Source organism: Novosphingobium fuchskuhlense, assembly GCF_001519075.1.
Lineage (GTDB): Bacteria > Pseudomonadota > Alphaproteobacteria > Sphingomonadales > Sphingomonadaceae > Novosphingobium > Novosphingobium fuchskuhlense.
Genome location: NZ_KQ954245.1, coordinates 597,552 through 828,237, shown reverse-complemented (window position 1 = coordinate 828,237; position 230,686 = coordinate 597,552). Strand labels below are relative to the sequence as shown.

172 protein-coding genes, 4 tRNA genes, 1 pseudogene and 1 riboswitch are annotated in these 230,686 nt (G+C 65.6%); of the genes and pseudogenes, 98 read left to right on the top strand and 79 right to left on the bottom strand.

Annotated elements, in window-relative coordinates:
• Positions 1-86: 86 nt before the first annotated feature.
• The 4 genes from AQZ52_RS13475 (at position 87) to AQZ52_RS13460 (ending at position 6,847) form a co-directional block, all read left to right on the top strand.
• Positions 87-3,095, top strand: coding sequence for a TonB-dependent receptor (locus AQZ52_RS13475; protein ID WP_082697946.1), 3,009 nt, complete (start codon positions 87-89; stop codon positions 3,093-3,095).
• A gap of 127 nt (positions 3,096-3,222) precedes the next feature.
• Positions 3,223-4,806, top strand: coding sequence for a tryptophan halogenase family protein (locus AQZ52_RS13470; protein ID WP_156424933.1), 1,584 nt, complete (start codon positions 3,223-3,225; stop codon positions 4,804-4,806).
• Positions 4,803-5,675 carry an ROK family protein gene (locus tag AQZ52_RS13465; protein WP_067911678.1) on the top strand — a complete coding sequence of 291 codons (873 nt, stop codon included), beginning with the start codon at positions 4,803-4,805 and terminating at the stop codon, positions 5,673-5,675. The genes AQZ52_RS13470 and AQZ52_RS13465 overlap by 4 nt, the downstream gene beginning before the upstream one ends.
• Complete coding sequence (locus tag AQZ52_RS13460; protein ID WP_156424932.1) at positions 5,672-6,847, top strand: ROK family transcriptional regulator; 1,176 nt, start codon at positions 5,672-5,674, stop codon at positions 6,845-6,847. The genes AQZ52_RS13465 and AQZ52_RS13460 overlap by 4 nt, the downstream gene beginning before the upstream one ends.
• 141 nt (positions 6,848-6,988) lie before the next feature.
• On the opposite strand, the gene AQZ52_RS13455 is transcribed toward AQZ52_RS13460, so the two are convergent.
• The 4 genes from AQZ52_RS13455 to AQZ52_RS13440 all read right to left on the bottom strand — a co-directional run bounded on the left by AQZ52_RS13455 (position 6,989) and on the right by AQZ52_RS13440 (position 11,148).
• On the bottom strand, positions 6,989-8,011 hold the full coding sequence (locus AQZ52_RS13455) for a LacI family DNA-binding transcriptional regulator (RefSeq protein WP_082697943.1): 1,023 nt from the start codon (positions 8,009-8,011) through the stop codon (positions 6,989-6,991).
• Positions 8,012-8,076: 65 nt separating this feature from the next.
• Positions 8,077-9,033, bottom strand: a complete 957-nt coding sequence (locus AQZ52_RS13450; protein ID WP_067911675.1) for a fumarylacetoacetate hydrolase family protein — start codon at positions 9,031-9,033, stop codon at positions 8,077-8,079.
• The gene (locus AQZ52_RS13445; protein ID WP_067911672.1) at positions 9,030-9,599 is read right to left on the bottom strand and encodes a cupin domain-containing protein; all 570 of its coding nucleotides are present in this window, start codon (positions 9,597-9,599) and stop codon (positions 9,030-9,032) included. Before AQZ52_RS13445 ends, AQZ52_RS13450 begins: the two co-directional genes overlap by 4 nt.
• Positions 9,600-9,684: 85 nt before the next feature.
• Positions 9,685-11,148: an MFS transporter gene (locus AQZ52_RS13440; RefSeq protein WP_067912202.1), complete on the bottom strand. Its 1,464-nt coding sequence runs from the start codon at positions 11,146-11,148 to the stop codon at positions 9,685-9,687.
• A 181-nt stretch (positions 11,149-11,329) separates the two neighbouring features.
• On the opposite strand from AQZ52_RS13440, the gene AQZ52_RS13435 reads away from it, so the two are divergent.
• Positions 11,330-12,556, top strand: coding sequence for an MFS transporter (locus tag AQZ52_RS13435; protein ID WP_240481631.1), 1,227 nt, complete (start codon positions 11,330-11,332; stop codon positions 12,554-12,556).
• On the opposite strand, the gene AQZ52_RS13430 is transcribed toward AQZ52_RS13435, so the two are convergent.
• From AQZ52_RS13430 to AQZ52_RS13415, 4 genes are read right to left on the bottom strand one after another with little or no spacing between them, the layout of a single operon-like run.
• Positions 12,557-14,248: a GMC oxidoreductase gene (locus AQZ52_RS13430; protein ID WP_067911666.1), complete on the bottom strand. Its 1,692-nt coding sequence runs from the start codon at positions 14,246-14,248 to the stop codon at positions 12,557-12,559.
• Complete coding sequence (locus AQZ52_RS13425) at positions 14,248-14,847, bottom strand: gluconate 2-dehydrogenase subunit 3 family protein (protein WP_067911664.1); 600 nt, start codon at positions 14,845-14,847, stop codon at positions 14,248-14,250. The genes AQZ52_RS13430 and AQZ52_RS13425 overlap by 1 nt, the downstream gene beginning before the upstream one ends.
• Positions 14,844-15,902 carry a sugar phosphate isomerase/epimerase family protein gene (locus tag AQZ52_RS13420; RefSeq protein WP_067911661.1) on the bottom strand — a complete coding sequence of 353 codons (1,059 nt, stop codon included), beginning with the start codon at positions 15,900-15,902 and terminating at the stop codon, positions 14,844-14,846. The genes AQZ52_RS13425 and AQZ52_RS13420 overlap by 4 nt, the downstream gene beginning before the upstream one ends.
• Positions 15,903-15,914: 12 nt before the next feature.
• A complete protein-coding gene (locus AQZ52_RS13415) occupies positions 15,915-17,027 on the bottom strand; it encodes a Gfo/Idh/MocA family protein (protein ID WP_067911658.1) in 1,113 nt (370 codons plus the stop codon).
• 104 nt (positions 17,028-17,131) lie between these two features.
• On the opposite strand from AQZ52_RS13415, the pseudogene AQZ52_RS19255 reads away from it, so the two are divergent.
• Both AQZ52_RS19255 and AQZ52_RS19285 read left to right on the top strand, forming a co-directional pair.
• Positions 17,132-18,067, top strand: a pseudogene (locus tag AQZ52_RS19255) (family 43 glycosylhydrolase); the annotation flags it as partial.
• 96 nt (positions 18,068-18,163) lie between these two features.
• A complete protein-coding gene (locus AQZ52_RS19285) occupies positions 18,164-18,751 on the top strand; it encodes a beta-xylosidase family glycoside hydrolase (RefSeq protein ID WP_420806450.1) in 588 nt (195 codons plus the stop codon).
• A 3-nt stretch (positions 18,752-18,754) separates the two neighbouring features.
• Here the strand turns inward: AQZ52_RS19285 and AQZ52_RS13405 are convergent, their stop codons facing one another.
• The 6 genes from AQZ52_RS13405 to AQZ52_RS13380 all read right to left on the bottom strand — a co-directional run bounded on the left by AQZ52_RS13405 (position 18,755) and on the right by AQZ52_RS13380 (position 27,962).
• The gene (locus AQZ52_RS13405; protein WP_067911655.1) at positions 18,755-21,145 is read right to left on the bottom strand and encodes a beta-glucosidase; all 2,391 of its coding nucleotides are present in this window, start codon (positions 21,143-21,145) and stop codon (positions 18,755-18,757) included.
• A 1-nt stretch (position 21,146) separates the two neighbouring features.
• Entirely contained in the window at positions 21,147-21,524 is a 378-nt protein-coding gene (locus AQZ52_RS13400) for a C-glycoside deglycosidase beta subunit domain-containing protein (protein WP_067911651.1), read from the bottom strand.
• A gap of 14 nt (positions 21,525-21,538) precedes the next feature.
• Positions 21,539-22,558, bottom strand: coding sequence for a sugar phosphate isomerase/epimerase family protein (locus tag AQZ52_RS13395; RefSeq protein ID WP_067911648.1), 1,020 nt, complete (start codon positions 22,556-22,558; stop codon positions 21,539-21,541).
• A 102-nt stretch (positions 22,559-22,660) separates the two neighbouring features.
• Positions 22,661-24,052: an MFS transporter gene (locus AQZ52_RS13390; RefSeq protein ID WP_240481629.1), complete on the bottom strand. Its 1,392-nt coding sequence runs from the start codon at positions 24,050-24,052 to the stop codon at positions 22,661-22,663.
• 162 nt (positions 24,053-24,214) lie between these two features.
• The gene (locus AQZ52_RS13385) at positions 24,215-26,617 is read right to left on the bottom strand and encodes a TonB-dependent receptor (RefSeq protein ID WP_067911645.1); all 2,403 of its coding nucleotides are present in this window, start codon (positions 26,615-26,617) and stop codon (positions 24,215-24,217) included.
• 247 nt (positions 26,618-26,864) lie between these two features.
• Entirely contained in the window at positions 26,865-27,962 is a 1,098-nt protein-coding gene (locus tag AQZ52_RS13380; RefSeq protein ID WP_067911641.1) for an LLM class flavin-dependent oxidoreductase, read from the bottom strand.
• A gap of 110 nt (positions 27,963-28,072) precedes the next feature.
• On the opposite strand from AQZ52_RS13380, the gene AQZ52_RS13375 reads away from it, so the two are divergent.
• On the top strand, positions 28,073-28,741 hold the full coding sequence (locus tag AQZ52_RS13375) for a TetR/AcrR family transcriptional regulator (RefSeq protein ID WP_067911638.1): 669 nt from the start codon (positions 28,073-28,075) through the stop codon (positions 28,739-28,741).
• A 74-nt stretch (positions 28,742-28,815) separates the two neighbouring features.
• Here AQZ52_RS13375 and AQZ52_RS13370 read toward each other — a convergent pair whose 3' ends face one another.
• Genes AQZ52_RS13370 through AQZ52_RS13355 form a run of 4 tightly spaced genes read right to left on the bottom strand, consistent with a single transcriptional unit; the run spans position 28,816 to position 33,265 of the window.
• A complete protein-coding gene (locus AQZ52_RS13370; RefSeq protein ID WP_067911634.1) occupies positions 28,816-29,958 on the bottom strand; it encodes an FAD-dependent monooxygenase in 1,143 nt (380 codons plus the stop codon).
• Positions 29,951-31,057: a ThuA domain-containing protein gene (locus tag AQZ52_RS13365; protein ID WP_067911631.1), complete on the bottom strand. Its 1,107-nt coding sequence runs from the start codon at positions 31,055-31,057 to the stop codon at positions 29,951-29,953. Before AQZ52_RS13365 ends, AQZ52_RS13370 begins: the two co-directional genes overlap by 8 nt.
• Positions 31,054-31,926 carry an alpha/beta hydrolase gene (locus tag AQZ52_RS13360; RefSeq protein ID WP_067911628.1) on the bottom strand — a complete coding sequence of 291 codons (873 nt, stop codon included), beginning with the start codon at positions 31,924-31,926 and terminating at the stop codon, positions 31,054-31,056. The genes AQZ52_RS13365 and AQZ52_RS13360 overlap by 4 nt, the downstream gene beginning before the upstream one ends.
• Before the next feature lie 4 nt (positions 31,927-31,930).
• Entirely contained in the window at positions 31,931-33,265 is a 1,335-nt protein-coding gene (locus AQZ52_RS13355) for a family 1 glycosylhydrolase (RefSeq protein WP_067911625.1), read from the bottom strand.
• A 132-nt stretch (positions 33,266-33,397) separates the two neighbouring features.
• Here AQZ52_RS13355 and AQZ52_RS13350 point away from each other — a divergent pair, with 132 nt between their 5' ends.
• The 6 genes from AQZ52_RS13350 (at position 33,398) to AQZ52_RS13325 (ending at position 39,550) form a co-directional block, all read left to right on the top strand.
• On the top strand, positions 33,398-34,321 hold the full coding sequence (locus AQZ52_RS13350; RefSeq protein WP_067911622.1) for a LysR family transcriptional regulator: 924 nt from the start codon (positions 33,398-33,400) through the stop codon (positions 34,319-34,321).
• Positions 34,322-34,407: 86 nt separating this feature from the next.
• The gene (locus AQZ52_RS13345; RefSeq protein ID WP_067911619.1) at positions 34,408-34,836 is read left to right on the top strand and encodes a GlcG/HbpS family heme-binding protein; all 429 of its coding nucleotides are present in this window, start codon (positions 34,408-34,410) and stop codon (positions 34,834-34,836) included.
• Positions 34,833-36,074, top strand: a complete 1,242-nt coding sequence (locus AQZ52_RS13340; protein ID WP_067911616.1) for an amidohydrolase family protein — start codon at positions 34,833-34,835, stop codon at positions 36,072-36,074. Before AQZ52_RS13345 ends, AQZ52_RS13340 begins: the two co-directional genes overlap by 4 nt.
• Positions 36,075-36,077: 3 nt before the next feature.
• Positions 36,078-36,980, top strand: a complete 903-nt coding sequence (locus tag AQZ52_RS13335) for a VOC family protein (RefSeq protein WP_067911615.1) — start codon at positions 36,078-36,080, stop codon at positions 36,978-36,980.
• A 3-nt stretch (positions 36,981-36,983) separates the two neighbouring features.
• Positions 36,984-38,144, top strand: coding sequence for an alpha/beta hydrolase family protein (locus AQZ52_RS13330; RefSeq protein ID WP_067911613.1), 1,161 nt, complete (start codon positions 36,984-36,986; stop codon positions 38,142-38,144).
• Positions 38,145-38,236: 92 nt separating this feature from the next.
• Positions 38,237-39,550 carry an NAD(P)/FAD-dependent oxidoreductase gene (locus AQZ52_RS13325; protein WP_276203274.1) on the top strand — a complete coding sequence of 438 codons (1,314 nt, stop codon included), beginning with the start codon at positions 38,237-38,239 and terminating at the stop codon, positions 39,548-39,550.
• Between the two features lie 105 nt (positions 39,551-39,655).
• Here AQZ52_RS13325 and AQZ52_RS13320 read toward each other — a convergent pair whose 3' ends face one another.
• Positions 39,656-42,988, bottom strand: coding sequence for a glycosyl hydrolase (locus AQZ52_RS13320; protein WP_240481628.1), 3,333 nt, complete (start codon positions 42,986-42,988; stop codon positions 39,656-39,658).
• Between the two features lie 200 nt (positions 42,989-43,188).
• Here AQZ52_RS13320 and AQZ52_RS13315 point away from each other — a divergent pair, with 200 nt between their 5' ends.
• Positions 43,189-44,067: a sterol desaturase family protein gene (locus tag AQZ52_RS13315; protein ID WP_067911607.1), complete on the top strand. Its 879-nt coding sequence runs from the start codon at positions 43,189-43,191 to the stop codon at positions 44,065-44,067.
• A 74-nt stretch (positions 44,068-44,141) separates the two neighbouring features.
• Here AQZ52_RS13315 and AQZ52_RS13310 read toward each other — a convergent pair whose 3' ends face one another.
• The 9 genes from AQZ52_RS13310 to AQZ52_RS13270 are packed head-to-tail and all read right to left on the bottom strand — an operon-like array spanning position 44,142 to position 55,083.
• Positions 44,142-45,074 (bottom strand): Vgb family protein, encoded by a 933-nt coding sequence (locus tag AQZ52_RS13310; protein WP_067911605.1) that lies wholly within the window; start codon positions 45,072-45,074, stop codon positions 44,142-44,144.
• A 12-nt stretch (positions 45,075-45,086) separates the two neighbouring features.
• Positions 45,087-46,841 (bottom strand): allophanate hydrolase, encoded by a 1,755-nt coding sequence (gene atzF / locus AQZ52_RS13305; protein ID WP_067911602.1) that lies wholly within the window; start codon positions 46,839-46,841, stop codon positions 45,087-45,089.
• Positions 46,838-50,446, bottom strand: a complete 3,609-nt coding sequence (gene uca / locus AQZ52_RS13300; RefSeq protein WP_067911593.1) for an urea carboxylase — start codon at positions 50,444-50,446, stop codon at positions 46,838-46,840. The genes atzF and uca overlap by 4 nt, the downstream gene beginning before the upstream one ends.
• Positions 50,443-51,081 carry an urea amidolyase associated protein UAAP2 gene (locus tag AQZ52_RS13295; protein ID WP_067911591.1) on the bottom strand — a complete coding sequence of 213 codons (639 nt, stop codon included), beginning with the start codon at positions 51,079-51,081 and terminating at the stop codon, positions 50,443-50,445. Before AQZ52_RS13295 ends, uca begins: the two co-directional genes overlap by 4 nt.
• A gap of 12 nt (positions 51,082-51,093) precedes the next feature.
• Positions 51,094-51,921, bottom strand: a complete 828-nt coding sequence (locus AQZ52_RS13290) for an urea amidolyase associated protein UAAP1 (protein WP_067911588.1) — start codon at positions 51,919-51,921, stop codon at positions 51,094-51,096.
• Complete coding sequence (locus AQZ52_RS13285; RefSeq protein WP_067911584.1) at positions 51,918-52,391, bottom strand: CopG family ribbon-helix-helix protein; 474 nt, start codon at positions 52,389-52,391, stop codon at positions 51,918-51,920. The genes AQZ52_RS13290 and AQZ52_RS13285 overlap by 4 nt, the downstream gene beginning before the upstream one ends.
• 13 nt (positions 52,392-52,404) lie before the next feature.
• Positions 52,405-53,193: an ABC transporter ATP-binding protein gene (locus tag AQZ52_RS13280; RefSeq protein ID WP_067911580.1), complete on the bottom strand. Its 789-nt coding sequence runs from the start codon at positions 53,191-53,193 to the stop codon at positions 52,405-52,407.
• Entirely contained in the window at positions 53,190-54,005 is an 816-nt protein-coding gene (locus tag AQZ52_RS13275) for an ABC transporter permease (protein WP_067911577.1), read from the bottom strand. Before AQZ52_RS13275 ends, AQZ52_RS13280 begins: the two co-directional genes overlap by 4 nt.
• 4 nt (positions 54,006-54,009) lie before the next feature.
• Positions 54,010-55,083 carry a putative urea ABC transporter substrate-binding protein gene (locus tag AQZ52_RS13270; protein ID WP_067911574.1) on the bottom strand — a complete coding sequence of 358 codons (1,074 nt, stop codon included), beginning with the start codon at positions 55,081-55,083 and terminating at the stop codon, positions 54,010-54,012.
• Positions 55,084-55,852: 769 nt separating this feature from the next.
• Here AQZ52_RS13270 and AQZ52_RS13265 point away from each other — a divergent pair.
• The 3 genes from AQZ52_RS13265 (at position 55,853) to AQZ52_RS13255 (ending at position 60,821) form a co-directional block, all read left to right on the top strand.
• The gene (locus AQZ52_RS13265) at positions 55,853-58,228 is read left to right on the top strand and encodes a TonB-dependent receptor (protein ID WP_067912198.1); all 2,376 of its coding nucleotides are present in this window, start codon (positions 55,853-55,855) and stop codon (positions 58,226-58,228) included.
• Between the two features lie 131 nt (positions 58,229-58,359).
• Positions 58,360-59,250 carry a sterol desaturase family protein gene (locus AQZ52_RS13260; protein ID WP_067911571.1) on the top strand — a complete coding sequence of 297 codons (891 nt, stop codon included), beginning with the start codon at positions 58,360-58,362 and terminating at the stop codon, positions 59,248-59,250.
• Positions 59,247-60,821, top strand: a complete 1,575-nt coding sequence (locus tag AQZ52_RS13255; RefSeq protein WP_067911567.1) for a tetratricopeptide repeat-containing sulfotransferase family protein — start codon at positions 59,247-59,249, stop codon at positions 60,819-60,821. The genes AQZ52_RS13260 and AQZ52_RS13255 overlap by 4 nt, the downstream gene beginning before the upstream one ends.
• A gap of 6 nt (positions 60,822-60,827) precedes the next feature.
• Here AQZ52_RS13255 and AQZ52_RS13250 read toward each other — a convergent pair whose 3' ends face one another.
• The 16 genes from AQZ52_RS13250 to AQZ52_RS13175 all read right to left on the bottom strand — a co-directional run bounded on the left by AQZ52_RS13250 (position 60,828) and on the right by AQZ52_RS13175 (position 82,262).
• On the bottom strand, positions 60,828-63,212 hold the full coding sequence (locus AQZ52_RS13250) for a glycoside hydrolase family 3 protein (protein ID WP_067911564.1): 2,385 nt from the start codon (positions 63,210-63,212) through the stop codon (positions 60,828-60,830).
• 80 nt (positions 63,213-63,292) lie between these two features.
• The gene (locus AQZ52_RS13245; protein ID WP_082697939.1) at positions 63,293-64,519 is read right to left on the bottom strand and encodes an MFS transporter; all 1,227 of its coding nucleotides are present in this window, start codon (positions 64,517-64,519) and stop codon (positions 63,293-63,295) included.
• Complete coding sequence (locus AQZ52_RS13240) at positions 64,512-65,576, bottom strand: LacI family DNA-binding transcriptional regulator (RefSeq protein ID WP_067911561.1); 1,065 nt, start codon at positions 65,574-65,576, stop codon at positions 64,512-64,514. Before AQZ52_RS13240 ends, AQZ52_RS13245 begins: the two co-directional genes overlap by 8 nt.
• A gap of 3 nt (positions 65,577-65,579) precedes the next feature.
• Positions 65,580-66,527, bottom strand: coding sequence for a glycoside hydrolase family 16 protein (locus tag AQZ52_RS13235; protein ID WP_067911558.1), 948 nt, complete (start codon positions 66,525-66,527; stop codon positions 65,580-65,582).
• The gene (locus AQZ52_RS13230; RefSeq protein ID WP_067911555.1) at positions 66,527-68,041 is read right to left on the bottom strand and encodes a tryptophan halogenase family protein; all 1,515 of its coding nucleotides are present in this window, start codon (positions 68,039-68,041) and stop codon (positions 66,527-66,529) included. The genes AQZ52_RS13235 and AQZ52_RS13230 overlap by 1 nt, the downstream gene beginning before the upstream one ends.
• Positions 68,038-69,069, bottom strand: a complete 1,032-nt coding sequence (locus AQZ52_RS13225; RefSeq protein WP_067911552.1) for a cupin-like domain-containing protein — start codon at positions 69,067-69,069, stop codon at positions 68,038-68,040. The genes AQZ52_RS13230 and AQZ52_RS13225 overlap by 4 nt, the downstream gene beginning before the upstream one ends.
• On the bottom strand, positions 69,062-69,781 hold the full coding sequence (locus AQZ52_RS13220) for a SapC family protein (protein ID WP_067911549.1): 720 nt from the start codon (positions 69,779-69,781) through the stop codon (positions 69,062-69,064). The genes AQZ52_RS13225 and AQZ52_RS13220 overlap by 8 nt, the downstream gene beginning before the upstream one ends.
• Positions 69,778-71,304 (bottom strand): tryptophan halogenase family protein, encoded by a 1,527-nt coding sequence (locus tag AQZ52_RS13215; RefSeq protein ID WP_067911546.1) that lies wholly within the window; start codon positions 71,302-71,304, stop codon positions 69,778-69,780. Before AQZ52_RS13215 ends, AQZ52_RS13220 begins: the two co-directional genes overlap by 4 nt.
• 109 nt (positions 71,305-71,413) lie before the next feature.
• On the bottom strand, positions 71,414-74,416 hold the full coding sequence (locus AQZ52_RS13210; RefSeq protein ID WP_067911543.1) for a TonB-dependent receptor: 3,003 nt from the start codon (positions 74,414-74,416) through the stop codon (positions 71,414-71,416).
• 352 nt (positions 74,417-74,768) lie between these two features.
• Complete coding sequence (locus tag AQZ52_RS13205) at positions 74,769-75,698, bottom strand: alpha/beta fold hydrolase (protein ID WP_067911539.1); 930 nt, start codon at positions 75,696-75,698, stop codon at positions 74,769-74,771.
• Positions 75,698-76,654, bottom strand: coding sequence for an NAD(P)H-binding protein (locus AQZ52_RS13200; RefSeq protein WP_156424931.1), 957 nt, complete (start codon positions 76,652-76,654; stop codon positions 75,698-75,700). Before AQZ52_RS13200 ends, AQZ52_RS13205 begins: the two co-directional genes overlap by 1 nt.
• Complete coding sequence (locus tag AQZ52_RS13195; protein ID WP_067911536.1) at positions 76,651-77,511, bottom strand: HTD2 family dehydratase; 861 nt, start codon at positions 77,509-77,511, stop codon at positions 76,651-76,653. Before AQZ52_RS13195 ends, AQZ52_RS13200 begins: the two co-directional genes overlap by 4 nt.
• Complete coding sequence (locus tag AQZ52_RS13190) at positions 77,511-79,103, bottom strand: acyl-CoA dehydrogenase family protein (RefSeq protein WP_067911533.1); 1,593 nt, start codon at positions 79,101-79,103, stop codon at positions 77,511-77,513. Before AQZ52_RS13190 ends, AQZ52_RS13195 begins: the two co-directional genes overlap by 1 nt.
• A gap of 2 nt (positions 79,104-79,105) precedes the next feature.
• Complete coding sequence (locus tag AQZ52_RS13185; protein WP_067911530.1) at positions 79,106-80,338, bottom strand: acetyl-CoA C-acetyltransferase; 1,233 nt, start codon at positions 80,336-80,338, stop codon at positions 79,106-79,108.
• Positions 80,335-81,543 (bottom strand): CoA transferase, encoded by a 1,209-nt coding sequence (locus AQZ52_RS13180; RefSeq protein WP_067911527.1) that lies wholly within the window; start codon positions 81,541-81,543, stop codon positions 80,335-80,337. The genes AQZ52_RS13185 and AQZ52_RS13180 overlap by 4 nt, the downstream gene beginning before the upstream one ends.
• A 245-nt stretch (positions 81,544-81,788) precedes the next feature.
• Positions 81,789-82,262, bottom strand: a complete 474-nt coding sequence (locus AQZ52_RS13175) for an Lrp/AsnC family transcriptional regulator (RefSeq protein WP_067911524.1) — start codon at positions 82,260-82,262, stop codon at positions 81,789-81,791.
• Positions 82,263-82,399: 137 nt separating this feature from the next.
• On the opposite strand from AQZ52_RS13175, the gene AQZ52_RS13170 reads away from it, so the two are divergent.
• From AQZ52_RS13170 to glpK, 16 genes are all read left to right on the top strand, one after another.
• Positions 82,400-84,742 (top strand): transketolase, encoded by a 2,343-nt coding sequence (locus AQZ52_RS13170; protein ID WP_067911521.1) that lies wholly within the window; start codon positions 82,400-82,402, stop codon positions 84,740-84,742.
• A 229-nt stretch (positions 84,743-84,971) separates the two neighbouring features.
• Positions 84,972-87,422, top strand: a complete 2,451-nt coding sequence (locus AQZ52_RS13165) for a TonB-dependent receptor (protein WP_067912188.1) — start codon at positions 84,972-84,974, stop codon at positions 87,420-87,422.
• 130 nt (positions 87,423-87,552) lie between these two features.
• Complete coding sequence (gene betB, locus AQZ52_RS13160; RefSeq protein WP_067911518.1) at positions 87,553-88,962, top strand: betaine-aldehyde dehydrogenase; 1,410 nt, start codon at positions 87,553-87,555, stop codon at positions 88,960-88,962.
• The gene (betA, locus tag AQZ52_RS13155) at positions 88,949-90,616 is read left to right on the top strand and encodes a choline dehydrogenase (protein ID WP_067911515.1); all 1,668 of its coding nucleotides are present in this window, start codon (positions 88,949-88,951) and stop codon (positions 90,614-90,616) included. Before betB ends, betA begins: the two co-directional genes overlap by 14 nt.
• Complete coding sequence (locus AQZ52_RS13150) at positions 90,613-92,262, top strand: trimethylamine N-oxide permease (RefSeq protein WP_067911512.1); 1,650 nt, start codon at positions 90,613-90,615, stop codon at positions 92,260-92,262. Before betA ends, AQZ52_RS13150 begins: the two co-directional genes overlap by 4 nt.
• Positions 92,263-92,475: 213 nt before the next feature.
• Complete coding sequence (locus AQZ52_RS13145) at positions 92,476-94,983, top strand: GcvT family protein (RefSeq protein WP_067911509.1); 2,508 nt, start codon at positions 92,476-92,478, stop codon at positions 94,981-94,983.
• Between the two features lie 4 nt (positions 94,984-94,987).
• The gene (locus AQZ52_RS13140; protein ID WP_067911506.1) at positions 94,988-96,226 is read left to right on the top strand and encodes an aromatic ring-hydroxylating oxygenase subunit alpha; all 1,239 of its coding nucleotides are present in this window, start codon (positions 94,988-94,990) and stop codon (positions 96,224-96,226) included.
• A gap of 5 nt (positions 96,227-96,231) precedes the next feature.
• The gene (locus AQZ52_RS13135; RefSeq protein WP_067912185.1) at positions 96,232-97,485 is read left to right on the top strand and encodes a sarcosine oxidase subunit beta family protein; all 1,254 of its coding nucleotides are present in this window, start codon (positions 96,232-96,234) and stop codon (positions 97,483-97,485) included.
• Between the two features lie 10 nt (positions 97,486-97,495).
• Positions 97,496-97,768 carry a sarcosine oxidase subunit delta gene (locus AQZ52_RS13130; protein WP_067911503.1) on the top strand — a complete coding sequence of 91 codons (273 nt, stop codon included), beginning with the start codon at positions 97,496-97,498 and terminating at the stop codon, positions 97,766-97,768.
• Positions 97,765-100,629, top strand: a complete 2,865-nt coding sequence (locus tag AQZ52_RS13125; protein WP_067911499.1) for a glycine cleavage T C-terminal barrel domain-containing protein — start codon at positions 97,765-97,767, stop codon at positions 100,627-100,629. The genes AQZ52_RS13130 and AQZ52_RS13125 overlap by 4 nt, the downstream gene beginning before the upstream one ends.
• Positions 100,622-101,149 (top strand): sarcosine oxidase subunit gamma, encoded by a 528-nt coding sequence (locus AQZ52_RS13120; RefSeq protein ID WP_067911496.1) that lies wholly within the window; start codon positions 100,622-100,624, stop codon positions 101,147-101,149. The genes AQZ52_RS13125 and AQZ52_RS13120 overlap by 8 nt, the downstream gene beginning before the upstream one ends.
• Positions 101,146-101,655, top strand: a complete 510-nt coding sequence (locus AQZ52_RS13115) for a prolyl-tRNA synthetase associated domain-containing protein (RefSeq protein ID WP_067911493.1) — start codon at positions 101,146-101,148, stop codon at positions 101,653-101,655. Before AQZ52_RS13120 ends, AQZ52_RS13115 begins: the two co-directional genes overlap by 4 nt.
• Complete coding sequence (locus AQZ52_RS13110; RefSeq protein WP_067911490.1) at positions 101,652-103,028, top strand: L-serine ammonia-lyase; 1,377 nt, start codon at positions 101,652-101,654, stop codon at positions 103,026-103,028. Before AQZ52_RS13115 ends, AQZ52_RS13110 begins: the two co-directional genes overlap by 4 nt.
• Positions 103,029-103,101: 73 nt before the next feature.
• A complete protein-coding gene (locus tag AQZ52_RS13105) occupies positions 103,102-104,880 on the top strand; it encodes an amidohydrolase (protein WP_067911487.1) in 1,779 nt (592 codons plus the stop codon).
• 133 nt (positions 104,881-105,013) lie between these two features.
• On the top strand, positions 105,014-105,829 hold the full coding sequence (locus AQZ52_RS13100; RefSeq protein ID WP_067911484.1) for a DUF6454 family protein: 816 nt from the start codon (positions 105,014-105,016) through the stop codon (positions 105,827-105,829).
• Between the two features lie 102 nt (positions 105,830-105,931).
• On the top strand, positions 105,932-107,431 hold the full coding sequence (gene glpK, locus AQZ52_RS13095; protein ID WP_067911481.1) for a glycerol kinase GlpK: 1,500 nt from the start codon (positions 105,932-105,934) through the stop codon (positions 107,429-107,431).
• Here glpK and AQZ52_RS13090 read toward each other — a convergent pair.
• From AQZ52_RS13090 to AQZ52_RS13055, 8 genes are all read right to left on the bottom strand, one after another.
• Positions 107,428-108,012, bottom strand: a complete 585-nt coding sequence (locus tag AQZ52_RS13090) for an NTP transferase domain-containing protein (RefSeq protein WP_067911478.1) — start codon at positions 108,010-108,012, stop codon at positions 107,428-107,430. The genes glpK and AQZ52_RS13090 overlap by 4 nt on opposite strands.
• A complete protein-coding gene (locus tag AQZ52_RS13085; protein ID WP_082697937.1) occupies positions 107,993-108,973 on the bottom strand; it encodes an XdhC family protein in 981 nt (326 codons plus the stop codon). Before AQZ52_RS13085 ends, AQZ52_RS13090 begins: the two co-directional genes overlap by 20 nt.
• Positions 108,970-109,509, bottom strand: a complete 540-nt coding sequence (locus tag AQZ52_RS13080; RefSeq protein ID WP_240481626.1) for a cytochrome c family protein — start codon at positions 109,507-109,509, stop codon at positions 108,970-108,972. Before AQZ52_RS13080 ends, AQZ52_RS13085 begins: the two co-directional genes overlap by 4 nt.
• Before the next feature lie 40 nt (positions 109,510-109,549).
• The gene (locus AQZ52_RS13075; protein ID WP_054120490.1) at positions 109,550-110,092 is read right to left on the bottom strand and encodes a methylamine dehydrogenase light chain; all 543 of its coding nucleotides are present in this window, start codon (positions 110,090-110,092) and stop codon (positions 109,550-109,552) included.
• A 70-nt stretch (positions 110,093-110,162) separates the two neighbouring features.
• Positions 110,163-110,765: a thioredoxin domain-containing protein gene (locus AQZ52_RS13070; RefSeq protein WP_067911472.1), complete on the bottom strand. Its 603-nt coding sequence runs from the start codon at positions 110,763-110,765 to the stop codon at positions 110,163-110,165.
• Positions 110,766-110,769: 4 nt separating this feature from the next.
• The gene (locus AQZ52_RS13065) at positions 110,770-111,339 is read right to left on the bottom strand and encodes a MauE/DoxX family redox-associated membrane protein (RefSeq protein WP_067911469.1); all 570 of its coding nucleotides are present in this window, start codon (positions 111,337-111,339) and stop codon (positions 110,770-110,772) included.
• A complete protein-coding gene (locus AQZ52_RS13060; RefSeq protein WP_067911466.1) occupies positions 111,339-112,547 on the bottom strand; it encodes an amine dehydrogenase large subunit in 1,209 nt (402 codons plus the stop codon). Before AQZ52_RS13060 ends, AQZ52_RS13065 begins: the two co-directional genes overlap by 1 nt.
• A gap of 353 nt (positions 112,548-112,900) precedes the next feature.
• On the bottom strand, positions 112,901-113,623 hold the full coding sequence (locus tag AQZ52_RS13055; RefSeq protein ID WP_082697935.1) for a TetR/AcrR family transcriptional regulator: 723 nt from the start codon (positions 113,621-113,623) through the stop codon (positions 112,901-112,903).
• A 240-nt stretch (positions 113,624-113,863) separates the two neighbouring features.
• On the opposite strand from AQZ52_RS13055, the gene AQZ52_RS13050 reads away from it, so the two are divergent.
• Positions 113,864-114,337, top strand: coding sequence for a (2Fe-2S)-binding protein (locus tag AQZ52_RS13050; RefSeq protein WP_067911463.1), 474 nt, complete (start codon positions 113,864-113,866; stop codon positions 114,335-114,337).
• Positions 114,334-116,514 carry a xanthine dehydrogenase family protein molybdopterin-binding subunit gene (locus tag AQZ52_RS13045; protein ID WP_067911460.1) on the top strand — a complete coding sequence of 727 codons (2,181 nt, stop codon included), beginning with the start codon at positions 114,334-114,336 and terminating at the stop codon, positions 116,512-116,514. The genes AQZ52_RS13050 and AQZ52_RS13045 overlap by 4 nt, the downstream gene beginning before the upstream one ends.
• Before the next feature lie 145 nt (positions 116,515-116,659).
• Here AQZ52_RS13045 and AQZ52_RS13040 read toward each other — a convergent pair whose 3' ends face one another.
• Positions 116,660-119,356, bottom strand: coding sequence for a TonB-dependent receptor (locus AQZ52_RS13040; protein WP_156424930.1), 2,697 nt, complete (start codon positions 119,354-119,356; stop codon positions 116,660-116,662).
• Positions 119,357-119,744: 388 nt separating this feature from the next.
• On the opposite strand from AQZ52_RS13040, the gene AQZ52_RS13035 reads away from it, so the two are divergent.
• Entirely contained in the window at positions 119,745-121,805 is a 2,061-nt protein-coding gene (locus tag AQZ52_RS13035) for a tetratricopeptide repeat-containing sulfotransferase family protein (RefSeq protein WP_067912174.1), read from the top strand.
• Here AQZ52_RS13035 and AQZ52_RS13030 read toward each other — a convergent pair.
• Positions 121,802-123,805, bottom strand: a complete 2,004-nt coding sequence (locus tag AQZ52_RS13030) for a TonB-dependent receptor plug domain-containing protein (RefSeq protein WP_067911457.1) — start codon at positions 123,803-123,805, stop codon at positions 121,802-121,804. The two genes, AQZ52_RS13035 and AQZ52_RS13030, sit on opposite strands and share 4 nt — an antisense overlap.
• Positions 123,806-124,039: 234 nt before the next feature.
• Between AQZ52_RS13030 and AQZ52_RS13025 the strand changes: the two genes are divergently transcribed.
• Positions 124,040-124,645: a GNAT family N-acetyltransferase gene (locus tag AQZ52_RS13025; protein WP_067911454.1), complete on the top strand. Its 606-nt coding sequence runs from the start codon at positions 124,040-124,042 to the stop codon at positions 124,643-124,645.
• Positions 124,646-124,712: 67 nt separating this feature from the next.
• Here AQZ52_RS13025 and AQZ52_RS13020 read toward each other — a convergent pair whose 3' ends face one another.
• Positions 124,713-127,256, bottom strand: coding sequence for a TonB-dependent receptor (locus tag AQZ52_RS13020; RefSeq protein WP_067911452.1), 2,544 nt, complete (start codon positions 127,254-127,256; stop codon positions 124,713-124,715).
• Between the two features lie 88 nt (positions 127,257-127,344).
• On the opposite strand from AQZ52_RS13020, the gene AQZ52_RS13015 reads away from it, so the two are divergent.
• Genes AQZ52_RS13015 through AQZ52_RS12990 form a run of 6 tightly spaced genes read left to right on the top strand, consistent with a single transcriptional unit; the run spans position 127,345 to position 134,805 of the window.
• Complete coding sequence (locus AQZ52_RS13015; protein ID WP_338045509.1) at positions 127,345-128,085, top strand: GntR family transcriptional regulator; 741 nt, start codon at positions 127,345-127,347, stop codon at positions 128,083-128,085.
• On the top strand, positions 128,086-129,003 hold the full coding sequence (locus AQZ52_RS13010) for a hydroxymethylglutaryl-CoA lyase (RefSeq protein WP_067911446.1): 918 nt from the start codon (positions 128,086-128,088) through the stop codon (positions 129,001-129,003).
• A gap of 3 nt (positions 129,004-129,006) precedes the next feature.
• Positions 129,007-131,055, top strand: a complete 2,049-nt coding sequence (locus AQZ52_RS13005; protein ID WP_067911443.1) for a hydantoinase/oxoprolinase family protein — start codon at positions 129,007-129,009, stop codon at positions 131,053-131,055.
• 14 nt (positions 131,056-131,069) lie between these two features.
• Positions 131,070-132,956, top strand: coding sequence for a hydantoinase B/oxoprolinase family protein (locus tag AQZ52_RS13000; protein WP_067911439.1), 1,887 nt, complete (start codon positions 131,070-131,072; stop codon positions 132,954-132,956).
• Between the two features lie 5 nt (positions 132,957-132,961).
• On the top strand, positions 132,962-134,164 hold the full coding sequence (locus tag AQZ52_RS12995) for a CaiB/BaiF CoA transferase family protein (RefSeq protein ID WP_067911436.1): 1,203 nt from the start codon (positions 132,962-132,964) through the stop codon (positions 134,162-134,164).
• On the top strand, positions 134,164-134,805 hold the full coding sequence (locus AQZ52_RS12990) for an isochorismatase family protein (protein ID WP_067911433.1): 642 nt from the start codon (positions 134,164-134,166) through the stop codon (positions 134,803-134,805). Before AQZ52_RS12995 ends, AQZ52_RS12990 begins: the two co-directional genes overlap by 1 nt.
• On the opposite strand, the gene AQZ52_RS12985 is transcribed toward AQZ52_RS12990, so the two are convergent.
• Both AQZ52_RS12985 and AQZ52_RS12980 read right to left on the bottom strand, forming a co-directional pair.
• On the bottom strand, positions 134,795-135,235 hold the full coding sequence (locus tag AQZ52_RS12985; protein ID WP_067911430.1) for a MarR family winged helix-turn-helix transcriptional regulator: 441 nt from the start codon (positions 135,233-135,235) through the stop codon (positions 134,795-134,797). The two genes, AQZ52_RS12990 and AQZ52_RS12985, sit on opposite strands and share 11 nt — an antisense overlap.
• Positions 135,236-135,351: 116 nt before the next feature.
• Positions 135,352-137,142: a cation:proton antiporter domain-containing protein gene (locus AQZ52_RS12980; RefSeq protein ID WP_067911426.1), complete on the bottom strand. Its 1,791-nt coding sequence runs from the start codon at positions 137,140-137,142 to the stop codon at positions 135,352-135,354.
• Positions 137,143-137,257: 115 nt separating this feature from the next.
• Between AQZ52_RS12980 and AQZ52_RS12975 the strand changes: the two genes are divergently transcribed.
• Positions 137,258-137,557 carry a hypothetical protein gene (locus AQZ52_RS12975; RefSeq protein WP_067911424.1) on the top strand — a complete coding sequence of 100 codons (300 nt, stop codon included), beginning with the start codon at positions 137,258-137,260 and terminating at the stop codon, positions 137,555-137,557.
• A 38-nt stretch (positions 137,558-137,595) separates the two neighbouring features.
• Here the strand turns inward: AQZ52_RS12975 and AQZ52_RS12970 are convergent, their stop codons facing one another.
• Positions 137,596-138,069, bottom strand: coding sequence for a PaaI family thioesterase (locus AQZ52_RS12970; protein ID WP_205626477.1), 474 nt, complete (start codon positions 138,067-138,069; stop codon positions 137,596-137,598).
• A 1,056-nt stretch (positions 138,070-139,125) separates the two neighbouring features.
• Here AQZ52_RS12970 and AQZ52_RS18580 point away from each other — a divergent pair.
• The 5 genes from AQZ52_RS18580 (at position 139,126) to AQZ52_RS12945 (ending at position 143,051) form a co-directional block, all read left to right on the top strand.
• Positions 139,126-139,995 (top strand): hypothetical protein, encoded by an 870-nt coding sequence (locus AQZ52_RS18580; protein WP_156424929.1) that lies wholly within the window; start codon positions 139,126-139,128, stop codon positions 139,993-139,995.
• 67 nt (positions 139,996-140,062) lie between these two features.
• A complete protein-coding gene (locus tag AQZ52_RS12960) occupies positions 140,063-140,374 on the top strand; it encodes an FtsB family cell division protein (protein WP_067911417.1) in 312 nt (103 codons plus the stop codon).
• A gap of 49 nt (positions 140,375-140,423) precedes the next feature.
• On the top strand, positions 140,424-141,038 hold the full coding sequence (folE, locus tag AQZ52_RS12955; RefSeq protein ID WP_067911415.1) for a GTP cyclohydrolase I FolE: 615 nt from the start codon (positions 140,424-140,426) through the stop codon (positions 141,036-141,038).
• A 33-nt stretch (positions 141,039-141,071) separates the two neighbouring features.
• A complete protein-coding gene (locus tag AQZ52_RS12950) occupies positions 141,072-141,953 on the top strand; it encodes an alpha/beta hydrolase family protein (protein WP_067911412.1) in 882 nt (293 codons plus the stop codon).
• A 351-nt stretch (positions 141,954-142,304) separates the two neighbouring features.
• Entirely contained in the window at positions 142,305-143,051 is a 747-nt protein-coding gene (locus AQZ52_RS12945; RefSeq protein WP_240481624.1) for a TorF family putative porin, read from the top strand.
• A 6-nt stretch (positions 143,052-143,057) separates the two neighbouring features.
• Here AQZ52_RS12945 and AQZ52_RS12940 read toward each other — a convergent pair whose 3' ends face one another.
• From AQZ52_RS12940 to AQZ52_RS12930, 3 genes are all read right to left on the bottom strand, one after another.
• Positions 143,058-143,711, bottom strand: a complete 654-nt coding sequence (locus AQZ52_RS12940) for a hypothetical protein (RefSeq protein WP_067912168.1) — start codon at positions 143,709-143,711, stop codon at positions 143,058-143,060.
• 36 nt (positions 143,712-143,747) lie between these two features.
• Complete coding sequence (locus AQZ52_RS12935) at positions 143,748-144,752, bottom strand: sterol desaturase family protein (RefSeq protein ID WP_067911407.1); 1,005 nt, start codon at positions 144,750-144,752, stop codon at positions 143,748-143,750.
• 150 nt (positions 144,753-144,902) lie between these two features.
• Positions 144,903-145,382: a peroxiredoxin gene (locus AQZ52_RS12930; protein ID WP_067911404.1), complete on the bottom strand. Its 480-nt coding sequence runs from the start codon at positions 145,380-145,382 to the stop codon at positions 144,903-144,905.
• A gap of 377 nt (positions 145,383-145,759) precedes the next feature.
• Between AQZ52_RS12930 and ahcY the strand changes: the two genes are divergently transcribed.
• The 9 genes from ahcY (at position 145,760) to AQZ52_RS12885 (ending at position 160,448) form a co-directional block, all read left to right on the top strand.
• Positions 145,760-147,175, top strand: a complete 1,416-nt coding sequence (gene ahcY / locus AQZ52_RS12925; protein ID WP_067911401.1) for an adenosylhomocysteinase — start codon at positions 145,760-145,762, stop codon at positions 147,173-147,175.
• Positions 147,176-147,332: 157 nt separating this feature from the next.
• Positions 147,333-149,693: a sensor histidine kinase gene (locus AQZ52_RS12920; RefSeq protein WP_067911398.1), complete on the top strand. Its 2,361-nt coding sequence runs from the start codon at positions 147,333-147,335 to the stop codon at positions 149,691-149,693.
• A 13-nt stretch (positions 149,694-149,706) separates the two neighbouring features.
• Positions 149,707-150,156, top strand: coding sequence for a tRNA (adenosine(37)-N6)-threonylcarbamoyltransferase complex ATPase subunit type 1 TsaE (tsaE, locus tag AQZ52_RS12915; RefSeq protein WP_067911395.1), 450 nt, complete (start codon positions 149,707-149,709; stop codon positions 150,154-150,156).
• The gene (locus tag AQZ52_RS12910) at positions 150,153-151,172 is read left to right on the top strand and encodes an aminoglycoside phosphotransferase family protein (protein ID WP_240481623.1); all 1,020 of its coding nucleotides are present in this window, start codon (positions 150,153-150,155) and stop codon (positions 151,170-151,172) included. The genes tsaE and AQZ52_RS12910 overlap by 4 nt, the downstream gene beginning before the upstream one ends.
• Positions 151,169-151,888 carry a nucleotidyltransferase family protein gene (locus AQZ52_RS12905; protein ID WP_067911389.1) on the top strand — a complete coding sequence of 240 codons (720 nt, stop codon included), beginning with the start codon at positions 151,169-151,171 and terminating at the stop codon, positions 151,886-151,888. The genes AQZ52_RS12910 and AQZ52_RS12905 overlap by 4 nt, the downstream gene beginning before the upstream one ends.
• Complete coding sequence (gene addB / locus AQZ52_RS12900; RefSeq protein WP_067911386.1) at positions 151,881-154,880, top strand: double-strand break repair protein AddB; 3,000 nt, start codon at positions 151,881-151,883, stop codon at positions 154,878-154,880. The genes AQZ52_RS12905 and addB overlap by 8 nt, the downstream gene beginning before the upstream one ends.
• Positions 154,877-158,356, top strand: a complete 3,480-nt coding sequence (gene addA / locus AQZ52_RS12895) for a double-strand break repair helicase AddA (RefSeq protein WP_082697931.1) — start codon at positions 154,877-154,879, stop codon at positions 158,354-158,356. The genes addB and addA overlap by 4 nt, the downstream gene beginning before the upstream one ends.
• Before the next feature lie 66 nt (positions 158,357-158,422).
• On the top strand, positions 158,423-158,743 hold the full coding sequence (gene trxA, locus AQZ52_RS12890) for a thioredoxin (RefSeq protein ID WP_067911380.1): 321 nt from the start codon (positions 158,423-158,425) through the stop codon (positions 158,741-158,743).
• Positions 158,744-158,816: 73 nt separating this feature from the next.
• Positions 158,817-160,448 carry a M20/M25/M40 family metallo-hydrolase gene (locus AQZ52_RS12885; protein ID WP_067911377.1) on the top strand — a complete coding sequence of 544 codons (1,632 nt, stop codon included), beginning with the start codon at positions 158,817-158,819 and terminating at the stop codon, positions 160,446-160,448.
• Between the two features lie 125 nt (positions 160,449-160,573).
• Here AQZ52_RS12885 and AQZ52_RS12880 read toward each other — a convergent pair whose 3' ends face one another.
• Both AQZ52_RS12880 and argJ read right to left on the bottom strand, forming a co-directional pair.
• On the bottom strand, positions 160,574-161,341 hold the full coding sequence (locus AQZ52_RS12880; protein ID WP_067912165.1) for an inositol monophosphatase family protein: 768 nt from the start codon (positions 161,339-161,341) through the stop codon (positions 160,574-160,576).
• Between the two features lie 32 nt (positions 161,342-161,373).
• Positions 161,374-162,600, bottom strand: a complete 1,227-nt coding sequence (gene argJ, locus AQZ52_RS12875; protein WP_067911374.1) for a bifunctional glutamate N-acetyltransferase/amino-acid acetyltransferase ArgJ — start codon at positions 162,598-162,600, stop codon at positions 161,374-161,376.
• A 109-nt stretch (positions 162,601-162,709) separates the two neighbouring features.
• Between argJ and AQZ52_RS12870 the strand changes: the two genes are divergently transcribed.
• From AQZ52_RS12870 to AQZ52_RS12835, 8 genes are all read left to right on the top strand, one after another.
• The gene (locus AQZ52_RS12870) at positions 162,710-163,327 is read left to right on the top strand and encodes an energy transducer TonB (protein ID WP_067911370.1); all 618 of its coding nucleotides are present in this window, start codon (positions 162,710-162,712) and stop codon (positions 163,325-163,327) included.
• A 53-nt stretch (positions 163,328-163,380) separates the two neighbouring features.
• A complete protein-coding gene (locus tag AQZ52_RS12865) occupies positions 163,381-163,641 on the top strand; it encodes a hypothetical protein (RefSeq protein WP_067911366.1) in 261 nt (86 codons plus the stop codon).
• 97 nt (positions 163,642-163,738) lie between these two features.
• Positions 163,739-166,471 (top strand): preprotein translocase subunit SecA, encoded by a 2,733-nt coding sequence (gene secA, locus AQZ52_RS12860; RefSeq protein WP_067911363.1) that lies wholly within the window; start codon positions 163,739-163,741, stop codon positions 166,469-166,471.
• A gap of 349 nt (positions 166,472-166,820) precedes the next feature.
• Entirely contained in the window at positions 166,821-168,608 is a 1,788-nt protein-coding gene (locus AQZ52_RS12855) for a ShlB/FhaC/HecB family hemolysin secretion/activation protein (RefSeq protein ID WP_082697929.1), read from the top strand.
• Complete coding sequence (locus tag AQZ52_RS12850; protein ID WP_067911360.1) at positions 168,608-176,143, top strand: hypothetical protein; 7,536 nt, start codon at positions 168,608-168,610, stop codon at positions 176,141-176,143. The genes AQZ52_RS12855 and AQZ52_RS12850 overlap by 1 nt, the downstream gene beginning before the upstream one ends.
• Positions 176,140-179,217, top strand: a complete 3,078-nt coding sequence (locus tag AQZ52_RS12845) for a CHAT domain-containing protein (protein ID WP_067911357.1) — start codon at positions 176,140-176,142, stop codon at positions 179,215-179,217. Before AQZ52_RS12850 ends, AQZ52_RS12845 begins: the two co-directional genes overlap by 4 nt.
• Before the next feature lie 168 nt (positions 179,218-179,385).
• Positions 179,386-179,488: riboswitch (glycine riboswitch) on the top strand.
• A gap of 145 nt (positions 179,489-179,633) precedes the next feature.
• Positions 179,634-180,953, top strand: coding sequence for a D-amino acid dehydrogenase (locus AQZ52_RS12840; RefSeq protein ID WP_240481622.1), 1,320 nt, complete (start codon positions 179,634-179,636; stop codon positions 180,951-180,953).
• Positions 180,954-181,068: 115 nt separating this feature from the next.
• Entirely contained in the window at positions 181,069-181,401 is a 333-nt protein-coding gene (locus AQZ52_RS12835; protein WP_156424928.1) for a PilZ domain-containing protein, read from the top strand.
• A gap of 19 nt (positions 181,402-181,420) precedes the next feature.
• Here AQZ52_RS12835 and AQZ52_RS12830 read toward each other — a convergent pair.
• A tRNA-Asn gene (locus tag AQZ52_RS12830) sits at positions 181,421-181,495 on the bottom strand.
• A gap of 89 nt (positions 181,496-181,584) precedes the next feature.
• Positions 181,585-182,364 (bottom strand): NAD kinase, encoded by a 780-nt coding sequence (locus AQZ52_RS12825; RefSeq protein ID WP_067911351.1) that lies wholly within the window; start codon positions 182,362-182,364, stop codon positions 181,585-181,587.
• A gap of 137 nt (positions 182,365-182,501) precedes the next feature.
• Between AQZ52_RS12825 and AQZ52_RS12820 the strand changes: the two genes are divergently transcribed.
• Positions 182,502-183,800, top strand: coding sequence for a bifunctional diguanylate cyclase/phosphodiesterase (locus tag AQZ52_RS12820; RefSeq protein ID WP_067911348.1), 1,299 nt, complete (start codon positions 182,502-182,504; stop codon positions 183,798-183,800).
• Positions 183,801-184,026: 226 nt separating this feature from the next.
• Here AQZ52_RS12820 and AQZ52_RS12815 read toward each other — a convergent pair whose 3' ends face one another.
• The gene (locus AQZ52_RS12815) at positions 184,027-185,178 is read right to left on the bottom strand and encodes a patatin-like phospholipase family protein (protein ID WP_156424927.1); all 1,152 of its coding nucleotides are present in this window, start codon (positions 185,176-185,178) and stop codon (positions 184,027-184,029) included.
• 337 nt (positions 185,179-185,515) lie between these two features.
• On the opposite strand from AQZ52_RS12815, the gene AQZ52_RS12810 reads away from it, so the two are divergent.
• Positions 185,516-187,585 (top strand): calcium-binding protein, encoded by a 2,070-nt coding sequence (locus tag AQZ52_RS12810; protein WP_067911345.1) that lies wholly within the window; start codon positions 185,516-185,518, stop codon positions 187,583-187,585.
• A gap of 50 nt (positions 187,586-187,635) precedes the next feature.
• On the opposite strand, the gene mfd is transcribed toward AQZ52_RS12810, so the two are convergent.
• Both mfd and AQZ52_RS12800 read right to left on the bottom strand, forming a co-directional pair.
• Complete coding sequence (gene mfd / locus AQZ52_RS12805) at positions 187,636-191,139, bottom strand: transcription-repair coupling factor (protein WP_067911343.1); 3,504 nt, start codon at positions 191,137-191,139, stop codon at positions 187,636-187,638.
• A gap of 20 nt (positions 191,140-191,159) precedes the next feature.
• Complete coding sequence (locus tag AQZ52_RS12800) at positions 191,160-191,453, bottom strand: FAD assembly factor SdhE (protein WP_067911340.1); 294 nt, start codon at positions 191,451-191,453, stop codon at positions 191,160-191,162.
• An 81-nt stretch (positions 191,454-191,534) separates the two neighbouring features.
• Between AQZ52_RS12800 and recG the strand changes: the two genes are divergently transcribed.
• The 3 genes from recG (at position 191,535) to AQZ52_RS19220 (ending at position 195,278) form a co-directional block, all read left to right on the top strand.
• Positions 191,535-193,604, top strand: coding sequence for an ATP-dependent DNA helicase RecG (gene recG, locus AQZ52_RS12795; protein WP_067911337.1), 2,070 nt, complete (start codon positions 191,535-191,537; stop codon positions 193,602-193,604).
• 18 nt (positions 193,605-193,622) lie between these two features.
• Complete coding sequence (locus AQZ52_RS12790; RefSeq protein WP_067911334.1) at positions 193,623-194,066, top strand: DUF3429 domain-containing protein; 444 nt, start codon at positions 193,623-193,625, stop codon at positions 194,064-194,066.
• Positions 194,067-194,336: 270 nt separating this feature from the next.
• Positions 194,337-195,278: a calcium-binding protein gene (locus AQZ52_RS19220; RefSeq protein WP_276203273.1), complete on the top strand. Its 942-nt coding sequence runs from the start codon at positions 194,337-194,339 to the stop codon at positions 195,276-195,278.
• 70 nt (positions 195,279-195,348) lie between these two features.
• Here the strand turns inward: AQZ52_RS19220 and AQZ52_RS12780 are convergent.
• The 3 genes from AQZ52_RS12780 to AQZ52_RS12770 form a co-directional block, all read right to left on the bottom strand.
• Positions 195,349-195,425: transfer RNA gene (locus AQZ52_RS12780), tRNA-Pro, on the bottom strand.
• A 111-nt stretch (positions 195,426-195,536) separates the two neighbouring features.
• Positions 195,537-197,069 (bottom strand): methyl-accepting chemotaxis protein, encoded by a 1,533-nt coding sequence (locus AQZ52_RS12775; protein WP_067911328.1) that lies wholly within the window; start codon positions 197,067-197,069, stop codon positions 195,537-195,539.
• A complete protein-coding gene (locus AQZ52_RS12770) occupies positions 197,062-197,391 on the bottom strand; it encodes a hypothetical protein (protein WP_067911325.1) in 330 nt (109 codons plus the stop codon). The genes AQZ52_RS12775 and AQZ52_RS12770 overlap by 8 nt, the downstream gene beginning before the upstream one ends.
• Positions 197,392-197,499: 108 nt before the next feature.
• Between AQZ52_RS12770 and thyA the strand changes: the two genes are divergently transcribed.
• The 4 genes from thyA to AQZ52_RS12750 all read left to right on the top strand — a co-directional run bounded on the left by thyA (position 197,500) and on the right by AQZ52_RS12750 (position 202,155).
• Positions 197,500-198,462, top strand: coding sequence for a thymidylate synthase (gene thyA / locus AQZ52_RS12765; RefSeq protein ID WP_067911322.1), 963 nt, complete (start codon positions 197,500-197,502; stop codon positions 198,460-198,462).
• 99 nt (positions 198,463-198,561) lie between these two features.
• Positions 198,562-199,845 (top strand): 3-methyl-2-oxobutanoate dehydrogenase (2-methylpropanoyl-transferring) subunit alpha, encoded by a 1,284-nt coding sequence (locus tag AQZ52_RS12760; RefSeq protein ID WP_067911319.1) that lies wholly within the window; start codon positions 198,562-198,564, stop codon positions 199,843-199,845.
• A complete protein-coding gene (locus AQZ52_RS12755; protein WP_067911316.1) occupies positions 199,821-200,879 on the top strand; it encodes an alpha-ketoacid dehydrogenase subunit beta in 1,059 nt (352 codons plus the stop codon). Before AQZ52_RS12760 ends, AQZ52_RS12755 begins: the two co-directional genes overlap by 25 nt.
• Before the next feature lie 4 nt (positions 200,880-200,883).
• Positions 200,884-202,155, top strand: coding sequence for a dihydrolipoamide acetyltransferase family protein (locus AQZ52_RS12750; RefSeq protein ID WP_067911313.1), 1,272 nt, complete (start codon positions 200,884-200,886; stop codon positions 202,153-202,155).
• Here AQZ52_RS12750 and AQZ52_RS12745 read toward each other — a convergent pair.
• The 6 genes from AQZ52_RS12745 to AQZ52_RS12720 form a co-directional block, all read right to left on the bottom strand.
• The gene (locus AQZ52_RS12745; RefSeq protein WP_067911311.1) at positions 202,152-202,628 is read right to left on the bottom strand and encodes a hypothetical protein; all 477 of its coding nucleotides are present in this window, start codon (positions 202,626-202,628) and stop codon (positions 202,152-202,154) included. The two genes, AQZ52_RS12750 and AQZ52_RS12745, sit on opposite strands and share 4 nt — an antisense overlap.
• A 177-nt stretch (positions 202,629-202,805) precedes the next feature.
• Positions 202,806-202,882 (bottom strand) — tRNA-Asp (locus tag AQZ52_RS12740).
• A gap of 91 nt (positions 202,883-202,973) precedes the next feature.
• Entirely contained in the window at positions 202,974-203,198 is a 225-nt protein-coding gene (locus tag AQZ52_RS12735; RefSeq protein WP_067911308.1) for a DUF2842 domain-containing protein, read from the bottom strand.
• 11 nt (positions 203,199-203,209) lie between these two features.
• On the bottom strand, positions 203,210-203,797 hold the full coding sequence (locus AQZ52_RS12730) for a 5-formyltetrahydrofolate cyclo-ligase (RefSeq protein ID WP_067911305.1): 588 nt from the start codon (positions 203,795-203,797) through the stop codon (positions 203,210-203,212).
• 227 nt (positions 203,798-204,024) lie between these two features.
• Complete coding sequence (locus AQZ52_RS12725; protein WP_067911302.1) at positions 204,025-204,345, bottom strand: cell division protein ZapA; 321 nt, start codon at positions 204,343-204,345, stop codon at positions 204,025-204,027.
• A gap of 19 nt (positions 204,346-204,364) precedes the next feature.
• Positions 204,365-204,568, bottom strand: coding sequence for a hypothetical protein (locus tag AQZ52_RS12720; protein ID WP_067911299.1), 204 nt, complete (start codon positions 204,566-204,568; stop codon positions 204,365-204,367).
• A 158-nt stretch (positions 204,569-204,726) separates the two neighbouring features.
• Between AQZ52_RS12720 and tkt the strand changes: the two genes are divergently transcribed.
• The 6 genes from tkt (at position 204,727) to thiE (ending at position 211,337) form a co-directional block, all read left to right on the top strand.
• Positions 204,727-206,700, top strand: a complete 1,974-nt coding sequence (gene tkt, locus AQZ52_RS12715; protein ID WP_067911296.1) for a transketolase — start codon at positions 204,727-204,729, stop codon at positions 206,698-206,700.
• A 128-nt stretch (positions 206,701-206,828) separates the two neighbouring features.
• Positions 206,829-207,836, top strand: a complete 1,008-nt coding sequence (gap, locus tag AQZ52_RS12710; protein WP_067911294.1) for a type I glyceraldehyde-3-phosphate dehydrogenase — start codon at positions 206,829-206,831, stop codon at positions 207,834-207,836.
• 60 nt (positions 207,837-207,896) lie between these two features.
• Entirely contained in the window at positions 207,897-208,313 is a 417-nt protein-coding gene (locus AQZ52_RS12705) for an MOSC domain-containing protein (RefSeq protein WP_240481621.1), read from the top strand.
• The gene (locus AQZ52_RS12700; RefSeq protein ID WP_067911288.1) at positions 208,310-209,506 is read left to right on the top strand and encodes a phosphoglycerate kinase; all 1,197 of its coding nucleotides are present in this window, start codon (positions 208,310-208,312) and stop codon (positions 209,504-209,506) included. Before AQZ52_RS12705 ends, AQZ52_RS12700 begins: the two co-directional genes overlap by 4 nt.
• A gap of 105 nt (positions 209,507-209,611) precedes the next feature.
• Entirely contained in the window at positions 209,612-210,508 is an 897-nt protein-coding gene (locus AQZ52_RS12695) for a fructose bisphosphate aldolase (RefSeq protein ID WP_067911285.1), read from the top strand.
• 199 nt (positions 210,509-210,707) lie between these two features.
• Positions 210,708-211,337, top strand: a complete 630-nt coding sequence (gene thiE / locus AQZ52_RS12690) for a thiamine phosphate synthase (protein WP_067911282.1) — start codon at positions 210,708-210,710, stop codon at positions 211,335-211,337.
• Between the two features lie 5 nt (positions 211,338-211,342).
• Here thiE and AQZ52_RS12685 read toward each other — a convergent pair whose 3' ends face one another.
• Entirely contained in the window at positions 211,343-211,750 is a 408-nt protein-coding gene (locus AQZ52_RS12685; RefSeq protein ID WP_067911280.1) for a hypothetical protein, read from the bottom strand.
• A gap of 108 nt (positions 211,751-211,858) precedes the next feature.
• On the opposite strand from AQZ52_RS12685, the gene efp reads away from it, so the two are divergent.
• From efp to AQZ52_RS12625, 12 genes are all read left to right on the top strand, one after another.
• Complete coding sequence (efp, locus tag AQZ52_RS12680; protein ID WP_067911277.1) at positions 211,859-212,422, top strand: elongation factor P; 564 nt, start codon at positions 211,859-211,861, stop codon at positions 212,420-212,422.
• 5 nt (positions 212,423-212,427) lie between these two features.
• Positions 212,428-213,252, top strand: coding sequence for an inositol monophosphatase family protein (locus AQZ52_RS12675; RefSeq protein WP_067911274.1), 825 nt, complete (start codon positions 212,428-212,430; stop codon positions 213,250-213,252).
• A 36-nt stretch (positions 213,253-213,288) separates the two neighbouring features.
• Positions 213,289-213,372: transfer RNA gene (locus AQZ52_RS12670), tRNA-Leu, on the top strand.
• 177 nt (positions 213,373-213,549) lie between these two features.
• A complete protein-coding gene (gene radA / locus AQZ52_RS12665) occupies positions 213,550-214,917 on the top strand; it encodes a DNA repair protein RadA (protein ID WP_067911272.1) in 1,368 nt (455 codons plus the stop codon).
• 12 nt (positions 214,918-214,929) lie between these two features.
• Complete coding sequence (locus tag AQZ52_RS12660; RefSeq protein WP_082697927.1) at positions 214,930-215,553, top strand: CvpA family protein; 624 nt, start codon at positions 214,930-214,932, stop codon at positions 215,551-215,553.
• Positions 215,550-215,969: an iron-sulfur cluster assembly scaffold protein gene (locus AQZ52_RS12655; protein ID WP_240481620.1), complete on the top strand. Its 420-nt coding sequence runs from the start codon at positions 215,550-215,552 to the stop codon at positions 215,967-215,969. Before AQZ52_RS12660 ends, AQZ52_RS12655 begins: the two co-directional genes overlap by 4 nt.
• Before the next feature lie 185 nt (positions 215,970-216,154).
• Positions 216,155-217,780 carry an MFS transporter gene (locus AQZ52_RS12650; protein ID WP_067911269.1) on the top strand — a complete coding sequence of 542 codons (1,626 nt, stop codon included), beginning with the start codon at positions 216,155-216,157 and terminating at the stop codon, positions 217,778-217,780.
• On the top strand, positions 217,770-218,828 hold the full coding sequence (gene alr / locus AQZ52_RS12645) for an alanine racemase (protein WP_067911266.1): 1,059 nt from the start codon (positions 217,770-217,772) through the stop codon (positions 218,826-218,828). The genes AQZ52_RS12650 and alr overlap by 11 nt, the downstream gene beginning before the upstream one ends.
• Before the next feature lie 86 nt (positions 218,829-218,914).
• A complete protein-coding gene (gene phaR, locus AQZ52_RS12640; RefSeq protein ID WP_067911263.1) occupies positions 218,915-219,475 on the top strand; it encodes a polyhydroxyalkanoate synthesis repressor PhaR in 561 nt (186 codons plus the stop codon).
• A gap of 65 nt (positions 219,476-219,540) precedes the next feature.
• Positions 219,541-221,091 carry an aminoacyl--tRNA ligase-related protein gene (locus AQZ52_RS12635; protein ID WP_067911260.1) on the top strand — a complete coding sequence of 517 codons (1,551 nt, stop codon included), beginning with the start codon at positions 219,541-219,543 and terminating at the stop codon, positions 221,089-221,091.
• A 69-nt stretch (positions 221,092-221,160) separates the two neighbouring features.
• Positions 221,161-222,471 (top strand): M20/M25/M40 family metallo-hydrolase, encoded by a 1,311-nt coding sequence (locus AQZ52_RS12630; protein WP_067911257.1) that lies wholly within the window; start codon positions 221,161-221,163, stop codon positions 222,469-222,471.
• 37 nt (positions 222,472-222,508) lie between these two features.
• Positions 222,509-224,806, top strand: a complete 2,298-nt coding sequence (locus AQZ52_RS12625; RefSeq protein WP_205626476.1) for a ribonuclease R family protein — start codon at positions 222,509-222,511, stop codon at positions 224,804-224,806.
• A gap of 6 nt (positions 224,807-224,812) precedes the next feature.
• Here the strand turns inward: AQZ52_RS12625 and AQZ52_RS12620 are convergent, their stop codons facing one another.
• The gene (locus AQZ52_RS12620) at positions 224,813-225,322 is read right to left on the bottom strand and encodes a universal stress protein (protein WP_067911255.1); all 510 of its coding nucleotides are present in this window, start codon (positions 225,320-225,322) and stop codon (positions 224,813-224,815) included.
• Positions 225,323-225,558: 236 nt separating this feature from the next.
• On the opposite strand from AQZ52_RS12620, the gene AQZ52_RS12615 reads away from it, so the two are divergent.
• From AQZ52_RS12615 to AQZ52_RS18190, 4 genes are all read left to right on the top strand, one after another.
• Complete coding sequence (locus tag AQZ52_RS12615; RefSeq protein WP_067911252.1) at positions 225,559-226,851, top strand: pyruvate dehydrogenase complex dihydrolipoamide acetyltransferase; 1,293 nt, start codon at positions 225,559-225,561, stop codon at positions 226,849-226,851.
• Between the two features lie 78 nt (positions 226,852-226,929).
• A complete protein-coding gene (lpdA, locus tag AQZ52_RS12610) occupies positions 226,930-228,342 on the top strand; it encodes a dihydrolipoyl dehydrogenase (RefSeq protein ID WP_067911249.1) in 1,413 nt (470 codons plus the stop codon).
• A gap of 10 nt (positions 228,343-228,352) precedes the next feature.
• Positions 228,353-229,555 carry a BaiN/RdsA family NAD(P)/FAD-dependent oxidoreductase gene (locus AQZ52_RS12605; RefSeq protein WP_067911246.1) on the top strand — a complete coding sequence of 401 codons (1,203 nt, stop codon included), beginning with the start codon at positions 228,353-228,355 and terminating at the stop codon, positions 229,553-229,555.
• 109 nt (positions 229,556-229,664) lie between these two features.
• Positions 229,665-230,686: M10 family metallopeptidase (locus AQZ52_RS18190; protein WP_156424925.1), on the top strand; the 1,022-nt coding region annotated here is incomplete at its 3' end.

The following is a 230,686-nucleotide window of genomic DNA, read 5'->3' as shown; positions in this document are numbered from 1 at the left end:
CGCGGCAACCCGGTGGGGCCGGTCGTCAGGAAAAACGGGTGACGCCCTCCAACGGGTGCGGCCGTTCAACAAGGAGGGGAACTCTCATGTCTCAAGGTACTGCAAGGGCGAGGTTTGCCCTGTCCCGACACGCTCTGCTGGGCGCCGCTTCGACGCTGGCGCTGTTTGTTTCCGGCCATGCCGCCGCGCAGGCGGCCCCGCAGCAGACCGCGCAGGCGGATACCGCCACCAGCGATGAAAGCGCTGCGCCGATCGTCGTCACCGGCTTCCGCCAATCGCTGGCCGCCGCGCTTGATGCCAAGCGCAATTCGAACCTCATCATCGAATCGGTGAGCGCCGAGGATATCGGCAAGTTCCCCGACCAGAACATCACCGAATCGCTGCAGCGCCTGCCCGGCATCCAGATCGACCGCGAGAACGGGCAGGGCACCAAGGTGCGCATCCGCGGCCTCGAGCAGAACCTGACAGTGCTCAACGGCGAGCTGTTCGTGACGGGCCAGGAAGTGTTCAAGGTGGGCGAGGGCAACTTCACCCGCACCGACAGCCTTGAAAGCGTGCCTTCGGAACTGATCGGCGGCGTCGAGGTGTTCAAGTCGCCCAATGCCTCGCTGCTCGAGGGCGGCCTTGGCGGCATCGTCAACCTGAAGACGCGCAATCCGCTCGATCTCAAGAACGGTCTGACCGTGGCGGGCAACGCGCGGCTCAACAAGGCCTCCGGGATCGATGGCTGGAAGCCGACCGGCGCGATCGTGGCGAGCTACAATTTCAACGACAAGATCGGCATCATTCTCTCGGGCAGTTACAGCAAGACGAACGGCCACTACAACATTCTGGGCGGTGAGAACCGCGGCAACTGGGCGTTCGGTGCAGGCCGGCGCGATACCGCGACGGTGCCGACCAACTACTATGCGCCCGAATACCGCTATGTGACCGACCGCGACCAGTATCGCACGCGCTGGGGTGTTTCGGCGGGCCTCGCGTTCCGCCCGACCGATACGCTGAGCATGGACCTCCAGTATTTCCACTCCGACCTCAAGGTGGACACGCGCGAGGGTTCGGTGAAGTTCCCGTTCGGCCAGGGCGAAAGCCTGGGCCTGCTGCCGGGCTACAAGATCGACAGCAACGGCGTGCTGGAGAGCGGCACGATCCGCGCGCAATCGGCCGAGGCGATCTCGGTGGTGGATGAATCCAGCATCAAGTCCGACAACGTGCAGTTCGGCACCAAGTTCGACAACGGCTCGAACTTCCGCGCCAATGTCGAGGCGACCTATTCGAACGGCACGCTGTTCCGCGATGTGGCCAACAATGACGTGCGCTTCACCAAGTACACCGTGCGACAGGGCACCGTGGGCGGGCCGCTGGTGAACGGCGTGGCGCTGAACAGCGCGGCTCCAGCCACGTTCGACTTCACCTACAAGAACGGTGATTTCCCAACGTTCGGCATCGCTCCTGGCAGCCCGGCTGACCTGTTCAGCAACCCGGCCAACGGCTTCTTCAAGTCGCACTGGGCCTTCGGCGACCGCTCGAAGATCAAGGGCCATTCGATCCGCACCGATCTGGCCTGGGATGTCGATCCTTCGGAGAAGGGCAAGATCACGCTGAGCGCGGGCTTCCGCTATGGCCAGCGCTCGGTGGACTTCACCTCGGGCCGCTATCTGGCGGACTATTCGGGCAAGGGCGAGATCGACGCGACCAAGATCCCGCTGGCCGAGCGCGACCCCACCTTCAACTACAACTACACGCCCTATGGCTACTTCCAGGACGGCGCGATCGGCTACAAGATCTGCGACCTGCCGGAAGCCAACAAGCCAGCCGCGTTCAAGGGTTGCAGCCGCTTCGGCAATTCGCCTGCGCTGATCACGCCGTATGATACGTTCACCAGCAATGCTGGCCGCGTCGAGACGCTGCTCAACCCCAATGTTCCGGGCGGCAAGTTGCTGATCCAGAACCGGGCGCAGATGGTGAATGCGCTCAAGTGGATCCAGAACCTCTACCCCTCGACGCCGTTCAGCTTCTTCGAGGATCCGCTGCAGACCTTCTTCGTGAAGGAAGAGACCAAGACAGGCTATGTCATGGCCGATATCGGCGGCAAGGATGACGGCTTCCACGTGAACGTGGGCCTGCGCATCGTCGATACCAAGCTGAAGGTGGACCAGAACCAGGGCACCGCGAACCCGACCTACTGGGGCACCGACAGCTGGAACGGCGTGGTCAAGGACTTCGACACCTCGAGTGTCGAGCGTTCGTACACCGACTTCCTGCCCAGCGTGAACGTGGTCGTCGATGCGGCGCAGGACATCAAGGTGCGTGCCTCGGCGGCGCGTGTCACCTCGCGCCAGCCGCTGTTCGATCTCGGCCGCGGGTTTGCGACCGACTTCACCCGCGACGCGGCGACCGACAAGTTCCTGTTCACCAGCGGCAGCCGCGGCAACGCCGCGCTCGATCCCTACCGTGCCTACCAGTTCGATCTGGGCGTCGAATACTACTTCGGCCGGCAAGGCCTGCTTTCGGCGGGCGTGTTCTGGAAGGAAGTGGACAGCTTTGTCGTCACGCAGACCGTGCCGGTCTTCGTGAACGACCAGGCGGGCGGGCGCATCGGCCCCGTCTCGCAGCCGGTCAACGGCTCGGGCGGCCGGGTCAAGGGCTTCGAACTGGCGGCGCAATACGCCTTCCCGTTCGGCCTCGGCTTCACCGCGAACTACACCTTCTCCGACACGAGCACCGAGTTCAGCAACGACTTCGAGAAGGGCCTGCCGCTGCCGGGTGTTTCGAAGCATTCGTTCAACGGGCAGGTCTACTTCGAGAAGCACGGGTTCGCGGCGCGAGCCTCCTACTCGTGGCGCTCTAAGTCGTACCTCGGCAACTTCGGCTTCGGCGATGGCGGCGTGACACGCACGCTGGGCATCTACCAGAAGCCCTATGGCCAGCTGGACGGGCAGGTTTCCTACCAAGTGACGCCGAACTTCAACGTGTTCGTCGAAGGGATCAACCTGAACAAGGAAAACACCAAGACCTACCTGCAGTTCCCCGAGCTGCCGTTCCGGTATGAATCGGGTTCGCGCCGCATCTTCGCCGGTGTGAAGTTCAACTTCTGACGTTTGCTCCACCTCCCTCGGAGCCTCTTGGGGGGAGGGCCATTGCCGGCCTTCCCCCCTTTCTTGTGCTGGATGCGGTGCGGCCCTTGTTTCACGGGCGGTTGACCGCCAGCATCGGACCGGACCAATGATGACCCCTGATCCCTTGCGCTCGATCCTGATCGTCGGTGGCGGCACGGCCGGATGGTCCGCGGCGGCCCTGCTGTCGGCGGTGCTCGCGCCCCGGTTGGCGGCGGCCGGATGCCGGATCACACTGATCGAATCGAGCGATGTACCCACCGTCGGCGTGGGCGAGGCGACAATCCCGCCGGTGTTCGAGTTTCTGGCGAACTGCGGTTTGGATGATATTGATTTCATTCGGCATTGCCAGGCGACGTTCAAGCTGGCGATCCGCTTTGACGACTGGCGGGAGCGGGGCCATTCTTATTGGCACCCGTTCGGCAATCTGGGCGTGACGATCAACCAGCGACCGTTTCACCACTATTGGTGGAAGAACAAGGCAGCGGGGCACGACGAGAGCGTGGCCGACCTGTGCCCAGCGATTGCGCTGGCGGAGGACGGCAAGTTCGCGTTTCCGCCGCCGGACGGGAGCTATCCGGGCGGCGCGCTCAACTATGCGCTGCATTTCGACGCAGGGCTGGTGGCGGAATATTTGAGGCTGCATTCCACCGCGCGCGGGGTGGAGCATGTGGACGCGCGGATTGCCGGGGCCGAATTGGCCGCTGACGGTTCGGTTGCGGCGGTGCGCCTGCAGGACGGGCGGCGGATAGAGGCGGATTTCTTCATCGACTGCTCGGGTTTTCGCGGGCTGCTGATCGAGGAAACGCTCCACGCGGGCTATGAGGACTGGACGAAGTGGCTGCCCTGCGACCGCGCGGTGGCCATGCCGACGGCCACGGTGGGACCGCCTGCGCCCTATACCATTTCGGCGGCGCATGAGGCGGGATGGCGCTGGCGCATTCCGCTGCAATCGCGGGTGGGCAACGGCTACGTCTATTCAAGCCGCCATATCAGCGACGATGAGGCGGCGCACACGCTGCGCGGCGCGGCATCGGGCGATGGCAAGGGCGAGGCGCTGGCCGAGCCGCGGTTCCTGCGCTTCACCGCCGGGCACCGCAAGGCGATGTGGGTGAAGAACTGCCTTGCCGTGGGGCTTTCGAGCGGGTTTCTCGAACCGCTGGAATCGACGAGCATTCATCTCATTCACACCGCGCTGAACCGGCTGCTGGACTATTTCCCCGACCAGCAGTGCGATCCCGCGCTGGCGGCGGCCTACAACCGCGAGGCGGCGGACGAATATGCGCATATCCGCGATTTCCTGCTGCTCCACTACATGCCCAACCAGCGGCATGGCGAGCCGTTCTGGGACGAGATCAGGGCGAACCCCTTGCCGGACAGTCTGGCCGCGAAGCTGGACCTGTTCCGCCGCACCGGGCGGATCGTTTCGCGGCGGCGCGAACTGTTTGCCGATATCAGCTGGTTCTTCGTGGGCGCGGGGATGGGGATCGTGCCGGATGCGCTTGATCCGCTGGCCGATGCGGCCGATTTCGACGAGGTGCGGCGCGTGATCGGGCAGATCCGCGACGTGATGGGCCGCTACCGCGCGGCAGCACCGACGCATCAGGCCATGCTGGCGCGGCTGCTCGATCCGGCGCTCAAGGGGCGGCCGAACTTCAGTCAAACTTGGGGCGGAGCCGGGGGCGGGGCATGATAGCGGGCCTCGAACTGGGCGGCACCAAGTGTGTGGCCACGCTGGCAAATGGGCGCGAAGTGATCGACCAGCGCCGCGTGCCGACGCGCGAGGCCGCGTCCACGGTTGGCGATCTTACGGCGATCCTCGACGAATGGGTGGCCACTGATCAAGTTGAGGCCATCGGCGTCGCTGCGTTCGGGCCGATCCGTACTGATCCGGAAGCGGTTGATTTCGGGACTTTTCTGGCGACGCCCAAGCCCGGCTGGCAGGGCTTTGGCCTCTTTGCGCACCTCACGGAGCGGTACGGGCTGCCGGTGGGGCTCGACAGTGATGTCAACGGTGCGGCGCTGGCGGAAGGGCGCTGGGGCGGCGCGGTGGGCATGGCCAACCACGCCTATGTCACCGTGGGCACCGGGGTTGGCGTGGGGCTCGTCGTGGGCGGGCGCACGATGGCGGGCCGCGCGCATAGTGAAATGGGCCACATTTTCGTCGACCGCGGTGCCGGCGACGACGCGCCCGGAATCTGCCCGTTTCACGGGGCCTGTGTCGAAGGCCTGATATCCGGTCCGGCTCTCGCTGTGCGGACCGGGGCAGCGGGTGAGGCACTGGACGAATTGCATCCGATATGGAATCCCTTCGTCCATGTTCTTGCACGGCTCGTCCATACCATCGTGTTGACCGGGGCACCCGAACGCGTCGCGCTGGGCGGTGGCGTACTGGCCGGCCGGCCCGGTATCTTGGCGCGGGTCGAGGCAGCGGTGCGCCAGAGCCTTGGCGGCTATGCGCAGGCTTCGTTTGCGGTCGGTGCGCCGGTGCTGGGCGATCAGGCCGGGCCGCTCGGCGCACTGGCGATTGCGCTCGATCGGCTGGAGGGTGCGGGCGCGTGAACCTGGGACTGATGCGCAGCGGCTATCGCGGCGCGACAATCGAGGATGCCGGGGCGCACAACACCCGGATCGTGCTGCGGGCGATCCGCGCCCAGGGCATGCTGACCAAGGCCGAACTTGCCCGGCAGACAGGTCTGGCCCACCCGACCGTGACCAACATCACCCGCCGGCTGATTGAACGCGGCCTGCTGCGCACCGCAGGCATGCAGCGCGGCGGACGTGGCCAGCCGGCGACGCGGCTGGTCATCAATGCCGAGGGCGCGCACGCCATCGGGATCAATGTCGACCGCGACCACATCACCATGGTGTTGGCCGACTTCGCCGGAACAGTGAAGGCACGGCTCGATCAGGACGTGGCGTTTGCCCTGCCCGAGCAGGTGCGCGGCTTCTATCGCCGCAATCTCGACCGGCTGCTTGCCATGGCGGGTGTCGCAGCAGAGGCGATCACCGGGATCGGCCTCGCGCTCCCGGACGGGCTGGGCGTGGTCGATCTGCCCGGAATGCCGGGCGATTACGCGCAGTGGTCCGCAACCAATCTCGAAGGGCTTTTCGCAGAGCCGCTGGGCAGTCCGATCTTTATCGAAAACGATGCGGCGGCGGCGGCCATCGGCGAAATGCAGTTCGGGCGCGGGCAGCGCGAACAGAGCTTCTTCTATGTGCTGATCAGCTATGGCCTCGGCGGCGGGCTGGTCGTCGGCGGGCAGCACGACCGGGGCGCGGACGGGCGCAGCGGCGAGATCGGCTTCATGACGGTGCCTTCGGACACCGGGGCCATGGTGCCGTTGCAATCGGTCGTCTCGATCGCCGGGCTCAACAAGCGCCTCGCTGCGGCCGGGCGTCCGCCCTTTGCCCATGGTGAGGCGATTTCCGCGGATCCCGTGCAGCAGCGGATCCATGACGACTGGATCGAAGAATGCGCGCGGGCGCTGGTGCAGCCGCTGGTGGCGGTGAACCTCCTCATCAACCCCGGCGTGGTGCTGGTTGGCGGACGACTGCCGATGCCGCTGCTCGAGCGGCTGACCCAGCGCACCAACCTCCTGCTGCGCAGCGGCGGGCGCGATGCTCCGGCGATTGCGCCGGTCATGCCGGCGGCGCTTGCCGAGGATGCCTCGGCCGTGGGGGCCGCGCTGCTGTCTTTCGACGACCTCGCGCTGGCGGGTGAGGCAGGCTGAAAAAACGCGCGGCGGGCGCACCCACACACAGTACGTCATTCCCGCGAAGGCGGGAAATCAGAGCGGCAGTCGCCATGCATGTGGCTCTGGACCCCCGCCTTCGCGGGGGTGATGAAGGGGGGCGGGGGCATAGTCTGTGCTTCAATCCGCGCGCGGCGGGGCGGTACTGCGGCGGATCATGAGTTCGTGGGCGAGGTGCACGTCGCCCTGCTCGGGCTCGCCCTTCAGCATGTGGAGCAGCATGTCCATCGCGCGGTAGGCCATGTCCTGGACCGGCTGGCGGATCGTGGTGAGCGGCGGCCAGACGACGCGTGAGATATCGGAATCATCGAAGCCGACAACCGAGAGATCCTCCGGCACATGGAGCCCGCATTCACGAGCCGCGGTGATCGCGGCGGCGGCCATGTCGTCGTTCTGGGCGAGGATCGCGCTGGGCGGCGGATCGAGCGCGAGCAGGCGGCGCGCGGCGGCGAGGCCGGAATCGAAGGTGAACAGGCCGGCTTCGATGAGTTCGGGGTGGAGCGCGATCCCGGCCGTGGCGAGCGCCTGCATAGTGCCGACGAGGCGCGCGTCGGATGCGGCGTGGCTGGGATCGCCCTTGATCACGCCGATGCGGGTGTGGCCGAGCGTGACGAGATGCTCGGCCGCTTCCTGCGCAGCGGCAACATCGTCCATCGCGACCGAGGGCCCCTGGCCGAGCAGGCGCGTGGGCGAGATACGCGCGAAGGGAATGCCGCCGTCGCGCAGTTCGCGCATCAGGGCGGCGTTGTCCGAAGCGGGCGGGGCGAGCAGCACGGCATCGAGCGCGGCGGAGCGCAGCAGGGCGATGATCTCTTCCTCGCGTTCGGTGACCGATTCCACCGGCAGCACGACGAGGCGGAAGCGTTCGCCGTGGAGCCGCTCAAGCGCGCCTTTCTGGAGTTCGACGACGTAGGAGGGGCTCGGCTTTTCGTAGACGAGGCCGATGAGGTAGGAGCGGCTGCGGACAAGGCCTTGCGCCGCGACATTGGGGTGATAGCGCAGCGCGCGCATCGCCTCGCGAACGCGGGTCTTCACTGCTTCGGTGACATGGGGCTCGTTGTTGACGACGCGGCTGACCGTCTTGGCCGAAACTTCGGCCATGCGCGCAACGTCGACAATGGTGGCCCGCTTGGGTCTGGTCATGGAAGGTGCGGCCGCCTCGACTTGGGAACGTTACCCCGAGCTTACACCGGGGCGGCCGGAAAATGCTAGGCTTTCACCACGTCCTGATCGATCATGCCAAAAGGCGCGCGGCCTGCGGCGTCCACCGCGATCATCTTGACGGTATCGCCGAAGGCCATGAACGGCGTCTGCGGCGCGCCGTGGGCGATGATCTCGATCGCGCGGATCTCCGAGATGCAGCTCGAGCCGACTTCGGCATAGTTGGCGTTCGAGACGGTGCCCGAGCCGATTACCGTCCCGGCGACGAGATCGCGGGTAAGCGCGGCATGGGCGACGAGTTCGTGGAACCCGAAAGCCATCGCAGCGCCATTGGCGCGGCCGACTTGCTTGCCGTTCCAGTCGATGATGAGATCGAGGCCGACGCGCCCGTCGGCCCACGCATCGCCAAGTTCGTCGGGCGTGATCGCGAAGGGGGCCATCGAGCAGGCGGGCTTGGCCTGAACCCAGCCGAAGCCGGTCTTCATCTCGACGGGGGCGATGGCGCGCAGCGACCAGTCGTTGATCTGGACGATCAGGCGAATGTGCCCAAGTGCATCGACGGCGGACGTGCCCATCGGCACGGCATCGACGATCACGCCGAATTCGCCTTCGAAATCGATGCCGTGTTCCATCGCGGGGAAGGGCACGGGATCGGCGGGGCCGTAAAACCGGTCGGACAGGCCCTGGTACATCAGCGGGCGGTCCCCTTCATGGGGATCGTGCTTGAACGCGATCGCCATGAGATCGCCGTGGGTGGTGAAGGCCGAGCCATCGAGCCATTGCCAGGTGCGGGGGAGCGGGGCGGCGAAGTCCACGTCGTCCGTGGACACGCCTTCGCCGGCATCGAGGCGCGCAGCAGCTGCCTTGAGCGTGGCTTCGGTCGCGGGCCAGTCCGCCATCGCGGTGAGGAGATTGCCGCCGACGGGCAGCGCGCGGGTGCCGTCTGCCGAGACGAGCGCCAGCGCGCCATCGGGCGTGCCGTCGCGCAGGGTGGCTAGCCTCATGCCTTGAGGTCCGGTGCGAACTCGCCGTCGATCAGGACGAAGACGATGCGGCAGTTCTTGTCGGAACGGTTGGCCCAGCCATGGTTTGTGCCGCGCTGGATCACGATATCGCCGGGGTAGATTGTCGTCTCGCCCTCATCCATGATCAGCACGAGTTCGCCTTCGATGACGATACCGTAGTCGATGGTTTCGGTGCGGTGCATCAGCGCGTGGCGCGAACCTTCCTTGGCTGCGTTGGAAGCGTGGCCGGCGCCGACTTCGGCGAAGTGGGCGGCGGCTTCCTCCGGTGTCATGTTGCGGATGCCATCGCCTTCGGGCGGAATATCAAGCACGCGGATGCGGGTGCCGTTTTTCGGGGGCGCGAGGACGACGCCGGCTTCGGGCGGTTCGCCGGAAGCGGCGTCGATAAAGGCGGGGGTGGCCTGTGTGTTCCACACTTCGTGGAACAGCGGGCCAATCGCGCCGCCGACGCGCTGGACGCGGGAGGCTGCGCTGTCGTCCTGGATCACGGCGCGGCCGGACGTGTCGTGGCCGGTGACCACGCGGCGAACGGGTTTGAAGTCCATATAATCTCCCGCGATGATTACGCATCTGATTTACAGATGGATTTGATTTATTTCCAATAGATCATGCCGATGAACGGCGCGCGGGTCAATCCGCTGCGAGCTTGCGCTCGGTGCCGAAGAGCTTGGCCGGCAGGCGCGATACGGCGGTGACCGCGACCGCGAGGAGGACGGTGACCATGATCGCCCCGGGCACCACTCCGGCAAGCCGCGCCGCCGCATCGTTTCCGCCAACCGCGAAATAGGCCGTGCCGACAAGGGCGATGCCGAAGGCGCCGCCGAGCTGCTGCGCGGTGCGCATCGTGGCGCTGGCGGTGCCGGCATGGGTGCGCGGCACTTCGGAGACGACGATGGGACCAAGCGGGCCCGAGAGCGTGCCGAACCCGATGCCGGCCAGCGCCAACGCGGCGACCAGCAGAGTGCCGCCGGCCACATGGGCGTGGACCAGCGCCAGACTGCCGGCGATTCCCGCTGCCATCAGCACGCCGCCCGCCATCGGCAGCACGCGCCCGAGCCGTGGGAGCAGGCGCGGGACGAGAAGGCCCACCGCGACCATGACGCCGAGGCCGAAGGGGATGTGGATCAGCGCCGTCTGCAGCGGTGTAAGCGCAAGGCCTTGCTGCAGCGCGACGGCGAAGATCATCAGGAAACCGACCGAGCCGCTGTTGAACGCCATCGCGGCCGTCACCCCCCAGCGAAAGGTGGGGAGCGCGAAGAGCGAGGGTTCGATCATGGCGGGGAGGCCGGCGCTGCGCCGCGCCACGGAGCGCCGGGTGCCGAGGCCGACCGCGCCGGTGCCGATGATGAAGATCGCCGCTGCGGCCGCGGGGCTGAGGTTCTCATGCGCCTGGATCAGCGCGAAGAGGATGAGGCCGAAGCCGGCGGCGAAGAGTGCGGCGCCGGTAAGATCGATGGCCAGACCTTTGTGTTCCTCGCCGGTGCGCGGGAGCGTCACGCGGCCCATGGCGAGCGCGAAGAGGCCGACGGGGAGGTTGATCAGGAAGATCAGCCGCCAGCCGAGGCCGAACAGGTCAAGCTGGATGAGGAAGCCGCCCAGGATCGGGCCGATGATCGCGGCAAGGCCGATGATCATGCCGAAGAAGGCAAGACGGCGGACGCGTTCGAGCGGGGTGTAGAGCAGCTGGACGATGGCCATTGTCTGCGGCCCCATCATCGCCCCCGCCGCGCCTTGCAGGACCCTGGCGAGGACGAGCACGCCGGGCGTGGGGGCAAGGCCGCACAGCGCCGAGGCGGCGACAAAACCCGCGACGCCCGAGAGGAACAGGGTGCGGTGGCCGAATGTATCGCCCAGCCGTCCGCCGAGCAGCAGCAGCGAGCCGAGCGTGAGGAGGTAGCCCGCAACGATCCACTGCATGGCGGCCGAGGACGCGCCGAGGCCATCGCGGATGGCGGGCAGCGCGGTGTTGACGATGGTCGTGTCGGCGACTTCCAGCACGACGGCCGTGAGCACGGTGAAGAAGGCGAGCGCGCGCTGGCGATCATCCAGTTCGTGCGCCTGCTTGCTGGCGGTGGCGGCCTCTGTGGCGGTCATGATGGTGTTCGATGTCCCCGTGCGCCGCACAGAGCAGCACTGTGTGCCGGGCCGTTTGCCCGATCAAATTAAAATGTTGCTTCTATTATGACTGCTTGTCGCCTATGGTCAAGCGCAGCGCGCAGGATATCAAGGGAATGACAGCCCGCCTGCGGCGAAAAAACTGTTTGGAGAGATCACCTTGGCAAGCACACCGATGGCCGCAGGGAAGGCCGCGCCGCAGGCCGGTCTGGCGCAGGGCCTGACCGTCATCATCGCCGGGTTCCTGCCGATCCTGGCCATCGTCACGATGTTCCCCGCAATTCCGGCGATCATCGGGCACTTTGCGCCGACCGACCCGACCGCGCCGATGAAGGTGCCTTCGATGGTGACGGCGCCGGGGCTGACGATCGCGCTGGTGGCGCTGTTTGCCGGGCTGATGGTCGACCGCTTCGGACGGCGCACGCTGCTGCTGGTCGCGACGTTCTTCTATGGCCTGATCGGCGCGGCGCCGTTCTTTCTCGACAATCTGGACACGATCTATGCCTCGCGTCTGCTGCTGGGGCTGTGCGAAGCGGTGATCCTGACCACGGTCAACACGCTGATCGCCGACTACTGGCCCGACGAAGGCCGCCGCAAGTGGCTCGCGCTGCAGGGGCTCGTGGGCCCGGCGCTTTCTTCGGTGATGATCTTCTTTGCCGGCACGATGACGGCGTGGCGCTGGAACGGCATCTTCCTGCTCTACCTCCTCGCGGTGCCGATTTGGGCGGCGATGGTGCGCTGGATGTTCGAGCCTTCGAGCGATGCCACGGTGCGCATGATGCTGGGGATGGACGAGAAGGACAGCGAGGGCTTTCCCTGGGGCGCGATGCTGGGCATCGCCGGCCTGACGCTGTTTTCGTCGGCCATCTACTACGTCTTCATCGTCAATGGCGCGACCGTCTGGCAGGAACTGGGCGTTACCGATCCGCAGAGCATCGGCCAGATCACCGCGCTGCCGACGCTGTTCATCCTTGTCGGCGCGACGCTGTTCTGGTGGCTGGGCGCCAAGGGTCTGGGCTCGCCGACACTGATTGCCGTCTTCCTTGGCTTCCTCGGTGCGGGGCTTGCGGTGATGGGGCTGACGCATGACTGGAAGGGCATGATCGTGGGCATGGCGCTGCAGCAGACGGGCGCGGGCATGGCGATCCCGACGCTGATCGCCTGGGCGCAGAGCCAACTGCCGTTCCAGCACCGCGGGCGCGGTATGGGCATCTGGACGGCGACGTTCTTCTTCGGCCAGTTCTCCTCGCCGCTGCTGGTCTCGCTGCTGCGCGGCGCGGTAGGCACGATGCAGGGCGCGTTCCTTGTCGCGGGGATCATCAGCGCGGTGGGCGCGGCGCTGCTGCTGGTGGTGCTTTCGGGATCGAGCAGCAAGGCGGCTGCCTGACTACAGCGCACCCGACTTGAGCAGCGCGACGGCATGGGCGGCCGCGCGGGCGGTAAGGGCCATGTAGGTGAGCGACGGGTTCTGGCAGGCAGACGAGGCCATCTGCGCGCCGTCGGTGACGAAGAGGTTCGCCACGTCGTGCGCCTGGCTCCATTTGTTGAGCACCGAGGTGGCGGGATCATGGCCCATGCGCGCGCCGCCCATTTCGTGGATCGCGGTGCCGCCGGGGCCGGGCCGATCGAAGCCGAACATCACGTGGCCGCCGGCTTTGGTGAGCATCTCCGTCGCATCCGCCTTGGCCTGCGCGAGCGCGGCGTTTTCCTCTGCGCCGAACGCGAAATCGATGCGCAACTGGGGGATGCCGTTGCTGTCCACCCTTGTGCGATCAAGCGTGAGGCGGTTGGTGGCGCGCGGCACGCAATCGGCGAAGGCGACGAGGACCATGCGCCAGGGGCCGGGCTTCTCCAGACTGTTCTTGTAGTCCTTGCCGATGCCGGCGGCGCGCTTGCCCGCCGTCCATGTCGATTGGAGCGCGCCGCCCTGAAACGAGAAGCCGCGCGTGTGGCCGATGCCGTCCATCGTTTCCATGTTGCGATAGCGCGGGATGACGACGCCGGTGGGCCGATTGCCGAAGGTTGTCCATGCTTCGAAGCCGGGCATGATCGCGGCGGCGGACAGCGTGTTGGCATGGTCCATGATGTGGGTGCCAAGGACGCCGCTGCTGTTTGCGAGGCCATTTGGCATCGCCTCACTGGCGGAATTGAGCAGCAGGTGGACCGAGTTGAACGCGCCGGCGTTGAGGAAGACGAGGCGCGCGGTGGCTTGGTGTCGCGCCTTGGTCTTGCTGTCGACCCAGCGCACGCCGGTGATGCGGCGGGTGGCCGGATCGTAATCGACATGCTCGACGGCGGCATCGGTGACGAGCGTGAGGTTGCCGGTGGCCTGAGCTGCGGGCAGCGTGCTCGATTGCGTGGAGAAATAGGCGCCGTAGGAGCAGCCGCGCGCGCAGATCGAACGGCTCTGGCAGGGGCCGTGCCCTTCCTTTTCTGCCGTGAGGTTGGCGGTGCGGCCGATGGTGAGGCGGCGTTCGGGCCAGTTTGCCATGATCCGCTCACGCGCGGCCTGTTCGACGACGTTGAGCGCGAAAGGCGGGAGGAACCTGCCATCGGGCAGCTGGGGCAGGCCTTCCGCCGCGCCCGCAACGCCGATGAAGTCTTCCACCTTGTCGTACCACGGCGCGAGATCGGCGTAGCGGATCGGCCAGTCGGTGCCGTGGCCATCGCGCTTGTTGGCGCCGAAATCGTAGTCCGACCAGCGGTAGCACTGGCGGCCCCAGGTGAGCGAGCGACCGCCGAGCTGGTAGCTGCGGAACCACGTGAAGGCGGTGTCCGCACCCGTCTGGTACGGGTTCTGTGCATCGTTCACGAAGTGGCCTTGCGTGAACTCGGTGAAGTGGCGGTTGAGGCTCTGAACCGCGTATTCGCGGGCATAGAGATCGGCATCGCCTTCGCCCCTGAAGGGCATGTCCCACGGGGCCTTGAGCTCGGTCTCGTAATCGACCTGATGCTCGATCTTCCGGCCGCGTTCGAGGAGGAGGACCTTGAGGCCGGCCTCGGTGAGTTCCTTGGCCGCCCAGCCGCCGGTGATGCCGGAGCCGACGACGATGGCGTCAAAGTGAAGAGTCTCGTCCATCAGCCGAAGTCCACCGCTGTCCAGTCGCTTGAATAGGCGCGGGTTTCTGGCGTGACCGGCACCTTGGGATCGAACCGGCCGGGGACCAGCTCGTAATTGAGTTCCTTCGATCCGCCGATCTCGCTGGTGTAGTAGCCGGTGAGGATCAGGCCCTTGATCGCGCGCCAGGGGGCGGCGGCGGGTTCGCCTTTGTATGCAGCTGCATCGAGCGCCGCGAGCGCTTCATGGCGGCGGGCCGGGGGCAGGGCGAGCCACTTGGCACCGAGTCGCACCTCAAGCCATGCGGCGTGATCGAGGCTGCCATCGGGGCGCAGGTGAGGTGCGAATGACGGATCGGCGGCAGGCGGCTTGCGCGTGCCGGAAAGGCCATGGGCGAGCGCGACGAGGACGAAATCGCCTGCGCCGACCACGCCGGCACCGGGCGTGCCGGTGGTGGGGATGACGTGTTCGGCGACTTCGCGCATCAGCTTGCGGCGGCGGGGGGAGGGGGCGTCCCTCGGATCGAGCTTGCCCAGAACAGCCCCGCCACCGGCGACTGCGGCCTGCAGCGCGACGAGGGTGGCCGCGCCCAGGAAGGCGCGCCGGTTCCAGCCGCTCATTCCGCGATGCCCATCAGGCGGCGGTTGAGCGCGCGGTCTGCGCCGCTAGCGGCAAAATCGTCGAAGGCGTGTTCGGTGACCTTGATGATGTGCCTGTCGATGAAGGGGGCGCCTTCTGTGGCGCCGACTTCCGGGTGCTTGAGCGCGCATTCCCATTCGAGCACGGCCCAACCGGCAAAATCATTCGCGGCCATCTTGCTGAAGATCGCGCCGAAATCGATCTGCCCGTCGCCCAGCGAGCGGAAGCGGCCGGGGCGGTCGACCCAGCCCTGATAGCCGCCATAGACGCCGGAGCGGCCATTGGGGCGGAACTCGGCATCCTTCACGTGGAAGCACTTGATGCGCTCCTTGTAGATGTCGATGAACTGCAGGTAATCGAGGCACTGCAGCACGAAGTGGCTGGGATCGTAAAGGATATTGGCGCGCGGGTGGTTCCCCACAGCTTCGAGGAAGCGCTCGAAGGTGACGCCGTCGTGGAGGTCCTCGCCGGGGTGGATTTCGTAGGCGGCATCGACGCCGTTGTCCTCGAACACATCGAGGATCGGCTTCCAGCGTTTGGCGAGCTCGGCGAAGGCATCCTCGACGAGCCCTGCGGGGCGCGCGGGCCAAGGGTAGAAATAGGGCCACGCCAGCGCGCCGGAGAAGGTGGCGTGCGCGGCAAGGCCCAGGCGGCGGCTGGCGACGGCGGCATTCTTGACCTGGGTGACGGCCCATTCCTGCCGGGCAGCAGGGTTCCCATGCACCTCAGGCGGGGCGAAGCCATTGAACTGCGCGTCGAACGCGGGGTGGACGGCGACGAGCTGGCCTTGCAGGTGCGTCGAAAGCTCTGTGATGGCGAGGCCCTTGTCCGCGAGCATGCCCGTGATCTCGTCGCAATAGGTCTGGCTTTGCGCCGCGAGATCGAGGTTGAACAGGCGCGCGTCCCACGAAGGGATCTGGATGCCCTTGTAGCCGAGACCGGCGGCCCACTCAGCGATGCTTTCGAGGCTGTTGAACGGCGCGGCATCGCCCGCGAACTGGGCGAGGAAGATGCCGGGGCCTTTGATCGTCTTCATGGGTTCGGTTCCTCAGACGGAAAGCGAGGTCCAGCCAGCGCCAGCGGCACTGGCACGGACGGCGGTGTCGATGAAGGCCATCGAGCGCAGGCCTTCTGCCGCGCCGGGAAGGAGCGGGGCGCTGCCGCCGCGCAAGCGTTCGGCGAAATCGCGGTAGAGGTTGGCGAAGGCCTCGAGGTAGCCCTCAGGGTGGCCGCCGGGGGTGCGGGTGCGGCGCGCGGCGTCGGGGCCGAGGAGGCCAGTGCCCGCGCGGATGACTTCGCTGCGGCCATCGAGGTGGTGGAGGGTGAGCGTGTTGGGCTCTTCCTGCTTCCAGACGAGGCCGCCCTGCTCGCCATAGACGCGGATGCGCAGGCCATTGAGTTCGCCGACCTCGATCTGGCTGGCGAGGAGGACGCCGCGCGCTGCCCCAAAGCCGACATCTTCGAATCGCAGGAGGACGGTGCAATCATCGTCGAGCTGGCGGCCGGGGACGACCGCGCCGAGATCGGCGAGGAGTTCGGTGACCTTGAGGCCGGTGACGAATTCGGCGAGCTGGAAGGCGTGGACGCCGATATCGCCGATGCAGCCGCCAGCGCCGGCGCGGGACGGATCGACGCGCCATTCGGCCTGCTTGCCCTCTGCCGGGCCGGCAAGCCAGCCCTGCGGATACTCGACGACAACCTTGCGGACGGCGCCGAGGGCGCCGGCTGCGATGCGCGCGCGAGCTTCGCGCACAAGGGGGTAGCCCGAATAGGTGTAGGTGAGGGCGAAGGGGAGCCCGGCGGCTTCGACTGCTGCGGCCAGTTCGCGAGCTTCGGCGAGCGTTGCGGTCATCGGCTTGTCGCTGATGACGGGAAAACCGGCGGCGAGCGCGGCGCGCGCGGAGGGCAGGTGATCGTGATTGGGGGTGACGACAGCCACGAACTGCGCGCCGTCCGCGCGGACGCGTTCGGCGCTGAGCATTTCGGCGAGACTGCCATAGGCACGTGCCGGATCGAGACCATAGGCCATGCCCCCGGCACGGCTGCGCGCGGGATCGCCCGAAAATACCCCGGCGACCAGTTCGATTTCGCGGTCCATTTCCGCCGCGATACGGTGGACGGGGCCGATAAAGGCGCCCGGGCCGCCGCCGATCATGGCCATACGCAGCCGACTCAAGACTGTCTCTCCCCGTCTATTTGTAATGTATGTTCTAATTTGTTAGAGGCCCGGTTTCAAGCGCTTGATAGGACGCTGACAAGGAGAAAATGTCGATGGGGGACTTGGATCTGGACCGGCGTTCGCTCTTCGCGCTCTCGGGAGCCGCGCTTGCCAGCAGCGCGGTGCCGACACGCTCTGTCGCGGCCGTGCCGCAGTGGGGACGCGGCATCGAAGGGCAGCGCAAGGCCGATCTCGGCAATGGCACCTTCCGCAATCCTGTGCTGGCGGGCGATTATCCCGATCCTTCGATCCTCAAGGACGGAGAGGACTACTACCTCACCCATTCGAGCTTCGATGCGGCGCCCGGCCTCCTCATCTGGCATTCGCGCGATCTGGTGAACTGGGTGCCGGTTGGCCCCGCACTGACACATCCGGCAGCGATCGGTTTCGCGGTCGATCTGGTGAAGCATGTGGGGCGCTATTTCATATACATCCCGTTCATCCCCGCGCCGTGGTCTGACAAGGTGAAGGACGCGCCGCAGATCTGGGTGATCCATGCAGATAGCCTCACCGGGCCGTGGAGCGAACCCGTTGATCTTGGCATCCGGGGCTTGATCGATCCGGGGCATGTCGTGGGCGAGGACGGCAAGCGCTATCTGTTCCTGTCCGGCGGCATGCGCGTGCAGCTGGCGGACGACGGTCTTTCGGCGATCGGCCAGCCGGTTCACGCCTTTGATGGATGGCAATACCCGGACGACTGGGTAACCGAGGCCTAGGCGCTGGAGGGACCCAAACTTACGAGGCGCGGCGGGTGGTTCTACCTCGTGACCGCGGTGGGCGGCACGAGCGGACCGCCGACAGGGCATATGGTGACGGTGGCGCGTTCGCGCTCGGTCCACGGACCGTGGGAGCATTGCCCGCACAATCCGATCGTGCGCATGCAGGGTGCGGGCGAAGCGTGGTGGTCGCGCGGGCATGCCACGGCGGTCGAGGGGCCGGGCGGGCAGTGGTACTTCGTCTACCACGGCTATGAGAACGGCTACCGCACGCTGGGGCGGCAGACCTTGCTCGAGCCGTTCGTGTGGACGGCGGATGGCTGGCCGAGGGCGCTTGGCGGCGATCTTTCGCGCGCGCTGCCGATGCCCGGGGGCAGGTCCGGTGCGCCGCATGGGATGGCACGGTCGGATGCGTTCGCGTCGTCCTCGCTGGGGACGCGTTGGACCGCCTATGGCACCTCGCCCGAGGAAGCCGCGCGGATCGCCATGGGCGGCGGGACGCTGGTGCTGCCGGGCAAGGGCAGCGGGCCGGGCGATGGCAGTGTCCTCACCCAGATGGTGGGAGACCGCGCCTACGAGATCACGGTGACGGTTGAACTGGACGGTGAGGGCGAGGCGGGGCTGCTGCTGTTCTACAACCGGCGGCTGTTCCTCGGCATGGGAATCACCGGCGCCGGGCTGACGAGCTATCGCGGCGGGATGCCGATGTACTGGCGCGAGCCGGCGCCGGCCGCGCGCACCATGCAGCTCAGGATCGTCAATGACCTGCAGATCGTGACGTTCTTCTACAGCCTCGATGGCAAGACGTGGACGCGCCATGCCGTGCGCTCGGAAGTCTCGGGCTACAACGCCAACACGATGGACGACCTCGCCAGCCTCAGGCCCGCGCTTTACGCGGCGGGCAAGGGGCAGGGGGTGTTCACCGACTTCCGGTACCGCGCGCTGGGCTGACAGTCAGAGGCCGGTGTCGGGAAGGCTGGCCGCGTCGATTTCCAGGGCGTGGCCGGCATCTTCCGCATGGCGCGCGATGCGGACACGGTGCGGGGCGGGGAGCAGCTCCCAGCCGCTATCGCCCCAGACCATGAAGCGGCGGCGGGGGAGCGGGATCATGACGCGCGCGGCATGGCCGGGTTCGACATGGACCTTGGCAAACCCGATCAGCGTGGCTTCCGGCGCATCGCGGTAGACTTGTACGACGTCCGTGCCCGCACGGGCAGAGACATTGGTGACGGTGATCGCCGCGCCCTCTGCCGTGATGGCGGGATCGGACCATGCGAAGCGGGCATAGCCTTCACCGGCGCCAAGCGTATGGCGCGCAGCGCGGCCGGCCGCGATCAACCCGCGATAGCCGATGCGGGTGCCTTCGGCATAGGGCAGCGCGCCGTCGGCCTGCGGCTTGAGGCTGTAGCCCGGATAATCGGCTTCCTCGCGCGCGATGGTGACGGGCATGCGGCCACCCGGTTCGCGGTCTCCGGCGAGCACGGCGGCGAGCGCGGCGGCAAAGCCTTCGCCGGGGTACCACGTGGCGAGATGGGCGGCGGCGCGGTCTTCCCATGCGGCGTCGTAGGCGTGGCCGACATTGGTGACGACCGCCACGCGCGGGTTGGCGGCGGTGACGCGGGTGATAAGCTCCAGCTGTCCGGCGGCGAGCTGCGTACCGGTCCGGTCCTTGCTTTCGACCGAGCTGTCCGACGTTTCGCCGACGATGAGGACGACCGCATCGGCTGCGCGCGCGGCAGCTTCGGCGGCGGCCAGCAGTTCCTCGCCGCTGCCGGGCGCGCGGATGCCGTACCACAATCCGTGGACGCGCGCGCCGGCGAAGGTAAACTCCGCGACCACCTCGACCGTCTGCCCGGCGGCGAGGTCTACGGGCGCACTTTCGCTGTCGCCGGCCTTGAGCACGCCCATGGTGTCACCCGGGGGGCATTCGGTGGTGGTCAGGACCTCGCGGCCATCGACAAGGAGGCGCGAGACGCCGGTGGCACCGAGGTGAAAGCGGTGGGTGCCGGCCTTGGTCGCGGTGAAGCGGCCCGAGGCGCGGATCGAGCCGCCTTTCGCGAAGGGAGCCTGATCGTGCATCCCGGCAAACCAGACGAGTGAATTGGTATCGCGCGTTTCGCGGGTCAGCGGCTCCCCGCTGCAATCGGGGCTGGCGAAATAGTCGAGCGTCATGCCGCTTGTGCAGCCGTCGCCGATATCGTGGGCGGGGGTGACCTGCATGAGCGGCAAACGCGGCGCGGGATCGACGCCCGGCTCGAACAGGACCTTGCAATGGGCGCCAAAGCGCGCGCGGATGGCCTCGATCGGCGAGGCAAGGTCCGGACGGACCGAAATCTTGGCGAACGTTCCGCCCTGGAAGCAGGGGGCGGCGGCATTGGGGCCGATGACCGCAAGCGTCCCGATGCGCGCCGGATCGAGCGGGAGCAATGCGCTCTCGTTCCGGAGGAGAACCATGCCGGCGGCGGCAGCTTCCTCGAGCAGCGCGGTGATTTCGGCTTCGGCAAGCGGCCGGGATTTGGGCCCCGTCACGCGGCGTGCGGCGTTTGCGACGCGGGCGGCGGCATCGCGCACACGCGTCTCGGCAAGAGTGCCTTCGTCGACGGCCGCGGCGGCCTTGGCGCCGAGGAAGCGGGCAGGGCCTGGCATTTCAAGATCGAGCCCCGCTGCCAGCGTCGGCGCGGTGGAATGGGTGCCGAACCAGTCGGACATCAGGACGCCCTGATAGCCCCATTCACTCTTCACCACTTCGGTGAGCACGTGGTGCTGTTCGGCGCAGTAGTCGCCGTTCACGCGGTTGTAGGCCGCGAGCATGCCTGCGCAGCCGGCGGCGGCGGCGAATTCGAAGGGGAGGAGGTAGACCTCTCGCAAGGTGCGCTCGTCCACAATCACGTTCATCGTGTCGCGCGCGGTTTCGCTGTCGTTGCAGACGAGATGCTTGGCGCAGGAGCCGGTGCCGGTCGACTGGAGGCCGCCGATCCAGGCCGCGCCGAGGAGGCCCGCCAGCAGCGGATCCTCGGAAAAATACTCGAAGGCGCGGCCGGCCAAAGGGCTGCGGGCGAGATTGATGTTGGGGGCGAGCACCATGTCGATCCCGCGCCCGACGGCTTCCTGCCCGACCAGTGTGCCGATGCGCCGCGCCAGATCGACATCCCAGCTGGCCCCCAGCGCCGTGGCGCAGGGAGACAGGCGGGCGATATCGCGTTCATCGACCTTTCCGCTCGCGATGCCCATCGGCCCGTCGCTCATGGTGAATGAGGGGATGCCGGCTTCCGGCACCGTGGGCGTTGCCCACATCGCGGCTCCCGCCGTGAGCAGGGCGGCCTGATCGAGGGTAAGCGCGCTCATGTCAGGCCGCGAGCGCCAGGACCTTGGTGTCCTTCGTGGTGGGTACGAAGGGCAGGTAGGATACGCGCATCCGCACCGCGAATTCGATTCTGTGCTCGCCCGCCGGGAGGCCGCCCGGCTTCATCGCGATGATCTTGGCCTTTTCACCGAAGTTCCAGCGGTCGTCGTAGACCGTTTCCATCTGGTCGAGCGTGTAGGTCTTGCCCCGCACATGGAAGCGCACATCGGCGCGGGGGACGAGTTCGCCATCGACGGTGATCTGGATATCCTCGATCATCGAAAGGCCAAGGCCGCGGTAGTAGGGGAGGCGGCCGTAGAAGGCGAAGCCCTTGTCGCTGGACTCGAGGCTGCCCTCAACGATCATCTTGTTGTCCATCATGGCGCGTGATCCTTTCAGGCTGCAGCGCGAAGCTGGGGGGCGGGCTCGCCAAGCAGGGCGGCCAGCATGACCTGCTGGCGGCGGACCTGTTCGACGCTGTCGGGCTCCATCGCGTCCTCGACCCAGCGGTTGCCTTCATATTCGGAGCAGATGTAGCCGTCGTAGCCGCCCTGCTTCAGCACGCTGACGATCTCGGCATAAGGGATCGCGGGTTCGATGTAGGAACCGTTCGAATCCGGCGTCATCTCGTAGAACTTGCCGTGGATGTTGTGGATGCGCGGCATGTAATCGAGCATCCGCTTCGGCTCGAACGCGGCGTTGTGGCGCAGCGTTTCGGCCATGGCGATGGCAGGGCCGGTGCCGCCCATCTGCTGGACGTTGAGGATGACGTATTCCGACAGGACACGGTCCTCGTAAGCCTTGACGATGTAGTCGGCGATGGCCTGCGGCACGCCCACGCGCATGAACTTCTCTTTCCAGACCGGCGGGAAGGCATGGAGGAACATGCCCATGTCGGGCAGGAAGCCGAGCGCGCCGGAGCCCGACTTTTCGAAGGCTTCGGCGTGGCGGATGATCCACGGGTGATCGAAGTGCAGGGGCGCGTGAACCTCGATGAGGATCTTGATACCCTTCTCTTCCGCATACGGTGCTGCGGCGACGAGCACTTCGGGCGCGATCGAGACGAGTGCGCGGATGTACTTCACGCCGAGCCGGGCGCCGAAATCGATATCCTTGCGGACGCTGGCGACCTGCTCTTCGAAGGGCATCTCGCGCCCCTTGTAGCGCTTGTAATCGAGCATGAAGTCGTGGGCGACGGGCACGCAATCGTACTTGGCGATGAGCCGGTGCCACTGGGTTATTTCCGCCTCGTCGACGCTCTGTTCGGGCCAGCCCCAGAAGGTCTGCTCGCCGATGACTTCGATGCCGTTGGCGCCCATTTCGGCGCAGGTGCGGATGCAGTCCTCGAGGGTCATCTTGCCCTGGAAGGTCTCGTTCTGGAAGCTGTACAGGCTTACGCCGCGTCTGATCGCCATGAGGCTTTCTCCCCTGAGGCAGCTGCCAAGGCGCTGCTCTGATCGTGGAATGGAACCGAAGGGCTGCCTGCGATTCCCGGTGCAAATATTAGAACGTCAATTCTAGTAATTTCCGTCCGAAGTCAAGCGGCGGAAGCGCCGAACCGGTCGCGCCAGCGGCCATCCATCGGCCAGAACCAGACGATGCCCGCCTGCACGGCGAGGAGGCCGCCCGCGACGAGGAAATAGGCGCTGCGGATATCGCTGCGGGCGACCTCGCTTACCGCATCGGGCACATAGCCAGCGAAGGCGAGGACGAAGGCGCCGAGCGAACTGCCGGACCGCCATGCCGACCTTGGTCGACGTGCTGATGCCGGAGGACAACAGCCCTTCATGGCGCACACCGAACAGGGCCTGATGGTAGTCCGCCGTGGCCGCTGCCATCGAAAAGATGCCGGTGATCGTGACCGAGGTGACGATGGAAAAAGCGAGATAGGGCAGCAGCAGCGGCGGGACGGCGAGCGAGCCGATCTCCACGTCCGGCGCGTGATCCAGCCCCGCCATCGCCGTCAGGAGCACGAGCGCGAGCAGGATCGCGCCAATGCAGCCACGGCGGATGCCGGTGCGCGCAAGGATCGGAGGCGCGATGAAGGCGGCGATGAGCAGCCCGCCCGAGACCATCGGCAGCATGACCGGGATCAGCCACGGCTTCTGCAGCACATCCTTTGCGTAGAATATCGTCAGCCCCAGCATGGCGCCGAAGCGCACGAAGTAGAGCAGGCAGAAGCCGAAGCAGACCGCCCAAGCCCGGTTGCCGAGCATCTGGCCGATGGCGGGAAGGACGCGGAAAGCCTCCGGCGCCGCTGTGTCGGCGATCCTTTCCCGGCAATTGCGGAAGAGCATGGCCAGCGCCAAGAGCGAGAGTGCGCCGAACAGAAATGCGGTGCGCAGGAAACCGGCCGCCTCGTTGCCGCCGCCGAGCGCGCCGACCAGAGGCATCGTGGCGGCGGTGCCGAGGATCACGCCGACCGACGTGCCGATTGAGCGCCAGCCGCCGAGGCGCAGTCGGTCTGCGGGATCGTCCGTCATCATCGGCATCAGCGCGGTATAGGGGATCGAACCGGCGCTCATGATGATCCCCAGCGCTTTGAAGGTGAGGAAGGCATAGAGGAGCTGCGCCCCCTCGCTCCACTGCGGCACATGGAACGTGGCGATGAAGACCAGGACGTAAGGCACGGCGGTGAAAAGGAAATAGGGGCGGGTGCGGCCCCACCGGCTGCGCGTCTTGTCGACCGCGATGCCGACCAGCGGATCGATCACCGCATCGAGCAGGCGGGCGACGAGAAAGATCGTGCCGACTGCCGCTGCGGGCAAGCCGACCACGGTGGTGTAGTAGTAGAGCAGGAAAGCACCCGCCATGTTGTAGGCAAGGCTGTAGCCGAAATCGCCGAAGCCGTAGCTTGCGCGTTTGGCCAGCGAGAGCCTGCCGACCATTCCTGCAGAGCGATCAGCCACCGTGCGCCCTCCGGCTGACGGAAGGACGAAGCGGTGCGGTATTCCATGGGGCTAGCAGCCAACCGTCGCAGGCGGACAAATTCATGTCCGGTCTCCCTTTTCGATCGGCTGGCTGCCGGTTGTCGGGGACGGTCGCCAACCGCCCCCGTTTTCATCAGAGTGTCAGAACTTCACGCCGAGACGGACACCGTAGGTGCGCGGCGCGCCGAACTGCCAGTTGAAGATATCGTCCGGACCCGCCGACGTGAAGCTGCCGTAGGTGAGCGGACGGTTGTTCTCGAGGTTCTTAACGAAGCCGATGACCGAGTACATCTTGTTCGCCGACTGATACTCCAGGCTGAGGTCGCTCTGCGTGAACGCGGTCTGCGTACCGTCGCGGTAGTTGTAGAAGTCGGTGAAGTACGACGACTTGAACGTGGTGTCCGCACGCGCGGTCAGGCTGCCGAAGCTGCCCAGCTTGATCGTGTGGTCGATACCCGCCGTGATGATGAACTTGGGCGAGAATGCCGGACGGTTGCCAGCGAAGTTCGGCTGCTGGACCCCGGGGGTGTTGGGATCAAGATCGCCGATGCCGTTCAGCGCGCCAGACGTATCGAACACGTTGAACTGCGCGAGCAGCTCCTTGTACTGGGCATTGAGGTAGTTGATCGAGCTGTGGAAGTTGGTGGCGTCGTCCAGCTGGATGCTGCCCGAGGCCTCGATACCCCAGATCTTGGCCTTGCCCGCGTTGAAGGTCTGCCCGCCGACGGTGGTATCGAGCAGCACCGAAACCTGCAGGTCCTTGTAGTCATAGTAGAACGCGCCAAGGTTGAACTGGTGCTGGCGGTGATCGCCGAACGTCTGCTTCCAGCCGCCTTCGAACGCGGTGTTGGTTTCGGGCTTGTAGGTGCCGACGGAGTCGAAGCCGCCGCCCTTGAAGCCGGTCGAGGCCTTCACATAGACCAGCGTATTGGCATTGGGCTTGTAGTTGAGGCCCGCGAGCCAGGTCACCTTGCTGTCCTTGCTGCCCAGCGGCAGGGTCGAGACGAACTTGAGCTTCGAAAGGTCCTTGCGGCCCGGACCCTGGCCGATCAGGCCCGCGAAGTCGGGAATGCCGGGGCCGAAGGGGCTCGCGTTGATGTAGGTCGCGCTGCGCTTGTTGTCGGTATAGCGCAGACCGCCAACGGCAGTCAGGGTCTCGCCCAGCGGCACGTCGACCTGGCCGAACACCGACTTGCTGTCGCTGTTCACCTTGCGCACGAAGTAGCTGAGGAACGTGCCGGGCGTGGGGCCGTTGGGCCCGAACGGCGGCTGACCGAAGATGAAGCTCGGCAGCAGGAAGCCGTTCTCGCGGTTGAGCTTTTCCTTGAAGTAGAATCCGCCGACCTGATAGATCACGCCGCCGATCTTGCCGTTGACGCGCAGTTCATGGCTCTGCGTGTCGGCCTGATCCTCGAACGTGTAGGACTGGTAGATGATCGGCAGGGTCAGGCGGTTGTTCGCATCACCGGTGAACTTGCGGTAGCCGCCCGTGTAAGTCAGCGTTGCCGCATCGCTGATTTCATAGGCTACCCGGCCGCGAATGGCCCAGGTGTCCTGGCTGACATGGCCGATACCATAGAGCGGCGCCGCGTAGTTGTTGCGGTCGATCTTCGAAAGCAGGTCGGTGTTGCTGGGCACGCACAGGACCTGTGCATAGGCCGGGGCAACGCGGCTGTAGCCGTTGTTGCACACGCCGCCGCTGGGGCCATTGCCTGCCGCGTTGAGATCGCCCGCCGCGAAAATGCCGGGGCTGAAGCTGCGCTTGGCGTATTCGCCGGCGAGGTTGATCGACAGCGCCGAACTCGGATCGAGGCGCAGCGAGCCGCGCACGCCGTAGGCGTTGTTGTCGTCCGAGCGGCCCGCCGCATAGGCCGGGAACACGAAGAAACCGCCGCCGGCAGGGTGCTTGTTGTAGCCGTCGCGGTCTTCGTAGAAGCCGGAAACGCGCACGGCGGCCATGTCGCCCAGCGGCACATCAACACCGCCATCGGCCCGCACGGTGTTGTAGTTTCCGTAGCTGACCGTGGCGTCGCCGCCGAATTCGTGGCCGGGCTTGCGGGTGATGAAGTTGATCGCGCCGCCGGTCGAATTGCGGCCATACAGCGTGCCCTGCGGCCCGCGCAGCACTTCGACGCGCTCCATGTCGAACAGCGACATGCCCATCACGTTGGGACGATTGAGATATTCGCCATCGATGTTGATGACGACAGAGGTATCCTGCGCTTCGTCGTTCGACGTGGTGCCGACGCCGCGCACGGTGATCTTTACCGTGCCCTGATCCTGGTTGAGCTGGACGACCGGGGCGATCTTGTTGACGTCGTTGAGGTCGGAGAAGCCGGCCTTCTTGAGATCGTCGCCGCTGATCACGTTGATCGCGATGGGAACGTCGTTCAGCTTCTGCGTGCGGTTCTGCGCGGTGACGACGATCTCGGTCGTGCTCGCGTCGGCCGCTGCCTGTGCGGCCTGCTGGGCGTGGGCCGGCGCGGCCATGGCCATGACCGCGCTGCCGGCGAGCAGACTGATGCCTTGTATGGTGGTGCGCATGATCCCTCCCTTTGTGCACTCCGCTTGATCCGGAGCGTCTGGTTAGCAAGTGTGACCCCGACGCCGCTGAGGGCCCCGGTTACTCTGTTTGCCGGACCGGTGCTCCCGACCTGCGCTGCAGGTGATGAAGGTTCGGACCGCACTTTGAATGGCGATTTTCCTGCCTGATCGGGTCCATTAAGTGAAATAGTATGTTTTCATCCACATCCATCCACAAAGCTGATGGATTATCTAATCGGTGTATAGATCATGCCAATGCCGGCATCACCTTCCGCGACAGCAAGTCGAGCGTCTGGTTGCCCAGCCGCAGCCGTTCCTCGGTAAGCGGACCGGTCGTCGTGCCGCACAGCACGTTGCCGATCCCAAGCTCCTTGTAAGGCGTGAGGTGCTCGATCACCGTCTCGGGCGAGCCGTAGAGGCACCACGTGCCGATCCAGTCCTCGGTGAGCGCGTTGGGTGTGCGGTCGGTCTTGGTGTTCTCGGCGTTGCTTTCGGCGCGGGCGTTGAATTCTGCCTCGCGTTCGACGGCGGCCTGGTAGGCGCGCAGGATCACTTCGAGCTCTTCGCGCGCCTGGTCGTCGCTTTCCGCGACATGGACGCACTGGTAGGTGTGCGTGGTCCAGTCGAGCGCGCTCGCCACCACTTCGTCGGGGTGGCCGGCCGAAGTCAGCATGCCGTGGTAGATATCGAAGAACTTCTTCACATGGATGAAGGGTTCGGTGCCGCCGATCTTCGGCGGTGTGAAAGCAGGGATGAAGGCGGGCCAACCATGGGTCGCGGCGCGGCGGGCGCTGGTTTCCTTCATCGCCACCGGCATCAGCCGCGCATGGCCGGGGGTGTAGGCGGCAGGCGCGATCCGCTGGAGGACGCGGCCCTGATGCGGGCCGTTGTCGATCTCGACCGCAGGGTCCTCCATGGTCTTTGCCCAGAGCGCCTCGGCGAGTTCGAGGTTGCGCTCCGAGATCGCGCCCGCGTCCTTGTAGTTCACCCCGAAGCCGATCATTTCCTCCGGCGTCGTGCCGCTGCCGATACCGACGAGGAGCTTGCCGTCCGTCAGCTGGTCGAGGATGTTGATGCGCTCGGCAAAGCGGACGGGATGGTGGAGCGGGACGGAGACGACCGAGAAGCCGAAGTGCATCTGCGGCATCTTGGCGGCGAGGTAGGCGGCGAAGATGAAGCTGTCGCTGGCCACCGGCATATAGCCGTTGAAGTGATGATCGGGCATGAAGATGGCCGAGAAGCCGAGATCGCCGGCGCGCAGGGCGTGGCTCTCGAGATCCTTCATCAGCTGACGATCGTCTTCGGGGCGCATTGTGCGCGCGTTGAGGAACACCGAGAACCGCATGAGCTTGTCTTCTCCCCCTTCGTCTTCGCTTGGCCGGTCGCCGGTTTGGTATGTACGAGACGAATCAAATTAGAATTGACGTTCCTGTTTTAGTAGGGTCTAGCTAGGCGATGTCAACCGCCACGCACCATACCGAAGCGCTTGCGCTGCAGGCCCTAAGCCGCAAACCGCGCCAAGGCCGCAGCCTGGCCTCGTTCGAACGCATGCTCGAGGCGACCAAGGCGCTGATGATCGAGACGGGCGGGGACAGCTTCACGTTGCAAGACGTGAGCGAACGGGGGCAGGTCTCCATCGGATCGATCTATCTGCGTTTTGAAAGCAAGGACCGGTTGCTCCACGCGGTGATTGCGGAGGAGTTGCAGACGATCCTCGCGAAAGAGCGGGCGATGTTCGACGAGGTGCTGGCGGAGACCTCGAGCCTCGGCGAATTCCTGCCGCTCTACATCGCCCGTTACAGCACTTTTCTGGAAGAGCATGCGCCGCTGCTGCGCACAATCATGGCACGTGCCGAAGTCGATCCGGCGGTATCCGAACCGGGCAAGGAAACCGCGCGGCGCTCGTCCGAAATGTCGATCGCGGCGATCTTGCGCTTCCGCGACGAGATCAAGTCTGCCGATCCCGAGGCCAAGGCGCTCGCGGTGTTCCAGATCATCTTCGCCACGATCGCGCGCCAGTTCGGGCTTGGCTCGACGCCGGAATCGAGCGACCCCTACTTGTGGGGCTTCATTAAGGACGAGATCGCCAAGATGGCGCTCGCCTATCTGCGCCACGCGGATTGACCCAGCCGGCCCGCGTTTCGTCGCTTCGCCCTTTGCAATGACGGAAGATTGGGAGGTAGGGGGCTCCGGCTAGGTCAGAACGGCCCCGCCAACCGGTGCAGCGCAGCGCCCATGATCCCGCCGATTTCCTCGCCGGGACGACCTGCAAGCTGGGCGGCACCGATCGCGACGCTGGTTTCCACGACATCGCGACAGCGTTCGTAGCGGCGCTCTTCATAGGCCATGAGTGCGGCTTCGGCGGTGGCGGCGCGGGCCAGTTCCTCGCCCAGCACGAGCGCGCTCTCGACCGCGATTCCCGCGCCCGAAGCAAGGTGCGGGGTGGTGGCGTGGACAGCATCGCCGAGGAGCACGATCCGGCCATCGGACCACGGGCGCGGCTGGATCTTCGCGGCGAGCGGGCGGTAGTTGACCCAGTCCTCGGCGGTCATCGTATCGCGCACCCAGCCGGCATTGCCGCCGAAATCGGCAAGATGGGTCTTCATCTGTGTAGCAAGCGCCTCGCCCTCGAGGCGCTCTCCGGTGTCCTCGTGCGGGGTGAGCAGCCAGAGATAGATGCGGTCTTCGCCGCAGCGGGTGATGCCGACCATGTAGCGGTGGCCGAAGAACATCTCGCCGCGCTCCAGCGTCGGCGGCTTCTTCATCGAAACGCGCCAGCAGCCCTGGCCGGTGCGCTCCGCCTCGCCCATGTGCGGGAAGGCGAGTTCGCGCACGCGCGAGCGGACGCTATCTGCACCGATGACGAGATCATAGCGGCCGGAGGTGCCATCGGAGAACGTGACATCGACGCCGCCATTGCGGTTAGCGAGGCTATCAACCGTCACGCCGAGGCGCACGGACACGCCGGCAGCGGCGACGCGCTGCTGCATGAGGTGGTGAAGCACGGGGCGCATGATGCCGCCGGTGGCGGGCAGACCCTCTTCGATGGGGGGCTCATCGAGATCGCGCAGGTGCATCCCGTTGAAAAGGAACATGGAGGAGCCCGCTACAATGGCCCCTTCGCGGGCGATGTCCTCCACCATGCCGAGCCGCTGGTAGGCACGCAGCGTGGGGCCGGTGATGGTGATGCCCGCGCCATAGACGCGCCATTCGGGATCGAGATCGATAAGCGTGACCGCCACGCCGCGCGCGGCCAGATCAATCGCGGCTGCCATGCCGCCGATGCCGCCGCCCACGATCAGGGCACTGGTGATCGCGGTGATGGGCGCTTGTTCAGTCATGCGATTTCGCTTCCTTGCTTTCCATGGCCCAGGCGATGCCCTCGGCCAGCAATGCCGCGACGTGCGGCTCGTCATAGTTTTCCGGCCGGTGGCCGATAGCGGTGTAGAACATGCGGCCGGCACCGATGGCCTTGCGCCACGCGATGGGATGGTAACCCATCGCAAGGCTTTCACCGCGATAGCCGATCTGCTGGTAGTCCTTCTCGTCGATGGTCGCGATGGCGACCGCGCCGCCTGTCACCGGGTTGCGATCAAAGGAATACCATTCCTCCAGCAGCGGCCAGGTGCCTGCGCTGGAACCGGTCTGCTGGTCGGCGACGTGCACCGTGGCGGTCTGGAACTGCGGGCGGCCGGGATGGCCGATGAAGCGCGCGCCGAGCAGGGTGTCGGCATACCAGTCCCAGAACCATTTAGGATCGCCGCCCGAGCCATGAATGCCGGCATAGCCGCCGCCATGCTCCAGATAGGCGCGGAAGGCAGCGCGCTGCGGCAGGGTGAGGGCATCGCCGCTCACGTTGTTCCATACGACGACCTTGAAGCGCGCGAGGTCGGCGGCGTTCATTACGCCGCCGCGATCGGTGAACACGATCTGCCACCCGCGCGCCTTGGCGATGGCGGCGAGGCGCGCGCGGGCGGCATCGACGGAAGGCGTGTCGCGAAAGCCGTTGATCTTTTCGAACACGAGGACCTGCGGGCGGCCACCCGCCGGGGGCAGGGCGGGCCGGTCGTGGTCGTAGCGGGCACAGCGGGCCACGGTGAAGGCGTCGGTGATGGGGAGCGCAGCGAGCTTTGCTTCGAGCGCGGGGCGCAACACTGCGCCATCGGGCCGCACTTCGAGCAGCGAGGCGACGCTCAGGATATTGGCGAACCCGGGTGGCAGATCGCCGCCACCGAAATTGCGGGTGAAGCCGGAAACCAGATCGGGCGCGACGGACGCGAGTGCGGCGGGACCACCGGGGTGCATGAGCGCGTCCGAAAGCGGCGAGTCCACGCCAAGCGGTGCGGTCGCCAGCGGGCAATCGCGCACGGGTTCTCCGGCAAGCGCCGGAGTACCTGCAATAAGCAGCACCGCCGCAGCGAGAGCCCTGAACACGATCATTGCACAGCCAGCCAGTCGATATACTGGTCGATCCAGCGGTCGCTGGTGGTGCCCTTGGGCATCATGCCGAAGCCATGCTCGCCGCCGTAGTAGAGGTGGAATTCGAGCGCGTCGCTCTCCTTGAGCCAGCTGTCGACGAGCCGCAGGCCGCCCTGCTTGAACAGCGGATCATGCGCGGCGATGGCGAGGAACAGCGGCGGGCGGGGGCCGCCGGTAACGGTCTGGGTCATCGGCGGGTAGATCAGGCCGACATGGTGGAGGAGCGCGGCCTCCTTGCGCTGTTCGATGAGGCGGATCAGCGTGCGCGAACCGGCGGAGAAGCCGATGGCGCCGATCTGCTTCGGATCGAGCTTCCATTCCGCGGCGCGCGCCGTGACAACCGAGATGGCCGAGGCAAGATCATCGACCGCAGGCGGCAGGTCGGGCAGTTCGCCCTTGCCGAGCTGGCCGAACTTCGCGGCCATATCGGCCATGAAACCCTCGGCCGTCGGCGGGGTGGGGTTGACGCGGTACTTGAGGACGAAGGCGGTGTAGCCCTGCGCGGCAAGCCGGTCCGCCACACGGAAGCCCTCGCTGTCGATCGAGACGAACATGTAGCCGCCGCCGGGGATGACGATCACCGACTTGCCGTTGGCGCGGCCGCTCATGGGCCTGACGACGTAGAGCGTCGAGCGCTGGACATTGCGCGCCCAGACCTGACCGAACACGCGGGTCCACGTCTCGCCGCCGGCGGGGACAGCATTGAGCACGATCTCCTCCCCATGCACCGCCGGGACGGTTTCGGCGGTGAAGCCGCCGGCGGGCTGGGCCATGGCCGGCGCGGCGGCAAGGCCGAGCAGGGCGATCAGGACGGCAAAGGTCTTGCGCATGGGGTCAGGCTCCTGCCGTGTGGCTCTTGATGTAGTCGCGGTAGACGAGCGCGCTGGGCTTGGGGGTGCGCGTGAAAGTCTGGCGATCGAAGCTGTGCAGGCCGAACTGGGGCTTGTAGCCGAAGACCCATTCAAAGTTGTCGATCAGCGACCAGTGGCAATAGCCCTTGACCGGCACGCCATCCGCCATCGCGGCACGCAGGTGATCAAGCGCTTCGGGGATCATCCAGGCGCGCACGGTATCGTCGCTCGTTCCCACGCCGTGTTCGGTGACCATGATCGGCACCTTGGCGACCTGGTGGGCATAGCGCACGGCCCCCGCGAGCGAAGCGGGATAGACTTCGGCGCCGATATAGTTGCGGCGGGCATCTGCGGGTGCAGGGAGCTTGCCCGTCTTGCCCCAGAGCGCGCGTTCGTAGTTCTGCACGCCGACGAAATCGTCGGCAGCGGCGAGGCGCAGCCAGGAATTGTAGAACTTCTCGCGCATCGCATCGCGCACCGAACCCTTCTCGGCCTCCTGATCGTCGATCATCGCGAGGCTGACGCCGACCGGCAGATCGCCGCGCGCGGCCTTGATCGCGGCCTTGCCCTGGGTGTGGGCCGCTTGCAGATGCGCCTGAACCTTGGCGGGATCGGGCTGGTAGAGCGCGTTGCCGGCAAGGAACAGCGGAACGCCCAGCTTCTTCGCGGCGGCCTCGACCATGGCCCTGTCTTGATCGAGCAGGCCCGGCGGCAGGAGGAATTGCAGCACGCCCGCCAGATTGGGCTCGTTCAGCGTGGTGGCGTGATCGATCCCGGCGGCGAGATGGCGCGCCGCCTTGTCGCAGAAGCGGGCGAAGAGCTGCGGTGCCTCGTCGTTCATCCAGCCGCCACGGGCAGCGAACCAGATCGGTGTGGTGAAGTGGTTGAAGGTGACGATGGGTTTGAGGCCCATGGCGCGCGCGCCCTCAATCATTGCCTTGTAGTGATCGAGCATGGCGACCGAGAACTGGCCCGGTTCCGGCTCGATCCGCGCCCATTCGAGGCTGAAGCGATAGGCATTGAGGCCAAGGTTCCGCGCGAGCTGGAGATCGGTGCGCCACAGCTCGAAGCTGTTGGCCGCATCGCCCGACGGTTGGGTGAAGGCCGTGGGCTTGATGTTTTCCAGCAGCCAGCAATCGGCATTGACGTTGTTGCCTTCGACCTGGTGGCCGGCGGTGGCTGCACCCCAGATGAAATCGGCAGGGAAGGGGCCGGCCGGAGGGGCGGCCTTGACCGTTCTGGCGACCGCGCGGGGGGCGGCATTCATTGCCAGGCCCGCAGCCGTGGCCGCCACGAACGTGCGTCGGTCGATTGCCATTCCATCTTCTCCCACTTGTTTCATGCTGGTCTGGGCGAAATTATCAATCAAGTAAAATTGTCATGATGCATAAAATCATATAAGCTGTGTGGATACATAAGGCAGTCGGTTTGGTGTAGGGACGACGGCAGGATGCGCTTCAAGGGTCTCGATCTCAACCTGCTTGTCGCGTTCGATGCGTTGATGACGACGCGCAGCGTCAGCCGTTCCGCCGAGCGGCTGAACCTTAGCCAGCCGGCGATGAGCGCCGCACTTGCGCGGCTGCGCGAGTATTTTGGCGACGAACTGCTGCAGTTGCAGGGCAAGCGCATGCACCCCACACCCTTTGCGGACGAGCTGATGCCGCAAGTGCGCGAGAGCCTGCTGGGCCTCGAGGTCATGCTGTCGCGCTCGCCCCATTTCGATCCGGCTACGTCGCAGCGCAGCTTCAAGGTGGTGACGTCCGACTATGTGTTTGCCTCGCTGATCGTGCCGCTGGTGGCCCAGCTGGCCGAGGACGCCCCCGGCATCCGGGTCGATTGCGGGCTGCCGCAGCCGGGAACGGTGCAGGAGCTGGAGGAAGGCAAGATCGACATCACGATCACGCCCGAATACGTGATCGGCGGCAATCATTTGTCCTATGTGCTCTATCACGAGCCGCAGGTGGTCGTGGGCTGGAGCGGCAATCCGGCGATCGCGAGCGGCACGATCACCGAGGAAGCCTTCTTTGCGGCGGGGCATGTCGCGGTGGTGCTGGGTGGTGGGCAGACGCTGTCCTACGCGGACCGGACGCTCGAACTCATGGGGCGCAGCCGCACCATCGAGGCGACGGTGGCGATTTTCACGGCCGTGCCGTGGCTGATCGAGGGCACTCACCGTCTTTCGGTGATGCATTCGCGCCTCGCCGAACAGCTGAGCGGCCGTTTCGCCATCACCAGCGCGCCGGTGCCCTTCGAGATTCCCGCGATGAAGCAGATGCTGAGCTACCATCCGGGGCGCAAGGACGACGCCGGCCTCACCTGGCTGCGCGAACGGATCGAGGCGATCGCCCGGCGGGGCGAGCTGGTTAATCTATAGACTTCATTTATGCCTGAACATCCAAAGAAGCATTTTTACAGATTGATCGCGCACCAGCAGAAGAGTGCCGGGAGAGATACCGGACCATGCTGACCTTCGCGCACGCCCTCACGATTGCCATGGAAACGCTCGCGGAAGGCCGCCGCCGCGACTTTGCGCCGCTGGCCTGCGTGGTGCTCGACCGCGGCGGGCACATACTGGCGCTGCTGCGAGACGAGAACGCCTCGATCTACCGGCCCGAGATTGCGATGGGCAAGGCGGCGGGCTGCCTCGGCATGGGCTTTGGTGGGCGGGAACTCGCCAAGCGTGCGGCGGCTATGCCGATGTTCTTCAATGGTCTGCAGGCCGCGTTTCCGCACGGTATGCTGCCGGTGCCGGGCGGCGTGTTGATCCGCGATGCGGACGGCACGATCCTCGGCGCGGTGGGCGTGACGGGCGATACCTCTGACAATGACGAGATTTGCGCGCTGGCGGGTATTGCGGCGACGGGCCTCGTGGCGGATACCGGCGCATGACGGGCACGCTGTTTACCGATGTGATGATCTTCGACGGGAGCGGTACGGCGCTGTTCCCGGGTGAGGTGCTGGTGCATGGCGAGCGCATCGAAGCCGTGGCCAAGGGCGACGAGCGACTGCCGCGCGAGGGCGCGGTGATGATCGAGGGACAGGGCCGCACGCTGATGCCGGGCATGGTCGAGGCGCATGGGCACCTGACCTGGCCCACATCCGTCGAGCGCGTGATCAACACGATGAAGCCGCTGCCGATCGAACAGCACGTTTTGGTGACTGCACAGAACGCGCGGATCACGCTCGATCACGGGTTCACCAGCGTCTATTCGGCGGGCTCGCTGGGCGAGCGGATCGAGCCGGCGCTGCGTGACATGATCGACGCGGGCTTTATGCCGGGCCCGCGCCTGCGCGCCTCGGCGCTCGAAAAGGGCGCGGAAGGCGTGCTCGGTGTGCCGGCCGGGCACGATCCGACGCACCAGCGCGATATTCCGCATCTGCGCGAGTACGTGGCGCAGAAGAAAGCAGACGGCTGCGACACGATCAAGTTCCTGATGTCGAGCGACGATGCCTTCCAGCCGGGCGGTTCGCAGACGCTGATGTATTCCGAAGAGGAAGCGCAGGCGATCGGCGCGGCGGCGCGTGAGGCGGGAATATGGCTCGCCTGCCACGCGCAGGGGGCCGAAGCGGTCAAGCGCGCGCTGCGCGCCGGTTTCCGCGCGATCTACCACTGCACCTATGCCGACGAGGAAGCACTCGACCTGTTCGAGTCGAAGAAGGACCAGACCTTTACCGCGCCTGCGGTAGGCCTCCTTTGGGCGCGCGCGCATGAGGCGCAGGACTTCGGCATTGGCCCCAGGGAAGCAGCCGAACTCGGCGCAGTGCGCGGGATCGAACTGGGCCAGCAGGTCATTCCCGAAATGCGCAAGCGCGGCATCCGCGTGCTGCCGGGCGGCGACTACGGTTTTCCCTACAACCCGCACGGCCGCAACGCACGCGATCTTGAGCATTTCGTCAATCTGTTCGGATTCTCGCCCGTCGAGGCGCTCGTTGCCGCGACGAAGCAGGGCGGCGAGCTGGTCGACTGGGATGTCGGGCAGGTTCGTGCGGGCTACCTTGCCGACTTGCTGCTGGTCGACGGTGATCCGACCGCCGATGTCCGCATCCTGCAGGACAAACACAATCTTGCCGCCATCATGAAGGGCGGACAGTTCCACAAGCCATTTGCGCGACAGGAAGAGAGCTGAACTATGAGCCGCGTTACCGAAATCCGCTATGTCGGCTATGCCGTCTCCGATCTGGCCGCCGAGCGGGCGTTCTATGCCGAGAACTGGAAGCTCAAGGAGGTCAAGGAAGCTGACGGCATGGTTTACTTCGCCGCCGAGGGGCATGATGAACTTTATGTCGTGCGTCTGCGGCAGGACGATGTGCAACGGATCGATGTGATCGCGCTCGCTGCCGATACGCCGGCCGATGTCGACGCGCTGTTCGCCAAGGTGCGGGACTATGGCTGCCAGATCGTCTGGGAGCCGAAGGAGCTGGCGCAGTTTGGTGGCGGCTATGGTTTCCGCTTCTTCTCGAAGGATGGCTTGCCTTACGAGATTTCCGCTGGTGTCGCTCGCGGCACCGCGCGTGCGTTGGCCCCGCGTGAGGCGATCCCCGAGCGGATAAGCCATATCGTGATGCACTCCCCGCGCCACCATGAGGAGCTGGCGTTCTTCATCGACGTGCTGGGCTTCAAGCTGAGCGACTGGCTGGGCGATTTCATGTGCTTCCTGCGCTGCAACGAAGCGCACCACCGCATTGCTTTCCTCCCCGGGCCGCCCTGCCTCAACCATGTCGCCTACGACATGGCCAACGTCGACGAGATGATGCGCGGCGTGGCGCGGCTGAAGCGGCAGAAGATCGACATCCGCTGGGGCCCCGGACGGCACACGGCAGGCAACAACACCTTCAGCTACTTCACCACGCCGGGCGGCTTTGCGGTGGAGTATACTGCCGAGCTGGAAAAGGTCGATTTCGAGAACCACGTCGCGCAAGTGATTGCACCCGCGCCCGAAATCATGGACCAGTGGGGTATCGGCATCGGCGGCCCGCAGACCATGCCCAAGCCCGCGCCAGATGCGGCGCTGTTTCAGCCGGCGGGGGTCTGAACCATGGCGCTTTTCGAGCCTTTTCCCAACTACATCTGGAACCTTTCCGTCGCCATCGCGATGGAGAACGGCGGGCGGATCGGCGAAATCGTCGACATGATCAAACCGCTGCTCGACAAGGCGCAAAGCGGCGCCGATGCGGGCACGGCCGAGTTCATGGCCGAATGGGTCAAGATGGCCGACAAGCTGGTCGAGCTGGCCGAGGAAGACCTTGCGCTTGGCCGCGCGTTTTCCGCCGGAACCAAGCTCAAGCGCGCGACGATCTACTACCTCACCGGTGAACGCATGCAAGCGCATGGATCGGCCGGGCGCGAGCAGACCTATGCTAAGGCGCTGGACAGCTTCCAGCGCGGCACCAGGTTTTCCGGCGATCCGTTGGAGCGGGTGGAAATCCCCTACGAGGGCAAGACGATATCCGCCTATTTCCACCGCGCGGATGTCGAAGGGCCGGCGCCCTGCGTGGTCTATTGCAACGGGCTCGACAGCATGAAGGAAATGCTGTGGCTCGGTGGTTTCCCCGAGGCGCTGGCCAAGCGCGGTATCCACACGCTCTGTGTCGACCAGCCGGGCACCGGCGAGGCGTTGCGGCTGCAGGGCCTCAATGCGACGCCGTACTCGGAAGCATGGGCCTCGAAGTGGGTCGACTGGCTGGAAACCCGCGCTGAGGTGGACCCCAAGCGCATCGGCATGACCGGCATTTCGCTGGGCGGTCACTTCGCGCCGCGCGCGGTAGCTTATGAGCCGCGCTTTGCCAGCGGCGCGGCTTGGGGCGCCAACCACAATTGGCGCGAGGTGCAGGACAAGCGCATGGCGCGCGAGGGCGAGAACCCGGTGCCGCACTACTGGGGCCACGTTTATTGGGTGTTCGGCGCGAAGGACCATGCGGACTTCCTCGCCAGGAGCAACGACATGAACCTCAATGGCCACCTCGACCGGATCAAAGTGCCGTTTCTGGTGACTCACGGGGCGACCGACCGGCAGATCAGCGTCGACTATGCGCACCAGAGTTATGCGCAGCTGGTCAATTCGCCGCGGCGCGAGCTCAAGATCTTCACCGCGCGCGAGGGCGGGGTGGAGCACGTGGGGGCGGACAACATGAGTTTCGGCAATGATTACATAGCCGACTGGTTTGCCGACACGCTCGGAGGCCGCACCAAGGCCTGAAATGCGCCATTCCCGAACGGACAGGCTACTATTGCTGGTCCATTTCTGGCAATAACCTTGCGCGCAAATCTCGTGCGCGGGGGGAATTGCGCGTGCCGGATCAGAAGACGCAGATCGTTGTCGTGGGCGGAGGTGCCGGCGGGCTGGAACTCGTCCGCAAGCTCGGCGCCAGGTATGGACGCAAGAAGCACGACATCATCCTGATCGACCGCAACCTGACGCATATCTGGAAGCCGCTGCTGCATGAAGTGGCGGCGGGCTCGCTCGACGCCAATCTCGACGAGGTCGGCTATGGCGGCCACGCGGTTCGCTGGGGCTACCGGTTCTTCCAGGGCAGCATCGAAAGCATCGACCGCGAGCATCGCACGATCACGACCGCGCCGCTGCTCGACGAGCGCGGCGAAGAAGTGATCGGGCGGCACACGGTGCGCTACGATTATCTCGTGCTGGCAATCGGCGGGATATCCAACGATTTCGGCGTGCCGGGCGTGCGCGAACATGCGATGTTCCTTGAAGACCGGCCGCAGGCGGACAAGTTCCGCCAGAAGCTGCTGAATGCCTGCCTGCGCACCAACCACCAGCACCACACCGGCAATCCCGATGCGCGGGTGCGGGTCAGCATTGTCGGCGGCGGCGCGACGGGCGTGGAACTCGCAGCCGAGCTTTACAACGCGGCCAGGGCGCTCAGGCACTATGGCCTCGAAGTTTTCGACGAGACCAAGCTCGAGGTTTCGTTGCTGGAGGCGGGGCCGCGCATCCTGCCGGCGCTCGATGAAGTGCTGGCGATGACAGCCCGCGAGGAGCTCGAGAAGCTCGGCGTCAAGGTGTTGGAGCGCACACAGGTGGTTCGGCTGGAGGACCGCGCGGTCCATACCGGTGATGGCAAGGTGATCCCCTCCGACCTGATTGTCTGGGCAGCAGGCGTGAAGGGCGCCGAGGAAATCAAGACGATGAGCGATCTGGCGCTGACCCGCGGCAACCAGATCATTGTGCGGCCGACGCTGCAGACCGAGACCGACGAGCGCATCTATGCGCTGGGCGATTGCGCATCCTGCATCCTGCCCGGCAAGGAGCGACCGGTGCCGCCGCGCGCGCAGTCCGCGCACCAGATGGCGAGCCTCGTGTTCACCAATCTGGTCCGTGCGCAGGCGGGCCAGCCGCTGAAGGAATTCTCGTATCACGACCACGGCTCGCTGGTCTCGCTGAGCCGGTTCTCGACCGTGGGGAGCCTGATGGGCAACCTCGTCGGCGGGCGGATGCGCGTGGAAGGGCGGATCGCGCGGATGGTCTACATGTCGCTCTACCGCATGCACCTCATTGCCATCCACGGCTGGTGGCGGGGGATCACGCTGATCGTCATCGGGCACGTGAACCAGATCGTGCGGCCGCGGCTCAAGCTGCACTGAGCCAGGGCACTCGTCCTTGCGAGCGTAGCGAAGCAATCCAGAGCGGTTCGCGTGACGCTCTGGATTGCTGCGTCGCTGCGCTCCTCGCAATGACGAGAGGTAGGGTTAGCGTTCCACGCTCAGCGTCACCGGCCCGATCAGGCCTGATGGCCGCAGCGGGGCATCGGCGCGGTAGGTCTTCAGCGTGGTGAACGTGATCGGCTTGGCACCGGGCTGCGCATCACCGATCAGGCGGTTGACCCACAGGTTGGTGACACGCACTTCGAGCGTGTTGATGCCGCGATGGACAAGGCCGGTCAGGTCGGCTTCGTACGGCGGCTTCCAGAGAGTGCCGGCGGACTTGCCGTTGACGAGGACTTCGGCGACCTCGCGCACCTCGCCGAGATCGAGGATCAGGCGCTGGCCGGGCCGTATGGCGGGCACTTTGAGGGTCTGGCGATAGGTGGCCGTGCCCGAGAAGTAGCGCACGCCTGGATCGGCGGCCTGCGTCCAGTCCGTGAGTGCGGGCAGCGTCACGCTTGCGGGGGCGCCCCGTCCCGGCTGGAAGGCGACGGCCCACGGGCCTTGCACCAACGCTACCTCGCTGCGGACGGGTGTGCCGATGTCGAGGCTGGCGGGGCCGGCCTTGCGGAACACCACGAAGCCTGATTGCCAGGGCCGCAAGGTCAGCGTGATCTCGGTGCGGCCATCCTTGGTGGTGTAGCCGAGCGGTGCGGCCTTGCCCGTCGCCGCGTCCCACCATTCGGGCGCCTTGCCAGCTTGCGCGAAGCTCAGTGTCGTCGGCTCTGCGCGGTTCTTGCGGTTGGTGACGAAGTAGATCTCTGCGTCCGCCGTCTTGCGGTGAACAAACAGAACCGCGCTATCCGGCGCGGCTCTGGTGTAGGTCAGGTCGGCCGAAATGCCGAGGGTCCGCAAGGCTTCGTCCGGATTGCGGGAGGGCAGCACGTGGCCCTTGCCGGCGTCGCCGCTCCACAGCGCATCGGCAAGGCGGGCGAACGCGGCGGGATCGTCCTGCAACGCAGGGGAGCCCAAGGGCTTCTCGCCGATCAGGGTGGCACCGCCGCGTACGAGGTCTGCAATGCGCTGAAGCACTGTCAGGCTCATCCGGGCGGAACTGCCGCCGAGATAGAGCGCCTTGTAGCGCGCGCCGCTCTTCGCGACGAGGTCTGCGCCCTCGTTTGAGAGCTGGTTCAGCAGCACGTCGGGATTGACGAAATCGAAGGCGTTCGCTGTGGGCAGATCGTCCGGCACAGCCTTGGCGAACAGCGCGGTCAGCGGGGCTTCCTCGCCGTAGAAGTAGGCAACGTCCGCCACGTTGCGGCCCTGCTGGAGCAGGTAGCTGCTGCGCGCCATATAATCGACCCAGGGCCGCGCCTGCTCGCCCCACGTTTCGAGACGGTTGAAATACTGGCCGAAGATGAACAGCGAGAAGCCAGGAGCCTTGTCGGTCAGGGGCTGGTGGACCGAGGTGTGGATCACCGGGCGGTTGACGCCGAGGGCGAATTCCATGTCGATCATCGGCTTGAGGTCGCGCGGGGCGAAAGCCCAGGGTTGGAGCGCGGACGTCAGGGACTCGGCGGCGACGAGGTTCTGTCCATAGATGTGGGCAACCGAGGCCGCGCCGCGCATGTCGCCCTGATGCGTGGGCTGGGGCGCGCCGCGTTCGGTGTCGTAGGACCACATCGCGGCCATCGGCACATCGGCATTGCGGCGCATGGCCATGTCGTCGCCCAGCGAGGGACGCTTGTCCTCCAGTGCTTCGGAATAGTGGATCAGTCCGCGTTTGCGGGCTTCCTCGGCAATGGTTTTGTAGTGCGCATCGGCCATGAGGTCGGCAAGTGTCGCGCGGAAATCGTGGAGGAAGGCATCGGTGCGCGCCGGGCTGCCGAGGATCACGCCGGTGAGTGCGGGAAGCCACGGCACCGGATCATAGCCGCGCCGGGCCTTGAATTCGGCGACGAGGGTGGGCGTCCAGTTGCTGGCGCCGACCTCGATGCTGTCGTTTAGCAGCGCGCGCACACCGTGCCGGCCGATCATGTCGGGCCCGGCGGCGGCGTTGTAGGTGTCGAGGTAGGTGTTGATATAGCGGCGAACGGCCTCCGCATCGAACTTGTCGACTTCGAACCCGGTCGCTTCAGGCGGGGCGGGGTGGTTTTCTGTGCCGGTGAGCGAGTAGCCAAGGCGGAGGACGCGCCAATTTCCTTTGGGCGGGGTCCAGTCGAGGCTGCCATCACCCTGCATCTTGCCGGTGAGGTCGATGACGGCGCCTTCCTGAATGGCGGGTGCATCGGGTGTCGGGATCGCGTGGTAATCGAGTGTGGTGGCGAAGCCGGCCTTTTCCTCGAAACGGTGCGTGCGCCCACTCGCGGAAAAGCGGAGTTCGGCGATGGTGACATGGGGGCCGCTGCCGCTCATGAAGCCGGGGAACGCCGGAAATTCGGCGCCGGGCGCGGGCGCTGTGGGGAGGCCGAAGCCGTTCTGTTCGGACACGAAGCGCACGCGCAGCGCCTTGGCGCTAACCGGCGCGAACGTGACCGTGTACTGCGCGGCGGTGCCGGTGGGAAAACGCGCCACTTCGCTAAATGCTGTGCCGTCGCTGCTCGCCTCGAGTACGGGCACGAACTTCGCAGCGCTGAACAGCGACGTGGGCGGTGTGGCGAGCGTCGCCGAGCGGACCTGCTGGGGGGCTGTGAAATCGGCCCGGATCCATGCGGGTGCATCGGGCTTGCCTGCAGGCAGCTCGACAACGGTGATCTGCTTCCCGTCTGTCAGCTTCGCACCGTCGATCGCACCGGACGAGGCCGACCAGACCGGGGCCAGCGGGACTTCGGTCTCCGGGACGGCGAAGACATAGGTATCGCGGTACAACTGCGGCAGGTCGGTCTTGGGATGGTCCGAACCGATTTCGGGCTGCATGCCGAGATCCTGGAACGGGCCGGTGGTGGAGGGCGGCGCGGCGAGCTTGCCCTTGAAGCGCTTGCCGCCGGTCACCGGGGTTTCGGACCAGACGAGCTTCTTCATGCCGTCTTCGGGCTTTACCCAGGGCCCGCCAGTTTCGCTCCAGCCGGGCGAGGCGGCGATAGCGAGTTCAAGGCCGAGCTTGTCTGCCGTTTCGGTCGCGGTGCGGAAGGCGTGCTTCCACTCGGGTGTCATATAGACAAGCCGCTTTTCGACAACTTGCGGCGTCTGGAGCTGGGCATCGAAAGTCTGCGCGCCGCCGATGCCGATGCGCTTCATCCATTCGAGATCGAGCTTGATCCCTTCTTCGGTGACGTTGCCGTTCATCCAGTGCCACCAGACGCGCGGGCGGGCGGACATCGGGGGATCGCGGAAGCCATCGGCGAGGGGATCGGCTACCGGCTCGGCGTGAAGGGGGGCGAGCGCGCTGGTGGCGAGGAGAAACGCTCCGAGGAGGCGGATGGGGGCCTTGTGCAACACGCGTCTCCCGGACGACTGGATGATTGTTTGTGATTGGGTTGATCAAAAACGCGCATCGGATGCAAGCGAAATCGCCAAGGCGGGCGGATCGTCGGTCGCTCTCACGCGCCGCGCCAGGATGTATGACGAATGGGGCAATTGTTCATACCAAGGCTTGATGGTAGCCTTGAGAAGCAACAAACGCCTTGGGGGTTCGCGCAATGGCGGAAGGTATTAAACGGGGCTTATTCAAGTATTACCAGCCTGCGACATTGCTCGCGATCTTCGCGTTCTGGTCGCTGCTTCCAGCGGCGCTGGTGACGAATGGCTGGACCATCGTGATTGCGGCGGTCTGCACCAAGTTCATGATTTTGGGGCTGGAGCAGATCAACGAACGGCACGCGGGATGGCGGTTGACGCGCGCGGAATTCCTTTCCGACCTGTTCTACTTCGTGATGTTTTACACAGTGGTGCGCTATGCCGGAAAGCACTGGGCCGATGCGCCGCTGATCGGGGTGAAGGATGCGCTGGGCATCCATACGCCATGGCTGGAACACGCGCCGCTGATCGCCCAGGTTGCGCTGATCATGCTGCTGATCGAGTGGGGGCATTATTGGCTGCACCGCGCAATGCACAACTGGTTTCCGCTGTGGGTGGTCCATGCACCGCATCATTTCGTGCGGCAGTTGAACGCACTGAAGGGCGCGGTGGGCAATCCCTTCGAGCTGTTCCTGATCGGCCTCAGCGTGACGGTGTTCCTCGACTTCTCGCTGACGGCGCTGCTCTGCGCGGGGCATATGCTGGGGACGATCGCGGCGTTCAGTCATGCCAATGTGCGCTTTGATCCGCCGCGCTGGTATTCTGCCGTGTTCACCACAGTGGAGGCGCATAGCCTGCACCATTCGGTGGAGTACGAGGACACGCGCTGCAACTATGCCTGCGCGCTGATCCTGTTCGATCGGCTGCACGGCACGTATCGGGCGGGCGAGGCGGTCGAGGTAGGGCAGGAGGGCCGCCGGCCCATGGGGATCGGCGAGACATTGATCTATCCGCTGACGCCGATCATCGACTGGGCGAAGGGGCGCAGGGCGGCGGTTTGATACGGTGCGCTGGCGCCGGGTTTGCTGCTTTGGATCCCCGCCTGCGAGGGTGTCCAGTGGTTATTACACGGCGCTCAAGGCTTCACGGTCTCGCTACCCTTGGGCCACCACGTCAGCAGGTGGAAATCGTGGGCTGATGTCCATGCGCCGCCGGGTGTCCAGCGCAAACCGCCGCTGTGGACGGGCTTGCCGACGCGGCTGAGGATCGCGCCCGTCTGTGCATCGATGACGACAAACTCCTGATCGTCGGTCGTGCGCAGCCAGACCTTGCCGTCGCCGACGTCGATGTCGCCGTACTTGAGGTTGTCGCCCACCTTGATGCGCATCGTGACGGTCATCGTGGCGGGATCGACCTTCGCGACGGTGCCGTCGCCCTGTTCCTGCACCCAGACCGCGCCTTCGCCCGCGACGAGGAATCCGGGCATTTTCCCCAGCGCGACCGTACCGGTCACGGTGTTGGTGGCGGGATCGATGCGGCTAAGCAGTTGCTGCTTGCCGCTGACCGCCCAGAGCGCGCCGAGGCCGAAGGTGAGGTACCACGAGCCAGAGGCGGTGGGGATGGTGGCGACGACCTTGTTGGTCGCGGCATCGATGCGCGCGATCTTGCCGCTGGCCTCGCTGGCGATCCAGGCGGAGCCCGCGCCGGTCACGGTGTTGAGCTCGCCCTCCATGTTGTTGGCGATGCCCGTGGAGATCACGGCGAGGAGCTTGCCTGTCCTGGTGTCGATGCGCTTGACCGCGCCTTCGGGGCAATCGGCGACCCAGAGCGAGCCATAGTCGACGCTCATGCCGCCGCAGGGCCGCCCCATCGGGGCCTCCAGCGTCTTGCCCTTCAGCGACCATTGCTCGACCGAGAAGCGGTTGGTGGCCCAGACCGTGTCGCCATCGATCGCGAGGAAGTCCGCGAAACCGGGGACGGTGAGGACAACCGGCTTCGGTGCATCCTTGGCTGTGGCGATACCGGGGATGAGGGCGGCGGTCAGGAACAGGGTCTTGAGGGTACGCATGGGCGGGCTCCTTCAGCTTTTCTGCGCGATATAGGCGCGCCAGCCGCCGAGGTGGGTGATATCTTCGGCACCGGCGATCGCGCGCGGTTCGGCGACGAAGCCCTTGACGCTTGTGCCATCGGCCAGCGTGACGGTGCCGATGGCGAGCGGGGCGGGGACTTCGACCGTGAAGCTGCCAAACTCTGCGACGCCCAGTTCGTAGACTTCGACCGCGATGGCGGCGCCGTCTTCGGTGCTGTGGATCAGCGCGGGCTTGGGGGGCACGCTGTCGGCCATGGCGAAGAGCCGGTAGGTGGGGGCGGTGTGGGTCGCTTCCACGAATGTCGCCTCGCGCGAGGTGAGCTGCCAGTGGAGCGGCATGTCCTTGAGGTGTGCGCCGACGACAGCGAGTTTCACGGTCTGCATCTTTCCCTCCAGATCGAGCGGTGGGGGCGGGGCGAGGTTGGCCTCGGCGAGATAGGCATCGGCAAGGGTGAGCAGCGCGCGGTCGGTATCCGCCGGGCCGATCAGGGTGATGCCGAAGCCGGTGGCATTGTGGCGCGTGCCCGCCGGGACCGCCAGCGCGGCCATGTCGAGCAGGTTCACGAAATTGGTATAGGCGCCGAGATTGCTGTTGAGCGCGATGGGGGCCTTGGCCAGTTCGGCGACGCGGTAGGTGGTGCCGGTGGTGGGGAAGGCAAGCACATCGAGTTCGCCCCACATGAGGTCGGCGTGGCGCTTCAGTTCTGCGAGGCGGTAAACGCCGTTGAAGGTTTCGACGGCGGTCTTGTCCCAACCGGCTTCGACCACAGCGCGGACGGTGGGATCGACGGCATCGGGATTGTCGGTGAGGATCTGCGCCATGGCGGCGGTGCGCTCGGCGACCCAGGGGCCGCCGTAGAGGAGCTGGGCGGCTTCCTGCAGCGGGGCGATATCGATCTCCACGATTTCGGCGAGGGCGCTGAGGTGAGCGAGCGCGCGGTCGTAGAAGTATTCACTCTCGGCATCGCCGAAGAACTGGCGCTGGCGGCGCGGCGGGACACCGATGCGCCGCGGGGCAAGCGCGCGGTCCGCCAGCGGCTTGGACCATGCGTCGGCGGGATCGAAACCGGCAAGGATGCTGTCGACCAGTGCGGCGTCGGCGGTGGTGTGTGCGAATACGGTGACGCAATCGACCGAGCGGCAGGCAGGCACGACGCCGCGTGTCGGCCACCTGCCCTTGGTGGGCTTGAAGCCAAGCAGATGGTTGAACGCAGCGGGGACGCGGCCTGAGCCTGCGGTATCGGTCCCGAGGGCGATCGGGACGAGCCCAGCGGCGACTGCGATGGCCGAGCCAGAGCTCGAGCCGCCGCTGACATATGCGCGGTTGAAGGCATTGCGCGGAATGCCATAGGGGCTGCGCACGCCGACGAGGCCGGTGGCGAACTGGTCGAGGTTGGTCTTGCCCATGCAGATCGCGCCTGCGGCGGTGAGGCGCTCGGCGACGGTGGAGGAGGCATCGGGCCGATAGGCGAAAGCGGGGCAGGCAGCGGTGGTTTCCAGCCCCGCGACGTCGATATTGTCCTTCGCGGCATAAGTCACGCCAGCGAGGGGGAGGACCTCGCCCGCTGCTATGCGCGCATCAACCGCATGGGCGGCGGCAAGGACGTGCTCGGCGCTGGCGCGGCTGATCCAGATGTGCGGCTGGATCGCATCATAGGCAGCGATGCGGGCGAGGGCGGCTTCAACCTGCGCGGCGGCTGTGGTCTGGCCGGTGTTGACGGCCTTGGCGATCCCGGCGGCGGTCATACTGTGCGCCTCAGGGCGAGCATCGGGGAGCCGGGCTGCAAGGACTGCTTCTCCTTGATGTAGAGCGCCTCGATCGTGCCGGTGCCGGGGCTTTCGACGGGGCATTCCATCTTCATCGCCTCGATCACCGCGATCGTATCACCGGCCTTCACCGCGTCTCCGGCCGAAACCAGCAGCTTCCATACGCTGCCGCCGAAGGGAGCCTCGACAAGGTCGGTGCCATCGGGGACTTGCGTGGCGCCGGCGGTGGGGGCTTCGGCTTCGGCAAGGTCCGTCACGCGGTCGAATTCGCCGCGCGCCTGCCAATCGGCGCGCTCGGCATCGAAGGCAGCCTGGCGGTTGGCCTCGAAGGCGCTTATGGCTTCGGCGTTTTCAGCGAGGAACTTGCGGTAATCGGCGAGGCGGAATTCGCTCGGCTCGATCCTGAGCGCACGGCGGCCGGCGGGGAAATCACGTCGCCATTCCGCCAGCTCTTCGGCGCTGACGGGATAGAAGCGGATCTGATCGAAGAAGCGCAGGAGCCACGGTTTGCCCTCGGTGAAGGCTTCCGTCTGCTTGTACGTGTTCCAGACCTGCACGGTGCGGCCGAACAGCTGGTAGCCGCCGGGGCCTTCCATCCCGTAGATACACATGTACGCGCCGCCGATGCCGACGACGTTGGGCGGGGTCCAGGTGCGCGCGGGATTGTACTTCGTGGTGACGAGGCGGTGACGCGGATCGACCGGCGTCGCGACCGGCGCGCCGAGGTACACGTCGCCGAGGCCCATGACGAGGTAGTTGGCCTCGAAGATGAGGTTCTCGACCGCTGCGACATCGGGCAGGCCATTGATGCGGCGGATGAATTCGATGTTGTCCGGGCACCACGGCGCATCGTCGCGGACGGCGCCCATGTACTTCTCGATGGTCTCCAGCGTGGCCGGATCGCGCCACGAAAGCGGCAGGTGGACGACGCGGCTGGGGATGGTGAAATCGGCGAGATCGCCGAGGCGCTCCTCCGCCTCGATCAGCGCGGCGAGCGCGGCGGATTGATCGAGCTGGACGCCATCGAAATGGAGCTGGAGCGAGCGGATGCCGGGGACGATGTCGATGACGCCCGGCAGCGCAAGGCGTTCGAGTTCGACCATCAGCGCGTGGACACGGATGCGCAGCTCGATGTCGAGAACGATCTGGCCGTATTCGACAAGGATGTTGCGGTCGCCCTGCTGGCGGTAGATCGTGCGCGGGCGGCCGTTTGCCTCGGGTGTTTCGGCGAGGATCGGGGAGAGATGCGCGACGGGGCGGTCGGGAACCGGGCCGGGGAGCGTGCCCGACGTGAGCAGGCGCTGCTGGTCGGCATCTGCTGCGGCGGCATCGGCGATGGTGACGGGGGCAAAGCGCAGGCGATCACCTGGGACGAGTTGGCCGAGCTTCCAACGGTCGGCCGCGATCACCACGAAGGGGCAGACGAAGCCGCCAAGCGAGGGGCCATCGGGGCCAAGGATGATCGGCATGTCGCCAGTGAAATCGACCGCGCCGATGGCATAGGCGTTGTCGTGGATGTTCGAAGGGTGGAGCCCCGCCTCGCCGCCGTCCTTGCGCGCCCACTGCGGTTTCGGGCCGATGAGGCGCACGCCGGTGCGGTTGGAATTGTAGTGCACCTGCCATTCGGCACCGACGATCATCGCGATATCATCGCCCGTGAAGAAATCGGGTGCGCCGTGAGGGCCGTAGAGGACGCGCAGGGTCCATTCCTGCCCAAGCGGCGGGAGCGCCGTGGCGGCGAGTGGCGCTTCGGCGGGTTCATCGCCGAGGTGGAGGACATCGCCCGCAACAAGGCGGCGCGCGGCGTGGCCACCGAACTGGCCAAGCTCGAAGGTGGCGCGGCTGCCGAGGTAGGGCGCGATATCGAGGCCGCCCGCGAAGAGCAGGTAGCCGCGCATGCCGCCGCCTGAGGCGCGGCTCAAGGCGAGTGTTTGCCCGGCGGCAATGGCGATGACCTGGCCGCGCGGGACAGGGACGCCATCGAGCGTAGCGCCGAAGTCCGCGCCAGTGAGCGCGATTCGGGCAGGCGCGGTGAAGGCGAGGGTGGGGCCCGAATGGGTGAGCTCGAGGCCGGCAGTGCCTTCGGGATTGCCGAGCAGGCGGTTGCCGAGGCGGAACGACTGGTCGTCCATCGGCCCCGAGGGGGGCACGCCGACGGCCCAGAGGCGCTGGCGGCCGGGCCAGTCCTGCACCGTGGTGGCCGTGCCGCCGCTGATCACGCGGACACTGCGCGGGGTGTATGCAATTGCATCGAGGACGCGGGTCGAGACATCCCCGCTGGTGAAGGCGGGAGTGCGGACAACATCGCGCAGCCAGCGCAAGTTGGTCTCGATGCCGTCGATGCGGGTTTCGGCGAGCGCCTGCTGCATGGCTGTGACGGCGAGATCGCGCGTGGGCGCATGGACGATCAGCTTGGCGAGCATGGGATCGTACCACGCGGTGACCTCGCTGCCGGCCATGACCCAGGTTTCGGTGCGGATATCAGTGGGGAACTGGACCGCCGTCAGCGTGCCCGAGGTGGGGCGATAATCGAGCGCCGGGTCTTCGGCATAGAGGCGGACCTGGACCGAATGGCCCTGCGGCAAGGTGGGGGCTGCATCGAGAAAGCTGAAATCACCCGCACCGCCGCGCACCATCCATTCGACGAGATCGATTCCCATGACCATCTCGGTCACGCCGTGTTCGACCTGCAGGCGGGTGTTCATTTCGAGGAAGTAGAACTGCTCTCGCTCGGCATCGTAGAGAAACTCGACCGTGCCGGCGTTGCGATAGCGCGCGGCCTGCCCCAGGCGGATCGCGGCGGCATAGAGGTCCTCCCGAATGTGTTCGGGAAGCAGCGGGGCGGGGGCTTCCTCGACCACTTTCTGGTTGCGCCGCTGGAGCGAGCAATCGCGCTCGCCGAGCGCGACGACGCGGCCTGCGCCATCACCGAAGATCTGCACTTCGACATGGCGCGCGCGGCGCACATAGCGTTCGAGGAAGACGCCGGCATCGCCGAAATTGCTTTGGCCGAGCCGCGCGACAGTGGCGAAGCCGTCCTGCACATCGGCCTGCGTTTCGCACACGCGCATGCCGATGCCGCCGCCGCCGGCAGTGGCCTTGAGCATGACGGGAAAGCCGATCTCATTGGCGGCGGCGAGCGCTTCCTTCTCGCTTGTCAGCAGTTCGGAGCCGGGGGCGAGCGGGACGCCGTGCGCCTTGGCCAGCGTGCGGGCGCTGTGCTTGAGGCCGAACTGGCGGATGTTGTCTGCCGTCGGGCCGATGAAAACGATCCCGGCGGCCGCGCAGGCTTCGGCAAAATCGGTGTTCTCGGCGAGGAAGCCGTAGCCGGGGTGGATCGCGCCCGCGCCGGTCTGCTTGGCGGCGGCGAGGATGGCCTCGATATTCAGGTAGCTTTCGGACGGCCGCGCGCCGCCGATGCAGACGGCTTCGTCTGCCTCGGAAACATGGAGCGAGCCCGCATCGGCTTCCGAATAGACCGCGACCGCGCGCAGCCCCATGCGGCGCAAGGTGCGGATGATCCGGGTGGCGATGGCCCCGCGGTTGGCAATGAGAACGGTGGTGAACAAGGGCTTAGGGCTCATGCCGCGACGATCATGCGGACAGGCGTCGGGTTGAAACCGTTGCAGGGATTGTTGATCTGCGGGCAGTTCGAGACGACGACGATGACATCCATCTCGGCCTTGAGATCGACCGTGAGGCCCGGCGCTGATATGCCGTCGACGATGCCGAGCGCGCCGTCCGGTTCCACGGGCACGTTCATGAAGAAGTTGATGTTGGCGACGATATCGCGCTTGCCCCGGCCTTCGGTGAGGTTGGCTTCGAGGAAGTTCTCAACGCAGGCGTGCTGGGCCTTGGTGTGGTGGCCATAGCGCAGCGTGTTGCTTTCGCAGCTGCAGGCGCCGCCGATGGTGTCGTGGTATTCGACCGTGGTGCCGGCGATTGTCATCATCGGGCGGCCTTCGTTCGAGCGCAGGACGGTCCCGGTGCGCAGGAACAGATTGCCCTGTGCGGCGACGGTATCCTGCGCCGAATAGCGCTCGGTATTGTCGGCCTCGCTGTAGAGCAGGAAGTCGACCGCCTGGTTGCCTTCGAGGTCGACGATGCGCAGCGTCTGGCCCTTCTTGATGTGGTGGATCCAGGGCGCGCGGGCGGGGACGACCTCGTCGTGGACGATGGTATCGGGCAGGCCGTCATGGTGCGGATCGCGGTTCTGCATGGGGCTGCCTCCTTACCGGCGGTAGTAGTCTTCGACGTTGAGGAAGGCGCGCAGGCCCTCCGGCGTCGCGGTGCGGATGGGGTCGTCTTCGGCGGCCACGGCCCCGCGCCAGGCAGTGAGGCGCAGCGGGGTGACGGTGTAGTCTGGCCGGGGATCGAGCACATGGGGGACGTTGGCGATCACCACGATGACCTCCATCTCGGCACGCAGGACAACCTCGCGGCCCGGCTTGAAGGGGCCGATCTGGGGTTCAATCGTGCCGTCGTCCGCTATCTTCGCGCCCTTGAACAGGGTGACCGCAGCGTGGATGTCTCGGCGCTGGAGGCCGTGCTTGGCGGCGCCGAGAAGGAAGCGGTCGCGCCCGTTGGGGAACTGGCCGCTATTGCGTCCGTCGCCATACTTCGCGGCGTTGGTATGGGCGTTGGAGGTGCCGGAGAACGTGTCGTGCGTGCCGCCGGTGCTATCCTCGGCCATCGACATGAGGACGCGGCCCATGTCGGAGAGGAGCAGCTTACCAGCGCCCAGATAGGCGTTCCACTGGATCTTCACCGTGTCGGCGAAGCTGTAGCGTTCGGTCGGCATTTCGGCGTTGAAAATCTGGAGGGAGGCGCAGGCATCGCCCTTCGTGTCGACCAGGCGCAGGCGCGCGCCCCGAGGCAAACGGCGTGTGGCATAGCCGCCGGGGGCGATGGTTTCTTCCCAGAGCAGCGCTTCGGCCGCCACCCCTTCCGGCAGGTCCGGTGCGGCCGGGGGAAGGATCGGCATCGCCTCTACCACGGTTCCGCCTTGGGCGCGGGCGTGATCGCGGGCAGCGTTGGGGTTTGCGAGCACCTGTGTCATGCGGCGGCTCCCTGCGGCGCATCACTTTCCGGCTCGTAGAGCTGCGGAAGGAGTGCAGTGGTGGTGACGAGTTCAAGCTGCTGGACGCCGCGCACGCGGCGCAGCGCATCCGAGAGGTCCTTGAGTCGGGCGGCGGGGCCCTGGACAAGCAGAACTTCGAGCGACTGGTCATCCTCAAGGAAGACGTGCTGCGAAGAGATCACTTCCTTGAGGTAGTGCGCCTGCGTCTGCGCGAGCTGGTGGCGGACGCGGCCGCGCTCGCCGCGGTAGACGAGGGTGATCGTGCCCGCGAGCATCTCGTCGGGCCGGGTGAATGCCTCGTGCGCTGCGAGCGCGTGGCGGATCAGCTCGGCCATCAGCTGCGAGCGCGAGGGGAGCTGGCGCTCTGTCACCATCATGTCGAGCTTGCGGAACAATTCGGCCGGAAGGCTCATGCTGAGCCGGGCGAGGCCGGGAGTTTCTGTGGTCATGACCATTCCTTCCTCAGCTGGCAGCTGCAGAAAGCGGGTTGGGATCGGGTTGCGGCGGGGCGGGCGGTACGACGGCCGGCGCGGTGCGCAGCGGCAGGTCGTAGACCGCGGTCGCGCCGTAGCGGTGCGGCGCGTGGGGATCGTGGCGGCGCTTGTCGAGCGCGAGGACGCGGGTGCCGAGCGTGAAGGCTTCCTTGATGTCGTGAGTAACCATCACGATGGTGAGGCCGTAATCACGCCAGAGCTGGGTGATCAGGCCGTGCATGTCGGCGCGGATGCCGGGATCGAGCGCGCCGAAGGGTTCATCGAGGAGGAGAATGCGCGGGCGCTTGATCAGCGCCTGCGCAATGGCCAGACGCTGCTGCATGCCGCCCGACATCTGCGCGGGATAGAGATTGAGGCTGTCGCCGAGGCCGACCGCGTGCAGCATCGCCGCTGCCTCGCCCATGGCCTTGCGGCGGGCGCTGCCGAACAGGCGCGCGGCGATGGGCGCTGCCGGGCATTCGAGGCCGAACATCACATTGCCGAGCACCGACATATGCGGAAAGACCGAATAGCGCTGGAACACCACGCCGCGGTCTGGCCCGCACTGGGGCTCCAGCGGCTCGCCGCCCAGCAGAACCTGGCCGCGCGTCGGTGCTTCCTGCCCGAGGATGAGGCGCAGCAGGCTGGACTTGCCCGCACCCGACGGGCCGATGATCGAGAGAAACGCGCCCTCGGACACCTCGAGATTGACCTTCTCGAGCACGACCTTCTCGCCGTATTCGACCCAGACATTGCGGAGCGAGAGGAGCGCGCTCATCGGGCGGCCTCGTGCGCCCAGGGGAACATGCGCCGGCTGGTGGCGGCCAGTACAAGGTCTGCGAGGATTGCGAGCAGCGCTATCCATGCGACGTAGGGGATGATCACGTCCATCGCCAGGTAGCGGCGGACGAGGAAGATGCGGTAACCGAGCCCGATATCGGACGCGACAGCTTCGGCTGAGATCAGGAACACCCAGGCCGGGCCGAGCGCGAGGCGGATCGCCTGGATGAGGCGCGGCATCGCTTGCGGTAGCGCCACGCGGACGATGATCTGCCACGAGTTGGCGCCGAGTGTTTCGGCCTTGATGATCTGTTCGCGCGGCAGACTGCCGACGTGGGCGGCGATATCGCGCACCATGACTGGGGCGACACCTATGGCGATGAGAACGATCTTGGAGGTTTCCCCGAGACCGAGCGCGATGAAGAGGATCGGCAGCAGCGCGATCGGCGGGATGACCGCGATTCCGGTCACGAGCGGGCTCAGCGCCGCGCGTACCGGTGGTAGGGCCCCGATCAGGAGGCCGAGGACGAGCGCGAAGAGCGTCGCAATGCCAAGGCCGAGACCGAGCCGCTGCAGGCTGGCAAGCGTATCTGCCCAGAACACGAGGTGGCCGGACAGCGGATCGGGCGTGGTGAGCAGATCGGTGATCGCCTTCGCCATCCCAGAGGGGAGCGGGAGGATCTTGTCGGACGGATTGGCGGCATGGCGCTGCACCGCCGTGACCAGGTAGATCACGAGGAGAAGCACGATCGGCGCACCTCCCGCGATCAGGCGGTCACGCTTGGACAAGTGCCAGTTGATCCAGCGCATCGGCTCAGAGCTTCCCGTCGGCCGCGAGCTTCATGTAGCTGTCGTCGAAGCGCAGGGTGACATGCTGCGCATCGCCCAGGGTCTTGCCGCCCGGGAAGGCCATACCCACCGCGTCTGCCGACGTTGCGCCCTTGAACAGGCCCTTGGCGAAGCTGAAATCGCGCACGCGGGTCATCGTGGTGACGAGCGCGGGTGATTGCGCTGCCGCGACGGCGGCCTTGGGATCGGTGTAGAGGAAGGTCGTCTTGAGCTGGCTGTCGAAGGTTTCCGGGGCGGCACCGGCCAGCTTGGCCATGGCGGCGCGGGCGGCCTTGCCGCTGGCATCCTGCTTCATCATCAGCTGGACGGTATCGTACCAGATACCTGCAAGTGCCTTGCCAAGATCGGGATTGGCCTTGAGCGTGGCGCTGTCGACGACAAGCAGGTCGAGGATCTCGCCTGGAATATCGGCGGAGGAGAAGACCTGGGTGACGCCGGGCTGCGCCCGCATCACGGAAAGCTGCGGGTTCCACGCGACGGCGGCAGTGACATCGGGGCTCGCGAATGCACCGACGATATCGGCATCGGCGGTGTTGACGGTCTTCACGTCCGTCATCGTCATGCCGCCCTTTTCGAGCGCACGGGCGAGGAGATAGTGCGATACCGACAGCTCCACGAGATTGACCGAGCGGCCTTTGATCGCGGACAGGTTCGTGGCACCTTTCAGGAGGACGCCGTCGTTGCCGTTGGAATAATCGCCTAGGATGACAGCGGTCGTGTCCTTGCCGCCTGCGGCCGGAATGGTCAGCGCGTCCATGTTGGCGAGGGTGACGCCGTCGAGCTTGCCGGCGGTGTACTGGTTGATCGATTCGACGTAGTCGTTGACTTGCACGATCTTGATCTTGAGGTGGTACTTGTCTTCCCACTTCTTCACGATCCCGGCCTGCTGCGCGTAGGGCCACGGCATCCAGCCGGCATAGATCGACCAGCCGATGCTGAATTCGGTTTTCTTTTCAGCAGGAGCACTGGCGCCGCCCGAACAGCCGGCGAGGCCGAGTGTGGCGGCGGCTGCGGCAAGGAGAAGCAAACCGGATTGCACTCGCCGGGACCCGGCGCTGGAGGTGGCTGACACGATTCTGTCTCCTTTCGCACTGCAGCATTGCGGGAAACAAAACCCTTGTCCATGCCAAAATGTTACGTTCCGGAAAAAACGTAATACGATCTCGCTGCAAGCCGCCTGAAATCGGGCGAATCAAGATGGTCTCGCCGGGGAGGGTGTTGATTCGATGCAACGGTCCGTGCGGGCCGGTGTGTTCTCTGGCGATGGTCTTGCGGCATCCGCACATCAAAAAGATCAAGGATTTCCGCACTGCAGCGAAGGGCGGATAATACCCGGATTGTGCCGAATTATTACGCTTGACCTGTTATGTAATATCGATAGCGTAACCGATATGTCGCGAAGGTTCTAGTCCGCAGCGACGGCCGACTAAAACTTCCAAGCCAGGTGAACGTATTGCCTGGAGATAATATTCTGCACAGTATGTACTGTGTGGAGACGTGATTGTTTGTCTTTTGGTTATTTTGGCCAAAAGGAATGATCAAGTCAAATCAATATAACGCTAGATGGCGGGCCCTTCTGGTCGAATTGCCGGTTTGTTCATCTGGCGCGTTGATAAATTCGGTCGCCTTCTCGGCAATCGAATGGTGAGACAGACGAAAGGTCAGATCCGTCAAGGATCGATCCTTGCCGCACGTTGCGGGACTTTAGGGTTGGGGATGTCATTCGAAAAGGCTTTCACGCAAGCAAGGCGGGGGCTCGAGTGACCAAGCAGACTTTCAAGACTTCACTGGTGTGTGCGACGATCCTCATGGGCTGCACTGCCATTCCCGCTTTCGCGCAGACCGCGCCGGAGGCACCTGCCGAGGCGCCCCAGGCATCCGCTGTCGAAGACAACAGCGCCATCGTGGTGACCGCGACCCGCCGTGCCACCTCGCTTCAGGATGTGCCGATCAACATTTCCGCCGTTGGCAAGGACCAGCTCGAGCGCCAGCGGATCGACGACGTGCGCGACATTGCCGACTTTACCCCCGGCATCACCATCGCCGACACCGGCCCGGGTTCGACTGGTACCATCGTGCTGCGCGGCCTCAACGCGTCCGATACGGATACCACCGGGGCGACCTACGACAACGCGCTGGGCGTCTATATCGGCGAAGTCCCGATCTACTACGACTTCAAGATGCTAGACATTGCCCGCGTCGAAACGCTGCTCGGGCCGCAAGGCACACTCTATGGCCTCGGCACGCTGGCGGGCGCGATCCGCAACATTCCTAACCGGCCCGATACCGAGAAGATCACCGCGGAATGGCACGGCCGCGTCTATGGCAAGAACGAGGCCTCGAAGGTCGGCTACCAGCTCGACGGCGTGATCAACATCCCGATCGTGAAGGACCGCATCGCGTTCCGCTCTGCCACGGGGTATTACGATGATCCCGGTTTCATCGACTATCCGCTGATCCTCAAGACGCCGGGCGTTTCGCTGGCGCAGGCGCCGCGCTCGCCCGCGATCACGCAGGCCTTTGCCGATGCCAACTTTGCGGGGCAGAAGGACCTCAACTACGAGAAGACCTTCACCACCCGCAACCAGTTGCTGGTTCAGGTGACGCCGGATCTCACGGCCGACTTTACCTATGCCTTCCAGCACACCAAAACCGGCGGCGGCCAGTACAACAGCAATGGCGTGTTCGGCACCGGCCGCTACGAGAGCGCCGCGCGCTATGCCGAGCCGGTGGATCGCCGCGCGCACCTGGTAAGCATGGAGATCAATGCCCATGTCGCCGATATCTTTGATCTCGTGTCGACGACGGCCTACACGCAGGTGAAGAACAAGCGCCGCGGTGACAACACCGATCTCCTGCTTGACCTCGATTACGATTACGAGCTGTTCCCGGCCTTCACCAGCTGGAACGAAAGCGAAGACACCCGCAAGCAGATCAACCAGGAAATCCGCCTCGTCTCGACCCACGGCGGGCCGTTCAGCTGGGTGGTCGGCGCGTTCTACAACGAGCAGAAGCTGCAGAGGGATTACCGCGAACATGTGCCCGGGCTGCCGGGGGTGGATCTGGCGCGCAATCCCGACGAGATCGAATATGCCTCGTTCAACCGCGCGAAGGTGACAGAGCAGGCCGTGTTCGGCGAAGGCACCTTTAAGATCACGCCCGAGTGGCAGGTCACCGCGGGCGGGCGCCTGTTCAACTACACCTCGAAGGTTTCGGGCCGGGCCGTCACGCCGCTGCTGGGTGATCCGGTAAGTCCTTATGCGCTCAAGGCGGCTGGTGGCACCTCGCGCAAGGGCGGCAACGTGTGGAAGTTCAACACGTCATACAAGATCACGCCCGGTCTGATGGTCTACGCGACTTACAGCAAGGGCTACCGCATCGGTGGGCCGAACACGGTTGCGCCTTGCGTCCTCCCGCTGAAGCCGCCGCCGTTCCAGAACGTCTGCGCGTTGCCGAACGAACAGCAGTTCGGACCGGATTCGACCAAGAACCTCGAAGTCGGTGTCCGTGCGGAGCTGTTCGACCGGAAGCTGACCTTGAACATGAACGCGTTCAAGATCGACTGGAACGGCATCCAGGTTGCTTCGGCCACCGTCAACGGCATTGTCGGCATCACCGTCAATGGCGGCAAGGCGAAGTCGGAAGGCTTCGAGGCCTCCTTCCAGCTCAGGCCGCTCGATCGGCTGGCGATCCAGGGAACCTATTCCTACACCAACGCGCGCCTGACCGAGGATGTCGCCAAGATCATCTCGGTCAACAGCCCGGCCGGCAAGTATCCCAGCTCGCCGATCCAGCTCGATGCGCTCAGCGGCGACCGGCTGCCCGGTTCGACCAAGAACAGCGGCAGTCTCGGCGTCAACTACACCATGCCGGTGCTGGGCGGCGATCTGACCGCTGACTGGACCGCAACCTATCGCGGCGATGTGGTGACCCGCCTTGGCTGGGACCGGGGATATGGTGACAAGCTCGACGGCTTCATCCTGCACCGCGCCTCGCTAAGCTGGCAGAACGATACCTTCACGATCGGCCTGTTCGGCAACAACCTCTTCAACAAGTACGCGATCACGTCCATCGCCAACGACCGTTCGCGCATCGGCGTCAACGATGGGGTGCGGCTGCGCTACTTCCGCCGGACGGTGATCACACCGCGGACCTTCGGGCTGGAGCTGCGCGTGAAGTACTGAGGCGCAGCGAAACACAATGGCACCTGGGGGCGGGGTTGATCCTCGTCCCCGATTGCGCAATCCTGCGGCGCGAAAAAACACGGCAAGCAGGGCAGGACGACAAACGACAACAGACGAGGAGTGGCAGGGTCATGAGTTCGGGCTTGAAGCAGATGGCAGTGGATTGCCTTGCGCCCGCGACATTGGCGGCGGTGGTGGCGTTCTGGTACTTCGCGCCCGCGTCTGTGGTGGACAACCCGTGGACGCTTCTCATCGTCAGCAGCGTGGTCACAGTGTTCGTGCTCGGGCTCGAACTGGTGTTCGAAAGGCATGAAGGCTGGCGGATCAATCGGCAGGAACTGCTGACCGACCTGTTCTATTTCATCCTCATCAACACCGTCATCCAACGGCTCGCCTCGATGCTCAACGAGGAGCCGCTGCGCGCCCTGAAGGCAAGCTGGGGCATCGCGACGCCTTGGGCGGCCGAGCTGCCGTTCCTGGCGCAAGTTCTGCTTGTCTGGAGCGTGTGGGAGTTCGGCCAGTACTGGATGCACCGGCTGATGCACAACTGGGAGCCGTTCTGGTTGACCCATGCGCCGCACCACCACATCACCCAGCTCAATGCCATGAAGGGCGCGGTGGGCAATCCGATCGAGCTGTTCCTGATCAGCCTTGGCGTGGTCGCGCTGTTCGATGTCTCGCCGGCGACCTATCTCTGTGCTTTCAGCGCGGGCAATGTGGTCTCGACCTTCAACCACGCCAATGTGCGGTCGAACCCGCCGCTGTTCTATTCGTTCTTTTTCACCTCGATCCGCCACCATAGCTATCATCACTCGGTGGGCTACGAGAACACGCGCTGCAACTATGGCAATGCGATCATCCTGTTTGACCGCATTCTGGGCACCTACAAGGAAGGCGAGGGTGTTCTGGTGGGGCAGGATGACCGTCGGCGCCTGACGATCTGGGAGCAGTTCATGTTCCCCTTCAAGCCGCTTGTCGCCATGATCGAGCGGCGCCGAAACGGGTCGTCCGCGGCAGGGTGAAAGCGGAACCGGCCCGGATTGCAGCGGTTCGGCGCGCGCTGGGCCGGGGAGACCTCGCCGCAGCGGAACAGCTTGCGGCAGGCGTTGTGGCGGCCTTTCCGGAAGATGCGGAAGGCCGCTTCCTGCTTGGCATGGCGCGTGCGGAAGCGGGGCGGGTCTCCGCCGCGATCGCCGACATAGCCCGCGCCGTCGAACTGGAACCCCACGGCAGCTACCGCGCCCAGCTGGCGCGGCTGCAGGTGATGATGCGGCAGGACAGTGCAGCGGCGGCAACTCTGACGGCCGCGGAAAGCGCGCTGCCCGACGATGCGCTGGGGCGCGACACGATGGGCTGCGTCTATGCGCGGCTTGGCGAGCATGCCGCTTCGGTCCCGCATTTTCGCGAAGCGGTGCGGCTTGCGCCCGGCAACGTCTCGTTCCGCTACAATCTTGCCGCCGCGCTCAATTTCATCGGCGATGTGGACGGAGCCGATGCGGAAGCGGAGGCCCTTCTCGCGATTGCCCCGGACTATGCGAAGGCCCATCACCTGCTGGCGGGTCTGCGCAAGCACACGCCGGCGCGCCATCATGTCGACCGGCTGGCAGCTACGCTCGCCCGCGCGCGGGAACCGGATGCGCGCCTGCTGCTCGGCTATGCCCTTGCGAAGGAACTCGAGGATATCGGCGAGCAGCAGGCGGCGTTTGCCCGCCTCGCCGAAGCCAATGCCGAGCACAGGGCGCGCTTGCCCTATACGTTTGCGCGCGACAGCGCGAACTTCGACGCCATCGAGCGGACATGGCCGCACCTTGCCGAAGTGCCGGTCGAGCGCGCGCCCCGGGATGCGCCGATTTTCGTGATCGGCATGCCGCGCACGGGCACGACCCTGGTCGACCGGATCCTGTCCTCGCATCCTGCCGTGCGCAGCGCGGGCGAGCTTCAGGCAATGCCGCTTGCGGTGAAGATGGCGGCGGGCACGGGGAGCCGGGTGGTGCTTGATCCTGAAACGATCGAGCAGGCAGCACACGCAGATCTGGGCGCGATCGGGCGCGATTACATGGCACGGGCCCTCAGCCATGCCGGTGCGCGCGAACAGGGCCGGTTCGTCGACAAGTTTCCGGGCAACTTCCACTATGCCGGGTTCATCGCGCGGGCGCTCCCCGAGGCCCGGATCGTGTGCCTCAGGCGGCACCCGCTCGACACCGTGCTGGCGAACTTCCGCAATCTCTTCGCGATCTCTTCGCGCTATTATGACTACAGCTACGACCTGATGGACATTGCGCGGTACTATGCGCGGTTCGACCGGCTGATGGCGTTCTGGCGCGAGGCGCTGCCGGGGCGCATTCTGGAAGTGGGCTACGAAGATCTGGTCGCGGATCAGGAGGGCCGGACACGGGCGCTGCTGGTGCATTGCGGGCTGGACTGGGACGAGGCCTGCCTCGATTTTCACCGCAACACCGCGCCGGTTTCGACACCTAGCGCGGCGCAGGTGCGGCGGCCGATCTACACGGACTCCGTTGCGCGATGGAAAACGCACCGGGACGCGCTGGCCCCGGTGATCGCGTTCTTCGAGGATCAGGGTATCCCGATCTAGCCCGGCTTACTTGGCTGGGCAGGGAATGGTCTGACCGACGCCTTCGATGCTCGCACCGCGCAAGGTTAGGACGAGGCCCTTCTCGCCGGTGATCTTGAGCGGGGTGCCAACAGCCTTGAAGCTGGCCCCCGCATCGTGGAAGCAGCGCAGCGGAATGCGCAGGGTAAACGGCCCGGGGGCGGGGCTCACCTTGAGCGTCGCGCCCGCCATGGTCACCGCGATTGCGCCCGCGCCGGTATCGAGCCGGCCATCGAGCTTGAGCGCGAATTCCTCATCGAGCTGGCGCATGAGATCGACCGGCGGGCCATCGATGCCGATGGCGCCCGCCTCGCCCCAGGTGAAGGCTTGCGCATCTTCCTGCGCGCCAAGGTCCACGGAATGGGCCGCAATGCCGGGATCGAGGCTGAGGTGCCAAGGCGAAGGGACCTTGCCCAGCGCGAAGTAGACGCCTTCGCTGGCCGAGGCGACGAGATCGACGTGCGGGTCTTCATTGACCGGACCGACAGCGGCAGTGGCGGCATAGCTGAGGCCGTAGCCGGCCGGGAACAGCGGGGCCTTGATCGGAGAGACCGCGTCTGCCGGCCACGGGAAGGGCAGCTTGCCGGTGAAACCGCGCGCCGGCTTGCCATTCCTGCGGGCGACGAGCACGTCGGCCACGCCTTGGCCTTGCGTGCCGGGAAGCCATGCCGCGACAAAAGCGTCCGAGGCATTGAGCGCCGGACCGGTGAAGAGCGGGCGGCCGGAGAGGAACACCGACACGACCTTGATCCCTTGCGCTTTCAGCTTTGCCAGCAGGTCCTGCTCGCCGGCGTGGGCACGGAAGGCGATGTTGGGCATGTCGCCCTGGAATTCGGCATACGGCTGTTCGCCATAAACGACGACGGCTACGTCCGGGCGGTCGGCAAAGCTGCCATTGGCCGAGATCGCGGCAGTACCGCCCGCGTCCTTGACTGCGGCGGCGATGGCGCGGCCGATGGTCTCGCCCTTTGGGAAATCGGCGGCGCTGGTATCGGTGCCCTGCCAGGTGATCGTCCAGCCGCCGGCCTGCATGGCCATGCTGTCGGCGCCGGGGCCGGTGATGAGAACCCGCGCGCCCGGCTTCAGCGGCAGGAGTCCATCGTTGTTCTTGAGGAGCACGAGTGACTTGGCAGCAGCTTCCCGCGCGACGGCAAGGTTTGTGTCGGTCCCGACTGCGGCAGGATTGCCCCGATCGACCGGGTGCGCCCCGAGCAGGCCGAGCTTGGCCTTGACGCGCAGGATGCGGGCGACGGCATCGTCGATCCGGGCCATCGGGATCGTGCCGTCCCTGGCCTCGCGCACGGTCGCTTCGAACAGACCCTTCCAGCTGTTGGGCGCCATCGCGAGATCGAGCCCGGCGGTGAAGGTCTTCGGACAATCGGTGACGGTGCAGCCGGGAACCTGGCCGTGGCCGTTCCAATCACCCACGACGAGGCCGGCAAAGCCCATGCGGCCTTTGAGCACATCGGAGAGGAGGCTGTGGTTGCCGTGGTTCTTGGTGCCGTTCCAGCTGGAGAAGCTGGCCATAACCGTCAATGCACCTGCATTGATCGCTGCCGGATAGCCCTGCGCATGCTTGGCAACCAGTTCGCCTTCGGAGATCAGGGCGTCGCCCTGGTCCTTGCCGCCATCGGTGCCGCCGTCGGCGAGATAGTGCTTGGCAGTGGCGGCAACCTTGTTTGCCGGGAGCGGCTTGCCGGGCTGGAGCGGGCCCTGGAGGCCGACCGTCATCGCCTTGGCATAGCTGGCGACGAGCGCAGGATCGGCCGCATAGCCTTCATAGCTGCGCCCCCAGCGCAGGTCTTGCGGCACGGCGAGGGTGGGCGCGAAGGTCCAGTCGATGCCGCTTGCCGCGACTTCTGCGGCGGTGATCGCGCCGATGCGCTGGATCAGCGCGGGATCGTGTGCCGCGCCAAGGCCGATATTGTGCGGGAAGATCGTGGCACCGGGCAGGTTGGAATGGCCATGCACCGCATCGATGCCGAACAATACGGGAATGCCCGCGCCTGCCTTGGCCGAGGCGGCGCGGAATTGCTTGACCAGCTTTTCCCACTTCGCGGCATCGGCGCGTTCATCTCCCCAGGGGCCGGAGTTGCCACCGGCGAGGATCGAGCCGAGCGGATACTGCGCGAGGTCTTCCGGCGTGATGGCAGAAATGTCCGCCTGGATCATCTGCCCGATCTTCTGTTCGAGCGACATGGCAGCGATCATGCGGGCGATGCGGCGCTCGGTCTCGGGGCTGGTGATCGCGGCGGGGCTTTTCGCGGCAGGCCAGAGCGCGGGATGTGCTGTGCCGGCATCTTCGGCCGGTGCCGCAAAAGCGCTACCCGACGCCAGCAACATGGCTGCCAAAAGCACGCGCCGAACCATCATTCCCACCCTTCCCGACGTTTCACTGTGAACGTTCTCATAAACGTCGTCGCATGAGAAAGCATCAAAATCAAGCGGGGCTGTCAGTTTTCCCGAACAGGCCCGGCGCGGAGCCCGGCAAGCAGCAGCGCGGCCACCAGCGCAAGGGCGGCAAACAGGAGGAACAGGCCGGAAAACCCGAACCACGGCACCAGCGCGAGGGTGAACCAGGGCATTACCAGCGAAGGCATGGTGTTGGTGAGATTGAACAGGCCGAGATCGCGGCCACGGCGGTTGCCATCGGGCAGCGTGCGCAAGGTTTGCGCGGAATGCAGCGCGAGGAAGATCGAGGTGGCAAAGCCGAACACGGCATAGCTGGCGACGCCGGCGGTCACGCTTCCGGCCAGCGCCATGCCGACGAGACCGAAAGGCGCGGCGAGTGTGCAGGCGACAAGCGGCGCGAAGGGATGGCCCCGCCGGTCGGCCCAGCGCCCTGCGAGAAGCGCCGCCGGGGCCGAGAGGACGAGGACCGTGCTGAACACGCGTGCGGTAAGGTGATCGTCGACCGTTGGATCGATTGAGCGCAGCCAGAGGTAGAGGAACGAAAACAGCGCGGCTTCCGCGACCTGGACGAGGAGCCGGGCCGCCCACATGCGCAAGGCATCACCGCGGCGGCGCAGCGGCACCGCCGGACCGGCGGGGGCGGAGGCGAGCGGCGCGGTCCGGCTGCCAAGCAACAGAGCCGGCAGCACGGCTGCGGCAACGACCAGCGCGACGACGCCGAGCCGCCCATCAGCCGAGGCGAGGCCGGGAAGGGTGACAATGGCGCCGGCCAGCGCGCCAAGCCCGGGCGCGAAGGCGAGTAGTCCCCCGAGGAGGCCCTTCTGCCCGTCGGGCACGCAGTCCGCTCCCCACGCAGCGAGCGGGGCCAGCATCATGTTGAGCCCGAGTTGCCACAATACGACGGTGAGGATGATCTCCTCGAGGCTGTGTGCGGCGGGCACGAGCAGCAGCAGCAGGCACGACAGCGCGAGGCCGAGCGCAGCCCACGGACGGCGCACGCCGGTCACGTCGCTCAACCAGCCGAACAGGATATGGCCAATGCTGGCAGATATCGCGCCGCAAAAAGCGATGGCGGAAAGCCACAGCACCGCCTGCTGCTGGGGCACGAGCGCCGCGATACGCACCGGCAGCAGGATGGTGAGGAACGGGACATAGGCAATCGAGCCGCCCGCCCATGCCAGCGCATAGACCACAAGGAACCACAGCGGCTGCTGCAGTCCAGGCTGGTGTGGCGGCGCCTCGGCGGGCGCGCCTGGGTGGTCAGACACTCACGGTTTGCCTGACATCGGCAACTGAACCGCGCTCGACAAGGCTGGCCGGGATGACGGTGACGGCCTCGGGCAGGGTTTCGCCGCGCTGTGCCGCGATGATCAGTTCCACGGCTTTCGATGCGGTGGCCGCAATGGGCTGGTCGATCGCGGTCAGTTGCGGCTGGGTGAACTGCATCATCGGCGTGTTGTCGAAGCTGATGATCGAAAGATCGTGCGGCACGGTCAGTCCGCTCTGGCGCGCGACTTCGAGCGTGGCGAGTGCCATCTGGTCGTTGCTGGCGATGATCGCGGTGGGCGGCGACGGCAAGGCGAGCAGCGCGCGGGCCCCGCGTTCGCCTGAGGCATACGTGAAATCGCCCGCCTGCAGCAGCGCATCGGTGGAGAGGCCAGCCTCAGTCATCGCAGCTTTCCAGCCATCGATGCGCCAGCCGCTGAGGTTGTATTCGGCGGCGCCCGCGATGAAGCCGATGCGGCGGTGGCCGTTCTCGACGAGGTAGCGCGTGGCCGTGGCAGCCGCGCCTTCATCGTCCATCAGGATTGGCATGCCGGCATCGGGTGCCTTTGAGCCGATCCGCGCGAAGGGGATCTGCTGCTCGGCAAGACAGCGCACGATCTGCGGGTTGTCCGAGTGCGGCGGCGTGAGGATGATACCGTCGGGCTGGAGCGCCGCGATGGCGGCAAGCAGTTCGCGCTCTACATGATCGCTGTGCGTGTCGACCAGTTCGACAATCATGCGGTAGCCGTGTTCGGCGCACTTGAGCATCCCGCCGAGCAGCATCTGGTCAACCCAGTCAGTGCCTTGCCGCGCGCGCCAATCGGCAATCGTGCGGTCGCGGTCGTTGAGCGCGAGGATCAGGTAGGAGCGCGAGCCGCTCATGCGCTGCGCCGCGATCGAGGGAACGTAGCCGAGGCGCGTGATCGCCTCGATCACGCGCGCCTTGAGCTCGGGACGGACCCCGGGCTCGTTGTTGATCACCCGGCTGACCGTTTGCAGCGAAACCCCGACGTCCGCCGCTACGTGCCTGATCGTGACCGCCTGACGACGCCTCGCCATGCGTTACCTGCCCCCTTCGGTTCCCACCGGCGGTGCGCTGGCGGTCTGTGTGGGCTTCTGCCAGACGCGCACCCAATCGATCAAGAAGCGCTTGGGAAAATTGGCGTTCGAGACGCCGCCTGTGCCCAGCGATTCAGGAAAGTTGCCGCCGATGGCGAGATTGAGGAGGAGATGGAAGGGCTGGTCGAACGGCGCGCCGGGCACGGAGGACCCTGATGTCCACCATTCGCTGCGCTGGCGCGTCGCGTAAATCTTGCCATCGACCTTCCAGATGATCCGGTCCGGCTGCCATTCGATGGCATAGATGTGATAGCCTTTCAGGACCGGCGGGTAATGCAACGTGGTGTGGACATAGGTGTTGCCCGGCCATTGCTTGCCGAAATGGATCGTGCCGTAGATCGTCTCTTCCTGCCCGCCCGCACAGGCCTTGCAGGGCGCGCCGAGATTGACTGCTTCGAGGATGTCGATCTCGCCCGACGCGGCCCAGCCGCCATAGACCCACTTTTCCGGCAGCATCCAGATCGCGGGCCAGGTGCCCTGGCCTTGTGGCAGACTGGCGCGCACTTCGATCCGGCCATAGCGCCAGGAGGCCTTGCCGCGCGTGACCAGCCGGGCCGAGCTGTATTCACGCGTGACGAGTTGCCCGGGATCGGCCGGATTGGGGCGCTGGCTGGCCGGCAGCGCGGGGCCGGTGCTGCGCTCGTGGCGGGCCGTGATCACCAGCTTGCCTGCGGCGATGCGCGCGTTGACGGGTTTGTCGGTGTAGCACTGGCGCTCATTGTTGCCGCCGCCCCAGCAATCGACATCGAAGTCCCACTTGGTCCGGTCGATGGCAGTTCCGGTGAACTCGTCCGACCAGACCAGCTTCCATTCCGAGGCGGCGGCGTGGGCGGTCGGGGGTGCGGCCGCGAGCAGAGGCGCGGTAGCGAGCAGGGCCAGGAGCTGCCGCATCAGGCTGCCCGTGCTTCCTGCGCGCCGCAATACTGCGCGACATAGGCCTGGTGATCGGGCAACCCCGCAACGGTCTTGGCCACGCTTTCGCGCAGGCCGGCAAGCAGGTGCCCCAGTTCCGTATCCGAGAGTTTTTTCGCGACCGGGTGGTAGCTTTGCGGCATGATGCCCTGTCCCATCATCACCTGCACCCAGCTGTTCTCGACGAAAAGCTCCTCGTTCTTGCGGAAGACGCGGCCGGTTTCGCGGAACAGTTCGATCTTGTGGGTGAGGCTTTCGGGGATCTCCATCGCAGCACACTGCCGCCAGAACGGGCTGTCGCGGCGGTCGGTCGCCTTGTAGTGGAGGATCAGGAAATCGCGGATCTGCTCCATGTCGGTCATCTGCTGATCGTTGAATTCCGCCACGTCGCGCGGGCTGATGGAGCCCGCTGGCAGCATACGGATGATGCGCAGGATGGCGCGCTGGATGAGGTGGATGCTGGTGGATTCGAGCGGTTCCATGAACCCGCCCGAGAGACCCACGGCAACGCAGTTGCGATGCCATTGCTTGCGCCGCGCGCCGGTGGTGAAGCTGATCACGTTGGGCTTGGTCAGCACGTCGCCCTCAACCGTCGAGAGCAGGCGATCGAGCGCAGCATCTTTCGAGAGATAGCGGTTGCAATAGACGATGCCGTTGCCCTGCCGGTGCTGGAGCGGGATGCGCCATTGCCAGCCCGCATCATGCGCGATCGCGCGGGTGTAGGGCACGGGCGGGCGCACGCTGGCGGTCTGCACTGCGATGGCGGAATTGCACGGGAGCCAATGCGACCAGTCATCATAGCCGACATGGAGGGCGCCTTCGATGAGCAGCGCGCGAAAGCCGGTGCAATCGAGGAACAGATCACCTTCGAGGCGCTCGCCGGATTCGAGCAGGAGCGCCGCAATATCGCCGCTCTCGCCATCGAGCAGGACCTCGGCGATCTTCCCCTCGACGCGGCGGCAGCCGTCGGCTTCGGCGAGCTTGCGCAGGAACACGGCATAGAGGCCGGAATCGAGCTGGTAGGCATAGTTGATCCGGCCATCCGGCAGGTGCGCAAACTTCGCGCTTCTGGCGGCCTGAAGCTCGATGCAATAGTCGTCGTAGCTTGCCGTGTGGCCCTTGCTCAGGCCGTGCATCCAGAAATGCTGGAAGCCCGCGCTCCAGTGATCGCGGCCGGTGTTGCCAAAGGAATGGAAGTAGCTTTCGCCGGGCACGCGCCAGTTCTCGAAATTGATGCCGAGCTTGAAGGTGGCCTGCGTGGCGCGCATGAAGTCGGCCTCGCCAATGCCGAGCAGGCGGTTGTAGGTCACCAGCGGGGGGATCGTGCTTTCGCCGACGCCGATCGTGCCGATGTTATCGGATTCGACGAGCACGAGGTCAATTGCATCACCCATCGTGCGGGCAAGCGCGGCGGCGGCCATCCATCCCGCGGTGCCGCCCCCGGCGATCACGACGCGGCGCTTGGGGCCTTGCTTGGCATGGGCTTCGGTCATTTGCTCAGGGTCCTCAGCAGGAAGGAACGTAGGCGGCCGGCGGCGGCGGGGTCCAGCGGATCGAGAATGCCGCGCGCGCCTTCGGGAATATGGTCGGTCACTTCGGGGCTGTTTTCGAACACATAGTGATCGAACAGCGCGCGCCAGATCGCCTTGTCTTCGACCGGCAGGTCGCGGATCGAGAGGATCGCATGGTTGAGCGCGTCCTGCGGCTGGCCGAGCCAGCGCGGCGTATCGCGCCACCAATAGTTCATCAGGATGTTGAACGGGGCGAGCCCTTCGACGTGGTGCCACCACATCGAGGGGATGAACAAAGCGTCGCCCGGTTCGAGCACGGCGACTTGCGCGGTGCCAAGCGCCTCGGTGAAGCGGGGGTGCCGGTCGGGATCGGGCGCATGGAAATCCACCATCGAGACGGCGCGACCCGCCGGCGTGTTGTCGATCGGGCCAAGGTGGAGATTGGCGAATTGTTCGGGCGGGAACAGCGTGAAGCGGCGGCGACCGGCGGCGCAGACGGCAAGGTTGTCGGGAAAATCGTTGTGCGCGGCAATACGGGTGGATGTGCCGATCCACAAGCTGACGATGGCTTCGCGCTGGCCGAGGGCGAGGGTGTTCTCCGCCGCAACCGTGGTGAAGTGGGCGGGAACATCGATGGAGCCAAGATAGATCGCGGGGGCATCCGCGCGGCTTTCGTTGGCGTCGAACCCGCCGAAGATGTCTGCCAACTTGCCGCGCGCCTCGCGGAAATTCATGGCCATGTCGTCACTATAGAACAGGCGGCCGTCCTTGCCGGGCTCACCTAGCGCGACGGAGAAGGGGACCGGGCGGGCGCGTTCAAGAAGATAGGCACGGGCAGCGCGCGCCGAGACGAGGCCGGCCTGCACCAGCGGCCAGTCCCGGGCGAGGCCGCGGATCACGAACGGCGTGCGTGCGCCGTGTAGCAGGGCATCGAGCGCAGCGGCGTCGGAAGCCACACGCTCTTGTACCGCAGGCATCGCGGCGAAGATCGAGGCGTCTGCTTCAGCCAAGCGCGATCCGGCGGTTCTTGCGCGTGACCAGATTGCCGAACTGTGCGAGGCTGGCGAGGATCATGTAGATGCGCGCGAGGTGGCCCTGGCCCATCAGGGCTTCGAGGGCTTCGCCGTCGAGGCTTGCGAGGCGCTCTTCGTGGATGGTCTGGAAGCCGACGAGAGACTGGACCGCGCCGTTGTCGAGCGTGACTTCGAGCGTGAACGGTTCGACAAGGCCATAGGCTTCGAGCGCGATGAAGAAGTCTGCGCCGTCGTGCCATCCGTAATCGAGATCGCCGAGCATGGTGGCGATGGTTTCGAGATAGGGGGTCGGGCTGCCCGCATCGTCGAACACGCGCACGCCTTCGCCGGTGCTGGAAACGCGCGGGCTCGCCATGTCGATGTGGACTTGCGGAGCGGAACCATCTTCGGCCGGGCGGCCAATCAGAAAGGGTTGTACGGCGTGGGCCATGGGCGTGTAGCGGGCGTCCCAGTGGCCACCTTCGAGGTAGAGGTTCTCGCCCGCCTCGAACCCGAACAACGCAAGTGCGGCGAGCTTGCCCGTTTCGGCATCGCGGCGCAGCACGATGGGATAATGCGCCTGCGCCTCGCGGAATTCTGCAGGCATGACGAGGCTCGCCATGACATTGTCACCATATTCGGCGCCGGCTTCAGTCTGGATGCGAAGCTGGCCGTGCTCGGCGGGGTTGAGGATCTGGTGCTGGCTCATGCGGGTATCCTGGCAGCCGCGGATTGCGCGGCCAGACGATCGAGATAGTCGCGCGCGGTGGGCAGCGCGGCAGCGAGCGCGCGGGCCTTGGCGGCGACTTCGGCGAGGCGGGCAGGCGAGGGATCCTCACCGGACAGCGGGACGGGAAAGCCCATGCCATGCAGCACGTATTGCTGGCTGGCTGCGGGGAACATCTCGTCAACGCGGGGGAAATCCCAGGCCGACGGCGACTGGTCGCGCCACAGGGTGAGGCATTCGGCAAGGCGCGCCGGGATCGTCTCGGCCGCACGCTGGGCCTGCCAATAGGGCTCGGTGCGCGCGCTCAGCACATAGTGCAGCTTGAGGAATTCGACGATCCGGTCCCAGCGGTACCGGAACACCTCGTTGAAGCGCGCGGCATGAATATCCATGGCGGCGCGGGTCTGCGGGACGTTTTCGACAAGCGCCTTCAGGGATAGTTCGATCAGGACGATGGCCGAGGCCTCGAGCGGTTCTATGAAGCCGGCGGAAAGACCGACCGCCAGGCAGTTGCCGATCCAAAAGCGGTCGCGGTGGCCGGTCCGGAAGGTGAGCTTGCGGGGGGTAAGGGCGGCGACATCCGTACCGGGCACGCGTGCGGCAACATAGGCTCTGAGGATCTCGTCCGCGCGCTCGTCCGACAGGAAGCGCGAGGCATAGACGCACCCGATGCCGCGGCGGGCGGGCAAGCCGATGTCCCACAGCCAGCCCGCTTCGTGCGCGGTGCCGATCGTCTGCGCGGCGATGGGACTGCCCGGTTCGACCGGCACCTGCACGGCCAGAGCCCGGTCGTTGAAGGAAACGTCGGAGCGGTCCACCCAGTCGGCGCCGCACTGGCCAGCGATGAGGATGCCCGCCTGCCCCGAGCAATCGAGGAACAGATCGCCGGGAAGCTGCTCCCCGTCCTGCAGCACAAGTGCAGCAATGTCGCCGTTTGCCGCGCAGGTGACGCCGCCGACCTGAGCGGCAATCCGGGTGACGCCGAGCCGCTGTGTGGCATGGCGCATGAGGAGCGCGGCAAACTTGCCGGCATCGAGGTGATAGCCGTAGTTCAGCGCGCCAGCGTAGTCCGGCATGGATCGCTGGCGCGGCGCGAGATGTGCGGCGCAAACGGCATGCTGCGGGGTAATCGCTGCAGCGAAGGGTCCGGACGCGCCTCCGGTCTGCCAGGCAGAGGCGAGCGCGCGCATTTCGGCCGCCGGGGGCGCGCTGAAGGGATGGAGATAGGAATCCGCAGCGGAACCATCGCGCCACCCATCGAAGCGCGAGCCCTGCTTGAAGGCCGCATCGCAGGTGGCAAGGAATTCAGATTCAGGAATACCGATGGTCGCGAGGGTCTCGCGCATCGTCGGCCAGGTGCCTTCGCCGACGCCTATGGTCGGGATGTCGGGCGCCTCGACCAGCGTGATGCGTTTGTCCGGCAGCCTTGCGGCCAGCACGCACGCAGAAAGCCACCCGGCGGTGCCGCCGCCGACGATGACGATATGCTGAACCGCGGTGCTCATGCGAGGGCGACCATAACGCACAAATGCCTGACTTGCCAAAGAGAAGAGCCGCACCGCTGGGGGCAGTGCGGCTCTCTCGATTTCACGACCTTCCGGACAATGTAACCGGTCAGAAGGTGAAGCGAGCCCCCGCGGCCCAGCGCGCATAGCCGGGAGCCGAGAAGGTCACGATCTGGGCGTTGCGCATGTGGCCACGGCGATCAGCGTTGGTGATGTTGATCCCTTCGCCGAAGATCGTGACACCCTTCCGGACCTCGTAGCTCGCGCTCATGTCCCACTGGCCGTAGGAATTGATGTAGTACGGATCCTGTCCGTAGCCCGAGAGGAAGCCCTGGCGCCAGTTGTAGGCGACCCGCGCCTGCAGGCCATGCTTGTCATAGTAGACGACCGCATTGGCGCTGTTGCTGGCCCCGGGAACCGCGAACTGGGGGGTATAATGCGGGATGGCATTGTCGATGTTGTGATCGCTCTGCATCACCGTATAGTTCACGATCGCACCAAATCCGGTTTCCCAGAAATTGTGCTGGATGGCGAATTCCCAGCCATGGATCGTGTTCTTCTGATCGGAGTTGATCGGAACCGTGGTGATGAAGTTGACGATCGGATCATTGGCCTGACCGACGATGCCCGAGACCCGTCCCGTGCTGTCATAGACAGCGCTGCTCGGATGCTTGGAGGCAATGTAGTCGATGATCTGCTGCGCCGATGCATCAGCACCGAGGGCTGCGCGGGCTTCCTTGTTAAACGCACCGCCATTGGCGTTCGTAAGACCGAACGCAGGCTGGTTCAGCTGCGTCTGCGAGATGAAGTTCTTCACCACCTTGTGGAAGAAGCCGATCGAAATGTAGCTTGACGGCCCATAATACCACTCGGCCGAAAGATCGACGTTGTAGGACTTGTAGGGAAGCAGGCCGGGGTTGCCGCTCGAGGCGGTGCTGCCCCCGATACGGATCGGGGCAGCGAGCGTGGTGCCGCCCTGGAGGCTGCCATAGTCGGGCCGTGTGATAGTCTGGCTGTACGATGCGCGCAGCTTGACGTTCTTGATCGGCGCCATGTCGAAATCGACCGCCGGCAGCCAGTTGTGATACTTGCCAGAAAGCGATGCGAACGAGGAGATCGTCGGCGTGCCGTAGTCGATCCCGGTCTCGTTGCCGCCCGACCACACGGTGCGCTGCGGGATCGGCACGAGCGAGGATGCATCGACCTTGGTCGTTTCATAGCGCAGGCCGAGCCGCAGGTGCGCCGGATTTTCACCCAGGTCAAAGCTGTGGAGCGTCTGGATGTAGGGCGCCCAGGTCCGTTCACGGATCGAACGATCGGTGGTGAAGCTGGCGAGGCAGGTGCCAGCAGTAGTCGCGCTGCCACAGATGCTCAGCTTGCTGTCAAGCAGCTTGATCAGGCTCGTCGTATCGACTTCGAAGTAGTTCTGGATGATCCCGCTGGCATTGTAGCCCTCGGCACCCTTGAGGTCGTTCGACAGGTTGCGCTGTGTATAGAGCGAGTCCGGCGTATCCGCAGCAGAGAGCGTGCCGCCCCAGGTGTCGTTCTGGATCACCCCGAAGGCTGAGCGCACCTTGTTCTCGGTATAGGTAACGCCGAAATCGAGGCTATCGATGAACGAGGCATCGAAATCGTAGGAACCATGGAAGGTACCTTCGTTGATCTCGTCGCGGAAATAGGCGTTGCGGAAGGCATTGCCGGCGGGCCGGATATTGGCGGCGGTGATGTCCGCGCCAGGTGCCATGGTAACCGAAATCACCGGGATCTGGTGCGTGAAATCAACCTTCTGGCTGGTCACGCCATAGACAGCGCTGCCCACAGCGATGTTGCTGCCATAAGGCGAGGTCGGCTTGCTTTCGGCCGTCGAGTGGTGGCCGTCGAGTTCGAGCTTGAGCCCGCCGGGACCCTTCCACTTCAGGTTGCCGCCGATCGAACGGTTGATCGTGCGGTTGGCCGCGACCGCACCGGTGATGGCAAGGTCCTTGTTCTCGCCCGGACGGAAATCTTCTGCGTAGAAATTCGGTCCGGCGACCGGGCCGTCGGTCCAGCTGCTCGCGGTGTTGTTGTGGTTGAACCACACGCCGATGCTGTTGTTGCGCGCTTCGACAGTGTTCTGCGAGAAGGTGTAGTCGACAGTGGCGGTCAGCGTGTCGGTGGGCTTCACCTGCAGCACCGCCTGGCCGTTGTAGCGCTGGCGGCGCGAGGTGATGAAGTCGTAACCGGCGTTCTGCGTCACCTGATAGACGTCGTTCGGGCCGGGACGGTTCTGGGTCTTGGCAAAGTTGCCGCGCCAGTCGTTGGCGTCCATCGGCAGCGAGCCCCAGTTATTCTCATCCCCCTTGTAGCCTTCGCGCCAGCCCGCGGTGAACTGCGCCTGGCTGTACTTGCGGTCCTGGTAAGAGCCGCTGACGAGAATGCCGATGCGATTATCGGCAAAGGTATCGCTGATGATGCCCGAGACTTCAGGTGTGACCGTCTTGTTCTCGAAGCGCGAGGTGTCATAGACGCCCTTCACGCCGATCGAACCGTGGAGGCCAGGGCGATCCAGCGGACGCGCGGTCTTGATGTTGATCACCGAGCCGATGCCACCGGTCGACAGCGTGGCGCGGCCCGACTTGTAGACTTCGACGCCCGCAATGCCTTCGGACGCGAGGTTGCCGAAATCGAAGCTGCGCGAATTCGGCGGGCTGGCCGCATCGCCGAGCGATGAGGTGGGCATCTGGCGGCCGTTGAGTAGCACGAGGTTGAAATCGGGACCGAAGCCGCGGACTGTGACCGTCGAGCCTTCGCCGCCCGTGCGGTCGATTGACACGCCGGTGATGCGCTGGAGCGATTCCGCAAGGTTCGTATCGGGGAACTTGCCGATATCGAGCGCGCTGATCGCATCGACAACACCGGTTGCGTCACGCTTGATACCAAGCGAGCTCTGCAGTGAAGCGCGGATACCAGTCACCACGATGGTGGTGGGCTCGGCATCGCTTGCGGCCGCCTGCGGAGCCGAAGCAACCTGAGCTGCTTCCTGCGCGAGGGCCTGCTGCGCGGTGAGAGCGAGTACGGCAGCCGAACCCCCCAGCATGAGCTGGGCGTAGGCGACCTTGCGCGATCCTTTCATTCCGATTCTTCCCCCTGAAATCCGACGTTTTTTGAAAACGATGCGGTAATTGTGAACGTTCACCTATCTGAGAACGTTCACGGCGTCAAGGCGCTCTAAGACGTTTCGCGCAGACATCACCGCTGTTTTTACCCCCTATGTCGTTGATGCGCAGCGGTGGGTTGCAATGCGCCAAGGCCCTATGGCGCGGGCCATGCCCATCCCAGCCAGCGCAATATATGCATGCAGCAAAGGCATGCCGGGCGGGGGAGGCTTAGAGCTGACAAACCGCTTTGCCAACCGCGCAAGATCACTCCGCCACATCAGACCGCAGACTGCTCGGGCCCGGCGGCGGGAGGCAATAGCAGCAGGTTCAGGGCTTCTCGCCAGCCAGGAAGCGCGCGAGGGGCGGCAGCGATCCGGCGGGGCTTTCCTCGAAAGGTACGTGGCCCATGCCCGGAAGGCGGACAAGCCGGGCATGGGGCATCAGGCGCAGATAATCTTCGGCATTGCGCACCGGGATCATCTGGTCTTCCTCGCCCCACAGGATCAGCGTCGGCGCGGTGATGCTGCGCAGACGCAGGGCCGGATCGACAAGGATGGTCTGCCGCGTCCGATCGAGAATGGCCCGGCGCACGCCGGGGGCGAGCAGCATGTCGCGGTAGCGATCGACGACGCTGTCGGGCAGGGCTTCTGGGTGGGCCCACGCAGGCGCAAGGTTGTCCCGGATCAGCGCGCGCGCACCGACCCAGGGCATGAGGTTCATCACGAAGGGCACTTCCGGCGCTTTGCCATAGTCGAAGCCGGGGCTGGCAAAGCCGTCGGGTGAGATCAGCACGAGCTTGTCGACGCGCAGCGGATAGCGGGCGGCAAACTCCCACGCGAAGCGGCCTCCGAGCGAATTGCCGATCAGCGTGGCGCGCGCAATGCCGAGCCGGTTCATCAGGCCTTCGAGCACCAGCAGCGTCCGCGCATCGCTGTAGTCGCAGGTTGTGTCCGGGCCGGTGAGGCCGAAACCGGGCAGATCGAGGCGGACGACACGGTACCGGGCGGACAGTGCCTTTGCCCATGGCTCCCAGGTATCGAGGCTTGATCCGAAGCCGTGCAGCAAGATCAATGCGGGCGCGCCGCGCTGGCCGCTATCAAGAACCCGCATGCGCTGGCCGCGCACGTGGAGGTATTCGCCGGGATAGGCGGCCTCCAGCGCGGCGCGGGGTTTGTCGGGTGCGTTGAGCCAAAGTGCGAGCCCGGCGATGGCGAGAAAGCAGAACGCAGCAGCCCAGCGCAGGATGCGGCGCAGCATCAGAACACCGCGTGATCGCCGCGCTCATCCGCAGCGGCTTCGCCGCAGAGCACGGCGCGGTAGTGGTCCAGCAGCGTATCGGTGCCGGTTTCGGGCGTGAGCGCGGCATCGTAGCGGCCGGTTGCTGGATCGAGGACGAGCATGGACTCGGTTGCGTAGTAATGGCCGATGCGGGCGAGTTCGGCCTTGGTCGCAAGCGGCGGAACGACGCGTGCAGCGAGACCCAACGCGCTGGCGATGCCGGCCAGGAAGCCGGGTGGGACAGAGCGGAACTTCGCTTCCACGCCGGTCAGGGCAAACAGCGCCTCGCCCTGCTCGCGAGGGGTGATCGCAGGCCCGGGGCCGCCGATGGACAGAACCTTGTTCCAGCGATCTGGATCGGTGAGACAGCCGACGAGGTAGGCGGCAAGATCGCGGTTACTGATCGGCTTGCAGGCCGTGAGCGTGCCATCCCCGAAGAGGAGGAAGGGCTTGCCGCCACGCACCCGCTCGATCTGGCCGGACAGCGATTTGAAAAAGGCTGTGGGTCGGACAATCGAATACCTTAGCCCCGACGCGACCAGTTCGGTCTCGAACGCGAGCTTGGCCCGCTGGAAGGCAAGGCGCGGCTTCTGCACGCAGATGGCCGACAGCAGCACGAAATGCGCCGCGCCGGCCTTGCGCGCCGCGGCCAGCACGTGGCTGTGCGCCTTGTGGTCGATCGCCCACGCATCGCGCGGCAGGCCAGTGCGCGAGGCCATGCACGATACGACGGCATCGAATGCCTCGTTCGCAAAACCGTCGCGCGCAAGGCTGACGGGATCGGCCGGATCCGCACGGCGCATTGTGACGCCGGGGATCGGCTCGGCGGGCTGGCGGCGCACCATGGCGACGACATCATGCCCAGCCTCGATGAGCGCCGCCGCCGTCGCTCGGCCGATTGTGCCGGTCGCGCCGAGCAGGGCGACGCGGGTCATGGCGCCGGCACGGCCTTCGCGGCCATGATCTGGCGGCCATCCGCGGCATGGGCGGCGAGGATGAGGCCGCCGTCCTCGTGCTTGAGGGCAAGGTGCAACGCTTCATCGGCGATTGCCGGAGAAACAGCACGGAAGCTGAACCTGGCCAGAGCGGTTTCCGATCCCAGCGTGCGGCGGGCGAGATCGAGCAGGAGCGTGGCGATCAGCGGACCATGAACGACGAGGCCGCGATAGCCTTCGGTGCCGGTCGCGTAGGGGTGATCGTAGTGAATGCGGTGCGTGTTGAAGGTCAGCGCCGAGTAGCGGAACAGCAGAGCGGATGTGGGCAGCACCTCGCGCGTGGCATCCCAAGCCGTTGCATCGAAACGGCCTTCAGCCAGAGGTGGCGGGGCAAGGGGACTGCCGGGCGGCGGTGCGTCACGGTAGACCAGCGTCTGGGTTTCGCGGATGGCGACCACGCCGTCTGCCAGTGTTTCGTGGGCGAGTTCGGCGAACACCAGCGGACCGGTGCCGCCGTTCTTCTCGGTGATCGCCAGCACGCGGGTGCGCCGTTCGATGCCGGCACCAACGGGGATGGGGGCGACAAATTCCGCCGCCCCTGCCGCCCACATGCGCCTCTCGAGCGGGAGCGGGGGGAGCAGGCTGCCGGGGCTGTCGTCGCGCTTGGGGTGTCCATCGGGACCCAGTTCGGCGGTCGGGGCATCGGGGGGGCAGAGGCACCAGTGGAGGCCCTGCGGAGCGGTCTGGTCGGCCGGTTCGGCGCGGTCTAGCGTGGCGCACCAGCGGGTGAGCAGGCCGGGCGTAAGGATGTCGCGGCGCCGTTCTTCGCGGCCGATCCAAGGGGCAAAGTCCGCCATCAGCCGCGCCCTGCCATCAGGCCGCGCGCGATGACTTGCGCCTGAATTTCCGCCGCGCCTTCGAAGATCGAGAGAATGCGCGCGTCACACAATACCCGGCTGATCTCGTATTCCAGCGCATAGCCGTTGCCGCCGTGGATCTGCAGCGACGCGTCGGCGGCGGTCCAGGCCGCGCGGGCGGCATGAAGCTTGGCCATTCCGGCCTCGATGTCGCAGCGCTGGCCCGCGTCCTTGGCGCGGGCGGCGGCATAGGACAGTTCGCGCGCCGTGACGTATTCGGCGAGCATGACGGCGAGCTTGTCCGCCACGCGGGGGAAGTGGAAGAGCGGCTGGCCGAACTGCTTGCGCTGGAGCGCATAGGCAAGGGCGAGTTCGAGCGCACGGCGGGTGGTGCCAACGGCACGCGCGGCGGTCTGGATACGCGCGCCCTCGAAGGTCTGCATCAGCTGCTTGAAGCCTGCGCCCTCCTTGCCGCCGAGCAGCGCTTCGGCGGGGGCGCGCATGCCCTCGAACTGCAAAGTGTATTCGCGCATGCCGCGGTAGCCCAGAACCTCGATTTCGCTGCCGGTCATGCCGTCGGCCGGGAAGGGATTGTCCTCGGTGCCGCGCGGCTTGGGCACGAGCAGCATGGAAAGGCCGGCATAGCCCGGCGTATCAGGCTGCGTGCGGACGAGCAGAGTCATCACGTCGGACCGGGCCGCGTGGGTGATCCACGTTTTCGCGCCGTGGATGACCCAATCGCCGCTTTCGTCCTGCTTGGCGCGGGTGGTGAGCGCACCGAGATCGGAGCCTACATCGGGTTCGGTGAAGACCGCGACGGGGAGCGTTTCACCGGCGGCGATACGGGGCAGCCAGTGTGCTTTCTGCTCGTCGGTGCCTCCGAGCATGATGAGTTCGCCTGCGATTTCCGAGCGGGTGCCGAGTGAGCCCGCGCCGATCCAGCCGCGCGAAAGTTCCTCGCTAACAAGGCACATGACGAGCTTGCCGAGGCCGAGGCCGCCGTATGCCTCCGGAATGCAAACGCCGAAGGTCCCGAGATCGGCCATCGCGCGCACGGTCTCGTCCGGGATCAGCGCGTTGGCGAGGTGCCACTTGTGCGCGTGAGGGATGATTTTCGCATCGGTGAAGCGCCGGAACTGGGCGCGGATTTCGTCGAGTTCGGGATCGTGCAGCGTTTCGCTGGGCCACTGCCCTTCCGCCAGCGCGGCGGCGAGGGCCGCACGGGTTTCGGCAAGGTCGGCATCGAGCAGGGAGGCTGCCGCTTCGGCAAGGACACGCGCTTCGGCGGTGAGGCCAAGATCGGCGGGGCGCAGCATTTCCGCGGGGCCCATAAGGAGCGCGCCGGTCAGCTGGCCCAGCGTTTCGGCAAAGGCGAGCTGGGCCACCATGCCATCGAGCGGGTTTGCGCCGCCGCCGGCTTCGGCCCATGCCGCCACGGCTTCCAGCGCGGCGACGCTGGTGGCGATCCATGCAAAGCCGTGCGCGGCGCGCTGCTCGGCATCGACCGGGCGATTGGCGAGGCGGCGGGCGAGGGCGGCGCGAGCGGCTTCGCGGTAGGCTATGGCTGCTTCAAGCGGCGCTTTAAGATCCATGGCTACGCCGCGCGCTCGAACACGGCCGCGATGCCCTGGCCGCCGCCGATGCACATGGTCTCGAGGCCGAAGCGGCCATCACGGCGCACCAGTTCGCGGGTGAGGTTGGCCAGAATGCGCCCGCCGGTCGCGCCGATGGGATGGCCGAGCGAGATGCCCGAGCCGTTGACATTGAGCATGTCGTGGCGGCTGTCGTCGTCGCTCCAGCCCCAGCCCTTGAGCACGGCGAGCACCTGCGGGGCGAAGGCCTCGTTGAGTTCGACGAGGTCGATATCATTCCAGCCTAGGCCGGTGCGGGCGAAGAGGCGCTCCACGGCGGGGACGGGGCCGATGCCCATGCGCGCGGGATCGCAGCCGGCGGCGGCCCACGAATGAAACCAGGCGATCGGTTCGAGGCCGAGTTCCTCCAGCTTGTGTTCGGCCACGACGAGGCAGGCGGCGGCAGCGTCGTTCTGCTGGCTGGCATTACCCGCGGTGACGACCGCGCCCGGTATGGCCTTGGCTTCGAGCGCCTTCAACGCGCCGAGGCTCTCCATCGTGGCATCGGCGCGGTAGCCTTCATCGTGTGCGAAGATTTTCGGATCGCCCTTTTTCTGGGGGATTTCGACGGGGACCAGCTCATCATCGAACAGGCCGTTTTTCCATGCTGCAGCGGCGCGCTGGTGGCTGCGCACAGCATAGGCGTCGCAGGCTTCGCGGCTGATATGATAGTCTCGCGCGAGGTTCTCGGCGGTCTCGATCATGCCGGAAATGACGCCGAAGCGCTCGATCGGCTGCGACATGAGGCGGCCCCGGGTGAGCCGATCATGCAGCATGAGGCCGCCCGCGCGGGTACCGCGGCGGCCTTCGGTGGTGTAGTACTCGACGTTGGACATGGACTCGACGCCGCCCGCGACGACGACATCGGACTGGCCGGTCTGCACCATCATCGCGGCGTTGATGACAGCTTGCAGGCCCGAGCCGCAACGGCGATCAAGCTGGTAGCCGGGGACTTCAAGCGGGAGCCCCGCAGCGAGCCACGACCAGTGGCCGATGGCGGGGGCCTCGGCATTGCCGTAGCCCTGCGAGAAGACGACGTCATCAACGCGTGCGGGGTCGATCTTCGTGCGCTCCATAAGCGCTTTCAGGATCACTGCGCCAAGCTGCCCGGCGTTGAGATCGGCGAGGCTGCCGCCGAACTTGCCGACAGCGGTGCGGATGGGGGCGACGATGGCAGCACGGGTGAGCTTGGTCATGCGGGGGTTCCTGCAATGCCAGCTTCGAGGAGCTGGTCTATGGCCTTGGGATCAAGCGAAAGGTGGCGGGCAAGAACGTCGCGCGTATCCGCGCCCAGCACCGGGGCCGGGGCTGGCGTGCGGCGTTCAAGGCCGGGGAAGGTGGCAAAGGCACCGGCGGCGGGGTAGGCAAAGCCGCTGGGGTTGTCCGCCGTCTCGGTGAACATCGGATTTTCGCCGACCAGACGCGGGTACTGCACGGCTTCGGGCATGGTCTTGTAGGGGCCGTGGGTCACGCCGTTGGCATCGAGCTTTTCGGCCAGCGCGGCGTGGGAGAGCGGGGAGGTAGCCGCTTCGATCAGTGCGTAGATCGCATCGCGGTGGGTGTAGCGCACGCTGTCATCGCCGGTGAACGACACGCCGAGGCGGGCCTCCAGCGCGGCGAGGCCGGGTTGCAGTTCGAGCGCGCGGACGAGGCCTTGCCACTGGCGTTCGTTGATCGCGACGATCATCACGCGGACGCTATCGGCGGTCACGAAGTCGCGTCCGATGGTGCCGTAGACGCCATTGCCGAGGCGCTCACGGTCCTCGCCGTTCTGGAGGACTTCGGCGACGCGGCCGAGATTGGCGGCCGAGCCCATCGCGATATCGGTGAGGGGGAGGCGGACCTCGCCGCCAAGGCCCGTTTCATCGCGGCGGCGCAGCGCAGAGACGAGGGCAAAGGCGCCGTAGGCTCCGGTCAGCAAGTCCCAGGCGGGAAGCACGTGGTTCACCGGAGACGGGTCGGCGAGCGTACCAGTAAGCGCGGGATAGCCGACCACGGCGTTGGCTGTGTAATCGAGCGCGATGGCACCATCGGGCCAGCCCATGACGCGCACAGTGATGAGGTCCGGGCGGTCGGCCGCCAGCTTCTCATGTGCCAGGAAGCCGCCGACGGGCAGATTGGTAACAAGCGTGCCGACTTTCTGGATCAGCTCTGTCAGCACCGCACGGCCTTCGGGTTTCGTCAGATCGAGCGCGACGCTTTTCTTGGCGCGGTTGAGGTTTTCCCACGACAGCGAATGGCCTTCAGGGGTGAGCGGCCAGCGCTTGAAATCCTGTCCGCCACCGATCTGGTCGACGCGGATCACCTCTGCCCCGAATTGGGCGAGATAGAGCCCGATGGTCGGCGAGGCGACGAAGGACGATACTTCCATCACCGTGATGCCGGAGAGCAGGTTGTACATTGGGGCGAAGGCTTTCAGGACTGTGCTTGTGGTTCGCGTTCCGATGTAGTCTTAATTGAGCGGTTAAGCCAATAGGGTTGGTGGACGGCTGGCGCTTTTGGGGGGGCGGGGTGTCTCGACTTCAGGTCTTCGGCACTTAGTTTAAACCGCGCTTGTCGAGGGTGCTGGGCCGGCGGTCAGGTATGATGCTCTGACAATCTCCGCATGAGCGGTTTGGGTTGAGGTGCGAGGAAGGATAGCTGCCCTCAGTCCTGAACCGGGAGAGCCGTGCGGTTCACGATCGGGCGCAGTGCAAAGCTGGTGGTGACCTGCGCCACCCCGGCAATGCGCGTGAGGCGTTTGCGCAGGAAATCCTCGAAGGCCGCGAGCGAGGGGACGAGGACGCGCAGTTGATAGTCCGCCTCGCCGGTCATCAGATAGCAGTCCATCACTTCGGGAAATTCGGCGACCGCGTTTTCGAAGGTCGCAAGGTGGTGGTCGTCCTGCTGGTCGAGCCGGATGCGCACGAAGGCGTTGACGGGAAGGCCGACCGTTTCCGGTTCGACAAGGGCGACGTAACCGGAGATAACCCCGCGCTCCTCCAGCGCACGCACCCGGCGCAGGCAGGGGCTGGGGCTGAGGCCGACATCCTCGCAGAGCTGCTGGTTGGTGAGGCGGCCGTTCTGCTGGAGGCGGCGCAGGATCTTGCGGTCAATCGCGTCGAGATCGGTATTCGGCATTATCTTTTACTCATAGCGTTTGAAGTGGCAGATTATGCCAAATGTATGGCTATACGGGGCAAACTTCGCAAGACGCTGATTTTCGAGGCGCGTTATGTTTGCCCATTCAAAGCCTGAACCGGATTCGAAAGCACGCCATGACCGCCGTCCTCGCCAATCCCAAGCTCGACCTGATCCCCGCGCTCGAGACACTCGATGCCCGGCTGCGCTGGCTTTCGGCGTGGACAGTGCATAATGCCAACAACATCCGTACCAAGCGCGACGGGATGAAGGTTGGCGGCCATCAGGCCAGCTGCGCCTCGATGAGCACGATCATGGCCGCGCTCTATTTCCATGCGCTGCGCCCGCAGGACAAGGTGGCGGTGAAGCCGCACGCCGGGCCGCTACTCCATGCGATCCACTATCTGCTGGGCAACCAGTCGCTAGAGCAGTTGCAGCGCTTCCGGGGGCTTGGCGGGATGCAGAGCTATCCCTCGCGGACCAAGGACCATATCCCGGTCGATTTCTCGACGGGCTCGGTCGGCCTCGGTGTGGCGATCACCGCCTTTGCCAGCCTGGTGCAGGACTACTGCATCGCGCAAGGGCACATGAGCGAGGCCGAGGCGGGGCGGATGATCGCACTGATGGGCGACGCAGAGCTTGACGAGGGCAATATCTACGAGTGCCTGATCGAGGCCTACAAGCACGATATCCGCAATTGCTGGTGGGTGGTCGACTATAACCGCCAGTCGCTCGATGCGACCACGGCGGACCGCATGTTCCGCCGCTTCGACGATATCTTCGAGACCTGCGGCTGGCGGGTGATCACCTTGAAGAGCGGCAAGTTGCAGAAGGCGGTGTTTGCGCGGCCCGGCGGCGCGGCGCTGGAAGACTGGATCGACAATTGCCCGAACGCCGAATTCGCGGCGCTCACCTATCAGGGCGGGGCGGCATGGCGCGAGCGGCTGATGAAGGATCTGGGTGACCAGCCCAAGACCCGGGCGCTGATCGAGAGCTTCGACGATGGCGCGCTGGCGCAGCTGATGACCAACCTGGGCGGGCACTGTGCCGAGACTTTGATCGAAGCCTTCGCGCAGGCGAATGACGACAAGCCGACGCTGTTCATCGCCTATACGGTCAAGGGTTATGGCTTGCCATTGGCCGGGCACAAGGACAACCATTCGGGCATGATGAACACCGCGCAGATCGAAGGTCTGCGCGCGCAGCTCGGCATTGCCGAAGGCGCGGAATGGGAGCCCTGGGGCGGGCTGGGCGACAATCTGGCGGCAGAGCTCAAGGCCTTTGTCGAACGCAGCGCGCTGGCAGTGAAACCTGCCGAGCATAGCCCGCCAGCCATCCCGGTGCCCGCGCGGCTACCGGTGCCGGAAGGCGAGGAGCAATCCACGCAATCGGCCTTTGGGCGCATCCTGATGGATCTGGCGCGCCCCGGCGATCCGCTCGGCGACCGCATCGTGACGACCGCGCCCGACGTGACGCAGACCACCAACCTCGGCGGCTTCGTCAACCGGCGGGGCCTGTTCCGCCGGAGCGAGCTCACGGATGTGTTCCAGGCCGCGCGCATCCCCTCGGCACAGAAGTGGCAGGGGAACACGGCCGGGCAGCATGTCGAGCTGGGCATTGCCGAGACCAACTTCTTTCTGGTTCTGGCAGCATTTGGCCTTTCCGCGCCGCATTTCGGCACGCGGTTGTTGCCAGTGGGGACGGTCTATGATCCCTTTATCGCGCGCGGCCTCGATGCTCTGAACTATGGCTGCTATCAGGACGCGCGGTTCCTCCTGGTGGGGACGCCTTCCGGCCTGACGCTCGGCGCGGAAGGCGGGGCGCACCAATCGATCAACACGCCGCTGATCGGGATGGGTCAGCCGAATCTAGACTACTTCGAGCCGGCCTTTGCCGATGAAGTGGCGCTCATGATGCGCCATGCCTTCGAGCATATGCAGAAGCCCGATGGCGCTTCGGTCTACCTGCGGCTCAGCACGCGTTCGATCGCGCAAGTGACGCGTGAGGATGAGCGCTGGGAGGCCGATGCGCTGAAGGGCGCCTACTGGCTCAAGCGTCCCGCACCGGGCGCGGAGGCGGCGATCGCGTTCACTGGTGCTATCGCGCCCGAGGCGATCGCTGCGTGGGAAACGCTCAGCGAAGACTTGCCGGGGCTGGGGCTGCTCAACGTGACGTCGCCCGATCTGCTCCATCGCGGCTGGTCGGCCCGCCGCGCCGCGCGCTGGACTGGCAAGCGCCCTGAACCGAGCCACGTCGAGACGCTGCTGGGTGCGCTGGCGCCGGGGGCGGGGCTGGTGACAGTGATCGACGGTTCGCCATCCGCACTGTCATGGTTGGGCGCCGTCAAGGGCATGCGGGTGAGCCCGCTCGGGGTCGACCGCTTCGGCCAGACCGGAGATTTGCCGGACCTTTATCGGACCTACCGGCTCGATGCCGATGCGATCATCGACGCGGCGGCGGAGCTGTTTCTGGAGGGGTAAGCGGGGGCGAATCCTTTATATTCCAACATCTAATGGAAATTATAATCTCCCTTGATGTGCAGGTTTTTGCGCTAAGCCTCTGAAATACTTGTTGCAGTTTGGCATCGGCTGGGAACGAACGGTTTTCCGGACGCCGGGCATGCTTGCGCGTGCCGGAGGCTTGAGGCACTTCATTGTGCATCTGGAGAAGCGGGAGGGACGCGATCCTCCGGGGAGAAAGAACATGATCATGACGGACACGAGCACCATCCGCCGCGCAATGCTGGCGGGCACAGCCCTTGCGGGCATCACGCTGGGTATTCTGGCGACACCCGCTTCGGCACAGGACGCCCAGGCTACAGCCACCACGGCCAGCCCTGAGACCGGCGAGATCGTCGTCACTGCCCAGCGCCGTGAGCAGAAGGCCAACGATGTTGGCATCGCGGTGAGCGTTCTTGGCGCCAAGGACATCAAGGCGCTCAACATCACCAACGCAACCGACGTGGTGCGCGCGATCCCGAACCTGAAGTTCAACGCCTATGGCTCGAGCCAGGTGGTCTACAATATCCGCGGCGTCTCGCAGAACGACTATGGCGACCAGCAGGAACCGCCGGTCGCGGTCTATCAGGATGACAGTTACACATCGTCGATCACCACGGCGAGCTTCCCGGTGTTCGACCTCGCGCGGGTGGAAGCGCTACGGGGGCCTCAAGGCACGCTCTTCGGCCGCAATGCGACAGGCGGCGCTGTGCAGTTCATCTCGGCCCAGCCGACCGACAAGCTCGACGGCTACCTTTCTGCGATCTACGGCCGGTTCAATCAGACCATTCTTGAAGGCGCGCTGTCCGGCCCGCTTTCGAACACGCTGACGGCGCGCATTTCGGGCCAATACTCGCGTGATGACGGCTGGCTCAAGAATATCACGCCGGGTCAGCCGGATCGCGGCGCAGACAACCACTGGGCCATGCGCGCCATCCTGAAGTGGGAGCCGAGCAGCGACTTCAAGGCCAAGCTGACCCTTCGTTACACCCAGGCGGACAAGGAACGTCAGGCCGGCGTCTACACGTTGGCCCCGGCTTGCCCCAATGCGCAGTTCCAGGGCGAGTTTCTTGGCGAGAACGAGGCCTGCGCCTACTGGGGCACCGTTGGCACCACCGGCAGCGGCTACAAGAATCCCTCGATCACCCCCTCTCAGGGTGGCAATCCATGGCGGACGGCGGGCACGGGTGACGCCTATGTCGATCGCAAGGTATTCGGCGCCTCATTGCGGCTCGATGCCAAGCTCGGCGTTTTCGACGTGACCTCGGTCACCGACTACACCTACCTCAAGAAGTTCTACATCGAGAGCGGCGACGGCCAGCCCGAACTGCCTTATGTGGAGTTTCTGCCTCCTCGCGCCCCGGGGCCGTGCCCTGCACCGGCGCAGAGCGTGACGTGCTATGAGTCCGGCACGGTGTTCTATCAGCGTGCGCAGACCAACCAGTACACGCAGGAACTGCGCGGAGCGGCGACGTTCGGGCAGAACTACCTCACCGTCGGCGCGTTCGGCATGATTATCGACGGCAAGTTCCGCGCGAAATACGCCACGCCCTTCGACGGCTATGATCCGCGCGTGCGCTTCACGCAGCGCACCGAGAGCTTCGCGTTCTTCGCGCAGGACGAATTCAAGATCAATGATCAGTTCAAGCTGATCGGCGGTATCCGCTATTGGCACGACAAGAAGCGCGGCGACTACACTGCGGAATCGCCGGTCGGTCCCTATGCGCTATCGCTGCATTTCGGGCCGGATGACATTTCCTACAACGATGTCAGCCCCGGTACGGCCACCACGCCGACAAGCTGGAGCTACAAGAGCGGCTTGCCCTCCGGCGTAACCGTCACGCCTGATGCTGCACAGCCGAGCTTCAGCGGCGTGACCGCGCGTGCGGAAATCGATTACAAGCCGAACGCGGATACGCTTGTCTATCTGAGCTATAACCGCGGTTCGAAATCGGGCGGGTTCACGTTCTCGACCGGCACCCCATTCCCGGCGCAGCTCATCGATACGATCAACAATATCCCTTATCGGCCAGAAACGCTCAACGCCTACGAATTTGGTGTGAAGGCCAAGCTGCCGGGGAACACGCAGTTCAATCTTGCCGCGTTCTACTATGATTACAAGAACTACCAGGCCTTCGTGCAGGTGTTTGCAGCCCAGGTGGTCCGCAATCTTCCGGCCAAGATCAAGGGCATCGAGGCCGATATCACGAGCCGCCCGATCCCTGGCCTGACGCTGCAGCTTTCGGGCGCGTTGCAGGACAGCGAAGTCAAGAACGTGCTGCTGCCTGATGGCGTGACGGTGAAGACCAGCAACCTTCCGCAGGCGCCAGGCTTCTCCGGCAATGCGTTGGTGCGCTACGAGTTCGACACCGGGATCGGCCGTGCCTCGCTTCAGGCGGATGCGCTCTATACCGGCAAGTTCTGCTACTCGGTGATGTGCGCGCCGGTCGAGCGGGAGAAGCCGTACCATGTCGAGAATGTCCGCATTGGCCTCACTCCAGCGAACTCGAACGTCGATCTGGCTGTGTTCGTCAACAATGTGTTCGAGCGCGCATACCGCAGCTACGCCTTCGACGGCTCGGCCTACTGGGGTGACGTCCTGACCGTTTACGGCAAGCCGCGCACCTGGGGCATCAATGCGGTGTGGCACTTCGGAAAGTAAGTAGAAGAGGAACCCCTTCGTCTGGCTTCGCGAGCCATCTCCCCCTGTATGCCTGTTGCAGAAATGGGGAGGTGGCCTGCCGCAGGCAGATCGGAGGGGTATTCCTATCCATCAGGAACAGCGCCAATCCATGACCGAGACCTTCCAGACGATCAATCCGGCGACCGGCGAAGTGCTGGCAACGCTGCCCATTGCCGGAAAGGCCGAGGTCGATGCTGCCGTTGCCAAAGCAGCGGCCGCGCAGAAGGAATGGGCAAAGCGCACTGGCACCGAACGGGGCCGCATCCTGCGCCGTGCAGCGGACTTGCTGCGTGAACGCAATGACGAGCTGGCCGCGCTGGAGACGCGCGATACCGGCAAGCCGATCCAGGAGACGCTGGTTGTCGATGTCGTCTCGGGCGCGGATTGTCTTGAGTTCTTTGCAGGCATCGCTCCGACAATTGCCGGTGAGCACCTCGATCTGGGCCCCGCTGCGTTCGGCTATACCCGGCGTGAGCCTCTGGGCGTTTGCGCGGGCATCGGCGCATGGAACTACCCCATCCAGATCGCCTGCTGGAAGTCTGCGCCCGCTCTCGCCTGTGGCAATGCGATTATCTTCAAGCCTTCGGAACTGACTCCGCTCACCGCAATCGAGGTGGAGAAGATCTACCGCGAGGCGGGGCTGCCCGACGGGTTGTTTCAGGTGCTGCACGGTTTTGGCGAAACGGGTGCGCTGCTGACCGAGCATCCCGGCATCGCCAAGATTTCGCTCACCGGGAGCGTGCCGACGGGCAAGCGGATCATGGCGGGTGCCGCCGCGACGCTGAAGAACGTGACGCTGGAACTGGGCGGCAAATCGCCGCTGATCATCTTTGCCGATGCCGATATCGAGAACGCGGTCTCGGGCGCGCATTTGGCCAACTTCTACTCGGCGGGCGAAGTCTGCTCTAACGGCACGCGGGTTTTCGTGGAGCGCAGCATTCTGCCGCAGTTCCTCGCCAGCCTGAAGGCGCGTACCGAGCGGATCAAGCTGGGCGATCCGATCGACCCGGCAACGCAGATGGGTTCGCTGATCTCGGAAGGCCACCTCAACAAGGTCATGGGCTATATCGAGACGGGCAAGGCCGAAGGCGCAGAAGTCCTGACCGGCGGCCACCGCGTCACCGACGGTGTTCCGGCCGCGGGTTTTTACGTTGCGCCGACTGTGTTTACCGGATGCACCGATGACATGACCGTGGTGCGGGAGGAAATCTTCGGACCCGTGATGACCGTGCTGCCGTTCGACAGTGAGGACGAGGTGATCGCCCGCGCGAACGACACCGAATTCGGGCTGGCGGCAGGGATCTTCACGCAGGACCTGACCCGCGCGCACCGCGTGATTGCGGCGCTCGATGCCGGGTCGTGCTGGATCAACACGTTCAATATCTGTCCGGTCGAGATGCCGTTCGGCGGGTTCAAGCAGTCCGGCCTCGGGTTCGAGAACAGCCGCGAGGCGATCCACCACTTTACGCGCCTGAAGAGCGTCTATGTCGCGATGGAGCCCATCGATGCCCCTTACTGACGGGGAGTTCGACTACATCATCGTCGGCGCGGGATCGGCCGGCTGCGTGCTGGCGGACCGGCTTTCGGCGGATGGCAAGCACAAGGTGCTCGTGCTGGAGTTCGGTGGATCGGACCAGTCGATCTACATCCAGATGCCAAGCGCGCTCGCCATCCCGATGAACACCACGCGCTGGAACTGGCACTACGAGAGCGAGCCCGAGCCGGGGCTCGATGGGCGCGTGCTGCACACTCCGCGGGGCAAGGGACTCGGCGGCTCGTCCTCGATAAACGGCCTTGTCTACATTCGCGGTAATCCGCTGGATTTCGAACGCTGGGAAGAGGAAGGCGCGCGGGGGTGGAACTACGCCTCGGTGCTCCCGTACTTCAAGCGGGCGGAACGGCGCGACGAGGGCGGCGATGAATATCGCGGCAGCGATGGCCCGCTCGATACGCGCTACGGCACGCTCGAGAACCCGCTCAACCAGGCGTGGCTCGATGCGGCGAGCCAAGCGGGCTATGCGCTCACCGACGACGTCAACGGCTACCGGCAGGAAGGCTTCGGCCGGATGGACATGACCGTCCGTAACGGTGAGCGCTGCAGCGCGGCCAAGGCCTATCTGCGCCCGGCCATGCGTCGGTCGAACCTGACGGTGCTGCAACACACGCTTGCCACGCGGGTGGTAATGGAAGGCAAGCGCGCCGTCGGCGTGGAGATTGAGCGCTATGGCAAGCGGTCGATCGTGAAGGCGGGGCGCGAGGTGATCCTCGCTGGCGGGCCGATCAATTCACCGCAGCTGCTGAAACTTTCCGGGATCGGCCCGGCAGCAGAGCTGGCGCAGCATGGCATTGCGGTGGTGGCGGATCGTCCCGGGGTCGGTGCGAACCTACAGGACCACCTCGAGTTCTATTTCCAGATGGCCTGCACGCAGCCGGTCACGCTCTACAAGTACGCCAACCTCTTCGGCAAAGGGTTGGTCGGCGCGCGCTGGCTGTTCCTGAAATCGGGGCTTGGCGCGACCAACCACTTCGAGACCTGCGGCTTCATCCGCAGCAAGGCGGGCATCCGCTATCCGGATATCCAGTACCACTTCTTCCCGATGGCGGTGAGCTACGACGGCAATTCGCTGGCGAGCGAGCACGGCTTTCAGGCCCACGTCGGGCCGATGCGCTCAAAGAGCCGGGGTACGGTGACGCTGCGCAGCGCCGATCCGGCGGACAAGCCGGTCATCCGCTTCAACTACATGACGCATCCCGACGATATCGAGGAAATGCGCGCCTGTGTGCGGCTGACGCGCGAGATCTTCCAGCAGCCGGCCTTCGCGCCTTGGCGGGGGCGCGAGATCCAGCCTGGTGCGGACGTGACCAGCGACGAGGCGATCGACGCCTTCATTCGTCAGAAGGTCGAGAGCGCCTACCATCCTTCCTGCACCTGCAAGATGGGGGCGGTGAATGATCCCATGGCAGTGGTCGATCCGGAGCTGCGCGTGATCGGGGTTGAGGGTCTGCGCGTGGTCGACAGTTCGGTCATGCCTTCGGTGACGACCGGAAACCTCAATGCGCCGACGATCATGATCGGCGAGAAGGGGGCGGATCACATCCTCGGGCGTGAACTCCTCCCGCCCTCGAACGCGCCCTACTATGTCGCACCGAATTGGGAGACGTCTCAACGATGAGCGGAGCCGCGATCGCCGACGTCACCGGGGTCGAGGAGAACGGCGAGCTGCTGCGCTCGCTCGACTGGAAAGGCGCGTTCTGGGCCTCGTCCGGCGTGCCGGCGGGTGTGCTCCTCACCATCGGCGGAATCGCCACGATGATCGGCCAGCCGAGCTGGGTGATCTTCATCGCCTCGATCATGATGGGGTTCCTGCAGAGCTTCGTCTACGCCGAGATCGCTGGCCTCTATCCGCACAAGTCTGGCGGGGCCTCGGTCTATGGCGCGGCGGCATGGCTGCCCTATTCCAAATTCGTGGCGCCGATTTCTGTGTGGTGCAACTGGCTGGCGTGGTCACCGGTGCTGACCCTCGGCACCAGTCTGGCGGCGGGCTACATCATGGCGAGCCTGTTCGCGCCCGACAGCGCGATCAACACCTGGCACATCACGCTGCTCGATCTGGGCTTTATCCGCGACAAGCTGACGCTGCGCGTGAATGCCGTCTCGATCATCGGGACGGCGTTTCTGCTGCTGACCTTTGCCTTGCAGCATGGCGGTGCGGCCAAGGCGGCCAATGCGCAGAAGATCCTCGGCATCGCCTGCCTCGCGCCGCTGATTCTGGTCGGCTTCGTGCCGTTGATCACGGGGGACTTGCCGGCGCAGAACCTGTTTCCGATCCTGCCCTTGGTGCGCGATGCGGCGGGGCATGCGCATTTTGGCACCTGGGATGGCTATGGTCTGACCCTGATGGCCGCTGCGATGTTTGGCGCGGGCTGGTCGACTTACGGCTTCGAGACGGCGGTCTGCTATACCCGCGAGTTCAAGGACCCGGCGAAAGATACGCCGCGCGCGCTGATTGCCTCGGGCATTCTGTGCATCGTGATTTTTGCGCTGGTGCCGCTGGCGTTTCAGGCCTCTCTCGGACTCGAAGCGATGATGGACCCGCGCATCGGCGATGGCTCGGGCGTGGCGCTGGCGCTGGCGACCATCGTGACCAAGGGGCTGGGTGTGACGGCGGGTGGTGCAGTCATCGTCGCCAACTTGTTCATCGCGATGCTGATCCTCTCGCTGCTGCTCATCGTGATGACCTCGATGATGGGCTCCTCACGCACGCTCTATCAGGCGGCGGTCGATGGCTGGCTGCCGAAGTATCTGGCCCGCGTGAACAGCCACGGCGCACCGACCGCGGCGATGTGGACCGACCTTGCCTTCAACCTCGTGTTGCTGCTCGCCTCGGACTACTTCGCGGTGCTGATGATCAGCAACGTCTGCTACATGGCGTTCAATTTCCTCAACCTGCAATCGGGCTGGATCCACCGCATGGACCGCGCGGGCTGGGAGCGGCCCTTCCGCTGCCCGACGTGGCTGCTCGGGCTTGGCGCGCTGCTGGGTTTCGTCAACATGGCCTTCATGGGGGCGGGGGCGGATGTCTATGGCGCGGGGACGTTGCGCAATGGCCTCATCGGCGTGCTGCTGATCCTGCCGGTCTTTGCGTTCCGCCATTACGTGCAGGACAAGGGCGTGTTTCCGGCCGCCTTGTCAGAAGACTTTGCGGAAAGCCCCGCGGTGAAGCGCGCAGGCGTGCTTCCGTGGCTGGCGCTGGTGGGGGCGGCGGTTGTGGTTCTCGGGGCGCATAGCCTCGCCAGGTTGCCTGTGCCGGTGGGTTAGAAGACCCCCTCCGTCATGCGCTTCGCGCCCGCCACCGCGCCATTTTTCGCGCACGGACAAATGGGGACTTGGCCTGGCCTCGGAAGGACGGTGGTGTTTTTTACCTAATACCCAGCATTAGTCTTTGCGATAGCCGCAATGAGCGGTTCAGCCGCGCGGCCATGGCTGGCATATCGGACATCTGATATAGAAAAAGCGAAAGCCGAGGGCGAAATGAAGACGACAGCGCGGGTAGTGGTCATCGGCGGCGGTGTGGTGGGCGTGAGCACGCTCTATCACCTTGCCAAGCTGGGCTGGAGCGATTGCGTTCTGATCGAGCGCAAGGAGCTGACGTCGGGTTCGACCTGGCACGCGGCGGGCTTGCTGCCGCTGTTCAATCTCTCGTACTCGGTGGGCAAGCTGCACCAGTATTCGGTCGATCTCTACCCCTCGCTGGAGGCCGAGACCGAGCTCAATGTCGGCTTCTCCAATGTCTCAAACATCCGCCTCGCCACCACGCGCGACCGCATGGACGAGTACAGGTACTATGCCGGCGTCGCGAAGACGATCGGCGTCGAGGTCAATTTCCTGAGCCCGGACGAAGTCAAGGCGATCTGGCCGCTGGCGGACATGACCGGCGTAATCGGCGCGATCCAGCATCCGGCGGACGGCTACATCCAGCCTGCCGACCTCACCCAGGCGCTCGCCAAGGGTGCCCGCCAGCGCGGCGCGACGATCTACCGCAATACGACCGTGACCGGCATCACCCAGAAGGCCAATGGCGAATGGGTGGTGACGACCGATCAGGGCGAGATCACCTGCGAGCACGTCGTCTCCGCCACCGGCAGCTTCGCGCGCCAGACGGGCGAGATGGTCGGGCTCGATATTCCTGTAGTGCCGGTCGAGCACCAGTATATCGTCACCGAGCAACACCCCGACATCATGGCGCGGCGCAAGGCGGGCCTCCCGGAAATGGGGGTGCTGCGCGAGAGCGATGCCAGCTGGTACATGCGCGAGGAAGCCGGCGGCCTGCTGCTCGGGCCCTACGAAGTCGGCGCGCCCGCGTGCTACGTGAAGGGCCCGGCGGCCAACAGCGAGTACGAGCTGTTCCCCGATGCGCTGGAGCGTCTCGAGCCGTACATCCTCTCGGCCATTGCGCGCGTGCCCGCGTTCGGCGAAGTCGGCGTCAAGAAGGTCTATAACGGCGCGATTGCCTATACGCCCGATGGTTCGCCCATCGTTGGCCCGGCATGGGACAAGAAGAACTTCTGGCTCAACGAAGGCCACTCCTTCGGCATTACCGCCGCAGGCGGCGCGGGCTGGCAGCTGGCGCAGTGGATCGTCGAGGGCGAGCCGAGCATCGATATGATGGGCGTCGATCCCCGCCGTTTCGGCGACTATGCGGGTGAGGGCTACCTCATCGAGAAGAACGAGGAAGCCTACGCCAAGGTCTTCACCGTGCACTACCCGGACGAGGAGCGCGAGGCCGCGCGTCCGCTGCGCCGCACGCCATGCTATGACCGGATGAAGGCGCTTGGCGCGGTGTTCGGCAGCGTGTTCGGTTGGGAACGCCCCAACTGGTTCGCGCCGGAAGGCTACGAGCTCACCGAGGCGGAGCTTGACAAGCCCGACGTGATCCTGAACCACAATCACCCCGATGTGCCGGGCGAGCCGATCCGCGAGAAGTGGTCGTTCCGCCGTTCGAACTACTTCGAGCATGTCGGAAACGAATGCCGCCACGTTTCCGAGCATGTCGGCATTCAGGATATGTCGGCGTTCGCCAAGTGCATGATCACCGGCCCCGGCGCGGAAGACTGGCTCAACGGCCTGCTCTCCAATGTGGTGCCGAAGAAGATCGGCCGCGTCACGCTCTCCTACCTGCTGACCGATGCAGGCGGAGTGCGCGCCGAGTTCACCGTCTACAAGAAGGGCCCGCAGGCTTACTACCTCGTCTCGGCGGGAGCGCTGGAGCGGCATGACCAGGACTATCTGCTGAAGGCCCTGCCGACCGACGGTTCGGTGCGCTTCGAGCGGCTGACGACGGCGATGGGCGTGCTGGTCGTGGCGGGTCCGAAGTCGCGCGCGGTGCTGCAGAAGTTGACCGGCAGCGATCTTTCGAACGCGGCGTTCCCCTGGCTCACCGGCCAGTCGGTTTCGCTCGGCAGCGCCAAGGTCGATCTGCTGCGGGTGAACTTCATCGGCGAGCTGGGCTTTGAAATCCATCACCCGATCGAGATGCAGAACTACCTGTTCGACAAGATCATGGCGGCGGGCGCGGAGTTCCAGATCAAGCCCTTCGGTATCCGCGCGATGACTGCGATGGCGATCGAGAAGAGCTACAAGCTGATCCCGCGCGAGCTTTCGATCGAATATGCCGCACTTGAGTCCGGGCTCGACCGCTTCGTCAGCTTCAAGAAGCCCGCGTTCAAGGGCCGCGAGGGGCTGCTGGCGCGCAAGGAAGCCGGCCTCAAGTGGCAGTTCGTGACGCTCGAGGTGATGGGCGTGACCGATGCCGACGCGCGCGGATCGGAAGCGATCTTCCGCGATGGCGTGCTGGTTGGCCGCGCGACCTCGGGCGGCTATGGCTGGCGCTGCGGCAAGAGCCTCGCGCTCGCGATGGTCGGGCCGGAACACGCTGCGGTCGGCACGGAACTGGAAATCGTGATCCTGGGCGAGCCGCACCGCGCGGTCATCATCCCGGATTCGCCGTTCGACCCGGACAACAACGCATTGCGGAGCTGATCCCATGATGCACTTTGACGCGATTGCCGAAAGCCTGAAGCAGGACAAGCCGGGCTTCACCTTGCCGCAGAAGCTCTACGTGAGCGAGGAAGCCTACAAGTTCGATACCGAGGTCATGCTCAAGTCGGTCTGGCTCTATGCCTGCACCGTGGCGCATGTGGAGAACCCGGGCGATCGCTTCCTGTTCGAACTAGGCGAGACTTCGGTAATCGTGGTGCGCAGCAAGGACGGCGCGATCAAAGCGTTCCACAATACATGCACCCACCGCGGCGCGAAACTGTGTGACGGCGCGGGGAAGTCGGCGCGTCTGGTGTGCCCCTATCATCAGTGGACCTTCGCGCTCGATGGCAAGCTGCTCGCCGCGCGCAACATGCCCGAAGAGTTCGACAAGGCAGACTACGGGCTCCGCCCGGTGGCGCTCGAGAACATCGGCGGGCTGATCTTCCTCTGCCTTTCTGACAATCCCCCGCCGATCGACCGGGTGAAGGCCGATATCGAAGAGCAGATCGCCATCTACGACATGACCAAGCTCAAGGTCGCGGTGCAGGATGACCTGATCGAGCCCGCCAACTGGAAGCTCGTGATGGAAAACAACCGCGAGTGTTATCACTGCGATGCGAGCCATCCCGAATTGCTGAAGTCCCTTTCGACCTATGGATTCGGGAAGGGGCTGCCCGAGGACGGCGAGAACGATGTCGTCGATGACGCCGCGTTCGACGCCATGCTCGAGGCGCAGCGCCAGCGCTGGATGGAGCTGGGCATCTTCCACGAGCTTGTCGAGTTCCCTGATGGCTGGTGGCATCGCGTTGCGCGCCTGCCGCTGGCGAACGGCGCGGTGACGCAGACGCTGGATGGGAAGCCCGCCTCGAAGAAGATGATCTGGCCTCACGGAGACAAGGAAGAAACCAGCCTGTCGATCTGGACCCAGCCCAATTCGTGGCACCACTTTTGCTGCGATCACGTCGTGACGTTCTCGCTCACCCCTCTGGGACCGGACAAGACGCTGCTGCGGACCACCTGGCTCGTGCACGAAGATGCAGTTGAAGGCGTCGACTACGACCCCGAAAACCTTGCAGCGGTGTGGCGCGCGACCAATGCGCAGGACAGCCATCTTTCGGCCGTTAACCACGCCGGCATCAAGGGCGATGGCTATCGCCCCGGCATGTATTCGGTCGAGGAGAAACTGGTGGACGCGTTCAAGGCCTTCTACGTCGAGCGCAGCCGCGCCGCGCTTGGGGTATGACAACGATGAAGCGGTTTTCCGGTTTCAACCTGATCGGCGAGGCGTTCCGCAGCCATCAGGGCTGGCCCGAGCATTGGCCCGACAAGGCGCCCAAGGCGAGCTACGATGCGATCATCGTTGGCGCGGGCGGGCACGGGCTTGGCGCGGCCTATTACCTTGCGAAGAAGTACGGCATCACCAATGTTGCCTTGATCGAGAAGGGCTGGCTGGGCGGCGGCAACACCGGGCGCAACACCACGATCATCCGCTCGAACTACCTCTACGACGAGAGCGCGCATCTCTACGATCATGCGGTGAAGCTGTGGGACGGGCTCAGCCAGGAGCTCAACTACAACATCATGTATTCCAAGCGCGGCGTGCTCATGCTCGCGCACAATGTGCATGATGTGCAGAGCTTCAAGCGGCATATCCATGCCAACCGGCTTAACGGCGTCGACAACGAATGGCTGACCCCGGAAGAGTGCAAGGCCTATTGCCCGCCGCTCGATATCTCGCCGCGCACGCGCCATCCGGTGCTGGGCGGCGCGCTGCAGCGGCGCGGCGGCACGGCGCGGCATGACAGCGTGGCCTGGGGCTATGCGCGCGCGGCTTCGGCACTGGGCGTCGATATCATCCAGAACTGCGCGGTGACGGGCATTCGCCGCGGCGCGGATGGCGCGATCGAAGGCGTCGAGACCGAACGTGGCTTCATCGCCTCGCGCCGGGTCGGCGTGTCGGCGGCGGGCAGCACCTCGCTGGTCATGAAGATGGCCGGGCTCGATTTCCCGCTCGAAAGCTATCCGCTGCAGGCGCTGGTTTCCGAGCCGGTGAAGCCGATCTTCCCATGCGTGGTCATGTCGAACACCGTGCATGCCTACATGAGCCAGTCCGATAAGGGCGAACTGGTGATCGGCGCGGGCACGGACCAGTACACCAGCTATTCGCAGCGCGGCGCGTTCCATATCGTGGAGCACACGCTGGCGGCGATTTGCGAGATCTTCCCGATCTTCACGCGGATGCGGATGCTGCGCACCTGGGGCGGCATCGTCGATGTGACGCCGGACCGTTCGCCGATCCTCGGCAAGACGCCGGTCAAGGGCCTCTACGTCAACTGCGGATGGGGCACCGGCGGGTTCAAGGCGACCCCGGGTGCGGGTGACCTGCTCGCCTATACCATGGCGCATGACGAGCCCCACAAGATCAACGCGCCCTATAATCTCGACCGGTTCCGCAATGGCCGGCTGATCGACGAGGCGGCCGCCGCCGCCGTCGCGCACTGAGGCACCATCCATGCTCTTGATTCACTGCCCCTACTGCGAAGAGGCGCGGCCCGAGGTCGAGTTTGCCTATGGCGGCGAGGCCCATATTGCGCGGCCGGTCGATCCTTCGACCTACTCCGACGAGCAGTGGGAGGAATTCCTCTACATCCGCAGCAATCCGCGCGGGCGGCACCACGAGCGGTGGCGGCACGCGCATGGCTGCGGGCGCTTCTTCAATGCGGTGCGCGATACGGTGACGGACGTCTTTGAAACAACCTACAAGGCCGGGGAGGCTCGCAAGTGACGGGTTTTCGTCTGGCGGATGGCGGCCGCATCGACCGCCGTACGAAGCGCAACTTCACCTTTGATGGCAAGGCCCGCTGGGGCTATGCCGGAGACAGTCTCGCCTCCGCACTCCTTGCGCAAGGCCAGATGCTGTTTGGGCGTTCGTTCAAGTATCACCGGCCGCGCGGCATCCTGGGTGCCGGCGTGGAAGAACCCAATGCGCTGGTGACGGTTGACCGCGGGCCCGGCCGCAAGACGCCCAACCTGCGCGCGCCATCGGTGGCGCTGCATGACGGGCTCGCCGCGACAAGTCAGAACCGCTTCCCCACGCTCAAGACCGACCTGATCGCGGTCAACAACATGCTCTCCGCGTTCTTCCCGGCGGGCTTTTACAACAAGACCTTCATGTGGCCGCGTGCCGCGTGGGAGAAGGTCTACGAGCCGATCATCCGCCGTCTGGCAGGGCTGGGCGACAGTCCGACGACGCGCGATCCCGATCACTACGACGCGACCTATGCGCATTGCGAGACGCTGGTTGTGGGCGCGGGGCCTGCGGGCATCGCGGCGGCGCTGGAGGCCGCGGCGAGTGGCGGGCGTGTATTCCTGATCGATGAGCAGGAAGAGATCGGCGGCGGCGCCTTGAGTGATCCGGCGCAGTGGGCGTGGCTGGCGGAGGCCTCGGCCAAGCTGGCGGCGATGGACAATGTGACGGTTCTGCCGCGCACGACCGCTATCGGCCACTATCACCAGAACTTCGTTGTCGCCGCGCAGCGGCTGACCGACCATCTGCCGGTGGACGAGGCCGAGGGGCCCCGCGAGAAGCTGTGGCGTATCCGTGCAGGCGAAGTCGTGCTCGCGATGGGTGCGATCGAGCGCCCACTGGTGTTCGAAGGCAATGACGTGCCCGGCGTGATGCTGGCGAGTGCAGCGAAGACCTTTGCGCTGCGCTACGGCGTCGCGGTGGGCCGCAAGCTCGTCGTGATGGCCTTGCATGACAGCGGTTGGCACGATGCGCTGGCACTTCACAAGGCGGGCGTGAATATTGCCGCGATCGTCGATCTGCGGCGCGAGATCGCTCCCGAACTCGCCGAGGCAGCGCGCGATGCGCGGATCGCCTGCTATCCGGGCTATGCGGTGACGGGCGTTTCCGGCGGCCAGGCGGTGAACGGCGTGACGGTTGCCTTGGCCGGCGTCGGCAAGGGCCAGAAGCTCGAATGCGATGCCGTGCTGATGGCGGGTGGCTGGACGCCCACAGTGCATCTGTGGAGCCACGCCAAGGGCACGCTGCGCTGGGATGAGAACTGGGGCGCCTATGTGCCCGACAAAACGCATGAAAACCTGCGCTGCGTGGGGGCATGCGCGGGCGATTGGGACTTCGGATCGGGTTTGGTTAGGGGCCTGCTGCCCGCACCCAAGCCGCTGCATGAAAGCAAGGCTTTCGTCGATTTCCAGAACGACGTGAAGGCGCGCGATATCGGCCTGGCCGTGCAGGAAGGCTTCCGCTCGATCGAGCATATCAAGCGCTACACCACCAACGGCATGGCGACCGATCAGGGCAAGACCTCCAACCTCAACGGCCTGCAGATCGCCTCGGGTGTGCTGCACCGGCCGGTGACGGACATCGGTCTCACCACCTTCCGTCCGCCCTATACACCGCAGAGCTTCGGCGCGATCCTCGGGCACCACAAGGAAGCGCTATTCCAGCCCCTGCGCAAGACGGGGATCGACGACTGGGCGGATGCCCACGGCGCGGTCTACGAGAACGTCGCGCAGTGGCGCCGTGCGCGCTATTTCCCGCAAGGGAGCGAGGACATGGACGCGGCGGTGGCGCGCGAGTGCCGCACGGTGCGTTCGGCGGTCGGCATTTTCGATGCCTCGACGCTCGGCAAGATCGAAGTCGTCGGGCCGGATGCGGCGGAGTTCCTCAACCGCATGTACACGAACCCGTGGAAGTCGCTTGAGCCGGGCCGCTGCCGCTATGGCCTGCTGCTGGGCGAACACGGCTTCATCATCGACGACGGCGTCTCGGCACGGCTTGCGCCCGACCGATTCCACCTGACGACGACGACCGGCGGCGCGGCGCGCGTGCTGAACATGATGGAGGACTACCTCCAGACCGAGTGGGCGGACCTCGACGTGTGGCTCACCAGCACGACCGAGCAGTGGTCTGTCATCGCTGTGCAGGGCCCCAAGGCGCGGCGCGTGATCGCGCCGCTGGTCGAAGGCATCGACCTTTCGCCCGAGGCCTTCCCGCATATGGCGGTGCGCGAGGGCAAGATCTGCGGCGTAGATACGCGCCTGTTCCGCGTGAGCTTCACCGGCGAACTGGGCTTCGAAGTGAACGTGCCGGCCGAGTATGGCCGCATGGTATGGGAAGCGATCTGGGCCGAAGGCGAAAAGCACGGCGCAGCCGCCTACGGCACCGAGACGATGCACGTCTTGCGCGCCGAGAAGGGCTTCATCATCGTCGGGCAGGATACCGACGGCACGGTAACGCCGGACGATGCGGGGCTGGGCTGGGCAGTCGGCAAGAAGAAGCCCGATTTCGTCGGCAAGCGCTCGCTGGCGCGGCCTGATATCGTGGCAGCGGGGCGCAAGCAGCTCGTGGGCCTGCTCACGGACGATCCGCAGGCGGTGCTGGAGGAAGGCGCGCAGATCGTGGCCGATCCCAACCAGCCTGTGCCGATGACGATGATCGGGCACGTCACGTCATCTTATCACAGCGCGACCATGGGCCGCTCCATCGCGATGGCGCTGGTGGCGGGCGGACGTGACCGGATGGGCGAGACGCTGCACATTCCGATGCCTGGCAAGACGATCAGCGCCAAAGTCGTCGCGCCGATGTTCTATGATCCGGAAGGGAGCCGCCTCAATGGTTGAGATCGCAGAAATCGCGGTTTCGGCGGCAGAGCTGAAGCTGGGCACCGAGCCGGTGCAGGGGGACGGCGTTCGCCTTGCGCATGCGGGTCCGAAGGCGCGCTACTCGCTGCGTGCGCGTGACGCGAAGGCGCTCGCGGACGTGATCGGCCGGGCGCTGCCGGGAAAGATCGGCGATACCGAAGGCGCAATCGCCTGTCTCGGGCCGGATGAGTGGTATGCGCTGCTGCCGGCGGGGACGGAAATGCCGCGCGGCGAAGGCCTTGCCGTCAGCGTGGTCGATGTTTCCTCGCGCGCGCTGGGGCTGGTGCTCGAAGGGCCGGGCGCACTCGCGGTTCTGTCGAGCGGCTGCCCGCTCGATCTGGCGAAGATGGGCGTGGGCCGCGCAACGCGCACGGTGTTCGAGACCGTCGAGATCCAGGTCTGGCGCGAGGGCGAGGAGCGCTGGCACGTCGAAGTCTGGCGCAGCTTCGCCACTTGGCTGTGGCACGCGTTTGTAGCGGCCATGCATGGTGCCAAATGAGTGATGCGGCGCTGAAAGATGCCCTCGCGGCGCTGGGGATCGGATGGTCGATCCTCGAGCACGAGGCGGTTTACACCGTCGAGGAAAGCCTTGCGATCCATGATGCGCTGCCGGGCGCGCATACCAAGAACCTGTTCCTCAAGGACAGCGGCGGGCAGTTCTGGCTGGTGACGGTGGAACATGCGCGCCGTGTGGACCTCAAGGCGCTGGCCGGCGCTATCGGTGCAAAAAAGCTGAGCTTCGGCAAGGCCGAGGACATGGAGCGATTGCTGGGCGTGACGCCGGGTTCGGTGACGCCGCTTGCAGCGCTGAACGATACCGGCGGCGCGGTGCGCGTGGTGCTCGATGCTGATCTCGCGGCAGCGGAGGCGGTGCACGTCCATCCCTTGCGCAACACCGCGACGGTCGGCCTGCCGGGCGCAGATCTCGTCCGCGCCTTGGCGGCATGGGGCCATGAGCCGCTGATCGCCACGATCCCTGAGCGCACGCCAGTCGATCCGGCATGACCGTCTCGACCTTCGAACTGTTCAAGATCGGCATCGGGCCTTCCAGCTCGCACACGGTCGGCCCGATGGTCGCGGCGCGGCGGTTCGGGTTGCTGCTGGAGGAGCGTGGACTGCTGGCCCGGACCGTGCGGGTCGAGGTCGATCTCTATGGCTCGCTGGCGCTGACGGGGAAGGGGCACGCCTCCGATACCGCCGTGCTGCTGGGGCTGATGGGCGAGACGCCGGCGGATGTCGATATCGACGCCGCGCCAGGCAGGATTGCAGCGGTGCATGAGACAGGGCAGATCGACCTGCTGGGCAAGCACCGCGTGCGCTTTGCCCCGGCGGATGATCTCCATTTTCACCAGCGCGAACGGCAGCCGTTCCACAGCAATGCGATGGCGCTGACGGCCTTCGGCGCTGATGATGCAGTGCTGCTGCGGCGGTTCTATTATTCGGTGGGCGGCGGCTTCGTGCTCGACGAGGACGAGGCCGGCCGCAATGCGCCAGCGGGCGATACTGCGCCGGTGCCATATCCCTTCACGACTGGTGATGAACTGGTCGCCATGGCGGGCGAGGCCGGGCTTTCGATTGCCGACCTGATGCTGGCGAACGAAACCGCTTTGCGGCCGCTGGCCGAAGTGGAGGCGGGGCTTGACCTGCTGGCTGATACCATGGCGGCCTGCATTGATCGCGGCACATCGCAAGGCGGCGTGCTGCCGGGCGGTTTGCGCGTGAAGCGCCGGGCGCAGGCGATTGCGGCGGAACTCGTTGCGCGCCAGCAGGCGGCGCTGAGTGATCCACTGGTGGTGCTCGACTGGATCAACCTCTGGGCCATGGCGGTCAACGAGGAGAACGCCGCCGGGGGCCGCGTGGTGACCGCGCCGACCAATGGCGCGGCGGGCATCATCCCGGCGGTTCTGCGCTATTACGAGCGCTGCTATCGCGGCGATACGGCCGGACGGCGGGTGTTCCTGCTGACGGCGGCCGCCATCGGCGCGCTGTACAAGCGCAATGCCTCGATCTCGGGTGCTGAGGTTGGCTGCCAGGGCGAAGTGGGCGTTGCCTGTTCGATGGCCGCGGCGGGGCTGACGGCGGTGCTGGGCGGGACCAATGCCCAGATCGAGAACGCCGCCGAGATCGGGATGGAGCACAATCTGGGGCTCACCTGCGATCCGGTGGGCGGCCTCGTGCAGATCCCCTGCATCGAGCGCAATGCCATGGGCGCGGTGAAAGCCATCGACGCCTCGCGCCTCGCGCTGCTGGGGGACGGCAATCACATGGTCAGCCTCGACAAGGTGATCGAGACGATGCGCCAGACCGGTTTCGACATGCGCGACAAGTACAAGGAAACCTCGCAGGGCGGGCTCGCAGTCAACGTCGTGGAGTGCTGATTCAAGGCCCATCGACAGACCGGTGCGCCGTTGATACGATCTAGGACAGGTGTTCAGGATCGGGGGTATCGACATGGCAGGCGCGCGGATCGGCAAAGGGCTCTGGGGCGGACTGATTGCGGCGGCCTTGGCGCTGCCGGCGAGCACGGCCTGGGGCAAGGAAGCGGTCGATCTCATTCTCCACCACGGTCAGGTCATCACCGTGGACCGCGCGTTTACTCTGAAGACGGCGGTGGCAGTGAAGGGCGAGCGGATCGTCGCGGTGGGCGGCGAGGAACTGCTCGAGGCCTATTCCGCGCCAAAGGTGATCGACCTTGCCGGCAAAACGCTGATGCCGGGCTTTATCGATACGCACCTGCACCCGAAGCCTGTCTCGCCCAACGACATTGCCGTGCAGGATGCAAAAAGCATTGTGGAAGTGCAGGCCATGCTGCGCGCCAAGGCAAAGGAATTGGGGCCGGGCAAGTGGATCACCGGCTATGGCTGGCAGGAATCGAACTTTGCCGAAAAGCGCAACCTGAGCCGCGGCGATCTCGATGCCGCCGCGCCGAACAATCCAGTGGCTCTGCTGCGCGCAGGCTCGCACTCGGCAGCCTACAATTCCGCCGCGTTCAAGATCGCCAAGGTGGACAAGAATACGCCCGAGCCGGCGACCGGGCTTATCGAACGCGGGCCGGACGGCGAGCCTAGTGGGATCATCCGCGAGCGCATGGATGTAGTCTCGAAGTTCATTCCCGATCCGGGCTGGGATGCGATGCGCGGGCCAACGATCACCTGGCTCAAGCAGATGCTCGCGCTTGGCATCACCAGCTTCCACGACGCCAGCGGCACTATCGACGACGAACCGGTGGGGAAGGGTGGTACGGATTCAAAGGACCTCGATCCGCTGTGGGGCCAGTCGAACATGACGTGGAAGCGTGCGCGGGAAATCTACGCCGCCATGGGCGATCAGTTGCCGCGCATAACGATGTACATCATTCATCCGGGTGCCGAGCGGCTCAAGGCGTTTCCCTATCACACCGGCTACGGCGACAATCACCTGCGGCTCGGCGCGATCGGCGAGAACGCGGTCGACGGCGGGTTCACCGGGCCGACGGCGTGGCTGCTGGCCGACTACAAGGGACAGCCGGGTTTTCGCGGCAAGGGCCGCTTCACCGATGCCGAACTGCAGGAGCTGGTCGACAGCGCGGCGAAGCTGGGCTGGCAGCTGGGCTTGCACTGCATTGGCGATGCGGCCATCGTCCAGACAATCAAGGCCTATCACAATGCGCTGAATGCAATCCCCGATCCAGTACACGGTCCCAATGACCGGCGCTGGTTCACCGATCACTTCACGATCATGCCGCCCGAGGACACGATGGCGACCATGGCGCAGGACCACGTGATGATCGCGCAGCAGCCGAACTTCCTCTACAATCTGGATGATCGCTATTCGGCGCTGCTCGATGACTGGCGGCTCACGCACAACAATGCGATCGCCACCCCGGTGAAGAAGTTCGGCCTGTTCATGGCCTTCTCGAGCGACAACCTGCCGATTGGTCCGCTGGTCGGGCTTTATGCCGCCACCACGCGCAAGGGGCCGAGCGGCGCGGTGCGCGGTGCCGAGGAGGCGGTATCGCGGCAAGAGGCGATCCGCATGTATACCGCCAACGGCGCCTACCTCTCGTGGGAGGAAAACGAGAAGGGCACGCTCGAGCCAGGCAAGCTGGCCGACATGATCGTGCTGCCGTTCGACCCGTTGACTGGGTCGGCGGAGACGTTCCTCACTGCAAAGGTGGACATGACGTTTGTAGGCGGAAAGCTCGTCTACCAGCGGCCAGTGAGTGGCAAAAAGGTCGCACTCGCCAAGTAATATCGGGTGGATAGGCCTGCGAAGGCCGTCAATATTGCAGTAATGGGGCAGATTCCGGGAATCGCCATGTATCTGACTCCGATCTTCGCCACCGGGGCGCCGAAACCCAAGGGCTTCGGAAAGCACAACGGCGATGATCGGCAAGATTCTGCGTAGCGGTTTTCTGGCAATGGTTCACCTGGCTTCGAGCATTTCGGTGGCAGCGGCCCCCGGATCGTTCGATGGTGAGCTCGAGCATGGCAAGTACATTGGTGCCCTGCAGCTGAAAGGCGAGGTATTCCACGTTCAGGGTCTGGCACTTGATCCTGCGCATGTCTGGGTTACCTCGGTTGATCACAGCGGGCACCGCGCTTTTCTCCACGTATTCGACCGCGCGACGGGGCACATCCTGCGGCGCCTCGATCTGACAGACGGCGCACGCTTTCATCCCGGCGGGCTTTCGCTTTCGGGCGGATCCCTATGGGTGCCGGTGGCAGAACTGCGGCCGAACAGCACGGCGGTGTTGCTGGAAATCGATACGGAGACGCTCACCGTGCGCCGCCGTATCGCCGTGGCCGACCACATCGGTTGCGTGGCAGCCGAGGGCACCAAGCTGATCGCGGGGAACTGGGACAGCCGAGAGCTCTACGTGTTCGATCTCCGGCGCGGGACGCAGCCGGTCGAGGTGGTGAAGAACCCCTCCCGCACGCATTTCCAGGATATGAAGTTTGTCAGCGGAAAGCTGGTTGCAGCCGGCAACACGAGTTGGCTGGCCGGAACACTCGACTGGATCGATCCGGCCACGATGCGCGTCACCCGCACGCTCAAGGCCGGTGCGATTGGCCCGGTGCGTCCATTCGGGAGGGGCGGTCCGGTGACGGGCGAGGGCATGGCGATCGAGGGCCGCGAGCTTTACGTGCTGCCCGAAGACGGCCCGAGCCGGGTATTCCACTACCGGCTCGACGCCTGAGCCAATCTCAATTTTCTATAGGGGCCGCGCAAAGGGCGCTTCCTGAGGCGGTGCCGGTTGGATAGGCATGGACAAACGCCAGAGCGCCCCGAGAGGAGACCCATGCAGCCCCCCTATATCCTTGCCATCGACCAGGGTACCACCTCAAGCCGCTGCATCGTGTTCGATGCGGCCGCGCGGCCGGTTGCGGTGGCACAGCGGGAGTTTCCCCAGCACTATCCCGCCTCAGGCTGGGTCGAGCATGATCTCGAGGATATCTGGTCCGATGTCGTGTCCGTGCTGCGCGAGGCGGTGGAGAAGGCGGCGATCGACGTCGCGGATATCGCGGCCATCGGCATCACCAACCAGCGCGAGACCGTGGCGGTGTGGGACCGCGCGAGCGGCAAGCCGATCCACCGCGCAATCGTGTGGCAGGATCGGCGCACTGCCGATACCTGCGCGAAGCTCAAGGCCGATGGGGCCGAATCGCTGTTTGCCGCAAAAACCGGCCTGCTGCTCGATCCCTATTTCTCGGGCACCAAGCTGGCGTGGATTCTCGACGAGGTGGCAGGCGCGCGGGGAGCTGCGGAGCGCGGTGAACTGGCCTTTGGCACGATCGACTGCTTCCTCCTTTCGCGACTGACGCGCGGCAAGGTCCATGCGACTGACCCGACCAATGCCTCGCGGACGCTGATGTTCGATATCGGCGCACAGCAGTGGGATGACGAACTTCTTCGGCTGCTGCGCGTGCCCGCCTCGGTCCTGCCCGAGGTGAAGGACAATGCCCATATCTATGGAACAAGCGATCCGGCGATCCTTGGCCGCGCGATCCCGATTGCAGGCATGGCGGGCGACCAGCAGGCGGCCTTGTTCGGGCAGGCCTGCTTCCGTCCCGGCATGACCAAATCGACCTACGGCACGGGCGCCTTTGCGCTGATGAACATCGGGAACAAGCCGATTCCCTCGCAGAAGCGCATGCTGACGACCGTGGGGTACCGGCTCAACGGCGAGACGACCTATGCGCTGGAAGGCGCGATCTTCGTGGCAGGCGCGGCGGTCAAGTGGCTCCGCGATGGCCTGCGGATCATCACCCATGCCTCCGACACGCACGACATGGCAGTGCGCGTGCCGGACAACCACGGTGTCTACATGGTCCCGGCCTTTGTGGGCCTTGGTGCGCCGCACTGGGACCCCGATGCGCGCGGATTGATCTGCGGTCTGACGCTCGATGCGGGGGCCGGGCACATCGCACGGGCGGCGCTGGAAGCGGTCGCCTACCAGACGCTCGACCTCATCAATGCCATGAAGGAAGATATCGCGCGCGAGCATGCCACGCCGGGCGATGCCGCGCTGCGCATAGATGGCGGCATGGCAGCGAACGACTGGCTGGGACAGTTCCTGTCCGACATTCTGGTGGCACCGGTCGAGCGGCCGGTCAGCGTGGAGACGACGGCGCTTGGCGCAGCGTTCCTGGCCGGGCTGGCAACCGGCGTATGGAGCGATCTGGCCGCGCTGGAGGCAACCTGGGCATCCGATCGGCGGTTCGATCCGAAGATGGATCCAGACCTGCGCGGAAGCCTTGTGGCGGGTTGGCACAAGGCGGTCGAACGAGCGCTCCTCTAGAGCAAGGCCGCTGCCTGGACGAGGTCTTCGGGCCGGTCGACATCGAGCGCCAGTGCGGGATCGAGCGGCACGGCCGGAGCGCCCTTCAGGCGTACCGCGCCGCCGCGGTCGCCATCCAGTGCGCTGAGCGCGGCGAAGTGTGCGGAGCCGAAGATTGCAGGCGGCATGGTGACACCGCCCGCCGATGTCGCGATGCGGTCGCCATTGAACGACCTTACGAGAGCCACGATGTGGAAAGGCGGCACTAGCGGCATGTCGGCAAGCGCGATGAGCACGGCCCGTGCGCCGCCCCTTGCGGCGGCTGCCACGCCCAGGGCAAGCGACCGCGCCTGCGGGGCGCCGGGCGGATCGAGGGGGACGAGCTGGTATCCGAGCTCTGCCAGATCCGGCACGTCGGGTCCGATCACGGCGAAGCGCGCCGCAAACGGCAGGTCGGTGAGCATTTCGGCGGCATGGAGCGCCAGCGGCCTGTCGCCTAGAGGTGTGATCAGTTTGGGGCCGCCGAAACGTGTCGATTGCCCCCCAGCCAGCAGGACCAGCGCAAGCCCTGCAAAGCCGCTGTCAGTTGCGGGTGGGGACATGCGAGGCAGGATCGTACCCCATGCGGCCCGGCGCGCGGCCGCTCCAGCCCGGCATGCCAGCGCAGGCCTGATAGTCCTGAACCAGTTCGCCAAGGATCGAGAGCGCAAGCGTTGCGGGGTCGCGTGTCGCGGGGATGAGCCCGATCCCGCCGCGCAGCGTGCCGATGCTTGCTTGCGGCATGCCGCTCGCGCGCAGACCTGCAAGACGGGCGCGGTGCGTGCGCGCGCTGCCGACAGCGCCATGGTAGAACCCGTCTTGCGCCAAGGCATGGGGGAGAAGCTGTTCTTCCCAATCGTGATCATGGAAGAGGAAGACAAACGCGGTCCACGGATCACCGACGAGCTCGGGCAAGGCGGTGCGACTGATCAATGCAACGACACCCGGTTCGGCAGAGGCCAGGCGGTCGTTTGCTGGGGCGTAGGCTTCGACGGCAATGCCGAACGCCCGAGCGAGGCGCACCAGCGCGGTGAGGTCTTCGCCATGCCCGAGTGCGACGAGGCGCAGTGGCGGCGCGTAGGCGCGCTGCGTGCCCTGCGCGCCGGGCGTGTCAGACCAGACTGCGCCGCTTTCGTTTAGGCGCAGCACACCGGCCTTGCGTGCCTCGAGCCGTGCCAGCAGCCGCGTAAGCACGGCAGAATCGGGGCGGGGCGTGAACAGCAGATCGATTCCGCCGCCGCAGGGAAGGCGGATATCCAGATAGGGCGAGCCAACGCCGTAGCGGACGGTGCGGCCGCGGCCCTTGGCGAGTACGTCGAGCGCCTCGGCAACCACCGCCGCTTCGATGCAGCCGCCCGAGAACGAACCGGCGCTGCGCCCATCGGCCAGAACGGCCATCTGGGCGCCAATCCCGCGCGAGGAGCCGCCTTCGATGCCGATCAGGGTGATGAGCACGCCTTCGATCCCGGCCTGCGCGCCTTCGACCAGCAGGCCGAGAATGCTGCGATCATCGTGCGCGATCATTGGGTGGAACCGGGGTATTGCAGGCGCAGCGAGGCTGGTGCCCGACACTTGGCGATGGCGACATTGGCGAGGCGAAGTCGCTCCGCCTTGAGGGACACGCTGGTCAGGGCGAACTGGCGCTCGTGCGCGACTTCAGGCCCTGTAAACGGCTTGGTGCCGGTCGGCACGCTCTTGCCGCCAAGCACGAAGACCACGTAATTCATCAGGTCTGCGAGCTGCGCGTTGTCGGTGATGCGGCTGTGCGCGACATTGGGCAGCCGCAGCAGATAGGCGCGCGATCCTGGCGTGCACATGAACCAGCCGACGCGGTCCTTGATCTCGGGAAGGTGGGCAGGGACGGTAGTGCCGCGCAGCCCGTGGCAGCCTGCGCAATTCTCGATGAAGTCGCTCTGCGCGAGTTCGGGATCGGCCATCATCGATCGGAGCTGCGCCGGGATGTCCGGCGAGTGGTTGTCCGGTTCGGCCGCTTGCAATCCGCCCAGCGAGAGCGCGGCGAGCAAGGTGGCGGCGGCAAGAAGGCTTGCACGGATCATCATCAACCGCCTCATAGCCCCACTTGCCGCGCCGCGAAACCCCTCAGGCCGTGCCGACGAGGACAGCGGTCGAGCAGTGGTATTCCATGCTCGTCGTGCCGAAGCACCAGATCACGTCGTTGTTGAGCTGCGGCACGTAGAGCTGCGTCTCACGGTCGGTGCCATCGCAATCGCACTTGTTGCAGTAGGACTTGCCGCAGCAATCGCGGTACGCGATCAGATAGGCGCGGCCGTCATCGGGGTTGATGCAGGTGCCAACCCACGAAACCGGCGAGTGCTCCGCCCCCGGCGGGCAGCGGTTCACCGCGCCGCCACAGCACGAGCAGAGCGAGCCATCGATGGCGCAGTAGCGCCAGTAATCGCACTTGGTGTCATCCTTGCTCTGCGCGTTGCGGGCAAAGGTGGTCTTCGCTTCGGGCGAGCGGTCCGGCTTGGCCGCACTGGCCCGGCTAACCGGCAGGACCGGAAAGACGGGTGCGGCCACCAGGGCAAGGCCAAGCCGGGCGAGAATGCCGCGGCGCGAGGTGCCGCCGGCAAAGCGGCGGAGCAGCTTTTCGCCCATGGCGTCGGGATTGAAGGTCTTCATGAGCTTGTCCCCTAAAAAGCAGAGAAACGATTTGCGCTGGAACCGTGATTGGTGATTGGAGCCAAGGCGATCAATTGACCACGGCCTTGAGCTTGCCGATGTAGTCCTGAACCGAACGGATCCCCATTTCGTGGGCGATCACCAGGCTTTCGAGATGCTCGCGGCTGTTGACGAGGCCCTTGGAAAGGATCGTCCCGTGCTCGTCCATCAGGACGGCATAGGGCAGCTTGGCCACTTCGTAGGCCTGACCAACCTCGGGGCCGTTGATGAACGGGTAGCCGCCAAGGCTGTGTTCGGCAATCATCTGGCGCTGCGCGGCAACGTCGTCGTCACCGATGAATACGAGTTGGACCCGCTCGTCCCGCGCGAAGGACTTGGCCATCGGGATTAGGTTCTTGCACAGCGGGCATGAGGGCGAGACGAACATCAGGAGCCGCAGTGGCACGCCGTGGAGATGGCCGCCGACGGTGGTCTGCGTACCGTCGAGCGTGGTGGCGGGGATCGCGGCAGCCGCGCTGCCGACTGCCGGGCCGGCGGAGGTCGTCAGCGCACCTGCGGGAGCGACGCGCATGTGCAGCACCCCGACCTGACGGGCCAGCGCGAGAAGCGCCACGCCGAGCAGGAGGATGACAATCCACGACAGGACCGTCGAGACGAGCAGGGCTTGCAACATTCGGTTACCTCCGCTGGGTGGCGAGCGGCGATGCCGCAAGCGCCCCGATGGCATTGAAAAGCTGGACAATCACGAAGATCGCAAGGCCGCCAGCCAGAGCGACGACAAGATCCGCCATGGCGGGCGCTGGGTTTGGCAGCAGGCGCGGCACGAGAAGTGCGGCGAGCAGCAGATTGCGCGCGACAAGCAGCCAGCTCAGCGGTTGGCGCAGCTGCGACCGGCCGCACCCGCAATCGATCTCGCGCCGCCCGCGCGCGATGTTGATCCCCATGGCAGCGGCGAAGACGGCCAGAAGCAAGATGGAAGCCGCGGCCGCCAGGGCCTGTCCGCCGAGCAGCAGCCCGATGGCGATAACCAGTTCCGCTGGAGCAAGCAGCACGGCTGCAGGGGCGACCATGGCTGAGGGCAGGAGGCGGTAGTTCGAAATGACCCCTGCCAGCAGGTCCCGATGGCGCAGCTTGGCAAGCGCGGCTTGCAGGAACACGAGGCCAACCCCCATTGTTCCTGCCAAGCCAAGCACGCTGAGGCCCGTTCCGCCGAGCGCGGCCAGAGTCAGGGCGCTGCCGTCGGCCATCAGGGCTCCAGCGTCCGCAACACGCCGCCGCCAGACCTTTCGAGCTTGAACTTCTGCTCGCCGGTCTTCGCATCGAGGATCAGCAACGCGCTGCGATCGCCTTCGCCGCCTTCGGTTGAAAGGACCAGCTTGGGGCTAGCTTCTTGGGTCACGGCGATCGCGCTGGCCGGGGTCTCGAGCGGGATGCGCCTCACGACCTTCTTGGCCGCGACATCAAGCTCCCAAACTTCCGTGCCGGATTCCTTGTGCGTCCAGTATTCGCCCGTGTGCATGAGTACGAAGGCATGACCGGTGCCGAGGTGATAGGCGAGGCCCTGGCGGGCGCCGGGATACCAGTGCACATCGAGCGGCTTGGTATCGGCGGGTGCGACACCCGCTGCGGCCTGGATCGAGAACGGTTCGGAGATCGTCGGCGTGGCGCCGAGCTTGGCGGTGTAGACCTGGCCGGTATAGGTCAGGAAAACGGCCTGCTGCTTGACGCCGTCGTAGCCGAAGTTGTCGAAGATAGGATCGTTGGTGGCCGAGAAGAACGGTGCCGAACGGGTGATCTCGGGCTTGGCCCCGGCCGTCTTGACCGTGGCGAGCGAGCCATCCGAGCACAATGCCGAAAAGCCGACGCCGGTAACGGGCATCAAGCTCGCGCAGCCGGGCAGCTCGATCTTCTTGACGAACTTGCCCTTCGCAAGGTCGACCATGTTGACCGAAGATGCCGGATCGAGATTGTAGACATAGGCCGTTTTGCCGGCGTCGGCGATCACGAAGTTGAATTTGCGTCCGCCGATCAGGATGCGCCCGGGAATGGCGATTTCGGTCTTCAGCTTGAGCGTGTTCGCATCATAGACCGTGATCATGTCCTGCCGCGTGCCGCGCCAGCCCTTGGTCCAGATGCTTTCGGAGACGTAGAAGGCCTTCCCACCCGGATCCAGTGCAAGGTCCGACAGTGTCGACGCCTCGACGAGGCCGAGCATCTTGCCCGTGTCCGTATCGTAGATCGCGTTGCCCGGCACGACGAAGCCGCGCTCGACAAATACCCAGCTGGGCTTGGGGGCGGGGAGCGTGACCGCCTCGAGTTCCGGGTCGGGCTGCAGCGGATCGGCCGCATGGGCAGCGGGCATGCCGCCGAGCAGGCCCAGCGCGCAGACAGCGGCGGCCGAAGCCTTGAGCATGACGGAGAGCGATGGCTTGCCCTGAATCTTCATCATCTTCATCTGGCCTGGCCCCTTCTGCCTGAAACGCCTGAACCTTTGATACCGTTGACTGTTTTGCAGCTCCGAGCCTCGCCGGTGGCGAAGCGCGTTGTGCAGTTGCGAGAAAGTTTTGACGGCTGTCCAGTTTTAGTCAAGCGCTTTGTATCGCTTTTGTTGCTGGCGTCGTGGACAAGCCCGGGCCGCACCGAAAGGAGCCTGCGGTTGACCCCGCTTGCGGAATGGTGGCGGTGGCACATAGCATCTGAAAACATCACGCAATCCCGCAACACGAGCACCTGGGCGTGCCCGCTTGTTGAAAATGCTCGTTCCTGCGTGATCGCCACGTCGACTCCCAAGCGGGGCCGCGCGCAACCTTATGATGCGGAAGTAATCTGCTCCGGTGTGATCGATTTTGCAAGCATCACCATCGCTTCTGCTGCGATTGCTGTGATCATGGGCATCTTGGCCGCCCAGGGCTTCTCGAAGCCGAGGAACGGGGTGGTGCCTTCCATCGAGGCGCTGATGTAGAGCGCGACGGTGTGCACCTCTTCTGGCGAAAGTGCCGGGTTCAGGGCGGTTATCACTTCGCCGATGTAATCGTGGACCCTCTGGTAGAACGCCCGCACCCGATCCGCCACGAAATCGTTGTGGTTGGCCAGCGCCCATAGCTCGATGAACAGGCGGGTGGTGCGCTTGCCGGCAATATCGTCAAGGCAGAGCTTGACGATCATCCGCATGCGGTCTTCCGGAGAAATGCCGGGTTGCCGGACCTCGCTTTCAAGCAGCTTGTCATAACTGTCGAGCAGTTCGTCCAGCATGATCTTGATCAGCATTTCCTTGCGCGGGAAATGATAGCTGACATTGCCGACCTTCATGCCGCTTGCGGTGGCAATGCGGCGGATCGTGAAGGCGCTGGCGCCTTCTTCGATAAGAACGTCGTGCGCGGCCTTCAGGATCGCATCGACGGTCTCGGTGCCGCGCGCATATGTGCCGGGACGCGGTCCTGATGCCCCGGATGCCCCGGATGTCTTCGCCTCATCACCCTCCGATACGGCGATGCGCTGGTCCGGCGCAATCGTGGGTGCGATGCCATCCATGAGCGCTACGTAGCATGCGGGTCAGGGGCTCGCCAACCTGCCATTCCGGCAAATCGCTCTTGACGCACATGTGAAGTTTGTACAAACTTTGAAGTGTTATTTTAAGTATTTAAAAATGAATGATTATTACCCGTTACCTCGCTGATCGATACCATGCTGTATCCGCCGCGAAACAGGGTGTGATTTTCCCCTTTTGCCGGTCCGGCTCGCCTGCCGTGCCGGCATCTCGAAAGGACCGCAATGGCGATCTCGTTGACTGTGAACCGCAAGGCCCGCACCGTGGATGTAGAAGCGGACAAGCCGCTTCTGTGGGTTCTGCGTGAGGACCTTGGCATGCCGGGCACCAAGTTCGGCTGCGGCGCGGGCCTGTGCGGGGCTTGCACCGTGATCCTGAACGGCGAGGCGGTGCGCTCGTGCCAGACGCCGCTGTCCGATGCTGCGGGCAAGGATATCGTGACGATCGAGGGCGTGGCCGCTTCGCCTGTCGGCGCCAAGGTGGTCGAAGCGTGGACCGCGCTCGACGTGCCACAGTGTGGCTACTGCCAGGCCGGGCAGATCATGTCGGCCACGGCGCTGCTGACGGCAACGCCCAAGCCTTCGGCCGAGGAAGTGTCGGCCGGGATGGCGGGCAACATCTGCCGCTGCGCCACCTACCTGCGCATCCAGAAAGCCATCGCCCAGGCCAGCACGGCCATTTCGGGAGCCGCTGCATGACTGCCGCCACCGTTTCGCGCCGTTCTTTCCTCGCCGCCTCGCTGGCGGGCGGGGTCGCGCTCACCTTCGAGGCCAGGCTCGCGTTCGCGGCACCGGGCAAGGCCGAGCCGGCCATGCTGGGTGCCTTCATCACCATCGCGCCGGACAACACGGTTACGATCCTCGCAAAGAACCCCGAGATCGGGCAGGGGGTGAAGACCATGCTCCCCATGCTGATCGCCGAGGAACTCGACGTTGCGTGGAGTCAGGTGAAGATCCGCCAGGCTGACGACAACGCCGACAAGTACGGCCCGCAGTTCGCCGGTGGCAGCATGACGACGCCGCTCAACTGGCTGCCCGCGCGGCAGGCCGGTGCCGGCGCCCGTGCGATGCTGGTCGCCGCCGCTGCGCAGCAGTGGGGTGTACCGGCCGCCAGCTTGACCACGGGTGAGGGAGCGGTGAGACATGCCGCCAGTGGCCGCTCGATCACGTACGCCGCCCTCGCACCGGTCGCGGTGAAGATGGCTGCGCCTGATCTCGACAAAGTGGCGCTTAAGTCGCCCAAGGATTTCAAGATCGTCGGCAAAGCAATGAAGGGTGTCGATACCCCCGCGATCGTGCGTGGTGAGCCGCTGTTCGGCATCGATGCCCACCCGCAGGGCATGCTCTATGCCGCGATGGTCAAGTGCCCGGTGATCAGCGGAACCCTCAAGAGCTTCGACGATGCTGCCGTCCGCCGTGAAAAGGGCGTGTTGGCGGTGGTGCCGATCACCGATGGCGAGATTCCGGCCGGCAAGCACAACGCTGTGGCGATTGTTGGCGACAGTTGGTGGCGCGTACACAAGGCGCGCGAAAAGCTCGCTGTGCAGTGGGACACCTCGGGCTTTGACGGCTTTTCCACGGATGGGTACGCCGCCGAAGCCAAGGCGCTGCTGGAAAAGTCCCCGGCGGCCGATCTCTTCCGGGCCGGCAATGCCGATGCAGCGCTCGCCAAAGCCGCGAAGGTCGTCACGGCGGACTATGCCTATCCGTTCCTCGCCCATGCCACGCTCGAGCCGCAGAACTGCACTGCACTGTGGCATGCAGACGGCAAGCTCGAAATCTGGGCACCGACGCAGGATCCGGCCACCGCGCGCGGCGATATCGCCAAAGTGCTGGGGATCGAGCCCGGCTCGATGACAATCCACATGACCCGCATCGGCGGCGGCTTCGGGCGGCGCCTGATGAGCGACTTCATGATCCTGACCGCCTGTATCGCCAAGGCGCTGCCGGGCCGCCCGGTCAAGCTGCTTTACGATCGCACTGATGACCTCCGGAACGACTACTTCCGCCCCGCCGGTTGGCATCGCATGACCGCAGGCGTGGATGCGAGCGGCGCGCTTGTCGCGCTGAAGGACCACTTCATTACCTTTGGCGCGAGCGGAAAGCCGATGCGCGCTGCGGAAATGCGCGCAACCGAGTTCCCCGCGCCTGTCCTGCCGGACGTGCAGATGGGCATGTCGTTCATCAAAACGAACCTCACCACGGGCTGGCTGCGCGCACCAACATCGAACGCGGTGGCGTTCGTGTTCCAAGGCTTCCTTGATGAGGTCGCGGAAGCTGCGGGGACGGACCTGCCTTCGCTGATGGTGAAGACCCTGGGTGCGCCGAAGCAGTTGCCGCCAGAGCCTGACGATACGCCGTTCGATACCGGCCGCGCGCGCGGGGTGATCGAGGCGGCGTGCAAGTTTGCGGGCTGGACCGGCAAGCGCTCGGCCGTTCCCGGCAAGGGGCGCGGCTTCGGCTTTTACTTCAGCCACCGCGGCTATTTCGCGGAAGTCGTGGACCTGTCGGTGTCGGACGGGGCGATCACCATCGACAAGGTGTGGGTCGCGGGCGACATCGGCAGCCAGGTGATCAATCCGCTCAACGCTGAACACCAGATGCAGGGCGCTGTGATCGACGGCATCGCGCAGGCGATGGTGTGGCAGCCGATCGAGCAGAAGGCGGGCGCGGTGACGCAGGAGAACTTCGGCGATTTCCCGCTCATCCGCATCAACCAGACACCGGGCGAAGTTGCGATCACATGGGTCGTCACCGACAATCCGCCGACTGGCCTTGGCGAACCCACACTGCCGCCGGTGATCCCGGCGATCGCCAACGCCATCAAGGACGCAACCGGCAAACGGCTGCGCAGCCTGCCCCTGTCGCTCGCCTGACGGTTCCTGCCTGATAGACCAACAAGGCCCCTCCCGCGATAGCCGGAGGGGTTTTTGTTTGCCGCCGCGAGAAAAGGCCGGCGAACAGAATCCCCTCGCGGCCGGAGCCGCGAGGGGTGGGGTAAGCTGGTCTAAGACATGGTCGTCAGTAGCGGTAGCCGAGCTTGAGCCCGAAGAACTGCGGGCGGATCGGGAAGGTACGCGACGAGCCTGCGCAGACCTGGATCGCGCAGAAAGTGTTGCGCGTCAGCTGGCCACGCCGGTCGAAGGCGTTCTGGATGAAGATATCCGCCGTCCAGTTGTCCTTGCGTACGCCAGCCCCGAAATCGAAGCTGACGAAGCCCGGGGTGTTGCCCAGAAGTTTGTTGTTGAACTCGTTCAGATCCTGCGTTGCGCTGGTTTGATAGAGGGCTGCGCCCTGCAGGTAGCCCTTGAGCGGACCGAAGTCGGTATCGTAACGGATCGTGGTGGTGCCCTTGAACTTGGGCTGGCGCGGCAGACGCGTGCCGTCTGCCGCCGCAACCTGCGGCGTGCCGAGATTGCCGGGAATGAATTCGCCGGCTTTGCAGGTGGCGAGTTGCGAGATGACCTTGGTATCGCGATCCGCGACGAAGTTGCAGAAGTTGCCCTTCAGCTTGCCGTCGTTGTAGGCGCCACTGCTCGCGATGGTGACCTTGCCGAGCTTGAGTTCCGCATCGTATTCGATACCCTTGACTTGGGCCTTGCCCGCATTTCCGGTGTAGCCTGCGCCCTGCGCACCGGCCACGACGAGTCCGTACTGAATATTATTCCACTTCTCGAGATAGATCGCGGCGTTGAGCCGGAAAACGTTGTTGAAGGTGCCCTTGAAGCCGATCTCGAAATTTGTGAGCGTTTCGGCTTGGTAGGCCGGTGCCGCCACAACGACCTGCGGCTGGGTTGCGGTTGCGCGCAGGCGTAGCGGGCGATTGTACCCGCCTGGCCGGAAGCCGGTCGAATAGTTGAAGTAGAGCAGCTTCTTGTCTGCGAGCTGCCAATCGACCACGACCTTGTGGGTTTCGCCCTTTTCGCTGTACCGGCCAATGCTCTCCGGATCGAGCGCATTGGTGTTGCGACATTGCAGGCGCGGGCCCGTAAGTGGCAGCGGGCAGCCGATGGCACCGGTGGGCAGGAAGACCGAAGGTGCAACAGCTGCAGAGGCGCCAACACCCTGGAAGCCCGCCGTGGCGAAATCCGTCCAGAAGTAGCGGATGCCACCAGTGATCTTGATCGTCGGCGTGATGTTGTAGTGAGCCTCGGCAAACGCGGCCGTGTCATGATAGAGCTGATCGTATTCCTGCAGGTAGTAGCCATCGCCGCGCACGGCCGGGCTGCCGAGGATCATGGTCCCGCCCTGCGAGGTGGGAATGCCGAAGCCTGCCGGGTTGGCGTCGCCACCACCCGATTCCGTGTAGCCGACGATCTGGTCGAGGCCGCGGATAGCGTAGTAATCGTTGAATTCGTTCTTCTGGCGCTGGTAGAATCCACCGACCGTCACATCGAACGGCCATGACTTGGGCGTGGTGAGGCGGATTTCCTGCGTGAACTTCCTATTGGAAATGTCGGTGTGATAATACTGGTTCGGGTTGAGGAGCTTGGTGCACTTCAGTGAATCACCCGATCCCGAGCAACCCGCCTTGTCGAAGAATTGCAGGTAGTTTTCGTAACCAGCTCCGAAGCTGTCATACGTGACCGTATAATAGGTATAGTCGTTGTTGATCTTGCGGTCGCGGTAATAATAACCCGTTGCCGACACGAGATCGAAATCGCCGATGTGGCCATGCACGGTAAGCGAGGCCTGGGCCCACTTGTCGTCGTTACGGGTCAGGTCGTAATCATGGACCTGCAGATCACCCACGCGCGTGTCGTAGCCGAAGTAGCCGTAGGAAATCTGGCGCTGCGCCGTGACCGACGGTGTGACTTCCCAGCCATCGGCGACATCCCACAGCATCGAGAGGCGGCCGCCATACTCGTAGACGGGGTTGTAGTCTTTCTTGGCGATGGCCGTGTTGGTCAGAGTGTAGGACGTGGCTGGATTGTTATCGCCAAGGTTGAGCACGGACGGACGTGGGTCAGGCACCAGGGGGTTGTCGCTGGTGCCACTGATGAACTGGCCCTTGTTGTCGATATTGTCGATGTAGCCGCCTTCCTTGCGATAATAGGCCATCGCGCGGATGGCGAAGCGATCGCTGACGGGAATGTTGATATACGACTTGATCGTGCCGCCGACGCCGCCCTTGCCGAACTTGTTGACTTCGCTCTCGGCGCCGAACTCGAAGGCGCCGATCTTGGGCTTGTTGGTGATGAAACGCAGCACACCCGCAAGCGAGCCAGCGCCGAAAAGGGTACCTTGCGGACCGGAAATCGCCTCGAGCCGCTCCATGTCATAGACTTGGATATCCGGCACTTGCTGGCCGGTGATCGGGATTTCATCAAGATAGTAACCGACCGAGGCATACGCGCCGCCAGCGGGCACGATTCCGCGGAAATAGACCTCGTTACGCCCGGGGCCGATACCCGCAAAGGAGACCGAGGGGAGGAGCGCGGCGTAGTCCTGCAGGCCTTTGACCTGGCGCTGCGCAAGGAAATCCGAACTCAGCGCCTGGATTGCGATCGGCACTTTCTGGACGTTTTCCGACTTGCGGGTCGCTGTGACGATGATCTCGTCGAAGCCGCCGGCGGGCTTGGTTTCATCGGCAGGAGCGGCTTGCGGCGCGAGGGTTTCCTGCGCGAAGGCGGCGTGTGGTGCTGCTATGCCGGTGAGAATGGTGGAAAGGCACAGCGCTCTCAGCGTGTGCGACCGGCGACCCGTTTTTTGTGTCATGACGTCTGGCTCCCTGCCTCGATATTCTGGTCGGTAAAGCTCCTTCGTTCCGTTCCTGCGAAGCGGCCTTTGGCCGCACGATCGCGCTGCTGCTGCAGCGACTTTCACCCGGACCATCCCGTCCGCGATTTCGCAGTTCACGAAACGATCCTAGAGCCATGGCCACCTGCGGACCTATGGCCGACTGCCTCACCGGACAGCGTGAACAATTCTTGTGTGTCCCCCTGAACCGGGTCACTCTTGACACCTGTCCTAACGGGCAAGATGCGCGATTGGTCGACAGAGTCAATATCGATTTTCGCATTTGCAGCATGACCCCGGGCGAGAGCCGTTGCGCCTGTTTCAAAACCTGCACATGATGCAGCGCAGGGCAGTATCGGGACAGATCATGAAATCAGGCAATCGTACGGCTCCGGCGCAGCACACCGAAGCAAGCGGAGCGTTGCGCGCCGCGCTCGATGCTGCCGCGGCGGAGGTCGAGACCGCTCCGGCCGCAGCGCTGGCGGCGGCCGAGGCGGCTCTTGCCACAGTGCCCGGCCTGCCGCCGGCCCTGTTCGTGGCTGCGCAGGCGCTGCGCCGTCTCGGACAACCTGCCGATGCCTGCGCGCGGCTCGCCTTGATCGGGGGCGGCATCCAGAAGCCGCCGATGGTGCTCTGGGAACTGGCGCAGGCCGCAAGTGAAGCCGGCCGGCCCGCAGAGGCGATTGCGGCACTTGAGGCGCTCACGCGGCAGCAGCCGGGCGTGGCCAGCGGCTGGTTTCTCCTCGCGAGCGAATTGCGCAAGGCGGGGCGCGACGGTGATGCGTGGCGCGCTGATCTCTCCGCCGTCCACGCTGCCTCGCGCGATCCCGACTTGCTGGCGGCGGCGGCAGCCATGAACGAAGGTGATCTCGGAAAGGCGGAAGGGATGCTGGCTGCCCGCGCAGCGCGGTTGCCGGATGATCCGGTCGGCATCCGGATGCAAGGCGAGCTGGCTTGGCGGCGCGGCGACATGACCGACGCGCTGCGCCTTGTCGAGCGAGCGGTAACGTTGGCGCCGGGGTTCGATCTTGCCCGCGATTTCCTGGTCCGGCTGCTGATGCAGACGAACCGGCTGCCCGAAGCGCTGGCCCACGCCGAAATGCTTGCCGCAAGTCCTGTCGCAGGCGCGGGGTCTGACCTTATCCTCGCCTCGGTGCTGGTGCGGCTTGGCGATCAGGAGCGGGCACGGGGCATATATGAACGCATGTTGGCGGCCCAACCCGACCAGCCGATGCTGTGGCAGAACCTTGGCCACGTGCTCAAGACACTGGGCGAGCAGGGCGAGGCGGTCACGGCCTACCGCGAGGCGGTGACCCGGCAGCCGGCCATGGGTGAGGCCTGGTGGAGCCTCGCCAACCTCAAGACAGTGAAGCTGTCAGGCGAGGATATCGCGCGCATGGAAGCCGCGCTTGCGGAAATTGAATGCGAGGAGGGGCGCGAGGAGGATGTGTTTCACCTCCATTTCTCGCTGGGCAAGGCCTTCGAGGATGCCGGAGACGCGGCGCGAGCCTACGCGCACTACGCCGAGGGCAATCGCCGGCGCCGGGCCTTGGTGCGCTATGACGCGGACGAGTTCGCCGCCGAAGTCGATGCGACAATCGCCACCTTCACCGCGCCGTTCATTGCCACGATGGGCGAGGGTGGTTGCCCCGCCGAGGATCCGATCTTCATTGTTGGCCTCCCGCGTTCTGGCTCGACGCTGGTCGAGCAGATCCTCGCCAGCCACAGCCAGGTCGAAGGCACGATGGAACTGCCGGACATGATGATGATCGCAGCCCGGCTGCAATCGCGTTTGGACGACGGCGAGTTTGCCGATTTTGCCGCGCTGATCCGCTCGCTTGGCCCGGCCGAGCGCCTGCGTCTTGGCGAGGAATATATCGAGCGGACGCGCATTCATCGCAAGACAGGTCGCCCACGCTTTACCGACAAGATGCCCAACAACTGGCAGCATGTCGGGCTGATCCGGCTCATCCTGCCACGCGCGAAGATCGTCGATGCGCGGCGGCATCCGATGTCGTGCTGCTTTTCGGGGTGGAAGCAGCACTTCGCCCGTGGTCAGACCTTCACGTACGATCTGGCCGAAATCGGCCGCTATTACCGCGATTACGTGCGGCTCATGGCGCATTACGACGCGGCAGCGCCGGGCGCGGTGCACCGGGTCATCTACGAGCGCATGGTTGCGGATCAGGAGGCCGAGACGCGAGCGGTGCTCGGCTATCTCGGCCTGCCCTTCGAGGAAAGCTGCCTCGAATTCCATCGCAACACGCGCGCGGTGCGGACGGCCAGTTCAGAACAGGTGCGCCGGCCGATCTACACCGACGCGGTTGAACACTGGAAGGCGTTTGCCGAATGGCTCGGCCCGCTGGAGGCAGCGCTGGGCGATGTGGCGACGGTCTATCCCGAGGTGCCGGAAGGTCTTCGCCCTTAGCGGAAGGCGACCCGCACACCCGCCCAGAGCGTGCGCGGCGTGCCAAGATCGATCGAGCCGCCGGAATTGCGCGTCACCACCGCCTCGTCCCACAGGTTTTCCCCGCGCAGCACCAGGCTGAAGGGGCCGGCGACCGGCACTTCGGCATAGGCATCGAGTGTGGTTGCGGCCGGCAGCACGTCGGTCTCGAGATCGTCCTCGAACTGCGCACCGGTATGGCGCAGCGTGAGCGCCAGCGTCGTACGCGGCGAGGGGTGCCAGGCTGCCGTGGCGCTTGCCGCATATCGCGGTGTCTGCGCTGGGCGCTTGCCATCGAGCGCGGTGCCGGGGGCTTCGACCTTGGCGTCGGTATAGGCGAACGACCCGCTCAGCGAGACGGTGCCCAGCTTGGCCTCCGCCCCCAGCTCGACACCGCGTGCATGGACGGCGTCGACATTCTGGCGCTGGCGTACATTGGGCGCGATGGTGACATTGGCGATGGCGTGGCGGACCTTGTTGTCGAAGGCCGTGGCGGAGAAGGACAGGCCGGCGACCGGTCGCCAGTCAACCCCGCCCTCGAAGCCGCGGAGGGTCTCATTCTCCAGCGCGGGATTTGCGCGGGTGACGATGGGGAACACGGTGAAGGAGCGGTAGAGTTCGTTCAGTGTGGGCTGGCGCAGGCCGGTGTAGGCTGAACCGCGCAAGGCGAGGCTGCCGTTTAGATTGATCACGGCGCCGCCGCGGAAGCTGGCTTCCCAGCCTGATCGGTTCGGGTAGGCGAGCGCGGTGCGAACGCCCGAGAGCACCTGGTCGAGGCGGCCGCTCTGCACCGACCAGCGGTCCGCGCGTGCGCCTGCAGTCAACACCACGGGGCCGAGTGTCCAGTCATCTTCGATGAACAGGCCAAGATCACGGTTGGTGCCACCCGCGCGGCGATGACCGGTTACGACGCCGGCGGTATAGACATCTTCCTCGGTATGCCCCTCGGCAAAGCGCCAGTCGGCCCCGAGGCGCAGGACATGCGCCTTGCCCACGGGCGGGCGCAATTCGAGCTTGCCGCCGATCCCGGTCGAGGGCGTCGCACGCTGGTTCAGCGTGGGCAGGAACGTACGGGCGCTGATCACCACATTGTTGAAGTCGCGGCTCTGCACATAGGCCAGAGCATCGAACTGCCAAGCCCCGCGGCCCACGAGGCGAAGGCTGGCGTCCTGACCGCTGGCGGCCGTGTCAGCCCCGGCAAATCGCAAGGTACGGGCATCATTGAACGCTGCGACGCGCGCCTGGAGTTCGACATCACCGGTGAGCGGTGCCACGGCCCGCACGCTGGTCGACCAGCTTTCATAGCGGGCGCGCACGCTGGCGGGGACGCGCTGGTCTGCCGGCGTGGTCCAGAAACCGCGGCCACGGTCCCAGCGGCCGGAGGCGACGAGATAGCCCGCTCCCAGCTTTGGTGCCAGGGTCGCGGAGAGCTCGGTCTCTCCGCGATCATCTACGAGGGCGCGGCCCCCGAAAAGGCCGATCTGATCCGGGCCGGCGCTGGTGAGGTCGATCGTGCCGGCAACGGCGCCTGCACCGAATGCGCCAGATCCGCCGCCGCGCGTCACGCGGGCAGTGGCCAGTCGCTCGGGCGCGAGCGCGGAAAGCGGAACGTAGCCGAAAAACGGATCGGCCATCGGCACGCCGTCGAGCAGGAGCAGAGTACGGCTCGTTGCATTGCCGCCAAGCGCGCGCAGGGTGATCCCTTGCGCGGAGGGGTTGGAAGCGCGGCTGTCAGACCGGCGGAACTGCTGGAAGCCCGCGGCGGCGGAGAGGGCATCTTCAAGCCGACCGGACGCTGCAACGGCAAGGCGGTCGGCACCGATCACCTGCACATCGTAGGCGACTGCAGCCGGTGCAGCTTCGAGCCCGCGTCCGGTCACCACGATCTGACCCGGCTCTGCCTCGTCCGCAAGCGCGAGCGTTGGCAGGGAGATGCCGGCAAACAGCGGAATCAGGGCGACATGGCGAAGGATAGACGACAAGGTTGGGTGCTTTCGATGAGACTGGCGCCGTGCCTTGCCTCGCTGGCACCACCTGTCAAGCGTGCTGCCGGGGCGGTCTTGTAACCGGTGAAAGGATTGCAGCGAATTGCGGGACATGGCCCCGGCGCTCATCGCGGATTTGCCCTGGCCCGCCGGTCCTGCGTCGTTTGCCCTTGCGCTTATGCGCGGCCCGGATTGCGCGCAGCCGTGCGCTCGATTAGCCCGGGCAGCATCATGACCCTGCTTCCCGGAACCGACCACATCGAGACCGAGCGCCTGCTGCTGCGCCGGATGGATGAGCGCGACCTTGATTTCCTGATTGCGATCCACGCCGATCCGGACGTGGCCCGCTACATCGGCTCAGGCAATCCGCGAACGCCGACCGAAACCGAGCAGTGGTTTGCCGACGTGCGTCACGGCTACGCCCACGCGGGCCTTGGGCCGCTGCTGGTGACGCGCAAGTCGGATGGGATGCGCCTGGGGCGATCGGGTCTCAGCGATGGTGTGCTCGAATTGAACCCGAAGCCGGGGGCTCTGCGACGGATGTGGTTTTTCAGGACCCATGTGCCGGAAGGGGTCGCATTCGAGGAACAGCCGGAACTCGGTTACACCTTCGCTCGCGAAAATTGGGGGCAGGGCTATGCATCCGAAGCGGCCCGGGCGGTTTTTGCCTATGCCCGTGCGCACCTGGCCCACCCTGCGATCATGTCGGTTATCCACGCGGACAACGTTGCCTCGCGCACGGTCGCGCGCAAGTTCGGGGCTCGCTACGTCGATGATATCGACATGAACGGGCGGCTCTATCAACGCTTCCTCTGGCCTGAGAAAACCGTCGCCTGACGCAAAAGGGCCCCCTGCCGCGGCTGCGACAGGGGGCCCTTCCGTGCGAGCGTTGGAGGGCTCGGGATCAGAACTTCGCGCCGAGTTCCACACCGATCATGCGGCGCGCGCCGGGCGAGATGAACGAGCCGCCGAACTCGATCGCGGGGATCACTTCGGCGAGGTACTTCTTGTCGGTCACATTGTTGGCGAAGACCGCGAGGCTGTAGCGGTCGGTCTGCAGCGCAGCACGCAGGTTGAGCACGCCGAAGGTGTCGCGGCGAGCCACATCGTACTTGGCATCGCCAACCACCGCCGGGAGCTTCAGCGCCGAGATCGGCAGAAGGCCCGAAAACAGCGTCGGCGCGGTCTGGTTCTGCACGGTCGAGAACCAGGTCGGGCCGGTCACGCGGTAGTCGGCGCGGGCGAGGAAGCGCAGATCGCCGCTGATCGGCTGCTCGATCTCGCCGCCCACGTTGATCGTGTAGTCGGCGGTGTAGGGCGACTTGTTGCCGATCGTGTTCGGACGCGCCGAGTTCCGCTTGATTTCGCTGTCGGTGTAGTTGACCGAGCCGAACAGCTTGACCCCGCGCACGGGCTTGACCGCGACGTTGAGCTCGACGCCCTTCAGATCGACCTTGTCGATGTTCGAGACGACGCGCAGCAGCCCGAAGCTGCCGACGAAGAACTCGAAGAACTGCATCCCGTGGACCTGGGTGTAGTAGCCGGCGAGATCAAACGTCAGCTTGCCATCGAGCAGGTTGCCCTTGAGGCCCGCTTCCCACGCGCTCGACCATTCCTTGCCGTACTGGTCGTTGATGTTCACGTTGGCATTGATGAACTGCTTGAAGTTGGCGTTGACGACCGCGGCCGAGCCCTGGTTGTTGAAGCCGCCCGATTTGAAGCCGATGCCCCAGTTGGCATAGAGATTGAGATCGGGGGTGGGCTTGTAGCTCAGCGTCACCTTGGGTTCGAACTGCTTGAAGGTCGCCGCCTTGTCGGTGATCGGACCGAAGGCCTGGCCGGGGTTGATCGGACCGCCGGTGAACGGATCGGTTGCGGTCGGCACGAGGCTCGAGGACTGGCGGCGCTCGATATCGTAACGCAGCGCGACGCCCGCTTCGAACTTGTCGTTCGGCTTGTACTCGACGTTGCCGAACGCGGCGTAGACGTTGGTCTTGAACTTGTCCGCCAGCAGCAGCGAAGTCGGGTTCGCACTGTCCGGTGCGTTGTAGAGTTGCTTGACGACGCCCTTGCCGGTGTCCGCGCCGAGGCTGACGCCGGTCGAGCGGTCGATGTGCAGGTAGTAGATGCCAACCTGCCAGTTCAGCGGGCCGCCCGGCTCGCCGATCAGGCGCCATTCGGTCGAGACATCCTTCTGCGTGCGGACCTGGTACTGGGTGCCGTCGCAGGTGGTCGGGCTGTAGGGGCCGAAGGTCGATCCGTTGGCAGGCGCGAAGATGAACGGCACCGGGATCTGGCCGATGAAGCCGGGCTGATTGACCGGGAAGCCGGTGTTGGCGGCGGTGCTGGCGAAGCAGGCATCGACCGCGGACTTGGCGGCGGGGTTCGTCGCGCTGATGTAGCGGGCGAAATCGGCCGATGTGCCGTCGGCGACGAGGTCCTGGTTGACCGTCGAATAGAGCGCCCAGCCGACGAGCTTGAGACCGTCGGAGAGCTTCTTGTCGAGCTTGACCGAGACGTCGAAGCTGTCCTGGTCGTTGGTTGCGCGGATGTTCGGGTAGAAGCGGAACTCGTGCTTGTTGACGTTCTCGTAGAACGCCGGGTTGACGGCCGCGAAGTTGGGCAGGTGGAACGAGGCATTGAACGGCAGCGAGGCGCCGCGGAACTGCGCGTAGCGAGCCTTCACGTCAATCTGCGTGTCGGTGCCCGCGCCGTAGAGCACGCGGCCATCGATCGACCAGTCCTTCTTGTCGGCGATGGTCTTGCTCTTGTCGATCTCGTTCCGCCAGAAGCCGTCGGTCTTGTAGTAAGTGCCGGCAAGGACGAAGCCGGCGTTCTCACCCAGCGGGCCGGCGATGTGCGCGGCGCTGTCGATGGTGTTCTGCTCGGCATACGAGGCGCGCACGGCGCCGGTCAGCGTGTCGGTCGGCTTGATCGTCTGGAGCACGATGGCACCGGCCGCGGCGTTGCGGCCATAGATCGCACCCTGCGGACCCTTGAGCAATTCGACCTGGGCAAGCGTGCCCTGGCGCTGGTTGAGTTGTGCGGTGTTTGTCTTGAGAATGCCGTCAACAACCAGCGCGACCGAGCTTTCCGCGTCGCGCGCGCCGTTAATGCCGCGGATGTTGATCTGCGTATCACCCGCTTCGGCAGTGCCGGTCACGATCGTGACGCCGGGGGTGAGGTTGGTGAAGTCGGCCGCGCGGGTCGAGCCGGTGTTGGCCAGCGTTGCCGCGGTCAGCACCGAGACGGATGCGGGCACGTCCTGCAGGCGTTCGTTCTGGCGACGGGCGGTGACGATAATCGCACCTTCCTCTGCGGGGGCTGCCGCCTCAGCGGCCTGAGCCTGCGGGGTGCTCTGCGCGAGCGCCGGAACGGCGGCGAAGGCAAAGCCTGCGACGGAAGCCGAAAGGAGGCTGGTGGTGTTCAGCCATTGCGAGATGCGCATCGGTGGTACTCCCTGTCAGTATCTATGCCGTTTTCGGCTGCCGTGTTGTTGATCGTGCCCCCATGGCATTCACGGCTTGATAGGGGACATGAATATTGTATACAAATGCCATCGGTCAAGCCGATTGGTTGCAGAAATCTCGGGAGCCCTAATGTCGCGCGCCTCAGATCGTGCCTACAGCGCGATCCGGAACATGATTCTATCGGGAGAGCTTCCTGCCGGCGCGCAGCTGGGCGAGGAGGCGCTGGCCGAATTGTGCGGCGTTTCGAGGACTCCCGTGCGCGAAGCGCTGCGCCGGCTTGAGGCCGATATGCTGGTCGATCGGACCGATACCCAGCGCACTTTCGTGGCCGACTGGTCGATCAGCGATGTGGCTGATGCATTTGAACTTCGTGCCATGCTGGAGGCTCGCGCGGCGCGGCGTGCGGCAGAGCGGATGACAGACGCAACGCTTGCCCGCATCAAGGCCGCGAATCGGGCGCTTTTGGACGCTATCCAGCAACCTTTGCCCGACGTTGCCGGCTTTCTAGAGAGCAACCGCGAATTCCATGGGATCATCCTTGAAGTTGCGGGCTCGCGCCGTCTTTCTGCCCTTTTGGGCACTCTCGTCGAGCAGCCGGTCGTGTTGCGCACCGCAAGGCACTATACCCGCGAGGAGTTGCGTCGTTCGCACGCCGAGCATGAGGAGCTCACTGCGGCCTTTGCCCGGCGTGACGGGGCGTGGGCCGAGGCGATCATGACCAGCCACATCCTGCGTGCCTATCACGCCTATGCCGATGCACACCGGGCGCGTCTCGATGCCGGTTTGACCCAGGAAGCGGCCGAGTAAATGTATACAAATTCAATCGAAATGGTCGAAGTGAGCCCCCGCGACGGGCTACAGAACGAAAAGGCCTTGGTGAGCACCGAGGACAAGCTCGCGCTCATCGACCGTGCACTGGAGGCCGGTGTGCGGCGCATCGAGGTGGCGAGCTTCGTCAACCCCCGTGCGGTGCCCCAGATGGCTGATGCCGAGGCAGTTTGCGCTGGGCTTCCGGAGCGCGGGGACGTGACCTGGATCGGCCTCGTGATGAATGCGCGCGGTGCAGACCGGGCGCTTGCAACGGGGCGCATCGACCAGCTCGGTGCGGTCTCCGTGGCGACCGATACCTTTGCGATGGCCAACCAGGGCCAGACGTCTGAAGGTTCGATCGAGGCGGCCAAGGGCATCATCAACGCGGCGCGCGCGGCGGGCAAGATTGGACAGGTGACCATTGCTGCAGCGTTCGGCTGCCCGTTCGAAGGCGAAGTGCCCGAGGCGCGCGTGCTTGCGATGGCCGAGGCGCTGGCGATGGCGGCACCGGTCGAGATCGCGCTGGCGGATACCATCGGCGTTGCGAACCCGGCGCATGTCAACCGGTTGGTGACGGCAGTGCGCGAACTCGTCGCGCCGATTCCGGTGCGGGTCCACTTCCACAACACGCGCGGCACCGGGCTCGCCAATGTCTGGGCGGCGGTGGAAGCCGGGGCACGCACGATTGATGCCTCGATCGGCGGATTGGGTGGCTGCCCGTTCGCGCCCGGTGCGGCGGGGAACGTTTCGACCGAAGACGTCGTCTACATGCTCGAGCGCGCCGGGGTGCGCACCGGGCTTGATCTTTCTGCCCTGACCGAGGCCAACCACTGGCTGGCCGACGTCATGGGGCGCACTCTGCCGGGCATGGTTGCCAAGGCTCCGGCATTTCCGAAACAGCTTCAAGAGGGATAGGGCATGGGTTACCGTCTGGGTGTCGACGTTGGCGGCACGTTTACCGATCTGTTGCTGTTCGACACATCGAGCGGCGCGTTCTGGCGGCACAAGACGCCGTCTACCCCGCATGACAGCTCCGAGGGCATCCTGAATGGTGTCACGGCGATTTGCGCCAAGGCGGGGATCACGACTGGCGATATCGACTACTTCCTCCACGGCACGACCGTGGCGACCAATGCGGTGCTCGAAGGCAAGGGCTCGCGCGTCGGCCTGGTGACGACGGAGGGGTATCGCCATATCCTGCAGATCGCGCGCAGCTTTGTGCCGGGCGGCCTTGCGGGCTGGATCATCTGGCCCAAACCGACACCGCTCGCCGCGCTGGAAGATACCGTTACGGTCAAGGGCCGCATCGACGCCGAGGGCAATGAAGTGCGCCCGCTGGATGAAGCCGATATCCGCACGCAGCTGGGCCTGCTCAAGGCGCAGGGTGTCGAGGCTGTGACGGTGAGCTTGATCAACGCCTATGTGAACGGCGCGCATGAAGCGCGCGTCGGTGAACTGGCGGCGGAAATCCTGCCGGGTGTGCCGGTTTCCCTGAGCCATCAGGTCCTGCCGGAAATGCAGGAGTACGAGCGCACGCTGACCACGGTGGCCAACGCGGCGGTACGGCCGGTGGTGAGCCGCTATGTCTCCAACCTGCGTGACCGCCTCGCGGCCGAAGGCATGACCGGCAAGCTCTCGCTGCTGCGTTCTGACGGCGGGCTTATGTCCGCCCAGAAGGCCGAGGAACATCCGGTCAATATCCTGATGTCTGGCCCTGCTGGCGGTGTGACTGGCGCGATCTGGGTCGGGCGCAATGCCGGCATCCGCAATATCCTCACCCTCGACGTCGGCGGCACCTCGACCGACGTCGCCCTCATCGAAAACCTCGAGCCGCGCCGCCAGCGGACCACTGAAGTGGGCCACCTCTCGGTGCGAGCCTCGGCACTCGACGTGAAGACGGTGGGTGCGGGCGGCGGTTCGATCGCCTATGTGCCCGAACTGACCAAGGCGCTGCGTGTGGGGCCGCAATCGGCCGGCGCGGTGCCGGGCCCCGCGGCCTATGGCAAGGGCGGTGAACTGCCGACCGTGACCGACGCCAATGTCGTGCTCGGCTATCTCCCCGAGAACCTCCTCGGCGGCACCTTCCGGCTCGACCGCGAGGCTTCGACCAAGGCGGTGCAGACCATTGCCGACGCGCTCGGCATCGATCTGATGGCGGCGGCACGCGGGATCATCGACATCGTCAACGAGAACATGTTCGGCGCGCTGCGCATGATTTCGGTGCAGCAGGGCTACGATCCGCGCCACTTCGCGCTGATGGGCTTCGGCGGTGCGGGCCCCCTTCATGTCAACGCCATTGCCCGGCTGCTGGGCGCCTGGCCCGCTGTCTCGCCGGTTTCGCCGGGCGTGCTTTGCGCGTTGGGAGATGCGACGACGCGGATGCGGACCGAGACGGCGCGCAGCTTCTCGCGCCTTGCGGGCCAGACCGAAGCGAGCGAGTTGATCGCGATCCTTGCCGAAATGGCGGCGCAGACGCGCGGTGAACTGCTGTCGGACGGCGTGCCGGAAAACGAGATCACCACCGAGTTCGAAGTCGACGTACGCTATGCGGGCCAGGCCTTCGAAGTGCCGCTGACGATTTCGGCCGAAGTGCTGGAAGCGGACGGCATTGCCGGGATCCTTGCGCGCTTTGATGCCGAGCACAAACGACTGTTCACGTTCAACATGGATACCCCGCACGAGATCGTGAACCTGCGCGCCGTGGCGCTGGGCCGCGCGCTCGATCTGCCGGCGGCCGAGCTGCCCAAGGGCGACGGCAATCCGGCGGCGGCGAAGATGCGCGACCACACGCTGTGGATGGACGGACGCGAACAGGCCGCGGTTATCTATGACCGCGCCAAGCTGCGCGCCGGGGATGTGATCCCCGGGCCGGCCATCGTCTGCGAGATGGACTCCACCACGCTAATCGAAAGCGGCTGCGTCGGCACGGTCGACGCTGTCGGCAACATCCTGATCAATCTGGCCTGAGGGACACGCGAACCATGCCTGCAACCATTGTCCAGACCAACCCGACCCCGTTCAACCGTGTCGCGATCGATCCGGTGACGCTCGACATCATCGAGAACGCGCTGCGCAATGCGCGGATCGAGATGGACGCGACGCTCGTGCGCACCGCGATGTCGCCCGGCATCCGCGAGCAGGGGGATGCCTTCCCGCTGATCGCGGATCACACCGGGAAGATGATCGTTGGCCAGTTCGGCAGCTTTATCGGCGGCTTCCTCGATAATTTCGACGGCACGCTCGAGGACGGGGACATGATCTTCCTGTCCGACCCCTATTCGGTCGGCGGCGCGGTCAGCCACTCGAACGACTGGCTGGTGCTGCTGCCGGTATTCAAGGACGGGCGGTTGATCGCCTATACCTCGATGTTTGGCCACCAGAGCGACATCGGCGGCAAGGTCGTCGGCTCGATGCCGATCAACGCGCGTTCGATCTTCGAGGAAGGTGTGCGCATTCCGCCGGTGAAGATCTGGAAGAAGGGCGAATACAACGACGACCTGATGAAGCTCGTCATGCACCAGACCCGCAAGCCCGACTGGTGCCAGGCCGACCTTAACGCGCTGATCGCCGCCTGCCGCGTCGCCTCGCGCCGGGTGATCGAGATGGCCGAGCGTTTCGGCGATGACGTCTATGTCTCTGCCACGCAGGACCTGCTGGCGCGCAACCACCGCGCGATGCAGGCGCTGATCGGCATGGCGATCGCCGAGGAGCCGGTGAGCTTCGAGGACTACATCTGCGACGACGGCATGGGCTATGGCCCCTACAAGATCAAATGCACGATGTGGCGAGAGGACGGTCGGGTCATTCTGGATTTCGCGGGGACCGATCCGCAGAGCCATGCCTCGATCAACTTCTTCCTCAATGAGAACATGTTCAAGATGTTCTTCGGCATCTACATGATCATGGTCTTCGATCCGCAGATCCTGTTCAACGACGGGTTCTATGATCTGATCGACGTGCGGATCCCCGAAGGGTCTCTTCTCAAGCCGAAGTTCCCCGCAGCCCTTTCGGGTCGCACCCATGCGCTGGGGCGGATTTTCGACATTCTGGGCGGCCTGCTGGGCCAGAAGACTCCCGAGTTTCTCAATGCAGCCGGGTTCTCGTCTTCACCCCACCTGTTCTACTCGGGCAACGATGCGCGTCCCGGCAAGAAGGGTGAGTGGTTCCAGCTGTTTCAGATCGGCTTTGGCGGCATTCCGGGCCGTCCGATGGGCGATGGGCCGGATGGCCACTCGCTCTGGCCGGGCTTCACCAACGTGCCGAACGAGTTCCTCGAGCGCTACTTCCCGATGCGTATCGAACGCTATGAATGCGCGGCGGACAGTGGCGGGGCGGGACTCCATCGCGGCGGCAACGGCATTCACATGACCTACCGCTTCCTGAGTGCCGGCACGATCTCGATCCACGATGATCGCTGGTTCGTGCCGCCGTGGGGCGTCAATGGCGGCGAGCCGGGGCAGCGCGCGCGCAAGGTGCTCGAGCGGGCCGATGGCACGAGCGTGATCGTGGGCAACAAGGTCGAGGACGTAGAAGTCGAGGCCGGTGATCAGCTGCACTTCATCACCTGGGGTGGTGGCGGTTGGGGCGATCCGCTGGCGCGTGATCCAGCGCTCGTGGGCAAGGAAATCTTGCAGGGCCTCGTCACGCCGCAAGGCGCGCGCGACTATGGCGTGGTTGCGGACGCCGCTGGCGTGGTCGACTTGGCAGCGACGGAAGCATTGCGGACAGAGCTGCGCGCGGGCCGGGGCGAACTGCCGCTGTTCAACTATGGCCCGGGCATCGAAGCGCTACGTTCGGCCTGTGCGGATGAAACCGGCCTGCCTGCGCCGATCCAGCCCGTTTGGCCGCATCTGGAAGCGGCGGAGTAAGGATCATGCATGCAGGTGCATTGAACGATATCCGTGTCGTCGAGCTGGGCCAATTGCTGGCGGGTCCGTTCTGTGGCCAGTTGCTGGGCGACATGGGCGCCGACGTCATCAAGGTCGAGCCGCCGCATGTGAACGGTAAAGGCGGCGGCGACCCGATGCGCGATTGGGGGCAGGGCGACGAGAAAGTGCAGTGGGAAGTGATCGCGCGCAACAAGCGCTCGGTTTCGGCCAATCTGCGCATTCCCGAAGGCCAGGCGCTGGTCCGACGGCTGATCCGGGAAGCCGATGTGCTGATCGAGAACTTCAAGCCGGGCACGCTGGAAAAGTGGGGTCTCGGGCCGGACGTGTTGCTCGCCGAGCAGCCCGGCCTCATCATCGCCCGCATGTCGGGCTATGGGCAGGATGGGCCCTATTCGGACCGTGCCGGCTTTGGCGGCATCGGCGAGGCGATGGGCGGGTGGCGCTACATCGTTGGTGAGCCGGACCGGCCGCCGAGCCGGATGGGCGTTTCCATCGGCGATACGCTGACCGCGACCTACGGCTGCATGGGCGTGCTCGCCGCGCTCCATGTGCGCGAAAAGACCGGCAAGGGCCAGGTGATCGACGCGGCGCTCTATGAAAGCGTTCTGCAGGTGATGGAAGGCCTTGTGCCGGAATACGACCGCATGGGGCTGATCCGCGAACGCTCGGGCTCGATCCTCAAGGGCATTGCGCCGTCCAACGTCTATTCTTGCAAGGACGGCGAGTTCATGATCGGGGCGAACAAGGATTCGCTTTGGAAGCGCCTCGCTTCCGTGATGGGGCACTCCGAACTCGGCGATGATCCGCGCTTTGCGACGCACCTTGCGCGCGGCGCCAACCAGACCGAGATCGACACGCTGATCAACGACTGGACCAGGACCAAGACGGTCGATGAAGTCGATGCGCTGATGATCGAGGCTTCGATTCCAGCAGGCCGCGTCTACCGCGCGCCCGACATGCTCGCCGACCCGCACTTCGAGGCGCGCGGCGCGATCATCGAGGTCGAGACCCAGCGCTTCGGACCGCTGAAGATGCAGGGCGCGTTCCCCAAGCTGTCGGGCACGCCAAGCGGCGTGCGCCGTCCGGCCCCGGCTACGGTTGGGCAGCACAATGCCGAAATCTATGGCGGGCTGCTGGGCATGAGTGAGGCGGAACTGGCCGAGCTTTCCGCCGGCGGCGTGATCTGATGGCGCGGGGCGAGGCCGACCTGTCCGGCAACTACGCGGGCGCCTTCGACGGCTCGCTGCCGTTCGGCGCTCGCCCCGCTGTCATCGTGATCGATATGGTTGAGGCCTATCTGCAACCGGGTTCGCCGCTGTACGCGGGAGTTGAGGATGCAGTTGCAAGTGCGGCGCGGCTTGTTGCGGCGGCGCGGCAGATCGGTGCGCCGGTGCTCTTTACCAATGTGGAGTACCAGCCCGGCGGTGCCGATGGCGGCGTGTTCTTCCGCAAGGTGCCCGCGCTTGCGGTCTTCCAGAAAGGATCGCCGCTCGGCGCGTTTCCGCCGCAGCTGAGCCCGGCGGACCGCGATTTCGTGATCACCAAGCGCTATGCCTCGGCGTTCTTCGCGACGCATCTTGCCGCAACGCTGACCTCGCTCGGCGTCGATACCCTGGTTATTGCGGGTGTCTCGACCTCCGGCTGCGTGCGGGCGACCGCGCTTGATGCCTGCCAGAACGGGTTTCTGCCGTTCGTGGTGCGCGATGCCTGCGGTGATCGCCATGCGGCCCCGCACGAGGCCAACCTGTTCGACCTTCAGGCGAAGTACGCCGAAGTGGTCAGCGAGGCCCGCCTGCTCGAGCTGATGGCCGCGACCGCTACGCGCTGATCGGTTCCGTCAGCGGAGCGAGCAGGCGGGCGAGGACCGTGCAGTCCTCTTCCGCGATGCGCGCGCCGAGTGCGGTTTCGATGGCTTCGGCATAAAGCGGCCACATCGCCGCGCGCATGGCACGGCCTTCGATGGTGAGGTGAAGCAGGTAGCCACGCGCATCTTCGGCGCAGGGCACCCTCTGCAGGAGCCCGGCCTTGACCATGCGATCGATGAGGCGGGAGAGGGCATATTGCTCTGTTCCCAGAGCCGCCTGCAAGTCACGCGGGCGCAGGGCGCCGCTCCGTTCGATCGCCAGCAGCACGTCGTACCATTCGGGCGGTGGCAGGCCGAGCGTGCGCAAGGTTGCGGCACAATGCTGGCTGGCAAGATCTGCGGCGCGAAGCAGGCGGGTCCACGCGAGCAGGGTTGTGGAGGCGGGCATGGCCATAGCGGGCAAGCCTTTCGATGCGGCCGCATGGAAAAGCCCATGCATCTGCATCGGGAAAATGATGCCGCTGCATGGGAATGTCCATGCAAGTGCAACTACTTAGCCCGGCATCTGTTCTAGCCGGGCTCGCCGTTCATTTCCTGCGGCTCGGGCGCGGTTAGGATGCGGTCGCGGGCGACGCGGGGATCGCCGGCTCCGATCTGTAGCAAAAGCCGCTCGTTGTCGCGTGCGCGAAACAGGGTTTCGGCACGAGTGATCGCCTCGTTGCTGAGCCCGGCATTGTCGAGCGCGGCGCGGGCCATCGCGATGGCGGATTCGAACGTTTCGCGCACCAGAAGCGTGGCAGGGGCATCGCGCAGCTTGATCATCGCGCGGCGATCGAACGCACGGACGAAGACAGCAGCCCGCGGGAAGGCTTCGTGCACGGCGGCGAGCATGGCGGCATCGAGCTGATCGCCATCGATGCAAAACAGGATCATTTCGGCCGCGGCTGCGCCGGCCTGCCGCAGCATGTCGATCCTCGTGCCGTCACCGAAATAGACCTTGGCACCGAACGTGCCTGCCACATCGATCATTTCGACATCGGTGTCGATCAGCGTGACCGTGATGCCGGCGGCCTGCAGGACCTGACCGGCCGCCTGCCCGAACCGTCCATAGCCGACGATCAGGGCATTGGCCCCGTCGTTGCTGGGGCCCTCGCGAGTGGCGGCGGTTTTGGGCACCGGCTCGGCCCGGAAGCGGCGCGTCGCCATCATCAGAAACGGCGTTGTCGCCATGGAGAGCGTGACAACCGCGCCGAACAGGCTGGCGGCTTCTGGTGCGATCAGCAGCGCATGGCTGGCCTGGGCAAAGAGGACAAATCCGAATTCGCCGCCCTGGCTGAGCAGCAGGCCAAGGGCGAGCGCTCCGCGCCAGGGCACGCCGAACAGCCTCGCAAGGCCAAACATGACCGCGGCTTTCACCGTGATCAGCATGAGCGCCATCGACAGCACGAACAGCGGATCGCGGGCAATCGCGCCGAGATCGAGCATCATGCCCACCGCGAGGAAGAACAGGCCGAGCAGGATCGAGCGGAACGGTTCGACATCGGCTTCGAGTTCGTGGCGGTAGGGGCTGTCCGCCAGCATGACGCCTGCGATGAAGGCACCGAGCGCGGTCGAAAGCCCGAGTAGTTCCATGACCGCGCCAGCCGCCAATACGGTGAACAGCGCGGCGACAACGAACATTTCGCGCTCGCCGAGATTGCCGATCAGGCGAAATAGCGGACGGATCAGGAAGCGGCCTGCAGCCACCAGCCCGGCGATCGCGCCCACGGTTTCGACGGCGAGCAGCCAGCCCGGAGGGCCTCCCGCATCGGCCGGATTTCGGCTGAGCGCCGTGATGATTGTGATCAGCGGGATGATCGAGAGATCCTGAAACAGCAGGATGGAAAACGCCCGCTCGCCGAAGCGCGTCTTAAGGCGGCCTGATGACTGCAGCATCGGCAGGACCTGTGCCGTGGAGGACAGCGCCAGAGGCAGACCCAGCGCCAGCGCGGCAGCAGGCGAAAAGTTTGTGGTCAGCATGATCGCACCGGCAAGCGCGAGCCCGCAGATCGAGACCTGCAGCAAACCAAGCCCGAGGATATCGCGCTTCATCTTCCACAGCTTCGACGGATCGAGTTCAAGCCCTACGAGGAACAGCAGCAAGGTGATGCCGAGTTCCGCAAAACCCAGCTTCTGTTCGGCATCGCCGACGAGGTTCAGAACGAAGGGGCCCAGCACCGCGCCCGCGAGGAGATACCCCAGCGTGGCACCAAGGCCGAGGCGGCGGAACAGCAGCACGAAGGCCAGCGCGAAGCCGAGCAGCAGGAAGCCGTCGTGAAGGATCGAGGCGGGATGGGGAGAGCTCACCGTTGGCAATGTCATGCTTCGCAGAGCCGAGGTCAACTGTGCTTGGGGCGCGGTCGGCTCTTGAGTAATCCTATTGACACCAATGTAGGCAAAGTGGTTCCCTCGTCTTTGGATGAGAAGGGAGAGTTTTATGTCTGTTGCCGGCAAGTTTGAATGCGTGACCCATTCGCCGATGGGCGATCAAACCTCGATCCTCACTGTTGATGTCGACGGCAGCAGCTTCAGCGGCAGTAATTCCGGCCCCATGGGCAACATGGAGATCACTGGCGGCACGGTTGATGGCAACACGATCAGTTGGTCAAGCAACATCACCGTTCCGATGCCGATGAAGCTCGACTGCACTGCGACGATCGAAGGCGATGCACTGACCGGTACCGTAACCGCCGGAATGTTCGGCAGCTTTCCGATGACGGGCAAGCGCATCGGCTGATCAGGTGCGGGGAGGGGGCAGAGCCTCCTCCGACGCGCTCAGGCTCCGAGCTTTGGACCGACGCGCTTGAACGTGCCGGAGAAGGCCATGGCCGGCTCGCCGTCGGCCGTGATGAGGCCCCGGGCAAAAACGAGACTGCGCCCCGCGCGGATAACGTCGCCTCTCGCTTCCAGCAGTTGACCGGCGCGCGCGGGTCCCACGAATTCGCAATTGAATGTCACCGTCACGCCGCTCATTTCCTCGCCGGTGGCGCTGGCGATCATGAACAGCGAAAAATCGCCAAAGGTCATCATGCAGCCGCCGTGGATGCTGCCATGGGCGTTGCAGTTCCTGGCTACCGGACGGAAGCCGGTCACAACGCCGCGGTCATCCCGGCGGACATAGAACGGCCCGACGTCGTCCTCGAACGGGTCGTTGCCCGACCAGTGGTACCAGCCAGCCCAGGCCGGATCGGCGGCGGGTTCGAGCTTCCCCGCGAATGGCGGCGCGGCGATGGTCATGCCTTCGGTCATCCCCTTATCGTGCGAACGGTCGCTGCCCTAGAGCAGGAAGCCGGCAGCCGCCAGTGCCGCGCCGTTCTGATCCCAAATGGTGGGCAAACGAACCGAGCGGATTTTGCGGCATGCGGCCATCTCGGTACTATCCCGCAGATCAGCGTGGAAGGCGCTGGCTCGAATTGTCGTTGTTGGTATGGCAGCCCGCCTATGTTTGCCAAAATGGATATGCCTCCCGCACTTCAGCGAGGCCGGATCAACAACGCGGATTCAATCTGCCTATCAGAATCGAGGTTAATGACGAGTTTGTCATAAATGACTCATGCGAATCGGCTACGCGTTAAAACTTAGTCGCGGGCAAATTACGTCTCGGCGGCGATCTGGGTGCGTAGCGCAATGGTGCAAGGGTCTGAAATCGCGGGAGAAGCAGGTCTGCCTGGCGACGAATCGCAAGGTACTGCGCGTGCCGTGCGCGACCTTCACCCCCTGCGCGCGATGACAGTCAGTGCGCTTCGGTTTGCGTCGGTTCTGATCGGCGCCGGGCTGCTCTTGCGCACCGCGTCTTCAGAGCAGGTGATTTCCGCGGCGCCCGATCCGGGCCACAAGCCTGATACCCGCCAACCGCAACGGTTTCGCCCTGCGGCGCTCCCCGAGCCGGCATTCGGCTTTGCCGAACCCGGCCTACGCGATCTTGCGCCAAGCCACGCTTTGGCGAATCCTCAGCCGCGTCATCGCCGAGATGCGAGGACCCAGACCGCGGTCGATGCAATCGCTCCAACGCAAGTTGCCGCGGTGCCGGGGGATTCTGCAAAGGGGTTTTCGTTCGCAGCCGGAGCTCATGATAATCCGGATTCTCGTCCTGCGGTGACCCAGCGCGTGGCGACACCGACGGCGTTGGCGGCGAACACGGCTTTGCCGGAAAAGCGGCTTTCCGAAAAGCCGGCGTTTGGTAAGCCGGCGCCGGCAAAGAGTGTGGGCGCGAACGTATCGTCATCCGGCACGCAGCGTGCGGAGCCCGCAGCTGGTCTGCTTACACCGGTTCGCATTGCCAGCGGCGCGCCTGCATCGCGTCCCATGCCCGTGATGGCACCGGTTGCGCAGCAGCCCGCCGCACCGCAGACGGTCCAGATTTCGCTGGCAATACCAGTCATGCGGCCCGGCCCGCGCACCACCGCGCTGACTACCGACGTCCACGCCGCGATGCACCGTCCCGCCTCGGCATGGGACTACGCCGAGGCTTTGCCGCCCGAGCTTGCCGGTCGTCCTGCTGCAATGCCGCGCACGGCTGCTGTTCAGCCCGCCGCGGCAGCTCTGCCGGTTACTGTGCCGGCAAAAGTCGCAGCGCTCGCTGCCGCCGAACCTTCGTCTTCGCCCGCAGCGGCACCGCCGGCGGCAAAACCGGCCCATGTTGTTCTGCGGCAGAATGTGGCGCCGTCCGCCGCTTCTGCTCCTGCGACGCCGCCCGTTGCCGCCGCTTCGCCCGCACCAGCCGGCAAGCCTTCGGAGAATACGGTAGCGGCCGCAACGATCGCTTCGCCGCCCCGGCTTGCGCTGCTTGACCGTCCGTCCGTGCCCCGCGAGCATGGTCTCGGCCAACCTTCCAACCGCCGGTCGCTCGCTGCAATCGATCCGAAGGCAGGTCGTGCTGATCAGGTACCGTTGTTGCCCGGTCGCAGTGCGCGCCCTGCGCAGCCGCTGGGAGATGACCGCCGAAGCCGGCTTTCGCAGTATGAACGGTCGGTGGTGGCGGCGAATATGCAATCGGGCAGTGTCGATCGCGGGCCCGATGTGCGCCTGACGTCGGGCCTCACCCGTGTTTCCGCGACGTCGAGCAACGGTTCTGGCGGCACTGCGATTGATTCCGACGCAACAGGCAACGATGGCAACGGGACGAGCCTGCGCGACCGGATGCCACTCCCGGCATTCGGAATGGCAGCGCAATAGCGATCCATTTGCTGTAAATCTGCTTTTCCGGTTGAAACGCCGGGGCAAGTGTGATTCTGTCGACGCGATGAAACGCCGCAAGTCCAATCTGAAGCTGCCGCGCGAAAGCCTCACGCAGAGCTTCGCCCTGGTCGCTCTGCTCGTACTTGGGGCAGTAGCACTCGCGGGCCCGAGCGGTGTGCTGGCGTGGACAGAGAACGCTCGCCTGCTTGAACAGCGTCAGGTAGAGGTCAAGCAGCTTGAAGCGGAACGTGATCGCTTGCGCAACCGGGTAAGCCTGCTCGATCCGCGCCACGCCGATCCCGATCTGGTTGGCGAATTGCTGCGTTCGGACCTTAACGTCGCGCATCCGGACGAGCTCGTTATCCAGCGCAAGTAGGGCGTCAGGCACGCCCGCCGCGTGCGCACTCCCAGGAGTATTCTCTACCATGGACGTCCATCATGGGCTCGACGACGATGACGCCGGCGAAGTGGGCAAGATTCCCGTTCCGGCAGATGTTCAGGAGGCTATCCGTACGCTCATCCGCTGGTCGGGAGATGATCCGGACCGTGAGGGTCTGATCGATACGCCCCGCCGTGTGGCCCGCGCGTGGAAGGAATATTGTCAGGGCTATGGCGAGGATCCGGCGTCGCACCTTGCGCGCCAGTTCGAGGAAGTGGGCGGCTACAACGAACTCGTGCTGTTGAAGGACATCCCGTTCCAATCGCATTGCGAGCATCACATGGCGCCAATCATCGGCAAGGCTGCGATCGCCTATTTGCCGCGCGACAAGGTGGTTGGCATTTCGAAGCTGGCACGCGTGCTGAATGCCTTTGCGCGGCGGCTGCAGATTCAGGAGCGGCTCACGGCAGAAGTTGCCCGGTGCATCTGGGACAACCTCAAGCCGCATGGCGTTGCGGTGGTGATCGAGGCACAGCATGGTTGCATGACCGGACGCGGCGTGCGCACCCCGGGCGTTGGCATGGTGACGAGTCGGCTGATGGGCACGTTCCTTGAGGACAACCGCAGCCGCAAAGAAGTGCTCAGCCTTATGGGCTACTGACGCTTTGGGCCATGGGTAGGGATCGGTCGACACATGAAGGGCATTGCATCGCTGGCCGCCGCGTCAATCGCATTAGTTGCCCCACCGGCAGCGGCGGTGCCGGGACCTGTTATTCCGCAGGCGATCTATATCGATCCGCCGGCTGACAGGGATCACCCGGCACGGATGGAAGTGCTGCATATCCCCAGCGGGGATGTCACCATCAACGGTGTCGCCTATCTTGCCAGCGGGGCAGGACCCCATCCCACGGTGGTCATCTGCCACGGGCTTCCGGGGAACGAAAAGAACCTCGATCTCGCGCAAGCGCTGCGTCGCCGGGGATGGAACGCCATCACTTTCAACTATCGTGGTTCGTGGGGCAGCCCGGGGACTTACCGGTTTGGGCAGAATCCTTCCGATGCGCGCGCGGTTCTTGCCTTCCTGCGTGAGCCGGGCCAGTCCGCGACGCTCGGGGTCGATACGACGCGGATGGCGTTGGTGGGACACTCGATGGGAGGTTGGGTCACCGCAATGGCGGGATCGCAAGAGCCGGACTTGCGCGGCCTCGTGATGATTTCTGCCGCCAATCTCGGATGGATTGGACGTCAGTCGGAAGCCGAGCGCGCAAAATTGCTGTCCGGCAACAGCGAGACGCTGAACAATACGGTGCCCGATCTGTCTACCGAACTTGCCGGCCATGCAGACGAATGGGACTACATGACTCGCGCCGATGCGTTGAAGGCCATGCCGCTGCTGGTGCTGACTTCGGACGATGGCCTTGCTTCGGACGGGCATGGGCTGGTGGCTGCCGTGCGCAAGGCGGGTGGTACGAAGGTTCAGGCTGCTCATGTGGCGACCGATCACAGCTGGTCTGACCACCGCATCGACCTGGAGGCGCGGATCATCCGCTTTCTTGAGCCCTTGCTGGCGCGGTAGGCCCGTACCGCAAAGGCGGGCTTGGCAGCCGGGGCACTCTTGATCCCACCCTCTCTCTGGCTGCAGCAACAAAATATAACCAATCCGTAGTTCCTTGGACATTGGAACGGACCTATCTTGCATTCGGACCAGAGGAAACGCGCCGCCGAAGCAGGAGATAGGCCTATCAATACCCTTGCGCTTACCGCTCCGGGGGTCGCTTTTGTGGCGTACTCCGCTCCAGCGCATCTTAGCGCGGCACCGAGACGAACTGTTCGCGTCGAGAATGGCGTTGGTCGAAGAGGGCTGCGGCGTGATCCTCGTCGAGGATGATAACGTGCGGGCAAAGCCGCGCGAGGGATAGGCGTTCCGGTGACGTCTCGCCAAATGCTAATGCTGCTCGCCGCCGCAGTGCTTGGCCCGGTTGCAAGCGGCGCCGCGCGTGGGCAAGCGCTGGATGCCGGGGCCGAAGCGGCCAGCGACGAGGTCCGGGCCGGGCTGAGCTGGAGCGGTGGTGCCGCGTCAGCTTCGGTCGATGCTAGGCTTGACGTCAGTGGGATCGATACGACGGCTCGAGCGGTGCTGCTGCGCGGAGCACGGCGCCACGGCAGGGCGGACATCCTTGTCGATCTCGCGGTGGGTCGGGACTGGTCGATGGGCGCGATCACCTTGCGCACCGAGCTTGCCGGCCACATCTTTTCGGGCGCTGCGCAGCGCATGGATTTTGCAGAATTGGTACTGGGTGCGCGCTACGGCATCGGACCGCTCCGCCTTGTCGCAACGGCATGGTATGCCCCAAGGCAGAGCACGATTGGCGGTGACAACCTCCATCTACGCGGCTCGGTAGACGGCGGGCTGCCTGGCCTGCCGATAACGCTGGCGGCAAGCCTTGGTTACACGACTGGCCGCGGCGACGGTCCGCGCGCGATCAGGCTGCGACCGGGGGGAGACTATGCGGACTGGAAACTCACTGCCGAGTATGCACGCTATCCGCTCATGTTCGGGCTAGACTATGTCGGTACCGATATCGGCGACCGGGCAGCGCGAAGGGCTTTGCCGTTTGCCGATCCGGCGGGCGCGGGAGACCGGATCGTTGCACGCATGCGATTTTCGTTCTGAAGGCTGTCAGCCCCGGAGCGTGCGGTTGAACAGGCGTCTGATCAACCAGGGTTCCAGCAGGCGGCCGAGCAGCCAGAGCGCGGCGAAGATGCCGGCAAAGACATAGGCAGGCGTGGGCGAGAACCCTTCCGGCTCGCTGTCCGTCTTATTCTTGTCCTTGGCATCCTTCTTGTCGTCCTTGGGCTTTTCCGGCGCCGGGGCACCGAGGAACTTGTCGACCGGGTTGAGCTGGATTTCGGCTTTCTTGTCCTTCTTCCCGGCATCCTTCTTGGCGGATTCCGCCGCCTTGGGCTTTTCGAGCATTCCGAGGAAAACCGTGAGTTGGGCGACGGCCAGAAACAGCAGCGGCGCGAGGAAGCACCACAGCAGGGCGCGGCTGACAAGGTGATAGCGCAGCACAGCACCTTCACCGGCCGGGACGATCCGCAAGGTACCGGAATCGACCACTGAAAGCGGGTCCTGCGCCAACTGGTCCTTCTTGGACACCGACACCACATCGCCCATCCGGGCATGGGTGGTTCCGGCATGGGAGAACAGCGGGGCAAGCCTGTCGAACGCCTCGTCCGCGCCCAGGCTGGCCGGGAGCGGGACTTCGCCTCGGATATGCCAGATCCAGGCGATCAGACGCAGGAGCGACGGGCGTTCAGCAGGGGTGATCATGGAGTCAGCCGAGGCGGCTTCAAGCGAGGCCACCGGTTATTCTGCCGGAACCGCAGTGGCCGTGTCCCGTGCGAACAAGGGCGTGCGGGTTGCTCGCTCCCGGTAAGCCCGCCAGCCTTCGGCGAAGGGATAGAGCATCTGTTCGCGGATCGACATGCGGCGGCCGCCTTCCATCCCGAGAAGTTCGGCTTCGCCATCGATGCAGGTGCCGAACATGCGGTCGATGAAGATGAAGGTGTTGGAATAGTTGCTGCGCGTCGATTCGAAATCCTGCGAGTGGTGCAAGCTGTGATGCTCGGTGGTGTTGAAGATGTAGCGCCACCAGCGCGGGCTGTTGAAGCGCACGTTGATGTGCTGATACGCCCCGACCGACATGCCGATGGCCCCGGCGAGGAGGAAGGCGCGCGGCACGAAATCGAACAGGCCGCCGATGCCGAGGCCGATCAGAAACAGCTCGAGCGGATTGCCTACCGCGCCTTTGTGGACGTTGAGCTGGGTGATGTAGTGATGCACCGAATGCGGCAGCCACAGCGGGTACCAGTTGTGCATTCCGCGGTGCATCCAGTACTGGCCGAAATCGAAGATGAAGATGATCAGGAAAGCCTGAACGAGAAGCGGCAAGCTTGTGAACCAGACGAGCTTGTCGAGGTGCAGCCCCGTCTGCATCGCCTCAATCGCAGCATCGGCGCCGATGTAGTTGTCGGCCAGCCGCACCATTGTCGTCGCCACGCCGACATAGAAGAGGTCGGTCGCCAGTTCCTTCCACGTGATCTGCCAGCTCTTGTAGCGCGGGTTCACGAATTCGAGGATCTGCAGAAGGATGCGGAAGCCGATGCCGATGCCGATCGCGGTGGAGGCCTTCGCGATCGAATTGGGGGCATAGTACCAGAAGGCGACCATCCCGAAGAGGACGGCGGGCTGGAACCAGGTGAAGAACAGGCGCTTGAACGTGCCGCCTTCGACCTGCGGAACATTTTCCCAGCCGATTGTAACCGGCGACTGGGTTCCAACAACGCGCTTCCCGACTCGAATACCGTCCATTCCAGACCCCCATGGTGCGGTGCAGCGAGGGGAGGATGGCAAATATTTGACGGGCGTCAAGCCCGTAGCTTCGGGGCCTTTCGGGCATTTTCTGCCGCAGTACTGCGCCGTATGCGCTGCACTGCGGCATGAGTATTACGATTTATTACGTCAGAGGTTCTCGAGCACATACTCGGCCGCGGAGACCTTGAAGTCGCCCGGGGCTTCGACGTGAAGCTGCTCGACAGTGCCGTCGTTGATAACCATGGCAAAACGCTGGCCGCGGATGCCAAGGCCGAAGCCGGTGCCATCCATGGTGAGGCCAAGCGCCTTGGCGAAATCGCCATTGCCGTCCGCCAGCATGGTCACGTCCGCCGAACCGGCAGCCGCGCCCCAGGCCTTCATCACGAAGGGATCGTTGACCGCGGTGCAGACGATTTCGTCGATGCCCTTGGCGCGGAGTTCGGCCGCCTTCTCGACGAAACCGGGCAGGTGCTTGGCCGAGCAGGTGGGGGTGAAGGCACCCGGCACCGAGAACAGCGCGACGCGCTTGCCGGCAAAGTATTCGCCCGACTGCACCGCGTCGATGCCGTCGGTGGTCGCCTTCACTAGCTTCACGTCGGGCAGCTTGTCTCCAACAGCAATCGTCATGGCAAGTATCCTCTTGTCTCGGGGGTTTTGATCTGTGCGCTGATCCGCAAGGGTGGATATAAGCGCGGTGTGTGACAGCGCAACCATTGCTCTGCCCGTTGCTGCACTGCGGACCCTCGATCAGCTGTGCGCCTGCACGGCCAACCGGTGGGCTGAGCCAAGCGTTCCGTATGGGCAGCCGCGCTGATGATGCCCAGGGCCGGTGGCGCTTGTGGCTAAACAGGCCTCGTGCCCATAAGGGCGGTCTCAGGACCTGATATAAAGACATCTTTATATAAAAATTGCGCATTGGCGAGAGGCCCGCTAAGGGGGCGATGTAACGCCCTTCCTGATGGAGGGCCTTTTTCGTTCGAACTCGCATTCTTGGAGACTGCCTCGTGGCCAGCGTGCTTGACGCCCAGAAGGATTATGTGATCGCCGATATCGGCCTGGCCGACTTCGGGCGCGCCGAAATCAGGATTGCCGAAACCGAGATGCCCGGCCTGATGGCCCTGCGCGAGGAATTCGGTCCGTCGCAGCCGCTCAAGGGCGCCCGCATCACCGGGTCGCTCCACATGACGATCCAGACTGCCGTGCTGATCGAGACACTGGTCGCGCTTGGTGCCGACGTGCGCTGGGCCACCTGCAACATCTTCTCGACGCAGGATCACGCCGCTGCCGCCATCGCCGCAGCCGGGATTCCCGTGTTCGCCGTAAAGGGTGAGAGCCTGGCCGAGTACTGGGACTACGTCGGCTCGATCTTCGACTGGGATGACGGCAACGGCCAGACCGCCAACATGATCCTCGACGATGGCGGCGATGCCACCATGTTCGCGCTGTGGGGCGCGCGCGTCGAGGCGGGCGAGACGCTGTTCGAGCCCAGCAACGCCGAGGAAATCGAGTTCGTTCGCGCGCTCACCGCGTTTCTCAAGAAGAAGCCCGGCTACCTCACGGAATCGGTCAAGAACATCAAGGGCGTCTCGGAAGAGACCACCACCGGCGTCCACCGTCTTTATCAGATCGCCAAGGACGGCAAGCTGCCGTTCCCCGCAATCAACGTGAACGACAGCGTGACCAAGTCGAAGTTCGACAACCTCTATGGCTGCAAGGAATCGCTGGTCGATGCGATCCGCCGCGCCACCGACGTCATGCTCGCCGGCAAGGTCGCCTGCGTCGCGGGCTTCGGTGATGTGGGCAAGGGTTCGGCCGCTTCGCTGCGCCAGGGCGGCGCCCGCGTTATGGTGACCGAAATCGATCCGATCTGCGCGCTGCAGGCGGCGATGGAAGGCTATGAAGTCGTCATCATGGAAGAAGCGGTCAAGCGCTGCGACATCTTCGTGACCGCGACCGGCAACGAAGACGTTATCACCGCCGATCACATGAAGGCGATGAAGCCGATGTCGATCGTGTGCAATATCGGCCACTTCGACAGCGAGATCCAGATCGCTGCCCTCTCGAACTACAAGTGGACCGAAGTGAAGCCTGGCACCGACCTCGTCGAGTTCCCGGACGGCAAGCAGATCATCGTGCTTGCCAAGGGCCGCCTCGTGAACCTGGGCTGCGCCACTGGCCACCCCAGCTTCGTGATGAGCGCCAGCTTCACCAACCAGACGCTGGCCCAGATCGAGCTGTTCACCAAGGCCGAGCAGTACAAGAACGAAGTCTACGTCCTGCCCAAGCACCTCGACGAGAAGGTCGCGGCGCTGCACCTTGCCAAGCTCGGCGTGCAGCTTTCGCAGCTGTCCGAAAAGCAGGCGTCGTACATCGGCGTTCCGCTGCAGGGGCCGTTCAAGCCCGATCACTACCGCTACTGAGGTCGCGTTCGGTTCGGGCCGTCACTGCTCTGAAAAGGAAGGCCTGCGTGGAAGCGCAGGCCTTCTTCATATCGGGCACCCGGAAAGGGCCGCGACCCCACAGCTTGTGCCTGACGCGTCATTGTAATTTGCCTCGGCCCACCCTAGCCAGAGAGGGATGGTCCTGCCGCCGTTTGCCCTTGTATTGATCGCGCTGGTCCTCGCCGCCTGGACGCTGGGAGCGGCCTGGGCCGTGCTGTCCGCGCGCGGCCGACTGGCCCGTGCGGAGGCGACACAGCGCCTGGCCCGGCGGCTGTCGCGGATGATCGAGGAAGCGCCAGCCTTGCCGTTGCTTGTCCGGGCGGACGGACGAATCGAGGGGCCCTCGCGCCTGGCAGGCTGGTTCGGGCTCGATGCGATGCCGGGGTTCCTCAGCGAACTTGATGCGGGCGACCACGGCTTCGATGAAGTCCAGCTCTCCCAGCTCAGCGACGCTGTGCGCAAGGCGCAGAAGACCGGCACGCCCTTCGAATTGGCCCTGAGCCCGCGCGGCGGTCGGCGCAGCCTTGGTGCGCGGGGGCATCTGGCCGATCCGCAAGTCTCGCCGGGCGGCGCCGCGCTGGTGTGGTTCTTCGACTTCACCGAAAGCGTGGGGGAGCTGCGCAAGCTGCGCGCTGAAGCCGCATCCGCCCGGGCCGACTTTGCCGCGCTTGCCGGTTTGATCGAGGCGGCGCCGTTGCCGATGTGGTTCCGCGGGCCGGACATGGCGCTGCGGCTTGTCAACAGTGCCTATGTGAAGGCTGTCGGCGCGGCGAATGCGGCGGATGTCGTGTCGGCCGGGACCGAGCTGATCGAGCCGGTCGATGGCGTCAGTGCGGCCAAGATCGCCGAGCAGGTCTTCGCGCGCCGCCTGCCGGTCGAGCGCGTGGTCTCCGCCACCGTCGGCGGACAGCGCCGCTCGATCCGGGTCTCCGATCTGCCGCTCGGCGAGGATGGTGTCGCCGGTTATGCGGTCGATACCGAGGAAATGGAGGAACTGCAGCGCCAGTTCCGCCGCTTCCGGGAAGCTCAGCGCGAGATGCTCGACACGCTCTCGGCCGGGATTGCCCAGTTCGACGAGAAGCGAAACCTCGTTTTCGCCAACCAGCCGTTCCTGCGCATCTTCAGTGTGCCGCAAGCCTGGGTGGTCGATACGCCGCCCTTCGACCGCGTGCTTGACCGCATGCGCGACAGCGCGCGCCTCCCCGAAGTGCGCGACTTTCCCGAATGGCGGCGTGAGCGACAGGGCTGGTTCCTCTCGCGCGAGCCGCGGGAGGAATCCTGGCACCTTGGAGATGGCACGCACTTGCGCGTGATAGGCCAGCCGATGCCGGACGGCGGTCTGCTCATGATCTTCGAGGATCGCACCGAGCAGCTCCAGCTTTCCGCGACCCGTGATACCTTGCTCCGCACCCGTACCGCGACGTTCGACAATCTGTTCGAATCGCTGGCCGTATTCGGACCGGATGGCCGTCTGCAGCTGTGGAATCGGCGCTTTGCCAGCGAGCTGGCCCTTGAAGAGGAATTCCTTGCCACGCATCCGCGTGCGGATGCGCTGCTCAACCGCATCGCAAAGATGCTCAAACGCCCGGCGCAGGTCAGTACGATCGGGCAGGTGATCCAGTCCGCCTCGCTCGATCGCAAGCAGCAGAGCGGGCGCATTGTCATGGCGGACGGGCGCTCGTTCGCCATGGCCGGGGTGCCGCTGCCCGATGGCAACGGCCTGCTCACGGTGCTCGATATCACCGATTCCGAAAAGGCCGAGGCGGCGCTGCGCGAACGCAATGCCGCGCTGGTCGAGGCGGATGCGGTCAAGACCCGCTTCATCGCCAACATGAGCTATGAATTCCGCACGCCGCTTACTTCGATCGGCGGTTTTGCCGAACTTCTCCAGAGCGGCATGGCCGGCGAACTGACACCGCAGGCGCATGAGTATGTCAACGCGATCCTTACCTCGGTCGAGCGGCTTGGGGAGCAGATCGAGAACGTGCTGGATCTTTCGCAGAGCGAGGCGGGCACGCTGCCCCTCGCGGCCGAACCGGTCGATCTGTTCCCGCTGCTCGGCGATGTCGTGCGCGAGCGGGCCGAGCGACTTGCCGAAGCAGGCATAACGCTAGACCTGCGCGGCAGCAGCGCCATCGGCAGCGCAACCGGAGACCGGCGGCGGCTGCGGCGGTTGTTCGGCCAGCTTATCGACAACGCCATCACCGCGACGCCCAAGGGTGGGCGCATCCTTGTCGAGGCATCACGCCGCAAGGCCGGGAAGAGCGGCAAGAGCGCGCTGCAGGTTGTCGTCTCCGACAACGGCAAGGGCATGGACCCCGCTGAACTGGCCCGGGCGCTTGAGGGGCTGAAGATCAGCCCGGACGGTCGCTCGGTGGAACGGCGCGGCGGCGTCGGCCTGCCGCTGGTGCGCCAACTGGTGGCAGCCCATGGCGGAACATTCGAGCTATTGTCCGAAAAAGGCGAGGGAACCAGTGCCATGGTGACGCTGCCGTGAAGGAGTTTCGGCCATGATTGTGCCCCTTCCTGACCTCGCCGCCACCGATGCGCTGGCCAGACGCATTGCCGGCCTGCTTCATCCGGGCGATGTCATCGCGCTGAGCGGCGGCCTTGGTGCCGGCAAGACGACCATGGCCCGCGCGATCATCTCAGCGCTTGGCTATGCGGGCGAAGTGCCAAGCCCCAGCTTCGCGATCATCGAAGTCTATGATCCGCCGGCACTTCGACTGCGCGTGGTCCATGCCGATTTCTACCGGCTCGAAGACCCCGAGGAAGTGGCCGAACTGGGCCTCGACGACTATCGCGCCGATGCGGTCTTGATCGCCGAATGGCCAGAGCATGCGGGCGGCTTTGCCCATGAGCCGGGATGCCTCTCGATGCGGTTCGAAATCGGCGAAAACGAGCGCGTCGCCATTGTCGAAGCCGGTCCGGATTGGCTAGAGCGCAGGGGATGGACGTGACCCCTTCCGAGACTGCTGTTGCAGCAAGCCAGTTGCCCGAGGCTGCCGATTCCTTCCTGGTCGCCGCAGGCTGGGCTGACGCCGCGGTCGAGCCGATTCCCGGCGATGCTTCGGCCCGCCGCTATTTCCGCCTGCGCAAGAGCGATCAGACGGCCATGCTGATGCACGCACCGCCGCCGGGAGAGGATCCCGAGCCATTCCTGCGCGCGGCCCGCTGGCTCGACGCCAATGGTCTGCGCGCGCCGGAAATCTATGCCGAGGATTCCGCGAAGGGTTTCGTCCTACTGCAGGATTTTGGCGAAGTGCGCATGCGCGAATACCTCGATGCCTGGCCGCAGGACGAGCGCGAGGTCTATACCCACGCGGTCGGGGCCTTGCTGCAGTTGCACCGCCTGCCAGCTGGGCCGTTCACGCTCTACTCGCTCGCCGAATACCAGCGCGAGGCGCGGCTGTTCGTCGAATGGTACTGCCCGGCGCAGGGCCTTTCCGTCGATCTGGCGGGTTGGACGCAGGCCTGGGAGCAGGTGCTCGGCCCGCTGTTGTCGCGCCAGCGTCCCGGCGTGACGGTGCTGCGTGATTATCACGCAGAAAACATCATGCTTGAAGGCGGGCTCGACAGGCAGGGCCTGCTCGATTTCCAGGACGCGCTTGTGGGCCACGCCGCCTATGATCTGGTCTCGTTGCTGCAGGATGCCCGGCGCGATGTCGACCCTGCGCTGGAGGAGGAGATGCTGGCGCACTATATTGCGGCAAGCGGCGCAGACAGGCACTTTGCTGAGGACTACGCGCGGCTCGGCGCGCAGCGCAACGCCAAGATTGTCGGCATTTTCGTTCGGCTGTGGCGGCGCGACGGCAAGCCGCGCTATCTCGATTACATCCCGCGCGTGTGGAGCTTGCTCGAACGCGATCTGGCGCACCCCGCGCTCGCGCCGGTGGCAGGATGGTTTGATGCCAATATCCCGGCAGAACTGCGCGATCCGGCATCGGGTCGCCTTGGCGGGGTGTTTGCGGCATGAACAAGCTCGCAAGCGATGCGGCGATGGTGCTTGCCGCGGGGATCGGGAAGCGCATGCGCCCGCTCACCGCCACCCGGCCGAAGCCGCTGGTCCGGGTCGACGGACGGCCGCTGATCGATCACAGCCTCGACAAGCTCGTCGAGGCCGGTGTCTCGCGCGCGGTGGTCAACGTCCATTACCTGCCTGGCCAGATCGAGGCCCATCTGGAGCAGCGCAGCGCGCCGGCCATCGCGATTTCGGACGAGCGGGAGGCTCTGCTCGAAACCGGTGGCGGCATGGTCAAGGCATTGCCGCTGATCGATGCCGATCCGTTCTTCTGCCTAAACAGCGACAACGTCTGGCTTGATGGCCCGCAAAACGTGTTTGCAGCGCTGAGCGATGCATGGGATCCCGCGCAGATGGATGCGCTGTTGCTGCTGGTCAGCCATGCCCGTGCGTTCAATTACAACGGGCGCGGGGATTTCCATCTCGATCCGCTGGGACGGATCACCCGTCGCAAGCCGGGCCGCGTCGCCCCGTTTATCTACACCGGCATCCAGATTGTCTCTCACCGCCTGCTGCGCGAGGCACCAAAGGGCGCGTTCTCCACCGGTGTGCTGTGGGACCGGGCGATTGACGAAGGCCGGCTTTACGGCATCTCGCATAGCGGGCTGTGGTTCGAAGTCGGAGCGCCGCAGATGATCGCGCCGACCGAAGCCGCCTTGCAGCGTGGCTGACAGCAAGCCGAGCGTCTATTCGATTGCCGCGCACCGCGGCTTTGCCGACGCGCTCGTTGCCGGGCTGATCCCGCGCTATCACGAGGAAGGCTTCGGCCTGGCCCGGCTGACGCTGCTGCTGCCGAGCAGCCGCGCGGTGCGCATCGTCACCGAGGCGTTCATTCGCGCAAGTGGTGCGGATGGCCGGGACGAGCAAAGCAGGAGCGGGGGCCTGCTGCTCCCACGCATGGCGGTAGTCGGCGATCTCGATCTCGACGAGACCCTGGGGCCGCTGCTCGATCCGCTGGGGCAGGGGACTGAACTTCCGCCGGCTGCCGATCCTGTGCTGCGCGTTCTGGCGCTGGCAGACATGCTGCGCAGTGATCCCGAGACGCGCACCACGTCTGCGCCGGGATTGCTGCGGCAGGCCCGCGCGCTCGCCCGGGCGATGGACCGGCTTGCGGTGGAAGATGTCGCGCTCGAGGCTCTGCTTGATCCCGCGGTGGTGGGCCTGGTTGGCGATCTTGCCGAACACTGGCAACGCGGCACCGCGCAATTTGCCCGTCTGCTCGCACGGTGGCGGGCGCACTGCGAGGCGCGCGGGGAGATCGACGCTCCGGTTCGCCGCAATCTCCTGCTCTCCCATGTTGCGCAGCATTGGCGAGAAAATCCCCCGGCCTATCCCGTGGTTGCCGCAGGCGTTACTTCTGCGGCACCCGCCGTGGCCCGATTGCTGCGCAGCATTGCTGATCTGCCGCGCGGCGCGGTGATCCTCCCCGATCTTGATCTGGCGCTGCCCGATGCCGTCTGGGATGCACTGGGCGTGGCCGGCAATGGCGACACCCCGGACGCCCCTGTCTTCGGGCGCGGCGATGTGGCGACCCATCCGCAGTACCATCTCAAACTGCTGCTCGCCCGCATGGGGATTTCGCGCGGGGAAGTGCAGGCGTGGCACCGGTCCGGCCCCGCAGCGGCCCCACCCGAACGCAGCCGCGCCATCTCGAACCTGTTCCTGCCGCCCGAGGCGAGCACGTTATGGGCTTCGCTTCCGCCCGAAGCGCGGCGTCTGTCAGGCGTCCGCCTCATGGAAACGGCGCATCCGGAAGAGGAAGCGCAGGCAATTGCCGTGCTGGTGCGCGAAGCTCTGATGGTGCCGGAGAAGCGGGTCGCCGTGATCACGCCTGACCGCGATCTTGCCCAGCGGCTTGTGGCCCATCTCGAGCGCTGGGGCATTGCCGCCGACGACACGGCAGGCCGCCCGCTGTCGCAGACCCCCGCCGGGCGTGTGCTGCTGCAACTGGCTGAGATCGCCGCAACCAGTGCCGCGCCGGTGCCGCTGCTGGCGCTGCTCGGCCATCCTCTGGTTCGGCGCGGAGAGGGCAGGGCGTCGTGGCTCGAACGGGTGCGCGAGCTCGATCTTCTCCTGCGTGGCCCGCGTCCCGGGCCCGGGCTCGAAGCCGTCCGCCGCGCGGTGGCGGCGAAGGAGAAGGATCATCCCGGTCTTGCCGCATGGTGGGACGAGGTGGCGACAGAGCTTGCGCCCCTCGTCGATGATGCCGCGCCGCCCTCGCTTGCGATCGGGCTCGATCGTCTGGCGGATGTGGCGGAGCGGCTGTGCGGTCCGGCGATCTGGGCAGAGGCGGACGGCCGCGCGCTGGCCGCGTTCGTCGAACAGTGGCGGGATGCCGCACAGGCGAGTGCCCTGCCGGTGGAACCCGCCGATCTCCATGCCCTGCTCAGCGATGCGCTGGCCGAGATCGCAGTGCGCCCCCCTTATGGCGGGCACCCGCGCCTCGCGATCTATGGTCTGCTCGAAGCGCGCATGAGCCGGGCGGATCTTGTGATTTGCGCCGGGATGACCGAGGGGACCTGGCCCGCGGCGCCGGCGCCCGATCCGCTGCTCGCTCCGCCCGTGCTGCGCGCGCTCGGCATTCCGGGGGCGGATTTCCGCATCGGTCTTGCCGCGCACGATCTGGCCGCCGCGCTTGGCGCGCCGGAAGTCGTACTCAGCCATGCCGCACGCGATGCGGCGGGGCCTGTCATTCCCTCGCGCTTCCTCCTGCGCATCCGCGCCATGCTGGGACGCGAACTTGAGCGCGAAACAGGGGCGGTGCGCATTGCGCGCCTCGTCGACGCGGCCCCACCGGTCGCGCCGTATCCGCAGCCTGCGCCCATGCCGAGCGCCGAGCAGCGGCGGGTCAGCATTTCCTCCACCGCGCTGGACCGGCTGCGCGGCGATCCTTACCAGTTCTATGCGCAGGCCATTCTGGGGCTGCGTACCCTCGATCTGCTCGATGCCGCACCCACGGCGGCGTGGCGGGGGACAGCGGTGCATGAGGTGCTGAAGCAATGGCACGATGCCGGTAGCCAGCGCGGTGCCTTGCTGCCGCTGGCGGAGCAAAAGCTTGCCGCGATGAGCGCACACCCGTTCATGCGCGGCCTGTGGCGGCCGCGCCTGCTGGCGGCGCTGCAGTGGGTCGAGGACTACGACGCCGAACTCGCGCTGCAGGGCCGTTTGCCGGTGCTGTGGGAGAAGACCGGTGCGGTTCTGATCAAGGGTGTCAGGCTCCATGGCCGGGCGGACCGGATCGACCGTCTCGCCGACGGGACGCTGGCGGTGGTCGACTACAAGACGGGGAAGCCGCCTTCGGGACGCATGGTGCAGGAAGGTTTTGCCTTGCAGCTGGGGCTGGTTGGCCTGATCGCCGAACGCGGCGGGTTCGAGGGACTTGGTGGCACGGCGCACCGCTTCGAATACTGGTCGCTGCAGAAGAAGGCGGACAGTTTCGGCTACTGCGAAGAGCCGGTGCTGGAAGGCAAGAAGAAGACCGGCCTCTCGCGGGAGGATTTTGTGCCCGAGACGCTGCGCTATCTTACCGAGGCCATCGACAAGTGGATCCTCGGCGACGAACCCTTCACAGCGCGGCCCAATCCGGATCTGCCCGGCTACACCGATTATGACCAGCTCATGCGGCTCGAGGAGTGGCAGGGCCGGGAGGCGAGCACCGCATGAGCCAGGTCTATCCGCTGCAGGACAACCAGCGCCTTGCCGTTCAGCCGGAGCGGACGGTGTGGCTGTCTGCCTCTGCCGGTACGGGCAAGACGCAGGTTCTCTCCGCGCGCGTCCTGCGCCTGCTGCTGCAGGACGGCGTCTCGCCCGACCAGATCCTGTGCCTCACCTTCACCAAGGCGGGCGCGGCGGAAATGGCCACGCGGGTGAACGATGTTCTTGCCCGCTGGGTGCGCCTGCCAGAAACCCAACTGGCCCGCGAGCTTGGCGATATCGGTGCCTCTATGGGGCCGCAGACCGTTGCCCGCGCGCGCAGCCTGTTTGCCGCAGTGCTCGATTGTCCGGGCGGGGGCCTGCGGATCGAGACGATCCACGCCTTCTCGCAGTGGCTGCTCGGGGCCTTTCCGGCGGAGGCAGGGCTGGTGCCCGGCACGCGTGCGATGGAAGACCGCGACCGCGATCTGCTGCTGCGCGAGGTGCTGGCCACGTTGCTGATCGAGGCGCAGCAGCAGGGCGACGAGGCCCTGTTCAACGCGCTTGAAGACCTCAGCCTGCGCATGGGCGAGGACGCCGTGCCCGCCTTTCTGCTGCGCTGCGCTTCGGCTCATGACCTGTGGGAGGGCCCGGGTGCATGGCAGCCGCCGCTCCGTCCGCGGATCAACCGGCTGCTCGGGCTCGATGCGGAGGAAGACGGCTCGGGGCTCGCCGATCTGGTCCGCGACAGCGTATTCGACGTGCGGGCCGTCGAGGTCTGCATGGAAGCCAATCGGCGCTGGGGCACTAAGTCCGGGCTCGACAGCGCAGCGATAATGAAGGACTGGCTGGAGGCATTGCCGACAGCTCGGATGGCAGGGCTGGACGATTTTGCGCGTCAGTTCGTAAACAAAGACGGCAGCGCCAAGTCGCCGCGCTATCTGATCAAGCACGAGCCGCAGTATGCCGATTACCAGCTCAGCGTGATCGAGGATTTGCAGCGGGTGCAGGAGATGCGGGCGCTCATCGATCTGGCCGCCCGCCTCGATCCCGCGCTCACCCTTGGCCGCCGCTTCGCGCTCGCCTGGGGCGAGGCGAAGGTCCGAGAGGGCTTTATTGATTTCGATGACCAGATCCGTGCCGCTGCCGATCTGCTGACCAGGCAGGCCCCGGCCGAATGGATCCGCTACAAGCTAGACCGCCGCTTCGATCACATCCTTGTCGATGAAGCGCAGGATACCAATGCGGCGCAATGGCGGATCGTGCTCGACGGGCTCGTCGGCGATTTCTTCAGCGGCGAAGGGCAGCGCGGTGAGGCCAATCGGACCCTGTTCGTGGTGGGCGACTACAAGCAGGCTATCTTCGGTTTTCAGGGCACCAGTCCGGAAAATTTCGCGCTTGCCCGGGAACGCGTGCGGCGCGAACTGGATGCCCTCGCGGCAGTGACAGCCGATCCCGGCAAGGCGCTTCTGCCACTGGGCCTCGGCCGGTCATACCGCACGGCTGCGTCGGTGCTCGCCTTCGTCGATCGCGCGATCAAGGCCATTGGTACCGAACGCTTCGGCCTGCCCGAGGCGCCGGAGCCGCACCGGGGCGATGAGGCGCGCCCCGGCATGGTCACGCTGTGGAAACCGGTCGGCGGCTCGGCGGACGAAGAAGATGAGGCTCCTGCCGGTGAGGGGGACGAAGGCGCCGAGACCTGGCTTTCGCGCCCGGACCGCGTGATGGCCGACCAGATCGCGCTGCAGGTGCGCCAATGGCTCGATGCAGGGTTTCCGCTGCATAAGGGCAGTCCGCGCCGTGCGACACCGGGCGATATCATGGTTCTGGTGCGTTCCAGGAAGGCGCTGGCAGGGTTGATTGTGGCGCGGCTTCATGCGCGCGGGGTTCCAGTGGCGGGCGTGGACCGGCTTCGGCTCGGTGCGCCGCTGGCGGTCAAGGACCTCGTCGCGGTGCTGCGCTTCTGTTCCCAGCCCCTCGACGATCTCAACCTCGCCTCGCTGCTGGTGTCGCCGCTGGTGGGCTGGTCGCAGGACATGCTGTTGCAGCACGGTTACCGCGCCAAGGGCACAGCGCTCTGGGATCATCTGCGCAGCACCGAAGGCCCGGAAACCCATGCCGCGATGGAGCAGCTGCGCGGCGCGCTGGCGAAGGCCGATTTTGGCACTCCGGCGCAATTGCTGCACTGGCTGCTGGTGGGGCCGTGGCAGGGTCGGCGCAGGCTGGTTGCGCGGCTTGGTGCCGAGGTCAACGACCCGATCGACGAACTGATCAATGCCGCCAGCGCCTATGCGGGCGGGCAGACACCGAGCCTTGTCGGCTTCCTGCAATGGTTCGATGCGGGCGATGGCGAGCTGAAGCGCGAGACAGGGCAGAAAGCCGATCTGGTGCGGGTGATGACGGTGCATGGCTCGAAGGGCCTCGAAGCGCCCATCGTGATCCTCGCCGATGCCGCTGCTGATCCCGGACAGGCCACGCGTGAGCTCGCGCTGATCGAGGACGTGGCGGGCGAGCGGCGCACCGTCCCGCTTCCGCCGCTGCGCAAGGCCGAACAGGCAGGACCGGTGCGCGTGGAAGCCGAGCGGGCAGCTGCTGCCGAGCGCGAGGAACACTGGCGGCTGCTCTATGTCGCGATGACGCGCGCGGAGGAGGCGCTGTTTATCGGCGGCGCGCTGCGCAGCCGCGACAAGGCCCCGCCCGAGGAAAGCTGGTATGCCCAGCTTGCCCCCCTGTTCGGGGATGAAGACGGCGAATGGCGTGAAGATCCGATCTGGGGCGCCTCCCGCCAGCTTGGCGGTCTGGGACCCTTGCCGCCAGCCGCTGCGGCCGTGCTGCAACCACCCGCTCCGTCCATCGACCTGCCCGAGTGGCTTGACGCCCCGCTGCCGGCCGAGCCGCGTCCGCCGCGCCCGCTCGCGCCGTCGAGGCTTGGCGAGGCAGATGAGGCCTCGGACCCGCCCTCGCGCCCCGGTCCCGCTGCGCGCATGGCGGCGCGGCGCGGGACGCTGATGCACCGGCTGATCGAGCGGTTGCCCGAACTGGCACCGGAAGCCCGGGAAGCGGCGGCACTTGGCTGGCTCTCGCGGATGGGACCAGAGTTTGCGGCAGAGGATCGGGCCGCCATGGCTGCTGCCGCGATCCGCGTGCTGGCGGAGCCCGCATGGGCCGAAGTATTCGGGCCCGGCTCGCTCGCCGAAGTCCCGATTGCCGCGGTGGTGGGAGAGCGTGTCGTGAGCGGCACGCTCGACCGCCTGTTGCTTCAGGAGGGCCGCGTGCAGGTTGTCGATTTCAAGACCGACCGGCGGCCGCCGCAAGGGATTGACGATGTGCCGCTTGCCAGTCTTCGCCAGATGGCCGCCTATGTCGCCGCGCTGGAGGTGATCTATCCGGGACGCCTGGTGGAAGCCGCGCTGCTCTATAGCCATACACCGCAGCTCATCGCGATCCCGGCGGCGCTGATGGCGGCGCACAAGCCTTCCCTTCAGGCAGCGCAGGAATCCTTTTAGCGCTGCTTTCTTGCACCCGCTGCCGAACCGCTTACATACCGATCCAACCTCAAGGAGTGCCCTGATATGGCCACCAAAGCCGTTACCGATGCCAGCTTCGCCACCGATGTCCTCGGCGCAGACAAGCCCGTCCTCGTCGATTTCTGGGCCGACTGGTGCGGTCCCTGCAAGATGATCGGGCCGGCGCTGGAAGAGATTTCCGACGAGCTGGCCGACCAGGTTTCCATCGTGAAGATGGACATCATGGAGAACACCACCGTGCCCGGCGAGATCGGCGTGCAGTCGATCCCGCTGCTCATCCTCTTCAAGGATGGCAAGCCGGTGGCGCAGAAACTGGGCGCTGCACCCAAGAGCCAGCTCAAGGGCTGGCTGGAGAGCGTGCTTTAGGGCAGCGGCTTGGCAAGTCCGGAGCGGGGTGCAAGACTGCATGTCTGCACCCCAGCTTCCGGAGTTCCATTCAATGAAGACCTTGAAAGCCCACCGGTTTGCCCATGCGATTGTAGCCGGCCTGCTTGGCTGCACGGCCGCGGTTCCTGCGCTCGCCTCGCCCGATGGCGAAAGCGCTGCGATTGCCCGCATCATCGACGAAGGCATGAACCGCAGCGAAGCGATGACGACCGCCTCCGCGCTGATGGATCGAATCGGCCCGCGCCTCACCAACTCGGAAAACCATCGCAAGGCCGAGCGCTGGGCGATGGACCTCCTCAAGCAGAGGGGTCTGGTCAACATCCACGTCGAACCCTTCGACTTCGGGCTGGGATGGAACCTCGACAGCTACTCGGTGGCGATGATCAGTCCGCGCCCGCTGCCGCTGACGGCCATCCCCGTCGCGTGGTCGCCCCCGACCGCGGGTCCTGTGCAGGGTCAGATCGTGATCGCCCCGATGTCGCGCGAGGAGCACTTCGCCGAATGGAAGGGCAAACTTGCGGGCAAGATCGTCCTCGTCTCGCTCCCCGGGGAGACGAGCGAGAGCAAGAGCGCGGTGTTCCAGCGCTATACCGATGCCGATATCGCCGCGCTCGATGCCTACACGAGGCCGGTGTTCGATCCCGACGCTGCAGCACTTCAGGTGAGGAACCGCCGCTTCCAGGGGAAACTTGCCGCCTTCCTCAAGGCCGAGGGTGCATTGGCGCTGGTCAAGATGAGCTACCGCGACGGCAAGCTCGTCCACGGCGAAGGCTACGATTTCCAGCCCGGCCAGACGCTTGCACTGCCGGCGATCGAACTGGCGCAGGAAGACTACCGCAAGCTGGTCCGCCTCGCGAAGACCGGGGCCGCACCCGAGATCGCGATTTCCGTCGCGGCTCGTTATGATGAAAGCAACCTGCGCGCCGAGAACGTTGTGGCCGAAATCCCCGGCAGCGATCCCAAGGCCGGCTATGTCATGGCCGGCGCGCATTTCGACAGCTGGATTGCAGGCGACGGGGCCAACGACAACGGCGCCGGAAGCGTGACGGTGCTGGAGGCGGCGCGTCTGATCGCCAGACTTGGCGTGAAACCGAAGCGCACGATCCGCTTTGTGCTCTGGGGCGGGGAAGAACAGGGCCTGCTCGGCAGCCGGGCCTATATCGAGCAGCATCTGGCAACCCGGCCGGTCGATCCCTCGCTCAAGGGATACGAATCCTATGTCGCATGGCGCAATGCGTTCCCGATCACACCGAAGCCCGAATACGGCCAGCTCAAGGCCTATTTCAACATGGACAACGGCTCGGGCCGGTTCCGCGGGATCTATACCGAAGGCAATCTCGGGGCGGAGAAGTTGCTCAAGGAATGGCTCGCCCCGTTCGACATGCTGGGGGCTGACAAGCTGGTGGTGAGCAAGACCGGCGGCACCGACCATGTTTTCCTGCAAGCAATCGGCCTGCCCGGTTATCAGTTCATCCAGGATCCGCTCGATTATGACACGCGCGTCCACCACTTGAACCTCGATACGGTCGATCACATGCGTGCGGAGGACATGCGGCAGGCGGCGGTGATCATGGCCGGGATGCTGTGGCAGGCGGCCAACAGCGACAAGGAACTGCCGCGCGCCGTGCTGCCGACCCAGCCGACGCCGACCGATCCGTTCAAGGTCAGTGATCCCTCGCAGTGAGGCGGGCAGGAGCGTGGGACTTCAGCCGCACGTCCTGCTCACCCTGAGCTTGTCGAACCGTGACGGCGCGAACGGCGTGCATGATGGTTCGACAGTCCCAGCCTGAGCGGCGTGGCAAAAGTACGCTAAGCGGCGCTGCTACGCTTCACAAATTCTTCGAACAGCGCGGGTGAAGAGGCTGCAAACAAGCCTTTTTGTCCGTGCTGGTCAGTGCGATACGGCGTGCCATCGGGCCGCGCCGACATGCCGCCGGCTTCGTTGACGAAGAGCACACCGGCCGCATGGTCCCATGGCAGGGTACGCTCGAACACCGAGATGTCGTTCACGCCCAGCACGAGGCGTGGATACTGCTCGGCGGCACAGCGCGGGATATCGACCAGCGTGTAGTACGGCGCGATCCGGGCCTGCACGGCAGCGCGTTGGGCCGGATCAAGGAACACCGTGCTGATCGCGGCAATCGGCGGTGTCTTGCCGGTCGTCCGGGCCGTCACGCGGTCCCCGTTCACGAAGCTGCCCTTGCCTTTGTGTGCGATGCACAGCCGGTCCTGCAGCGGATCGTAGATCCATCCGCCTTGCGTTTCGCCGCCGTCGCTGAGTGCCAGAATGATCCCGAACGGGGGTTTGCCGGCGGCGAAATTGTTGGTGCCGTCGACCGGGTCGATGATCCAGCACAGACCGTTGTCGAGCCGCGCGGAAAGCGCAGGATCGGCATGGACGGCTTCCTCGCCGACAATCGCGGCCTCCGGCAGGATCGCGGCAAGGCCCTCGGCGAGCAGGGCTTCCGCCTCGGTATCGGCAATCGTCACCATGTCATTCGCCGCCTTGGCGATCACTTCATGCTCGGCCAGCGCCTGATAGCGCGGCAGGATCGCCTCGGCGGCAACGCGCCGCATCAGCGCGGCGATGGCGGTATCGAGCCGGTCGATCACGACCGGTAATCGGCGTTGATCGCGATGTAGCCGTGGGTGAGATCGCAGGTCCACACCGTCGCGCGGCCTTCGCCAAGGCCGAGATCAATGTCGATGCTGATGTCCTGCCCCTTGAGGTGGGCGGCGACCGGCGCTTCATCATAATCGGGAAGGGGCTGGCCTTCACGCGCGGCCCAGGTGCCGCCGAAGCCGATGGAGAGGCGGTCGCGGTCAGCCGGTTCGCCCGCCTTGCCGACGGCCATGACGACGCGGCCCCAGTTGGCGTCCTCGCCGGCAATGGCGGTCTTGACCAGCGGCGAATTGGCAATGGCGAGCCCGACGCGGCGGGCGCTTTCGTCGCTGACAGCACCGCTCACCGTGACGGCAATGAACTTCTGCGCGCCTTCTCCATCTCGCACCACAAGGTGGGCCAGCTGGCGGCACACATCATGGAGCGCCGCGGCGAAGGCATCCGCGCCGGGGCTGTCCACCGATACCAGCGGGGCATTGCCTGCAGCGCCCGTCGCAAAGGCAAGTACGGTGTCGCTGGTCGACGTGTCGCTATCGACCGTGATGCACGAGAACGTGCGCCGGTTGGCGTCCGACAGGCAGGTCTGAAGGAACGCGGGATCAATCGCGGCATCAGTGAACACATACCCGAGCATGGTCGCCATGTCGGGCGCGATCATGCCCGAGCCCTTGATGATCGCGCTGAGCGTGATCTTGACGCCGCCGACCATGGCCGTGGCCGTCGCGCCCTTGGCGAAGGTGTCGGTGGTGCCGATGGTATGGGCCGCGTCTTCCCACGAGCAGGGCCCGGCGACGAGGGCTGCCTCGATCCCGGCACGGGCCTTGTCCTTGGGGAGCGGCACGCCGATCACGCCTGTGGACGAGACGAAAACCTGCTCACGCGGGCAGTCAAGGTGCCCGGCAACCTGATCCATGATCGCTTCGACCGCCTCGCGCCCGCGATAGCCGGTAAAGGCGTTGGAATTGCCGGCGTTGACAACCAGCGCCCGCGCGCGGCCCTGGGCAATGTTCTGCCGGCCCAGCTCGACTTCGGAAGAGCAGCAGACATTGCGGGTGAACACGCCCGCGACGGATGTGCCCTCGGCCAGTTCCACGAAGGTCAGGTCGCAGCGGCCCCAGTCCTTGTAACCGGCGCGGGCGATGCGGGGTGTGGCTCCGGCAATGGCAGGAAGCGCGGGGAAGGGCTGGGCGAGGGGGGAGACAGCGTGGCTCATGGCGGCGAGCCCTAGCGCGGGCAGCGGCGCGCTTCAATCGCTGCGGTGTCTGCCGCATCGGTTGCGATTGCCGGTTTACAGACGCGGCTGCCGCCCTGACAGTGCGTGCATGAAGACGATCGCCTCCCGCCTAATCGCGCTGTTCACGGCTGCGCTTGTCCTCGGTGCAGCCTCGACAACCGCCGCCGCCGGCAAACCACGTGCCGTGGCCCCACTCGGCAATCCGGGGAACTGGGTCACCACTGAGGATTACCCATCCCGCGCCTTGCGGTATGAAGAGCAGGGCGTGGTCGGTTTCCTGCTCACCATCGGCACGGATGGGGTGCCTCTCTCCTGCAAGGTTACGCAGACGAGCAACTTCGAGGCGCTCGATACCCAGACGTGCAACCTCCTGATGGAGCGCGCGCGCTTCCGTCCGGCTGCCGATGCTTTCGGGCGTGCTGCCGAGGGGACCTATCGCAGCAGTGTTCGCTGGACGATCCCGGAAGACGCGCCGACCGAGATCGGCCCGGCTGAAATGTTCGTCAGTTTCGAGATCGGTCCCGATGGCCTCGCGAAGAACTGCAAGGTCGAGAAGGCGGAAGGCACTTTGCCGTTCCCGGCAAACGAGCCATGCGGTCCCAAGGGTCGCTTCGCGGTTCCCGTGGGCAAGGATGGCAAGCCGATCATGCGCCGGGTGAAGATGCGCGTGGTGATCGAAGTCGAAGACGTGCCCCCGGCGCAATAAATCTGTGCTGCAGCGGTGGACCTTCGCCCCAATTACGCCTATCTGCGCCGCTGATGCGCATACTGCTCGTCCTTCTTGCCCTGCTTTCAGGCCTTTCGCTTGCGGACGTGTCGGCCTCTGCCGCGCGCGCAGAAGTTGTCGGCGCGGCATCCGGCGCGATCCTTGCCTCACAGCACAAGGATGAAGCCAGTGTCAGCCGGGCGGCGGTAAAGCAGCCTGAAGCCAGACTGCGGCCTGTTCTTGCAAAGCGGCTTGCACTGGCGGTGCCGGTCCCGAAGATCAGCATCAGCATTTCGGACCGCCCGCGCGAATAGCGCCTGCTTCCCCATACCAATTCCGCTCCGCCCGCGTGCGGAAGCCTGACCGGCGCGGCAATCTCCGCGCAGCCCATTTCAAGACAGGAATACAGCCATGCTCGGCAGCATTGCCAAGGCCATCTTCGGCTCGTCCAACGATCGTTACGTCAAGTCGCTCGACAAGATCGTGCGTGCCATCGCCGCTTTCGAACCTGAAATGCAGGCGCTCAGCGACGAGGAACTGCAGGGCCAGACGGCCAAGTTGCGCGCGCAGCTCGAGGCGGGCAAGACGCTCGACGATATCCTGCCCGAAGCCTTCGCTACCTGCCGCGAGGCGTCGCGCCGCGTGCTCGGCATGCGCCACTTTGATGTACAGATGATCGGCGGCATCGTGCTCCACCGCGGCGAAATCGCGGAAATGCGCACCGGCGAAGGCAAGACGCTTGTGGCGACGCTCGCGTCCTACCTCAATGCGATCGAGGGCAAGGGCGTCCATGTCGTCACCGTCAACGATTACCTCGCCAAGCGCGATGCGGAATGGATGGGGCAGATCCACCGGTTCCTCGGGCTGACCGTCGGCGTGATCGTGCCCAACATGAACGAGTACGAGCGGCGGCAGGCCTATGAGGCCGATATCACCTACGCGACCAACAACGAGCTCGGCTTCGATTACCTGCGCGACAACATGAAGCATGAACGGTCGCAGATGGTGCACCGTCCGTTCAACTTCGCGGTGGTTGACGAGGTGGACTCGATCCTGATCGACGAGGCGCGCACCCCGCTGATCATTTCCGGCCCGACAGATGACAAGAGCGAGCTCTATGTCTCGGTCGACGCGGTGGTGAAGCAGATCGATCCTTCGCTCTACGAGGCGGACGAGAAGACCAAGAACATCTCGCTCACCGAAGACGGCGTCGAATGGGTCGAGCGCAAGCTCGAGGACGCCGGGCTGCTGATCGGCTCGAACCTTTATGACGTCGAGAACACGATGGTGGTCCACCACCTCGATCAGGCGCTCAAGGCCAATGTCATGTTCAAGCGGGACATCGACTACATCGTTAAGGACGGCAAGGTCGTCATCATCGACGAGTTCACCGGCCGCATGATGGACGGTCGGCGCTGGTCGAACGGCCTGCATCAGGCGGTTGAAGCCAAGGAAGGGGTGCAGATCGAGCCCGAGAACCAGACGATGGCCTCGATCACCTTCCAGAACTACTTCCGCATGTATCCCAAGCTGTCGGGCATGACCGGTACTGCCGCGACCGAAGCGCCCGAGTTCTTCGATATCTACAAGATGAACGTCGTCACCATACCCACCAATGTGCCGGTGCAGCGGGTGGATGAGGAGGACGAGTTCTACAAGAACACGCAGGACAAGTTCCAGGCGATCGCGAAGCTGATCCGCGAGCGGTACGACACCGGGCAGCCGGTGCTCGTCGGCACGGTTTCGATCGAGAAGTCGGAATTGCTGTCCGAGTTCCTCAACAAGGAAGGCGTGAAGCACAGCGTGCTGAATGCGCGCTTCCACGAGATGGAAGCGCATATCGTGGCGCAGGCCGGCCGCCTTGGCGCCGTGACGATCGCCACCAACATGGCCGGGCGCGGCACCGACATCCAGCTCGGCGGCAATGCCGAATTCCGCATCGAGGACGAGTTGCGTGACGTGCCCGAGGGTCCGGAGCGTGAGGCCGGGATTGCGCGGATCAAGGCCGAAGTTGCCGAGGAGAAGGCCAAGGTGCTTGCCGCTGGCGGGCTCTGCGTGATCGGCACCGAGCGTCACGAGAGCCGCCGTATCGACAACCAGCTGCGTGGCCGTTCGGGTCGTCAGGGTGACCCGGGCCTGTCGAAGTTTTACCTCTGCCTCGAGGACGATCTTCTTCGCATCTTCGGGCCCGACACGCTGTTTGCCCGCATGATGAACTCCAACCTTGCCGATGGCGAGGCGATCGGCTCGCGCTGGCTTTCGAAGGCCATCGAGACCGCACAGAAGAAAGTCGAGGCGCGCAACTACGACGTCCGCAAGCAGGTCGTCGAATACGACAACGTGATGAACGACCAGCGCAAGGTCATCTACGAACAGCGCGCCGACATCATGGATGCCGAGGCGGTGGACGACGTCGTGCTCGACATGCGGCAGGACACGATCAACGCGATTGTCGGCGATGCCTGCCCGCCCGGCTCATACCCCGAGCAGTGGAATGTTCCGGCACTTGCCGGCCGGCTTGCCGAAGTGGTGGGTCTTGAACCCCCGCTCGATGCGTGGATGAGCGAGGACGGGCTCGAGCCCGAGATCATCGAGGAACGCATCGCGGCGATGGCCGAGGAGAAGATGGCCGCCAAGCTCGCGACGATCGACCCTGCCTCGTGGCGGAACCTCGAAAAGTCGGTGTTGCTCGAACGGCTCGACCATCACTGGAAGGAGCACCTCGCCACCCTCGACGCGCTCCGCCAGGTCGTGTTCCTGCGCGCCTATGCCCAGAAGACGCCGATCAACGAATACAAGCAGGAAGCCTTCGGTCTGTTCGAAAAGATGCTGGAGGCGATCCGCGAGGACGTTACGCGTATCCTGATGACCAGCGAAATCCGGATGACCTCGCCCGAGGATTTCCAGCTGCCCGAATTGCCCGATTTTCTCACCAGCCATATCGATCCGCTGACAGGCGACGACGATGCGCGCGTCGTTCCGGCCGGCCAGCTGTTCGGCACCTTCACGCCGCCGATGGCAGGCTCTGGCGCGCCGGCGCCGGCAGGCACCAATCCCTATGCCGGTATGGAGATCAGCCGCAATGCGCCATGCCCGTGTGGGTCGGGTCAGAAGTACAAGCACTGCCACGGAGCGCTGGCCTGATATGGTGAGCCGGCGAGCCTCTTGGGTGGGGCTCATCTGGTTTGTGAGATAGGAAGGCCATATATCTAAAAATATGGGATTTTTTGGGCCTGTAGTTGTGTCGTCTTCGCCGTTTCGGGCAGATTGACCGTCGCAACTTGCCCTGGCTGCGCCGAATTGGGCTTCGTTCCGAGTCGAAACCCCACCCCGTGCCGAAATGGTGCAGAGGCCGTAAATCCTCAGGTCTGCCAATGGCTTGCAGGAGTTCTAAAGGCGTTTGACTCGCGGACTTCGCGCTTGCTACGCCGGTGATCAAATCAATACCGCGGGGCCGCATAAACCGCAGCATTTGCACAAGAGGGCCTCCACAATGCACGAGGGTGCCATCAGCGGCAGACGACGGGCCAAAAGCGCCCTCGGACGCTGGCTGTCATCCGCACTCGTGGCAGGTTTGCTGGGCATCGGTGTAGTCTCTCCCACGGCGCTCTTCGCGCAAGTGAGCACGCCCACCGTTTCAGGTCCCAGTCGTGACGAGCTTGGCGGCATCACCCGCGCGCCTGCCGCATCGGCACCGCGCCTTACCGTATCCGGCGGTATCGAACGTTCGGGCTGTCCACTGGCCGACCCGCAGTTCAGCCAGATCAAGACGACCATCACCACCATCACGTTCAGCGGGTTGAAGGGGGCGGAGGCAAGCGAACTGGATGCGGCATGGAAGCCGCTTGCCGGAACCCCGCAGCCGATTGCGGTGTTGTGCGAAATCCGCGACGCCGCTGCAACCATCCTGCGTGCCAAGGGCTATCTCGCTGCTGTTCAGGTGCCGGTGCAGCGGATCGAGAACGGGCAGGTGCGGATGGAAGTGCTCTACGCCCGGATCACCTCGATCAGAGCACGGGGCGAGACGCGGGGCGCCGAGCGCAAGTTGATGTCCTATCTTGGCCGACTGACCCGCGACGACATCTTCGACCGCAACCGTGCCGAGCGGTATCTCCTGCTGGCACGTGATCTGCCGGGCTACAACGTGCAACTCACATTGCGTCCGGCAGGCACTGCGCCGGGCGATTTGATCGGTGAAGTAACCGTTTTACGTCAGAAGTTTGTCGCGGACGTTTCAGTTCAAAACTTATCTTCCGCCGCCACCGGACGCTGGGGCGGACAAGTGCGAACGCAAGCCTTTGGCATCACCGGCGAGGGGGATGCTACCAGCATTTCGTATTATGTGACGTCCGACCTGCGCGAACAGCGCATCCTGCAGGCAAGCCACGAGTTCCGCCCCGGAAGCGATGGCTTGCTGGTCGGCGCGTCGCTGACTTACGCGTGGACGCGGCCCGACCTCGGCCAATCGGCCGGCGGAGCGGTGCTCGATGCCCATACGTTGCTGGCCAGCCTTTATGCGCGCTATCCCTTGCGGAGGGCGCAGTCGGGCGATTTCTGGCTTGGTGGCGGGTTCGACCTGCTCAACCAGACGTCGACGCTGATAGTTCCCCTCAGCGACGACCGCTTGCGGGTGCTATGGGCACGGCTCGATTTCGACCGGGTGGACCTCACGCGGGCCGAACCGGCGTGGCGGTTTGGTGGTTCGCTCGAACTGCGACAGGGCCTTGCTGGGCTTGGCGCCAGTCCATCGTGCCTCGGCGCGGCCTGCAACGGCCGTGTGCCGACGAGCCGGTTCGATGCCGCACCGTCCGCAACGGTGGTGCGCGGCGATGTCGAGTACGAGCGGGCCGTGGGGCGCTTTTCGCTGTCGGTCCATCCGCGCGGGCAGTACGCCTTCCGCAAGGTGCTTGGTTTCGAGGCCTTTGCTCCGGGAAACTACACCGTGGGGCGAGGGTATGATCCCGGCATGATTACCGGAGACAGCGGCCTCGGCGTTGCCAGCGAACTGCGCGGGCCCCACCTTCCCATCGGACGCGGCAACGGCCCGGTCGTCCAACCGTTTGCCTTCTTCGATGCCGCTTGGGCTTGGGATCGCGATGCCGGCAAGCCGCAACGCCTGAGCTCGGTGGGGGGCGGTCTGCGCGCCGATCTCGGCTCGCGCTTCCGTCTCGATGCGAAGGTGGCCGTGCCGCTGGTTCGGGCCGGCTTTGCGAACCGGAAACCGGCGCCGCGAGTGCTTGTCTCGCTCACCACTCGCCTCTTGCCCTGGGGAAGCCGCTGATGCGCCGACACCTGCCAAGCGCGCCGTCGCTGTTTGCCATTGCGGCGATGCTCGCGGCCGGAACCCAGCCGCTCCATGCGCAGTCGTTCAATGCGACGGGCACCATCGTGGCGGGTGCAGGCAGCATCTCCACCGGGGTCGGCACCACCACGGTCGGCACCAATTCACCCAGCGTCGTGATCAATTGGTCGCCTAACGACACGGCAACCGGCGGTGGGCCGATCGACTTCCAGACCGCAGGCACGTCTGCCGAGTTCTTCAACCAGGATGCCACCCAGTTGACGGTGCTCAACCGGATCATTCCCACCGATCCGACCCGGCCGATTGTTTTCAACGGAACGGTGACCTCGCGGCTCGTCGACCTTGCCACAGGCGCGTCGAGCCGCGGCGGTACGCTGTTTTTCTACAGCCCCGGCGGTGTGCTGGTTTCGCCAACGGGCGTGTTCAATGTCGGCAACCTCGTGCTGACAGCGTCAGATCTCAACTACGATGCAGTGACAGGTGATTTCGGAACTGCAAATACTTTCAATTTCTTGCCGGCCAATACTGGGAGCAGAGTTGAAGTTCAGAGCGGTGCGCAGATCACCGCCGGGCCGCTCAATTCCTATGTTGCGCTGATTGCGCCCAAGGTCCTCAACGCCGGCACGATCGCGGTCGACGGTTCGGCCGTCATCGTCGCGGCCGATGCCTCCACCATCACCTTCCGGCCCAACGGCCTGTTCGATATCCAGATCGATCAGGGCACCAGCGAAACCGGGGAAGTCGTTACCAATACCGGAACGATCACGGGGCCGGCCGCGCCGTCGAATGTGGCGCACCGCGTGTACCTTGTTGCGGTCCCGCGCAATGACGCCATAACGATGGCGATCAAGGGCGGCAGCACGCTCGGCTTCGACGTTGCCGGTGCGGCGAATGTCGATGGCAATGCCATCGTGCTTTCGGCCGGATATGACGTCACGGGCGGATTGATCGACAGCGTGCGCGCCAAGGCGAGCGCACCGGTTGCCGCGGCCATTGCGATCGGTGCCCTAGATGCGACCTCGCAGGTGACGGGCAGGGCCACCGGCCAGGCATCCCTCATTGTCGCCGGCGGTGATACCGCAAACTTTGCTTCCAATCTCAACCTTTCGGGTGTGCAGGATCCCGCTGCGGCAACAACCGATGGTGCCTTCATCTCGGTCAGCGGCGTCGGCTCGACGCTCGATCTCAAGGGCAACCTGCAACTGACGGCGCTTGATGGCGGACAGGTTGCGGCAAGCGGTTCCACCGACAGCGGTTCTGCATCTGTAACGGTTGATGGCGGGGTCCTGAACATCGGCGGCAGTGCGAGGGTCGACACCTCGCGCGCGCCGTCGTTTGCGGTCGATGCCGCGCCGGGCGATGCGACGATCTCCGCCCAAGGGGGCGCGCAAGTCGCTATCGGGCAGGATCTGACGATTGCGGCCGCAGGCCAGGGACTTGACCGCGCCGACACACCCTCGGGCCCCACCCAGGGCAGCGGGGGCACGGCGCGCCTTGTGTTCGATGGCGGCTCGTCCGTTACGGTCGGGCGCAATCTTGCCGTCGTCGCTACGGGCACGGGCGGTTCTACCACGCTCGCCGGGCTGGAAGGCGCTCCCGGTAGCGGCGGACAGGCGCTCATCGAAGGCAAAATCAATGGGGGAACGCTCGCGGTCCTTGGATCGACCTTGCTTGATGCGCGCGGCATCGGCGGCAATGGCTACATATGTGCTGCCTGCACGGTCGAGGGCGGCGCGGGTACCGGAGGCACAGCAGGCATCCTTGCCGGCAAGGGCTCGGCCTTCACGTTGGGCAATGCTGTTGCGATCGACGCTTCGGGGTTGGGGGGCGCTGCGGATTCGACGAGCGGCAAGGACGGCGGGGCCGGGCTGGGCGGGACGGCCTACCTGCGGTCGACCGGCGGTACGGTCGCCGCGCTGCAGTCGCTTGCCGTGCGTGCCGAGGGAACCGGCGGCGCGGGCGCATTGATCGACAATCTCGCCTCGGGCCTGCCAGACTCGGGTGGCAACGGGGGCGATGGCATCGGCGGCACGGCCAGCGTGTCGTCCGGCGACGCGGGCGCCATCGGCAACGGCGGAACGATCACGGTGACGAACGACCTTGTCGTCTCGGCAACGGGAACCGGCGCGTCTGGCGGCAGGGGCAGCAATGGATCTGGCGGGGCAGCTGCGGCTTTCGCGCGCGATGGCAGCGTTGCGGGCGGTACTGTCAATGTCCGCGCCGATGGCCTGGGCGGCAGCGGCTACAATGGCGGGACCGGCGGCGCAGGACAGGGCGGCACAGCCCAGACCATCGCCTACAGTTCGCTCGAGGGCGCCGGGAAGGTCACTTTAGGAAGCGGCACAGTCAGCGCGCGCGGCATCGGCGGCGCGGGAAGTTCGCCGCTCATCTTCACCGGGATTGGCGGGGCCGGTGGAAACGGCACCGGCGGTGTGGTGCGTGCGCTCGCAGAAGCAGGCAACGGCACGCTTTCGATTGCCGGTGGATTTGACGCAGGCGCAGCCGGAAGCGGAGGCGACGGGGGCGCCGGCACAGCCATTGGCAGCGTGGTTTCAGGGAGCTCGGACGGCGGCGCGGGCGGCACGGGGCGCGGTGGTACCGTGCGTCTCGGTGTGGTCAGCGGACTTGCGACAGGCGCACCGGCCACGGGTTCGGCCAGTTTTGGTGTCACCACGGTCGCAGCCGGCGGTACGGGCGGGGCTGGTGGCGCGCCTGGTGGGGCGGCTCCCAGTGTGGGCGTGACAGGACGCGGCGGCGACGGATCCGGCGGCGGCGCCGCGCTCGTCGTAGATGGCGGCAAGGTCACATTTTCGGATGGCGCGCTGTTTGACGCAGGCGGGATTGGCGGAAGCTCCGGCACCGGCGGCAGTGGCGGCGACGGGCTGGTCGGCGATGCTGGCGCGGAACCGGTGCCCTTCGGCGCGCGGCTCGAGGTAGGTCAGGGCGGTGCGCTGTTGGCCAACGACCTTGTTTTCACGGCGAGTGCGGCGGCGGGCAAAGGCGGGGTGGCGGGCACTGCGACCGTGCTTGGCCGGCCGCTGGCCTGGCTCTCGCGCGGCGGCACGGTCGATGCCGCAAACCTGAGCTTTCTTGCGGCCGGTACGGCAGCGCCAGGTGCGCTGCCATCCGATATCGCGATTGCCGGCGGCGATACCGCGCTGACCGGCGATCTCGGTTTCGTGACGCCGGGCGCGCTCGCCATGACGCTTGATGGCGCGGATGTCAGCGCGGTGAATGTGTCGCTCAGCGGGGCCGACTGGTTGCCAGGCGTAGTTCCGGCCGGCACGCCGGGGACGTTGTCCGGCAGCAATTCGGTCCTGCTGACGACGGCGGGCGATCTGTTCGGGCACCTCTCGGTAAACAGCGGCGGCGCGCTCACGCTTGCCGCGACGGGCCTCGTGCGGCTCGATGATCTGACATCGGCTGCCGATCTTGCGGTAGCGGGCGGGACCACGGTTTCGCTCGGCAAGGTGTCGGCAGGCGCGTCCGTCACTGTTGCCGCGCCGGGAGCAGTCACCACGGGCGATGTCACCGCCGCGACGACTGCCACGCTGACCTCGGGTGCCGCGCTTGCCACCGGCGGCGTGACAGCTGGCGAGAAGGTCAGGCTCGATGGCGCAAGCAATGTGACCGCCAGCGGGGCCATCGCGGCCGGCGACAGCATCCTCATCGTGTCGGACGGTACGGTTCAGACCGCGGCTCTATCGGCAGGCCTCGTCAGCCCTTCGGCGCTTTCCGGCGCGACGTACGGGATCACCGTGGTCGGCAATGGCGCTATGACGCTCGGGGATCTGGGCGCGCGGCGCGATATCCTGCTGCTGACCCCGGACGCCGTCACCAGCGGAACGCTTGCCGGCCGCGAGATCGCGGTGCTGGCCGGCACCGGCCAGACGCTCGGCGGGATCACCGCAGGCGGGCGTGTGCTGCTGGCCGATTTCACGATGGGCGCGCTCGGCGGCGATCCGCTCGGAGCATACGATCTGAATGCCGTGCTCACCGCCGCGCCAGTCGCGTCCGGTGGTCCGATCACGATAGGCGGCCCCGCCAGTGTCGGCGCGCTGACAGCGGCCTCCCTCGGCAGGATCGCGGTTGGCAACGTCACGGCAAAGCGGACCTTGCCTTCGAGCGGGGCGGTCAGCCTGCAGGCTGGCGGGGCGATTTCCGCCGGTGCCGTTGCAGCCGACAGCCGCATCGACCTTGCCGCCGGCAGCACGCTCGATCTGGTTTCCGCCGCTGCGCGCGATCAGCTTTCGATGAGCGCTGCGGGCACGATCACGGCGGGGGATCTTGCCGGCCGTGCAGGTGTGGCCATCAACGGGCTGGCAGCGGTGGTGACCGGCGCGGTCGGCGCATCGGGGCCCGGCGCGCCGGTCGCCATCACATCGGCTGGAGCCATGACTCTCGCCTCGGTAACGGGGCGCGGGTCGATCATTCTGGACGCGGGCGGTGCCCTTTCCAGCGGCGCCGTCACCGGCAGCACGGTTGCCGCAACCAGCACCGATCAGGTTTCGCTCGGCGTGGTCAAGGCGTCTGCCGGTATTGCTGTAGATGCCGGCGCGGGGATTGCCATGGCTGGGGGCACGACCGCCAACGGGGATCTTGCCCTCACTGCCGCCAATGACATTGTTTCCGGCGGGCTCGCTGCAACCCGCGGGGCCACGCGTGTGGTCGCCGGCGGGGCACTCGCCGCAACCGAGCTGTCGGGCCGCTCGGTCACCGGAACCGCAGGAAAGACCCTCGCCGCAGGGCAGGTCCGGGCAACGGGCGGCGCGATCTCGCTCACCGCTGCCGATGCCTTGACCAGCGCCACCATGTCCGCAACCGGCGATATCGGCCTGACGAGCACGGCCGGCAGCGTCGCGGTCGGCAATCTCCGGTCGACGAGCGGTGCGGTGACACTCACGGCAAAGACCGGCGGTGCGGCTGGTGCCGTTTCTGCACGAACCGGCATCACGCTTGGTGCGGGCACCAGCCTTGATCTCGTTTCGGCCTTGAGCGCGACTGGCAATGTGGCCCTCGACGCCGGCGGCGCGATGACGGCGGGTAACCTGACGGCGAACGCCGGCCAGTTGACCTTGAACGCCGGCGGAAAGCTCACGGCGGGTGCGCTGCTGGGGCAGACCGGAATTGCCGTCACAGCGGGCGGTGACACGACGCTTGGCGGCGCGGCGCGCTCTGCGGCGGGTGACGTCACGCTGGCCGTGACCGGTGCCTTGGCTTCAAAAGCCGTGAGCGCGGCGAATGGCCTGGTGCGGATTGCGGCCAGCAGTTCTGCATCCACAGGGGCACTGGCGGCAGCGGGCACGCTGACCGTCGGCAGCACCGGTGCGATTGTCACCGGCGACCTGTCCGGCGCGTCCATCGACCTTGCGGCCGGGGCCGGGCTCAACACGGGCAGCGCCGTGGCCGCGACCGGGAACGTCACTTTTACCGCGGGCGGGAATCTCGCCTCGGCGGGGGTCCGCGCACCCGGATCGGTGTCGCTCACCAGCACGGGCGGAACGGTCACGCTGACCGGCGCAGCGGTCGCCGGTGGCAACCTTGCACTCGCGTCGGCTGGCGACCTTCAGGCAGGGGCGATCACGGGCGCTGCTGCGGTCACCGCGCGCAGCAGCAGCGGAGCGCTGAGGGCGCTGGCGATCAATTCCGGCGGTGATCTTGGCCTGTCTGCAGCCGCAGACATGCAGACCGGCACCTTGACCTCTGGCGGCAAGTTTGCCGCAACCGGACGCAACCTCGGTCTTGGTGCCATCACGGCAACGGATGTCGCGGTCACCGCTGGCGGAACCTTGGCGCTCGGCAATGTCACGGCCTCTGCCGGCAATGCCGTGATGACCAGCGCCGGCGCGGCGAGCGGGGGCTCCATCACTGCCGATGGGTCTGTCCTCATGAGCGCCGGGGGGAATCTTGGCCTCGGCGATGTTCGGGCTGCCAATGCTGTTGTTGAGCTGCACGCGACTGGCGGTGCGCTGACGGCGGGCGCGGTCACAGCCGGAACCGACACGGCGCTCGTTGCGACCGGCGATCTGACACTCGGCGCGGTACGGGCACGCGACATCGTGCTCCTGGCCGGCGGCTCGATCGGGGCGGCAAGTCTCGCTTCGGCCGATGGGCGTATTCTTGCCGCAAGCGAAACAATGGACGCCTGTGGTGGCTGTGCCATCGGCGCGTTCGATTTCGGCGCCGTCCTGACGGCGCCGCTCGTGGCGGCGCGCGGCGGCATAGTGGTCGCGGGTCCGATCACGGGGAGCACCTTCACCGCATCCGTCACCGGCGATGCCGCACTGGCGGGGATCACCGCCACGCGCAGTATCTTTATCGATACCGCCGGGACAGCGCGGCTCGGCGGCGTCTGGCGGGCGCCCGTGATCGAGCTGCGCGCGGGTGATCTCGTGATGCCTGCCGGTTCGGGCCTCAACGCAGGCAAAACCGGAAGCGTGACGCTCGTCTCGCGCAATCCCGCCGGCATGCGGATCGGTGACGGACTCGATGGCAGTTTGGTGCCCACGAGCGGCTTCTCGCTCGACAATGCCGAATGGAGCCGGATCAACAGCGGTTCTGTCAGCGTCTTTGCGCCGGATGTCGCTGGTGCCATCGATCTCCTGATCGGCAAGCTCGATGTGACCGGACCCGATGCCGGCAGCACGATCGATGATCCGGCCGGCACCGTGCGCTTCAGCACGGGCGCTGCACCCGGCGGCGCGGCAAGCGGCACGATCCGCGTGGCCGGCGCGCTGACCGCAACAGGTTTTCGCTCGGGCAATGCACTCGGCTTCCGCGCCGGCCAGTTCCAGCTTGTTTCGGATAGCGGCAGCATGGCCTTGCTGGGCAAGGGCGGTGCCTTGTCAGGCACTTTGCAGATCGAGGCGCGCGATATCCATATCGCTGCGGGTTCGCTCCTCACAAGGCTTGCAGCCGATCCGTTCTTCGCCAGTGCCGAGCTTGCGCTGGACCGGGAGAGTGCAGGGGGCACTGATCCCGTTATCCGCGCCGGCGCGCTCGATCTTGCCATCGGTCGCAGTTTCTATATCCAGCGGAGCGGCACCGGGTTCGACCCGCTGGGCTTCGAGGAACCGCTGGGCGGCATCACGCTGCGCTCGGCCGCAGCGGCGCCGATCACGGTGATCATCAACGGCACCTTCCGCACCGCGGCGGGCCTCGTCAGCGGTGCAGAGGCGTGGCGCCAGTTCAAGGCCAGCGGCGTCAACCTGTCCGGCTTCACGGCCGACAGCCGCCTCAACGGCTGCTTGCTGAGCGCAGCGGTCTGCGGTCTCAATCTGGTCAAGGGTGAGCCCGATCCGGGACTGCCGGGGCGGATCAAGACCACCAGCAATCCGGACATCGGTGACACCCCGGACGATCCGGACAAGCACAAACCGGGCAGCCCGAATGCGATCCAGCCATTGCAGGTGCTGCTTCCGGTCCAGTCCGATGCGTTAGCGGGCGCGGTCGATGAGGGGATTGCCGGCAGCGGCAACCCCGCGCTGGTCAATGGCGGGAGCAGTCGGCCATGAGGCGCGCGCTGGCCTTTGCCGTCTCGCTCGTCGCATGCTCGGGCTTGCTCGCACCGGTAGGCCTCGCCGCTCGTGAGTTGCCCCTAGCCGTGCGCAGCGCCTTCCGCGTGGGCTCCACCGGCGTCGTGTGCAGCGCGCAGATCGCCTCGCGCGATCCGCGTCTCGCCGGCATGTTCGAACGTGCCTACACCCTCTCGTGCCGGGATGCCGCCGGACCGGTGGGGACGCTCCTTGCTCTGCGCCATGCCGTCCCGATTGATGCCGCGCCTGTGGCCGGCGTACCTGCCACCCCTGGTCCGGAGCGCGCCTGCGGCACGCCTGGCCGCGTGATGATCGGCACTGTGGGCGAGGCGCAAGGGTTGACCTGCCGGGATCCCGCAAGCGGCCTCGACTACCGGCGCTACGCTCTCTCGCGCGGGATGACGCAGTATTTCGTCGAAGGCCTTGCCGCCTATGACGACGCCCTGCGGCTTGCCTTGGCCAGCGTGGTCATGGACCGCGCGCTGCCGGGCGAGATCAAGGTTGCGACTACCGAGGTGACGGATGCTGCAGCCTTCGCGCGGCTTCAGGCCGGCCTGCTCGATCCGCTCGGCGTGCGCGGTGAGGGCTACTTGCGCAACAATGGCAGCAGCTTTGCCGAATCCGCTGCATTCTTCGAAGTTCTGGCGGAGAAGTCGCGCGGTTCGAAGGACGAGACAGCCGACCTTGCGGAAGCCCTTGCCAACGAGGGGCTGCAGCAATCGAACCTCGGGAATTTCGACGCCGCCGCCCGCCTGTTTGCCGAGAGCGATCGTGCCGAAATGCCGGGTGATGGCCTCGCTCAGCGGTTGCTGCGCAATTACCGGGCGCTCGACCAGCTCAACCAGAGGAATGTCGAGGGCGCGGCAGCCGAACTGTCGAGGCCGGTCGATCCCGCCAATGCCGCAATCGATCGCGCGCGGCTTGCCGAGGGAGAGATCAACCTTCCTCTGGCCGAGGCGATCAACGGTGAGAACGCCGCGACCCGGCGCATGGGTGCGCCCGATCCTGCGCTGACACGCGCCGAGAATGCAGAGATCCTCGATGGCCAGGCGCTTGCGATCGGGGCGACGGCGGCGCGCATGGCGGGACGAACCGCCGAGGCTGCTGCCGGTTTCGCCGAGGCGCGGCGCAGGCTGGCGAGCATACGCGGCGGACACGTGGCGTCGATCGTCTGGCTATCGGCTGAAATCGAAATGGAGCTCGCGCGGATAGCCGGGGAGGCAGGACGAAAGGACGAGGCACTCGCCGGGTTTGATCGGGCCATTGCCGCGCTTGCCGGCGCCTATCCGTCCTCGCCGGCGGTGCTTTCCGCCAAGGCGCGCAAGGCCGCACTGCTGATTTCGGTCGGCGCAAGCGAGGAAGCCCGCCAGCTGTTTGGCGCAGTGGTGGAGGACAGCGCGGGTATTCCCGATAGCGGGACCACGCTGCGCGATCTGCTCGCCCCCTATTTCGCTTTGCTCGCCGGCTCTGACGGGGCCGCCGCAGCACAGGCCGCCAGCAGCGCATTCTCCGCTGCGCAAGTGCTGGAGCGTCCCGGTGTCGCGCAGACGCAGGCGATTCTTTCGCGCCAGCTGGCCGAAGGCAACGATGCCGGCGCCGCGTTGTTCCGTCTGTCTCTGGCCCGCAGCCGCGATATCGCTCGTACGGAGGCCGAGATTGCCCGTCTCGGCGCACTCGCCAGCCCCGGTCCGGGCAATAGTGCGGACCTTGAGCGCGAGCAGGAAGCCCTTGCCACGCTGCGCCGGGAGCAAACCGAGATTGTCGCGAGGCTCGCTGCCTATCCTCGCTACACGGCGTTGTCGCCGCAACGGGTATCGCTTGCCGGCATGCAGGCAGCGCTGAAGCCGGGCGAGGCCTATTACAAGCTCATCGCCGTGGCGAGCGATCTCTACGGGCTCTATGCGACGTCGGGTGCCGCGCGCCTGTTCGCGGTCCCGCTGTCTCGCGCCGATCTCGGGCGCGAGGTCCGCAAGATCCGCGAGAGCATCGTCACGATCGAAAACGGCCAAGCCGTCAACCGGCCGTTTGACCTTGACCGGTCACGCGCGCTCTACAAGGCGCTGTTCGGGCCGGTCGATTCGGACCTTGAGCATGTCCGGCATCTCATCTTCGAACCGGATGCGGCCATGCTGCAGCTTCCGCCCGCCGTGCTGGTCGTGTCCGATGCCGGGATTGCAGCCTACAAGGCGCGCACTGCAGATCTTGATGCCGATGCTTTCGATTTCACCGGCATTGCGTGGCTGGGCCGCGGCCGGGCGATTTCGATTGCGGTCAGCCCGCGCGCGTTCCTCGATCTGAGGGCTCTGGCGCCCTCGGCGGCGACGCGCCCCTACCTTGGTCTTGGCAGCAACGCCGTGCCCACCCAGCGTTCGGTTTCCGCCGTGGCAGACAGCTGCGATTGGCCGCTTGCCGTCTGGCAGCGCCCGGTCAAACCCGATGAACTGCTCTACGCGGCAAAGATGCTGGGCGGCACGAGCGTCGTGAAAACCGGCAGCAGCTTCACCGACACCGGCTTGCTCGGGGATTCCTCGCTCGACCAGTACCGCGTGATCCACTTTGCCACGCACGGCCTCGTCACCGCACCGCGCAAGGATTGTCCGGCCCGCCCGGCTCTGGTGACCAGCTTCGGCGCCGCAGGTTCGGATGGCCTCCTCGGCTTCCGCGAAATCTTCGATCTGAAACTTGATGCCGATCTTGTCATTCTCTCGGCCTGCGACACGGCAGGCATGGCGACCGTAGCCGCGAGCCGCGAGGCGGGCGTAACGACCGGTGGCAATTATGCGCTCGACGGTCTCGTCCGGGCGTTCACCGGCGCGGGTGCGCGCGCGGTGATCGCCAGCCACTGGCCTGTGCCAGACGACTACGACGCGACGCGGCGGCTGATCGGCGGCTTGATCGCGGGCAAGTCCGGCCAATCGGTCGGCGATGCGCTGGTCGGGGCCGAAGCGAAACTGATGGACGATCCGCAGACCTCGCATCCCTTCTACTGGGCTGCATTCGTGGTCGTTGGTGACGCGGCAAAGCCTGCCCCGGCGGGCACCACTGGTCGCTGAACCGTCCGCGGTGCATAAACTCGGATAGGGCTGGACCTCGCCTCTTCGCTGATGCACAATGCCGTGGTGCGATAGGGTGATGCATTCGAGTCATGGCCCGTTTCGCTTCAAACCACCGTTGGGCCGCCAGCGGCCCTGAAAACAAGGAGAGCCTCCAGCTATCGTCTTTATGACCGCATGGGAGAGCCCGGCTGAAGCATCAGGCTTCGATCCGGCGCCGACGGAGCAACCCCCCAGGAAACTCTCAGGCAACAGGAACCGTGTGGTCTTGACACTCTGGAGAGTGGTGGCGCGGCAGGTTTATGACCGGGCGCAGCCATCCGCCGACGGAGAAAGCCGTACGGTAGGGTTACGCGCACAAGTCGTGTGATACCGAAGCGGTCAAGCTCTCAGGCACAAGCGACAGAGATGGGGAAATGAACGCAGCGCCGGCCTTGGCGGGTCGGCATGTCCGCATTTCTCTTATCGAGGAGCTCAAGCTCATGTCGCATTTTGCGGTTATCGGCGCCGGTATCACCGGCATTACCACGGCCTATGCGTTGCTCGAGCGTGGCCATCACGTAACAATCATCGATCGCCAGCCGTTGCCGGCGATGGAAACCTCTTTCGCCAACGGCGGGCAACTCTCCGCGAGCAACGCCGAAGTGTGGAATTCGGTCGGCACCGTTTTCAAGGGCCTGCGCTGGATGGCGAGGCGCGATGCGCCGCTCCTGTTCAATCCCCGGCCCGGTTGGCACAAGTTCTCATGGATCGCCGAGTTTCTCGGGGCGATTCCCCGGCATGACGTCAACACGGTGGAGACGGTCCGGCTCGCGATCGAGGCGCGCAAGTACCTGTTCGGCATTGCCGAGCGCGAGGGTATCAATTTCGATTGCGAGAAGCGCGGGATTCTCCACATCTACCGCAATGCCGCGAGCTTTGCCGATGCGGCGCGAACCAATGAACTGGTGCGCGCCGGCGGGCTCGACCGGTTCCAGGTCACCCCTGAAGAGATGCGCCGGATCGATCCCACACTGTCGGGAGACTATTGCGGCGGATACTATACGCCGTCCGACGCGACCGGCGACATCTGCAAGTTCACGCGCGGACTTGCCGCGGCCTGCGAACGCAAGGGGGCCATGCTCCAGCTCGATCGCGCGGTTCAGGCGATTGCGGTGCACGAGCGCGGGGTCACCATCCGCACTGCCAGCCTGACCGATGCGCGGATCGAGGATGTCGGTCATTTTGACGGACTGGTGATCTGTGCCGGTGTCGGCAGCCGCCGCCTTGCGGCGATGATCGGTGACCGGGTGAACGTCTACCCGGTCAAGGGCTACTCGATCACGGTCATGCTGCGCGACGAAACAAGCCAGGCTGCGGCGCCATGGGTGAGCCTGCTCGACGAGGATGCCAAGATCGTCACGTCCCGGCTCGGCAAGGACCGCTTCCGCGTGGCCGGAACGGCGGAGTTCAACGGCGAGAACCGCGATATCCGCGCTGACCGCATCGCGCCGCTGGTGCAGTGGGTACGCCAGCTTTTCCCAGGCGTGAGTGTGGGCGAGGTCCTGCCGTGGGCGGGCCTGAGACCAATGCTGCCCGACATGATGCCACGCGTCGGCGCCGGGCGGCGTCAGCGGGTGTTCTACAACACCGGCCACGGCCATTTGGGCTGGACGCTGAGCGCGGTGACAGCGCAGATGGTGGCGGCGACGATCGACCAGGCGCTCGAGGCCGAAGCGGCGCTGCGCGTCGCCTGAGGCTCAGCCGAATAAGTACTACACCCGAAACGCGGCCCGGCAGCTCTGCTTACCTAAAAGGCAGGGGTGCCGGGCCGTTCTTCCTTGTGCGGACCAATCACCGTTCACACAGGGAATGATTGCCATGCTGGTCAAGCAAGCTGCAGGACAGGACGCCAATCCGTGGGGCCAGGCACCGTGCGGACCGCTAATCCCGGCAACCTATCGTCGCGGCGTGCTTCGCGCAAAAGTGACGCTGAGCGATCTGACCTGCCGTTCGGCGCGGATCGATTCGATGGAAGCCCTGAAGCCCGGGATGCTCGTGTGGATCACCCTGCCCGGGCTTGAGGCGCGGCCTGCCAAGGTTGACTGGACCAGTGGCTTTACTGCCGGCCTGCATTTTGAGGCGCCCCTGCATCCGGCCGTGCTGGACGCGGTCCTCGAGGGACGCATCGGCTCGGTTCATTGAGCATAAAGCGGGGAAAAGGTGGCTCCCTGAGTAGGATTCGAACCTACGACCACTCGATTAACAGTCGAGAGCTCTACCGCTGAGCTATCAGGGACCGGACCCGGTTGCCCGGGGCAGGAGCGGGCTAATAGCAGGCGTTTCGGGTTTGGCAAGCGCCTGATTGCCCAAAAACGAACCGGAAATTCACACCAGGAACTGCTCGGCGAAGATTCGCTCGTCGAGGCTCTTGCCCTTGTCGAACAGCAGTGTCAGCCGGTGATCACGCGCGGCGCTCACGCGCACCTCGCTGATGTCGCGCACTTCCTTCTGGTCGGCTACGACCGACACCGGGCGCTTGGCCGCTTCCAGCGAGCGGAACAGGATCTCACAGCTCTCCGGCAAAATCGCCCCGCGCCAGCGCCGCGGCCGAAACGGGCTGATCGGCGTGAGCGCCAGCATCGCGCTGCCCAGGGGCAGGATCGGGCCATTGGCCGAGAGGTTGTAGGCCGTCGAGCCTGCGGGTGTCGCTACCAGAACGCCGTCGCATGAAAGCTCGGGCATGCGCACCTTGCCGTTTACGGAGACTTCCAGCTTGGCGGTTTGTCGGGTTTCGCGCAGCAGCGAGACTTCGTTGATCGCCCAGGAGGAATACCGCTCGCCCGTCTGCGTCACCGCCTCCATCCACAGCGGTGCAACCGCCACGCCGCGCGCCTTGGCAACGCGCTCGGCGATGGGGCGGGTGGCTTTGTGGCGGTTCATCAGGAAGCCGACGGTGCCGAGATTAAGCCCGTAGGCAGGAATCACGCGCCCGGTATCGAGCATGTGATGCAGGGTCTGCAGCATGAACCCGTCACCGCCGAGCACGACGACAATCTCCGCATCTTCGAGCGGCACCCATTCGTGCGAGGCGATCAATGCAGCCTCGGCCTCCTGCGCGCGGTCGGTGGGAGAGGCCAGCAGCGCGAGCCGGGGCATTGCAGGCATGGGATCGGGCACTCCTCGCGGGGTGGCGCTGCGATCAGCGTCCGGAGGCGACTGATATGGAGCGACCCAAACTGGTGCAATGCAAAATGGTACAGCAAGGATGATTTCCCGAAGCTGATCGCCTAAGACGGCAGGCGATGACGGGCACCGCACTCCTTTCCGGCGATGATCGCGACGTGCTGACGGGCCTTCCAGGCCCGGGCAGCGCGGCGCTGTGGCTCGATGGGACGAACGAGACAGACTTCGTGCAGGCGATGATGGTCAGCCTGCAGCGGCTGCCGGCGGTCAATCTGGCCTATGGCATGGCGGGCGGCGACCGCGTGCTCGTGGAAGTCGCGCGGCGGCTGAGGGACTTCGTGGCGGACGAACTCGGCCCGCAGACTCTGGTGGCCCGGGCTGCGGGCGGCGCATTCCTCGTCGCCAGCCGTGCCTCCTTGAGCCGCGAGCGCTGGCAGTGGCTGGCCGAGGCGCTGGGCCGGGCGATCGCGCGGCCGTTGGTGGTCGATGGGGAGCGGCTGAGCCTGGCCCCGCGCACCGCGCTGTTGCGCGGCCGGCCGGGGGAGAGCGGCGCGGCACTGCTTGACCGGCTCGACCAGGTTTCGGGCGATCTCCAGCGGCGTAGCGGCCGGCGCGTTTTGTGGGCCGATGGTAGCCATCCCGCGCGCGGCCGCAGCGCGGCGAGCCTTGAAGGCGATCTCCTCGGCGCGCTGCACCGCGACGAGATCACAGTGCTGTTCCAGCCGCAGTTCCACGTCGCCACCGGCGCGCTTGCCGGGGCGGAAGCGCTGGCGCGGTGGGAGCATCCGAGCTTTGGTCGCATTTGCGCGGAAACGCTGTTTGCCGTGGCGGACCGGGGCGACCATGTGGCGCAACTTTCGCGCCATATCGGCAAGCGCGCGCTGGCACTGGCTGCAGCTTGGCCAGACACCGTGCCGCTGCGCCTCTCGCTCAACGTGACGGCGGAGGATTTTGCTGTCGGCGATTTCGCGGCGAGCCTCAAGGCGGCGCTGGAAGCCAGCCGGTTCCCCGCCGCGCGACTGACCATCGAGATCACCGAGCAGACCCTGATCGCCGACTTCGAGGCCTGCGCCGCCGCGCTGCGCGAACTGGCTGCGCTGGGCATAAGCGTGGCGCTCGACGATTTCGGCACCGGCTTCTCCAATTTTCGCGCGCTCAAGGCCCTGCCGCTGGATGCGTTGAAGCTCGACCGCTCGCTGGTCAGCGACATCGAGCATGACGCGCGAGACCGGGCGATCCTCTCGGCGATGGTGGCGATGGCGCGGGCGTTGGGTCTCAAGGTGATCGCCGAAGGGGTGGAGAGTGCCGGGCAGCTGGCGATCCTGCAGGCGGAAGGCTGCGACCTGTTTCAGGGGTTCCTCCGCGCCGGTCCTATTTCGGCGGAGGAGTTCGTCGCTCTGGTGGCGAGCAGCGCCTGAATTCAGGTCAGGTTGACACAGTTGACACAGTCCTGGGGAGAAACTGCAAGGCCCCTTCCGCGCGCCTGCATGGCCACGGGAAAGTGCAGCGCGGCCAAGGGCTTGGATGCGAAACGGGGGCATGCCCCAGGTGTATCAAAGGTGCGCCCCTGTAGGACAGGGGTTTGCGCCCTCCTGCCGGCCCGCCTGCCTGTCCGCCAGCTGGCCGGACGGAACCGCCCCGGCGCTATTCGTCCTTATCAGGCGGGCGCTTGGCCCAGAAGGTTCCGGTTTCACCGAGCTTGCGGCCATAGGCGAAGAGCGTGCGCATCATCTCGGTGTCGAACAGGCTCTTTTCGGAGCGGGGATAGTCCTTGTCGATGAAGCTCAGGTTGAAATCGACGCCGTGGGCCTTGGCGTAAAGATAGCTCAGAGCCACGGTGCTCCCGGCCGAACGGCGCAAGTTGAGCGAGATGGCCTGGCTGGCGATGGGCACGGTGCGAGGGCGCACGAGGTGGAACTCGCCGTTGAGCTTGTTGTTCACGATCATGTAGAGGTGGAGGCGATTGAGCGCGGAGGGCAGCTGGCCCGCGACAATCGCCTGATCCGGGAGCGTGAGGATCTGCGCGGTGGTGCCGCCATCGACATGCATCTCGCTCACCTCGCGGCCGTTTGCCTGGGCCTTGATCATCACCGGGGGGAAGAAGGCCGGAATGGCCGAGGAGGCGAGGAGGACCTGCCGGAACAGGCCGTAGCGGCCCGGGGCCTTGCTGGCGGCAATTGCGCCCATGTTCCAGATCACCATGCGCTGTGCATCGAGATTGGCGGTGCCGACGAACAGTCGCCGTCCGCGCGCGTGCTCGGCCGCGATGCGGTCGATCAGCGCATCGGTCATGACTTCGCTGATCATGCGCGCCAGCGGCTTTGTACTGGCGATGCTGGGCGAGAGCGGGATGGCGAGAGGGAAGCGGTTCCGGTAGATGTTCTTCGCCGAGATGGTGGTGAAGAGCTGCTCCAGCGTGGCATCCTGATCGGGGCCGAGGAAGGCGAAGGGCGCGATCAGCGCGCCGGTGCTGACCCCGGTGACGACGGCGAATTCGGGCCGTGTGCCGGCCTTGGTCCAGCCGTTCAAAAGGCCTGCGCCATAGGCTCCATTGTCCGATCCCCCCGAGAGCGCGAGCATCGAGCGTTCGCCGTTCGCCCCGGCATAGACCGGCGCCATGAGCCGCGCGGCGCCCGGCGCATCGGCCCAGAAGCGGGCCTGCGGCACGCCGGGGATGGTGGCTTCGGCCTGCTGGGTTTCAGTGAAGGGTTGGCGGTGGATCGTGGCGCAGCCTGCAAGCCCCAATGCGGGTGCAAGGCGGGCGGCGAGGAGGACTATCCTGATGCGTGCGGGCAAGCGTTGTTCTCCTGTTGGTACCAGCACTTAGCACAGGGACGCGGGATCGGGGCATGGTATCGCGCGGTGGCATCGCACAGCGATGACAGAGCGGTAGGGAAAGAGAGCGCGGCGGTCGGTCTGTGGCGCTACCCCTTCATTTGCAGAGGCGCATCGATCGGACTGCCTGTCAGCGCTTGCGGTTCGGTGATTTGGTAAACTTGCACTGTAATTGTTGCTTGGAGAAACAGCTGCATTTGGAAATAAGCAAATACGATTAATTCGATTGTCCCATAACAGTGAAGTGATATGGTTCCCTTTGGCAAGGAACAATCCGCGCGCAGTCGGAGGGATAGGGGTGGCAGACAAGATTACTGTGATCGGCAATCTCATCGCCAAGAGCGATCCGGGCTATGCCGATTTTGTCGTACAATTTGTCATCCCGACGGACCTCAATCATGACGGGGTTGGTGATTTCATTGTGCAGATGTGGCAGCAGACGAATCCCTTCGGCGCGCCGGTGACCAGCGGTTACACCAACGACAAGTTGTTCGCACTCGTCAGCAATGCCGATGGTTCCTACCGCGTGGACAACCAGGCCGTGTTCGGCACGGCAACGCCGAAACTGGGCGGGTTGCCGCGCAAGTATGTCACAGGCGACATCAATGGCGACGGCGTGACCGACTACGCCTTTGCGATGAATTCCGAAGATTATCGTTCACAATCCGATCCGACGACGATCTACGCCCGGCCCGCGATGCTCCTCTCCAAGCCGGGTGGTGGCTATTCGGTGGTGAACGCGGGCCTGCCGAGTTGGGGCCATTCGGTCGCGATGGTCGACAATGGCCTCGGCACCAAGGACGTGGTGTTCGCAGGGTACAACGACAATCCGTTCCAGGTGCTGCGCTATCAGGCGGGCGGCTTCGTCTCGGTTACCGACCAATATGTCGCCAACACCGACGGCTGGGCCAATGCCTTGGCGGGGGCGTCTGCGGCACCGGGTGACGCGGCTTCGGCCTATTTCGTCGCGACCCACGAGACGTACGAACAAACGGATGCCCATCCGCTGACCGGCGTGGGGCTTGGCCTGTTCGGCAAAGTGGGCAGCGCGGTCTCGCTCATAGATTTTGCAGGTTACAAGCCGGACGGCACTGCAAAGGTTAAGCTGTACAACACCGACGTGCTCCAGACCTTTTCGATCTACCGGTTTCCGGATGTCGACTACCTCAACCTAACATTCATCGAAGTGCAGGTGGATCCGGTGCGAAAGGCGGATGGCTCCCTGACCGTTGTGGCGATGATGAATGCCCTTGAGGCGACCGGCCATCCGCGGATCACCAGCGGAGAAACCTTCAACTACGATACCGATCTGGTCAATGTGAGCAGGCTGAAGGTGTTTCGTCTGCTCGATGGCCATTTGCGCGAGGTTCCCAATGCAATCCCGGTGCAGTTGGCCAAGGGCAGTATCAACTACTACGACTTGACCGACGTGAACGGAGACGGGCTGAAGGACATCGTCGCGCAAGTGTTCACGCGGCCCGGTTTCCACGAGAATGCCGATGCGGCAGGCAAACCTGCGGTCTATATCAACGACGGGCTGGGCCATTATCAGGTGGTAGATCTCAATGGATTTACCGGGAACCTCGATGGCACCCCGCCGGGGCCGGAACTCGAAGGGTATTTGAAGGATATCAACGGGGACGGCTTCGCCGATCTCGTGACCTACATCGTCAACCCGCCCGACGAGCGGTTTACGCACACGATCCAGATCAGCTACTCCCATGGCTTTCCCGGGGTGCTGGGATCGCAGCTTGATGACCGGCTATATGGGTCTGCGAAGGCTGACAAGATCGATGGCGGCGCGGGCAATGACACGATCAATGGCGGGCTGGGCAACGACCGGCTGACAGGTGGCGCGGGGGCGGACGAGCTATCCGGTGGCAACGGCAACGATACTCTCACCGGCGATGCCGGCAACGATCGGCTGATCGGCGATGCCGGAGGCGATCTTCTCACTGGCGGGGCAGGCGACGACCGACTTCTTGGCGGTGACGGAGCCGACAGGCTTATTGGCGGCGCAGGGCGCGACACGCTCACCGGCGGCCTCGGTGCCGACAAGTTCCGTTTCGATGTGCTGGAGATAACGGCGAAACGCGACACGATCTCGGATTTCGTCAAGGGTCAGGACAGTATCGAACTGGTGCGATCAGCCTTCAAAGGGCTTGCCAGCGAATTGGCGGGGCCTCTCAAGGCGCAAGAGTTTACGTTGGGTACCAAGGCGCTGACGCCCGATCACCATATCATCTACAATCAGGCTACCGGCGCCTTGTATTACGATCCGGACGGTAACGGGCAACAAGCACAAGTGCAGATCACGGCACTCACAACCAAGCCGCTTCTCGATGCATTTGACATCTTGCTGGTGTGAGCACGCGTTGAACGGGGGAGGCTGGTGGGAAAGGTCCTGGCTACGTTCCCTCAAGCTGCCCGCTTCTCCCCCCGCCGTGCCACAGCACTCAGCCCCTTGGTCAATTGCACCAGCCCATTGAGCCGCGCTTCGGGTGTACCCCAGGCCCGGTTGATCACCAGCTTGTTGTCCGGGCGCAGCTTTGCCGTGCCTTTCAGGCGGTCGATATAGGCGAAGAGGCCCATGGGTTCCGGGAAGCTGTCGTTGTGGAACGACACCAGCGTGCCCTTCGCGCCGACGTCGATCTTGGCGATGTGGGCTTCGATGGCCTGGCGCTTGATCTCGATGAGCTTGAGGAGGTTCTGCGTGGGCGCGGGGAGGGGGCCGAAGCGGTCGATCATTTCGGCGGCGAGGGCTTCGACGGCGTCCGCGCCTTCGGCGTCGTTCATGCGGCGATAGAGCGCCATGCGGACGGCGAGGTCCGGCACGTAGTCCTCCGGGATCATGATCGGGGCATCGACGGTGATCTGCGGGCTCAGCGTGTTGCGTTCGCGCGCGAGGCCGATTTCGCCGGCCTTGGCGGCGACGATCGCGTCTTCGAGCATCGACTGGTAGAGCTCGAAGCCGACTTCGCGGACGTGGCCGGACTGCTCGTCGCCGAGGAGGTTGCCCGCGCCGCGGATATCGAGATCGTGGCTGGCAAGCTGGAACCCGGCGCCGAGGCTGTCGAGATCGGAGAGGACCTTGAGGCGCTTTTCGGCGACTTCGCTGAGGGCCTGGTTTTCGGGGTAGGTGAGGTAGGCATAGGCGCGCAGCTTGCCGCGCCCGACGCGGCCGCGCAGCTGGTAGAGCTGGGCGAGGCCGAAGCGGTCGGCGCGGTGGAGGACGATGGTGTTGGCGCTGGGGATATCGAGGCCGCTCTCGACGATGGTGGTCGAGAGGAGGACTTCGTAGCGCTTCTCGTAGAAGGCGCCCATGCGGTCCTCGACTTCGGTCGGGCTCATCTGGCCGTGCGCGGAGACATAGCGGATTTCCGGCACGTTGAGGCGGAGCCATTCCTCCAGATCGGGCATGTCGGCGATGCGGGGGACGACGATGAACGACTGGCCGCCGCGCTGGTGCTCGCGCATCAGGGCCTCTCGCATGGTCACGTCGTCCCACGGCATGACGTAGGTGCGCACGGCGAGGCGGTCGACCGGCGGGGTCTGGATGGTGGACAGTTCGCGCAGGCCGGACATCGCCATCTGCAGCGTACGCGGGATGGGGGTGGCGGTGAGGGTGAGGACGTGCACGTCCGCCTTGAGTTCCTTGAGGCGCTCCTTGTGGACGACGCCGAAGCGCTGCTCCTCATCGACGATGACAAGGCCGAGGCGCTTGAATTCGAGGCCCTTGGAAAGGAGCGCGTGGGTGCCGATGACGACATCGACGGTGCCGGCGGCGAGGCCTTCGCGGGTCTGGGCGGCTTCCTTGCCGGGGACGAGGCGGCTGAGGCGGCCGACTTCGAGGGGGAAGCCGGAGAAGCGCTCGACAAAGGCGGTATAGTGCTGGCGGGCGAGCAAGGTGGTCGGCGCGATGACGGCGACCTGCTTGCCGGCCATGGCCGCGACGAAGGCGGCGCGCAGGGCGACCTCGGTCTTGCCGAAGCCGACGTCGCCGCAGACGAGGCGGTCCATCGGCTTGCCGCTGGCGAGATCGCCGAGAACGTCCTCGATGGCGCGCTCCTGATCGTCGGTCTCGGCCCAGGGGAACCGGTCGACGAAGGGGCCGAAGCTGGCGGGATCGGGGGCGAGGGTATCGGCTTCGCGCAGGGCCCGCAGCGCGGCGGTCTGCATGAGCTGGCCGGCGATTTCGAGGATGCGCTCGCGCATCTTCGCCTTGCGGCGCTGCCATGCCTCGCCGCCGAGTTTGTCGAGCTGGATGCCCTCGCTGTCGTGGCCGTAGCGGGAAAGGACGTCGAGGTTTTCGACGGGGATGTAGAGCTTGTCCCCGCCTGCGTATTCGAGCTGGACGCAGTCGTGCGGGCTGTCGCCCACCGCGACTGGCACGAGGCCGATGTAGCGGCCGATGCCATGCTCCATGTGGACGACAAGATCGCCGGTGCCGAGCGCGGCGAGTTCGGCGAGGAAGGCGTCGGCGTCCTTGCGCTTGCGCTTGGGGCGGACGAGCCGATCACCCAGGATGTCCTGCTCGGTGAGGACTTCGACATCGCCGCTGGAGAAGCCCTGTTCGAGGGGCAAGACGACGGCGGCAGGTTTGCCGGTGGCGGCGGCGCCGAGGGCTTCCTGCCAGGTCTCGGCGAGGATGGGAGGCGCTTTTCCGGCATCGCCGAGCAGCGAGGCGAGGCGGCTGCGCGAGCCGGCGGAGTAGGCGGCGACGACCGCCTTGCGGCCGCGCGTGGCGAGCGCGGCGAGGTGCTTGGCGGCGGCTTCGTAGATATTGGCGCCCGAGGCGCGTTCGGGAGCGAAATCGCGGGGGGAGCCGAAGCCGAAATCGAGGACGCGAGGGCTCTCGGGCTCCGCGAATTGGCTCATGCGGTGGACGGGCCAGCCCGCGAGGGCGCGGTCGAACTCGTCGCGGCCGAGGTAGAGCGCGGTTTCGGCGAGGGGGCGGTAGGTGGTGCTGCCGGCGCGCTGGCTGCTTTCGGCGCGGGCCTGACGGTAGTCGGTGATATCGGCGAGGCGCTCTTCGGCGGCCTTGGCGGCGGCGGCATCGAGGAGGACGAGGTCGCCGTCGGTCAGATGGTCGAAGAGGGTGACGAGGCGGTCTTCGAGAAGCGGGAGCCAGTGCTCCATCCCGGCGAGGCGGCGGCCTTCGCTGACCGCCTGATAGAGCGGATCGCTTGTGGCATTGGCGCCGAAGAGTTCGCGGTAGCGGGTGCGGAAACGGCGGATGGACTCCTCGTCGAGCAGGGCCTCGCTGGCGGGGAGCAGGAGGTGCGACTGCACGGGCTGGACCGAGCGCTGGGTGGCCGGATCGAACAGGCGCATCGTCTCGATCTCGTCGCCGAAGAAATCGAGCCGCAGGCCGTGGGAAAGGCCGCTGGGGTAGAGATCGAAGACCGAGCCGCGCACCGCATATTCGCCGGAGTCCACCACCGTATCGACGCGGCTGTAGCCCTGGCGCTGGACAAGCGCGATCAGCGCCGCGCGCGCGATTTCCTGCCCGACGCGCAAGGCGCGCACCGATTCGCGCACGCGAAACGGCGTGAGCGTGCGCTGGAGCAGCGCGTTGATCGTGGTGACGAACAGCTGCGGGCCTTCGAGCGGCTGCTGCAGCGCATGGAGCGCGGCGAGGCGGCGCGCGCTGACCGACATGGCGGGCGAGGCGCGGTCAAACGGCAGGCAGTCCCACGCGGGATATTCGGCGACGTCAAGCTCGGGCGCGAAGAACTGGGCGCTCTGGGTGACGGCGCGCATGGCGGCGTCGTCTGCCGCGATGAAGATGGTGCGCCTGGGCGATTTGCCAGTGGCGGCCGCGCGCGAGAGATCAGCGAGGACAAGCGGCTGCGCTCCCCGGGCGATGGAAGCGAGGGTGAGCGGCGTCGTGGCCGACAGGATGCGGGACGGATCGGGCATGTGAAAAAGGGCGCGCGGAGTCAGCGCGGAATATCGACGTAATCGAGGCGGCGCATGGCGTCCATCTCTGCACCTGTGAACGCTTGGGGGACGGGCTGGGTGCCAAGTGCCCAGGCCATCACATCGACGTCGTCTTCCTCGAGCAGGCGTTCGAACCAGTCGAGCGCGGCTTCATCCCAGCCCGTGTGGCGCGTGTCGAAGAAGCAGCCGAACATGTAGTCCGCCTCACGCGTGCCGCGATGCCATGCGCGGAACTTCATCCGGGCGAGGCGCGGGGCGAGGCCAGAGTCGCTATGCGTATCGTTGTCGTTCATCCTGGCGCCGATACGCCTTGTGGGGCGGCGGGGGCAAGCGCGTTGCACCCCGGGGCGAGGTTGGCCTAAGCACGGGGAGATATGCGTCCCGATCTGCTCAATCCGCTGTTTGCCGAGACCGAGGGCCTCAAGGGTGTGGGGCCCGGTCTGGCGCGGCCTTTGGGCAAGCTCGGCCTCACGCGGGTGCGGGACCTTGTCTACAACCTCCCGGACCGGTTCGTGGCGCGGCGGGCGGTGGGCAATCTCGACGAGGCGGCGGTCGGCGAGCAGATCGTGATCGCACTGACGGCGCGTGAGCATCGGCCCAGCACGGGCCGTGGGCCTTATCGGATCATGGCCGAGGATGCGCTGGGGAACTACGTGGCGCTCGTGTGGTTCGGGCGGGCAAGCTATTCCGCGAAGAAGCTGCTGCCAGTGGGCGAGAAGCGCTGGGTGGCCGGGCGGCTCGATCAGTATGGGCAAAGCTGGCAGATCGTCCACCCCGAGCATGTGGCCGAGGACAGTGGCGCGCTGGCCGGATCGCTGAACGAGCCGGTCTATCCGGCAACGGAAGGGCTGACGCAGGCGCGGATCGCGGCATTGACGGGGCAGGCGCTCGGGATGGTGCCGGAGTTGCCGGAGTGGATCGAGCCGGGGCTGCTGGCGCAGTCTGGCTGGCCAGCGTGGCGCGAGGCGCTGATGCGGGCGCACAAGGGAGCCGACGCGGCGGCGCGCGACCGGCTTGCCTATGACGAGCTGCTGGCGAACTCGCTGGCGCTGATGCTGGTGAAAGCCAGCAACCGCACCCGGCGGACGGTGCCGCTCAGGGGCGATGGCCGGCTGCGCGGGAAGCTGCGGCTGCCCTTCGCGCTGACGGGGGCACAGGCGCGCTCGGTGGACGAGATCGAGAGCGATCTGGCGCAGGACGCACCGATGCTGCGGCTGCTGCAGGGTGATGTGGGTTCGGGCAAGACGGCGGTGGCGCTGCATGCCATGCTGATCGCGGTGGAAGCGGGCGCGCAGGCCGCGCTGCTCGCGCCGACCGAGATTCTGGCGCGCCAGCATGCCGAGACCTTGCAGCGCATGGCGGCGGGGACGGGAGTGCAGATCGCGCTCCTGACCGGAAAGACCACGCAGCGCGGCGGCGCGAAGGCGCGTGAGGCGATCCTGATGGGGCTGCTGGATGGCAGCATCGATATTTGCGTGGGTACGCACGCGATCTTTCAGGAGAGTGTGACGTACCGCAATCTGGCGCTGGTGGTTATCGACGAGCAGCACCGCTTCGGCGTGGGCCAGCGGCTGATGCTGACGCAGAAGGGCAAGGCGACGCCGCATTGCCTCGCTATGACCGCAACGCCGATCCCGCGCACGCTGACCTTGGCGCAATATGGCGAGATGGAGGTGTCCAAGCTCGACGAGATGCCGCCCGGGCGCCAGCCGATCGATACGCGCGTGGTGGCGGTGGAGCGCATGGGCGAGGTGGTCGAGGGCCTCGCGCGGCATCTGGCGACAGGCGCGCAGGCCTATTGGGTCTGTCCGATGGTGCGCGAGAACGAGACGGCCGATCTGGCGGCGGCGGAAGCGCGGTTTGCGGAGATGCAGTTGCGGTTCGGCGATGATGTCGTGCTGGTCCACGGGCAGCTCCGGCCCGAGGCGAAGGACGCCGCGATGGAGCGCTTTGTCCGCGGCGATGCCAAGCTGCTGGTGGCGACAACGGTGATCGAGGTCGGCGTCGACGTGCCGGCCGCAAGCCTGATGGTGATCGAGCAGGCGGAGCGGTTCGGCCTCGCGCAGTTGCACCAGCTGCGCGGCCGTGTGGGCCGCGGCTCGGCGAAATCGACCTGCTTGCTGCTGCGCGGCGAGGCGCTTTCGGAAGTCGGGCGCGAGCGGCTTGCCCTGATGCGCGAGACGCAGGACGGTTTCAGGCTGGCCGAGGAGGACCTGCGCCTGCGCGGCGGAGGCGAGCTGCTCGGCACACGGCAATCGGGCGATACGCCCTTTCGGGTAGCCGACTTCGAACAGATTGCCCGGCTGCTGCCCATGGCGCATGACGATGCGCGGCTGCTCATGGAGCGCGATGGCGGACTGGCTTCTCCGAGGGGTCAGGCGGCGCGGGCGCTGCTCTATCTGTTCGAGCGCGACTGGGGCGTGCAGCTGCTGCGCGGCGGCTAGGTTTGAAAAGGATTGGCGTTGAAGCGTGTTTCTGAGGCAGCCCGGGCTTTGGGCTATGCGGGGCTTCTGCCGCAGGTGGCGGCGCTGCTGGCGGTGTTCAAGGGCGGCGAGTGGGGCTGGACCGCGCTGGCGCTCGCCTATGCTTACGCCGCGCTGATCTTCAGCTTCCTGGGCGGCGTGTGGTGGGGCATCGGGATTGCCCGGCCGGAAAGCCCCAAATGGATTTTCCTGGCAGGCGTCGCCCCATCGCTGATCGCGCTGGGGCTTTGGTGGCCTTGGATGGCAGGCTGGACTTGGCCCGGGCCGGAATTGATCGCACTGGGCCTTTGCATCGCGGCCTCGCCGCTGATCGATCTTGCGGTGGGGCTGAAGCCGGAGGGATGGCTGGCGCTGCGGCGCAATCTATCGATCGGCCTTGGCGGGCTCAGCGTGCTGATCGGCTTGATCGCACCGGCGGTCTGAGCGCAGCGTACGCAGCCATCTGCCAGCGGCGAAAAGCCGAGTGTTATAAGTATATGGCGCAAGATGGTTAACGGCCCCTTAGGAATTGGAAGGTAATTGCACCGTATCAACTGCGAAAAGCACGCAAACGATCACGGGGCGATCATGGCAAACTTCTTCAGCAATCACCGGTTGGGCGAAATTTGCGCCAATGCGTTCAATTTCGACTTCATGTCGCTGTTGGCTCGCGGCGCTGAGAGTGGCGCTGAACTGAACCCTGATGCAACAGGCATGAGCCTGGACCTGCAGGCTGACGAAAGCGAGAACGAGACCGGCCCGGTGGTCAGCACCACCAGCCTCCTCGACGGTGTGCTGTTCATGGCAAAGTCGACCTTCTCGGCTATGTGGGCCGGGACGATCCATGCCTTCGCGATGCTCTCCGGCGATGAGGCGGTGGCAGGCGTGCTCGACATCTCGCTCGATGCGGCGCTGGTCCACAAGGCCATTGTCGATACCGATGCCGATGCGCTCAATACCCTCGTCTGGGGCGGAAACGACCGGATCGCCGGCGGTGACAGCAATGATACCCTGCGCGGCTTCGACGGGAACGATCGTATCATTGGCGGGATCGGAAACGACACCCTGTCAGGTGATGCCGGGCGCGATGCCCTTTCCGGCGGGTCCGGCGACGACCATCTCGACGGTGGCACCGGGAATGACCGGATGAGCGCGGGCGCCGGCAACGACGTGCTGGTGGGCGGAGACGGCAACGATGTGCTTGTCGGCGGATCCGGCATCGACACGTTGACCGGCGGGAACGGGGCCGACACCTTCGATTTTCGCAGCATCGGCCAGATCGACTGCCTCGTGGTGCCGGGCATTGCCTTGTCCGTGGGTGAGGACGACGACAGCTTCACGTTTGATGACGACCATTCGGCTGCCAGCCTGCAACCGATGGACCATATCCTCGATTTCAGCCACGCTCAGGGCGACCGCATCGATCTCCACCGTATCGACGCCAATATCCTGACGCTGGAACGGGACGCCTTCGTGTTCCACGATGCAATCGATCATGGTGCGCCTGTCCACGGCGCGGGCCAGATCAACGTCTACGAGACCGCGGTCGCCAACACGTACGACGTGTCGCTCGAGATCGACAATTCCGGTGCGAGCCGCCATTTCCTGGTGACGAGCCTGGATGGGCCGCTCGTGGCGGCAGACTTCATTCTCTGAGGCAGAACACCGCGCTATGCAGTCAGCCCCGAGGGGCTGCTGCGAGCGGTTATATCCAATACAAGAAAAATGGTCGGGGAGAGAGGATTCGAACCTCCGGCCCCTGCCTCCCGAAGACAGTGCTCTACCAGGCTGAGCTACTCCCCGACCGATCGGTTTACCGGCAAGCCGGCCCCGAGGCAGGGGCGCGCTATAGGCGGGGGATTTGAGGGTGACAAGCACCCTTTTGCAGGATTTTCATCGTGCCCTGTGGACGGCTCAGGCCGCGCGGCTGAGCATGGGGGCAGGGGCCTGCGTATCGCTGGACAAGCGGAAGCGGGCGACGAGGTCCTGCAGGGTTTCGGCTTCGCGCAGCAGGCTGTGCGCGGCGGCATTGCTTTCCTCGACCATCGCGGCGTTCTGCTGGGTGACCTGATCGATACGGCTGAAGCTGGCGCCGACGCTGCCGAGCGCTTCTACCTGTCCGGCGGATTCGGTGGCAATGCTGCTGATCGCGCCGCCGATTTCGGTGACCCGGTCCACGATGGTGCGCAGCACGGTCCCGGTTTCGCCGACGAGTTCGACGCCGGTACCCACTTGCGCGGAGGACGCGCCGATCAGGGTCTTGATGTCCTGCGCGGCATCGGCACTGCGCTGGGCCAGGGCGCGCACTTCCGTGGCGACGACGGCAAAGCCCTTGCCGGCATCCCCGGCGCGGGCGGCCTCGACCCCGGCGTTGAGGGCGAGGAGATTGGTCTGGAAGGCGATGCCATCAATGATGGCGACGATCTGCGAGATTTCGCTCGAGGACTGCTCTATAGCGGTCATCGCGGCGATCGCGCGCTCGACGACGGCGCCGCCGGTGGCGGCATCGGCCTGGGCTTCGGCGGTGGTGCGGTTGACGGCTTCGGCGCGCGCCGCTGTGGCGCGGATTCCGGTGGTGAGCGTGGTGGTTGCCTCGCTGTTGGCGGCAATGGCGCTGGCCTGCGCTTCGGTGCGGCGGGCAAGATCATCGGACGCGCTGCGGATTTCGGACGAGCCGGTGGCAATCTGGCGTGCGGCGGCGGTGACCCGTCCGAGGAGCTGATCGAGATCGGCAGTCGCTGCATTGAACGATGTGCGCAGCGCTTCGTAGCTTTGCGGGAAGGGCTGCGTGATGCGCATGGCAAGATCACCCCGTGCCATCGCTTCGAGCCGGCCGGCAATGGCGCCGATGACGGCGTTCTGTTCGGCCGCGGTGCGGGCGCGTTCGGCGGCGGCTTCGGCCTCGATGCGTTCGGCTTGCGCGCGCAGATCGGCCTGATGCTGTATGCGGCGCGCGACCTGCTCGCACAGAATGATAAGCGCGCCGGTTTCAATCACCACGACAACCGCATGGAACAGCACGCGTGCAAGCGCCGGGCCGCCGGTCCAGACGATATCAGGCGCGAGGAAGTTGGCGAGGAGGTGGTGAACCGCGATGAGGCCGGCGGCGAGAATCACGGGCCGCCAATCGGCCATGGCGGCGAGCATGGCGAGCGCGGCGAAGAAGGTCATGTGGATATCGACCATCAGCGGGTGGCCGCTCCACTGATAGAGCAGGATCATCGGCAGGGCAGCCACCGCGCTGCCCATGGCAAGCCGGGTGCCGGGATCGGAACGGCCTTGCGTGACCAGCGCAAGCGGGATGGCGGCCACCGCCAGCGCGAGAAGGAGCGGGAGCGCGCCAGTATCGCTGAGCGCGGTGCCCACGGCGATGGCCAGCGTGGCCAATACGCAAGTCGCGGCGAGGACCTTGAGGCCATTGCGGCGGACGGCGAGGAGTTCATCCATGGGACAGGGCTTTCGGGGGTTGGCAGAGATATGGAGGGATGGCGATGGCGAGCGCGCCTTCGCGGAGCGCGCGGGTGGCAAGCCCGGGGGGCGGCGCATTCAGGATCAGGCCGCCGAAGGGGCCGTAGCCCCCAATGGCCGCACCGTTTTGCAGCGCCCAATCGAGCGCGGCATGGCGTCGGGCGGACGTGAGCGGCAGATAGAGCGCGGCAAGCCCGGGGCGAGGGGCGAGCTCGGCCACGGCCACCACCAGCGCAAGAACAGCGCCTTGCACGGCAAGCGCAAGGCGCGGGCTGGCGGAGGTGGACGGGGTATTGCTCATGCGCAAGGCTTAGTCCGCTGTGGACTTAAACGCTGGAAGGGTGGGCTTAAGGTTAACTGCGTATTCCGGGCGCTGGTCAGTCCAGCCGGAGAAGGCTAGACAGAGCGAATGGCCACAGCCGCTTCCCCATCGCGAGTCCCGGCGCAGCAAGCGCATCCCGAACAGCAATATCTGGACCTCATGCGCCGGATCTGGACGCACGGCGACGAGCGTGTGGACCGCACGGGCGTGGGAACGCGCAGCGTGTTCGGCGCGCAATTGCGCTTCGATCTGGCGGATGGCGCGATGCCGCTGCTGACGACCAAACGCGTCTACTGGAAGACAGCGACGCGCGAGTTCCTGTGGTTCCTGACCGGACGCACCAATATCCGCGAACTGTGCGCGCAAGGGGTGGAGATCTGGACCGACTGGCCGCTCGACCGCTATCGGCGCGAGACCGGGGACCCGATCAGCCGCGCAGACTTTTCGGCGCGGATAGTGGCGGACGGCGACTTTGCCGAAGCCTGGGGCGATCTGGGGCCGGTCTACGGGAAGCAGTGGACGGACTGGCCGGTTTATGAGCCGGCGGGAGACGGACTGTTTGCGCGGGCTGCGCAGGGAGTCAACCAAGTGGCCGAGGTGGTCGAGAGCCTGAGGAAGAACCCTGGAAGCCGGCGGCACATCGTCGAAGGGTGGAACGTGGCGGAGCTGGGGCAGATGGCGCTGCCGCCCTGCCACAAGACCTATCAGTTCCACGTCGCGGACGGGAAGCTATCGGGGCTGCTCTATCAGCGCAGCTGCGACGTGGCGCTGGGGCTGCCCTTCAACCTGTGGGGTGGGGCGCTGTTTATCCGGATGCTTGCGCAGCAGTGCGATCTGGAACCCGGCGAGCTGGTGTGGATGGGGGGGGATACACATCTCTATCTCAACCATGCAGATCTCGTCGAAGCACAGCTGGCAAGGACGCCCGAGGGGAGCCCGAAACTGGCGATCCTGAGCCGGCCGGAGAGCATCTTCGACTATCGGATCGAGGACTTCGAGGTGCGCGATTATGCCCCGCAGCCCGCGATTTCCGCACCCGTTGCCGTTTGATTGACTCGTAAAGTGTGTTGTAATATTATTATGCGATGAGCTAATAATGCGTCTCCCCCAAGGGAGGCGCCGGGAGTGTCCGATGCTGGCGTCCTTCGCATGACCGACCCCTCGCGCAGCAATCTTCCGCCGCTGCAGTTGCATGTGCCCGAGCCGCGCTTTCGCCCCGGCGATGCGGTGGATTACAGCCATCTGGTGATCCCGCCGGCGGGCGTTCAGCCGCGGCCGGATGAAGGCTGCGCGGCGAGCGAGACGCATGGCCTGTGCCTCGATCTGGTGCGTGTGCTGGGCGAGGACCACAAGGCGGTGGGGCCATGGGATCCGAAGCTCGATCCGGAAAGCCTTCGGCGGATGCTGCGACTGATGGCGCTGACCCGCGCGTTCGACGACCGGATGTACCGCGGGCAGCGGCAGGGCAAGACCAGCTTCTACATGAAGTGCACCGGCGAGGAGGCGACCTCGATTGCCCCGGCCATGGCGCTTGCCAGCGATGACATGGTGTTTCCGAGCTATCGCCAGCAGGGCATCCTGATCGCGCGCGGCTATCCGATGGTCGACATGATCAACCAGATCTATTCGAACAAGGCGGACAAGCTGAAGGGGCGGCAACTGCCGATCATGTATTCGGCGAAGGAAGCCTCGTTCTTCTCGATCTCGGGCAACCTCGCGACGCAATACCCGCAGGCGGTGGGCTGGGCGATGGCGAGCGCGATCAAGGGTGATACCCGCATTGCTGCGGCGTGGCTGGGCGAAGGCTCGACCGCGGAGGGCGACTTCCATTCGGCGATGACGTTTGCGGCAGTCTACAATGCACCGGTGGTGTTCAACGTCGTCAACAACCAGTGGGCGATTTCGAGTTTTTCAGGCTTTGCGGGTGCGGAACGGACGACCTTTGCGGCGCGGGCCATCGGGTATGGTATTGCCGGGCTCAGGGTCGATGGCAACGATCCGCTGGCGGTCTATGCCGCAACGCGCTGGGCAGCGAACCGGGCGCGGGCGAACGGCGGGCCGACCTTGATCGAGCATTTCACCTACCGTGCGGAAGGGCATTCGACCTCCGACGATCCGGGACAGTACCGCTCGGTGCAGGAGCGCAGCGAGTGGCCGCTGGGTGATCCCGTCGCGCGGCTTGCGGCCCATCTCGAGGCGCTGGGCGAGTGGACAGGCGAGGCCCACGCGGCGATGGATCTGGAGCTGGCCGAGCAGGTCAAGGCCGCAGCCAAGGCGGCCGAGGCCAATGGCGTGCTGGGCCATGGCCTGCACCATCCGTTCCGCACGCTGTTCGAGGACGTGTTCGAGGAACTGCCCTGGCATCTCAAGGAACAGAGCGAACAGGCGATCCGCGAGCGGCGGATCAAATGGCCCGAGTGGAAGGAGGACTGAGCGTGAGCGACACTCCGTCCATGAAAAAGCTCAACATGATTGAGGCGATCAACGACGCGCTCGACGTGATGATGGCGCGCGATGACAGCATCGTCGTGATGGGCGAGGATGTCGGCTATTTCGGCGGTGTGTTCCGCGCGACGGCGGGGCTGCAGAAGAAGTATGGCCGCACCCGCGTGTTCGATACGCCGATCAGCGAATGCGGGATCATCGGCGTGGCGGTGGGGATGGGCGCCTATGGCCTGCGCCCGGTGCCGGAAATCCAGTTTGCCGACTATATCTATCCGGGGCTCGACCAGCTCGTCTCCGAGGCGGCGCGGCTGCGCTATCGTTCGGCGGGGGAGTTTACCGCGCCGATCACGGTGCGCTCGCCGTTTGGCGGCGGCATCTTCGGCGGGCAGACGCATAGCCAGAGCCCGGAGGCGCTGTTTACCCATGTCGCGGGCCTCAAGACGGTGATCCCGAGCACGCCGCACGATGCCAAGGGGCTGCTGATCGCGGCGATCGAAGACAACGATCCGGTGATCTTCTTCGAGCCCAAGCGCATCTACAACGGGCCGTTCAATGGCTATTACGACCGGCCGGTGGAGCCCTGGGCGCGGCATGCGGGGGGCGCGGTGCCGGAAGGCTACTACCGCATCCCGCTCGGCAAGGCGCGGGTGGTGCGGGGCGGCGAGGCGATGACCGTGCTCGCCTATGGCACGATGGTCCATGTCGCCGAGGCTGTGCTGGCCGAAAAGGGCGTCGATGCCGAGATCATCGATCTGCGCACGCTGGTGCCGCTCGATATCGAGACGATCAAGGCTTCGGTGGAGAAGACCGGCAAGTGCCTGATCGTCCACGAGGCGACGCGCACGGGCGGGTTTGGTGCGGAGCTTTCGGCGCTGGTGCAGGAGCGCTGTTTCTATAGCCTTGAAGCCCCGATCGAGCGGGTGACGGGCTTCGACACCCCTTATCCGCACAGCCTTGAATGGGCGTATTTTCCCGGTCCGGTCCGCATTGGCGAGGCTGTCGACCGTTTGCTGAAAGCCTGACGCGATGGGTACTTTCACGTTCCGCCTGCCCGATATCGGCGAAGGGATCGCCGAGGCCGAGATTGTCGCCTGGCATGTGGCTGTAGGCGATATGGTGACCGAGGATGGCCGGGTGGCCGATCTGATGACCGACAAGGCGACGGTCGAGATGGAAAGCCCGGTTTCGGGTCGGATCATTGCGATTGCGGGCGATGTGGGCGACGTGATCGCGATCGGATCGCCCCTGGTGGTGATCGAGACCGAGGGGGATGTGGGCGCGGATGCTGCTGCTGCCGAGGTGGCGTCAGGTCCTTCGGCAGGCTCCGCGCATGCCGATGGGGTGGTGGATGTGGTTCCGGTCGCCGAGACAGCGCCTGCGCCGATTGAAGGGAAGTCCGAAGAGCCAGCGCCGTTTGTTCATGCGGCCAAGGTTCTCGCCAGCCCTGCCGTTCGGGCGCGGGCCGAGGCGCTGGGGATTGATCTGGCCGAGGTGAAGCCTTCGGAAGAAGGCCGTGTGCGCCATGCTGATCTGGACCAGTTCCTCGCCTACAATGCGGGCGGCGGGTATCGGCCGGCAGGCGCGGCGCGCAAGGACGAGGCGGTCAAGGTTATCGGGCTCAGGCGCCGGATTGCCGAGAACATGGCGGCGGCGAAGCGGCATATTCCGCATTTCACCTATGTGGAGGAATGCGACGTCACCGCGCTCGAGGATATGCGCGCGCAGCTCAACGCGGCGCGGGAGGCTAAGCCCAAGCTGACGATGCTGCCGCTGCTGATCACGGCCATCTGCAAGACGCTGCCCGATTTCCCGATGCTCAACGCGCGCTATGACGATGAGGCGGGCGTGGTCATGCGGCATGGCGCAGTGCATCTGGGCATGGCGACGCAGACGCCCGGCGGGCTGATGGTGCCGGTGATCCGCGATGCGCAGGACAGGAACCTGTGGCAGCTGGCCAATGAGATCGCACGGCTTGCCGAAGCGGCGCGCAGAGGGACAGCGACCCCTGCCGAGCTTTCGGGCTCGACGATCACGGTGACGTCATTGGGCGCGCTGGGCGGGGTGGCGACGACGCCCGTCATCAACCGGCCGGAAGTCGCGATCATCGGCCCCAACCGAATTGTCGAGCGGCCGATGTTCGTGCCCGATGGTATGGGCGGCGAGCGCGTGGCCAAACGCAAGCTGATGAACATCTCGATCAGCTGCGATCACCGCGTGGTCGATGGCTGGGATGCGGCGAGCTTCGTGCAGTCGCTGAAGCGGCTGATCGAGATGCCGGTGCTACTGCTGGCGGATTAGCGCACCACGCCGCGCCAGGTCATCTGGCCGGCGCCAGCAAGCGCTTGCGGGGCGGGGATGCGCCAGCGCAGGTGCGTGACGTCCTCGGCATGGGCAGGGCGGGCGCGTCCTGCGGCATCGTGCACGGTGAGGGCTTCGAGCGCGCCCCAGGTGCGGCCGCCATCGACCGAGACTTCCTGCGTTTCATCAGTGGCGCCGGCGAAGGCGATGGTGCGGGGCAGCGGATTGGTGACGGTGAAGCCACCATCTTTGCGGCCCGACCAGTTGACCACGAAGATCACCCTGTCGCCGGGGCGGAGCTGGTCCGCGCGTTCGAGAATGCGCGCGGTGCGGCCGCCGGGTGCGGGCTGGAAGCGTTCGACGAACACGTCGCTCGCAAATTGCATGCCCGCGGCGGCATGGGCCGCTCCGGGCATCAGCGCCGCGCTCGTGGCGCCGACGACGATCATCGCGGGAAGGACCGCCTTGTACATGACTTCAAGAACCCCCTCGGCGCGCCCTGCGCCGTTTCGGAGGGTTTGGCATGGAGGCCTATAAAATTTGGTTAATGAAGGGTTTTGCGCAGCCCGCCGCCGCGCATGACAGACTGGCAAAGAAAAAGGCACCCGAGGGTGCCTTGATCGATTTCGGTTCCCTGACCGATTTCCCAATGGCGCGAGTGACGGGACTTGAACCCGCGACCCTCGGCGTGACAGGCCGATACTCTAACCAACTGAGCTACACCCGCTCGCCTTGGGAGCGCCGCATTTATGGGAGGAGTTGCAGGCTGTCAACGCCCTTGAACGGCTATTTTTGGTTTTCCGGAAAATCGTTTTAAATCAACCCCAGCGGCCGGTTTCCATCCAGATCAGGAAGCGCCGCAGTGGTAGAAGCCAGACGGTGCCGAGAATCACATAGACCAGCATCTGCGCGATGACCGGCATCTTGCCAATGGGGCCGGAAAGCCCCGCCACGATCAGCGCATAGCCGAACAGGGCGAGGATCAGCGCGAGGATGCCGAACGGTTTGCGCCAGGTCGGCTTGTAGGTTTCAGGTTCGTCCATCGTGCGTCCGTTCAGAAGGGGCCGTATAGCCGCGTGGGCGTTACCACCGCGGCAAGCGGCCTGTCATGCGCCTCGGTGGGCAGGTCTTCGGCGAGCTGGCTGTCCCACGCGAGGCCGATGGCCGGGACGTTCGGGTACTTTTCCAGCCAGCGATCATAATGACCGCCACCTTGCCCCAGGCGCATGCCGGAGGCGGTGAAGCCGACAAGGGGAACGAAGAGCACGTCCGGCTCCAGCGCAGCGGCATCGGCGAAGGGCTGCGGCGCGCCATAGGGGCCGGGTTCCATCAGGCCATCAAGATGCGGGGAAGCCCAGTGGCGGAACGCCATCGGCTCTTCGCGGGCGGCGAACCATGGCATCGCGACCTTGTGGCCGGCTTCATGGAAATGCCGTGCATAGGCGCCCGTGGGGGCTTCCTCGCCGATGGCGGCGTAGAGCCCGACGATGGCACCGGGCGGAACCATCGCGCCGAGCGCGGCGGGCGGTCGCTTGAACAGCAGGGCTTTCACGCGCGGATCGAGTGCGGCGACATGTTCGCGCCGTGCCTTGCGCAAGGCCTTTCGCAGGGCGGCCTTGGCGGCCGCGGGTTCTGCGCTCATCTTCGCTCTCGCTTCTGGTAGAGGCCGCGTGCCGGGGGTGACGGGACCACCATGGGTCGTTTCCAGGAGAATCCTCTGACGCGTTCACGTCAGGTGGGGACCATATACCGGGGCCAGGGCCCGGGCAGGGACAGCCCCCAAGGATTTGCTTATAGCCTCAGGGATTTCATGTGGCACGTGCCGGGCAGTACCCGTCGATCCCTATCTAGGGAACACGCACGGCTTTCTCAAGTAGCCGGTTCCTCAAGATGCGCGGCGAGCTTCTCGACGCGGGCGGCGAGGCTTTCGATCCGCGCCAGGACGTCGGCGGCCGGTTCCGGCGCTTCCTCCCGGGGCGGGGGCATCTGGCGGTGGAGCTCGTGCAGTTCGTCGGCCAGCATCAGGGCGGCAAACAGGAGCATGCGCGTCTCGCTTTGCGCCGGGCCGCCGCCGCCTTGAGCGACCCGCTCGCCGACCATGCGGCCCAGCATCTCGATATGCGATTCCTCGCCGTCCGGTGCGGAGACGGTGTAGGGACGGCCGCCGATCGTCAGGTTCACGTTGGTCATGCGCTGCGTCCCGTCCGGATCATTGCGGGAGATTGGCCAGCAGCAGGTCGAGCTGCTGGATTTCCTGGCTCACCCGTTCCTTGAGCTTGCGGTGTCGGCTGCGCAGTTCGGCCACTTCGGCCGGAGCGGGAGCAGCGGCGACGGCAGCCTCGAGCCGGGCAATCGCCTGCTCGATCCTGTCGAGCGCCGCATCGAGCGGGGTTTCCTGCGCGTCGGTCGTCATGAAGCATGTCGCTAGCACAATTGCCTAGCCTCGCAAGCCGGGATGAGGCCTGCTTTCCCCAACCTTGACGCTACGGGGTGCCGCTCCCAAAGAGAGCCCGCTGCCGAATCGGCGGTAGTTGCGGCCTTTGCCGCAGGAGTGAAGGCACAGGAATGTCGATGGAACGGGATCAGGCCGCGCTGACGCCGATGGCAAACGCAATCCGGGCGCTCGCGATGGATGCGGTCGAGGCTGCCAACTCCGGTCATCCCGGCATGCCGATGGGCATGGCCGACGTGGCGACCGTGCTGTTCACGCAGTTTCTCAAGTACGATCCCGCCGCCCCCAAGTGGGCCGATCGCGACCGCTTCGTGCTCTCGGCCGGCCACGGCTCGATGCTGATCTACGCGCTGCTGCACCTCACGGGCTATGCCGCACCGACGATGGATGACATCCGGAATTTCCGCCAACTGGGCAGCCCCTGCGCCGGGCATCCCGAAAACGACATGCTGGAAGGCGTCGAATGCACCACCGGGCCGCTGGGGCAGGGCCTTGCGATGGCGGTAGGCATGGCGATTGCCGAGCGCCACCTCAACGCGACTTTCGGGGACGCGCTGGTTGATCACAAGACCTGGGTGATCGCGGGTGACGGGTGTCTGATGGAAGGCATCAACCACGAAGCGGTCGGGCTTGCGGGCACGCTGGGCCTTGGCCGGCTCAATGTGCTGTGGGACGACAACAAGATCACCATCGACGGCGATACCTCGCTTTCGACCACGGAAGACATCCTGGCGCGCTATGCCGCGAGCGGATGGCACACCGCGAGCTGCGACGGGCACGACTTTGCCGATATCGCCCGCGCGCTGGCCGAAGCGGAAGCGGACCCGCGGCCGTCGCTGGTCTCGTGCAAGACGGTGATCGGCAAGGGCGCGCCGAACAAGCAGGGCGGGCACAATGTCCACGGCTCGCCGCTCGGCAAGAGCGAGATCGAGGCCGCGCGCGACTATCTGGGCTGGACGGCTGCGCCCTTCGAGGTGCCGGCGGATATTCTGGCGGACTGGCGCGCTGCCGGTGCCAAGGGCGCTGCGCTGAGCGCTGCGTGGGAAGCCCGCGCCGCCGCCCATCCGCAAGGCGCGGAACTGGCGCGGCGCATGGCCGGCGAATTGCCCTCGGGTACGGCCGAGGCCATGGATGCCTACCTCGCCAGCCTCGTCGCCAATCCGCCCAAGGTTGCCACCCGCAAATCGAGCGAGATGGCGCTGGAAGCCCTGACGGCGGCTGTTCCCGAGATGGTCGGCGGCTCGGCAGACCTGACAGGTTCGAACAACACCAAGACCAAGGCAACCGGTCCGCTGACCAAGGGCAGCTACGGCGGGCGCTATGTCTATTACGGCATCCGCGAGTTCGGCATGGCGGCGGCGATGAACGGCATGGCGCTGCACGGCGGCGTGATCCCCTACGGTGGTACGTTCCTCGTCTTCTCCGACTACTGCCGCAACGCGGTGCGTATGTCGGCACTGCAGCATGTGCGCGCGATCTATGTGTTCACGCACGATTCCATCGGCCTTGGCGAGGACGGCCCGACGCACCAGCCGATCGAGCATGTGATGAGCTTGCGCATGATCCCGAACCTGCTGGTGTTCCGCCCGGCGGACGCGATAGAGACGGCGGAGGCGTGGAACCTCGCGCTTGCCAACGCGCACCGGCCTTCGGTGCTGGCATTGACCCGGCAGAACCTGCCGCCGCTACGCTGCGATGCCGAGATGAAGAGCGCGAAGGGCGCCTACCGCCTGCTCGCCGCCAAGGCCCCGCGCGAGGTCGTGGTTTTGGCGACGGGCTCGGAAGTGGCTATCGCGCAGGACGTTGCCGCCGGGCTCGAGGCACAGGGGATCGGGGCGGATGTCGTCTCGTTCCCGTGCTGGGAACTGTTCGACGAGCAGGACGCAGCCTACCGCGCCGATCTGCTGCCGGAAGGTGTGCTCAAGGTTTCGATCGAGGCGGGGGTGACGCTGGGCTGGCAGAAGTATGTCGGTGACGGCCTCATCATCGGCATCGACAGCTTCGGGGCTTCGGCACCGATCGACAAGCTCTACGACCACTTCGGCCTGACCGCCGAGAAGATCCTGCCGCGCGTTCTGGCGCGGCTTTCGTAAGTTCTTCGTCTGCGCGGGCGGGGCGCACAGCAATTCGAGGCGGAGCAGCGTGACGCTCTGGATTACTTCGTTGCCTCGCTCCTCGCAAAGGCGAGGGTGATAACGGACAGCTAGGAAGGAGTTCTACAATGGCGACCAAGGTTGCGATCAACGGGTTCGGGCGCATCGGGCGCAATGTGGCGCGCGCCATTCTGGAGCGGCCGGACTGCGGACTGGAGCTGGTTTCGATCAACGACCTCGCCAGCGCCAAGGCCAATGCACTGCTGTTCAAGCGCGACAGCGTGCATGGCGCGTTTTCGGGCACGGTCGAAGTCAATGGCAGCGATCTCGTCATCAACGGCAAGCGCATCGCGGTGACCGCCGAGCGCGACCCCGCAAACCTGCCGCATGGCGCGCAGGGCATTGATATCGTGCTGGAATGCACCGGCTTCTTCACCGACCGCGGATCGTGCGCGAAGCACATTGCGGCGGGCGCGAAGAAGGTGCTGATCTCGGCGCCGGGGAAGAACGTGGACCTCACCGTCGTCTACGGCGTGAACCACGACAAGCTGACGGCCGAGCACACCATCGTCTCGAACGCTTCGTGCACCACCAACTGCCTCGCGCCGTTCGCCAAGGTGCTGAACGACGAGATCGGCATCGTGCGCGGGCTGATGACCACGGTGCATGCCTATACCAACGACCAGAAGATCCTCGACCAGATCCACGACGATCCGCGCCGCGCGCGTGCGGCGGCGATGAGCATGATCCCGACCACGACGGGCGCGGCCCGCGCGGTGGGTGAAGTGCTGCCGGAACTGAAGGGCAAGCTCGACGGCTCCGCCATCCGCGTGCCGACGCCCAACGTTTCGGTGGTGGACCTGACCTTCCAGCCCGCGCGCGACACGACCAAGGAAGAAGTCAACGCACTGCTCAAGGCCGCGTCGGAAGGCGCGCTCAAGGGCGTGCTGGGCTTCAGCGACGAGCCGCTGGTCTCGATCGACTACAACCACGATTCGCACAGCTCGACCATCGACAGCTTGGAAACGGCCGTGATCGACGGTAAGCTGGTGCGCGTGCTGTCGTGGTACGACAACGAGTGGGGCTTCTCCAACCGCATGGTCGATACGGCCGGCGTGATGGGCGGGCTGCTCTGAGCCATGGGACCCGCGGGACGGCTTGACGGGATTGCCCGGCACAAGGTGTCCCGCGGGCCGATGGAGACGCTGGACCGCGCCCTCGTCACCCCTGACAAGGGGCTCGAAGGAGATTGCCGGGGCAAGGTGCCCGAAGGCAAGAAGGGCAACCGGCAGATCACCGTGATCGAGGCCGAGAGCTGGGCTGCGGCTTTGGATGAACTTGGCAGTGCGGCGGACGGCCTTGCCTGGTCCGACCGGCGGGCCAACCTGCTGGTTTCGGGGATACGCCTGCCGCGCGAGCCGGGCAAGGTGATCGCGATCGGCCAGAGCCTGCGCATCGAGGTTCGCTGCGAATGCGATCCGTGCAGCCGGATGGACGCCTTGCGCGACGGCCTGCGTCTGGCGCTGACGCCAGACTGGCGCGGCGGGGTTTGCGGGCGCGTGATCAGCGAGGGCGAAATTGCCCTGGGCGATGAAGTGAGGATCGAGAAATGAGCTTCAAGACGCTGGACCAGATCGGTGACGTGCGCGGCAAGGTCGTGCTGGTGCGGGTCGACCTCAACCTGCCCATGCAGGACGGTGCGGTGACCGACGATACCCGCGTCCAGGCCGCCAAGCCGACGATCCTCGAACTCGCCGACAAGGGCGCCAAGGTGCTGCTGCTCGCGCACTTCGGCCGGCCCAAGGGCGAGCGGGTTTCCACCCAGTCGCTGAGCATGGTGATCGGCGCGGTCGAGCAGGTGCTGGGCCGCGAGGTGATGTTCGTTTCCGAAATCGCCGGGCCGGTGGTGCAGCAGGTCGTCGGCATCCTGCCCGAGGGCGGCATTGCCTGCCTTGAAAACACACGGTTCTGGAAGGGCGAGGAAAAGAACGATCCCGAACTGGTCAAGGCGATTGCCGCGAACGCCGACATCTATGTGAATGACGCCTTTTCCGCCGCGCACCGCGCGCACGCGACGACCGAGGGGCTGGCGCACGTGCTGCCGGCCTATGCGGGCCGCTCGATGCAAGCGGAACTGGAAGCGCTGGGCAAGGCGCTGGGAGAGCCGGAGCGGCCTGTGGCGGCCGTGGTCGGCGGGGCCAAGGTTTCCTCCAAGCTCGATGTGCTGAAGCATCTGGTGGGCAAGGTGGATCACCTGATCATCGGCGGCGGCATGGCCAACACGTTCCTTGCCGCGCGCGGGGTCGATGTCGGCAAGTCGCTGTGCGAGCATGATCTGGCACCGACCGCCGAGGCGATCCTCGATGCGGCGGACGCTTCGGGCTGCACGGTGCATCTGCCCTATGACGTGGTGGTCTCGAAGGAATTCGCTGCCAATCCGCCCTCCTTGCGCACCTGCAACGTGCATGAAGTGGCCGCCGACGAGATGATCCTCGACGTGGGGCCCGCCGCGACCGAGGCACTGGCCGACGTGCTCAAGGTCTGCCGGACTCTGGTCTGGAACGGGCCGATGGGCGCGTTCGAGACGCCTCCTTTCGACACTGCTACGGTGGCGCTGGCGCGCACCGCGGCGGCGCTGACCCGCGAGGGTTCGCTGGTTTCCGTGGCTGGCGGCGGCGATACCGTGGCGGCGCTGAGCCATGCCGGTGTGGCGGGCGATTTCTCGTATGTTTCGACCGCGGGCGGGGCCTTCCTCGAATGGATGGAAGGCCGGGTGCTTCCGGGTGTGGCCGCGCTCGAGGGGTAACCCGACCGAATAAAACGCGCCAAGGCGGTGCCGCTATATTGCAGTGCGGAAGGAACCGCTTTATGGGGCCGCGCATACGAATGCACGAGCCGTGAGAGACCTGCCATGAACTATGCCGAGATGAAGTCCAAGATCGCTGCTGGACAGGGATTTATCGCGGCATTGGACCAGAGCGGCGGGTCCACGCCCAAGGCGCTGGCCGGCTATGGCATCGAAGCCGGTGCCTGGAGCAACGACGAGGAAATGTTCGGCCTGATCCACGCCATGCGCGCTCGGATCATCCGCTCGGCGGCGTTTACCGGGGAGAAGGTGATCGGCGCGATCCTGTTCGAACGCACGATGGACGGCGATGTTGACGGCACGCCGGTGCCCGCCGCGCTGATTGCCAAGGGCGTGGTGCCGTTCATCAAGATCGACAAGGGCCTCGAGGACGAGGCGAACGGCGTGCAACTGATGAAGCCGATGCCGACGCTGGACGCGCTGCTGGCGCGTTCCAAGGCGCTCGGCGTGTTCGGCACGAAAGAGCGCTCGGTGATCAACTCGGCCAACCGCGAGGGCATTGCCGCCGTGGTTGCGCAGCAGTTCGAGGTCGGTCGTCAGGTGCTTTCGCATGGCATGATGCCGATCATCGAGCCCGAAGTGAACATCAAGAGCGAGACGCGCGCGAAGTGCGACGCGATCCTGCTCGAAGAGACGCTCAAGCACCTCGATACGCTCGCCGAGGGCGAAGAGGTCATGCTCAAGCTCTCGCTTCCGGTGGTGCCAGGCACGTTCGATCCTCTGGTGGCGCATCCGCGCGTGCTGCGCGTTGTGGCGCTTTCGGGTGGGTACAAGCGGCCGGAAGCCTGCGTCGAGCTTGCGAAGAACAACGGCATCATCGCCAGCTTCAGCCGCGCGCTGCTGGAAGATCTGCGCGCGCAGATGTCGGATGCCGAGTTCGACGCCTCGCTTGGCGCGGCAATCGACGAGATCCATCGCGGTTCGACGGTGAAGACGGCCTGAGGGCACAGCGCACCGCGACGTCTTGACCAGAACCTTCGTCATTGCGAGCGAAGCGAAGCAATCCAGAGCGTTTTTGCATCGGGCTCTGGATTGCTTCGTCGCTACGCTCCTCGCAATGACGAGGCTTTTGGTGGGGACGGTCGGGGGCGGTTATAGGCCCCCATTTGCTCTGATCCGCATCGCTCGCTAAGGCCCGCGCATGTCCGATCTTGCCACCCAGCTCTACCTGATCTCGCCGCTCGATGTGGGCGGCCCGTTCCCTGACCGGCTTGCCCGCGCGCTTGATGCGGGGCCGGTTGCGGCGTTCCAGTTTCGCGTGAAGCACGTGCCCGAGCATGACGCGGCGCGTCTGGCCGAGCCGCTGCAGCGGATCTGCGCGGACCGCGATGTTGCGTTCATCGTCAACGACTCGATCGCGCTGGCCAAGCGGCTTGGCGCGGACGGGGTGCATCTGGGGCAGGACGACGGCTCGGTCGCCGATGCGCGGGCGCGGCTTGGCAAGGCGGCGCAGATCGGCGTGACCTGCCACGCCAGCCGCCACCTCGCGATGGAAGCGGGCGAGGCGGGGGCCGACTATGTCGCCTTTGGCGCATTCTTCCCGAGCGCGACCAAGGACACCAAGCACGTGGCAGAACCCGAACTGCTGCAGTGGTGGTCGCGGCTGTTCGAACTGCCCTGCGTGGCCATCGGCGGCATCACGGCAGGAAACTGCGGGCCGCTGGTCGCGGCGGGAGCGGATTTCCTGGCCGTCAGCAATGCGGTCTGGGGCGGAGATGAAGCCGAAGGCGTCAGGGCGCTTGTGGCAGCGATCGCGCAGGCAGAAGGCTGAACGGCCTACTCGGCCGGTGCTGCCCCGTCCGCACTGTAGGCATAGCCTGCGCTATCATCATCGCGTACCGCGCCGGCCCGCACGCAGCGCAGGGCCTCGCGCCTGCCGTCCGGTCCGAGCTTGATGAGCGAAAGCCCAACCTTGTCAAAGCGGCGGCCAGCAAAAGGGCCGGAGGTCATCGTGAAGGTGTTGCCAAGCAGCAGATAGGTGCCGCGCACGCCGCCGACGACATAGCTGGAATCGGGCACGATGCTGAAGTTGTTGTCTGGCTGCGGAAGTGGCGGCGTCGTTGCATCGCCCGGCAGTTCGCAGGTCCAGCGGCCTTGCGGCACCGTCCACATCGCTCCGCCCGGTGCGGCCATGGCCGGTGCGGCGGCGAGAAGGAACAGGGTGATGGTCGCGGCGCGGATCATGGCGCTGGCGCTAGCATGCGACACCGGCTTGAAGCAATCGCCGCTTGGCGCTAAGGGCCGCGCTCCCGCATGCCTTCGGCGTGCATCCCAATTAGGGCTCTTTCCATCATGAAGATCAGCGGCGTGGACATCCGTCCGGGCAATATCCTGGAATACGAAAAGGGCATCTGGAAGGTTGCCAAGACGCAGCACACCCAGCCCGGCAAGGGCGGCGCGTTCATGCAGGTCGAGATGAAGAACCTTGTCGATGGCCGCAAGACCAACGTGCGCTTCCGCAGCGCCGACACGGTCGAGCGCGTGCGCCTCGATACGAAGGACTTCCAGTTCCTCTATAAGGAAGGCGATGACCTGATCTTCATGGACGTGGAAACCTACGACCAGATCACGCTGCCGGCCGACCTTCTTGGTGACGCGGTGGCCTTCCTGCAGGACGGCATGACCGTGCTGCTCGAAATGTGGGAAGATCGCCCGATTTCCGTGCAGCTGCCCGAGCAGGTCGAGGCGACCATCGTCGAGGCCGATGCCGTTGTGAAGGGACAGACCGCCTCGTCCAGCTACAAGCCCGCGATCCTCGACAACGGCGTGCGCGTGATGGTGCCGCCGCATATCGCCAGCGGGACGCGTATTGTCGTCGACGTCTACGAGCGCACTTACGTCAGCAAGGTGGGCTGAGCCGCATGTCAGCAATATCCGGCCTGATGCGGGTGATGGAGAAGGCGGCCCGCAAGGCCGGCCAGCGGCTGCGCCGTGATTTCGGCGAGGTCGAGCATCTCCAGGTTAGCCGCAAGGGACCGGCTGACTTCGTTTCGAAGGCCGATCAGGCCGCCGAGCGCACGCTGTGGGACGAACTGCGCGCGGCGCGCCCGGGCTGGGGCTTCGTGCTCGAAGAAGGTGGCACGATCGAGGGGGAGCCCGGCAAGCCGCGCTTCATCATCGATCCGCTCGATGGCACCAGCAACTTCCTCCACGGCATTCCGCACTTCGCGATCTCGATCGCGGTGCAGGAGCCGACGCTGGACGGCAAGGGCTGGGGCGAAGTGACCGCCGGGATCGTCTATCAGCCGATCACCGACGAGAGCTTCTGGGCTGAGAAGAGCCGGGGCGCGTGGCTGCAGGACCGGCGCCTGCGGGTCTCGGCGCGGCGCTATCTGGATGAGGCGCTGATCGCCACGGGTATCCCCTTTGCCGGGCGCGGCGACATGAGCGAGTGGACGAAGATCTATCATGAGCTCGGCCCGCGCGTGGCGGGTATCCGGCGGCATGGTTCGGCGGCGCTCGACCTGGCGTGGGTGGCCGCGGGCCGGTTCGACGGGTTCTGGGAAAGCGCCTTGCAGCCGTGGGATACGGCCGCCGGGTGTCTGCTTGTGCGCGAGGCGGGCGGGTTCGTTTCAGACTATCGCGGCCGTTCGCAGCCGATCTGTGACGAAACCGTGCTGGCCGGCAACGATGCCCTGCATTCGAAGCTGCACAAGCTGGTGGTTGGCGCGATCAAGACGGCTTGAAGCCCATTGGCGGGGCGGTTAAACCCCCGCAAGAATGCCCCTGTGGTGGAATGGTAGACGCGACCGACTCAAAATCGGTTATCGAGAGATGTGCCAGTTCGAGTCTGGCCAGGGGCACCAACTTCACTTCCTTCTCAGCCAGCAGCAAATCCTCGTCATTGCGAGGAGCGTAGCGACGAAGCAATCCAGAGCGGCAGTGCGCGGCGCTCTGGATTGCTTCGCTACGCTCGCAATGACGAAGACGGGCGTAGAGACAGCGCTCTTGCGTTCCCTCTATGTTCACGCTATTTCGCAGCCATGGCCAAGCCCAAACGCCGATATGTCTGCCAGGCCTGCGGAGGGGTTTCGCCCCGCTGGCAGGGCCAGTGCCCGGATTGTTCCGAATGGAGCACCTTGCAGGAGGATGCGCCTGAGACGGTGTTTTCCTCAAAGCATGACTTGTCGAGCGGCGGCCGGCCGGTGGCCTTTGTCGCGCTCGATCAGCCGGTAAAGCTGCCCGAGCGGCGCAAGACCGGGCTGGCGGAATTCGACCGGGCACTGGGCGGCGGGCTGGTGCCGGGTTCGGCGATCCTGATGGGCGGCGATCCGGGCATCGGCAAATCGACCCTGCTGCTGCAGGCGGCGGCGAAAGTGGCGAGCGCGGGTGGTGCCGCGGTCTATATCAGCGGTGAGGAGGCGGCGGACCAGGTCCGGCTGCGCGCGGACCGGCTCGGGCTGGGGAAGGCGCCGATCATGCTCGCCTCGGCCACATCCGTCCGAGATATCCTCACCACGTTGAACACGATGGATCCGCCGGCGCTGGTGGTGATCGATTCGATCCAGACGATGTATTCCGACCAGATCGAGGGCGCGCCGGGAACGGTGAGTCAGGTGCGTGGCTGCGCGTTCGAGCTGATCCGCTATGCCAAGGCGAGCGGCACGGCGCTGGTGCTGGTCGGGCACGTGACCAAGGACGGCACGATCGCGGGCCCGCGCGTGCTGGAGCACATGGTCGATGTGGTGATGAGCTTCGAAGGGGAGCGCAGCCACCAGTACCGCATCCTGCGCGCGCTCAAGAACCGGTTCGGCGCGGTCGATGAGATCGGCGTCTTCGCAATGGCGGGGGCGGGTCTGGAGGAAGTGGGCAATCCATCGCTGCTGTTCCTCTCGGGGCGTGAGAACCCGGTGCCGGGGAGCGCGGTGTTTCCCGCGCTGGAAGGCACGCGCCCCGTGCTGGTCGAGATCCAGGCGCTGACGGTGCGGCTGCAGAGCGGCGCAACGCCGCGCCGCGCGGTGGTGGGCTGGGACAGTGGGCGGCTCGCGATGCTGCTGGCGGTGCTCGAAGCGCGCTGCGGGCTCAATTTCTCGACCGCCGAAGTCTATCTCAACGTTGCGGGCGGGTATCGGCTGACGGACCCTGCGGCGGATCTGGCGGTGGCGGCGGCACTGATTTCGGCGCTGTCGGACCGGCCCTTGTCCGGCGGTGCGGCCTGGTTCGGGGAGATTTCGCTCAGCGGCGAGGTGCGGCCGGTGGCGCATGCCTCGATCCGGCTGCGCGAGGCGGCCAAGCTGGGGTTCGACAAGGCACACGGCCCTGCCGGAACGCAGGAGAAAGTGGCCGGAATCGCCTATGCGCCGATCACCTTGCTGCCGAACCTGGTTGACCGGGTGATGGGCGGCTCCTAGTTTCGGGGGCTTATGACCGGCTTCGATTATGTTGTGTTCCTGTTCGTTGCGGTCTGCGCGATCGGGGGGTTCTTCCGCGGTTTTGTCGAGGAAGTGCTCTCGCTGCTTGCGTGGTGCGTGGGCCTGTTCGCCGTGCGCTATGGTCATGAGCCGCTGACGCTGCTGCTGACGCCCTATCTCAAGAACGAGACCGGCGCGGGCGTGTTGGCCTTCGGCGTGCTGACCATCGTGCCCTACTTTGCCGCAAAGCTGCTCGCGTCGTCGCTGGGCAGTGCGAGCCGGAGCTCGATGCTCGGCCCGATCGACCGGGTGCTCGGCTTCGGGTTCGGCGCGATCAAGGGCTTTGTCATCATGGTCCTCGGCTTCTCGCTGCTGGTGTTCGGCTATGACATCGTCTGGGGCGTGGACGGGCGGCCGGTGTGGATCACCGCGGCGCGGACCTATCCGTTCCTCAACGCGGCGAGCGAGGAACTGATGACGGTGCTTGAAGGCCGCCGCGAGGAAGCCGCCAAGGCCGCGAAGCAGGCGCAGCAGGAGCAGGAAGACGGGCTCAAGAACGCGGCGAAGGCGGCTGCGCGCAAGGCGGCGCGGCGCGAGTTGCAGCGGCGGCTGAGCAAGGCGGCGGACGGCCAGTGACGGCGCCGGCGCGCACGCTCTATACACCGGACATCCTCGGCGCGGCGACGGCGCTTGCCGGTTTTGCATGGGATGATGGCCTGCCGCTGAAGGGCGACGCGCGCTCCCGGCGCTGCGGAAGCACGCTGATGCTGGGGCTCTCGGTCGACGCGGCGGGGCGGATCGACGGACTTGGCCTGCGCGCCCATGCCTGCGCCATCGGGCAGGCCGCCGCCTATGCCTTCGCGAACGCGGCCAGGGGGCGGAGCAGGACCGAGATCGCGGCGGCGCGCGGAGCGTTGGCAGCATGGCTGGCGGGCGAGGGGCCGATGCCCGATTGGCCCGGGATCGCGCTGGTGGAGCCCGCGCTGGGCTATCCCGGACGGCATGATGCGATCTTGCTGGCATGGGACGCCGCGCTGGCAGCTCTGGGCTGAGGCGCTGATGCATGCCGCTCCGGCTCGCAGCAGGGCTGCGCTCCTTGCATTGATGAGGGAATATCAGGGATTTCTTTGGCCCATCGCACTTTCCCGGCGGCCATTGCTTCGCTACAGCCGCGGGTTCAGGGCAATGTGCCGGATGGTTACAAGGCTGGCGGCAAGGGGATGGGAAACACTTGGGCATGCATGAGGTGAATGGCGCACCGGAACCGACCGCAGCGGAAATCCGCCTGGTGGTCGCGGCCTCGTCGATCGGCACCGTGTTCGAGTGGTACGACTTCTTCATCTACGGCACGCTGGGCGCGATCCTGTCCAAGGCCTTCTTCCCGACCGGCAATGCCACGCTCGAGATGCTGCTGTTCTGGCTCGTCTTCGCGGTTGGCTTCGGGTTTCGTCCGCTGGGCGCGGTGCTGTTCGGCTATCTGGGCGACCGGCTCGGGCGCAAATATACCTTCCTCGTGACGGTGACCTTGATGGGAATCGCGACGGCCGGTGTGGGGCTGATCCCGCCGGCTACCACGATCGGCTATGCCGCACCGGTGCTGGTGATTCTGCTGCGCGTGCTGCAGGGTCTGGCGCTGGGCGGCGAATACGGCGGCGCGGCGGTCTACGTGGCCGAACATGCCGCGCCCGGTCGGCGAGGCTTCTTCACCAGCTTCATCCAGTCGAGCGTTGTCGGCGGCTTCGTTCTGAGCCTTGTCGTGGTGCTGGCCTGCAAGGGCGCGATGAGCGCCGAGACCTGGACGACCTGGGGCTGGCGCGTGCCGTTTCTGCTGAGCCTTGTGCTGCTGGCGGTATCGCTGTGGATGCGCCTGAAGCTCTCGGAAAGCCCGGTGTTCAAGGCGATGAAGGAAAGCGGCGAAGTTGCGGGCAATCCCTTCATCGAGAGCCTGACTTACCCGGGTAACGGGCGGCGGCTGTTCATTGCGCTGTTCGGGGTGGCGGCGGGGCTGACCGTGATCTTCTATACCTCGATGTTCACCGGCCTCTCGTTCCTCAAGGGGCCGATGCGGGTGGAGGACATGACCGCCGAGCTTATCGTGGGCCTCTCCTGCGTGATCGGGATGCCCTTCAGCGTGGTATTCGGGCACATTTCGGACAAGGTGGGGCGCAAGCTGCCGATCGTGCTGGGCTATGTAGCCACGCTGGTGCTGCTGTTCCCGATCTTCTGGATGATCGGCAATGCCGCCAATCCGGGCCTTGCCGAGATGGCGCGGCGCGAGCCGGTGGTGGTGAGCGGGCCCGATTGCAGCTACAATCCCTTCGCCGCCGAGCAGGCGACGAACTGCGGAAAGCTGCTGGCCGATCTTTCGGCCTCCGGTGTGCGCTATTCGCTGCGGGAAGGCCCGGCGCTGGTAATGACAATCGGCCCGGCGGCGGCTTCGCTGGAAACCTATCCGTGGCATGAAAAGAGCGCGGTGCGGGGCAAGGACCTGCAGGCCATGCTGACGCATGCAGGCTATGACTTCGCCAAGGTGCGCCCCAGCTTCGGCAACGGCGCGATCATCGTGTTCGGGCTGGTGGTGCTGATGGCGCTGACCGGCGCGACCTATGGCCCGGTGGCGGCGGTCCTTTCCGAGATGTTCCCGGCGCGCATCCGCTACAGCTCGATGTCGATCCCCTATCATATCGGGACGGGATATCTTGGTGGGTTCCTGCCGCTGATTTCCTCGTTGATCGTTGCCAGGACCGGCGATCCCTATGCCGGGCTGTGGTACACTTGGGTCGTGGTCTTCGTCGCATTGGTTGTCGGGGTGTGGGGCCTCAAGGGCGGTCCGCCGAAGGACTTCGCCCACGATGACGCCTGAAGGACCGCCGCTTCCCCCGGCGGCGCTGCGGCTCAGGATCGATCACGCGGCGCTGGCGGGCAATTGGCGCGTTCTTGACGGGATGTCGGGCGCGGCGCGGGCCGGGGCGGCGATCAAGGCGGATTGCTATGGGCTGGGCGCGGCGCAGGCCGTGCCGGTGCTGGCGGCGGCGGGGTGCCGCGACTGGTTCGTCGCGCACTGGCAGGAAGCGGCAGAGGCGGCGCGGATCGTTCCGGCGGCCGGAATTGCAGTGCTGCATGGGCCGATCAACGATGCCGAGGCGGCCTATGCCCGCGCGCTGGGGGTTCGCCCGGTCCTCAATTCGCTGGCCCAGGTGAAGCGCTGGCTGGCGGCAGGGGGCGGACCCTGCGACCTGATGGTGGATACGGGCATGAACCGTCTCGGCCTGCCGCTTGCCGAGATCGGCGATCCGGCAGTGGCGCAGCTCGAGATCGAGACCTGCCTCAGCCATCTGGCCAGTGCCGATGAGGACTCGGCGCAGAACGTAGAGCAGCTCGCGCGGTTTCGCGCAGTGGTCGCGGCCGTGCCGGCGCGGCGCTACAGTCTGGCAAACAGCGCCGGGATCGCGCTGGGGGCGGACTATGCGTTCGACCTCACGCGGCCGGGCCTTGCGCTCTATGGCGGGGTGCCGCGCGGGGAACTGGCGGACAGCATCGCGCAAGTGGCCTATCCAGAGGCGGCAGTCATCCAGGTGCGCGATCTCGCACCCGGCGACTCGGTGGGATACAACGCGACCTTCACGGCAAGTACGGCCATGCGCGTGGGCGTGATCGCAGTAGGCTATGCCGATGGCTATCTGCGCTGCTGGTCCGGCAAGGGGCATGTGCTGTGGCAGGGCCAGCGTCTGCCGGTGCTGGGCCGCGTATCGATGGACATGACCATCGTCGACCTCTCCACCGCGAAAAACTGCGGCGAAGGGGACTGGCTGGGACTGGACTATGCCTTGCCCGAGGCGGCGGCGCTCACTGCGCTCTCGCAATATGAACTGCTGACCGCGATGGGACGACGATTTGCCCGCAGCACATGAATTGTTGTTATCCCTGCAAGGTTTATTGCGCTGCACATACCGCATCTGCTAATGCATCGGCATAATCCCAAAAGGGTGCGCATAACATGGCAAACGCAGGCAAGGACGGCGATACCGTCATCATCAAGAAGTACGCGAACCGCCGACTTTATAACACGCGGACGTCGAGCTACATCACGCTTGACCACTTGGCCCAGATGGTCAAGGAAAACATTGAATTCAAGGTTTTGGATGCCAAGACCGGCACCGACCTGACCCATACGATCCTCACGCAGATCATCATGGAGGAAGAGGCCAGCGGCGAGCAGATGCTGCCGACGAACTTCCTGCGCCAGCTGATCTCGATGTACGGCAATTCGATGCAGGCGCTTCTGCCTGGCTATCTCGAAGCCTCGATGGAACATTTTCGCGAGAATCAGGTGAAGCTGCGCAAGGCGATCGAGGACAGCATCGGCGCCAACCCGCTGGCCCAGATCGCGCAGCGCAACATGGAACTGTTCAAAGCCGCAACCGCTGCGTTCGTGCCGGGTGCGGTTCAGGGCACCGAGGCCGACAAGGCAGCCGGGGCTCCCGCAGAAGATGAACTCGCCGCGCTGCGCAAGCAGATGGCGGACATGCAGAAGAAGCTCGACCAGCTGGCCGGCTGAATACAGACGGGCATCCTCGCCAGACGAGGATTGCCCGAATCCCCTGAGCCGCCTAACCGGCGTGCATGAGCCAGAACGCATCGATCAAGCACGCCCTGCCCATCACGCGGCAGGATGATTTCGCCCAGTGGTATCAGGCGGTCATCGCCGAAGCCGAACTCGCCGAGGAATCCGGCGTGCGCGGCTGCATGGTGATCAAGCCTTGGGGCTATGGCATCTGGGAGCGCATCCAGAAGCTGATGGACGAGCGCATCAAGGAAGCGGGCGTCGAGAACTGCTATTTCCCGCTGTTCATCCCGCTCTCGTACTTCACGCGTGAAGCGGAGCATGTCGAAGGCTTTGCCAAGGAAATGGCGGTCGTCACGCATCACCGGCTGATCGGTGATGGCAAGGGCGGGCTGATCCCCGATCCCGAAGCGAAGCTCGAAGAACCGCTGATCGTGCGCCCGACCTCTGAGACGGTGATCGGCGCGGCAATGGCGCGCTGGATCCAGTCGTGGCGCGATCTGCCGCTGCTGACCAATCAGTGGGCCAATGTGGTGCGCTGGGAAATGCGCACGCGCATGTTCCTGCGCACGAGCGAATTCCTCTGGCAGGAGGGCCACACCGCCCACGCCGACGAGGCCGATGCGATGGCCGAGACGCTCCGCGCGCTGGAGATGTACCGCAGCTTTGCCGAGGACGTGCTCGCGATGCCCGTGGTCGCAGGCCCGAAGCCCGAGAACGAGCGCTTCCCGGGCGCGGTCGAGACGTTCTCGATCGAGGCGATGATGCAGGACGGCAAGGCGCTGCAGGCGGGCACTTCGCACTATCTGGGCACGACCTTCTCCGAGGCGGCGGGGATCCGCTATCAGGACAAGGACGGCCAGCAGACGCTTTGCCACACCACCAGTTGGGGCGTTTCAACGCGCATGATCGGCGGTGTGATCATGACGCACGGCGACGATGATGGCCTCCGCACGCCCCCCCGGATTGCACCGCAGCAGATCGTGATCCTGCCGATGCTGCGCGAAAACGACGGCGATGCGGCGCTGCTGGAATACTGCACGCAGCTGCGCGCGAAGCTCGCGGCGCTCAGCGTGTTCGACGAGAAGGTGCGCGTGCTGCTCGACAAGCGGCCGGGCAAGGCGACGGCCAAGCGCTGGGGCTGGGTGAAGAAGGGTGTGCCGCTGATCTTGGAGATCGGTGGTCGCGATGCCGAGGGCGGGCAGGTATCGGTGCTGCGCCGCGACCGGCTGTGGCGCGAGGATGGCAAGGCCAACTTCGTCGGGATGGCGCAGGATGACTTCGTGGCGGCGGCGGTGAGCGAACTGGAAGCGATACAGGGCGCATTGTTCGTCGAGGCGCGGGATCGCCGCGATGCCCAGATCGAGCGCGGGATCAGCGATCTGGCGGGCCTTGCCGCCTTCTTTTCCGAGGACAAGGCGTTTCCGGGCTGGGTGGAACTGTGCTGGTCGCGGCCCACGGGCGCGGCGCTCGACAAGGTGGTCGAGCAATTGAAGGCGCTGAAGCTGACGATCCGCAACACGCCGATGGATGCGGTGCCCGCCGAGGGACCGTGCCCGTTCACCGGGGAGCCGGCGGTGGAGCGCATTCTGGTGGCGCGGGCCTATTGACCTTTGGGGCAGGGGACCTGCGTTCTCAGCCTGCTCGACTTGAACGGAGGTTAGGCTAAGGTTCGGGGCATGAAACAGCTCCTCGCGTTCGCGCTCCTCGCCTTGCCTGCAGCCGCACTCGCGGCGCCGGACGATGCTGTCACCCAGGGCCGGCTCGAGGCCGATGTCGCGCAACTGGTGCGGTTCGGGACGCGGCATACTCTGTCGGCGCAAGATGATCCGAGGCGCGGCATCGGCGCAGCGCGCAAGTGGGCCGAAGCCCAGTTTCGCAAGACGGGTGCGGCCTGTGGCGGGTGCCTCGAGCTCGTGCTGCCCGAAACCACGGTGCAGGGCGAACGGGTGCCGAGCCCGACGCGGCTTGTCGATGTCGTGGCGATCCAGCGCGGAACCGAGCGGCCAAGCGAAGTCGTGATCGTCCAGGGCCATATCGACAGCCGCAATTCCGATCCGCTCGATGCCAAGGGTGATGCGCCGGGGGCCAACGATGACGGTTCGGGCACGGCGCTGGTGCTGGAAGCAGCGCGGGTGCTTTCGAAGCAGAAGTTTGCGGGCACGATCGTCTATGCCATCCTCTCGGGCGAGGAGCAGGGGCTCTATGGCGGCAAGCTGCTGGCCGACTATGCCAAGGCGCAGGGCTGGACGGTGAAGGCCGTGCTCAACAACGATATCGTCGGCAATTCGCGAGGGAGCGACGGCCTTGTCGACGACACGCATGTGCGCGTCTTTTCCGAAGGGCCGCGTGCGGATGCGAGCGAGCGCGGACGCGATGCGCAGCGGGCGATTGGCGGCGAGAACGACAGCCCGTCGCGCAACCTGTCGCGGTGGCTGGCGGGACTCGGCGGCGATGTGGCGGTGCGGCAGGTCTGGCGCGCGGACCGCATGGGGCGCGGCGGGGATCATCTGCCGTTTCAGGAGATGGGCTTCCCGGCCGTGCGCTTCACGGTGGCGGTGGAGAATTACGAGCGGCAGCACCAGAACGTGCGGACCGAAGGTGGGCGGCCGTTCGGCGATACGATTGAGGCAATGGACTTCGCCTATCTCGCCAAGGTGACGAAGCTGAATGTGCAGGCGCTGGCCAGACTGGCGGCGGCGCCGCTCCCGCCCGTGGCCAAAGTCACGGCAGCCGTGCAGACCTTTACCGATGTGGACTGGACGGCGGTTCCGGGCGCGGCGCGCTACCGCGTGTGGCAGCGGCGAACCGATGCCGCTGGCTGGGATGCAAAGCCGGTGGCCGAGACCGCAGACACGCATCTGCGGCTCGGCGGCGTGCGTGGGGATGACTGGTTCTTCGGCGTGAGCGCGCTTGCGGCAGACGGATCCGAGAGCCCGATTGCCTCTGCCGTGCCAGGCGGGGCCTATGCGCCGGAGGCCAAGCCCTGATCTTGCTATTGCCGCCTGCAACGCCCAGAGGTCGGTGATGGCAATTCGCAAGCAGACGCCGAACGGGCCCGACGGCCTTCCCACCCGCGAGCAGGTGCTGGCGTTCATTTCCGAGAGCGAGGAGCCCGCGGGCAAGCGCGAGATTTCCAAGGCGTTCGGGCTGAAGGGCACCGAGAAGATCGCGCTCAAGGCGCTGCTCAAGGACATGGCCGAAGAAGGGTTGATCGACGGCAATCGCAGCGCCTTCCACAGGCTTGGCGGGGTGCCGCGCGTGACGGTGCTGCGCGTGCTGGAGATCGAGGACGGGCAGCCGCTGGCGATTCCCGATACCTGGCAGCCCGATGACGGCGCGCCGCCGCCGCGCCTGCGCATCATCGAGCCGAGGGGCAAGGGTAAGGCCGCGCAGGCTGCGCTCAAGGTGGGCGACCGGGTTCTGGCGCGGACCGAGGAAGCGGGTCGGGGTCTTATCGCGCATGTGATGAAGAAGCTGCCGACGCGGACCGAGCAGGTGCTGGGTGTCGTCGAGTTCGACGGGGCGGGCAAGCCCTGGCTCGCGCCTGTGGACAAGCGTGTGCGCAATGCTGTGCAGATTGCCGATCTGGGCGGGGCCGCCGAGGGCCAGCTCGTGCTGGGTGAGCCGGTGAGCAAGAGCCCGCGCGCCGGGCTCAAGGTGACCGAGGTGCTGGGCGATCCGCTGGCGCCGCGCGCGTTCAGCCTGATCGCGATCCACAAGCACGGCATTCCCTTCGTCTTCCCGCAGGACGCGCAGGACGAGGCGGCGCTCGCGGCAAAGATGGCGCTTTCGGAAGGTGCCCGCGAGGATTTGCGCGACCTGCCCATCGTGGCGATCGATCCGACCGATGCGCGCGACCACGACGATGCGATCTGGGCCGAGCCCGATGGCGTGGGCGGCTTCCGCGCAGTGGTCGCGATTGCAGACGTCAGTTTCTATGTGCGGCCCGGCGGCGCTGTCGACCGAGAGGCGAGGAAGCGGGGCAATTCGGTCTATTTCCCCGACCGCGTGGTGCCGATGCTGCCGCATGTGCTGAGCTCGGATGTGTGTTCGCTCAAGGTGGGTGCGGACCGGGCGGCGATGGCCTGCCACCTTACCATCGACGCCGAAGGGCGGATAACGGGCTGGCGCTTTACCCGCGCGCTGGTGCGGATCGCCGAAGTGATCGCTTATGAGGAAGCGCAGCGGCGGATCGATGCGCGCGTGGCAGCGCCGCACCTGCAGAACCTGTGGGCGGCGTGGCGGCTGCTGGAGAAGGCCCGTGGGCAGCGCGATCCGCTGGAGCTGGAGCTGCCCGAGCGGCGCGTGGTGCTGGATGAGAAGGGCAAGATCGCCGAGATCGCGCTTCGGGAACGGCTTGATGCGCACCGCGTGGTCGAGGACTTCATGATCGCGGCCAACGTGGCGGCAGCGAAGGCGCTGGAGGCCAAGGTCGCGCCGGTGGTCTACCGCATCCATGAGCCGCCGAGCCGCGAAAAGCTGGTGGCGCTGAAGGACTACCTCGCGACCTTCGGGCGCAAGCTGGCGCTGGGGCAGGTGATCACGCCGGGGCTGTTCAACCGGATGCTGAAGGACGTGACCGACGAGGCCGAGAAGGCGCTGGTGATGGAAGCGGTGTTGCGCAGCCAGACCCAGGCCTATTACGGGCCGCGCAATGCAGGGCACTTCGGGCTGGCGCTTGGGAGCTATGCGCACTTCACCTCGCCGATCCGGCGCTATTCGGATTTGCTCGTCCACCGGGCGCTGGTGGATGCGTACCATCTGGAGCAACCGCGACCCGAAGCGCGCGAGATTCCGGGAACGTCGGGCCTTTCGGACCGCGACCGCAGCGATCTGGCGCGGATCAGCGATGCCATTTCCAAGGCCGAACGGCGCGCGATGGAAGCCGAGCGCGAGACGATCGACCGCTATGTCGCGGCCTGGCTGGCGGGCCGGGTGGGCGAGGTGTTCGACACGCGCGTGACCGGCGTGCAGAAATTCGGCCTCTTCGCGACGATCATCGGGCTGGGCGGCGACGGTCTGGTGCCGATCTCGACCCTGGGGGCAGAACGGTTTGCCCATGACGAGAAGCGGCAGGTGCTGGTGGGCGAAGAAACCGGCGAGGAGTTTGCAATGGGCATGATCCTCAAGCTGCGGCTTGCCGAGGCGAACCCGCTGACGGGCGCGCTGAAGTTCGAGCCGGTGGACTTGCCCGAGGGCGCGGGGCGGATCGAGCCGCGCGGAGGGCGGCCAGCAGACCGGGGGCCGAAGAGGGCTGGCGGTTTCATGCAGGGGCCACGCGGGCGGCCGCGCAATATCCGGCATCAGGGGCGCAAGCGGTAAGGCGCGCTAACTGAACGAATCGATGCCGCGTTCGTCGATCCCGCCGGGAACGATCATCAGCACGCAGGGCAGCTGGCCGAGGTGCGAGGTGAAGTGGGTGACGAGCGGGCCCGGATTGCCTTCCGCCGCAGCGCCCAGCACGAGCGCGGAGACTTCCGGATGCTGCCCAAGGTATTCGCGCACCACTTGCGGCCCGCTGCCGGTGCGCACCGCGACGGCGGGAGCGAGGCCGGATTCGCTGGCGAGGCTGCCGGCGGCGGCGCGTGCGAGGTCTTCGGCGCGCTCGCGCGCTTCGGCCTCGATGGTGGCCTGGATGCTGCCGAACACGACAAATTCCTGCTTGGGGACGAGCGCGAGGATATGGACGGTGCCGTCCGTGCGCACCGCGCGACGCGCGGCAAAGCGCAGCGCGCGGGCTGCTTCCTCGGTATCATCCATGATCACGAGATAGACGCGCTGGCCTGCACGCCATTCTGCGCCAGACGCACCCTGTGCCTCTTCAGCCGTATCCACCATGCCTGCCCCCCTTGCGATAAGGACGGTTCGAAGCGCCGCTCGCACTGCCGGTCATACGGCAGGGTCATGCGTATTGGCCTAATTCGTATGCGGGGCAAGCGCCAAGAGACTTGACCCGCCCCCGCCGGGTGGCGAAATGGCGCGCCATGTGCGAAGGGACACGCGCGGGGCGGAGCAGGCCAATGCTGGCTGCACCGGCGCGAAGCCCCGACAACCAATAGGGAAAAGAGCTGCCCATGCCGATCCAGATCAAGATGCCCGCGCTGTCGCCCACGATGGAGGAGGGCACGCTGGCCAAGTGGTTGGTCAAGGTAGGCGACAAGGTCTCGTCCGGCGACATCATGGCCGAGATCGAGACCGACAAGGCGACGATGGAATTCGAGGCCGTCGACGAAGGCACCGTTGTTGCCATCGAAGTGGCCGAGGGGACCGAAGGCGTGAAGGTCGGCACCGTGATCGCGACGATTGCGGGCGAGGACGATGGCGATGCGGCGCCTGCTGCTGCGGCGGTGTCGGCACCTGCCCCCGCGCCGGTCGCGCCAATGCCTGCACCGGTGGCAGCACCGGCCGCGGCCCCCGTTGCAGCCGCGCCTGCTCCGGCTCCCGCTCCAGTCGCTGCCGCAGGTGATCGCATCGTGGCGAGCCCGCTTGCCAAGCGTATTGCCAGCGAGAAGGGCATCGATCTCGGCACGGTGACCGGCAGCGGTCCGCATGGCCGGATCATCAAGGCTGACCTCGATGTGGCCGCTCCGAAGGCTGCCGTCGCAGCGCCTGCCGCAGTTCCGGCGCCTGTCGCGGCTCCGGTGGCAGCACCGGCGGCTGCACCGTTCAGCACCGATATCCCGCACGAGGCGGTCAAGCTCTCGTCGATGCGCAAGACCATCGCGCGCCGCCTGACCGAAGCCAAGGCGACGGTGCCGCACTATTACCTGACGGTCGACATCAGCCTCGACAAGCTGCTCAAGCTGCGCGCCGAGCTCAATGCGGCGCTGGCCGGCGAGGGCGTGAAGCTCTCGGTGAACGACCTCCTGATCAAGGCGCTGGGCAAGGCGCTGATGCTGGCGCCCGATGCCAACGTGAGCTTCGCGGGCGACAATCTGATCCGCTATTCGCGTGCCGATATCGCAGTCGCAGTTTCGATCCCGGGCGGCCTCATCACGCCGATCGTGACGGGAGCCGACGTCAAGTCGATCTCCGCGATCCAGAAGGACATGGCGGATCTGGCCGCGCGCGCCAAGGCGGGCAAGCTGGCACCGCACGAGTATCAGGGCGGGACGGCCAGCCTTTCGAACCTCGGCATGTTCGGCATCAAGCAGTTCGTGGCGGTGATCAATCCGCCGCAGGGCATGATCATGGCGATCGGCGCAGGCGAGAAGCGCCCCTATGTGATCGACGATGCGCTGGGGATCGCGACCGTCATGTCCGCCACCGGCAGCTTCGACCACCGCGCGATTGACGGTGCGGAGGGCGCGCAGCTGATGCAGGCGTTCAAGACGCTGGTGGAAGCGCCGCTGGCGCTCGTGGCTTGAACGCTGGCCTGATCATATTGAGAGCGGCGCGCCGGCCCGAGCGGGCTAAACAGGACGCCGACTGCAAGGAGCATTTTCGTGGCTGATCAATACGACCTTCTCGTTCTCGGCTCGGGCCCCGGCGGCTATGTCGCGGCGATCCGCGGCGCACAGCTCGGGCTCAAGGTGGGGATCGTGGAGCGCGAGTTGCTCGGCGGCATCTGCCTCAACTGGGGGTGCATTCCGACCAAGGCGCTGCTGCGTTCGGCCGAAGTGTTCAACCAGATGAAGCACGCAGCGAGCTATGGCCTCGCGGCGGACAACATCCGTGCCGACATCGACGCGGTGGTGAAGCGCTCGCGCGGCGTCGCCAAGCAGCTCAATCAGGGCGTGACGCACCTGATGCGCAAGAACAAGATCACCGTGCATATGGGCACCGGCGTGATCAAGGGCGCGGGGCAGGTCGAAGTGACCGGCGAGAAGGGCACCGAGGTGCTTTCGGCCAAGCACGTGATCGTCGCGACCGGTGCGCGGGCGCGGGATCTGCCGTTTGCCAAGGCGGACGGGGACCGCATCTGGACCTACCGCCATGCGATGGTGCCGCCGGCGATGCCGACGAAGCTGCTGGTGATCGGCTCGGGTGCGATCGGCATCGAATTCGCGAGCTTCTACAACGACATGGGCGCGGATGTTACGGTCGTCGAGATGATGGACCGCATCGTGCCGGTGGAAGATGCGGACGTTTCCGCGTTCCTGGAGAAGTCACTGACCAAGCAGGGGATCACGATCCTGACCGGCGCGGGCGTTGAAAGCATCGCCACGAGCGCGGCGGGCGTGAAGGCGAAGATCAAGGGCAAGGATGGCAATTCGGCCGAGCATGATTTCAGCCATGTGATCGTGGCCGTTGGCATCGTGCCCAATACCGAAAACATCGGGCTTGAGGCGCTGGGCGTCGCCGCCGAGCGCGGGATCATTGCCATCGACGGCTATGGCCGCACCAATGTGCCGGGCGTTTGGGCCATCGGCGACGTGACACCGGGGCCGTGGCTGGCCCACAAGGCGAGCCACGAGGGCGTGATCGCCGCCGAGGCCATCGCGCAGGCGCTGGGCAACACCGAGGTTCACCCGCACCCGATGGACCGCCTCAACATTCCGGGCTGCACCTACTGCCACCCGCAGGTCGCGAGCGTGGGCCTGACCGAGGCGAAGGCGAAGGAAGCTGGGCACGAAGTTAAGGTTGGCACCTTCCCGTTCATCGGCAACGGCAAGGCCATTGCGCTGGGCGAGGCCGAGGGCTTCATCAAGACGGTGTTCGATGCGCAGACGGGCGAACTGCTGGGCGCGCACATGATCGGCGCGGAAGTGACCGAGTTGATCCAGGGCTATGTCGTGGGCAAGACGCTCGAGACGACCGAGGCCGAGCTGATGCACACCGTGTTCGCGCACCCGACGCTGTCGGAAATGATGCACGAGAGCGTGCTCGCGGCTTACGGGCGCGCGCTTCATATCTGACCCTGGTCCCATGGCGCCGACGCATAACGTCCCCACTCACGACGTCATTGTGCTCGGCGCCGGGGCGGCGGGGTTGTTCTGTGCAGGGCTGGCCGGGCAACGCGGCAAGCGCGTCGCGCTGCTCGATCACGCCGATGCGCCGGGCAAGAAGATCCTGATTTCCGGGGGAGGACGGTGCAATTTCACCAACCTTTACACCGCACCTGATCGCTATCTCTCCGAAAATCCGCACTTCGCGCGATCGGCGCTGAGCCGCTACACGCCCGCCGACTTCATCGCGCTGGTCGAACGCTACGGCATTGCCTGGCACGAGAAGACGCTGGGGCAGCTCTTTTGCGACGGATCGGCAAAGCAGATCGTGGCGATGCTGGTGGAGGAATGCGCTGCGGGCGGGGTCAATCTGCGCCTGGGTGCACAGGTGGGCGGTGTCGAGCATGCGGATGGGTTGTTTCGGGTGCAGTTCGGGTCGGAGACGCTGATCGCGCCCGCACTCGTGATCGCGACCGGCGGTCCCGCGATTCCCAAACTGGGCGCAACCGGTTTTGCCTATGATCTGGCGCGCAAGTTCGGTCTCAAGGTGGTGCAGCCGCGCCCGGCGCTGGTGCCGCTGACGCTATCGGGCGAGGAAGCGCTGTTTCGCGAGCTTTCCGGCGTTTCGGCGGAGGTGGTGGCGCATTGCGGCAAGGCGGCGTTCCGCGAGGCGGCGCTGTTCACCCACCGCGGGCTTTCCGGGCCGGCGATCCTGCAGGTTTCCTCCTACTGGCGGCATGGTGGCTGCGTGGAGATTGATTTCCTGCCCGACCAGCCGCAGGACTGGCTGCTGGCGGCAAAGCGGGAGCGCCCGCGCCTGGCGCTTGCAAAGGCACTGGGCGCCGCGCTTCCCGAGCGGCTTGCCGTCAGGCTCGCTGAACACGTGGGGATCGAGGGCGAGCTTGGCCAGACGCAGGACAAGGCGCTGCGTGGTGCGGAAACGCAGCTGCGACGCTGGCGATTTGCTCCCAGCGGCAGCGAAGGCTTTGCCAAGGCGGAAGTAACCGCAGGCGGGATTAGCACGGCGGGCCTTTCCTCGCGCACCATGGGCGCACAGGCGGTGCCGGGGCTCTATGCCGTTGGCGAGGCGGTGGACGTGACAGGGTGGCTGGGCGGCTACAACTTCCAGTGGGCCTGGGCGAGCGCATATGCCGCCGCCGTCGCCATCACCGATTTTCCATGACGGAAAAAGGCAACCAGCGGGTTATACCTAGGCGGTAATGATTCCGCAGGGATCGGCCGGTGACATGGGCGCCTTGGCCGGTTCGGGCCGCCAGCACGGAGAGCGCGCCATGACGCTGTACACCGATATCGCTCCGTCCAAGGGGTTCGATCTCAGCGGCGATCCGTTCATCGATTCGCTCTATGCCCCTCAGGCCTACTTCCGCACGCAGTGGGCCACCGTGAGCGGCGGGAAGACGCAGATCAGCTACAGCTTTCCGTTCCTGAACGGGGTCAGCTCCAGGTTCACCAGCGATTACGGCAAGGAGCCGACCGCGACGCAGCACTTCGGTGTGACCGATGCGCAAATCCCGGGTATCGACCTTGCCTTCCAGCGCTGGGCCGATGTCGCCAACATTTCGTTCACCAAGGTTGCGGAAACGGCGGCCGGGGTGGTGGGCGATATCCGCATCGCCTTTTCCTCGGAAGTGTCGAGCGACTTCTGGGGTTATACCAAAATCTTCAGCGACGCCGGCGATCCTTCCCAAGGCGATATCTGGATCGAGCCGGGGATCAAGGGCGGCACGTTCCAGCCCTTTACCTATGATTTCGTCGCGATGATGCACGAGATCGGCCACGCGCTGGGGCTCGATCATCCGTTCGAGGGGAACATCATTCCGGCGGGCTATGACGACATGCGCTACACGATCATGTCGTACACGTCGCCCAAGGGCGATTTCTATTTCCAGCCCGGCGCAACCGACGCGCAGTTCATCATTCTGACACCCGGCGTCTATGACATCGCCGCAGTGCAGCGGCTCTATGGCGCCAACATGGCGTACCATACCGGCAACGACACTTATGCCTTCAAGCCGGAACAACCCGTCTATCAGACGATCTGGGATGCCGGCGGCACCGATACGCTGGATGTGAGCGCATTCACCCAGAGCTGCCTGATCACGCTGGCCCCGGGCACCTATTCGCAGCTCGGCTATGCGGACACGACGCTCGATGCCAACATCGGCATCGCCTTCAACTGCACGATCGAGAATGCCCGGGGCGGCTCGGGCAGTGACCAGATCGACGGCAATGACGCGAACAACGTGCTCTATGGCAATGCCGGCGACGATGGCCTTGCCGGGCGCGGCGGCAA

What these genes read in the sequence shown, in the direction of transcription:
- AQZ52_RS13475 (WP_082697946.1), top strand. Translation starts at nt 87, where the DNA reads ATGTCTCAAGGTACTGCAAGGGCGAGGTTTGCCCTGTCCCGACACGCT.
- AQZ52_RS13470 (WP_156424933.1), top strand. Translation starts at nt 3,223, where the DNA reads ATGATGACCCCTGATCCCTTGCGCTCGATCCTGATCGTCGGTGGCGGC.
- AQZ52_RS13465 (WP_067911678.1), top strand. Translation starts at nt 4,803, where the DNA reads ATGATAGCGGGCCTCGAACTGGGCGGCACCAAGTGTGTGGCCACGCTG.
- AQZ52_RS13455 (WP_082697943.1), bottom strand. Translation starts at nt 8,011, where the DNA reads ATGACCAGACCCAAGCGGGCCACCATTGTCGACGTTGCGCGCATGGCC.
- AQZ52_RS13450 (WP_067911675.1), bottom strand. Translation starts at nt 9,033, where the DNA reads ATGAGGCTAGCCACCCTGCGCGACGGCACGCCCGATGGCGCGCTGGCG.
- AQZ52_RS13445 (WP_067911672.1), bottom strand. Translation starts at nt 9,599, where the DNA reads ATGGACTTCAAACCCGTTCGCCGCGTGGTCACCGGCCACGACACGTCC.
- AQZ52_RS13440 (WP_067912202.1), bottom strand. Translation starts at nt 11,148, where the DNA reads ATGACCGCCACAGAGGCCGCCACCGCCAGCAAGCAGGCGCACGAACTG.
- AQZ52_RS13430 (WP_067911666.1), bottom strand. Translation starts at nt 14,248, where the DNA reads ATGGACGAGACTCTTCACTTTGACGCCATCGTCGTCGGCTCCGGCATC.
- AQZ52_RS13425 (WP_067911664.1), bottom strand. Translation starts at nt 14,847, where the DNA reads ATGAGCGGCTGGAACCGGCGCGCCTTCCTGGGCGCGGCCACCCTCGTC.
- AQZ52_RS13420 (WP_067911661.1), bottom strand. Translation starts at nt 15,902, where the DNA reads ATGAAGACGATCAAAGGCCCCGGCATCTTCCTCGCCCAGTTCGCGGGC.
- AQZ52_RS13415 (WP_067911658.1), bottom strand. Translation starts at nt 17,027, where the DNA reads ATGGCCATGATCGGCGGCGGCCCGGGCGCCTTTATCGGCCCCGTCCAC.
- AQZ52_RS19285 (WP_420806450.1), top strand. Translation starts at nt 18,164, where the DNA reads ATGCCCGGGGGCAGGTCCGGTGCGCCGCATGGGATGGCACGGTCGGAT.
- AQZ52_RS13405 (WP_067911655.1), bottom strand. Translation starts at nt 21,145, where the DNA reads ATGAGCGCGCTTACCCTCGATCAGGCCGCCCTGCTCACGGCGGGAGCC.
- AQZ52_RS13400 (WP_067911651.1), bottom strand. Translation starts at nt 21,524, where the DNA reads ATGATGGACAACAAGATGATCGTTGAGGGCAGCCTCGAGTCCAGCGAC.
- AQZ52_RS13395 (WP_067911648.1), bottom strand. Translation starts at nt 22,558, where the DNA reads ATGGCGATCAGACGCGGCGTAAGCCTGTACAGCTTCCAGAACGAGACC.
- AQZ52_RS13385 (WP_067911645.1), bottom strand. Translation starts at nt 26,617, where the DNA reads ATGCGCACCACCATACAAGGCATCAGTCTGCTCGCCGGCAGCGCGGTC.
- AQZ52_RS13380 (WP_067911641.1), bottom strand. Translation starts at nt 27,962, where the DNA reads ATGCGGTTCTCGGTGTTCCTCAACGCGCGCACAATGCGCCCCGAAGAC.
- AQZ52_RS13375 (WP_067911638.1), top strand. Translation starts at nt 28,073, where the DNA reads ATGTCAACCGCCACGCACCATACCGAAGCGCTTGCGCTGCAGGCCCTA.
- AQZ52_RS13370 (WP_067911634.1), bottom strand. Translation starts at nt 29,958, where the DNA reads ATGACTGAACAAGCGCCCATCACCGCGATCACCAGTGCCCTGATCGTG.
- AQZ52_RS13365 (WP_067911631.1), bottom strand. Translation starts at nt 31,057, where the DNA reads ATGATCGTGTTCAGGGCTCTCGCTGCGGCGGTGCTGCTTATTGCAGGT.
- AQZ52_RS13360 (WP_067911628.1), bottom strand. Translation starts at nt 31,926, where the DNA reads ATGCGCAAGACCTTTGCCGTCCTGATCGCCCTGCTCGGCCTTGCCGCC.
- AQZ52_RS13355 (WP_067911625.1), bottom strand. Translation starts at nt 33,265, where the DNA reads ATGGCAATCGACCGACGCACGTTCGTGGCGGCCACGGCTGCGGGCCTG.
- AQZ52_RS13350 (WP_067911622.1), top strand. Translation starts at nt 33,398, where the DNA reads ATGCGCTTCAAGGGTCTCGATCTCAACCTGCTTGTCGCGTTCGATGCG.
- AQZ52_RS13345 (WP_067911619.1), top strand. Translation starts at nt 34,408, where the DNA reads ATGCTGACCTTCGCGCACGCCCTCACGATTGCCATGGAAACGCTCGCG.
- AQZ52_RS13340 (WP_067911616.1), top strand. Translation starts at nt 34,833, where the DNA reads ATGACGGGCACGCTGTTTACCGATGTGATGATCTTCGACGGGAGCGGT.
- AQZ52_RS13335 (WP_067911615.1), top strand. Translation starts at nt 36,078, where the DNA reads ATGAGCCGCGTTACCGAAATCCGCTATGTCGGCTATGCCGTCTCCGAT.
- AQZ52_RS13330 (WP_067911613.1), top strand. Translation starts at nt 36,984, where the DNA reads ATGGCGCTTTTCGAGCCTTTTCCCAACTACATCTGGAACCTTTCCGTC.
- AQZ52_RS13315 (WP_067911607.1), top strand. Translation starts at nt 43,189, where the DNA reads ATGGCGGAAGGTATTAAACGGGGCTTATTCAAGTATTACCAGCCTGCG.
- AQZ52_RS13310 (WP_067911605.1), bottom strand. Translation starts at nt 45,074, where the DNA reads ATGCGTACCCTCAAGACCCTGTTCCTGACCGCCGCCCTCATCCCCGGT.
- atzF (WP_067911602.1), bottom strand. Translation starts at nt 46,841, where the DNA reads ATGACCGCCGCCGGGATCGCCAAGGCCGTCAACACCGGCCAGACCACA.
- uca (WP_067911593.1), bottom strand. Translation starts at nt 50,446, where the DNA reads ATGAGCCCTAAGCCCTTGTTCACCACCGTTCTCATTGCCAACCGCGGG.
- AQZ52_RS13295 (WP_067911591.1), bottom strand. Translation starts at nt 51,081, where the DNA reads ATGCAGAACCGCGATCCGCACCATGACGGCCTGCCCGATACCATCGTC.
- AQZ52_RS13290 (WP_067911588.1), bottom strand. Translation starts at nt 51,921, where the DNA reads ATGACACAGGTGCTCGCAAACCCCAACGCTGCCCGCGATCACGCCCGC.
- AQZ52_RS13285 (WP_067911584.1), bottom strand. Translation starts at nt 52,391, where the DNA reads ATGACCACAGAAACTCCCGGCCTCGCCCGGCTCAGCATGAGCCTTCCG.
- AQZ52_RS13280 (WP_067911580.1), bottom strand. Translation starts at nt 53,193, where the DNA reads ATGAGCGCGCTCCTCTCGCTCCGCAATGTCTGGGTCGAATACGGCGAG.
- AQZ52_RS13275 (WP_067911577.1), bottom strand. Translation starts at nt 54,005, where the DNA reads ATGCGCTGGATCAACTGGCACTTGTCCAAGCGTGACCGCCTGATCGCG.
- AQZ52_RS13265 (WP_067912198.1), top strand. Translation starts at nt 55,853, where the DNA reads ATGGGCTGCACTGCCATTCCCGCTTTCGCGCAGACCGCGCCGGAGGCA.
- AQZ52_RS13260 (WP_067911571.1), top strand. Translation starts at nt 58,360, where the DNA reads ATGAGTTCGGGCTTGAAGCAGATGGCAGTGGATTGCCTTGCGCCCGCG.
- AQZ52_RS13250 (WP_067911564.1), bottom strand. Translation starts at nt 63,212, where the DNA reads ATGATGGTTCGGCGCGTGCTTTTGGCAGCCATGTTGCTGGCGTCGGGT.
- AQZ52_RS13240 (WP_067911561.1), bottom strand. Translation starts at nt 65,576, where the DNA reads ATGGCGAGGCGTCGTCAGGCGGTCACGATCAGGCACGTAGCGGCGGAC.
- AQZ52_RS13235 (WP_067911558.1), bottom strand. Translation starts at nt 66,527, where the DNA reads ATGCGGCAGCTCCTGGCCCTGCTCGCTACCGCGCCTCTGCTCGCGGCC.
- AQZ52_RS13230 (WP_067911555.1), bottom strand. Translation starts at nt 68,041, where the DNA reads ATGACCGAAGCCCATGCCAAGCAAGGCCCCAAGCGCCGCGTCGTGATC.
- AQZ52_RS13220 (WP_067911549.1), bottom strand. Translation starts at nt 69,781, where the DNA reads ATGAGCCAGCACCAGATCCTCAACCCCGCCGAGCACGGCCAGCTTCGC.
- AQZ52_RS13215 (WP_067911546.1), bottom strand. Translation starts at nt 71,304, where the DNA reads ATGAGCACCGCGGTTCAGCATATCGTCATCGTCGGCGGCGGCACCGCC.
- AQZ52_RS13210 (WP_067911543.1), bottom strand. Translation starts at nt 74,416, where the DNA reads ATGAAAGGATCGCGCAAGGTCGCCTACGCCCAGCTCATGCTGGGGGGT.
- AQZ52_RS13205 (WP_067911539.1), bottom strand. Translation starts at nt 75,698, where the DNA reads ATGCTGCGCCGCATCCTGCGCTGGGCTGCTGCGTTCTGCTTTCTCGCC.
- AQZ52_RS13200 (WP_156424931.1), bottom strand. Translation starts at nt 76,654, where the DNA reads ATGACCCGCGTCGCCCTGCTCGGCGCGACCGGCACAATCGGCCGAGCG.
- AQZ52_RS13195 (WP_067911536.1), bottom strand. Translation starts at nt 77,511, where the DNA reads ATGGCGGACTTTGCCCCTTGGATCGGCCGCGAAGAACGGCGCCGCGAC.
- AQZ52_RS13190 (WP_067911533.1), bottom strand. Translation starts at nt 79,103, where the DNA reads ATGGATCTTAAAGCGCCGCTTGAAGCAGCCATAGCCTACCGCGAAGCC.
- AQZ52_RS13185 (WP_067911530.1), bottom strand. Translation starts at nt 80,338, where the DNA reads ATGACCAAGCTCACCCGTGCTGCCATCGTCGCCCCCATCCGCACCGCT.
- AQZ52_RS13180 (WP_067911527.1), bottom strand. Translation starts at nt 81,543, where the DNA reads ATGTACAACCTGCTCTCCGGCATCACGGTGATGGAAGTATCGTCCTTC.
- AQZ52_RS13175 (WP_067911524.1), bottom strand. Translation starts at nt 82,262, where the DNA reads ATGCCGAATACCGATCTCGACGCGATTGACCGCAAGATCCTGCGCCGC.
- AQZ52_RS13170 (WP_067911521.1), top strand. Translation starts at nt 82,400, where the DNA reads ATGACCGCCGTCCTCGCCAATCCCAAGCTCGACCTGATCCCCGCGCTC.
- AQZ52_RS13165 (WP_067912188.1), top strand. Translation starts at nt 84,972, where the DNA reads ATGACGGACACGAGCACCATCCGCCGCGCAATGCTGGCGGGCACAGCC.
- betB (WP_067911518.1), top strand. Translation starts at nt 87,553, where the DNA reads ATGACCGAGACCTTCCAGACGATCAATCCGGCGACCGGCGAAGTGCTG.
- betA (WP_067911515.1), top strand. Translation starts at nt 88,949, where the DNA reads ATGCCCCTTACTGACGGGGAGTTCGACTACATCATCGTCGGCGCGGGA.
- AQZ52_RS13150 (WP_067911512.1), top strand. Translation starts at nt 90,613, where the DNA reads ATGAGCGGAGCCGCGATCGCCGACGTCACCGGGGTCGAGGAGAACGGC.
- AQZ52_RS13145 (WP_067911509.1), top strand. Translation starts at nt 92,476, where the DNA reads ATGAAGACGACAGCGCGGGTAGTGGTCATCGGCGGCGGTGTGGTGGGC.
- AQZ52_RS13140 (WP_067911506.1), top strand. Translation starts at nt 94,988, where the DNA reads ATGATGCACTTTGACGCGATTGCCGAAAGCCTGAAGCAGGACAAGCCG.
- AQZ52_RS13135 (WP_067912185.1), top strand. Translation starts at nt 96,232, where the DNA reads ATGAAGCGGTTTTCCGGTTTCAACCTGATCGGCGAGGCGTTCCGCAGC.
- AQZ52_RS13130 (WP_067911503.1), top strand. Translation starts at nt 97,496, where the DNA reads ATGCTCTTGATTCACTGCCCCTACTGCGAAGAGGCGCGGCCCGAGGTC.
- AQZ52_RS13120 (WP_067911496.1), top strand. Translation starts at nt 100,622, where the DNA reads ATGGTTGAGATCGCAGAAATCGCGGTTTCGGCGGCAGAGCTGAAGCTG.
- AQZ52_RS13115 (WP_067911493.1), top strand. Translation starts at nt 101,146, where the DNA reads ATGAGTGATGCGGCGCTGAAAGATGCCCTCGCGGCGCTGGGGATCGGA.
- AQZ52_RS13110 (WP_067911490.1), top strand. Translation starts at nt 101,652, where the DNA reads ATGACCGTCTCGACCTTCGAACTGTTCAAGATCGGCATCGGGCCTTCC.
- AQZ52_RS13105 (WP_067911487.1), top strand. Translation starts at nt 103,102, where the DNA reads ATGGCAGGCGCGCGGATCGGCAAAGGGCTCTGGGGCGGACTGATTGCG.
- AQZ52_RS13100 (WP_067911484.1), top strand. Translation starts at nt 105,014, where the DNA reads ATGATCGGCAAGATTCTGCGTAGCGGTTTTCTGGCAATGGTTCACCTG.
- glpK (WP_067911481.1), top strand. Translation starts at nt 105,932, where the DNA reads ATGCAGCCCCCCTATATCCTTGCCATCGACCAGGGTACCACCTCAAGC.
- AQZ52_RS13090 (WP_067911478.1), bottom strand. Translation starts at nt 108,012, where the DNA reads ATGTCCCCACCCGCAACTGACAGCGGCTTTGCAGGGCTTGCGCTGGTC.
- AQZ52_RS13085 (WP_082697937.1), bottom strand. Translation starts at nt 108,973, where the DNA reads ATGATCGCGCACGATGATCGCAGCATTCTCGGCCTGCTGGTCGAAGGC.
- AQZ52_RS13080 (WP_240481626.1), bottom strand. Translation starts at nt 109,509, where the DNA reads ATGATGATCCGTGCAAGCCTTCTTGCCGCCGCCACCTTGCTCGCCGCG.
- AQZ52_RS13075 (WP_054120490.1), bottom strand. Translation starts at nt 110,092, where the DNA reads ATGAAGACCTTCAATCCCGACGCCATGGGCGAAAAGCTGCTCCGCCGC.
- AQZ52_RS13070 (WP_067911472.1), bottom strand. Translation starts at nt 110,765, where the DNA reads ATGTTGCAAGCCCTGCTCGTCTCGACGGTCCTGTCGTGGATTGTCATC.
- AQZ52_RS13065 (WP_067911469.1), bottom strand. Translation starts at nt 111,339, where the DNA reads ATGGCCGACGGCAGCGCCCTGACTCTGGCCGCGCTCGGCGGAACGGGC.
- AQZ52_RS13060 (WP_067911466.1), bottom strand. Translation starts at nt 112,547, where the DNA reads ATGAAGATGATGAAGATTCAGGGCAAGCCATCGCTCTCCGTCATGCTC.
- AQZ52_RS13055 (WP_082697935.1), bottom strand. Translation starts at nt 113,623, where the DNA reads ATGGATGGCATCGCACCCACGATTGCGCCGGACCAGCGCATCGCCGTA.
- AQZ52_RS13050 (WP_067911463.1), top strand. Translation starts at nt 113,864, where the DNA reads ATGGCGATCTCGTTGACTGTGAACCGCAAGGCCCGCACCGTGGATGTA.
- AQZ52_RS13045 (WP_067911460.1), top strand. Translation starts at nt 114,334, where the DNA reads ATGACTGCCGCCACCGTTTCGCGCCGTTCTTTCCTCGCCGCCTCGCTG.
- AQZ52_RS13040 (WP_156424930.1), bottom strand. Translation starts at nt 119,356, where the DNA reads ATGACACAAAAAACGGGTCGCCGGTCGCACACGCTGAGAGCGCTGTGC.
- AQZ52_RS13035 (WP_067912174.1), top strand. Translation starts at nt 119,745, where the DNA reads ATGAAATCAGGCAATCGTACGGCTCCGGCGCAGCACACCGAAGCAAGC.
- AQZ52_RS13025 (WP_067911454.1), top strand. Translation starts at nt 124,040, where the DNA reads ATGACCCTGCTTCCCGGAACCGACCACATCGAGACCGAGCGCCTGCTG.
- AQZ52_RS13020 (WP_067911452.1), bottom strand. Translation starts at nt 127,256, where the DNA reads ATGCGCATCTCGCAATGGCTGAACACCACCAGCCTCCTTTCGGCTTCC.
- AQZ52_RS13015 (WP_338045509.1), top strand. Translation starts at nt 127,345, where the DNA reads ATGAATATTGTATACAAATGCCATCGGTCAAGCCGATTGGTTGCAGAA.
- AQZ52_RS13010 (WP_067911446.1), top strand. Translation starts at nt 128,086, where the DNA reads ATGTATACAAATTCAATCGAAATGGTCGAAGTGAGCCCCCGCGACGGG.
- AQZ52_RS13005 (WP_067911443.1), top strand. Translation starts at nt 129,007, where the DNA reads ATGGGTTACCGTCTGGGTGTCGACGTTGGCGGCACGTTTACCGATCTG.
- AQZ52_RS13000 (WP_067911439.1), top strand. Translation starts at nt 131,070, where the DNA reads ATGCCTGCAACCATTGTCCAGACCAACCCGACCCCGTTCAACCGTGTC.
- AQZ52_RS12995 (WP_067911436.1), top strand. Translation starts at nt 132,962, where the DNA reads ATGCATGCAGGTGCATTGAACGATATCCGTGTCGTCGAGCTGGGCCAA.
- AQZ52_RS12990 (WP_067911433.1), top strand. Translation starts at nt 134,164, where the DNA reads ATGGCGCGGGGCGAGGCCGACCTGTCCGGCAACTACGCGGGCGCCTTC.
- AQZ52_RS12985 (WP_067911430.1), bottom strand. Translation starts at nt 135,235, where the DNA reads ATGGCCATGCCCGCCTCCACAACCCTGCTCGCGTGGACCCGCCTGCTT.
- AQZ52_RS12980 (WP_067911426.1), bottom strand. Translation starts at nt 137,142, where the DNA reads ATGACATTGCCAACGGTGAGCTCTCCCCATCCCGCCTCGATCCTTCAC.
- AQZ52_RS12975 (WP_067911424.1), top strand. Translation starts at nt 137,258, where the DNA reads ATGTCTGTTGCCGGCAAGTTTGAATGCGTGACCCATTCGCCGATGGGC.
- AQZ52_RS12970 (WP_205626477.1), bottom strand. Translation starts at nt 138,069, where the DNA reads ATGACCGAAGGCATGACCATCGCCGCGCCGCCATTCGCGGGGAAGCTC.
- AQZ52_RS18580 (WP_156424929.1), top strand. Translation starts at nt 139,126, where the DNA reads ATGCCCGTGATGGCACCGGTTGCGCAGCAGCCCGCCGCACCGCAGACG.
- AQZ52_RS12960 (WP_067911417.1), top strand. Translation starts at nt 140,063, where the DNA reads ATGAAACGCCGCAAGTCCAATCTGAAGCTGCCGCGCGAAAGCCTCACG.
- folE (WP_067911415.1), top strand. Translation starts at nt 140,424, where the DNA reads ATGGACGTCCATCATGGGCTCGACGACGATGACGCCGGCGAAGTGGGC.
- AQZ52_RS12950 (WP_067911412.1), top strand. Translation starts at nt 141,072, where the DNA reads ATGAAGGGCATTGCATCGCTGGCCGCCGCGTCAATCGCATTAGTTGCC.
- AQZ52_RS12940 (WP_067912168.1), bottom strand. Translation starts at nt 143,711, where the DNA reads ATGATCACCCCTGCTGAACGCCCGTCGCTCCTGCGTCTGATCGCCTGG.
- AQZ52_RS12935 (WP_067911407.1), bottom strand. Translation starts at nt 144,752, where the DNA reads ATGGACGGTATTCGAGTCGGGAAGCGCGTTGTTGGAACCCAGTCGCCG.
- AQZ52_RS12930 (WP_067911404.1), bottom strand. Translation starts at nt 145,382, where the DNA reads ATGACGATTGCTGTTGGAGACAAGCTGCCCGACGTGAAGCTAGTGAAG.
- AQZ52_RS12920 (WP_067911398.1), top strand. Translation starts at nt 147,333, where the DNA reads ATGGTCCTGCCGCCGTTTGCCCTTGTATTGATCGCGCTGGTCCTCGCC.
- tsaE (WP_067911395.1), top strand. Translation starts at nt 149,707, where the DNA reads ATGATTGTGCCCCTTCCTGACCTCGCCGCCACCGATGCGCTGGCCAGA.
- AQZ52_RS12905 (WP_067911389.1), top strand. Translation starts at nt 151,169, where the DNA reads ATGAACAAGCTCGCAAGCGATGCGGCGATGGTGCTTGCCGCGGGGATC.
- addA (WP_082697931.1), top strand. Translation starts at nt 154,877, where the DNA reads ATGAGCCAGGTCTATCCGCTGCAGGACAACCAGCGCCTTGCCGTTCAG.
- trxA (WP_067911380.1), top strand. Translation starts at nt 158,423, where the DNA reads ATGGCCACCAAAGCCGTTACCGATGCCAGCTTCGCCACCGATGTCCTC.
- AQZ52_RS12885 (WP_067911377.1), top strand. Translation starts at nt 158,817, where the DNA reads ATGAAGACCTTGAAAGCCCACCGGTTTGCCCATGCGATTGTAGCCGGC.
- AQZ52_RS12880 (WP_067912165.1), bottom strand. Translation starts at nt 161,341, where the DNA reads ATGCGGCGCGTTGCCGCCGAGGCGATCCTGCCGCGCTATCAGGCGCTG.
- argJ (WP_067911374.1), bottom strand. Translation starts at nt 162,600, where the DNA reads ATGAGCCACGCTGTCTCCCCCCTCGCCCAGCCCTTCCCCGCGCTTCCT.
- AQZ52_RS12870 (WP_067911370.1), top strand. Translation starts at nt 162,710, where the DNA reads ATGAAGACGATCGCCTCCCGCCTAATCGCGCTGTTCACGGCTGCGCTT.
- AQZ52_RS12865 (WP_067911366.1), top strand. Translation starts at nt 163,381, where the DNA reads ATGCGCATACTGCTCGTCCTTCTTGCCCTGCTTTCAGGCCTTTCGCTT.
- secA (WP_067911363.1), top strand. Translation starts at nt 163,739, where the DNA reads ATGCTCGGCAGCATTGCCAAGGCCATCTTCGGCTCGTCCAACGATCGT.
- AQZ52_RS12855 (WP_082697929.1), top strand. Translation starts at nt 166,821, where the DNA reads ATGCACGAGGGTGCCATCAGCGGCAGACGACGGGCCAAAAGCGCCCTC.
- AQZ52_RS12850 (WP_067911360.1), top strand. Translation starts at nt 168,608, where the DNA reads ATGCGCCGACACCTGCCAAGCGCGCCGTCGCTGTTTGCCATTGCGGCG.
- AQZ52_RS12845 (WP_067911357.1), top strand. Translation starts at nt 176,140, where the DNA reads ATGAGGCGCGCGCTGGCCTTTGCCGTCTCGCTCGTCGCATGCTCGGGC.
- AQZ52_RS12840 (WP_240481622.1), top strand. Translation starts at nt 179,634, where the DNA reads ATGAACGCAGCGCCGGCCTTGGCGGGTCGGCATGTCCGCATTTCTCTT.
- AQZ52_RS12835 (WP_156424928.1), top strand. Translation starts at nt 181,069, where the DNA reads ATGATTGCCATGCTGGTCAAGCAAGCTGCAGGACAGGACGCCAATCCG.
- AQZ52_RS12825 (WP_067911351.1), bottom strand. Translation starts at nt 182,364, where the DNA reads ATGCCTGCAATGCCCCGGCTCGCGCTGCTGGCCTCTCCCACCGACCGC.
- AQZ52_RS12820 (WP_067911348.1), top strand. Translation starts at nt 182,502, where the DNA reads ATGACGGGCACCGCACTCCTTTCCGGCGATGATCGCGACGTGCTGACG.
- mfd (WP_067911343.1), bottom strand. Translation starts at nt 191,139, where the DNA reads ATGCCCGATCCGTCCCGCATCCTGTCGGCCACGACGCCGCTCACCCTC.
- AQZ52_RS12800 (WP_067911340.1), bottom strand. Translation starts at nt 191,453, where the DNA reads ATGAACGACAACGATACGCATAGCGACTCTGGCCTCGCCCCGCGCCTC.
- recG (WP_067911337.1), top strand. Translation starts at nt 191,535, where the DNA reads ATGCGTCCCGATCTGCTCAATCCGCTGTTTGCCGAGACCGAGGGCCTC.
- AQZ52_RS19220 (WP_276203273.1), top strand. Translation starts at nt 194,337, where the DNA reads ATGAGCCTGGACCTGCAGGCTGACGAAAGCGAGAACGAGACCGGCCCG.
- AQZ52_RS12775 (WP_067911328.1), bottom strand. Translation starts at nt 197,069, where the DNA reads ATGGATGAACTCCTCGCCGTCCGCCGCAATGGCCTCAAGGTCCTCGCC.
- AQZ52_RS12770 (WP_067911325.1), bottom strand. Translation starts at nt 197,391, where the DNA reads ATGAGCAATACCCCGTCCACCTCCGCCAGCCCGCGCCTTGCGCTTGCC.
- thyA (WP_067911322.1), top strand. Translation starts at nt 197,500, where the DNA reads ATGGCCACAGCCGCTTCCCCATCGCGAGTCCCGGCGCAGCAAGCGCAT.
- AQZ52_RS12760 (WP_067911319.1), top strand. Translation starts at nt 198,562, where the DNA reads ATGACCGACCCCTCGCGCAGCAATCTTCCGCCGCTGCAGTTGCATGTG.
- AQZ52_RS12755 (WP_067911316.1), top strand. Translation starts at nt 199,821, where the DNA reads ATGGCCCGAGTGGAAGGAGGACTGAGCGTGAGCGACACTCCGTCCATG.
- AQZ52_RS12750 (WP_067911313.1), top strand. Translation starts at nt 200,884, where the DNA reads ATGGGTACTTTCACGTTCCGCCTGCCCGATATCGGCGAAGGGATCGCC.
- AQZ52_RS12745 (WP_067911311.1), bottom strand. Translation starts at nt 202,628, where the DNA reads ATGTACAAGGCGGTCCTTCCCGCGATGATCGTCGTCGGCGCCACGAGC.
- AQZ52_RS12735 (WP_067911308.1), bottom strand. Translation starts at nt 203,198, where the DNA reads ATGGACGAACCTGAAACCTACAAGCCGACCTGGCGCAAACCGTTCGGC.
- AQZ52_RS12730 (WP_067911305.1), bottom strand. Translation starts at nt 203,797, where the DNA reads ATGAGCGCAGAACCCGCGGCCGCCAAGGCCGCCCTGCGAAAGGCCTTG.
- AQZ52_RS12725 (WP_067911302.1), bottom strand. Translation starts at nt 204,345, where the DNA reads ATGACCAACGTGAACCTGACGATCGGCGGCCGTCCCTACACCGTCTCC.
- AQZ52_RS12720 (WP_067911299.1), bottom strand. Translation starts at nt 204,568, where the DNA reads ATGACGACCGACGCGCAGGAAACCCCGCTCGATGCGGCGCTCGACAGG.
- tkt (WP_067911296.1), top strand. Translation starts at nt 204,727, where the DNA reads ATGGAACGGGATCAGGCCGCGCTGACGCCGATGGCAAACGCAATCCGG.
- gap (WP_067911294.1), top strand. Translation starts at nt 206,829, where the DNA reads ATGGCGACCAAGGTTGCGATCAACGGGTTCGGGCGCATCGGGCGCAAT.
- AQZ52_RS12705 (WP_240481621.1), top strand. Translation starts at nt 207,897, where the DNA reads ATGGAGACGCTGGACCGCGCCCTCGTCACCCCTGACAAGGGGCTCGAA.
- AQZ52_RS12700 (WP_067911288.1), top strand. Translation starts at nt 208,310, where the DNA reads ATGAGCTTCAAGACGCTGGACCAGATCGGTGACGTGCGCGGCAAGGTC.
- AQZ52_RS12695 (WP_067911285.1), top strand. Translation starts at nt 209,612, where the DNA reads ATGAACTATGCCGAGATGAAGTCCAAGATCGCTGCTGGACAGGGATTT.
- thiE (WP_067911282.1), top strand. Translation starts at nt 210,708, where the DNA reads ATGTCCGATCTTGCCACCCAGCTCTACCTGATCTCGCCGCTCGATGTG.
- AQZ52_RS12685 (WP_067911280.1), bottom strand. Translation starts at nt 211,750, where the DNA reads ATGATCCGCGCCGCGACCATCACCCTGTTCCTTCTCGCCGCCGCACCG.
- efp (WP_067911277.1), top strand. Translation starts at nt 211,859, where the DNA reads ATGAAGATCAGCGGCGTGGACATCCGTCCGGGCAATATCCTGGAATAC.
- AQZ52_RS12675 (WP_067911274.1), top strand. Translation starts at nt 212,428, where the DNA reads ATGTCAGCAATATCCGGCCTGATGCGGGTGATGGAGAAGGCGGCCCGC.
- radA (WP_067911272.1), top strand. Translation starts at nt 213,550, where the DNA reads ATGGCCAAGCCCAAACGCCGATATGTCTGCCAGGCCTGCGGAGGGGTT.
- AQZ52_RS12660 (WP_082697927.1), top strand. Translation starts at nt 214,930, where the DNA reads ATGACCGGCTTCGATTATGTTGTGTTCCTGTTCGTTGCGGTCTGCGCG.
- AQZ52_RS12650 (WP_067911269.1), top strand. Translation starts at nt 216,155, where the DNA reads ATGCATGAGGTGAATGGCGCACCGGAACCGACCGCAGCGGAAATCCGC.
- alr (WP_067911266.1), top strand. Translation starts at nt 217,770, where the DNA reads ATGACGCCTGAAGGACCGCCGCTTCCCCCGGCGGCGCTGCGGCTCAGG.
- phaR (WP_067911263.1), top strand. Translation starts at nt 218,915, where the DNA reads ATGGCAAACGCAGGCAAGGACGGCGATACCGTCATCATCAAGAAGTAC.
- AQZ52_RS12635 (WP_067911260.1), top strand. Translation starts at nt 219,541, where the DNA reads ATGAGCCAGAACGCATCGATCAAGCACGCCCTGCCCATCACGCGGCAG.
- AQZ52_RS12630 (WP_067911257.1), top strand. Translation starts at nt 221,161, where the DNA reads ATGAAACAGCTCCTCGCGTTCGCGCTCCTCGCCTTGCCTGCAGCCGCA.
- AQZ52_RS12625 (WP_205626476.1), top strand. Translation starts at nt 222,509, where the DNA reads ATGGCAATTCGCAAGCAGACGCCGAACGGGCCCGACGGCCTTCCCACC.
- AQZ52_RS12620 (WP_067911255.1), bottom strand. Translation starts at nt 225,322, where the DNA reads ATGGTGGATACGGCTGAAGAGGCACAGGGTGCGTCTGGCGCAGAATGG.
- AQZ52_RS12615 (WP_067911252.1), top strand. Translation starts at nt 225,559, where the DNA reads ATGCCGATCCAGATCAAGATGCCCGCGCTGTCGCCCACGATGGAGGAG.
- AQZ52_RS12605 (WP_067911246.1), top strand. Translation starts at nt 228,353, where the DNA reads ATGGCGCCGACGCATAACGTCCCCACTCACGACGTCATTGTGCTCGGC.